The following is a 201,154-nucleotide window of genomic DNA, read 5'->3' on the forward strand; positions in this document are numbered from 1 at the left end:
CATTATGTGTTTGTGACAGATGAAGAAGCAGATCAACTCAAAAACGATGAAAGCAAAGTATTAAGTTAAAGGGAAAGGGGGATGACGATGAAATTAAAACAGTTTAAACTCATAGCTATCTTAATGGTTGCAGTACTACTCACAACAGCATGTGGTGCGAATGCGGAAAGCATTTATGATGACAAAGGACAAGTGTTCCGTAAGGCCTTATCACAAGATATGACAACATTTGATGCGGCACTAGCTACAGATAACATCTCGTTTGAAATCATGGACCAAGTTTTTGAAGGTTTATACGTCCTTAATGAAGAAGACGAAGCTGAACCGGGTGTAGCTAAAGGGATGCCTAAGAAAAGTGACGACGGTAAAACGTTAACGATTGATCTTCGTAAAGATGCTAAATGGTCGAATGGTGATCCAGTGACAGCAGACGATTTCGTTTACTCATGGCGTAGAGTTGTTAATCCAGATACAGCCTCTGAATATGCCTATATCATGTATGATTTAAAAAATGCAGAAGCCATCAACCAAGGTAAGAAGAAACCCGAAACACTCGGAGTTAAAGCATTAGGAAAATACAAACTACAAGTCGAGTTAACGAAACCATTGCCTTATATCAATGAACTGCTAGCCTTTGGTACATATTTACCAGTCAATCAAAAGGCCATCAAGAAATATGGTGAACAGTACGGTACAACAGCTGATAAAGTCATTTATAACGGCGCGTTCAAAGCGAAAAATTGGGCACCAGAAGATAAAATTGAAATGGTTAAAAATGATAAATACTGGGATCGCGACGCAGTGAAATTAACAAGAGTAAACTATAAAATCATCAAAGACCAACAAGCAGGTGCTTCGTTATTTGATACAGGTTCTATCGATGACACAGGTATTTCATCTGAACAAGTTGATAAATATAAAGATAGTCCAGCGTTAGATAAACAATTACTAGCATCAACGTGGTTCTTAACACTTAACCAAGAAAAACCTGAGTTTAAAAATAAATCATTTAGACTCGCACTGGCTCAAGCGATTGATAAAGAACAATATTCAAAAGAAGTGTTAAATAATGGTTCTAAGACCATGGATCAATTCACTTCAAAAGAGACATTTAAATCACCAGATGACTCTGATTATACAGATGGCATCGAATCCAATTTACAACATGACCCTAAAGCAGCTAAGAAAAATCTAGAAAGAGCGAAGAAAGAATTAGGGAAAGATGAAATTACGTTCACATTTACAACGAATGAAACACCCGATGATAAAGTCTCTGCAGAATACTTGAAGAGTCAAATAGAAAATAACTTGCCAGGTGTGACAATGAAAATTAAAACGATGCCAGGTAAACAACGTATCAATGCGATGCTTACTGGTGATTTTGAAGTCGGTATGGCAGGTTGGGGCCCGGATTACGCTGACCCATTAACTTTCCTTGAAATCATGACTTCAGATAATCCGCAAAACTATGGTAAGTGGAGCAACAAAAAATATGATCAACTGGTTAAAGATGCGAACGGTAAATTGCTCACAGATCTCGATGCACGCGATGCAGCACTAAAAGAAGCGGAAGAGATTATGTTAGATGACGTAGCCGTTGCACCGATCTTCCAACAAGGACAAACTCACTTAACAAATCCGCAAGTGAAAGGGTTAAAATACCATAAAATAGGTGGTAATTTGATACTTAAAAATGTCTATATCGATAAGTCCATTGATCGTGAAACAGGTAAGAAGAAAACTGAATAACTCTCTAAATTAGCACAAGTTGTGTGTATTATTAACAAGAATAATCCCGTTTACCTTTTGTAAAGGTAGACGGGATTTTTGTGTGTATGTAACACTCAATATTCACTCAATATTTACAATGTTAAGGCGATGATCAGATTCAAGATTAAGTAACAGACATTACATATCGCCGCTGTCTTAAAGATTGGATACACATGATAATGCACCTTTTTTGCCTCTTTCGGATTGAAAAATGAATCCTTTTCTATTTCAGTTCTACGTTTTTTGCTAGATAGTTGATAGCGAATGCGTCTAAAGCCGTAACTCGTCGCATCTAGCACACCATCTTGAATAATAATTAAGATAAAAGACACGATAAATAAGATGATTGATACGTAAAATGCGATATTGATGAATAATGCATCAGTCACTAGCCAAATGACTAGACTGAGCAAAGGTGTGAATAAGATGGGAATGATCCAATTAATTGGTTTTTGCATAGGATACCTCCATAATCATTAAATTTATTTTACCGCAAAAAAGGTGATTTGTGTAATTGCACTTTAAAAACCATGTCGAAAATACAGTTGTGCACCTCATTACCACAAAAATAGTAAAAAGTCAATATTGATTATCGAAATCCCTGCCGCTATAATATTATTAAATATTTCTGAAAATTTTAAAGGGAATGTTAATTTTGAAAAAAAGGGGGATGAAATATGCTTAGATATGTTTTAAAACGATTGGGATACATGGTAGTTTCACTGTTAATCATCATGACGATTACATTCTTTCTCATGAAACTCATGCCTGGTTCACCGTTTAATGACGAAAAGTTAACGCCACAACAAACTGAAATCTTAAATGAGAAATATGGCCTCAACGATCCTGTCATTGTGCAATACGTCAATTACATAAAGAACGTCGTTACCGGTGACTTTGGGAACTCTTTCCAATATAATAACCAGCCTGTATGGGATTTGATTGGTCCACGTTTAATACCGTCAATTGAGATGGGTATTACAGCGATGATTATCGGGGTTATCCTTGGCGTAATCCTAGGTGTAGCTGCTGCTACGAAACAAAATACATGGGTTGACTACACAGCGACAGTCATTTCTGTAGTTGCTGTATCTGTCCCATCATTCGTATTAGCGGTGTTATTACAATATGTATTTGCAGTTAAACTCCAATGGGTTCCAGTTGCAGGATGGGAAGGCCTATCTACAGCCATATTACCGTCACTTGCTTTATCAGCCGGAGTATTAGCGACTGTAACTCGATATATTCGAGCGGAAATGATTGAAGTGTTGAGTTCTGATTATATTTTACTTGCGAGAGCTAAAGGGAACTCGACGTTACGCGTGTTATTTGGTCACGCTTTACGTAACGCACTCATTCCAGTCATTACGATCATTGTACCGATGTTAGCAGGAATTTTAACAGGGACGTTAACCATTGAAAATATCTTTGGTGTACCTGGACTCGGGGACCAATTCGTAAGATCGATTCAAACGAATGACTTCTCTGTGATCATGGCAACAACATTGCTATTCAGTACATTATTTATCGTTTCTATTTTTATCGTGGATATTTTATATGGTCTCATCGACCCAAGAATTCGTGTTCAAGGGGGTAAAAATTAATGACTAACAAACATTTGAACAAAGACATCGAACCCTCAAATGCCGTGATGACACACACTGCGGATACAATTACTGACTCTGATTTTGTACAAAGTAACTATGATATCGAGGTCGAACCGGAGCTGCAAAGAGAAAGTAAGAGCTTCTGGCAAGATGCTTGGATTCAATTAAAGCAGAATAAATTAGCGATTGTTGGTTTAATCGGTCTTATTTTAATTATTATACTCGCACTCGTAGGTCCATTAATTAGTAGTCACACCTACGATGAGCAAAATATTGAGCACCGAAACTTACCAGCTAAAATTCCAGTGCTCGATAAAGTGCCATTCTTACCGTTTTATGGTCACGATGGAGATGTTGACGCTTATAAAGAAGCTGGCGCTAAAGAAAATTACTGGTTTGGTACCGATCAGCTAGCCCGTGATTTGTGGGCTAGAACATGGCAGGGTGCTCAAATTTCACTCTTTATTGGTATCATCGCAGCTTTACTAGATATTTTTATAGGGGTTGTATACGGGGCAGTCTCCGGATTCTTTGGGGGCCGAATAGATAACTTCATGCAGCGTTTTATTGAAATTATTGCCTCTATACCAAACCTGATTATTGTTATCTTATTTGTAATCATCTTCGAACCATCTATCTGGACTATTATTTTATCTATGTCCATTACAGGATGGATTGGTATGAGCCGTATCGTGCGTGGTGAGTTCTTGAAGTTAAAAAACCAAGAATTTGTACTCGCTTCACGTACACTCGGAACATCAAAATTAAAACAAATCTTTAAACATATTTTACCGAATGCTTTAGGTCCGATTGTCGTAACATCCATGTTTACTGTACCGAGTGCGATATTCTTCGAGGCGTTCTTAAGCTTCATCGGTATCGGGGTACCTGCACCGAGAACATCGCTAGGATCACTCGTAAACGATGGTCGACAAATGTTATTAATTCACCCACATGAATTATTTATACCAGCTACTATTTTGAGTTTATTAATCTTATTCTTCTATCTATTTAGTGATGGTTTACGAGACGCATTCGATCCGAAAATGCGTAAATAACAAAGGGGTGAATGGAAATGACTGAACGTATATTAGAAGTGAGAGATTTACATGTTTCTTTTGATATTCACGCAGGTGAAGTGCAAGCAGTACGCGGCGTAGACTTTTACTTAAATAAAGGTGAGACCTTAGCGATTGTAGGGGAATCAGGTTCTGGTAAATCTGTAACAACTAAAGCTATTACCAAACTGTTCCAAAAAGACGAAGGTAGAATCAAAAAAGGTGAGATTCTCTTTTTAGGGGAAGACTTAGCTACTAAATCTGAAAAAGAACTCACACAGTTGCGGGGTAAAGAAATATCGATGATTTTCCAAGATCCGTATGCCTCTTTAAACCCACGCTTGAAAGTCATGGATATTGTCGCTGAAGGTATCGATATTCATAATCTAGCATCAAGTAGGAAAGATCGTAAAAAACGCGTTTACGATTTACTTGAAACAGTGGGTTTGAGTAAAGAACATGCGAGTCGTTACCCACATGAATTCTCAGGTGGGCAACGACAACGTATTGGGATTGCGCGTGCATTAGCAGTTGAGCCAGAATTTATCATTGCAGATGAACCTATCTCGGCGCTCGATGTATCGATTCAAGCACAAGTCGTGAACTTACTGCTCAAATTACAACGCGAACGCGGCATTACCTTCCTATTTATAGCCCATGATTTATCAATGGTTAAATACATTTCAGACCGTATTGCAGTAATGAACCGTGGTAAAATCGTCGAACTTGGAACTGCTGACGAAATTTATAATCATCCACTACATGATTATACGAAATCTCTGCTCTCTGCAGTACCTCAACCGGATCCAGAAAGTGAGAGATCGAGAAAACGTATTGAATACAAAAACGATGATGCACTTAATGACAGTAGATCCTTGCAAGAAGTGAGACCAGGGCATTACGTATTTGTAACGGATGAAGAAGCAACTCAACTGAGAGCCGTTGATACAACGGTTGTAAATTAATGGGGAAGGGGGATTATTATGAAATTAAAGCGTTTAAAATTAGCCGGTGTCATACTCTAATCTGTGTTGGTGACAACCGCTTGTGGCGCGAATGCAGGTAGTATCTATGATGACGAAGGACAGGTCTATCGTAAAGCGTTATCTGGTGATATGACTACATTGGATGCTTCGCAAGCAACAGACACCTTAACGTCTCAAATTATGGCTCAAGTATATGAAGGCTTATATGTATTAGATGAAGAAGACCAGGCTATTCCAGGTATAGCGAAATCGATGCCGAAGAAATCAAACGGAGGTAAGACGTTAACAATTGACCTCCGTGAAGATGCGATATGGTCTAACGGAGATCCGATTACAGCTGACGACTTCGTATACTCTTGGCGTCGTGTTGTTGCACCAGAAACAGCTTCAGAATATGCATTTATCATGTTTGATTTGAAAAATGCAGCTGAAATCAACCAAGGACAGAAGAAACCTGAAGAATTAGGTGTTAAGGCGTTAGATAAATATAAGTTACAAATTGAATTAACGAAACCATTACCTTATATTAATGAATTACTTGCCTTTGGTACATTTTTACCAGTCAACCAAAATGCGGTTAAAAAATATGGTGAACAATATGGTACGACTGAAGAAAAAACAGTTTACAACGGACCATTTAAAGTTAAAAATTGGGCACCGGACGATAAAGTAGAGATGGTTAAAAATGATAAGTACTGGGATAAAGATGCTGTCAAATTGGATAAGATCAGTTACAAAGTCATCAAAGACCAACAAGCCGGAGCTTCGTTATATGAAACGAACTCAGTCGATGATACAGGTATTTCTTCAGAACAAGTAGATAAGTACGAAGGAGATCCATCAGTTTATAAAACATTGGTAGCCACAACGTGGTATATTAGCATGAATGAGGACGTGCCGGTATTCAAGAATAAAGATCTGAGATTAGCGATTGCGAAATCAATCAATAAACAAGAATATGTAAGAGAAGTTTTAAACAATGGGTCAAAACCTATAGATCATTTTGTTCCAAAAGAAACCTTTAAATCACCAAATGGGGAAGACTTTGCTAAGGGTGTAAATTCACCATTACAATATAATCCTGAAGAGGCGAAAAAACACCTAGAAAAAGCGAAAAAAGAACTCGGTCAGGATGAAATATCTTTCACATTTATTACTAATGATACGCCAGACTCTAAAATCGATGCCGAATATCTGAAGAGTCAAATTGAAGGAAACTTACCAGGAGTCCATATGAAGATTAAAACGATGCCTGGTAAACAAAGAATCAGTGCCATGGCACAAGGTAAATATGAAGCGGCTATGGCTGGATGGGCGCCTGACTATGCTGACCCACTTACATTCTTAGAAACAATGACGAGTGAGAACCCACAAAATACATCTCACTGGAAGAATAAAGAATTTGATCAGTTAATTAAAGATGCAAATGGTACGTTATTAACAAGACTTGAAGAACGTGACCGTGCGTTGAAAGACGCTGAAGAGCTTCTCTTAAACGATGCAGCGATCGCTCCGATTTACCAAATGGGTGGTACGAAATTAATAAATCCACAAGTGAAAAATATTCAGTACCATAAAATTGGTGGAGATGTAACGTTTAAACATACTTATATCGATAAGTCTATTGACCGTGAAACAGGTAAGAAAAAAGACGAGAAATAAGTATAGTGAGATAGTATCTATATCGTTTATGAATGACTGAATAAACGATTTACGAGAGAGAATAGAGAACGATTAAGTTTTTGATTTCCTCGCGTAAAATAAGCTGAGACATGTAGTTGTCTCAGCTTTTCTTTGTTTATAAAACAAAACCTCCAATTGACATGAGCCAATTGGAGGTGATTTGTGATACAAAAAGTATGAGATACGGGTGTTTGATACTCACATATCTGTGATAATGAAATTAGTTTCTTTTACGACCTAATCCCATCGCATCTTCCATTTTTTGTAAAGTTCTTTCTGATGTTTGTTGTGCTTTATCGCGACCTAAGTCTAAGATTTCATCTAATTTGTCTGAGGTATAGTAGTTTTCGTAGCGTTCTTGGAAGTCTGTTAAGAATGATTTAACTACTTCAGCTAAGTCATTTTTAAACTCACCATAATTAGAGTCTTTGTATTTAGCTTCTAAGTCGCTCACTGATTCATCAGTTAAGCTAGAGTAGATAGAGAGTAAGTTTGAAACGCCTGGTTTATTTTCGACGTCGTATTTCACTTCACCATCTGAATCTGTGACAGCACTTTTAATTTTCTTAGCCGCTGCTGCAGGATCTTCGAGTAATGAGATGTAGTTTTTGTGATTGTTATCACTCTTACTCATCTTACTTGTAGGATCTTGAAGGCTCATTACACGTCCGCCTACTTTAGGCATACGAATTTCTGGTTTAACAAGAATATCATCGTAACGTGAATTAAAGCGCTCAACAAGATTACGCGTAAGCTCGATATGTTGTTTTTGGTCTTCACCTACTGGCACGATGTTTGTATCGTACAACACAATATCTGAAGCCATAAGTGGAGGATACGTAAGTAAACCAGCTGGAATACCTTCTGTTTGTTTCTGGGCTTTGTCTTTGAACTGAGTCATACGTTCTAGTTCACCTATGGTAGAAATTGTAGTCAACATCCAACCTGCCTTTACGTGTGCGGGAACTTCGGATTGAATAAAGAGGGTAGATTTCTCTGGATCAATCCCTGAAGCGAGATAAATCGCTGCTAATTGTCTGATTTGTTCACGTAATTTCACGCGATCTTGTGGAGCTGTAATCGCATGTTGGTCAACAATACAGAAGTAACAATCGTAATCGTCTTGTACTTCGCTGAATTGTTTTAATGCTCCGATGTAATTTCCGAGAGTCGGAATACCGCTGGGTTGGATACCTGAAAATAATGTTTCCATAATAGTTGCCTACTTTCTAAATAAGATGTTCTATTTTTAACTATTATAACACTATTTCATTCATTTGTGACATGTGTTATAATAAAAAATGTAACTTTATCTCACATTATGAATACGGCCTTCGTGGCTATTGAAAAAGTATTCTAAAAAATTAAGAAATTCTCATTTAATTTTAATGTTAAATGGGTATAATGTAGACATAAGGTTGAGAAACTCAATAGATTACACAATATTTCTTAATCATAAAAATAATGTGAACAATGAATATTATTCATATAATAGGAGAGTGAGATGTATGGTAACATTATTTACTTCACCAAGTTGCACATCTTGCCGTAAAGCGAAAGCATGGTTACAAGAACATGACATTCCGTATACGGAGCGAAACATTTTTTCTGAACACTTGACTGTAGACGAAATCAAACAAATTTTAAAAATGACAGAAGATGGAACGGATGAAATCATTTCAACACGTTCTAAAACATATCAAAAATTAAACGTAGATATCGATGCATTACCACTTCAAGATTTATATTCAATTATTCAAGATAACCCTGGTTTATTAAGACGCCCAATCATTTTAGATGAAAAACGTCTACAAGTTGGATATAACGAAGATGAAATCAGACGTTTCTTACCAAGAAAAGTTCGTACGTTCCAATTACAAGAAGCGCAACGTATGGTAGATTAATCAAAAAGCATACATTTAATTGATAACCATAAAGTAATTGATATACATATTGATTGCTTTATGGTTTTTACTATATCTTATAAGATAGGATGATTTCAAAACACAAGGCTTATAAAGGCTAAGCTAGTGCTGTTTTCTAGCTCACATAAAGGGTATATGTTATTATAGGTATTCAACAAAGCTTATCAAATATATATAAACATATGGATTGTAATTTTTACTGCGTTCTAATACAATATGGATACTATTCATCGACTGTAAGGAGTGAGATGATATGAGAATAGAACGAGTTGACGACACAACAGTGAAACTTTTTATAACGTATAATGATATAGAAGCCAGAGGATTTAAACGTGAAGACTTATGGTCAAACCGTAAACGTGGAGAAGAATTCTTTTGGAATATGATGGAAGAAATTAACGAAGAAGAAGATTTCGGTGTCGAAGGTCCATTATGGATTCAAGTACACGCTTTTGAAAAAGGTGTGGAAGTTACTATTTCTAAATCTAAAAATGACGACTTTAACAATATGACTGACGAAGAAGCTGAAAGTCAATTTGACACGCAAATCAGTGACCTATTATCTAATACAATCGATCAACATGATAGCTTAGAAGACTTATTTGAGCAACGTAAACAACAACAAGCAGCGGCAGAAGCATCTAAAGAAACAGAACAAGAAGATGTGCACATGACGCTTGTGAAATTCAATGATCTTGAAGAAGTGATTGATTATGCTTACCATAACAATCAAGCTATAGATGAATTTGAAGATTTATTGTTTACACTCGATAACGAATTTTATTATGCGACTTATTTCGATCGTAACGTCACACAAGATGAAATCAATGATTACTACAGTCAGTTGCTTGAGTTTGCTTCACCATCTGACCGTTCAGAGCTCTACTTAAATGATTACGGTAAAATCATAATGAGCCATAATGTAACAGCGCAAGTACGTCGCTACTTCCCTGATACAGAAGCATAATTGACTGAAATACGAATAACAAAAAGTTAAAAAACTTCATCATTATTTTTAAAAGCCGATTGAAAGCACATTCAATTGGCTTTTTTTGTGTTCGGAGGATGTTCACACCATATGGCACGCTCACAGCTTGAATTAAATATTTACATAAAAGAGAAGTAAAAAGTCTGTCTTAACCGTGTATAGATGTAAAGGGGCTTAAAAGCACTTTTAGGTGGGAGGAGAAACAGCTGTTATTTGCGAAAGATGCTAATCAACAATATGTTTGGGCTGTAAATGCAGTGAAAGGGGAACATTATGTCTGTCCACATTGCGAACGACCAGTCATTTTAAAACATGGAATGAAAACCAGGCCCCACTTTGCACACATGAGACATGATCATGGCACATGTTCTTATGGCGAGAACATGACACATTATGATGCAAAATATATGTTGGCACAACAGTTGAAGGAAGCCGGCTATGAAGTCAATATAGAACCTCATATATCAAGCATTAATCAGTATCCAGATTTGCTAGTGGATGAACAACATGTTTTAGAAATCCAGTTATCCAACATACCTATTAATGTGTTACAACAACGTACTCAAAGACTTATGGACGCAGGATTCGATGTGAGATGGGTGATCGCAAATCCAGTTTACTACCAGCATGTAATTAAGCTTTCGCAATATGAAAGTGCTTGTATTGAGACACGAACACGTGAATTGTATGCATGGTGTAGTACGTCTCAACGTTTATATATTTATGATGCGCTTCAGCATATAGGTGGTAATCGATTTTATGCACGGAGGCGTGTAGCTAACCTCTCTACCTTATTTAAACAAGACATTATGCCATTTGAAGGTAAGGTACTTAAAATGAGCGGTGATAAGATATGTCGCTATTTAAATGGTTGTAAACGACAACAGAGCGTCCATCAACCTACATTGAGCGCTCAATATCAACTCCGATTTACAGATGAAGATGTTTGTTACTTCTGTGGATTCATTTTGCCTAATCAGCTTTATATTCAAGCACATCCTATCTATTGGCAATTACAATTGATTATAATGATAGAAAAAGATCAGTTCGATATTCAGCAACTCCTTCAATTGATGAAACCAAGAGCTTTCGCATGCAATTTTAACCAAGACCAATTAATTAAGCACACCATTAAACAATACGTGCAGCTCTATCAACAATTGAAATATTATAGCGTGCAAAAAAAGCTATAAAATGAGAGAATATGAATAATCATAATCATTAGGAGGTTTACATATTATGAGTCAACAATTATCAAGAGAAGAACAAGAACGTAAATATCCTGAATATACGTGGGATTTAACAACTATCTTTGAAGACGATGATGCTTGGGAAGTGGCTTTTAAAGAAGTTGAAGACCAACTTGGCGTAGAAGAACAATTTAAAGGCCACCTTGGTGACGATGCAGACACTTTATATCAAGCACTTTCAACAGAAGATGAAATCGGTACAAAACTTGAAAAAGTCTATGTGTACGCACACTTAAAACAAGACCAAGATACATCAAATGATAAATACACTGGCTTTGAATCACGTGCACACCAATTAATTATCAAATTTAGTTCTGCATGGAGTTTCTTAGTGCCAGAAATTTTACAAATCGACGAAGCTACAATCAAATCATTTGTTGAACAAAACGATGACTTAAAACGCTACGAATTTGACTTGAAATTAATCAATGAAAACCGTCCACACGTATTGAGCGCTGACAAAGAAAAATTATTAACAGAAGCACAAGATGCATTATCAACACCAGACAATGTTTATGGCATGTTTAGTAATGCGGACTTAGAATTTGAAGATGCCGTGGATAGTGAAGGTAACAAACATCCACTAACGCAAGGTACATTTGTGAAATTATTAGAATCTGATGACCGTGAATTACGTCGTTCAGCCTATAATAACCTCTACGAAGCATACGGTGCATACAACAATACGCTAGGTGCTACACTTGCTGGGGAAGTGAAGAAAAATGTATTTAACGCACGTTCACACCAATATCAATCTGCACGTGAAGCAGCATTAAGCAGTAACTTCATTCCAGAAAAAGTACATGATAACCTAGTTAAAACAATTCACGAATACTTGCCTTTATTACACCGTTACACTAAATTACGTAAATCACTACTCGGAATAGATGACATGAAAATGTATGACATGTATACACCATTAGTTAAAGATGTGAAATTCGATATGCCATACGAAGAAGCTAAATCATGGATGTTAGAAGCACTAAAACCAATGGGCGAAACATACATGAATGTCGTTAAAGAAGGTTTAAATAATGGCTGGGTTGACGTTTACGAAAATAAAGGTAAACGTTCAGGTGGTTACTCTTCAGGTGCCCATCTTACAAATCCATTCATTTTATTAAACTGGTCAGATACAGTGTCAGATTTATTCACACTAGTGCATGAATTTGGTCACTCTGTACACAGCTACTTCAGTAGACAAAATCAACCTTCTAACTTGAGTGATTACACTATCTTTGTCGCAGAAGTTGCTTCAACATGTAACGAAGCATTACTCAGCGATTACATGGATAAACATTTAGATGATGATCGTCGCTTATTATTATTAAATCAAGAATTAGAACGTTTCAGAGCAACGTTATTCCGTCAAACAATGTTCGCAGAGTTTGAACATAAAATTCACCAAATCGAAGAAGCAGGAGAACCATTAACACCAAATCGTATGAACGAAGAATATGCGAAATTAAACCGTGAATACTTTGGTGATACTGTAGAAACAGATGAACACATCAGTAAAGAATGGTCACGTATTCCTCACTTCTACATGAACTACTATGTTTATCAATATGCGACAGGTTACAGTGCAGCTCAAAGCTTAAGTCACCAAATCTTAACTGAAGGTGAACCTGCAGTTGAACGTTACATTAACGAATTCTTGAAAAAAGGTAACTCTAATTATCCAATTGAAATCTTGAAAAATGCAGGTGTCGATATGACAACACCAGAACCTATTGAACAAGCATGTAAAGTTTTCGAACAAAAATTAGATGCCTTTGAAGAACTTATGAATGCGAAAAAATAAGGTAATCGCTTACAATATGACGAGTTTGTGACAAATTTAATTTGTGGAGATTTTTCTATTGATAGGGGCTTTTGTGCATGTTATACTATGAACATGAAATTAATCACATAACAAACATACCCCTTTGTTTGAAGTGAAAAATTTCTCCCATCCCCTTTGTTTAGCGCCGTGTTAATAAACACGGCGTTTTTTTATGCCTTATTTTAATGAATAGTCTTCGTAACGTCATTAACCTCATTCAACAATGATAAGATTCCCTGAATATATATCAGTTGGCACAAAGTTGAGTTAAACAATCAAAGACATAATAAAAGAGAAGCACAGAATCAACGTTCTGTGCTTCTCTCTATTTCGTTCAACATTTATCTTAACCATTCAATTATATTTTTGATCTCCAGAAGTGCTCTTCTGGGGAAGGTTCTTTTTCGATTTTTTGTTGAAGCATTAACTTTTTAAGTTCTTTATTCAATACTTTTTCTGGCCATTCATATATCGTTAATAACTCTTGCTTCGTCACAAGTTGTTGTTGTTTAATATATTCTTCTAATGGTGGTGGTAATTTTTTCTCAATCGCCACACCCATTAATTCATTAATAATGTAAGTATAAATGTGATATGGATAAAGTCCTTCAACCTTGAGCCCTTCTTCTTGAACATCTTCATTAAAGAAGACGAGGGAAGGGGCTTCGTTAATATCCATCTCACGCGCGATGTGTAAATCAACTTGTAGACTCTCGCGTAATTTTTGACAGTGAAGGTCTTCTTTAAACACTTCATAGTCTAAACCTGCGTGGCAGATACAGTCAGACACGACATCTTCCGTAATAATTTCTTGGTTAGGAATAATTTTATTTTGTACTAAATGGATGAAACGTTCTGCACGTATTCTACCTTGCAATTCAGCAGCTTTATAAGCAAGTGCGATATTATCATCATTAGACGTACTTTGTGCCTGACATTTCGTCAAAATACGTAATGATGGATTCAATATATGCCTAACACGAATGTATTTTTGATATTCGAGCCGTAATTTTGAAAGAATTGCAGACAACTTGAAACAATCTTTACTGAACGGGTCGAAAAAGGAATAGATTTCAATTTTATTCACAGGTGAAAGATTTATATCTTCACGACTATCTTCTTGTATCATTTTTAATTCTTCAGTCATGTTAATTCCACCTACAATTAAATTTCGGTATTGACCATATGATTGGCAACTAAACACAATCGTTCATATAAGTAATCGCCAACACCAGCAGGCAATTGAGCTGCTTGAATTGCGATATACATATTTTCTAACCAAGCATCACGCTCGGCGTTTGTGATTCTGAACGCTAAATGCCGTTTTCTCAACATCGGGTGGCCATGTTCTTCAGTATATAGCTTGGGCCCTCCAAGAAATTGGGTTAAGAATTGCTTTTGTTTACGACTTGTTTCTTGAAAATCTCCTGGAAATAAATGGTTGAGTCGATCATCTTGTTCTACTAATCGATAAAAGTGATCAATCATATCATAAAGTGCGTCAGGTCCAATGATGTCATAAGGTGTTTGGTTCATTTTCTTCACCATATCTAAATAATATAATACTAATATAACATGAATTTTTACATTTGGAAGTAATTTGACTTTTGGCCATAACAGGTCAATGTCTATGGTTCAGCTCTGATTTACGTGTGAAAAAACGTTGGACTTTATTGTTCGGTTTTTCATGTGTCATACCGAATTCTTTAAGTATTTCGTCGAATTGTTGTTTCCCTTGATCATGATCTTCAACTTCGAATTCTAATTCATAATCTACACAATCTAAATAGCTACTTTTATCTAGTACTAATAAGTTGTCCCCAAGTTTACGTTCCATGCGTTCAGTCGTCAGTGAACCTAATACTGTTAAATCTGAGAGATCAACATCCATTGCTTTAAGTTGCTCTAAAATGTCCTCAGGTAAATCATCAGATTGTATCGTTTGGTCAATCTGTGGCACTAAATCTATATCATGGTTATATTCAGTTAAGCCAACCTCTGCAGGCACTTTCAATGTCATTTCATATTGATCCTCATGTTCACGAATACGTAAAGCAGAATGATGCTCACGTAAAGTGAAATCCGTGGTTTCTATATAATAGTTCGTTTGAACAAAGGGTGTCTGTGATTGGAAGTATTTGTCATAAATGCTGTTGTATTGAGATTGAGATAACAGCTGTTTGAATTCTATTTCGTTATGCGTCGACATCTAATCACCTCTTAAGCCTTATTATGCCTCAGTTCACATTATAATTAAAATGATTCACTCTATGGGAACATGCGATATTGCGCGTGTTTTACAGCATTTTCAAAAATAGCTCAACGGGCAGTACAATCAAAAAGTTGTGGTGGGGGTTGCGCGTGTGAAGTCGTCTTAAATTATGTTAAAATGAATAGGAACAAGGAGGATTAAACTCGGTATGCGTATATATGTGAATGAAATGAAAGTTAAAGATAACCAAATTTTGTGCTATACTGACAAATCGACTGAAGGCTTTACTGAAGCAGGTCAAATGTTAGTAGATAGCGATAACTATGGCCTTGCCTATATTTTAGACGATGGTCAATCGTATTCTTATTTAATCTTTGTGAGAGAAACATGGTCCATGCTACATGAAAATAAAGGGAAACAAATTGTAGTCAATGACGACTTAGTGTTAGAACAATTCGATAATGAGTTGGATTACATACTTGAAAATATTGAAGGAAATTCTAATTATGGTAAAGAATTCGTTCAAGAAGTAGAAACCATTTTTGAACTCGGATAAATGATGATGTGAGAGTTGACTGAAGCGGAGTGAGGCAATATGAATCAATGGGATCAGTTTTTAGCTCCATATAAACAAGCAGTAGATGAATTAAAAATTAAATTAAAAGGGCTTAGAAAACAGTACGAAGTGGGTGATAATGCATCACCAATCGAGTTTGTCACAGGGCGTGTCAAACCGTTAACGAGTATTATCGATAAAGCAAACAAACGTAACATCTCTTTTGATCGATTACATGAAGAGATGTATGACATTGCAGGACTACGTATCATGTGTCAGTTTGTCGACGATATTGCGGTCGTGGTGAATCTGCTAAGACAGCGGAAAGACTTCGAAGTGGTGGAAGAACGTGACTATATCAGTAATACTAAACAGAGTGGGTATCGTTCTTATCATGTAATCATTGCATATCCCATCGAAACGTTAAGTGGTAATAAGCAAATTTTAGCGGAAATCCAGATTCGTACACTGGCGATGAATTTCTGGGCTACCATTGAGCACACATTAAGATATAAATATGATGGAGACTATCCACCAGAAATTCAACATCGACTAGAACGTGCAGCAGAAGCAGCCTTCTTACTCGATGAAGAAATGTCAGAGATTAAAGATGAAATACAAGAGGCACAAAAATACTATTCGAAAAAGCGGTCGAAAAAGTAAAATTTTGACGAATGGGGTGTAATCATGCGCTATGCAATTTTATCAAAAGGTGATTCAAAGTCGAATGCATTGAAGCAGAAGATGATTAATCACATGTCAGATTTTCAAATGATTCAAGATGAAGAAAACCCAGAAATTGTCATTTCTGTAGGTGGCGATGGGACACTATTACAAGCCTTTCATCGCTATAGTCATTTGTTGTCAGACTGTGCGTTTGTAGGGATACATACAGGACATCTTGGCTTCTATGCTGACTGGCTACCTCATGAAATCGAAAAATTAATTATCGAAATCAATAATTCTGAATTCCAAGTGATTGAGTATCCGCTATTAGAAATTATTGTGCGTTATAACAATAATGGATATGAGACACGTTATCTCGCTTTAAATGAAGCGACGATGAAAACAGAAAATGGTTCTACGCTCGTGGTAGACGTCAATATTAGAGGAAAGCACTTCGAACGCTTTCGTGGGGATGGGTTATGTATTTCAACACCATCAGGCTCAACTGCATACAACAAAGCACTTGGTGGGGCGTTGATTCATCCTTCATTAGAAGTCATTCAAATCGCTGAAATTGCATCTATTAATAACAGAGTCTTCCGTACTGTAGGCTCCCCGCTTGTCTTACCAAAACATCACACATGTTTAATTAAACCGGTCAATCACGATTCCATTTTAACAACGATTGATCACGTCAGTATTAAACATAGAGATGTCAATGCGATACAATACCGTGTTGCGAATGAAAAGATTCGTTTTGCTCGATTTAGACCTTTCCCTTTCTGGAAACGTGTGCATGATTCCTTCATTTCTAGTGAGGATGATGAATGATGCAGTTCGAATATCACATCACGCAAGACGAAACGGTCAAATCTTTTTTACAACGACATCAGTATTCAAAGAAAGTGATGAGCGCCATTAAACGTAATGGCGCTTTAATTGTTAATGGTACCCCTGTGACTGTGCGAAAGGCATTAACAGTAGGTGATCTGTTAACGGTTAAACTCCCCATAGAGCAACCGAGTGAGAGTCTCAGGCCGGAGATCAGTGATTTACATATTTTATATGAAGATGATTATTTGCTCATTGTGTCCAAAAACGCTGATCAAAATACGTTGCCTTCACGAGAACATCCACATCACAGTTTAGTCGAGCAAGCACTCGCCCATTTACAGCAATCTGCTTTAGAGGTACCACATATTATCACCCGGCTCGATCGCAATACGTCAGGCATTGTCATGTTCGCAAAGCACGGTTTTATTCATCATTTGATGTCGACCGTACCGATACAAAAACGATATTTATGTATTTGTGAGGGGGAGGTTCCCGAAGTAGATGTCATTGAAGCACCGATTGCACGTAAAGCAACAAGTATTATTGAGCGAACGGTTGATTTTGAAAAGGGGAAGTACGCGAAGACAGGTTATAAACGTTTACAGTTTAACGGTGAATATAGCTTGTGTACGGTACAGCTTTATACAGGCCGTACACATCAAATACGTGTTCATTTTCAACATATCGGACATCCATTGGTCGGCGATGGGTTATATGGGGGCCCTACAGATAGGTATGCACATCAGCTACTGCGTTGTACTTCAGTCGCATTTCAACATCCCATCACAGGTGAGGAGATTCAGATTCAAGATCAGTATCAACCTATTGAAACACTCTTTGAGATGGTATGACGGTTTCATCTCAACTGTGTAAAATATTTTTTAATTTTAGGCAATGCGGTTTTCATTTAACAACATTCATAATATAGTTAACAATGTATGCAGATTTATTTTTATCATTTAGATTATGGAGGTGGCTTACGGTGACTAACAATAATGATACAAAATTATTGGATGATGAAGAGGTTTATAACAAATCGTTATTAGACCAACTTTTAAGCGAAAATAACATCGACGACTTCAGAGAAGAATTTTTGTCCATGCATACGTATGAACAAAGTGAATACTTTGAAGATAGTGATGATGAAGTACGCCAAGCAATATTCGAAGTACTATCTCCACAAGAAGTGGCAGAGTTCTTCGACCAATTGGAAATGGATGATGAAGCGTACGAGGAATTATTCGAGACGATCAACGCTAATTATGCGAGTAAAGTCTTAGAAGATATGTCGTACGATAATGCCGTGGACATTATGAACCATTTATCCAAGCAGAAAATAGTCAGCCTCTTAACTTTGATGAACCAAGAGGATAGTAAAGAAATCAAAGCATTGCTGCATTATGAAGAGGATACTGCCGGTGGTATTATGACAACCGAGTATATTTCTCTCAAATCAACAATGCCAGTTCGAGAAGCATTACTACAAGTTAAAGAACAAGCCCCTGATGCAGAGACAATCTATATGATTTATGCAATTAATGATGATAAGCAACTCGTCGGGGTACTCTCACTGAGAGATTTAATCACTGCAGAAAACGACGCATACATAGAAGATGTCATGCAAGAACGTGTAATCAGCGTGAATGTAGCGGATGACCAAGAAGACGTCGCTCAAAAAATGAGAGACTATGATTTCATCGCCATTCCTGTACTAGATTACCAAGATCACTTACTCGGGATCATCACCATCGATGATATCTTAGACGTTATGGATGAAGAGGCCAGCGAGGACTACTCTCGTTTAGCCGGTGTCTCAGACGTCGATGCAACGAATACATCTATTGTTAAAACATCTGCACAGCGTTTACCTTGGTTAATCGTGCTTACATTCTTAGGAATGATTACAGCGACGATTCTAGGTTCATTTGAAGAAACATTATCGCAAGTAGCATTACTTGCCGCCTTTATCCCAATCATCAGTGGGATGTCCGGGAACTCTGGTACACAGTCATTAGCGGTTTCTGTACGTAATATTTCTACAGGTGAAATCGATGAAAGAAGCAAGTTTAAAGTTGCGTTAAGAGAAGCGGGAAGCGGATTTTTGAGTGGTTTTGTTTGTGCGGTAATTTTATGTTTAATTATCATTGTTTTATATCGTGAACCTATCTTAGCACTGATAGTCGGTGGCAGTTTAACTGTCGCAATGACTGTAGGTACGCTAGTCGGTTCAATCATTCCACTCATTATGAATAAATTCAATATTGACCCTGCTGTTGCGAGTGGTCCGTTTATCACGACGATTAATGACATCGTCAGTATGTTAATTTATTTTGGTTTAGCGACCACGTTTATGTCTTATTTAGTATAGAGGGGTGACCTATGGAATTTGTATCGTTAGTCATTGTTGTATTAGCAGCGTTCTTTACGCCCATCATTGTAAATCGACTTAATATTACATTCATCCCTGTTGTCGTAGCAGAAATATTAATGGGTATTGTCATCGGTCATTCTTTCTTAGATCTCGTTGAGAAAGACAACGTATTAAATATTTTATCGACACTTGGTTTTATTTTCCTCATGTTCTTGAGCGGGTTAGAAATCGACTTTAAAGCATTTAAAAAAGATACGTCTAGTAAAGCAGAAGCGAGAGAGAAAAAATCGATGCCAGGTCATTTCCAACTTGCGCTCACTGTCTTCATGCTCATCATGATTATTTCCGTTCTTTTTGCGTATCTCTTCAAATGGTTTGGTTTAATCGATGATGTCTTATTAATGGTCATCATTATTTCTACTATCTCTCTAGGGGTGGTCGTACCTACCTTAAAAGAAATGAACATCATGCGCACGACGATTGGTCAGTTTATCTTACTCGTTGCAGTACTGGCTGACTTGGTGACGATGATCCTATTAACATTTTATGGTGCACTTAATGCGTCAGGCGGAGCGTCACTATGGTTAATCGGTATCCTTGGCGTGTTTACCGTCGTCTTTTACTTTATCGGCGGGCTGTTCAAAAAGGCGAAGTTTTTACATAAATTGATGGATGGCACGACGCAAATCGGCATCCGAGCTGTCTTTGCGTTGATCATCTTACTCGTGGCACTGGCAGAAGGTGTCGGTGCTGAAAATATCTTAGGTGCGTTCCTCGCAGGGGTTGTCGTTTCGTTACTTGGACCTGCAGAAGATATGGTGGAAAAATTAGACTCATTCGGTTATGGGTTCTTTATTCCTATCTTCTTCATCATGGTCGGTGTCGATTTAGATATACCTTCATTGATAAAAGAACCGAAATTACTATTGATCATTCCGATTTTAATGGTAGCATTTTTAATTTCTAAATTAATTCCTGTTTACTATATTAATCGCTGGTTTGATCACCGTACGACGATTGCATCTGGTTTTCTCTTAACATCTACGTTATCGCTCGTCATTGCATCAGCGAAAATTGCAGAACAATTAGGAACGATTTCTAGTGAAACATCTGGTATCTTAATCTTGAGTGCGGTCATTACTTGTGTGATCGTGCCGGTTGTATTTAAAAAATTATTCCCAATGCCAGAAGAAGCGACACGTCGGATTGAAGTCAGTTTAATCGGGAAAAATCAATTGACGATTCCCATAGCGCAAAATTTGTCTTCACAACTTTATGCGGTTTCACTGTATTTCCGTAATGATTTGAGTAAAACAAGGAATTTACCGGAAGATATCGATCTGATAGAAATTACAGATTATGATCCAGAAATGCTGACACGCTTAGGTCTGTTTGATCGAAATATCGTCGTTTGTTCAACGAATAATGATGAAATCAATAAAAATGTAGCTAAAATGGCTAAACAACAAGGTGTGAAACGCGTCATCTGTCGTCTAGAAGGGGACACTGAAGACCCTGAACTGCATAAAATGGGTGTTGAAATCTTCAGTAGCTATATGAGTAATAAGATCTTACTCAAAGGCTTAATTGAAACACCAAACATGTTGAACTTATTAAGCAATGTTGAGACATCACTTTACGAAATTGCGATGTTGAACCATCAATATGATCACATGCAGTTACGTCATTTCCCATTCGGTGGGGATATCATCTTCGTCAGAATTATACGCAACAATGAATCTATCGTTCCACACGGAGATACACAATTACGTTATCGCGACCGCTTGATTGTGACAGGTTCGAAAGAATATGTAGATGAATTGAAACGCGAATTAGAATTTTATTATTAATACTCATCTGTTGTTTCACACGGATTACAATAAATAAATTGTTTAAAGGCTTGTGACAATGTTAAAATAGCCGTGAATGAATTTTAAGTAAAGTTAAATAAAAGGAGTTCTCATATGTTTAGTTTAGAAGGAAAAACTTATGTCATTATGGGTATTGCGAATAAACGCAGTATCGGTTTTGGGGTTGCCAAAGTATTAGATCAATTAGGTGCGAAATTGGTATTTACTTATCGTAAAGATCGCAGCCGTAAAGAATTAGAAAAATTATTAGATCAACTTAATCAAGATGAACCGAAAATGTATCAAATCGATGTTCAAAAAGATGATGATGTCATCAATGGCTTTGCGAAAATCGGTGAAGAAGTAGGTCAAATCGATGGTGTTTATCACTCAATCGCATTTGCGAATGTGGAAGAATTACGTGGACGCTTCAGCGAGACTTCACGTGATGGTTTCTTATTAGCACAAGATATTAGTTCATTCTCACTCACTATCGTGGCACGTGAAGCTAGTAAAATCATGAAAGATGGCGGCAGTATCGTTGCTACAACTTATATTGGCGGGGAATATGCAATCCCAAGTTATAACGTGATGGGTATTGCGAAAGCGAGCTTAGAAGCTTGTGTGAAATACCTTGCATTAGATCTTGGACAAGATAACATCCGTGTCAATGCGATTTCAGCAGGTCCTATCCGTACATTGAGTGCCAAAGGTGTCGGTAACTTCAATTCAATCCTTAAAGAAATTGAACAACGCTCACCACTACAACGTAACGTAGACCAAGCAGAAGTAGGTAAAACTGCTGCATTCTTACTCAGCGACTTAGCAAGCGGTGTGACTGGCGAAAACATCCACGTTGATGCTGGTTTCCACGCAACAAAATAATAGATAATATACAGTGCTTAAGGAAGGAAACGAATGATGTGATGAGTTTCCTTCCTTTTTTACGTTTATACGAGTGAGCTATTTTAAACGTGCAATGACATGGTTTAACATAATGAATTGTTTAGAAGGAATGATGTGATGCAGTTACAAAACATACGAGATTATATGATACAAACGCTTTCTACTGATCAAACAGGGCATGATTTAACCCATATTCAAAGAGTTGAAAAAATCGCAGTGAAGCTTGCTGAAGCTGAACAGGTTGATGATGAAGGACTAGAAATTATCTTAGCTGCAGTATACTTGCATGATACAGTAGATGACAAAGTAGTGACAGATGTTGAAAGTGCCTTAGAGGAAGTAAAAGTATTATTACAAAAAGCGGGCGCATCTAATGAACATCAACAACAAATTATGGATATCATTTTAAACATGTCCTATGCCAAAAATTTAGATCATCCAAAAGCGCTCAGTCATTTAGGACAAATCGTGCAAGATGCGGATAGAATCGATGCATTAGGGGCAATTGGCATTGCACGCGCTTTTTACTATGGAGGGACGAAAGGGCATACATTGTATGATGAAACAACACCACGGTCATTAGATGAGCTTAATGAAAATAATTATCGAGATCGCGTGAGTGTAGTGAATCATTTTCACGAGAAGTTATTACATCTTGAAGATTCGATGAATACAGATATGGGGAAACGTATCGCTGCAGAAAGAACGGAAACGATGAGGACCTTTTTAAAAACCTTAAATGAAGAAATGAATGGAGAACGGTAAGATAATACGGTACTAGGGGATTCAAAAGCGCCGGGTATAGAGACGATAACAAAGAAAAGGCTATGACACTGAATGATATCAGTATCATAGCCTTTTTGTATGAGAGTGTTGCTAATCCTTCACATCACTGTTTGCTTTTTCAACAATCTGTTGTCGATAGTTAAAGATATTAACAACCACTGTTTTAATGACTGCATATAATGGTACAGCGACTAAGATGAGTACGAAGCCACCTAAGTTACCAGCAGCAAGTATCACTACAATAATTGTAAGTGGGTGAATGCTTAATGATTTACCCATAACATTTGGTGTGATGACGTTACCTTCAAGTTGTTGTGCAATTAATGTAATGATACATACCCATATAAACGTTGCAGGACTTTGGATGATTGCGATAATCGCAGCTGGTGCGAATGCCATCCATGGTCCTAAGAACGGAATCATGTTAGCGACACATGCGAACATGACGAGGAGTAATGTGTAGTTCAAGCCAACAATTGTATATCCTATGTAGAGAATGATACCTAGGATAATACTTACTGTAACTTGGCCTTGGATGTAAGATTTTAATGTGTGGTCTAAGTCTTTTAATAAACGTGTAACAAAGACTTTTCTTTCTCCTTTAAATAGACGAGCGATGAACGGGATGAAACGTTCATGGTCTTTAAGCATATAAATTAAGAAGAAAGGCACCATAATCAGTAAGAATAATGTTGAAATGAACGAAGTCACATATCCTACTGAATTAGATAGAATGTCCATCACGTTGTTACTCAATGATTTGATCACGCTATGGATACGTTCAGTTACTTCATTTGGTAAACGATCCATTTGATTTAACACGAGTTGAACGAGATGTTGAATTTCACTTTGAAGTGCTGGGATGTGTCTGATCAAGTTCTCAATTTGTTCGTAAATCAATGGTCCGATGATACCGATAACGATGCCACCGAGGATGATTAAACCAACAAAGATTAGCGAGATACTGCCCCATCTCGGCACTTTGTGTTTTTCAAGTATCTTTTGGAATGGTAAGCAGATATAGAATAAGAATCCGCTTAATAATAATGGTAGTAACACGGATTGTAAAATAATTACAAACGGGATAAAGACTTCATGTACTTCCATTATTAATTTAATCAGTAGGAATAAAATTAATAATGCGATCCCCGCGCGGAACCAAACCTTTTTCAGCATAGAAGCGCTCCTCCTATTGTAATTTTATATATTACAACATAGTCAAGTATATCTTAAATACGCTGTGAACAAAAGTTTAAAATAAGGAATAATTTTATTTAGATATGCGCGACTCTTTGATTTATAAAAACTTATCTGTTTTTAGCTATGTAAATAGATTGTGGGTTGTATTACTGAATCAAATCATACTACATAACTATATATTATTATTAAATAAAAGAAACAAAGGATAAAATAAAAAAATGCATTGTACGGAACTTGAAGTTTGTGTATAATGATAGAAAATTCTTAATCTTTATTTGGTATATTAAAGGGGGAAGTTTTATGTTAGAGAATGTCGTAGCATGGCTGAATGAAATTGTGTGGAGTAAACCACTCGTATTCGGCCTATTAATTACCGGTACTTTGTTCACATGGATGATGCGATTCTTCCAGGTGAGGCATTTTAAAGAAATGATCCGTCTCATGTTTCAAGGGGAAAAATCACCTACAGGGATCTCGAGTTTGCAAGCGATTGCACTGTCTTTAGCTGGTCGTGTCGGAACAGGTAATATCGTCGGTGTTTCTACAGCAATCTTCATAGGAGGACCTGGGGCGATTTTCTGGATGTGGGTCGTTGCGTTTCTTGGGGCGAGTAGTGCCTTCATCGAATCGACGTTGGGTCAGATCTTCAAGCGTGAAGAGCGTGGAGAGTACCGTGGTGGACCTGCATTTTACATCGAATATGGGATCAAAGGTCGCTTAGGCCGTATTTATGGTATTATCTTTGCGATTGTGACGGTTATTTCAGTAGGATTATTATTACCTGGGGTACAGTCTAATGCGATTGCAAGTTCTATGAAAAATGCATTCCAAATTGAACCTTGGATTGTCGCGGTTATCTTAGCAATCTTACTTGCGTTAATCATTTTTGGTGGGGTTAAATCGATAGCGAACGTTGCCACTGCAGTTGTACCTTTTATGGCGATTATTTACATCATTATGGCACTCGTTATCATTGTTTTACATATCGACCAAGTTCCGGCGTTATTTGCACTGATTTTTAAATCTGCGTTTGGTATGGAAGCCGCATTCGGTGGTATCTTCGGTGCAATGATTGAAATCGGTGTGAAACGTGGATTATATTCTAATGAAGCAGGACAAGGAACGGGTCCACATGCTGCTGCAGCTGCTGAAGTCTCTCACCCAGCTAAACAAGGTCTGGTACAAGCCTTTTCGGTTTATGTAGATACATTATTTGTTTGTACAGCCACTGCGTTAATTATTTTAATTTCTGGTACTTACAATGTGACAGATGGTGGTACAGATGCGAAAGGTAATCCAACTTTACTGAAAGATAACGGAATATTCGTACAAATGTCTGAAGGCGGTAGAGATTATTCAGGTACTGCGATGTATGCACAAGCAGGTATCGATAAAGCATTCCAAGGTAGCCACTATCACTTTGATCCGACATTCTCTGGCCTCGGTTCTTATTTCATTGCGATTGCGTTGTTCTTCTTCGCATTTACAACAATCCTTGCGTACTATTACATTACAGAAACGAACATTGCATATTTAACACGTAGCGCGTCTAAAGGAACAACAAAACTATGGATCAATATCACGCGTTTACTTCTCATCTTTGCGGCGGTATATGGGGCAGTAAAAACAGCTGACTTAGCTTGGAGCATGGGTGACCTAGGTGTAGGTATGATGGCTTGGTTAAACATTATCGCAATTTGGATACTATGCAAACCAGCTTTAAGTGCGTTACGTGATTATGAAAAGCAGAAAAAATCATTGGGTTCAGGTCGATATGCGATTTATAAACCGAATCCGGCTGAATTACCCAATGCGGTATTTTGGTTAAAAGATTATCCTGCACGCTTAAAAGCTGAAAAATTTAATTCAGAAGAGAAACACTAAACGAAACACAATGACATACGTTTAAAATCAATGCGTCTCTTGGTACAATAAAGAAAAAGTACGAGGGGGCGCATTTTGTGACAACATTTAAACCAGGAGAGGTCACTCGAGTTAATTTTACCAGTGACATATTAAACAGGGATATTACGTTATCTATTTATTTACCGAAAGATTATTCAGCGCTCCGTCAATATAAAATCATCTTTTGTTTTGATGGTCGTGATTTTTTCAGCTTTGGTCAAATTCATCGAAAATATGAGAAGTTGCGGCAAACGAAAAGGATAGATGATGCGATATTTGTGGGTTTTCATTATGAATCGGTCGATAAACGACGTGAAGAATTTCATCCTCAGGGAGATAAAGCACCACTCACTGTTAAGACCATGGCGCAAGAACTGTTACCTTATGTCGAAGCACAATTTCCAACTTACCATTTAGCGAATAGTCGTATTTTACTCGGAGATAGTTTAGCAGGGAGTATTGCATTGTTGACTGCGTTATCGTATCCACGTATATTCAGCCAAGTCGGTGTGTTGAGTCCTCAACATGACGACGTCCTCACGCAATTGCTTGATCGCTGTCAATTCAAATCGAATCTCACGATATGGCAAGCAGTAGGAAAGGAAGAAAGTGACTTTGCTCTACCTACAACTGGAAAACGTGCCGACTTTCTAACACCAAATCGCACGTTACATGAACACATTGCAGCGACAGAAATTACCCATCATTATGAGGAGTTTGAAGGCGGTCATAGATGGAAGTCATGGCAGGGGATACTCGATGATTTATTGTTGTATTTCCTAAGTGATGAACACGCATAAATTGTGAAATGCAAAGTTATCGTCATAAATACGATTAAAAGTGACGAAGTTATTTGAATTTTGATATAATAGTAATATGTTAAACAAAGGAGGAGTTACAATGAAGTTAGGATTAGCATTATTACCATCTCAACCATTTCAAGATGAAGTGAATGCTTACCGTAAACGTTATGATTCTCACTATGCTCAAATCTTACCGCATGTGACAATTAAAAGTAGTTTTGAGATTCAAGACTCTGAATTAGATCAAGTAAAAGAAACGATTCAATCTAAAGTGGAAGGGATCCCCGCTGTAGATATACATGCCACAAAAGCGTCAAGCTTTGCTCCAACGAACAATGTGATTTATTTTAAAGTAGAAAAAACAGAAGCGTTGGAACAATTATTTGACCAGTTCAACAACGGTGACTTCTACGGTAAACCAGAACATCCTTTTGTACCACATTTTACAATCGTTCAAGGTTTAACAAGCCAAGAATTCGAAGATGTTTACGGACAAGTTAAACTCGCAGGTGTCGATATCAAAGAAACAGTGGATACATTATCACTCTTATCATTTGATGAAGAAGCAGACAAATGGGACGTCATTGATACGTACAAACTAGGTTGAGCTTCCATCAAGTCATTCAAGATTCACTGTTCAGTCAAACGGACGTAACAAACAAAAATGGTGTGATGTGCTTGTAACTAAAGCACGTCACACCATTTATATTTTTCAAGAGACATTTATTTTGTGCTTGGTTTACCATTTTTGAAGAAATAAACCCCATAGAATATTGCGAGAAAGACGAACACGAGGGCAGAGAAATAAAACGTATTATTGACACTTCCTGTGAGATCAGAAAGCGGTCCGCCGACTAATGGTCCAAGCATTGAACCGAATCCTTGAATACTGTTGAAAATGCCCCATGTTTCTTCTTGTTCGGCTGGGTCAATATGACTTGCCATAAAGGTGTTCCATGCAGGTAGTAACAAACCATACATTAAACCGATAAAAATGGCTAAGCCCCATACGACATATATATTCGTGATAATTGAGAGTGCAAAAATCATCACCGCATACATAATGAAGCCGCCAAAAATCATGCTGTACATAAACACTTTCCCATTGTGGTCGATCATTTTTGATAAGAACAACATCGCAAACGCACATCCAATACCTCCGATGACGAGTGCAATCGTATATTCTACCGTGGAGACACCAACTGTTTTGGTCGCATATGTAGGTAAGATTGGTACAAGGGCAGTAATAGATGCCCCTTGTAATAAAATACCAGGGAAGAGAATCATGTGACGTTTGGTAACGTTCACGATTTGACTCAGCTGTTCACGCACAGGTTTCGTTTGATAGTTTGTGAGTCGCACCTTCACGAAATAGAATAATATCCATGCCATTAAGACGACTAAGGACATTAAGAATGTGAAGCGTGTCGGATGGAATTTGAATAATAAGTTCATTAATACCATACCGAAGAGGAGACCGGTCAACCATGAGAAGTACACATAGCCCATCTCTTTACCACGTCTCACCTCATCCACACTTGCGAGCATGATGACCCATATTGGGCTCACGGCAATACCGAGCACAATGGCGCTAACGAGTAACACAATCGGATTCGTCGGCATCCAAATGACTAAGAATAAACTTACAAAAGCGAGCAAGAACCCGAGTGTTAAAACGAGTTTCGCACCGAGACGTTTAAGTAAGAACCCGATAACAAAGTTGGTCGCAGCATCTGAGATAAAGTGTAACGAAATGGCTACCGATGTGACGCTCACTGCAATGGAAGTTGCAGTCGGTAAGATAGATAAATAACTTAAGATAAACATTCCACGTCCGAATTCCATTAAGAATAAGATGACGAGCATGATAATAAAAGTTCGATTTGATCTATGATTTAACGAAGAGCTTTGCATATAAAGGTACCTTTCCATAAACTTTTTCACTCGCACCAGAATGATACAATAAGTCGAGTAAATCTCTACAAAGTTTATAAGTTGTATACTGAATTCTTGCTTCTGTCATATTTTGTGTCATGCGGTTTAAGTGATCCATATCGTTGATCAAATCTCCGACAATCGCTATTGCTTCAGTTGCGTTTTGAGCAATTTTCCCAAAGTTTTTATCCTCGAAGTAGTGCGCATTTTCCAACTCTTGACCGGGTGCAGGATCTAAGAAGACGAGTGGAATACGACGTGTGAGCGCCTCTGAAATTGTGATACCGCCTGGTTTTGTGATCATCAGTTCACTAGAAGCCATCCATTCGTTCATATCGTTTGTATAACCAAGGATGAGCACATTATCATAATCCTTAAATTGTGTTGAAAGTGTGCGTTTAAGTTTTTTATTACGTCCGCATATCATGACTACTTGTGCATGTGGACTACGTAATAGGATGTCGTTGATCATTTCATCGAATCCTTTAGAGACGCCAAATGCACCGGCTGACATGAGAATGGTAGGTTTGTTTGGATCGAGTTGGTTTTGCGTGAGCCAAGCAGTTCGATCGATATCTTCTTCAAATTTATCTGAAATGGGAATCCCAGTCACTTTTAATTTTTCTCTAGGGACCCCTGCAGCTACGAATTCATCTCTAAGGTCATTGGTAGCGAGATAATATCTTTCAGATTGAGGGGTAATCCAGTTTTTGTGCAATCTATAATCTGTCATCACTGTCGCAATCGGGATGTTAATGTTAAATTGTTCTGTTAACACTGACATTACCGGCGTAGGGAATGTGAGCAAGATCAAGTCTGGTTTTTCTTTTAATAACAGATTGATTAACTTATTGAGTCCATAGTATTTGTAGAAACACTTGTCTAATTTGTCAGGACGACTGTAGTAAAAGTTTTTGTACATATTTCTAAAGTATTTAAAACTATTGATGTACCATTTTTTACAGATAGACGTTAAGATAGGGTGTGCCTCTAAAAATAAATCGTTTTCAATCACAGATAGATTGCTGATATTCATTTCATTCAATTGATTTACGATACTGTGTGTTACTTGCAAATGGCCATTGCCAAATGAACCAGTAATAATGAGTATTTTTTTATTTTGAGTAACCATAGAGATGAAGTCACCCTCCAGTATTTTTGTTACACGCCTCGTAAGTGTAACTTATTTTATTAGCATGTGGAAGCAATAATATCGGAACTCACGCATGATACTGTTTTATGATATGGTTATATATGTTTCATATTAAATGCAAATGAAAGTATATAAATAACTATCACTTCAAGGTTATCTTAACACTTAATGACAGGATTGTAATGAAGTTTACCCTCATTTCATAAATATTAAATAAAATTTTAACATTGAAATCATCTTAAGTTAATAAAATACATATAAATAAGTAGAAAATAAAGTGAAGCTATCTACAATTTTTCATTTTCAAAGTCGGAAGCTTCAATATAATGAAACAAAAATATTTATGGAGATAAAATGACATAGTTGAATGATGTTAACCATCTAGAAAAACGTGTATAATAGAACTATTGAGAAAAAGGAGCGTTCACTGTTGAAAGCAAACGAATTATTTAGCAAAATCAAAGTCAAACAAGTCATTGGTTCATTAGATAAAGAAGTTAATGATATTACAACGGATTCACGTACCGCTGAAGCAGGTAGCATATTTGTTGCTTCTGTAGGCTATACGGTGGATAGTCATCAATTTTGTCAACAAGTCGCAGATGCGGGTTGTGAGATTGTTGTCGTGAATCAAGCGCAAGATTTAAACAGTGACATCACACAAGTTGTTGTTCCGGATACTTTACGTGTAGCGAGCTTGCTTGTAAATGAATTATACCATTATCCAAGTCAACAGCTCGTGACTTATGGCGTAACTGGAACGAACGGGAAAACATCTATTGCGACAATGATCCATAACATTCATAGAAGAATGAATAAAGGAAGTGCCTATCTCGGTACGAATGGCTTCCAAATTAATGAAGAGAAATCAAAAGGTGTGAATACGACACCTGAAACTGTCACATTGACGAAGAAAATCAATCAAGCCGTTGAGCAAGGTGCAGAAGCGATGACGTTAGAAGTTTCAAGTCATGGTTTATCACTTGGTCGTTTACGCGGTGTTGAGTTCGATGTAGCTATCTTTTCAAATCTAACGAAAGACCATCTCGATTTCCATGGCAGCATGGAAGCGTATGGTCATGCGAAATCATTGTTATTTAGTCAACTGGGTGAAGATTTAAGTAAGGATAAAGAGGTCGTGTTAAATAATGATGACCCATTTTCAGAGTATTTAGCATCAGTCACACCCTATGAAGTGTTAACGTATGGCATCGATCATGAGGCACAATTTACAGCACAAAATATCGATGAGTCTTTACAAGGTGTCGCATTTGATTTTGTCACACCTGAAGGCACGTATCATGTCCAATCACCGTACATAGGTAAATTTAATATTTCTAATTTAATGGCTGCGATGATTGCAATATGGAGTAAAGGCGTTTCATTTGAAGCCATCATTAAAGCGGTAGAATCAGCTGAACCTGTAGAAGGTCGTCTAGAAGTGTTAGATCGAAACTTACCGATCGATTTAATCATTGATTACGCCCATACTGCGGACGGCATGAAGAAACTGATTGAAGCTGTGAAACCTTTTGTAAAACAAAAACTCATCTTCCTCGTCGGTATGGCAGGGGAACGCGATATGTCGAAAACACAAGAAATGGGTCAAGTTGCTTGTCAGGCAGACTACGTTATTTTCACGCCTGATAATCCAGCGAATGACGATCCAAAAATGTTAACGGCTGAGTTAGCGAAAGGTGCGACACATGATCAATATGTAGAATTTGAAGATCGTGCTGAAGGGATTCGTCATGCAATTGAAGTATCTGAACCAGGAGATACAGTTGTCTTAGCTTCAAAAGGTAGAGAACCTTATCAAATCATGCCTGGGCATGTTAAAGTACCGCATAGAGATGATTTAATCGGATTAGAAGCGGCTTATCAAAAATACGGTGGTGGCCCGGTTGAAGATTAGGGCGTTACCTGATGCATTTAATCATGCACGTACGTACATGATGCATCATCCGGACGCACATGTTTATCTGATCGCTATACCTGATTTTGAATGGTCTATAGAATTAGCGGAGGATGCATCTCAAAATGACGTAGAAGAAACACTTGTATTGCATTTATTTAGTGAAATGGATGAACCACAAGCAACGTTGCTTGCCTCTTATATAAGTAATTGGATATTTGAAGACAAAGGAGCAAATGAATGAGTATTAATAATGAAATAGAATCAAGAAAAACATTTGCGATTATTTCCCACCCGGATGCGGGGAAAACCACTTTAACTGAAAAGCTACTACTCTTCGGTGGAGCGATTCGTGAAGCAGGTACAGTTAAAGGGAAGAAAACAGGAAAATTCGCAACAAGTGACTGGATGAAAGTAGAACAAGAACGTGGGATCTCTGTGACGAGTTCAGTGATGCAGTTTGATTATGACAACTATCACATTAATATTTTAGATACACCGGGGCACGAAGATTTCTCCGAAGATACGTATCGTACGTTAATGGCTGTAGACAGTGCAGTGATGGTGATCGACTGTGCAAAAGGGATCGAACCCCAAACACTTAAACTATTCAAAGTATGTAAAATGCGTGGCATTCCAATCTTTACTTTCATCAACAAATTAGACCGTGTCGGTAAAGAACCATTTGAATTATTAAATGAAATTGAAGAAACGCTTAATATCGATACTTATCCGATGAACTGGCCGATCGGTATGGGGCAAAGTTTCTTCGGTATTATCGATCGCGCTTCTAAAACAATTGAACCTTTTAGAGATGAAGAAAATATCCTTCATTTAAATGACGATTTTGAATTAGAAGAAGATCATGAAATCAAACAAGATAGTGCGTTTGAACAAGCGATTGAAGAATTGATGCTTGTAGATGAAGCGGGTGAGAAATTCGATAACGATGCTTTACTCAATGGGGAACTCACACCTGTATTCTTCGGTTCTGCATTGGCTAATTTCGGTGTAGAAAACTTCTTAAATGTTTATGTGGATTATGCACCGATGCCAAGTGCTCGTCAGACAAATGAAGATGTTGAAGTCAGCCCGTTCAGTCCAGATTTCTCTGGTTTTATCTTTAAAATTCAAGCGAACATGGATCCTAAACACCGTGACCGTATTGCATTCATGCGTGTCGTGAGTGGGGAATTTGAACGCGGTATGGATGTCCAGCTTCAACGCACGAAGAAAAAACAAAAAATCACACGCTCAACCTCGTTTATGGCAGATGATAAAGAAACAGTGAACCGGGCCGTTGCCGGTGATATCGTCGGACTATACGATACAGGGAACTATCAAATCGGCGATACGCTCGTGAACGGTAATCAAAAATTCAGCTTCCAAGATCTGCCACAATTCACACCGGAAATCTTTATGAAAGTTTCAGCTAAAAATGTCATGAAACAAAAACATTTCCACAAAGGGATTGAACAACTCGTACAAGAAGGTGCAATTCAGTACTATAAAACCCTTCACACGAACCAAATTATCTTAGGTGCAGTGGGGCAACTTCAATTTGAAGTATTTGAACATCGCATGAAGAACGAATATAACGTAGATATCGTGATGGAACCCGTGGGTCAAAAAATTGCACGCTGGGTTGAAAATGAGGAAGATATTCAAGATAAGATGAATACGTCACGCTCTATACTTGTTAAAGACCGTTACGATCATTTATTATTCTTGTTTGAAAATGAATTTGCTACACGCTGGTTTGAAGATAAATTCCCTGAAATCAAGCTATATAGTTTGTTATAAGGATTGAGATTGTGTATAATACAATCAAAATAAAATACCTGTGACTAACATAGTCAGAGGGGAGTAACTTATCTGTTCAATTGATTGATCATCCACATTTGATTAGGACAGAATCTCATTATCGTCATTACGAAGTCTGCACTTCCGGTATTGAGAGTAAACTCGTTTTACTAAGTGAGACCTTTGCTATAGAACACGTGACTGTCATTGTGATCCAATACAAGTTGAATCCAATGTCGTTAAACATTCTATAGCACAGGTCTCTATTTTTGTATTAATTTAAAAGGAGTTGTGCAACATGGATGTGAGTTTAATCCTGCCCTACTTATGGGTGCTCTTCGTCTTAGTGTTCCTCGAAGGGCTGTTAGCTGCTGATAACGCGGTCGTTATGGCAGTCATGGTGAGACATTTACCACCTAAACAACGTAAAAAAGCACTGTTTTACGGCTTGCTTGGTGCTTTCGTATTTCGTTTCATCGCATTGTTCTTAATTAGTATTATTGTTAATTTCTGGTTTATTCAAGCCTTAGGTGCCGTATACTTACTTTATATGTCAGGTAAAAACTTATATAATTTCTTTAAAAATAAAGATGAACATCCGCATGAAGTGGGCGACGATCACCACTTTGATGACAGCGGACAAGAAATTCCTGTCAGTGCAGGTAAATTCTGGGCAACCGTATTTAAAGTTGAATTTGCAGATATCGCCTTTGCGATAGACTCTATGCTCGCAGCGATGGCCATCGCAATGACATTGCCAACCGTAGGCATTCAATTTGGTGGCATGGACTTAGGTCAATTTATCGTCATGTTCTTAGGTGGTATGATTGGTGTCATCTTAATGCGTTTTGCAGCGAACTGGTTCGTGGACCTACTCAACAAATATCCTGGTTTAGAAGGTGCAGCCTTCGCAATCGTAGGATGGGTAGGTGTGAAACTGGTCGTGCTTGTCCTAGCACATGAAGACATTGGTATCCTACCACACGACTTCCCACACAGTGCACTATGGCAAACAATCTTCTGGTCTGTCATGATTTTACTTGTGCTCATTGGATGGTTAACATCACTACGCCACAACAAAAAACAAAATAGCTAATCAATCAAACTCGTTATAGGTTGGTTTTTAAGCGTTGCTTCATATCAATGAAGTAACGTTTGAATCTACTTATGACGAGTTTATTTTTTATCCGTTTAGATAATGATTTAATTAAGCAAAGTTCGTGCGTCTATGGCATAATATAGGGATAGAACAAATTTCATTAATAATGTGACCACATCTTTATGTGTCAGAAGTGTATCGTGTGATACATAGTGGTCAATGCAGAACGAGGTAAGGAGGATTTTTGGTGGATAGAGATAAGAAACATGTGATACCTAGATCACAATATCGCCGTAAGAGACGTGAATTCTTCCATAATGAAGAGCGTGAACAACGCATTAAAGCAAATCAGCGTGAAAAAGAAGCTTCAGCTGAACGTGAGCGTCAATTAGCTGAGAAGAATAGAGCACGTTTAGCTGAAAATGAAGAAAAAGCACGTATTGAAAAATTAACGCAAGATGATCATGCATCTCGTGATGATCAAACGGATTACATAAATGAAACAGATACGCCATCAGACCAAAAACGTGTCCCATATTCAAGTGTTAATGATACCGATGATATAGAAGATACACTTACTGGTTCAGAAGGAGACACTGTTGAGACAGCGTACCAATCAACGGACCAAGAACGAGAAGCGGAATCAACGCTAGATCAAGAGGCTGAAGATTCTGTAGAAGCGACACCAGAAGAGACCCATTCATTTTCAACCTCAGAAGATGAAGAAGTAGAAAATGAGGAGATTGAACGTCCTGTCGAACACGAAGATACACCACACCGTTCAAACGAAGATACAGTAGATGTGCGTGAAGACGCTAATCAACAAACGTTTGAGCATCGGGATGAAGACGATGCGATCGGTGCAGCAATTGCGAATAATAAACGACGCAGCACATTGAATGTTGATGAACGAGCGACTGAACCGACCGATGATGCGTTAACTCAAACTCGTGCGGATGAAGATGCACAGTTGGACACACCTTCAGATCAACAGCGCACGCCGTATAGCAGTATTCATAACAACAAGGATACTGCAGCAGGTGAGAAAGCACAGAGCGCAAAAACACAAAATCCGCGTACGCCATTATTCGGTAATCAAAAAACCGATAAAAATGAGGAGCGCCAGTCCGAATTTGATATGACTGACATTTTAGAACGCGTGAAGGCTTTCTTTAAAAAACATTGGTTTAAACTCGTCATTGCGTTAGGTGTCATCTTATTGTGTCTGTTAATCTTCTTAATCTTTAATAATGTGAACCACAATAACGATAAGCCGAATATTTTCAGTGATGATGGAGACAAAGAATATACTGAAACGATGAAAAATGCTAATAATGCCGTAGATTCAGTCGTGACAGTAGAAAACAATATATCTGACGATCAATCTTCTGCAGAAAAAGAAACACAAGACACCAAAGAGGATGACGAACTTGGTTCTGGTGTCATTTATAAAAAATCCGGTAATATCGCCTATATTCTTACCAATGAACATGTTGTCGGCTCGCATAAGAAACAAAAAATCACTTATGACGAAAAAGATACAGCTATTGGTGAAGTCATCGGAAAAGACAAAAATTCTGATGTCGCAGTCGTTAAAGTGAAACTCAAATCAGATAATAATGTGAAGAAAATGCCTATCGGTGATTCAAAAGCACTCGTCTTAGGTGAACCGATTATCGTGGTCGGCAATCCATTAGGTGTTGATTTTAAAGGTAGTGTCAGCGAAGGTATTGTTTCAGGTTTAGATCGCCACGTACCGGTTGACGTCGACAAAGATGGACAAGACGATGAACTCATTCATGCGATTCAAATGGATGCCCCTGTGAACCCTGGTAATTCAGGTGGTGCAGTGATTGATAACAAAGGCAAACTCGTAGGTATTGCTTCCCTAAAAATTGATATGGATAATGTAGAAGGCATCGCTTTTGCCTTACCGATCAATGACGTGATGGATATTGCGAAAGAGTTAGAATCTAAAGGAAAAGTGACATATCCAGAAACAGGCGTTAAAATAGCGAACGTCGCAGATTTAGATGATAGCGTGAAATCTAGTATGAACATTCCAGATGATGTAAATGGTGGGGTCGTTGTCGGAGAAGTGAAATCAGATTCTCCTGCTTCTAAATCTCACTTGCAAAAAAATGATGTCATAGTAGAATTAGATGGGAAAGATATTGAAGACACACTAAGATATAAACAAGTGATTAACCAACATAGAGAAGATTTAAATACATTAGATATGAAAGTCTATCGAGATGGCAAACTTAAAAATATGAAACTAAATCTGAAATAGTGTTGAGGTGAATTCGTATTGTCCATTCTCAATCAGTTATTAAGGAAATCTAGTCCTCAACAAGGGATTGTGATGTATTACTTATTTGCAATCATCGTGGCGTTCTTATTGCTCAACTTACCATATGTACATAAACCTGGGGTGGATGTAGACCCACTAGATTCCTTATTTCTCGCCGTTTCAGGTGTCAGTGTCACTGGATTATCGCCGGTGAATATTGCAGATACGTATACCATGTTTGGCCAAATCATCATCATGGTGATTTTAAATATCGGTGGTATAGGTGTCATGGCGATTGGTACGCTTCTCTGGGTGGTTTTAGGTAAACGTATCGGTATTAGAGAACGTCAATTAATCATGTTAGACAATAATAAAAATAGTATGAGCGGAACCGTGAAACTGATCCTCGATATCGTCCGTACGATTCTCTTTATTGAACTTGTTGGTGCGATGTTGCTCGCATTTTACTTTTATAAAGATAATCCAGATTTGAAATATGCCGTGATGCAAGGTATCTTCGTGTCTGTTTCGGCAACGACGAATGGGGGATTAGACATCACTGGTAAATCACTCATCCCTTATGCGAATGATTACTTCGTACAGACGATTGTCATGTTCTTAATTATTCTTGGTTCGATTGGTTTTCCTGTACTGTTAGAAACAAAAGCTTATATTAAAAATAGAGTGACAAATTTTAGATTTTCTCTGTTCACTAAAATTACGACAGTAACTTATTTTGGTCTATTTATTTTTGGTATCATTGTTATTTTAATTTTAGAAAACAATCATGTTTTCGAAGGGATGAGTTGGCATAAAAAATTATTCTATGCCCTGTTCCAATCAGCTACAACAAGAAGTGCGGGATTACAAACGATCGATGTGAATCAGTTTACTGATGGAACCAATATGCTCATGAGTTTACTCATGTTCATCGGTTCTTCACCAAGTTCAGTAGGTGGTGGGATTCGAACAACTACATTTGCTATCTTGATTTTGTTCCTACTCAATTTTAACAACACCAATGAACGTTCATCGATCAAAGCATTTAACCGTGAAATTCATATTTCAGATGTGCAACGTTCATTTGCTGTGTTTATCATGGCTACGATTCTTACATTCGGTAGTGTGATCGTCATGCTCGTCTCTGAAGGCGAACAGATGTCATTGATTCAAATTTTCTTTGAAGTCATGTCCGCATTCGGTACGTGTGGTCTTTCACTAGGTGTGACAGGCGATTTAACCGAAGTATCGAAAGTGGTACTCATGATTTTAATGTTTATCGGTCGTGTTGGTTTAATCTGCTTCATCATTATGATTGGCGGTCGACGTGAACCAGATAAATATCACTATCCAAAAGAACGTATTCAAATCGGTTAATTCATTTAAAATAAAGTGATTCATTTCAATCATTGAAATCATAGACCCTCATTGTTCAGTAAAAATGTGCAATGAGGGTTTTATTTGTAAATTACAAAAGAATGTGAGTTATAAAATTGCATCACTCGTGATACACTAAAATAAAGCGGAGGTGCGGAGATGGCTAAAAAAGAAACGATAAAAATTGATGTCATAGCAACGTCTGACATGCATAGTCAGTTTTTAAATGGGCCTCATGGTTCCAATATTTATCGTGCAGGAACCTATGTCAAAGAAGTACGTCAAAAAAATGATAATGTGTTATTACTTGATAGTGGCGGAACGCTCGCAGGATCAATTGCTGCTTTTTATTATGCAGTGGTTGCACCCTATAAACGACATCCGTTAATTAAATTGATGAATGCGATGCAGTACGATGCGAGTGGCATTAGTCCAAAAGAATTTAAATTTGGCTTGTCATTCTTTTCAAAAGCCGTGGCATTATCAAGATTTCCTTGGCTATCTGCTAATATCGAATATGCGCAGACGAGAGAGCCTTATTTTTCTACACCATTTACGACAAAAATTTTCAACGGGGTAAAAGTTGCGATTATAGGTCTTACATCTGAAGGTTTAATGGATCGTGAATACTTTGAACTCGAACCTGAAGTGCGTATTGAAAAGATGCTCACATCTGCCAAACGTTGGATTCTTTATATTTATGAAAATGAAGCACCTGATTTCCTCATTGCGATATACCATGGGGGATTAGATCGTTTAAGTCAGTCGCACGTCGATCGTGCACTCAACGCAAATGAGGCTGAAAAACTCATCAAAAGTGTAGGGGTCATTGATTTATTAATTACCGGGCATCAACGACAAACATATATTGGTAATGATGACAAAACAGTCTATGTACAAGCAGGTCAGAATGCTGAACAATTGGTCCATATCGAGTTAAGTTTTATCAAACATACGACGTCATACGAGCTTGAGCAAGTGACGCCCCAAGTCATAGATTTAAATGAATATGAAGAAGATGACATGTTATTGAAAACAACGCATTATGATCGAAAAGCGGTTGAGTATTGGAGCGAAGAATGTGTTGCAGCGAAGCCAGTGGACATGCACATTGAAGGGTTAGAAGACGTCGTAACAGCACCTCATCCGTTCACCCAACTGTTACAAGACAGTATACAAACCGTTTATATGAATACGATAAGCTGTGTCCATATGCCTAAAAATGGGGAGCATGGTTTACAAGGGATGGTCACAAATAATGACATTTATGACGCGTGCCCACATCCTGATTATCCAGTAGATATTACGATTAAAGGACAAGACATTAAGAATATACTTGAATACAGCTATGCGCACCTCGCATTTAATGAGGGAAGACTCAGTTTAACGATTGTGGATGAAACGTTGTGTACGTTCTGGCAAGGGTTCGAGTACCACATAGATATGAGTGCACCACCATATCAACGTGTGACGCTAGAAGGCATTCAGTTAGATCATAATTATCGTGTGACGATGACAGATTACTGTTATCGTAGCTTTAAACATATGTTACATGATGCCTATATCCACCATATATCAGATACGACACTCGGTGAATTAATCGCTGATCAACTTCGACAATCAGACTATACACCGCAGCTCAAAAACAACTTTACCGTACATCATTAATACATGAAAAAAGACAGCCTAAGCTGTCTTTTTTTTACTGGTTGGCATGAGTACGACATTTTTATCCGTGAATGCTTCAATCGTTCCAGAAGTCTTCAACTTGAGAGAGGATGTCACTCGCACTTAATTGAGTTGCCTCATGTATAGGGGTTTGGGTATGTTCTAGGAAATATTTAACTAAATAATAGCCACAAGTATAGCCAGCCGCATGTGGAAGTCCTACAGGTCTGCCTCCACTTTGTACAGTCATGTCATCGCCATATAAATAAGGCATCGCTTCAAATAAATTGTTAATATCTAAGTGTTCTTTAATGATAGGTTTGACTTTTTGCTTCAGAGTTGCTTCGTCTACGTTTTTCGCCCATGGTCCAACGACGTCTGAGCCATATAATGTTTCTACAAAATTTTCAGCTAGGCCGTCAGATACGATGAGTTCCGCTAAAGAACCACCATCCCATTGAACAAATTGATATCTAATATTATGATTCATTTCGTGTGCGACCGCTGATTTCACACGTGCTAACGTATAATCATTAGGAACTAGGGAGATAAAGAGGTAACCAGGGATACCACCATCACCACTGTAATTGTTGTTGAGAGACATTGCGGGCTTTTGCGCATCTCCGAGAAAGGCAGAGAACGTATATGTCTCAACAGTTGGATGAACATCGTGATTTTCAAAATAATCGATCGCGTCTTGCATCCCATTTTCACACTTTTCCCAAAATGAATCATTGAATTGTTCTACTACTGGCAGATGAGATGAGTTAAGCGCATCTGCAGCGATATGCATGGAATTATAAAATGAGATGACATCAAACCCATTGATTGGTTGATCAAAAGGGATGTGCTGTATTTCAAATTTTTCTTTAAAAGGTTCCAATAACTTTGATTTTAAATAGGCATTTTTTTCTTCTGGTGTATCCAGATCATGAATAATCGTTTGATAGACGTCATTGGAATGAATGATGTTAAATTGTGACATGTGTCTACACCTCCAAATATAGTATACACAAAAAATAATTTAGCCAATGTTAAGATTAAATGACATATTTAACAAAAAAGGGAAGAAAAATGCGGGTTTTTAATATGAGCTAAAAAAAGAATTCAATGTTGCGTAGTAGAATAGAGGTGTATTCAAGAGGGGAAAATATCATATTTGGAAAGTTGATCTCTGTAGTGAAGTAGGAGTTGGAGAATTAGCCATGTTTAAATAAGGGCATCGTACTTATCGTGATGCTCATAGAGAATTTGCTAGATAAAAAGTACGTGTCAGATATGTGTCAAAAAAGTTCAATTCCGCTATTTTTTGGCACAAAATAAAAAGCCTAAAACCTTGTCATATCAAGGCTTTAGACTATCTCGAAAATATCAAAACGGAAACGGAGGGATTCGAACCCTCGCGCCGCTCTCGCGACCTACACCCTTAGCAGGGGCGCCTCTTCAGCCAACTTGAGTACGTTTCCATATGGCTCCACAGGTAGGATTCGAACCTACGACCGATCGGTTAACAGCCGATAGCTCTACCACTGAGCTACTGTGGATTAATCTGTTGAATATGTATCTCTTATCAAGCACAAATATAATTATAGCAACTACAGTGAATTTTTCAAGAGGTAAAGTTAAAAAAATTAGCGGAATATTTACACTAAATTAATATAATACTCCGCATTTTTTGGTTTTACATGGAAGATTCACAATGGGATAACATGGAAGAGGTAGCTACTTTTTCTCTAATATTGAGTATTTGGCTAGCGCTTCGTAAATATTAAGTTGAGGCTTGGAATAGTCAATGGGAGCATCGGGGTCAAAAGTCGTGACGCGGGCGAGACGGTCCATCATATAGTAATAGAAGACAGTGTTGAGGAATTGGTGATTGATGCTGTGTGCTGAGACGTTGAGCGTTAATGTTTGTTTATCGACAAAAGTGATTTTACATTTTCTATCTTTAAGTGGTTTAATCGATTCAATGTAGTGAATATTAACCCACGCGTTTTCTTGCTTTCGGTCTGAGTGAGTAGGGAAGAAATAAGTAGGAAATAGAGGTGTAAATAATAACGGTGGTTTACTAGTGATGCCGGTAATACGAATCGTATCTTCTTTTTTGTAGGCGTAGGTGCTACCGTAAAAACGGCAAGAGCGGTCAATGATCTTTTGCGTACGTTCTTTGACGGTTAATGGCGTATCGTTATACTTTAATACGGTAGTCCTTTCAAACATATCGTGGACTGATTCACTAGGGATTAAAGCCATATCTCCCTGTTTAATGACATATTGGAAATTCATGTAAATTCCTCCTTTTCGGATAGGGTGTAAATTAATAATATATGAACGACATCGTAAAATCAAGGCATAAATTAAATTATTATTTCAATATAACGCAATTTAAAATTAGCAAAAAGATCACCTCATTATTTTAAAAACTGTAACCTTTTTGACGATACGAAAGTACTAAATAAATATCTGAAAATTCATTGATTTCAAAACATATAAGATGTATACTATTTCTATACAAATTGAGTAAGGAGGAGACAATATGGAACACTATACTTACGCACACAGCAATCAGCTTGAACAAATGATTAAAGAAGTCAATGAGATTGGTGTTGGTTATATCATTGAAGAAGCGTTGCGCAATGTGAGAAAAAAAGAGTTAGAGGCTTACATTGATGAAGCGCTCAAAAATAAAAATAGCGAGGATTTTAATCGTTATGTCACAGAATATCATCAATTGGAGGATCGTCTTGATGATTAACTCGTGTTTGCACCAATCATTGAATGAATAAAAAGGTCTATTTCTATGCGACAGTTCACATCAGAAAATAGACCTTTTAATTTTGTTATATTTTGCTTTAAGACATTAAGCGAATCAATTCGTGGCGATCGATATCACCAAAGTATTGATATAAATCATAATGTGATAACGCCTCTTTAATACTATCAAAATCATGCAATGTACCTTCTAAGGCATGTTCTAAATCAGCTACGTTATCTTCTCCAAAGAAATCTCCGAAAATTTTAGCGTGTTCGATACGTCCTTTTTTCACGTCGAATTTAACTTGTACGAAGCCTTTTTCAAATTTTTCTTCACGTTCAAAATTGTAGTTTGGATTGTGTCCATAATTCCAATCCCATTGTTTATATTTACTTTGGCTTAATTCCTCGATTTTTTGCCAATCTTCATCAGTAAGCACATATTCTTCAGCACCAGCTTCTCCAAAGATTGATTTCAAGATAATTTGTTTGAGGGTCGCGATATCCATCGGTTCATCTAAAAATTCTTCTAAATTAGCGACACGATTACGCACGGATTTTATCCCTTTTGATTTGATTTTCGCAGGATTCACACGCAATGCATTTTGAACCTCATTTAAGTCACTATTTAACATGAGTGTCCCATGACTAAACATTCTATCTTGGACTTTCACCATCGCGTTTCCTGAAATTTTCGCATTACCAACTTGAATATCGTTTCTACCTGACATTTCAGCATTGACACCTAATGATTTTAATGCCTCTACAATCGGTTCAGCGAATTTTTTGAAGTTATGGAAACTGTTACCGTCATCATCTGTGATGAAACTAAAGTTTAAGTTTCCAGTATCGTGATAGACAGCACCGCCTCCTGAAATACGACGTACGACTTCAATGTTATGTGCATCGACATACGGTTTGTTTACTTCTTCAATCGTGTTTTGGTTTTTCCCAATAATAATGGAAGGTCGATTCACATAAAATAGAAAATAACTGTCATCATTTGGCAAATATTTTAATACATATTCTTCGATTGCCAAATTGAGAGTTGGATCTGTGATATCGTGATTACTTACAAATTTCATAGTGCTCCACTCCTTTGCCTTTTATATAAGCCCTTATGTTAGTTATGCTATATTTTATGTAAAAATGCAACGATTACACCACTGTTTTTCAAAAGAAAGTATAATCCTTGAATGTTTTAAATTTACAATGATATTTGTTTATTTGTTAGAATGTTTTTAGTACAATATTATCTAGTTAGCACTTTGAGGAGGTTAGAAAATGACTGTAGCAGAAGTAGGAGATATTGTAGAATTTTATGACGGTTTAAGAGGCCGTGTAGAAAAAATCAACGATAACTCAGTCATTGTAGATTTAACTATTATGGATAACTTCAATCAATTAGATCTACCTGAAAAAACGGTGATTAACCATAAAAGATATAAAATAGTTGATCAAGAAGGATAAAAACATGAAAAAAATCTCAAAAGCTTTAATATGGTTTATTCTTAGCTTCATTGTATTTCACATCATTCTCATTGTTATGTGGGGTGAAAAACAAGAGTACTGGTACTTATATACTGGTATTATGCTAATTGCTGGCATCAGCTACGTTTTCTATCAACGAGATATAGAATCCAAACGGTTACTAACGTCAATCTTTATCGGGCTAGTAACAGCACTGATATTGATTGCGATCCAGCTAATATTAGCTGCGATTTCATCAGAAATCAAATATACGTCATTAATTCGAGAACTATCAAGAACTGGTGTTTATTATAAATGGCAAATGTTTGTGACGTTAGTATTTGTGATGCCATGTCATGAGCTTTATATGAGATCCGTTTTACAGCGTGAGTTAGATAAACTGAATTTCCCAGTATGGTTAAGTATCATTATTACAGCATTGTGTTCTGCATCACTGTTCATTTATTTAGATAGTATGTGGATTGTGATTTTCATTTTCTTAGTACAACTCGTACTATCATTGAGTTATTTTTACACGAAACGCATTGCTACAACAATTGTCGCTCAAATCGCTGCTGTCGTGATCTTATTATTATTCCACGCTTAGCATAGATTTGAAGCTCAACAAACTGTTCGATACTGACGCTTAACGCGTGCAAACGTCAAACCGATATATACATCACTCCATATAGAGAAGCTAAGGTGAACCTTAAAGAGTGGTTACGTTCTTATACTTTGCATATGAGGAGATGAATCCGACTACTGGATTGATCTCCTCTTTTTTTATGTTGTAAAAAATGTGCGCGAGTCACGTATGAGCTCAGTTTGAAAATACTTTGGCCTTGTCCATCTGTCTTAAATGATTCGATATATAAGATATCCCAATGATAGGAGGGGAAGTCTTATGATGAATTACGATATTCATGTGATGAATTTGTATCAGTTGTTGTATTCAGGGAATCATCAACTCATGTATGGCTTATTTATTTTAATGTTTGTGGACATTGTCACAGGTGTGCTGAAAGCTTTCTATTTAGATGAATTATGGAGTCGGCGTGCCATGTTAGGCTACATTAAGAAAATAGCATACATTTGTGTGCTCATCGTGACGAATCTGATTGATATTATCTTTCATTTAAATGGGTTACTCATCAATAGTTCAGTCATGTTCTTTATCTTAGGGGAGGCGACAAGTATTTTAGAAAATGCGATCGCCCTGGATGTCCCTGTACCCGAGTCAGTTAAGCAACGTTTAAATGTTCAAGCTAAGAAAGGGGAACGTTAAGATGAAACAGTTTTTAGATTATTGGAATGAGGTGCCCGTTTATCGACAACTTTTACCGAAGGGTTCGAGGAGTTCAGGTCAAAGGATGACGACAGGTCAACCGATTTTCGCGTGTTTCACGACACAGGTAATATCAATAGTACGGCACAGAATAACGTTGACTATTATATCAATACGTACAATATTGATATTTCACTTACTGCTTCTGCACATCTGTTTGTCGATGATCAGGAAGCAATTCTCTGTATTCCAACGGATGAGAAGGCATGGCATGTACGGTATGAAACGACCCAAGATGTGAAATGGTATGGCTATCATGCCAATGATGCGGCGATTGGATTAGAAGCTTGTTATTTTACGAGTCGTGCGCGCTCGCTCAAATCACTTGATAATGCCTGTCGAGTCATGGCTGCACTATGTCAATCTTGGAACATTAATCACTGGAATCACATGCCAGGTCATCAAGATTTACAGCAAGATAAACAAGATCCAGGTAATTTGTTAGCTGCATGTGGGTATCGCAGACATGATATGATAGTTATCGATCAGACTGTAGCAAAATATTTATAGCAATTTCAATCAAATAGAGAAAGCCTCCTACAACGGTGATGTGAATGTCATGTAGGAGGCTATTTTTATACATATAATCATTTAACAGGTGATGATAGTTTCTTCCGTGAAGCGTACGTTAAAATCGTGTACTAGGCTGATTACTTTAGATTAGTTGAGGGAGTCATATATACTGGAAATGTAACACAAACTAAAAAGATAGAGGGATATTTATGATTAGAAAGGCCGAAGCAACGGATAAGTCCGCTTTAGCAGAACTATATTACATCATTTTAGAAGAACTCGAAATCGAACATGTCAGAAAAATTGAAAAATCTCGTTTGATCGATGTACTTGAACAAAGTATTGTCGATGTGAACTATCGAGGTCATTATAGTCACGCTTGGGTGGATGAAATCGATGGAGAAGTTGCAGGCTGCTTAGTTGCTTATCCAGGTAAGGATGAGCGCCGATTAGAAGATGCATGGATGCAAATCGATATGGATGACGATATTCGTGAATTAGGTCAACCCATGCCGCTAGAAGAAGCAAACGATGATGAATGGTATATCGAAACTGTCGCAACATTTCCTGAATATAGAGGAAGAGGAGTTGCTACAGGATTGATTAAACATGTCGTGAACGAACATCCTGAGTACAAATGGAGTTTAAACTGCGATGAAGAAAATACCAATGCATTAAGATTGTATAAAAAATTAGGCTTTGAACGTGAAAGTGACATTGATTTATACGGTCACCTTCATCACCATATGCTGTTAAAATAATATAAAATAAGAGGTTGAGACATGGGCTGTTTAGATGAAACAACTCGTCTCGACCTCTTTTATTTTGAATCAAATACCTGCTAAGAGTCCGCTAATATAAATACCTAGGGCATAAAGCAGACCAAATATCGTGTTGGTTTGACCTGTCGCAGCCATCGCTGGCATCATCGTTGCAGGTTTATCATTTTTCTTGAAGCGGTTAATGACTTTAATAGGCATTGGGAAGGATAGTAATACGAGTAAGTAGAATAATGATCCTTCGATTTTAAACAATGCTGTAAATACAACCCAAAGGTATGCGATGATATACATCGCAGCCATTACGATGATAGATAAACGTTTACCGAGTAAAATGGGTAGGGTTTTACGACCTTTTGCTTTATCTTTAACACGGTCACGAATGTTGTTCGCCATGTTGATTAAACCAATCGTAATGACAATTGGGATACTCATCCATACGGCATAACCATCAAGTACGCCCGTTTGGATATAAAACGAAATCAAAATAATAATCATACCCATGAAGAGACCTGAGAAGATCTCACCGAGTGGCGTCCATGATATTGGGAACGGCCCACCAGTGTATAGATAACCCACTGCCATGCACACAAGTCCAACAGGTAAAATCCAGAGCGAACTTTGAATCGCTAGAAAAATACCGATGAGTGCTGCAACAATGTAGAAGGCAATGGCTAAGTTTAACACTTTTTGCGGCGTCATATCCTTATTGACGATGGCACCCCCAATCCCAACTGATGTCGGATCATCCAATCCTTTTTTAAAATCATAATATTCATTAAACATATTCGTCGCAGCTTGAATCAGTAAGCAAGCGAGCAACATGCCTAAGAATAACGTCAGTTTAAGATGTTCTTCACTGCCTAAGAGGAACAATTTGGCTGTAGCCGTACCGACTAAGACTGGAATGACTGCAGCAGTTAAGGTATGGGGTCTCATGAGTTGCCAATACTTACGCACAGTAGAATACTGTTGATATTGAGAAACCATTATATAATTACCTCTCATCTATTAGTTTGTTTAATTTATAAATCAAATTAATTTTAATAGAAGAACTATGAAAGGTCAATCATGCGACCAGTAACCATAGATTCACGGCAGATACTAGTACTGTTTGTGTTAAAAATGATATAATTTTATAATGAGTATAATTAGAAATACGAAAGAAGTGACATGAATGACGGTGGAAGTCAAAGTAGACGAAATTACCGAAGCTGTATATGAAAGTAATCGAAAATGGGTTTCTGTAGAAGCTGAGTTAGACTATGCCTTAAATCCAGTGACACTTTTTCAATTAACAGAATCAGACTTTAATGATCGATTTTATTTTCGAAAAAATGATGACAGTATGTCATTTTTCGGCTACAAAGCACTTAAAAAATATAAAAATGATGTAGAAAAGAAACAATCTATCTTCCACGAATGGGAAAAAGATAGAAAAGATATTTCATTCATTCATCCATGTTCAGAACAGCACCATCTTAAATTATGTGGGGGCTTTCAATTTTCTGCGCATAAATCAGATGATGAGTGGAGACAGTTTGGCATCAATCACTTCATTTTACCTGAAGTATTAGTAACGATAAAAGGTGACCATTCTTATATCACGTATACTACAGAACGTGAAACATTTGATATCGACGACTTTCAAGCCATTATTTCTCACTTAACGTCTACAGTTGAAACAACACCTGAAGACATGGGGGCAATCAAAAAACAAGATGACATCTATAAAGATGAATGGCGTGATTTAGTACAACAAACCATCGAACAATTAGATGAAAGTAAAAAAATCGTGTTAGCACGTCGTCGTTTATATTTATTTGAGAAACCGATTTATATTCCAATTATTTTACAACGCGCATTACAAAATGAATTCAATAGCTATATCTTCATTTTAGAGTCCGGCGATAGTATTTTCTTCTCACAAACACCTGAACAACTCATGGAAGTGAACGACAACGTCTTATCTACGAAAGCAGTGGCAGGGACAATTAAACGGACGCATGATGAGGCAAAAGACCAAGCGAACGTCAATGCTTTCTTAGAAGATGAGAAGAATTTAAATGAGCACCGTTTTGTCGTAAAAAGCATCTTGAATGATATCGAGGATTATGTAGAAGATGTAGATTATAACGACAGTCCAGATATTCTAAAAAATGATTCCATGTACCATCTTTACACTGAAATTAAAGCGCTGTTAAAAGATGGATCATATATCGGATTGTTAGATCATTTACATCCAACACCTGCGCTAGGTGGTTATCCGAAAGATGAAGCGGTAGATTATATCGAACAGAATGAATTTGGGACAAGAGGCTTATATGGCTCTCCAGTTGGCTTTATCGACATATATAACAACTGTGAATTTATCGTTGCCATACGCTCTATGTTAATTAAAGGGAATCAAGCCACATTATTTGCAGGTTGCGGTATTGTGAGTGACTCTGTTGCGGACAGTGAAGTCGCTGAAACAGCTGTGAAATTTACACCGATGATGCGCGCGTTAGGAGTGGAAGATCATGACAACAACTAAACATATTGAAGCGTTAACGAAAGAGGTCTTCACGTTTGTATCTGAATTGTATGCGTATGGCGTACGTGAAGTCGTGATTAGTCCAGGATCTCGTTCAACCCCGTTAGCGATTGCCATTGAGGCGCATCCTGCGATGAAATCATGGATTCATCCAGACGAACGCAGTGCTGCCTTCTTTGCGTTAGGTTTAATTAAGGGGAGTGGACGTCCGGTTGCCGTATTATGTACGTCAGGGACTGCAGCTGCGAACTACACACCAGCTGTTGCTGAAAGTCACATGAGCCATTTACCGTTAATCGTGCTCACGAGTGACCGACCACATGAACTAAGAGGTATTGCTGCACCTCAAGCGATTAATCAGAGTCAAATGTTTGCGAATTACGCTGCATTCCAATTTGATTTTCCGATTGCTGATGAAGATCAACCCCGTTATATTGTCGAAACGGTACAATTCCAATTACAAAAGGCAAGTCAATATTTTTACGGACCACATCGCGGACCGATCCATTTCAATATTCCATTTCGCGAACCGTTAACGCCTGATTTAACGATGACTGATTGGTTAACGACTGAACGAAAAACCATTCCGCAGTATCAAAAAACAGCATCGTTTGATCGTTTGAATGCATTGTTTAGAAAGGAACGCGGGTTAATCATTGTCGGAGATATGCAACATCAGGAAATCGATCAGATCTTTATCTTTGCGACCATACATGAAATGCCTATTTTAGCGGATCCTTTAAGTCAGCTAAGACAATATGATCACCCAAATGTCATCACGACGTATGATTTATTACTACGTGCGGATTTACCGTTAGATGATGTACAGTTTGTGATCCGAGTAGGAAAACCAGTCATCTCGAAAGCGTTAAACCAATGGTTGAAAAGAACGGATGCTTATCAAATTCTCGTACAAAATCATGATGAACCTGGCAGTTTTCCAGTGCCGCCACATGTGACATATGAAATGTCTGCCAATGACTTTTTCAGAGCGTTAGCAGACCAACCCGCGAAACGCAGACATCATTGGCTCAGTCAATGGCAACAGTTGGAAAAACAAAGCCGTACTGAAGTGCAACGTCATATGAAACAAGCGACGGACGAAGCGGCATATATCGATCGTTTGTTGAAAAAGTTAACGAAAGACGATCATTTGTTTGTCAGCAACAGTATGCCAATCCGAGATATTGATAACTTATTAATCGACTGTAAAGCGAATGTCTATGCGAACCGTGGTGCCAATGGTATCGATGGTGTCGTTTCGACCGCTTTAGGTATGGCTGTACACAAGAAAGTGACCCTTCTCATTGGAGATTTGGCATTTTACCATGATATGAACGGTTTATTAATGTCCAAGTTGAACGATATTCCATTAAATATTATTTTGCTTAATAATGATGGGGGCGGCATCTTTTCTTATTTACCACAACGTACGGCAGCGGAAAATTATTTCGAGCGCTTATTTGGTACTCCCACAGGTTTAGATTTCAAACATGCAGCGTTATTGTATGATTTCACGTTTGAGCGTATTGAATCATTACAAACGTTTGAAATGACGCAGTTGTCATCCTTCGGGGCACACATCTATGAAATCGTTACTGATCGTGATGATAACCACGCACAACATCAGGTTTTATATCAGAAGTTAGGTGATTTGATACATGCTTTATTATAATTTTTACGAGGGGCCTGAATCATCATCCCAACTCCTTGTGTTACTACACGGATTTATCAGTGATCAAACGACGTATGAGCCTTTTATAGAAGGGTTTACTAAACATTGCCATGTACTTGCGGTTGATTTACCTGGACATGGCCAAGATGAATCAGATGCAAACGAAACGTGGGATTTTCCTTTTATTGCAGACTCATTAGATGAAACGTTGGCTCAATTTGAGCGTTATGACATTTATTTACAGGGATATTCTATGGGAGGTCGTATTGCACTTTATTATGCATTATATGGTAAAATTGCATTAACTGGACTCATATTAGAAAGTACGTCACCTGGTATCCAGAGCGAGGCAGATCGGGAAGAACGTCAAAAGGTCGATCTTGCTAGAGCTAAAGTGTTAGAAATAGCAGGGCTAGAAGTCTTCGTTAACGATTGGGAGAAACTTCCGCTATTTTATACACAAAAACAATTACCCAAAGCACAACAACGCGCCATACGTGAGCAACGTTTAAGTCAGCAACCAGAGCGTTTAGCAAAAGCTTTAAAGGATTATGGGACAGGATTTATGCCTGATATGTGGCCACAACTCCCACAATTAAAGGTACCAACATTATTAATGACCGGAGCATTAGATCAAAAATTTACCCGCATTGCTAATCAAATGATTAAGGAGATTCCAGATGCACAATTAGAGCAGATTCCTGATTGTGGCCATACGATTCACGTGGAAGATGCTTCGAGATTTGATAAAATGGTATTAAGCTTTATAAATTAAGGAGGACAAACATGACAAGAACATGGGAGGCAATTAAAGAATACAAGGAAATTAAATATGAGTATTACAATGGTATTGCTAAGATAACGATTAATCGTCCAGAAGTACGCAATGCATTTACACCTAATACCGTACAAGAAATGTTAGATGCCTTTAGCCGAGCTCGTGATGATGAACGTATCGGTGTCATCGTATTAACTGGTGAAGGAGATAAAGCATTCTGTTCAGGAGGAGATCAAAAAGTACGTGGTCACGGTGGCTATGTCGGTGATGATCAAATTCCGAGATTAAACGTGCTAGATTTACAACGTTTAATTCGAGTTATTCCTAAACCAGTTATCGCGATGGTAAGAGGATACGCCATCGGTGGCGGTAACGTATTAAACGTGGTTTGCGATTTAACGATCGCTGCTGATAATGCGATTTTCGGCCAAACAGGACCTAAAGTAGGTTCATTTGATGCTGGCTATGGTTCTGGCTACTTAGCACGTATCGTCGGCCATAAAAAAGCACGTGAAATTTGGTATTTATGCCGTCAATACAATGCACAAGAAGCACTTGAAATGGGCTTAGTAAATACGGTTGTGCCATTAGATGAAGTCGAAGATGAAACTGTAAAATGGTGTGAACAAATCATGCAACATTCACCAACTGCTTTACGCTTCCTTAAAGCTGCGATGAATGCTGATACAGATGGACTCGCAGGCTTACAACAAATGGCCGGAGACGCAACGTTATTATATTATACAACAGATGAAGCTAAAGAAGGTAGAGACGCATTTAAAGAGAAACGCAAACCTGATTTTGACCAATTTCCGAAATTCCCATAAGTAAAGTTAAGCTTAAAAGCGATTGTCAGCTTAGAATTTAACTTGACAATCGCTTTTATTTTATGTCTAAAATGGCTCATAAAATTTTATAAAAAAAGTCTATCCATTTATATAGTTTTTATCATTAATTAATTGGTATTTATTTTCATTTAAATATATTTGACACTTATAAATATACGTACTATATTAAACTAAACGAGGTGAGTGTATATGACAAATCAATACGATGACGAAATGAGAAAAGAACTCTGCTTCTTAATCTATGTTTCACATAAAGAAGTAGTAAATCAATTCAATCAGTATTTGAAACAGTATGATATTAGTTTTCCTAACTATATCGTGCTCTTGTATTTAGATAATGACAGACCGATTTATGTTAAGACACTTTGTAAGGAACTTTATCTAGATTCTGGTACGATTAGTCCGATTATCAAACGATTAGAGAAAAAAGAACTGATTAATCGCGTGCGTACCCAAGAAGACGAACGCCGTGTACAAATTCATTTAACTGAAAAAGGTACAAAATTAAAACAAGATTTTAATAAAATTTCAAGACATGTCTTCGGTCAGTTCAAAATGAGTGAAGAAGACGCAGTAGAATATTATAGAATACTACGTAAATTCACAGATAATAATATTATTGAAAACGCTGATAAAGAAGACTAAGTTGAGCCACAGTTAGACAAGGTGATTGCTTCAAATTGATACAAAAGAGATTAAGTTCAGTGAAACGAACACAAAGGGACAATATGTATTCATAAAAAAGCGCAGTTGAAAGTGTTAAGTTGACTTTCAATCGCGCTTTTTATTTTTGATTCTTTTTAAGAGTCGTTTAGCTCGAGTTCCATAGCAATTTTGAAACGCAAGAACGCATCGATAGGTCGTAAAGGTTTCGATTTTTTCTGAGTTTAACGATAAGGCGGCCTATACGTCGTATATAAGCATTGTTTTACCTATTTCAATCCGAACTACGGTTTTTGAACTTTGTCGGATAGCGGGTACTTAAATAACGTTCTAAGCGATCCATCCCTTCTTTAATAGATTCTAAGTCATAAGCATATGAGATACGGACATGGCCTTTGCCTAAATCTGTAAATGATGAGCCTGGCACCATAGCGACATGAGCCTGTTCGAGTACGTCGACGCAGAAATCAAAATCATTATCGGTGTAGTAAGAAATGTTAGGGAAGATATAGAATGCGCCTTCAGGTTGTGCGTCGAGTTGGAAACCTAACGCCTGAAGTTTTTCACTCAAGTAATTTTTGCGTTCAATGTAAGCCTCGTTCATCGCTTGAGGTGCAGTGATCCCTTCTTTTAAAGCAGCAATTGTCGCGTATTGGGCGGGTACATTTGCACAAATACAGTTATAAGCATGTGCGAATGTGAGCTTTTCAATCAAATAGGAGGGCCCTAACAAGAAACCAATCCGTATACCAGTTGCAGCGTGTGATTTACTCAATCCACTAATTAATAATAATTGATCCCTGATCTCAGGAAATTGTGCAAAAGAGACATGGAGCTTAGAAAATGTATTTTCAGCATAGATTTCGTCACTTAATATAAATATCTCATGTTGCTGCAATGTACGAGCTATGGAGGCGGCGTCTTGATAAGAGAGCACCACCCCAGTTGGATTCGATGGATAGTTTAATAGGATGGCTTTGGTGCGTGAAGTGATATAATGCTCAATCGCTTGTGACGTTATTTTATAATTCGTCTCTGACGTATCGATAAATACAGGTGTCGCACCTAACATTTCAATAAGTGGAATATAGCCTGCATAACTAGGGGCAGGAATTAACACCTCGTCGCCTTCATTTAAGATACTACGCAACGCAGTATCTAACGCTTCTGAAGCGCCGTTTGTAACGATGATTTCTTCCTCTGAATCATACGTAAAGCCGTAACGCGATTCGAAATATTGACTGATAGCTTCTCTCGTTTCCAACAAACCTTTGTTGTGAGAATAAGCCGTTTGATCTTGTTCAATCGCTGTAATATACGCTTGTTTAACCACGTCTGGCATTGGAAAATCAGGTTGTCCTACTGTCAAATTGATACAGTCATCGATGCCTTTCATACGGTTTGAAAATTGTCGAATACTTGGCGGTCTCAAGTATTTAGAATATGTATTTAATGCGAGTTTCAACGGGATCACCTCATTTGTTGCTTTTTACTGTCCAAAAAGATGGATTGAACATATATAAGATCATCTTTTAGAAAATATAAAGACCGATCTTTATTGACTTAATTTTTTAATAATTCTCATTTTATCATAGAGAGAGATAGATAGGGAGTTAAAACGTTTATAGTTAACTGTGGGGTTCATTTTCAGTAGAAAGATGGTGAGGAAAAATAATTATATGAAAAGAGGGCTGAGAGATGAAGCCCTCTCAGCCCTAGATAGATATCATTTGTGTTAACCTTTAAATTTCGATGGTTTCTGCAATTGGATGACGGGATTCGTCCATTTACATACAAAGCGACTGGATAGTATAAGTACGATGATTAGTGACGCAACGATTAAGTAAATGTAGGTGAGGGGTGATGTCGGATCTTTAAATGGATGTAAGCCTAAACCTCTAACTAAACCAATCACAATTCCGTGTAACAGATAGACTTGCATAGTTCTTCGTCCGATATACGTGAACCATTGCGGTTGTTCTGGCATCAAATTAAAGAATGAGAACATGGTCAGTAAGATGACGCCATATAATAATAGTCGTTTGATTGGACTGTAAATACTATTTTCTGCTTCGCCTAATGAAACGTATGGAGTACTTCCTAACAACCAATCTGAGTTAATCGGATAGAAATAATAAAAGACAAAGAATCCGACTAGAATAGTGATTGATACTGGCAACCATTTTTTATTTCTCAACTGTTCTGTATGAGATCGATTAAATAAATAACCGAGATAGAAGATAGGGAAGAACACGATTGTACGTGAAAAACTTAAATATGAATTAATATCTTCTGAATAACCAACCAAGAGAGAAATGATGATTGCGACTGGAAAGACGATGTATGGATTGAAATCTTTCACGATCACTAAGATGACATGGAAGAAAAATAACGTTAATAAGAACCACAAGGCGAATTCTGGATTAAACGGATCAAGCGTCAACGTATCATTTTTACCTGTGAAATAATAGTAGAATGAAAAGAACACAAAGAATATGAAATAAGGAACTAGTAATTTTTTCGCAATCTTTTCTAAATAGCCTTCTTTTCCTACATTTTTCGCAAAATAGCCTGATATAAAGAGGAAACCAGGCATATGGAAACTATATATGAGTAAATATAGCGCAGTTAAGTCTGAGTTACCTTCTGTATAAGGCTGTAATAAATGGCCGAAGACGACTAAATATATTAAAAATGCACGGATATTATCAAAATAATAATCTCTTTGTGCGACGTTACTCATAGTGTGACTCCTTTGTGGCGCAGTATATATATAATTTATTATAACTATCAAAAGAATTACAACAAAATGATTCAAGATGTTGAAAATAAATATTGTATATTGTTATGAAGCCAATTATAATATTAAATAATTATGAATGATGGGTGAAATTATTAAACAAATGGTGGGGAGAACATAATGTATCAACAACTGGAACAACTCATTACAACGACGAGTAACGAGTTAAATTTAGTCAGCCGCCGTTTTGGGCAACGTGCCGATCTGTCGGTAGAACAGCTTGAAATTTTAAGATTGCTGTACAATTATGAAGTGATGTCACAATACGATTTAACGATGAAAATGAGTAAAGAACAGTCCATTGTGTCACGATGGATCAAGAAATTAAGACAATTGGGATATTTAACGAGTCGTCAATCAGACTCCGATTTAAGATGCAAAGAAATCTTATTGACAGACAAAGCGAGAACACTCATTCTCGAAATCAATGAAGCGAGATATCGTTTGATTGAAGCACGTTGTCAGAGCTTAACAGAAGCGGATGTACAACAATTGAATGTATTGTTAGAGAAATTGACAGCGAAACAAATCTCGCTCTATTAACATAGGGTGTTTTATTACACTAAAGAAAAGTCCTCTACTTAGCACATGATGCTAAATAGAGGACTTTGTTTTGTTATAGAGAAAAGATAGACTTAGAGCTAACGCGATAGGATTATCGGTTCATATATCTTATTTTTTGTACGTATCTACATCGAAGAATTTACCAGCTTCGTCCATGGCATCATACATTTGTTTCATGATTGATGCATTTTGACGTGCCCAGTTCACATCAGTTGCGTATTGATGTGTACCAGGATTATCTGGATTCCAACGCATTTTATAGAGTGTGTTTTGACCGTCTTGGATAAATGATCCTGCGATAAATTGGGCACCGCCAACAATCGCTTTTTTCACTGTATCCCAGCTTTGCGATTTCGCATAGTTGAATCCTGTCGTAATCGCATCATGATCATAGGCACCGATACCGTACATGTTGTAATATTTTTTATTTGAGCCATCTGTGTTACCACCGGTAGCAAGGGTAGATGTACCATTACCAGTTTCTAATAACGCGTGTGAAATAAGGTAAACTTCGTTAAGTCCGTAAGTATTTGCTGCTTCACTAAATGCTTCACCTTGCCCCGCTAAGATACCTTTACCATCTAACAGTTTATTAAGATCATTTACAGCGATATTTTGTGGTTTATCTAGACGTAAGAATTGATATTTTTGCGTTGCGTCATGCGCTAAACCGTCTGTGTCCATCGCTTGTTTAACTTCCGCATAGCTTGCGTCATCCCATGTTCCAGCATTGTGTTGGATTTGAGGATTAGCACCCATTTCAAATTGAAGTGACACAGCTTCATCAAGCGTCATACCGGTTTTGAGGTAATTGATCACTGATTTAGCTAAATCGTCTGATTTGATCCAGACTTTTTTGCCGTTAGAAAGTGTACCGTAATACCATGTTTCACCTTCTACTTTCGCTTTACCGATGATAGAAAATGCTGAGTTGTAATAATCTGCAAGTGATTTACCAGAAGATGCATTTGGTGAAGTATAATATTCACCATCTTTGTTGTTGATGACTAATGTTTTATGGCGTGATGGTTCAGCTTTAGGCGTGTTCGTTTGATTGTTGGAAGATTTATTTTGTTTAAGATCATCACCAGCAATCCAACCTGTTTTGTTATTGACACTACCATATACGTATTCATCGTCGCCGACTTTAACAGCTTTAGACGCTTTAAATTTATAATTTTTATCGCCATCAAGTGGGTCTAGGAGTTGATCTTTAGTACCCATAGGCACACTATAGAGGCCATTATTTTTACGTTTAACTTTGTATTCACCATTTTTAGTTTTTGTTTTACCTAAAGGTCTTGCTTTTACATCTTCAGCTTTAACCCAGCCGATTGGGGTAGGTTGGTTAACATTTTGTAGTAACACGAATGATTCGTTGTTGTATTCAGCTTTTTTAGTTACTTTGTAAGTTTTGTTAGCGATATTGTCTGCTGTTTTGCTTTCTTCATCATAGATTGTTGCATAGATACCATTATTATTTGATTTCACTTGTCCAAGTTGATTTACAGAAGTTGTTTTGACAGTGCTTTGTTTATTCGTATCTTTTTTGCTAGAAGAGTTGTCTTTCTTAGCTGAATCTTTTTTGCTTGAAGATTCTTTTTTGTCGGAAGAGCTGTCTTTCTTAGCTGAATCTTTTTTACTTGAAGATTCTTTTTTGCTAGAAGAGCTGTCTTTTTTGTTTGAATCTTTCTTGCTTGAAGATTCTTTTTTGTCAGAAGAGCTGTCTTTTTTGTTTGAATCTTTCTTGCTTGAAGATTCTTTTTTGTCAGAAGAGCTGTCTTTTTTGTTTGAATCTTTCTTGCTAGAAGATTCTTTTTTGTCAGAAGAGCTGTCTTTTTTGTTTGAATCTTTCTTGCTTGAAGATTCTTTTTTGTCAGAAGAACTGTCTTTTTTGTTTGAATCTTTCTTGCTAGAAGATTCTTTTTTGTCAGATGAGTTGTCTTTTTTGTTTGAGTCTTTCTTACTTGAAGATTCTTTTTTGCTAGAAGAGCTATCTTTCTTAGTTGAATCTTTTTTACTTGAAGATTCTTTTTTGCTAGAAGAGCTGTCTTTCTTAGCTGAATCTTTTTTACTTGAAGATTCTTTTTTGTCAGAAGAACTATCTTTTTTGTTTGAGTCTTTCTTACTTGAAGATTCTTTTTTGTCGGATGAACTATCTTTTTTGCTTGAAGAGTTGTCTTTTTTAGCTGACTCTTTTTTGTCAGATGAGCTAGATTTTGTTTCTTCTTCAGCGGCTTTAGCTGGTGCGTTAGATTTTGTTTCTTCTTCTGCATCTTTGTGTGTTTGAGATGTGTTGTATTTTTTATCTAAAATATCTTCATCTTGGACCCAGCCTAAATCGTTACCTGCATCATTAATGAGATAGAAGACATCGTCATTTAATGTTGCTTTTTTAGATAATTTGTAAGTATTACCACCGATTGTATTGTTTTGTGTTCCAACTTCATCATAAACTGTACTGTATAAACCGTGGTTATCTTTTGCAACAGTACCGATTGCATCAGCAAGTGGGGTAACGGTTAAACCACTAGATTGATTGTCTGTAGTGTTAAAAGGTTTGCTTGGTTTGTCTGCTGGTTTTGGTGTTGTAGAAGAATGAGGTTCTGTACCCCATGGTGCAACTTTACCTTCTTTAATTAAATATTTTTCATTAATTAAGTCATACAATTCATCGTATGAATAATTGTTAGCTTCAAGATAGCCAATCGGATCAGTGTGATCTGTACCACCTAAATGATTTGATACAGCGTTGTGTGTCCAAACTGTACCTTGACCATCATATTCAGCGCTGTCAGGTTCTAATCCGTAATATTGTAAATTAGTGGCTGCATAGTCAGCGTAGTTATTAATTGAACGTGCAAAAGATTCAAAGTCATGTGTATGCACTAGTTCAACGTGAATAAAGCGGTCATTAGCATAAGGACCTGCACCCCAAGCACCGTAATCCGTATTTGCAGTTTCGATAATGTGATCACCATCTACGAAAGCGTGAACGAAGGCTGCATTGTAATTATTTTTCATATAATTGATTTCACTATCAATAGTTGAATTATCATTTGCTGTATCGTGCATGACAATACCTTCAGGATGACCATAGCGGTAACTATTTTTAGGTAGGAAGTCAGCGATACTATTTTCATATTCTGGAACAGGGAAGTTTTGTTGTCGAATATAGTCATTGATAGGTGATTCTACTTGTGGTTCATATTTTGGTAATGAAGATGTTGCTCTTTCATTTGCTTCGCGTGAGCTACCTTGAACTTGTGCTTGACGTGTAGTAGCGACACGTGGAGAAGCACTTCTGTTTAACGTCACAGGAACGTTTTCTTCAGTGTTACCTTGTTGAGATGAAGCGCCTAACGGTGTGGTAGGTTGATTTGATGTTAATGAATGAAGTCGAACTTCATTTGTATTTGGTTCATCGTCCAAGCGATAAGTTGTTACAGCAGATGTTTCAGTTTCATCATTTTCATCTGATTCAACGATGTCGTTATCTGATTGTGCATCGTCAGTTTCAAGTGATGAAGCGTCTTCTTGATCTTCAGATTTTGCTTCTTCATCAGTAGCTTGTTCTTCATCATCTTTTGTTAATTGATTATTGTGTGAGTTGGTGTCGTCTTGATCGTTTTGTTCAGAATTTACTTCAGATGATTCATTCTCATCAGATTCGTCTGATGTTTCTGCTTCATCATTTTCAGCAGAGTTGTCTGTATCATCAGTAGTTTCATTCTTATCAGAATCGTTTATAGCTTCAGATGATTGATCCGCTTCATCATTTTCACTTTCTTGTTGTTGATCTTGCGTATCATTTTGAGTTTCATCTTTATCTTCGTTATCTGAAGGTTGAGTTGCTTCTGTTTGGTCATCTTCTTGACGTTCTGATTTTGCAGTTGATGCTTGTTCCGCTGTTTCTTTGTCAGCTTCGTCATTTTCTATTTCATCTTTTACTGTTGTTTCCTCAGATTCAACTTGATTACGTTTCGTATTTTCTTTTTGATTGTCTGCTGATTCAGAACTTTGCCCATCTTTTTGTTCTTCAACGTCAGTTTCGTATTGTTCAGAAGATTCCTCATCATCTTCTGCTTTGGCCTCTGTTTCTGCTTGAGAAGAACTAGCTTTTGTTACGTCCGCTTCTTCTTGTTTAGTTGCCTGAGATACTTCGTCAGGAGCATCGTCAGTATCATTGGATGTTTCATGATCTGCTTCAGTTGATTCGTTATCTTGTTGTGATGCATCTAGTGCTTCAGAATCCGCTTCGTCTGTATCTAATGTGTTGTTTTCGAAAGAATGAACTTCATCGTCTTGTACAGTTGAATCTTGTTTTTCTTCTGTTGAAGTTTCATCTTTTTGGTATGTATTAAGATTGGCAGCTTGTGCTTCGTCTGCGTCTTCTTGATTATGAGTTGATGTCTCGAACGTTGTTTCGTCATCTGAAACTTGTTGTTCGTCAGTTGTATTGTCATCGTTCTCTGTTTGTTGTTCTAATTCAGTTTCATCAGACGAATCGAGTTCTTCTAAAGTTGCGTCTTCAAGTTCAGTCTCTTCATTTTCTTTCTCAGAAGTTTCAACATCTTGTTCTGTATCCTCTTCTGTTTCTTCTGTAGATTGGAGTTCTTCATCTTGTTGATTTATAGCTTGATCAGTCTCAGGATCTTCATTAGAAGCATCAGCGTCATCTTCAGTTGACGCATCTAATTCATCTAATGCTGCATCGTATTGTAATGACTCATCGTCTGAGTCATCGTTATGTATCATTGAAGGATCTTTGTAAACTTGTGTCCCTGATATATTTGCAGTAGGTTGGCTGACTTCATCTTTGATTTCACCAGCATGTTTTAACGTTTGTTCATCATCGAGTACATTCTTGTTGTCATCTTGCGTTACTTCAGATGCTTCTGCTTGGTGATGCGTAGCTAAAGCTGTCCCTGCTAAAGTAAGTGCAACGATGGAAGGCACTTTATATGAAAACTTTTTCTTCGCCATAAAATTACTCCTTTTTTCTCTATAATCACTCACTATTATATTACGTGAAAAGGCGCTACGAAAGGACTTTACTAGATTGTAATATAAAAGTAATTTAAAAAAAGAATATAATACAGCGTGAATAACGCTCAAGAACCACTATGATGCGCTTCACTTAAATTTTAAAAAATTTGTCAATTTATAATTCTGTAACAATTGAACACGCATTAAAGCGGCTTTTTCATCGTGATATGTTCGATATTTGCTTCGTAAAAAGGGGAACCAGTGACGTGATAACCGAGTCGTTCATAAAATCCTTGAGCGTGACTTTGTGCGTTTAAGATGGCATGTGTATATCCCTCTTTGCGAGCTTGTTCTTCTACAAAACGCATCAATTTAAATCCAAGGCCTTGTCCTCTTTGGTCTGAAGAGATTGCGACACGTTCTACTTTGATCGTTGAATCATTCGTGTAAGGGCGAAAACGAGCACAAGCAATGGCTTTATCTGTTTCGTTATAACCTACAATATGTGTCGCTTCATGTTCATATTCGTCTATTTCTATATCTAATGGCACGTCCTGTTCTTTTACAAAAACGGCTTTACGTACCTCAAAGACATCTTCTAACTGTGCTTTCGTTGTGACAACTTCAAATTTCATAGAGCTAACATCCCCTTAATGTTAAAAATTGATAATTAAAAAAAGCATACCTTACCGACACAGCAATGTCGATAAAATATGCTTTCGAAAGCGATGGTTTATATAGCTTCTTTTCTAATAATCGCTGTATATTGCCAAAAGATTCGCATTTGCGCAATGTTCCAGTTGTTCATTCCCATCGTGTAGCCTGAAGGTCTGAAGATATTCACATCAGTGACTTCTAGTGCTGCTGCGATGAGGTATTGGATAGGGACACTGATGGATTTCATCGTCTCAGTGATACCATTTTGATCATAGACCCATGAAAAGGGAAGTTCTGATTCGAAGACATCGACTTTATCGAAAATTTCAGGTAAAGCGACGATATAACAAGCGCCATCGATGACCGGGTCATTTTCACTTTGAGTGTAATAGAGCCGTAGCGCTTCATAATTTTCTCTGTGTGCATGATTGACATAGAAAAAATCACTTTTAAAGTGGGCCATATCTTTACTATGAATTAACTGTTGTTCTAACACGTTAAAAATTCCATTGATATGATTTAATTTATCATAAGTTTTACGTGACATACGCGTTTATAACTCCTTCCAACAATTAATACGTTTGATTTTGTGTACTTGGTTGTTCATTAAATTGCTGATCACCATTTTGGGTTTGTGGTTCTCCATATTGCTGATCATTTTGAATGGGCTGCTCACCATATTGATTATACTCAGGCGCTGAATCTTGTTGATATCCTGCATCCGTATCGTTATTGGTTTCATAACCGTTACCTTCATCCCCGGTTGATTGCGTGTCATCATTTTCTCCGTCTTGATCTTGTTGATTATCATCTAACAGACTTTCATCAATCGGAGTTAATGGGACGAGGGACCCGTAAAAGTTAATGACACGTGCATTTAAGAATTCGTCTTCGTCCTCAATCTTAGATAACCCTAAGTCATTACGCAACATATTTGATGCTTTCATCAATTGTTCAAGGCTTGGATTATAATAGTAAATGCCATTGAGGTAATCGTCTTCACCTTTGAGCTGGGCACTTTTAATTTCACCATTAGCTTGGAGCACATCTGAAGCGAGTGCCTTAATTTCTTTATAAGTTAGGTTATGGGATGCATTGTCACCTACGATTTCAATCATTCGATCTAGCTTGTCTAAGGAGTCAGTGTTTTGTGCTTTGGCATATAAGGCTTTGAGTAAAGCCATTTGACGTTGTCCTCGTTTCAAATCAGAATCTTGATGTCTTGTACGTGCAACGGCTAAAGCTTGATCGCCGTTTAGTTTCTGATAGCCTTTTTTGACTTTAATTCTACCACTATCATCACTATTCGGTTCATCTAAGTTGTAAGGAACATCAAAGTAAATACCGCCCATTTCATTCACTGTATCCACAAAGGCTTCCATGTTTACTCTCAAATAGTAATCTACCGGTACATTCATGGTTGCTTCGATGGTATTCATTGAGGAGAGGGGACCACCATAGGCATGGGCATGCGTAATTTTGTCGTAATAACCGACTTTAGGAATATAGCTAATTGTATCACGTGGGAAACTAAACATCCGAATTTGATCTTTTTCTGGGTTGAAAGTAGCTAAAATCATCGCATCAGTACGGGATTGTTCTGTGCTTTGACCTTTTTTCTTTCTGACTTCATTTTCATCAATCCCTAAAAATAAGATTGAGATTGGTTCTTTAGACGGATCTACTTGTTGTTTTCTTAGCTGGGATTGGTGATTTGAACTGTCTTTGCTATAAGATTTCTCAAATTCATTTTGCGATGTTTTAAACACGAGTACGCCATAAATTAACGGAATCGCAATAAGGACGAGCGTGAGTAAAATAAGGATATATTTTAAAAATTTATTCATATAAGTTGCTCCTGTAGTCTTATGTCTTTCTAATAATGAATAGAACAGTAAAATAATCAACTTAAGTTGTAGATCATTGAGTAGCTCATTGTGAGTTATCGCACGCATTTTCAACACATTTTGTATCGTTCACAACAGCATTATCACAATACGCTTTACTGCCCTATGAATGTTATTTTTAAATCTTCGAGTGTTTTAGTGTTTCTTCTATAAGCACAAATACTTTATTGTATAATACCTCATTTTAAGTCAAAACATAAGTGTTAAATCCTAATTTTCTAATAAAGAAATTGTTTTGTAGATACGATACTTATTGCTTTTTTAGATTTATAACTTATAAGGTACCAATTCATATCAAAGAAATACAGCTAAAGCCAGCAATACTCAGGACGTATATGATTCAAAAATGATTTATTTTTTATGATAAGCTATAATGAAACATATACATAGAGAGAATACATTGATTTAAAGAGTTGCATGACAGGAGGGAACTTAGTGATGACCGTACAACAATGGTTAGATCATATAGATGAAAGTTTAGTAAAATCATTTTACGAAGCTCAAGATGAAACAGAACGTAAAGCAGGCTTTGAAGAAACATTATCATTTGGCACGGCTGGTATTAGAAGTACATTTGGCTTAGGACCTGGTCGTTTAAATGCTTTCACGATTAGAAAGGTCGCCTATGGTTTAGCTCAATATTTAACTGAACAGCATGATCACCCGTCTATCGTTATCCATTTTGATACGCGTTTGTTATCCCAAGACTTTGCAGAAGAGATGGCTGGTGTGCTTGCACGTTTAGGCGTTAAAGTGACGATTGCAGACAGATATAAATCTACACCTGAACTTTCTTTTGCGGTCAGACATTTACAAACTGATGCGGGTGTCATGATTACTGCAAGTCATAATCCAAAAAACTATAATGGCATCAAAGTTTATGACCACACAGGTGGACAATTATTACCTGAACCTTCAGAAGCGCTCAGCCAATTCATCAATGCGATTGAAGATCCTTTAGAGATTGAAGGTGCTGATTTTAATCAGTATGTCGAAGCGGGGCAAATTGAATATATGTCTTCTTCTGTAACTGAAGCGTATAAAGATCAAGTGAAGCAACTTGTAGGTGAAATGGATGAAGTGCAAGCGCAAGTTATTTTAACAAGTTTACACGGAACTAGCTTACCGATACTATCAGATATTTTGCTCGAACTAGGATATGATGCATTTACCATTGAACGTGAACAATCTCAACCTGATGGACAGTTCCCAACAATTGCACGGGCTAATCCAGAAGATCCAGATGCGTTTGAACGTGCGTTACAGTTAGCAGAACAACAAGATGCTGAGCTCGCTATTGCAACAGATCCAGATGCTGATCGTTTCGGCTTTGTGGAACGCTATGGTCCTAATGCTTATCGTTACTTTAATGGAAATGAAATTGGACTTTTACTCATGAAATTAAGATTTCAAGCGTTGAGCAACGATCACGGACCATTGTATATAGTTAAATCTGTCGTTACAGGTGCATTGTCAGAAGCACTCGCTAAATCAATGGATGTTGAAGTCGTCAACGTATTAACTGGTTTCAAATATATTTCTAATGTCATCGAGTCTAGAAAAGATTCCGATCAAACCCTACTACTTGGGTTTGAAGAGAGTCATGGATATTTAACTGAACCATTTACGAGAGACAAAGATGCGATTCAAGTCGTACCGCTCATCATTAAATTTAAAAATATGTTAAAAGCGAACGGACTGACATTTAAAGATGCATTAGAAGATATTTACCAAACGTTAGGTCGTTACAAAGATCAAACTGTTTCTCCAACTTTTGAAGGTGCTGGTGGCTCTGAAAAAATGGATCAAATTATGAAACAATTTAGATCTTATACAGGAAACGATATATGTGGGTTAACGATGTTGACTAAAGAAGACTATCTCACTGGAGAACTTACGCATATAGAAGATCAAAGCGTAGAAACGTTGGATTACCCAACGACGAACCTAATTCGTTTTACGTTTAACGAAGGTTTTATCGCAATTCGTCCTTCGGGTACTGAACCGAAATTGAAATTATATTTCTCACTCGCAGTAGACGATTTAGACGACATTGTGAATTGCTTTAACGATACATTTATGGAATAAAGAATGATGTTACTAAAATAGAATAATGAGGCACAACAATGAGCAGATTCAAGAATCAACCACTTATAGGTGTTTGTATAGTGGTCAGCATGCTTTTTTGTGGAAGTTGTAATTCATCACAACATGAAGTCGCAGAAAAGTCATACAGTAGTGCAGCCAAACCTGAGCACCTATCAGAACTACAAACGAATGAAATTCCCACGTTACTAACAGTTGAAAATGACAGTGACCCACTTTTGAGTCAAATCAATCACTACTTATCTCAACTTCAGTTTAATGGGGCAGCTGCGATTTATCATCAAGGCAAACTTATTTTTAATAAAGGCTACGGGATAAGAGATTTTTCAACCGGTGAAGCAAATGATGCTAATTCTATGTTTTTGATTGGTTCAGCACAAAAATTCACCACCGGTTTAATCTTGAAACAACTCGAGCTAGAACACAAAATCGATATCAATGATGCTGTGACCAAATATTTACCTGAATTTCAAATGCCGAAGCCACTCAAATTAAAGCACCTCATGCTACATAGTGGTGGTCTTTTGCCATTTAAACCAAATGAATTCAATCACAGCTTAGCTGATGCGGTAGAGACGATTCGAAATAACGGTATGGATGTAAGACAATCTGGCCGGTTCTATTATAGTGATGCGAACTATTTGGTATTATCGCGAATTATTGAAATTGTTACGAACCAGTCTTTTGCAGAAAATTTCAATACACGTATTAAAGCACCATTCAAGTTAACGACAACCGCATTTTTTAATGATCCAGATTATCAAACACGAATGGCAAAGGGATATTATGATCATTATCGCATTATCACTCAAGCATTTCCGATAGGGCAAGATGCTTACTATGGTGCAGGGAATTTATATATGACCCCTTTAGATATGGGTAAGTTATTTACTGCATTCCAACAGTACAAAATCTTTTCACCCCAAGTCACCGAAGAGATGTTGCATTCTATTAAAACGAAGGCTTATCCATTTAATTACAGGTATGGTTTCTATAGTTATCCCGTGAAGAATCGTTTACATGGTGCGTTTTATCGGAATGTGTTTACGGTGTATGCGAATGAGGAATATACAGTGGTTCTTGGTTCAAATTATGAACCTACTCAAACCAATAACGAAGCAAAGGTTAGACATATATTCCACCATATTCTCAAACAACCCGTATAATAGAAAAAACGAATATTTAAATTTTATAAATATAAAACAGAGTTGATTGAACATGTGTATCACGTGAATCACTATTAACGTGAAACATGAAAGAGATAGGTATTCTCCTTTCTCATCAAACGACTCTGTTTTTTTGTGCTTTTGGACTAAAGAAATGAGTAAAAGTTGTTATGAGGTAAGCGGTTACATGACTGATATAAAAATGTTTAAGAATTAATGCAAATTTTTAGAAAATGAATTGACTAACTGTTATGAAAGCGGTATATTTTTATTGTAAACAAAATCGAACAATTTCGAACATGCAATGAGGGGTGACACAATTCCAATCAATTCATTTCATCACAAGGTAGGATGACATAATGCAATACGACAACTGAGCATACTAGGAGGTTTCAACAATGAGTAAAGAAGATAATATGATGGCTGGTTTCACAATTGTAGCCATTGCAGGAGATGCGCGACGTGAAGTAATGGCTGCGATGCAAGCAGCAAAAGATAAATCATTTGATCAAGCACGTGAATACATACGTGTCGCAAATGAATATATCACTGAAGCACATAAGGAACAAACACAAATTTTAGCACAAGAAGCAAGTGGCGAATCATCGGATCTCAGCTTTATCATGGTGCATGGTCAAGACCATTTAATGACGACAATGGCACTCAGAGATGCTGCGAACTATATCATTGATTTATACGAACAACTTGATCAATTTACTAACTAAGAGTAGGTGACACCATGAACAAGATCATAAAAGCTATTGAACGAATGAAACCATTTTTTGAAAAGATTGCTTCTAATCCATATTTAGCAGCAATTCGTGATGGTTTCGTGGCATTAATGCCAGTAATTCTCTTTTCATCTTTATTTATTTTGGTGGCTTATGTACCTAACGTTTGGGGCTTCCATTGGCCTAAACACATCGAAGAAACCATCATGAAAGTGTACACGTTTACGATGGGTATGTTAGCCGTCTTTATGGCAGGTACAGTGACGAAATCACTGACCGATAATAAGAACTTAAAAATGCCGAAGACGAACCAAATCAATGTGATTTCAACATTCGTAGCAGCTGAATCATCTTTATTTATCTTAGCGATGAATCCTGCTAAAGATGGTGCAATTAACATTGATATGTTTGGTACAAAGGGCTTAATCGCAGCATTCTTAGTCGCATTTATTGTACCGAATATTTATAAGTTCTGTATTTCTCGTAACATCACCATTAAAATGCCGCCTCAAGTGCCAGGTAACATTTCACAAGCTTTTAAAGATATGATTCCCTTTGCGCTGTCGCTTTCATTTTTCTGGATTTTAGATATTTTGGTTAGAAATCTCTTACATGCCAACGTAGCTGAGTTAGTAACGAAATTACTTTCTCCATTGTTTACAGCTGCGAATGGTTACCTTGGATTTGCGGTGATCTTTGGCTTTATGGCTTTCTTCTGGTTCATTGGCGTACATGGTCCTTCAGTTGTAGGCCCAGCTGTTATTGCGATTATGTATAATAACCAAGTAGAAAACTTGAAGCTCTTCCGTAGTGGGGAACATGCTCAATATGCCCTTACTCAATCCACACAAGACTTTGTTGCATTGATGGGTGGTACAGGTGCCACTTTACTAGTACCGTATTTGTTCATGTTTTTATGTAGATCTAAAGAATTGAAAGCCGTTGGTAAAGCTTCGTTCATTCCGACGACATTTGCCGTGAATGAACCCCTACTCTTCGGTGCACCGATCATCTTGAATCCGGTATTCATGGTGCCATTTATTATTTCACCAATTATTAATTCATGGGTGCTTAAATTCTTTGTTGACCACTTAGGTATGAACGGATTTATGCACTTCTTACCATGGCCTACACCAGGTCCAATAGGTATCTATATGGCTTCCAACTTCGCGACGTTATCACTTGTACTCATCGCAGTATTACTCGTGATAGACTTTACGATTTGGTTCCCATTTGTAAAAGCCTATGACAAATTAAAATTAGACGAAGAACGTGCAGATTTAGCAGTTGCAGCGGCAGCTACAGCTACAGCAGCACCAAGTTCTAACATGGCAACAGATTTACCTGAAGCAGGAGTGAGCACATCAGATTCAGCAGCCACTACAACACCAGCAGCGGTTGCACAACCAGAAGATGATGAACCATTTGTAGATACATCTCGTGACCATACGAATGTGCTCGTTGTATGTGCGGGTGGCGGTACAAGTGGTATCTTAGCAAACAGTTTAAATAAAACAGCGAAAGAAAAAGGTGTCGCACTCGAAGCAACTGCACGTGCCTATGGTCAAGATATGGATCTGATCAAAGATATGGATATCGTTATTCTCGCACCTCAAATGGATGCGATGAAAGGCGAAATGAAGAAATTCACTGATAAATATGGTGCGGTACTCATGCCGACAACAGGTAGACAATATATTGGGTTAACTCGTGATGGAGAAGGCGCAATGAAACTCATTTTTGAAAAATTAAAAGAGCACGATGCACAATAATTAGAAATGAAAGAAAGTAAGTAATTCAATATGTCGCAATATTAAATGATGAAGGTATAAAGTAAATCATTCGTAAGTTAAATTGCAAAAGATAACTGAAAAAATTGGATACAGCTTAAATGTGTTTAATGGAGCTATATAAATATAGGAAAGGAAAAGCTACAAGTCGTAAACACACATTATTTTGAGCACAACATATAACTTCATCTTTGAATAATGGATTTGTAGTAGATATCATCTTATGACACAATTACCAAAAGATTTTGTATTAGGAGCAGCCACTGCAGCTTATCAAGTAGAGGGTGCTAGTACAGAAGACGGAAAAGGCCGCGTAAGTTGGGACGCATTTTTAGAAAAGCAAGGGCGCTTTAGCCCAGACCCTGCAAGTGATTTTTATCATCGTTATGAAGAAGATATTAAACTCGCTTCAGAATATGGAGTAAAAGCCCTCCGTATTTCGATAGCCTGGTCGCGCATTATTCCAGATGGTACAGGTGACATAAACGAAAAAGGAATTGAATATTATAGAAACGTATTAGAAACATGTCATAAATATCATGTGGAACCTTACGTGACATTACATCACTTTGATACACCAGAGCCTTTACATTTTGCCGGAGATTGGTCGAATAAAGATCAGATTGACGCATTTGCACGCTTTGCTGAAATCGTTTTTGAGCAGTATCATGATCTCGTGAAATATTGGGTGACGATTAACGAACCGATTGCCTATGTATTAGGGCAGTATATTACAGGTGCTTTTCCTCCAGGTGAAAAGTACAATACGTTGAAATGTTTACAAGCGCAACACAATCAACTCGTGGCACATAGTCGAGTGGTTAACTTGTTTAAGGAAAAGGGCTATGAAGGTGAAATTGGTCTGGTTCATGCGTTAACGCAATTCTACAGTATCGACGACAAGTTAGAAAACCAAATCGCGACATATAAACATGATATTTTTATGAATGGCTTTTTACTAGATGGCACTTTTTTAGGCCATTATAGTTTAGAAAAGCTAAGCACAGTACAACAAATACTTGGAGATCAATTTAGTAACTTAGAAATGAAACAGGATGAGCTCGCAGAAATGGGCAAAGCGAGCCAACAATTAGACTTTATCGGTATCAACTATTACCAAAGTAACTGGATTAAAGCCCACAATGAGGAAAGCTTGATTCATCATAATGGTACTGGGGAAAAAGGAACAGCGATTTTCCGTGTGAAAGGCATTGGAGAAGTCGCTAAAAATGAAGCGATTCCGCGTAATGATTGGGATTGGTACATTTATCCTGAAGGCCTTAGAGATATGATGATTCGCATCAAAGAAGATCATCCTAACTATAATAAAATCTACATTACAGAGAATGGTTTAGGGTACAAAGATGTGCTTGAAAGCGATGGCTCTGTACATGATAAAGCACGCATTGATTATGTCAAAGGCCATATAGAAGCGGTCGAAGAAGCTTATGTAAAACACGATGTTAATGTGAAAGGCTACTTCATTTGGTCATTACAAGATATGTTTAGTTGGTCTAACGGTTACAACAAACGCTATGGTTTATTCTATATCGATTTTGAAACACAAAAACGATATGTGAAAGATAGCGCGTATTGGTACAAGAAATTATCAGAAGCTATCGATCAGCAAGAATAAGTATAAGTCTTTTAAAAATGATAGATTCACTATATGTTCAGCAACTTTATCCTAACACGTGGGGTGAAGTTGCTGTTTTATTAGAGATTGTTTGTGTTAGTCATTGCGAAATACAGTCAGTCATCTTATTATAAATAGTAAGAAAATTGAGAAAACGACGAGGACAGATTATGAAAAACTTTGATATATCTACATCTAACATTTATAAATTATTATATGGTAGGGTACTTACGAATATTGGTGATAGTATCATACTTATCTCACTCACCTGGTATGTCGCAACCCAATATCATAATACATTTTATTTAGGTTTGATCGGTGTCATCGTCGGGATAATAGATATATTAATGATTTTTATAGGCCCTATACTCGATCGATATAACACGGTCAAAATTTTATATTTCAGTACATTCCTTCAAATTATCATTGTTATAGGTATGACGTTGTTATTTTATTTTAATATTGTTCATTTGATAGGATTATTTTTGTTATTAAGTGTTTCTCTAGTCTGTTCTTCTGTTATTTATCCTGCTGAAAATGTGCTCATACCTAAAATTTCTAAAAGTAAAGAAGAAATAATGAAACATAATTCACTGTTTCAAGTTACCTATAAAGGGATGGATATTGTACTAGATGGCATGGTAGGGGTCATATTGAGTGTGCTCATGATACAGACGTTGTTTACTATTAATATTGCCATCTTTGTCGTCGCATTTTTTATGTTTAAACTGTTGAAACTTAAATCAACTAACGTTAATCAAGATGATCAAAAGAATAAGCCCAATCCTACTTTCTTTGAAGACTATATCCAAGATTTAAAGGATGGTTTACATTATGTAGCTCATAAAACCATTTTAAAATTATTAATTCCTTTATCCATCGTTAACTTCGCAATTTCTGCAGTTGCTGTCGTTTATCCCAAAATGGCTGTGGCTCAAGGTCATGATAGTATTAATTATGGTCTTATGTTATTTATTAATGGTTTAGGTATGATTGTCGGATTTTTAATAGGACCGACAATTATTAAAAGATTAAATTTCAGTCACTTACTGTTTGTGAATTTTGTGTGTTTAGGATTAGTTTGGTTAGTTATTTTTGTGATCAGTCCGAACTATTTTCTCGTTACCTTGAGTTTATTGTTCATATCCAACCTATTCATTGGCATAATTAACTTAACATTTATTAATGCTTTCCAAATACTACCGCCTGAACATATGCTGGGAAGGGTAGCAACGACGAATGAGACTTTACTGAGCTTATTAATGCCGTTGGGTGCTTTCATTGGCGGCATATTACCGAATCTTTTTGAAACGATTAATGTGAATTTTATACTCCTGAGTTTAATGAGTATCGTGATTGCAATATTTTATTTATTAGATAAAGATATGAGACAAATTAAATCCCTCAATCATATGGAAATAGAATCATAAATCAAATAGCTACCGAAGCATAAAATATTAAAAGTGATGATTACCCGATTAAGGTTGAGTAATCATCACTTTTTTATTAGGAGGTTTATAGATTGTTTAATTAGTTTAATTCAATAGGTGTCGCTGTTGTTTTTAATATTTCGTTAAGTGTTTCAATATTCGATTTTCCTTGTGTATTGAACCATTCTGTCACAGCTTCTGGTCCTTCAGAGAAATGAAGTGTCGCATCTTTCCATGTTGCACGACCGCATAATACACCATTAAACGTAGAACCTGCTTCTTTGGCGAAACGTAACGTTTCTTGGAACAATTCTGCAGTGACACCCGCGCTTAAGTAAATGTAAGGTAATGATGTCGAAGCGGCTTGGTCTTTGAAATATTGTGCGGCTTCTGCTTTGCTGTAAAGTACTTCTTCGCCATACCCTTCGACAAAGTTCATGTTAACAGGGACTTCGACTTTCAATACATCTACATTAAAACGTGGATCTGAATAGGTGCGCATTGCTTCAATAACTTTGTGTGGCTTCACTTTCGCATATTCACTAGATGAAGCATCAGCAATATTCGCATCATAAGATACAAGCTCTAAAAACAGAGGAATCTCTTCAGCAAGACATTCACTCCCTACACGCTCTACGAATGCTTCTTTTTGTTTATTGATAGTCTCATCCTCGTCAACATCTACATAGACAAGTAACTTAATTGCATCTGCACCTTTTGCTTTTAATTGTTTGACTGACCAGGTATCAAGTAAATCTGGTAAACGACCTGTTTGTGTGGTATCGTATCCTGTTTTTTCATAAGCGAGGAGTAAACCACAAGAAGCATCGCGTTGTTCAGAAGCAGGGAGTCCATATTCTGGGTCTAATAGAATACTTGAGGCATAAGGTGTTAAGTTTTGCGAAACCTGTGTCTTAAATTGTTCAATATCTGCCACTGAGGCATCTTCACCAAGTAACTTACGTAATGCACCACGTTGGTCGATTGCGAGTGCTGCAATATAACCATCGTCGTTTAATAGGGGTTCGATTGTTTTAGTCATGTTGTTGTGCCACCTTTGTACAATTAATTTGTGATAAAACGTGTTGATAATTTGTGAGATCGATATAACCAGTGCGGTGTTCCATTGCATTACAAACACCGGCAGCCATCGCATATTTTGTTGCTTCTACAGATGATTGAGTTTGTGCTAAACCATAACAGAAACCAGCGACTGAGCTATCGCCTGAACCGACTGGGTTCACTACTTTAATCTTTGGAATAGTATATTGATAGCATGTTTCCTTTGTGCGAAGTACAGCACCTTCAGCACCTTGGGACAACAATATATTTGGAATGTGTGCAAGGTGAGATGCCGTTAAAATTTCTCTAACGTCCTTAGATGCATTATCATTAACGAGCATGGCTAGCTCTTCACTGTTTGGTTTAATTAAATAGGGTGGACAGTGTTGAGAATGCAAAATAGCATTTTTTAATGCTTCACCAGAAGTGTCCAAACATACTTTTTCTGAGCTTCATGTGCAATTTCTAATAAACGGACATAGTACATTGTGTCGAAACCTTTAGGTAAGCTACCAGAAATCGTGATGAAGTCGTAATCAGTGATTAATTTTGCGAAATGTTCTAAAAACTGTTGTGGCATCTCTGTAGGGTGTGTCGCACCAGATTCTAATATTTCTGTTTGACTGTGATCACTGTTGATTGCGATACATAAACGTGTTTCGACCGGAGAAGAGATAAATTGATGATCCATGTTGGAACGATCTAAATCCGCTTTAAGCCATTCACCAAAATGGCCTCCTACAATCCCTGTACAACTAACATTCAAATTTAATAGATGTGCCACTCTAGCAACGTTTAAACCTTTTCCTCCTGCTGATTTAAAAGATTGTTCCGTACGTTGTACTTTATCTATTTGAAAATCGGGGATAGGGTAATTAATATCGATCGCTGGATTCAGTGTTACAGTTAATAACTTATGAGACATTAGTCTGTGTACTCTCCGTTATCCCACTTCGTTAAATAAGATTTGAACATGTCATTATCGTAATGTACATCTTCTGCTTTCAATGTATCGTTCATCGCTTCAATCAATTTATCCTTTTCTGGTGTTGCTTCGTATTCTGTTGAAAGGAATGTTTCGATGATATTAATGATTAAATCATAACCTGTCACTTTTCCTCCAACTGCAATCACATTACAGTCATATTCTGTACGCGCTAATCGTGCACTTGTCGCATCACGTACGAGGGCTACACGCGCACCAGGTACTTTATTTGCTGAGACACTAATTCCTACACCTGTGCCACAGAGGACGATGCCATAGTCAGCTTCTTTATTGACGACACTTTGTGCAGCTAATGTGCCATAGATAGGATAATGTGTACGGTGAAAGTCATAGGTACCATGGTCGATCACTTCATGACCTAAATTTTTAAGATACGTAACGATATTCATTTTGATGTCTGTAACGATATGGTCACAACCAATTGCTATTTTCATGCTGATTCCTCCATTAACATAAGTGATTTAACATATCGATGCGAATTTGGTGACGACCACCATCGTATGTTGCTTGTAAAAATGTACGTACGCAATTAAGTGCAACCAGTATACCTACAGTTTCACTACCTAATGTAATGACATTCGTATTGTTGTGACGGCATGTCATTTTCGCAGATTGTTCGTCTGAAATCATCGCACAGATAATATTTTTATACTTATTAGCTAAAATAAACGGTGCGATACTATAGCGATCGATAATGATCCCTTTACTGCCTGAATGTGCAGCCACGCGTTCTGTTAAAGCACGTGTGATTTCTGTGATATCATCTGAAGGTTGTTCAATTGCGAGATCAATCACCTCATAATCATGTGCTGTTAAATCATCAATAATGCGTTGTTTTAACGTCTGTGATGCTTGGTCTGAATGAATAAAAATAGACATGGGTGCCTACTGTTCGAAAATGTTTTTTTTGTGCTATTTAAACTATACACATTTTCATTTTGCCTGTCAATTTACTACGTGTATATCTACAAGAAAGTCATGTAGTTGTGTCAATATTACGAAATTTAATGAAGAAAAAGGAGAAGGAGGTCAAAATCAGATGGATAAAAACGTTTGAAATAGCTCAACAAAGCAAAAAATACTGAGAACACATGTTGATGAATGTGCTCTCAGTATTATGAATTTAATATATTTTCGTATAGTCGCTATAACTTTCGTATACAGAAGAATCTAGTGCATCATCCGTGATAATACCTGTAAGCTGTGCAATATCATAGAATTCGATGAATGCCCGGATGTTAAATTTAGACTGATCTGCAGTGATATATTTTTCTTTGGATTGGTCTAAAATGATTTTATTTGCTTGTGCTTCCTCTTCATTTGCGGTACTGACATATTGATTGTAGATACCATTTGCGCCGATAAAGCATTTATCGATATTCAAGCGCTCTAATACTGCGTTGGCTAGTACGCCGACAAACGTTCCTGTCTTCGTTCGATAACGTCCACCTACGAGCACGACATCAATATGATCATGATGGGTATACTGTTGGAAAATATGTAGCGAATTAGTGATGATATGTAAAGATTTATCGTTTAAATATGGATATAATGATTCATTTGTCGTACCTGAACCGATAAAGACTGTATCACCATCTTGTATCAATGCACTTGCTTTTTGCGCTATTTCAGATTTAGACGCACTTTGTAAGGCTTTCTTTTCATCGTTGGCTAATTCGTTATAGTATTGCTCAGGTAATACTGCGCCTCCGTGTACACGAATGAGCTGTTTGTGATTTTCCAATTCTTTCAAATCTCTTCTGACGGTCATCTGAGCGACATCCATTTCTTCAGATAGCGCATTAACTGATACCGTTCCCGCTGATTTTAACTTGTCTAGTATAATTTGATGTCTCGCTTCTTTAATATTCATAACTTCACTACCTAAATCTATCTCAAATTTTCTTTATTATAACATAACAAAAAATATTAAGTTAGGAACGTAATTAGAAAATATAAATAACTCTATTTAGCACCGCTTATGAATCGTTCACAATATATTTTTAGTAATGGTGCTCACAAAAATAGTAGAGGGGAGATAAGTAAAAAGATAAATAAAATGGGGGATGTTAAACGAAATATAGCAAATAAAAAAAGCTTCTCCGAAGAGAAGCTTTTCCCAAAAATGGGTGCCTTACATATGGCTTCCGTGTCCACCTTGCATTACCCAATAAGTACCGACAACGATAACTAATGTGATGATAATTGCAAAGAGAACTTTGAACCCTTGTAGATTTCCGTCTTTACCTTCAGTTAAGTGCATGAACATAAGTAATTGAACTGCAGCTTGGATGAAAGCAAATCCGAAAATAATTGTAATCTTAGTATTTAAAGGCATTGATGTGTATAGAGTTACGAACACGGCCAAAATTGTAAGTACGATCGAAGCGATAAAACCTACTGTGTGTTTTAATATAGTATTCATCCGCTATACACCATCCCTATCATATATACGGCAGTGAAGATGAAGATCCAAACAACATCTAAGAAGTGCCAGTATAAACTTACTATAAATAATTTTGGAGCATTGTCTTTATTCAAGCCGCGCATTGCAACTTGGATAAGTAAACCAATAATCCAAACAATACCCAAGGAAACGTGGGCACCGTGTGTTCCTAACAAGATGAAGAAACTTGACCAATAAGAACCAATGGTTGGATTAACTCCTTCAGAGGCATAGTGTGCGAACTCATAAATTTCGAATCCGACGAACACAACACCTAATAGCACTGTGATAATCATCCAAAGCATCATTTTGCTTTGAGCTTCTTTACGCATGTAGTAAATTGCAATACCACATGTGTAAGAACTGATTAATAATGCAAACGTCATTATTAATACAAGGGGTAGTTCGAAGAGATCAGTAGTTAATTTACCACCATAACTACCACCGTGTTGTAACGTTAAAAGAGCTGCAAATAACGTACCAAATAATGAGAATTCAGCTGTAAGGAAAACCCAGAAGCCAAGTTTATTCAAATTACCTTCGTGCGTACGTGAATCAATAGTGTTCACCTCATGACTCATAACTTACAGCCTCCTTTTCTTTCATACGTTCTTCACGTAAACGTTTTTCATTTTCAGCCACTTCACTAGCTGGAATATGATAACCGTGATCGACTTGGAAACTTCTATAAAGCATAGTGCCAAAGATACCGATGAGACAAAGGATTGCTGGAATCAATGTTTCAAAGATAAGGAAGAAGCCGCCGATTGTCATAAAGATACCCATCCAGAGACCAACTGTTGTGTTGTTTGGCATGTGAATATCTTTATAGTTGTGGTTGTCTAAGTAGTGACGACCATGTTCTTTAAGATTTACGAATGTATCATAATCATTCCAATAAGGTGTGATGGCAAAGTTGTATTTAGGTGGAATAGCTGATGCTGTTGACCATTCTAAAGTACGTCCTAAACCATACCAGTTATCACCAGTTGCTTCACGTGGTGATGTGAAATGACTGTAAACAATACTTACGACTAAGAATAAGAAGCCTAAAGCCATTAGTAATGCACCGACAGTTGAAATGACGTTTAATAACCACCAACCATCTTCAGGCATGTAAGTGTATAAACGACGTGGCATACCATCTAATCCGAGTACGAATTGTGGTAAGAAACAAACGTTGAATCCGATCATGAATAACCAGAAGCACCATTTGTTTAACGTTTCGTTTAGTTTGTATCCCATCATCTTAGGATACCAGAAGATTAAACCACCGAGACAGGCAAATACAACACCTGTTACTAACGTGTAGTGGAAGTGGGCCACTAAGAAGTATGTGTTGTGATATTGATAGTCAGCTGCTGCCATCGCTAACATAACACCGGTAACCCCACCTAATAGGAAGTTAGGGATGAACGCGAGTGCGAACAGCATCGGTGATTCGAAGGATATTCGACCTTGGAATAGGGTGAATAACCAGTTGAACAATTTAACACCGGTTGGAATACCGATCATCATTGTTGTAATTGAGAAGAATGAGTTGATTAATGCACCATTACCCATAGTGAAGAAATGGTGAACCCATACTAAGAAACTTAAGAATGCAATACCTGCAGTGGCCCAGATCATACTCTTATGACCAAATAAGCGTTTACGGGCGAATGTAGGTATGATTTCTGAGTAAATACCGAATGCTGGTAGGATAACGATGTACACTTCAGGGTGCCCCCAAACCCAGAAGAAGTTAGCCCATAACATCGGCATACCGCCATTTGCTACTGTGAAGAACGCAGTGTCAAATATTCTGTCTGCTGTGAATAATGCTAATGCTACAGTAAATGGTGGGAAAGCCAAGATAACGATTAATGAAGTGATAAATGTTGTCACTGTAAACATTGGCATTTCCATAAATTTCATTGTAGGTGTCTTACATCTAAGTATAGTTACAAAGAAGTTGATACCCGTCATCAGACTTCCGAATCCCGAAATCTGAATCGCAATTAAGTAATAGTTAACACCTGGACCAGGACTAAATTCACCGGCTAGCGGTGCATAGTTTGTCCAACCTGCTGCTGGTGAACCACCAACGATAAATGATAGGTTGAATAACACCATACCTGCGAAGAACAACCAGAAACTAACGTTATTCAATACAGGGAAGGCTACATCGCGTGCACCAATTTGTAATGGGATAACGATGTTCCATAGTCCGAAGATAAATGGCATCGCCATGAAGATAATCATGATAACACCGTGTGTACTGAATATTTCGTTATAGTGGTTAGCTTCGAGGAATTTATTATCTGGAATTGTTAATTGAGTACGAATTAATAACGCATCAATACCACCACGTACAAACATAAGTACGGCACAGATTAAATACATTAAGCCGATTTTTTTATGGTCGATGGATGTGAACCATTCTTTAAACAAGTATTTCCATAATTTGAAATAAGTTACTAATGCGATAATACCGATAACTAAGAATGGGGCACCGATTTGTGCTGCCGTGATCATCCAGTTACCATGTACTATCAATTGGTCCCATGGAAAATTCATTAATGTCCACCTCCATGTTCATGTTCATGTTCATTGTCTTTTTTCTCTAATTCAGATGCTTTTTCATCTTTAGCACCTTCAGAGATTTTTTCCATTTCATCCATATTGTGAGACTCTTCATCTTTGAGTTCATCACTATATGGTTCGTTGTTGCCTAAGATTACCGGTGTCATACCGTGACGTTCGTAGTTTGGATTTGTAACTTGAACCTTACGCGCTGGTTTGTCCGGTTTATCTAAAATGTCTTCGGTCATTTCTTCAGGTGTGCTAAAGTTTGGATCTTTTTGTTCATAGTTGTAACGATCGTAAGCATGGAAGATATACTCTGGATCAGCTGCTGGATCAACGAATGCCATGTGTGTACCACTGAATGTTAGATTTTCGTTTTCAGTTGTAGGTAACACTTGTTTGTCAAAAGTATCTTGTGTAAGTACTTTTTTACTTTTGGCATCTTGTACCCAATCATCGAACTCACTTTGGCTAACGGAATGAACATCAAATGTTTGGCGAGCAAATCCTTCACCGTTGAAGTTTGAGTTACGTCCTCGGAACGTACCTTCTTGATCAGCGGTTAAAGTCCAGTCCATTGTCATACCAGTCATTGCATATTTCTGACCACCCAATTGTGGAATCCAGAAACTTGTCATCATGTCCATAGATTGGAGTTTGAAGACAACTGGTCTATCTTTAGGAATGGTTAAGTGATTTACGGTTTCAATTTTTTGTTCTGGATATGCAAAGAACCATTTATACCCAGCACTTGTAGCGTAAATCGTAATAGGATCTTCGCTCTTCTCTGGTGTTTCTTCATATAGATATAATGATTTAACTGTTGGAATAGCTAAAGCAATAACTATAAGAATCGGAACAATAAACCAGATTGTTTCGATTAAACCATTGTGGTGCATCTTACCAGATTCTTTTGTATTACCGAGTCTGTATTTGACAAGGAATACTGCGAATAAGATAAGCACTACAGCACAAATAACAAGCATGAAGATAATTGAATAGATAATCAAAAATCTTGAGTCGCTTGCTACTGGCCCTTTTGGATTTAATACTTCTACGTTGGAACAACCACTAAGCAAAGCGACTGAGCCAAACAATAGAAGCAAAGACTTAAATTTTGACACTTTTTTGACCTCCTAATACTACAATTGTAGGGCTTAACACTAATTTTAAGTTATTACTGAATATTTACAAGTGGTTACGGTAAAAAAATTCTTGTAAAATTTAATTAAGCCCAACAGACGCAAGGTCTGGCGGGCGTTCGACCATTTATTAAAATTATGTGTACATTTTGTGAAAAATGATATATTTAATGATAATGGTCTAAAACCACTTAAAATTAGCGAGAACCGTTATCAATTAGGACGCTTCACCTTATTGACAGTTAAATTTTAAACGAACAAATGTACCGCGTCAAATAGGTGAGAAGGTGACAAAATAAAAAAATCACAATCAAACGGTTACATCGAACACGTCTAATTGTGATGAATAAATATGTATCATATGTATAAATTGAAAGAAACAGGTGTTATTTCACTTCAATATAACGTACTGTTTTTTCAACAGCACCTTCTGAATCTTCAACTTGGTACTCAATTTTATATTTGCCTACTTTATTCGTATCAACGTTACCTTCTACGGTAATTTTATCCGTGAGGTCGCCGTCTTCTTTGTCGTAAGCACTCACACCTTTAAGCAAGTTATAGTCAGCACCTTTATTGATGACAGTGTCTCTTACGCCTTTAATTTGAGGAATAGAATTATCTGTTGCCTCTGCACTGAGGTTCGGTGAAACAAGTGTGGCAGACACACCAATCGCTGATAATGACTGGATTAATTTGTTCATAGTTTAAACCTCCGTAAACACGTCGTTTGTTAATTTAACTATACTATAATTTACTGTGCTTGAAAATACATCATACTATAGTCTTAATATGAAAAATTTCCTCAAATCCTTGTCATTTGTGAGTTAGTGAATATATTGTGAATTATTTAAAAAGTTCTTTAATTTAGCATAAAAAAGCACTATGATTAAGGTGAACTTATAAGTTATAGGGAGTGATCTTACATGTTAACAGAACAAGAGAAGGGAATCATCAAAGAAACGGTTCCAGTACTTCAAGAAAAAGGAACTGATATTACATCTTATTTTTACAATAGAATGTTTAATCAGCATCCAGAACTCAGAAATATGTTCAATCAGACAAACCAAAAACAAGGTCTACAATCTACGGCATTAGCACAATCAGTTTTAGCTGCTGCAATGAATATTGATGATTTAACAAATATTCTTCCAGTAGTAAAAGAAATCGGGCATAAACATTGTGCATTGCAAGTACCAGCAGCAGGTTATGACATTGTTGGTGAAAATTTATTAGCAGCTATTGAAAATGTACTAGGATTGGAATCTGATGACCCAATTCTTCAAACATGGGCAAAAGCATACGGGGAAATTGCAGACGTATTTATTCAAGTAGAAAAAGACATTTACAACGAAATGGCATGGGAAGATTTCCAACCCTTCACTATTTCTAAAATTGAAACGATTTCATCAGATATCAAAGCTTTCACTGTGACTTCAGATAAACATGACTTAAGTCAGTTTAATGCAGGTCAATATATCACAGTTGATATTGATAATGAAAAATTACCTTATCGAGCAAAACGTCACTATTCAATTGTTGAAGGTGACAAAGATCATTTAACATTTGCGGTAAAACGTGATGTGACTGACGAACACGAAGGTGAAGTATCACCAATCCTTCACGATGAGTTTAAAGAAGGAGATACAATCTTACTTTCAGCACCAGTTGGGGTATTCGGAGTTGTAAACGAAGATAAACCACAATTATTTATTGGTTCAGGTGTAGGTGTGACACCACTTATCTCTATGTATAAACAAGTTGCAGCTACAAGTCCTGCTGTAACGTTTGTACAAAATGTCGTTAATGCAGATGACGTGCCTTATGGTGAAGCGCTTAAAGCTATTGCAGAAGATCATGAGCATGTGGAACATGTGTTACATGATCGTCAATCAGCAGGTCGCATTAATGCAGAAACTGTACAATCTTATATTACGGATGATACAGAAATCTACGTTTGTGGCGGTACACAATTCTTAGAATCAGTGATTAATTCACTTAAAGCATCAGGTGTGGATGAAGCGAAAATACACTTTGAATCATTCAAACCGAAATTAGCAGTTGCAGTGTAATGCAGCGATTCAAATAGATAATCTAATGTTTAAAAGCGTGGGACGATCTTTCTAAAGAGATCGTCCCTCTTTTTTATGAATTGAAATAGGGCATAAAGAAAAGAGAAAGAATTAAACAATACATTTAAGGCATTTGAGAATGTCTTTAAAATTATTAATAGTGTGATGAGAGAAGAAATGTATCACAAGTTAATTAATCTTATTGATAATCGAATAGTAAATCCGAAGATGAGAGAGTAATGACGGTAGATAAAAATGATGAATTGTTTTTTGAGAGAAAATATCAAAAACAAGAGCCAGAAATCATTTTTTAAAACGATCGAGATGATGGCTACACTTTATAACAAGCACGCTTTTATGTCGAGAAAATCTATTTGACTACGAGTGCCTCTTAATTAAATTGAAAGTGCCAGCGGTTGATAACGTGAGCTATTAATTTAACCGCTGGGCAGCTTCGGGGATTATTAAGGGGCGCAGAATCGTCGCCAAATAGAGGAATTGCAATAAAGCAATAATATGATATGTTATTTAAGGGAATGTTTATTAAAGGGAATGTTTATTAAAGGATTGTTTAAATTCTGAAAAGGAGTTTTTTCAATGAATAAATATATATAAAAAATAGAGCATTTATCGCAATTGTTTTATAGGTTTGAATATGAGTACTAATAAAAAAATATATTTAACATGTTTAATCATAACTCTTATTATTTATATCTTTTTACCTGTTATATTTGGAGAAAATAGTTTCTGGATACGTTTGTTTGCTATTTTTCCACTTCTTTTCTTTGGAGCATTTTTATTTTCCTCTAACGATAAAGATAAATAAAATTGAATTAAATTTATTTATAATTTTTTGAGTCTAGGACAAAAACCCAAAAATAATACTCCCTGTTTAGAATTAACAACGCTAAGCAGGGAGTATTTGTATTTTAAATATTTTTGTAAAATTACATATCTTCACTTCAAAAAATAAGGCAAGCTCGTATAATTTAATTACCACAAAAAACTAACGAGGTGCTTTATGTACAAAGATTATAGCATGACTCAACTTACATTACTAATAGAAATTAAAGTTTTAATATCCAACAATGATGTGGCTTTCCCAAAAACAAACTCCATCTTACAAAACAATTAATCGTTTTAGAATAAACCTTAAAATTTATGCATTACTGGAATCACTTTTCGTTCAATTTCATAGTCAATGAATTAAACAGTACCTCGTTATCATAAAAGACTTGAGTTTAAAAGATATGCATATCGCAAAGATAGACATGGTTTTAAGAGAGACTTTAAATTGTATGAATGTGATGATTGTTCTAACTGTCACTCATAAAACAATGCATGAAAACAAATTCAAAGAGGAACAAAAAATAATGAAAAATTATAATTGGGAGTATTTTCAAAGCTCAAATTAATAAAATGCTTTCAGAGCTAGAAACTAAAAAATCTACGGTCAAAGAAAATTGATGTAGAGCCAGTTTTTGGATTCGTGAAGGCTATTTTGGGTTTCACTCGGATGTTAGTTCGTGGAATCTAAAAAGTAAAACGAGAGCCTGGACTTGCATTAATGGCCTCAAATATGAGAAAAAAAGTAGCTCATCGAGCTACTTTTTATTAGAAAATGAAAAACAGTGGTTATTGTTAAAATTTATAACAAATAACCACTGTTTTTTCAGAAGCAAGAACGTTTTGTCTCAGCCTCTCTTTTTATCAGCAGGTGTGATAAAAATGTGTGTTAAATCGCTATGAGCATGAATTATTCAATGCCGCGACGCATTTTTTCTGCTAATAATGTGTTGTTAAGTACCATTGTAATTGTCATTGGGCCGACGCCACCAGGTACAGGTGTAATTGCACCAGCAATTTCTTTAACGTCATCGTATTCAACGTCACCTTTTAATTTACCATTTTCATCTGGAGTATTACCGACGTCAATCACAACAGCGCCTTCTTTAACATCATCTTTTGTTACTAAGCCAGGACGACCTACTGCACTCACGATCACGTCAGCATTTTTTAAGTGACTGTGCATATCTTTTGAGTGAGAGTGTAGTGTTGTCACTGTTGCATTTTTTTGTAGTAATAATTTAGAAACCGGTTGACCTACGATGTGGCTACGTCCAAGAACGACAGCATCTTTACCATCTAAGTCGATGTCTGCGTGATTTAATAATTCCATCACACCAAGTGGTGTACATGGTACAAATGTTTGTTCATCGATGTATAATTTACCAATATTTGTTGGATGGAAACCATCCACGTCTTTATCAGGGTTAATAGATTCTAATACTTTTTGTTCACTGACTTGGTCAGGTAGTGGCACTTGTACAAGAATACCACTTACTGAGTCATCTTCATTTAATCGTTTTAATTCATTTAATACTTCTTCTTCTGTTGATGATTCTTCTAAATGAACGATTTCAGAAATCATTCCAATTTTTTCTGCTGCTTTTTTCTTAGATTTAACATAACTCATACTTGCACCGTCATTACCTACTAGAATAACAGATAATTTAGGTGTGTAACCCTTTTCTTTTAAAGCTTCAACTTGGTCTTGTAAACCTTGTCTGTAGTCCTTAGCAATTTGTTTACCGTCTAAAACTTTAGCAACCATGAAAAATTTCCTCCTTTGAATATTGGATAGTAGAACATTACCCTAACGATACGGTGGTTAACCATTTTAATTTTAACTAAAAACCGTAAGTTAAAATCAAAAATATGGATAAAGTTCGATTTTTGAATTGAATAACGAGATAATTCTTGCTATCCTATATATGTAATATACAACTTATATGAGTTGAATTTCAAATTTTTGAAAGGGTGTTCATTTTGAAAGTAGCAGTCATCATGGGTAGTTCATCTGATTGGACAATGATGAAAGAAAGTTGTGACATGTTAGAAACATTTGGTATTCCGTACGATGCTAAGGTTGTTTCAGCACATCGTACGCCTCAATTAATGTATGAGTTTGCTTCAGAAGCAAGAAATAATGGATATGACGTCATCATTGCCGGTGCGGGAGGTGCTGCACACTTACCTGGTATGGTCGCAGCATTAACGACAGCGCCAGTCATTGGTGTACCGATTGAATCTAAAAGCTTAAAAGGATTAGATTCTTTACTTTCTATCGTACAAATGCCAGGGGGTATTCCAGTTGCAACGACAGCGATTGGGAAAGCAGGTGCGAAAAATGCCGGCATTCTCGCTGCAAGAATTTTAAGTATCGGTCATCCAGAAGTGCAAGACAAACTCAAACAATATGAAGATCAATTAGCTGAGAAAGTGAGTGAAATGCAAAATGACCTTCGATAAACTTCCTATCGGTTCTACAGTCGGTATCATTGGGGGCGGCCAATTAGGTAAGATGATGGCTCAATCTGCTCAACGCATGGGCTTTAAAGTCATCGTGTTGGATCCTGATGAAGCTTGTCCGTGCCAACACGTCGCACATGACTTTATCAACGCACCTTATGACGATACAGAAGCGCTTAAACAACTCGGTGAACGTGCTGACGTTGTGACGTACGAATTTGAAAATATTTCAGCTGAACAGTTAAAAGATTTAGCTGCCTCATACAATGTACCTCAAGGCTATGAAGCGATTACGCTGTTACAAGACCGTTTAGTTGAAAAACAAACATTAGAAGCTGCTGGTGCAAGTATTGTTCCTTATTTAGAACTTAAAGACGCACAAAGCTTAGATCAAGCAGTGGAAGAGATCGGTTATCCATTTATGGTCAAAACACGTTTTGGTGGTTACGACGGTAAAGGACAAATCCTCGTACAATCTTCGGACGATCTCGATGAAGCGAAAGCACTTGTTTCAGAACAAGATTGTGTAGCCGAACAATACCTTGATTTATATAAAGAAGTTTCGCTTACAGTAACAATCGGTAATAATGATCAAATCGTATACTTCCCACTACAAGAAAATGAACATAGAAACCAAATCCTATTTAAAACAATCGTACCTTCTCGTGTAGATCATACCGAAAACGCACGCGAACAAGTGAATAAAATTGCACAACACGTTCACTTTGTAGGTACCTTTACAGTTGAATTTTTCATCGACAAACAAAACCAATTACACGTCAATGAAATCGCACCTCGTCCACATAATTCCGGACATTATTCAATTGAAGCTTGCGATTATTCACAATTTGACACACATATTTTAGCGGTCACAGGTCAAAAATTACCTGAAAATATTGAGTTATTAAAACCAGCAGTCATGATGAATTTACTTGGCCGTGATCTAGATTTACTCGAAGATGAATTCGGTGATCATCCAGAATGGCATGTCCACATTTATGGTAAAACAATGCGCAAACCCGATAGAAAAATGGGTCATCTTACGCAATTGACAGGTGATGTCGATCAAACTGAACAAACCTTATTAAAAGCCTTTGAAGGGAGAGAAAAATATTGAAACTGTTATATGAAGGAAAAGCAAAATATATCTACGACGCAGATCAAGAAGGTTTATTACATGTCACATACAAAGATGAAGTAACGGCAGGTAATGGCGCTAAAAAAGATAAAGTACCTGGAAAAGGTCGTTTGAACAACCTTATTAGTGCAAAAATTTTCCAATATCTAAAAGAACATGGTGTGAAAAGTCACTTCGTAGAACAGCTTTCAGAAACTGAACAACTTGTCCAAGCCGTAGACATTATTCCGTTAGAAGTGGTCGTTCGTAACATTGCGACAGGTTCAATTACCAAACGCTTAGGCTTTGAAAAAGGTACGACATTTGAACAACCCTTAGTTGAATTCTTTTATAAAAATGATGATTTAAATGATCCATTATTAACAGATGATCATGTCACTTTATTGGACATTGCATCTAAAGAAGAAATTGATACATTGAAATCAGCTGCCCTTGAAATTAATCAACACTTAAGTGCATTGATGGCAGAAATGGATTTAAGATTAGTGGATTTCAAAATTGAATTTGGTCGTACACCTGATGGCGACATTTTACTCGCTGATGAAATTTCTCCAGATACTTGCCGTATTTGGGCAAAAGACAGTGACCAAAACTTTGATAAAGACGTTTATCGTGAAGACACAGGTTCAATTATTGATACGTATGAAGCATTTTTAAATAAATTGGAGGACATTGAACGATGAAAACGATTGAGCTACACATCACATTACAACCCCAAGTATTAGATACACAAGGGCAAGCATTAACAAGAGCAGTCCATGATTTAGGCTATACTCAAGTGAACAACATTCGCGTAGGTAAAGTGCTATATATGGATGTAGAGGAAGCAACAGACGTTGCAGTACACAATGTGGTCAACACATTAAGTGAAAAACTTTTTGCTAATACAGTCATTGAAACTTACAGCTATAAAGTGATTGAAGAAGGAGAGAACGACGCATGAAATTCGCAGTATTGAAATTCCCTGGCTCAAACTGTGACAGAGACATGTTTAACGCGGCGCTTAAAGTAGATGCCGAAGCGGAATATGTCGATTATCGTGAAACGTCACTCGAAGGCTTTGATGGGGTGTTAATTCCAGGTGGTTTCTCTTTTGGTGACTACTTACGTTCTGGCGCTGTTGCGAGTGTCGCACCCATTATTAACGAAGTAAAACGCTTTGCAGAGGAAGGTAAACCCGTACTTGGTGTTTGCAATGGTTTCCAAATCTTAACAGAAATTGGATTACTTCCAGGCGCATTATTACCAAACGATTCTCACTTGTTTGTCAGCCGAAATGAACAGTTGAAAGTCGTAAACAACGATACTCCATTTACGAAACAGTATGAACAAGATGAAATTGTGACATATCCTGTAGCTCACGGTGAAGGCCATTACTATTGTACAGAAGCAATGCATCAACAATTAGTAGACAATCATCAAATCATCTTAACATATGATGATAATCCTAATGGTTCTTATCAAGATATCGCTGGCATTGTGAACGAACGCGGTAACGTCTGCGGTATGATGCCACACCCTGAACGTGCCCTTGAAAGTTTATTAGGTACAGATAGTGGCTTACGTTTATTTACATCCATGGTAGAAAGTTGGGGGAAACAACATGTCTAAGTTTATTGAACCAAGTGTTGAAGAAATCCAAACCGAACGTTTATATCAAACGATGGGTTTAAGCGATGACGAATATGATAAAGTTTGCGACATTTTAGGACGCAGACCGAATTTTACTGAAACTGGTATTTTCTCAGTGATGTGGAGTGAACATTGTTCTTATAAACACTCCAAACCATTTTTAAAACAGTTTCCAACGACAAGTGAACACGTATTAATGGGACCTGGTGAAGGCGCTGGTGTTGTAGACATTGGTGATCAACAAGCAGTGGTATTTAAAGTTGAATCACACAACCATCCATCAGCTGTTGAGCCTTATCAAGGTGCTGCTACCGGTGTCGGAGGTATCATCAGAGATATCGTCTCTATCGGTGCACGTCCAATTAATCTACTCAACAGTTTACGCTTTGGTGAATTATCTCATCCGCAAAACCGCCGTTTACTTGAAGGTGTCGTTGCAGGTATTGGTGGATATGGTAACTGCATCGGTATTCCAACTACTGCTGGTGAAATCGAATTTGATGATCGCTATGATGGTAATCCATTAGTTAATGCGATGTGTGTCGGCGTGATTGATCACGATATGGTCCAAAAAGGGACAGCTAAAGGAACAGGTAACTCTGTCATCTATGTTGGCTTGAAAACAGGTCGTGACGGTATCCACGGTGCAACCTTCGCTTCTGAAGGTTTGAGTGAAGATAGCGAAAGTAAACGTCCTTCAGTTCAAATCGGTGACCCATTCGTAGGTAAAAAATTAATGGAAGCAACATTAGAAGCGATTACGTATGAGGATCTCGTAGGTATTCAAGATATGGGTGCCGCTGGACTAACTTCATCATCTTCAGAAATGGCTGCTAAAGGCGGAAGCGGTATGCATTTACGTTTGGATCAAGTTCCAGTGAGAGAACTCGGAATTTCACCTTACGAAATGATGTTGTCTGAAACGCAAGAACGTATGTTGCTTGTCGTTAAAAAAGGCACAGAACAACAATTCTTAGATTTATTTGAAAAACATGAACTTGATAGTGCTGTTATCGGTGAAGTTACAGACACAGAACGCTTTGTTTTAACTTATGACGATGAAGTGTTTGCAGATATTCCAGTTGAACCATTAGCTGACGAAGCACCTGTTTACATTTTAGAAGGCACTGATGAAAAACCAGAAACAAAAACACATGATTACAGTGATCTAGATGTGAATGCTACATTCGATCAATTACTCACTCATCCTACGATTGCATCTAAACGTTACTTATATGAACAATATGACCAACAAGTCGGTGCGAATACGATCGTGAAACCAGGATTACAATCATCTGTCGTACGTGTTGAAGGTACAAATAAAGCGATTGCTTCAACGATTGATGGTGAAGCACGTTATGTATTCAACAACCCTTATGAAGGGGGCAAAATGGTCGTTGCTGAAGCGTACCGTAATTTAATAGCTGTGGGTGCTACTCCATTAGCGATGACTGATTGCTTAAACTATGGTTCACCTGAGAAAAAAGGTGTTTATCAACAACTGATTGATTCAACACGCGGTATGGCTGAAGCTTGCGAAGCATTAGCGACGCCTGTCGTTTCTGGTAACGTATCACTTTATAATGAAACTCAAACATCTTCTATCTATCCAACACCTGTTGTGGGTATGGTTGGTTTAATTGAAAACATCGATTATCTCAATGACTTCCATCCACATGCAGGAGATAAACTTTATCTTGTAGGAGAAACGAAAGATGATTTTGCAGGTAGTCAACTTGAAAAATTACAATTTAATACATTCAGTCATGAACAAGTTGACATCAATTTATCTACAGAAGTGGTACGTGGTGAACAAATTAAACAAGCTGTACAACAAGGACAATTATCACATGTTCAAACAGTAGGTAAAGGTGGCGTACTTATGACACTCGCTCGTATCGCTGCGCATTACTCACTTGGTTTAGATGTTACGTTATCATTAAGTGACGCACAGTTATTCAGCGAAACACCAGGTCGTTACATCGTTGCAGTCAAATCAGATCAAGATATTCAAATCGATGATGCAGTTGAAATTGGAACACTCACAGACGATAAACAATTTAACGTAACAAGTGCATCACAACAGATTCAACGTGATGTAGATCAATTGAAACAACAATGGGAAGGGGCCATTGAACAATGCTTGAATACAACAGTTTAAATGAAGAATGTGGCGTGTTTGGTGTATGGAATCACCCAGAAGCAGCGCAACTCGCATATATGGGTCTCCATAGTTTACAACACCGTGGCCAAGAAGGGGCAGGCATTATCTGTAGTGATAATGACCGCCTTGTTGGTGAACGCGGTTTAGGTTTATTAACCGAAGCTATTACACCAGAACAAATGAAACATCTAGAACCGTATCAACACGCTATTGGCCATGTACGTTATGCAACATCAGGGGCTAAAGGAATTGAAAATATTCAACCGTTCTTATACCACTTTTATGATACGAGTATCGCAGTGGGACATAATGGTAACTTTATCAATGCAGAAAGTTTACGTAGAGAATTAGAGCAACAAGGTGCAATCTTCCATTCATCTTCAGATACCGAAGTGATTATTCATCTCATTCGTCGCAGTAAACAACCGACATTTGAAGAGGCGTTGATCGAAAGTCTTAACCAAATTAAAGGCGGTTTCACATTCTCTATCTTAACGAAAGATGCATTATATGGCGCAGTTGATCCGAATGCAATTAGACCATTGGCAATCGGTAAATTACCAAATGGTTCATACATGTTAGCAAGTGAAACCTGTGCCATTGATGTATTAGGTGGCGAATTTGTACGCGACATTCATGCAGGTGAATATGTAGTCATTAACGACGATGGCATGCGTGTCGAACGTTATACAGATGAAACAAACACTGCAATTTCTGCGATGGAATACATTTATTTTGCGCGTCCTGATTCAACGATTGCAGGTAAAAATGTTCATGCAGTACGTAAACAAACGGGAAAACGTTTAGCTGAGGAAAGCCCTGTTGAAAATGCAGATATGGTAATCGGCGTACCGAACTCATCATTATCAGCGGCTTCAGGCTATGCAGAAGCGGCACACTTACCTTATGAAATGGGCCTTGTAAAAAACCAATATGTTGCGCGTACCTTTATTCAACCAACTCAAGCGTTACGTGATCAAGGTGTTCGCGTGAAATTATCAGCAGTCAAAGGTATTGTAAATGGTAAAAACATCGTGTTAGTCGATGATTCTATCGTTCGTGGTACGACAAGTAAACGCATTGTGAAAATGTTAAAAGAATCGGGCGCGAATGAAGTCCATGTACGTATTGCTTCTCCAGAATTCATGTTCCCAAGCTTCTATGGCATTGATGTTTCAACAACAGCTGAATTAATCTCAGCTAATTATTCACCTGAAGAAATCAGTGAACAAATCGGTGCAGACTCACTTGCTTACCTCAGCGTTGATGGTTTAATCGATTCAATTGATTTAGATGTAGATGCACCGTATGGCGGCTTGTGTGTAGAAAGTTTCACAGGCGATTATCCAGCAGGTCTCTATGATTACGAAGCCAATTACGAAGCGAACTTAAGTAAACGACAACGTGCATATATAGATGAACATCCACAATATTTTGATAGAGAGGGGCATCGCAATGTCTAAATCATATGAAGCAGCAGGCGTCAATATCGAAGCAGGTTACGAAGCAGTGCAACGCATGAAACAACATGTGAATAAAACGACAAGACCCGAAGTTTTAGGCGGTCTCGGTGGCTTTGGTGCAACGTTTGATTTATCACAACTCAACATGAAAGCCCCTGTACTAGTCTCAGGAACGGATGGTGTCGGTACGAAGTTAAAATTAGCTATCGATCATGATCAACACGATACGATTGGTATCGATGCGGTAGCCATGTGTGTGAATGATATTTTAACGACGGGTGCAGAACCATTGTACTTCTTAGATTACATTGCCACACATAAAGTGGTACCTGAAACAATTGAACAAATCGTTAAAGGTGTAGCGGATGCATGTAAAGAGACCCATGTGGCGCTCATTGGTGGCGAAACAGCAGAAATGGGTGAAATGTATCACGGAAATGAATACGACCTTGCTGGATTTGCAGTCGGTGCAGTAGAGAAGGATCAATATATCGATGGTTCAGAAGTGCAACCTGGACAAGCCATTATTGGTATTGCTTCTAATGGTATTCACTCTAATGGTTATAGTTTAGTACGTCGTTTAGTTTCACAAAGTGGTGTCGATCTTCATGCACCATTCGATGGTGAGCGTACGTTATTAGAGGTTTTATTACAGCCTACGACATTGTATGTTAAACCAGTCCTTGCAGTAAAAGAACAAGTGAAACTTTATGCGATGACCCACATCACAGGGGGCGGCTTCTATGAAAATATCCCTAGAGCACTTCCTGAAGGCGTGTCAGCCCATATCGATGTGACTACATTCCCTAAACCAAAAGTATTTGACTGGTTACAACAACAAGGCCAAATCGATACAGATGAAATGTATAACGTCTTTAACATGGGTATCGGCTTTACTTTAGTTGTAGATCAACAAGACGTAGCACAAACATTAGACATATTAAAAGCTCAAGGTATGGATGCGTATGAAATCGGACATACTTACGAAGGCACAGAAGGCATTACACTAGAAGGTGTTCAACATGACTAAAGTGGCTATCTTTGCCTCAGGTTCAGGCACCAATTTTGAAAATATCGCACAACGTGTCCAATCCGGTGAGTTATCACAGATTGAGATCACTGCGTTATACACAGATCACGATGACGCCGGTTGTATCGAACTAGCACATCGTTTAAATATTCCTGTACACATTAATAAAGTGAAAGATTTCGATTCTAAAGCAGCATACGAAATCCATCTACTCGAATTATTAAGAGAAGAACAAGTCGAATGGATTATTCTTGCAGGATACATGAGACTCATAGGTGAGACATTACTGGAAGCGTATGAAGGTCAAATTTTAAATATCCATCCGTCATTATTACCTAAATACAAAGGTAAAGACGCAATTGGACAAGCGTTAGATCATCATGAAACACAAACAGGAACGACAGTACATTATGTGGACAGTGGTATGGATACAGGTTCTATCATCGCGCAGAAATCATGTGATATTTTTGAAAATGACACCCACGATGATGTGGAAGCACGTGTTAAATCGTTAGAATATGAACTTTATCCAGCCGTTATTTCAGAAATTATTCAATAGGGAGTGCAAAAAAGCATGAAAAAAGCAATACTCAGTGTGTCCGATAAAACAGGGCTCGTCGAATTCGCCCAACAATTAGTTGAACAAGGTTATGAACTCTATTCAACAGGAGGCACGATGAAAGCCTTAGAAACAGCACAAACACCTGTGAAATCAGTTTCAGAGTTAACACAATTTGATGAAATCCTTGATGGGCGTGTAAAAACATTACATCCAGCAGTCCATGGTGGTATTCTTGCTGATCGTGATAAAGCAGAACATCTCAATCAATTGAAAGAACAACATATCGATTTAATCGACATGGTCGTAGTTAATCTTTATCCATTTAAAGAAACAGTCGCAAATCCAGATGTGACAGAAGAAGATGCGATAGAAAATATCGATATCGGTGGTCCAACGATGTTACGTGCTGCAGCGAAAAACTTCAAACACGTGACTACAGTGGTAGACCCAGTTGATTATCATGAAGTGATTGACCGTGTGAAAAATGATACGTTAGATGAAAGCTTCCGTAAATCATTAATGGTAAAAGTATTTGGCCATACCCAAGACTATGATCAAGCAATTGTTCAATTTTTCAATGAAAGCAAAGAAACATTACGCTACGGTGAAAATCCTCAACAATCTGCTTACTTTGTACGTGAATCTAATACGCCACATACACTCGCTGGAGCTAAACAACTTCACGGTAAACAATTGAGCTTCAACAATATTAAAGATGCAGATTCAGCACTAGCATTAGTTAAACAATACGATGGACCTGCAGCAGTCGCAGTCAAACATATGAATCCATGTGGTGTAGGTATTGGTGACACAATTGAAGAAGCCTATGCTCGAGCTTATGAAGCAGATAGCCAATCAATCTTCGGTGGTATTGTGGCGTTAAATCGTCCAGTAGATGAAGCGTTAGCAACAGAATTACACAAAATCTTCTTAGAAGTCGTCATTGCACCATCATTTACTGATGCAGCGTTAGAAGTATTAGAACAGAAGAAAAATATTCGCCTACTCGAAATTAAAATGGATCAAGATGAATCCCCTGATATGGTCTCAGTATCTGGCGGTTATCTTGTACAAGAAAAAGACCGTAAACAAGTCTCTCGTGAGGATATGACTGTTGCTACTGAAACCGCACCAACTGAAGCACAGTGGGAAGCGATGTTATTTGGTTGGAGTGTTGTTCGCGCAGTGAAAAGTAACGCAGTCATTTTAACGAATGCACATCAAACACTAGGTGTTGGTGCAGGACAAAGTAACCGTGTAGGATCAGCGCGTATAGCGATTGAACGTGCAGATCATATCGAAGACAATGTTGTCATGGTGTCTGACGGCTTCTTCCCAATGGATGATACCGTAGAATTAGCAGCACAACATGGCATTAAAGCCATCATTCAACCTGGTGGTTCTAAAAAAGACCAAGATTCAATTGATATGGCGAATAAACATGGTATTGCCATGGTTATGACTGGTGTACGCCATTTTAAACATTAATGAGATTTGGAGGAAATCGAACATGAATGTATTAGTAATCGGAGCGGGTGGTCGAGAACATGCATTAGCCTATAAATTGAGCCAATCAGCACTCGTGGATGAATTATATGCGATACCGGGTAATGTAGGTATGGAAAAGGTCGCTCATGTCGAGTCAGATATCGCAGAATCAGACCACAAAGCAATCGTTGACTTTGCACAATCTCATGATATTGAATGGGTCGTGATTGGACCTGAACAACCGCTTACAGATGGACTTACAGATCTATTAATCGAAGCAGGGATAAAAGTGTTTGGACCGACACGTGCGGCTGCACAAATCGAAAGCTCAAAAACGTTTGCCAAAGCACTGATGAAAAAATATGATATCCCGACAGCAGATTATCGTTCTGTGACGAATAAACAAGATGCGTTATCTTATATCGAATCATGTGATTATCCAGTTGTCGTGAAAAAAGATGGCTTAGCAGCAGGTAAAGGGGTCATCATTGCTCAAAATTATGATGAAGCTGAAGAAGCGGTCGAACAATTCTACCAAAATGGGGATGCACGCGTTATCTTTGAAAGTTATTTAGAGGGTGAAGAGTTTTCACTTATGACTTTCGTTAATGGAGATTACGCAGTGCCTTTTGATTGTATCGCCCAAGATCATAAGCGTGCGTATGATCACGATGAAGGACCTAATACTGGGGGCATGGGTGCATATTGTCCAGTGCCTCATATTTCATCCGACGTGATTCAACAGACAAATGACCTCATTGCTCAACCTATTGTAAAGGCTATGGATAAAGAAGAGGTACCATTCTTTGGAGTGTTATATATCGGCGCGATTCTTACAAAAGAAGGCCCTAAAGTCATCGAATTTAATGCTCGTTTTGGGGATCCAGAAGCTCAAGTTCTACTTACACGTATGGAAAGTGACCTCATGCAACATATTGTGGATCTCTACGATAAACGTGAAATTCACTTTGAGTGGAAATCTGATGCGGTAGTCGGTGTGATGCTAGCTTCTAAAGGATATCCAGGTGCTTACGATAAAGGTGCCACTCTAAAAGATTTCCCTGTAGATGATGGACAATACTTTATCAGTGGGGTTAAACGTGATGGTGAACAACTCGTCACTTCTGGTGGACGTGTTGTACTAGCTGCAGGTCAAGGTAGTACAATCCAAGATGCGAAAACAAATGCTTATGATAAAGTAGCTCAAATTGAAAGTGAAGCACTCTTTTATAGAAATGATATTAGTGATAAAGCCTTGAATTCATAATCGAATTAAACAATTATTAAAATAAGCGTGGTGTACATCCGATATAGGATACGCCACGCTTTTTTGTGTTAACGACTGCTTTTTAAATACAAAGATGAAAGGTGGAATTTTCAGCACAAACAAAAACTCTCACCCTGAGGCTTGGGTGAGAGAAAGGTTAAGGTCATCCCCTCGTAGACGATGGTATTACACCGTTTTCGACATCATTAATTATTATTTATTTTGAGGTATGGATTGGGATCAGGATAAATAAACGATAATGTTTAACTGAAATCATTGAGTCTGATATCGTTGATGCCTGTAATAGGGAAGGTTTGCCATAATAAATAGGCAACAATCACAAGCGCAACGACAATGATTACGAGTAAAATATCTTTATAGGAAAAGGGTGCATGATAATAATACGTACGAGGTCCATCCTTAAATCCTTTTTTCTCCATTGCTACTGAGAGTTGATGCGCCTTTCTTATGTTTTGACTGAGCAATGGAATGAATAAATGTTTGAGACGTTTGATGCCTTTATAATGCTGTGGTGCGATGACTTGGTAGCGCATTTTCAATGAGTGACGGAGTTGAATCAAAGATGTGATCATGAGCGGTACCATGCGAATCGCTGCCATAAATGCATAGGCTACTTTCGGTTTTACTTTCAAGTGTTGCATTAAGCTGTAAAAGACCATAACAATGTGTGAGGTAAAAGCGATTAAGATACCAAAACATGAAATGGTAATTGTACGTAATGCGAGATGTAGCCCTCTAAATAGACTCTCAGTGGTAATGTGCATAAATCCGAATTTAAATATCGTGTGTGTGCCATCACCATAAAAGATCATGAAAAAAGAGGATATGATACTGAAGACGATTGCTACACCGACAAAGGCAAAGGTAATGCCCCATTTAACCCCGTTGAACACCATCAGTAATAAAAACATCATGATAGCTAAATACAATATGAAATCAAATTGATGAACTAAGATGACAAAGAAAAAGAGTATGACTGCGATGGCTAATTTCGTGATGATATTAACATCATCGACAAATGTTTTGCGTATCTTCCACATTTCAAACATAGTATTCACCTGGCTTATCTGTTTGATGAAGTTGTTTATCTGTGATGTGTAGTTGACGTGTTGGATAACGTCGGATGATCTCTGGATCATGAGTAATCATCAAGATGGTTTGTCCATTCTCAACACGTTGTTGGAACAAGCGAATTAAATTAAATGTATTATGACTATCCAGTCCAAATGTAGGTTCATCTAATAAGATGATATCTCCGTTTGAACTCATGGCAGTCGCCACACTTAATCTACGTTTTTGTCCGACAGAAAGTTCAAATGGGTGTTGATCTTTCACACGTGTTAAGTCGAGTGTTTCTAACATGTCTGCAGTCGCAGCCTCTGCCTGGTCTTTCGTCATATCTTTGTATTGAATGTAAATTTCCTCATAAACTGAATTGGTAATAAATTGCAAATCAGGATTTTGATAAACGAGGTACATATGTCCTGCTACGTCTTTAACTTTACGAAGTTGTTGTCCCTCATAAGACATTGTTCCATCGTATTTCAATAGCTGCATCATAGATTCTAAAAGAGTTGTTTTGCCAGCACCATTCGAGCCAGTAAGGGTAATCCATTCGCCCGTACCAATGCTTAAATCATCAATTGAAAGTAACGTCTCTTTACCACGTTTAATATGTCCATCGATATATTGGAAGCGGGGTTGTGATTCAACTATGGACTCCCTTTCAGTCGGTGATGGGGCATGATCCCATGCATGGGGATGCCACACGCCGTAGTCTGTCAGCAAGTCTTCATGCTGTTTTAAAATAACACTTGGGGTATCATCTGCAACGATTTCTCCATCATAATTGATTAAAATAACGCGATCCACATTGTCCCAAATATGTTCCACTTTATGTTCGACGATTAAAACCGTTTGGTCATGCCATACATCTTTGATTTTACGCCAAAGCGATTCCGTAGCTTCTTTATCCAACATGGCAGTGGGCTCATCTAAAAAGAGCGTATTAGCACGTTGTAGTATCGTTTCTACAATCGCTAATTTTTGTTTCATTCCACCACTTAACTGATTGACGTATTGGGTTTGATCTATGTTGAGATTAACCGCATTTAATGCTGCCTCAATTTGTGCATCCATTTCTGAACGTGGCACCTGTCTGTTTTCCAATACAAAAGCTAATTCTTCGTTCACTTGTGGCATACAGAATTGATTGTCAGGATCTTGGAAGATAACGCCACAATGTTTATCTATAGATAATTCATCATATTTCATTGGTAGATCGATAAGATCCGGTACGATGCCACTTAGTACATTGAGTAAAGTGCTTTTCCCAGCCCCTGATGGGCCGAGTAATAGCACTTTCTCTTTGTCTTGAATCGTCAGATCGAGACCATCAAAAATTTTCTTTTCACTGTTTGGGTATTTCATGCGTAAATTTTTAGCCACTAACACAGAATGACTCCTTATAAGTTGTCATAATCTGAACGTGAAGATTGTCTGAACAATTTAGTCACGCCCGTCTTATCCAAGGCCTTCACAATATAATACGAAGCAAGCCCTGCGACGACGATTCCACTGATAAGGCGGAAACCAATGTAGAGTGCTAAGTTCCAGCCGGCAATTTCTGCTAAATACCCATAAGCAAAGTCGAGTGGTAGTGTCACTACAGCAGCAAGTAGACCTGCTAACATCGCTACCATTGCTGAACGTGATTGATAACGGAAAATAGCGAAAATAATTTCACAAGCTAAACCTTGTAATAGACCGTATATCATTGTAGCGATATCGAAACGTCCCATAACAATCGTTTCACCAGCGCCTGCAGCAAATTCAGCAAGTACGGCAATCCCTGGTTTAGGGATGATGAGATAAGCAACCACAGCTGCCATAAACCACATTCCATAAGAAAGTTCTTCAAGGTGTAACCCTGTGACTTGTAATGCGTTATAAACAAAGTTCCAGATATTGTAAATAATCGCAAACACGACCGCGATTAACACGGTTACAAGAATATCAGAGAGCTTTAATCCTTTTGACATAAACATCCTCCTAACAAAACAAAAACGCACAACCTGATTAGATTGTGCGCATAAAATGGCATACGGATCGTATATGATTAAAAACACTTTCCTCCGCTAGCTTCATCTAGATCAGGTTCAAAGGGTTTGAGGTTGCCCTCATCTCAGTTTTAAAACACCCCTAGTGCGAAATGTTTATTAAATTTATCATATTTAATGTATGCCTTTTTGATACCTTTGTCAAGGTGGCAACAAGTCAAAATTGTTAGCGGTTTATAACAAATCGCATAAAAAAAGAGTATGTAAGTATCTGCATGCTTTGTCATACTTACATACTCATGCCAAAGTAAATGACATATCAATAGATCGTTGAGTTTTTATTTTCTATTAGTCTAATGTGTCTTGTACGTTACTTTGTATTTCTTCTTGATCGTCTTTAGCTTCTTCGTGTTTATCTTTTAATTCTTCTTCTTTTTCTTTAGCTTGTTCTGCAGCTTTTTTGATGTTTTCTTCAGACATATCTGAGCACTCCCTTTCTCAATGTTATCTCTTTATATCGCTATACCACATTTTATGGAAAATAAACGCGTGTAGAGATTGGATATGCTACATGTAAGATAGTGACAGTATGAGGGGATAGGGATGAAATAAGTAGGATACAATATTTGACCCATTTATGACATTTGTCATAAAATGAAGGTTACTTATATCAAATAGCATGATGATTAATGAAACCAAAATAAGAAGAGTTGACGGCATCGATTCACCGTCGTACTATAGTCTTATTTGTAAGGAATATAAAGACAAGAACTTAAAGTTCATATATAATGATGGTGAGGTGAATGGAATGTCCTTTCTAAAGAAGCATGCTGAAATATTGTACAGTTATATCATAGGACTTGCTTCGCTGTTAATTGGTATCATCATCTTAGTTAACATTCCACTGATTCATAAGTTAAATGGTAAAGAAAAAGTGACGTTATATATAGATAATGTCTGGGATTTTATCAATGCATTTTTCAGTGAAATTATCAGAGTGATGAGCCACTATATCGGTAATTTTCCGATTATCAGTGCAATTTTAATTATTTTATTCGGAGCATTGTTAATCTACATAGGTACGTTATTGTTCCGAACTACAAAATATGACTATGATATTTCAATATTCTTTTTAGTCATTGTTATCTTGTTTTTTATCATTACATTAATTTTAATGACGCAAGTGTATAGCTTTTTCGCTATTATATTTGTAATTCCTTTCGCGATACATATTGGCTACATCGTATATAAAGATGAATTGAATCGAAATCATCGTAAAAGTCATTACTTACTGATTATATTCAGTTATGGTATTTCTTATTTAATTACACAAATCGTACTGTACAACAGAATTGGTAGCGATGAGATTCTACCGATTGATATCTTGAGTGTGAACGCATTCTTCTTAATCATGTGGTTATTAGGACAAATGGCGATCTGGAATTTCTTATTCCTCAGACGGTCATTACCATTAACAAAACAAGAATTAGGTGAGGAAGAACCTGAGTTATCTAGAAAAGATAGAGACTCTGTAACGAACCAAACCAAAGAACGCTTAAAATCACTACAAGATAAAACAACCGAATTCACGCGTAAGACAAGACGTAGTGTTGATATTGAAAAAATGAGAGCGAAAAAAGATAAATTTGTAAACAAATGGAAAGAAAAAATTGATATCCAAGAAGATGATATTCCGAAATGGATGAAACCACCAAAATGGATGAAGACAGCTTATATCGAACTCTTCTGTGGTGCGGTATTACTCTTCTTCACGATCATTGAATTTAACAACAGAAATTCATTATTCGTGTCCGGTCAATGGGAAATGTCACAAACACAATATGTCGTGGAATGGGTGACTTTATTCTTACTCATGGTAGTCATCATCGCCTATATTTTGACTACGCTTGTGAATTTCTTAAAAGGTAAATTTTATTATCTACAACTCTTCTTGATCAGTATTCTTTTCTTCAAATTACTCACAGAATTCGTCAACATTATGGTACATGGCTTACTGTTATCAACATTTATCACACCAATTCTACTCGTGATGTTGTTGGCAGTGATTGTGGCCTTTATCATTAACTTACGTAAAGAAGCACATGATAGTATCGTTGAATAACAAATTAATCCATAGACAGCGGTTTTTATTAAGTTAAGAACCGCTGTTTTATTTTGTGCATTTTTAATAATAGGGAAAAATGAGGTGAAGGTTTGACGTGTACCATTTGTGTTAAGATGATAGAATGAAGAGAAAGTACATGGTAAACAGCAGAAAGGATAGGTGGCATTTCCATGAAAACCGCAACGGTTAATAAAGGGAAAGAAACGAAATATTTAAATCAATACCCCCTTATAGAAGAAGATGATTTATACGCACACGATCACTTAAAAGAAGGGGATCTCTTTTATCTTGTTAATGATAGCGGTCAATATATTGCGACCGCATATGTAGGTCGTCAGCATAAGGGCATTGGTTGGGTCCTCAGTTATGATAAAGACACCGATATCAATGTGTCATTTTTCGAAGCATTATTCACTGAAGCATTAGAAGATCGTCAATACTTTTATCAAATTGAAGGTACAAATGCATTTAGACTCTTCAATAGTGAAGGTGACGGTGTCGGTGGTTTAACGATTGATAATTACGATGGGCACTTACTCATTCAATGGTATTCTAAGGGGATTTATAAATTCCGTTATACGATTTTAGAAGCGGTTAAACGTGTCTTTGATTACACTTCTATTTATGAGAAAATGCGTTTCAAAGATAAAGCAATCACAGGTGGGTTTGTAGAAGGTAAGGCCCCTGCTTTCCCAATCGTCATCGAAGAGAATTTCACCTATTATAATGTCGATTTAGATGATGGACCTATGACAGGTATCTTTTTAGATCAAAAAGAAGTAAGAAAAAAATTACGTGATCAGTTTGCGGCAGATCGAGATATCTTGAACTTATTCAGTTATACTGGTGCATTTTCTGTCATCGCAGCTGAAGATGCACAGTCTACAACGAGTGTAGATCTTGCTAACCGTTCTAGAGCATTGACGGAAGATAACTTTGGCCTTAATGGTATCGATCCGAAGTCCCAATACATTTATGTCATGGATACATTTGATTATTATAATTATGCGAGCCGCCACCATAAAGTGTATGACACGATCGTCATCGATCCACCTAGCTTTGCTCGTAATAAAAATAAAACATTTTCCGTGCTCAAAGATTACGATAAATTGATTGAAGGTGCGCTCGAAATTTTAGCACCGCAAGGCACATTATTACTCTGTACCAACCACAGTGGCTTGAGTCTCAAATCATTTAAAAATACGGTCAAACGCACATTAGATGAAGCAGGTATGGACTACGAAATCAATGAAGTGATGGGACTACCTAAAGATTTCAAAACACATCCACACTACAAGCCATCTAAATATTTAAAAGCAATTTTTGTGACGATGAATTAACCCTATCGAAATGGGGTAACATCATAAAAATATGACTGTTTTAGGAGTGAAAGCGACATGGGCATTAAAAATAAAATGACCAATAAATTAACGCATAAAGTAGGAAATAAAGTTCTCAATATTGAAAATGTAGACACCAAACATTTTTTACCGACGGACGAAGCTGAATTAGCTGAACGTCACCAACGTGCACAAGCGATTGTGCGTAAGAAAGCACTCTTATCTTCTAGTGTCAGCGTCGTACCGATTCCAGGATTAGATTTTGGTGTAGATATCAAACTGATGAGAGATATCATCAGCGACATTAATAAGTTATACGGGTTAGATAAGAAACAAGTGAACTCACTTGGGGATGAAATGAAAGAACGTATTCTAACGGCAGCTGCAATTCAAGGCAGTCAGTTCATCGGAAGAAAGGTTTCTGAAGGCTTACTTAAAGTAGTGATTCGTGATGTAGCTAAACGTACGGCAGCCAAACAAACGAAATGGTTCCCTGTCGTTGGACAAGCACTTTCTGCATCCATTAGTTACTATTTCATGAAGAAAATCGGTGATGATCACATTGAAAAATGTGAAAAAGTAATTCGTGACTTGTGGTGATATTAGAGCGTTTTCAAAAATGCGTCATAATATTGCTGAGATGTTGCGATAACTGGGATAGAACAGATTGAATTTATATGTAGTTTTTGGTAGAGTTTAGTATATAAAACGCACAAGGTTTTATAAAAAATCATTCTAGCTATACGAAGGAGTAATCAAATTATGGAACAAAAATCTTATGTAATTATCGACGAAACAGGAATTCATGCACGTCCAGCAACTATGCTCGTGCAAACAGCATCAAAATTTGATTCAGATATACAATTGGAGTACAACAGTAAAAAAGTAAACCTAAAATCAATCATGGGTGTTATGAGTTTAGGCGTAGGCAAAGATGCAGAAATCACAATTTATGCAGATGGTAGCGATGAAGCAGAAGCAATTGAATCAATCACTGAAGTTTTATCTAAAGAAGGCTTAACTGAGTAATATGTCTAACTATATGAAAGGTATCGCTGCCTCAGATGGTGTTGCAATTGCTAAGGCCTACTTACTTGTAGAGCCAGATTTATCATTTGATAAAGAACAAATTACAGATGTTGAATCTGAACTCGAAAAATTCAGAAATGCTATCGAAACAACAAAAGTAGAATTAACTAAAATTCGTAATAATGCAGAGCAAAATTTAGGTGCAGATAAAGCAGCTATTTTTGATGCACATTTACTTATTTTAGATGATCCTGAAATTATTAATCCCGTAGAAGATAAAATCAAAAACGATAAAGTGAATGCACCCACAGCATTAACTGAAGTCACTGATCAATTCGTTTCTATTTTTGAATCTATGGACAATGAATATATGAAAGAACGTGCGGCTGATATTCGTGACGTTTCAAAACGTGTATTGGCACACATTTTAGGTGTAGAATTACCAAACCCTAGCATGATTGATGAAAGCGTTGTCATCATTGGTAATGACTTAACGCCTTCAGATACTGCACAACTTAACAAAGCATACGTTCAAGGTTTTGTGACTAATATCGGCGGTAGAACGTCTCACTCCGCTATTATGAGTCGTTCAATGGAAATCGCAGCCGTGGTTGGTACAAAATCAATCACTGAAGAAGTTAAACAAGGCGATATGATTATCGTGGATGGTTTAACTGGCGAAATTATTATTAATCCAACTGACGATGAAGTCATCGCTTATCAAAATAAACGTGAACGTTTCTTTGAAGATAAAAAAGAATTACAAAAATTACGTGAAGAAGACTCTGTCACTGCTGATGGTACACAAGTTGAACTCGCTGCAAATATCGGTACACCAGATGATTTAGACGGTGTCATTGAAAATGGTGCAGAAGGTATCGGCTTATATCGTACTGAATTCTTATACATGGGTAGAGATGAGTTACCTTCAGAAGAAGAACAATTCGAAGCCTATAAAAAAGTGTTAGAAACAATGGATGGTAAACGTGTGGTCGTACGTACATTAGATATCGGTGGCGACAAAGAGTTACCATATATGAATTTACCTAAAGAAATGAACCCATTCTTAGGTTATCGTGCGATTCGTTTATGCTTAGATCAACCTGATATTTTCCGTCCACAATTACGTGCATTATTACGTGCATCTACGTACGGAAAACTCAATATCATGTTCCCAATGGTTGCGACAATTCAAGAATTCCGTGATGCTAAAGCATTGTTGGAAGAAGAAAAAGCAAACTTAGAACAAGAGGGAGTTGAAGTCTCAGATGATATTGAATTAGGTATTATGGTCGAAATTCCATCAACAGCTGCTTTAGCAGATGTCTTTGCGAAAGAAGTCGACTTCTTTAGTATCGGTACAAACGACTTAATTCAATATACAATGGCTGCAGACCGCATGTCAGAACGCGTATCATACCTTTATCAACCATATAATCCAGCTATTTTACGCTTGGTTAAACAAGTCATCGAAGCTTCTCATAAAGAAGGTAAATGGACTGGCATGTGTGGTGAAATGGCTGGGGATGAAGTTGCGATTCCATTATTACTCGGTCTCGGTTTAGATGAGTTCTCAATGAGTGCAACATCTATTCTTAAAGCAAGACGCCAAATTGCGAACTTAAGTAAAAACGAAATGAATGAATTATCTAATCGCGCAATTGATTGTGCGACTGCAGATGAAGTTCAAACATTAGTTAAACAATACGCAAAATAAAGTAGGGTATGAAAAGTGCCACCCGATGTAGGTTGATACAGACCTGCATAAGGGTGGCATTCTTGTTTTACGTGTCAAATTGGGTTTTAACATATAGTTCTGTGAGTCATTGTTGTTTAGAAAAATTAGATGGTCTATTATGACTCAGATGTCTCGATGTGACACACTTGATTGATTTTATCCATGTCGACTTGGTACATCGGTTCGCCGTCCAATAGAATAAAAGGCGTCGCAAATGCATCGTAATCTATCATTTCATTACGATATTCACTTTTAGCGATATTCTTTTCTGTGTAAGGGACCTCGTGATGAGTTAAATAATTTTTAACAAAAGTACACGGAGGACAATCATTTTGTGTATATATAGTTATGTCTGGCATCTAACCGCTCCTTTTCATTCATTCAATACACCTTACTATAAGAGAAGCAAGGTTACATTTCAAGCAGCTCAACTGATTTTAAAGGAATGATATGATGTTATTTATCAAATGAAAGCGAATGTAGTATCATATGACTATGCATAACAAATGATAAGTGATCGAAAATCACCACCTATTTATAGTGGAGGCAACAATTAATGGATAAAGAATATGTAGTAATCGGATTAGGTCGTTTTGGCGGCAGTATTGTGAGAGAATTAAATGCGTTAGATATGGATGTCATGGCGATTGATAGTAACGAAGAACGTGTGAATGAATATAGCGATATCGCCACACATGCGGTGGTTGCGAATACGACAGATGAAGCGGTGATGAAAAGTTTAGGTATCCGTAATTTTGATCATGTGATTGTAGCCATCGGTGAAAATATCCAATCTAGTACGTTAACCACACTGATTTTAAAAGAATTAGGTGTTAAAAAGGTAACGGCTAAGGCCCAAAATGATTACCATGCGAAAATATTAAATAAAATAGGGGCGGACACCGTCGTTCACCCAGAGCGGGATATGGGAAGACGTATCGCTCATAATGTGGCGAGTGCGAGTGTACTTGATTATCTCGAATTAGCAGATGAACATTCTATCGTTGAAATTAAAACGAGTGAAAAAATGGCAGGACAATCCATTGTTGAACTCAATGCAAGGGCACAATTTGGTATTAATATCATTGCGATTAAACGAGGAAGCGAATTTATCGTCGCACCTGATCCAAATATGAATATTGAAATCGGAGATATTTTAATTATTATCGGTCATGATAATGATCTCGATCGTTTTGAGAAAAAAATCGTTCGTTAGTATAATAAAATCAAGTGAGAAAGATAAAGTAAATCGCAATATTTTACAGAGGATCAAAGATTATAGGAAACGTAATGGATTAAAAATATAATTCATTTTTGAAATAGGATAATACATTACTTTTAAAAATTAAACAACGTGTAAAAGTGTGTCTTCATCTAGCTCATTTTGTAAAGTTGTTTGATAAGATTGCATGACCATCCGAGACTCCTGAGGCATCTAGCCGAAACTGAAAATCCATTTTGGCTAAATACTTATATTAATTTAAAGTGTCATTTATTAGCCAAAATTAGTTGAAGTGAGGCGCCTAGGAAAGCGAGGATAGGTAAGCAATCTGTAAAAAACTTTAAAATATGGTGAGTTACCATAATTGATGGAAAGAAGAACAAAACCTGCTGACAATGTTAAGTCATTGCCAGCAGGTTTTGTTTATTTTTCTGAAGTTGTTTGTTGTTTCGCTTTATCGTTGTGATTTGATTTATAGTTACGTTGATCATTTTTCTTATGATTAGATTTACCTTTATACTTCGTTTTCAACGAACGATTTGATTTTGATCTTTTCGCTGAATTTGAAGTAGGTTGAGGCGCATTGCCATCTTCATTCACTTTCATAATGATAGGTAATATCATCGGTTTACGTGCTGTTTTCTCATATAGATAAGGTTGTAATGTTTCAATAATAGAAGATTTAATTTGATGCCATTGGATGTCTTTATTTTGGTTTAGTTTTGAAATGACTTCTGTTTTAATACGATGTTGTGCATCGTAAATCAGTTGTCCAGATTCACGCATGTAAACGAAGCCACGTGAAATAATATCAGGACCTGAGAGTAGTTGATTTGTGTTGAAATCAATGCTGACTACGACAATAACTAAACCTTCTTCTGATAACAGTTTACGATCTCGAATGACAACGTTACCGATATCACCAATACCGCTACCATCAACGAGTACGTTACCGGAAGGGATGCGACCTGCTTTTCGTCCTGAATCATGTGTGAGTGCAACGACATCGCCGATATCACAAATGAATACATTGTCTGGGTCAACACCACATTCAATGCCTGATTCGCTATGTGCTTTCAACATGCGATATTCACCATGGATTGGCATGAAGAATTTAGGACGTAATAAACGTAACATTAACTGTTGGTCAACTTTAGAACCGTGACCAGAAGTATGGATGTTAGATACTTTGTTATGAATGACTTCTGCGCCTGCACGGTATAACGCATTGATTGTGCGGTTGATACTTTTCGTATTACCTGGAATAGGTGAAGAACTGAATACTACAGTATCTTCAGGGATGATTTTAATCTGTTTATGTGTACCGTTCGCAATACGTGATAACGCAGCCATTGGTTCACCTTGTGATCCTGTACATAAAATAACTAATTCATGTTTGGATACACTGTTAATTTTGTTTGGTTCGATAAAGGTTTCTGGCGGTGCTTTAATATAACCGAGCTCCATACCAATGCTGATGTTATTTTCCATTGAACGACCAAACGTTACGATCTTTCTACCGTATTTAACTGCAGCTTCTACCGCTTGTTGGACACGATAAATGTTAGATGCGAACGTCGCAAAGATGATACGTCCGGTGCAGTTACGGAAAATTTTATCGACGTTTTGTCCCACTTCTCGTTCACTCATTGTGAAATCTGGTACTAATGAGTTTGTGGAATCAGAAAGAAGGCAAAGGACACCTTCATCGCCGAGTTTCGCCATTCTTGCAATGTTTGCGGGTTTACCAACTGGCGTGAAGTCGAATTTAAAGTCACCAGTGTGAACGATATTACCTTCAGGTGTATGCACGACGACACCGTATGTTTCTGGAATACTGTGCGTCGTTAAGTAAAATGATACTTCAAAATGTTTTGATTTAATGACACTATCTTCATCGATTTCATTTAATTTAGCATTACGAAGTAAATGATGCTCTTCTAATTTATTACGTATGAGACCTAAAGCCAATGGGCCACCATAGATAGGCACATTGATTTGTTTGAGTAGGTAGGGCACACCACCTATATGGTCTTCGTGTCCATGTGTGATAAATAATCCCACGATTTTATCTTGGTTTTGTTCAAGATAAGTATAATCAGGGATAACATAATCAATACCAAGTAAGTTGTCATCAGGGAATTTAATTCCTGCATCAATGATGACAATCTCATCTTGATATTCAACGGCATAGGTATTTTTACCTATTTCACCTAAGCCGCCTAATGCATAGACAGCTACTTCATTTTTATGAATTTGCTTCATTATTCAGCATGCTCCACTTTGAAATGGTCGGATTGTTTTTCATATTCTAAATGTGCGCCCTCTAATTTAGTTATGAATTCGATGTTATAGTTTCTATCTTTTAAATAGCGTCTTACTTGTTCTTCGCTTTCGCCTTCTACATAAATTGTTTGTGTATTTTCACGAACGATGACTTCATCGTTATTTTCTTGATAAAATACTTTAAAAATTGACATAATAATTTGTTCCTCCTGCAACTTATATAATTTCTCTTTATTGTGAAAACCCTAGTCGAATACTTGGTCGAATATGGATAGTAAAAGCTAATTAAGAATGACCATTACTATAGTACGTAGGTTATGTTTTAAATAAAAATAGAACATACCAGCTTTTCTGCCCAGTATGTTTAGGGTTTCTAAATTACGTTCAAATGAAGAAAACACGTAAGAACTACGTGTTTTTCAGTTATTTCCTATTTTACATGATGTGCGTGAATAAATAAAGCAGTTTTATTTTTAAAGACAAATTTTAACGCTCCTGCACTGGCGCAAAAATGAGCGAGTAATGTTTCAAATGACATGAGTTCATCAACAATGTGATATAATACATATTATAAGAAAATTGAGAAAAATAAGAAATCCGTAAAAAGGTAGGTGTCTACATGGATGTGAAACATCTCATAGAAATTGTGAAGCGCGAACAAAAACGCACAGATAAAATGTTTCAAGCATTGTCCTTAGAAAGGAGAGGGGATGAGGTGGTTGTATTTTTCAACTATGAGGAAACAATTGATAACGAGTTAGATGACACACATTTTATCCAGCATCACCATGACCCAGTTTTTCTCACAGACAGTGAACTCGATAAACTCATCAATGAACTCAATCACATAGGGACAGCTTACGAGTTAAGAGATGATGTATTTATGTAAAAAAAGTGACCAACAAAGTCTTCATCTTGATGTATGATCGAAGTATGAGACTTTATTGATCACGCTATAGCATGTGCAAAATGCTTACACACTTACTGCATTATCATGTGGTTGTAATGGTTGGTCTTTATCAATGTAGTCATAGAACATAATACCGTTTAAATGGTCGATTTCGTGTTGTACTACAACAGCTGGATAACCTTTCAAACGTAATTTGACGTCTTTACCATCAATGTCTTTCGCTTGTACTGTCACTCTGTATTTACGGTGTACGAGGCCTGGAATATCTTCATCGACACTCAAACATCCTTCGCCTGTAGGTAAGTATGCTTCTTGGATACTGTGACTCATGACTTTTGGATTCACGAGCATGAGGTCGTAAGATTTGCCATCGCCATCGTCAGGTAAGTAAACAGCAACCATACGTTTAGGGACATTGATTTGTGGTGCAGCGAGACCTACACCTGAACGCAAGCCATATTTATTGGCTATCTTTTCATCTTGACTATTTATTAAAAACTCTCTCATTGATTTTAATGTTTCGCGCTCTTCATCAGAAAGCGGAAGTTCAACATCTTGCGCTTTCTCACGCAATGTTGGATGACCATCTTTAATAATGTCTTTCATTGTTAACATAAATTGCATACACCTTCCTTACTTATTATATTACCAAAAATGATGGTTTGAAATACAGTATTCTATTTGCTTATGATCATTTTATTATATAATATAGCCACTATCATAGAAGGAGGGTTTATTGAGAATGAAATTAAGACATGGGCTAGGTGTATTACTCGCTTCAAGCCTACTATTGACGGCCTGTACAACGGACAAGGGCGAAATTGAAGATTATAATGAACAAATCCAAAAAGCATTCGATAAAGAGAATGCAATCCCTGAAATTGGAAAAAATTTAAATGAATTAGAAGAAAAGAAACAAGATTTAGTGAAAGATGTGAATGGCAACAGTGAAGGTGCAATGCAAAACGCCTCTAAAAAAGTGATCGATAACATCGACGAGCGTAAAAAAGAATTCAAAAAAGAAGAAAAAGCAATTGACGCATCAGAAGATGAATTCAAAGAAGCACAAAAACACGTCGAGAATATTAGCGATGACGATAAACATAAACAAGTCAAAGAGTTAGACGATGCATTAGTAGAAAAATATGAAGCCCATGACTCATATGCCAAAGCCTATCATAATGTGATGGATGCAGAGAAGTCTCTCTTTAACTACACATCAGGTGAAGACATTGACCAAAATGGTATCGATGAGAGATCTGAAAAAGTAACTGATTCTTATAAAAAAATGGATAAAGCTTTCGAGAAATACTCTAAAGCAATGAATAAAGTGAACAAAGAAAAACAAGATGTAGACGAACTCACTTAGCACAAAAACGCGATTTAATTTAAATTAGACGAAATTGTTAAAATTAATGAAAATGCTTTAAATCATTTGATATATAATAGTATAATTAAGAGTGTAAGAAATTGTTATATTATACTAATACAGATGGTAACAAAGTATTAGTACAGCTCTGAAACTGTACTGTTCCAAGGTGTTACAGAAGTTATTTAAAAAGTTAACAGTTTGTAAATTTTATGGTACAATATCAGAGGATAAAATGATTTCTATTATATGGGAAAGGTATGGTGAATTGAATGGCTACGAAGTTGAAAGCCCAATTCGATGCAGAGAAAGTATTGGAAGATACTCAATCTCAATTTGAAATGATCCAAGTTTTGGATGAAGACGGTAATGTAGTAAATGAAGACTTAGTACCTGACTTATCTGATGAAGAATTAGTAGAATTAATGAGAAGAATGGTGTGGACACGTATCCTCGACCAACGTTCTATTTCATTAAATAGACAAGGTCGTTTAGGTTTCTACGCGCCTACAGCAGGTCAAGAAGCTTCACAATTAGCATCTCAATATGCTTTAGAAAAAGATGACTTTATCTTACCTGGTTACCGTGATGTGCCACAATTAATCTGGCACGGTTTACCATTAACTGAAGCGTTCTTATTCTCAAGAGGACACTTTAAAGGTAACCAAATGCCTGAAGGCGTGAACGCAATGAGCCCACAAATCATTATCGGTGCTCAATATGTTCAAACAGCAGGCGTTGCGCTCGGTATTAAAAAACGCGGTAAAAATTCTGTAGCAATCACTTACACTGGTGACGGTGGTTCATCACAAGGTGACTTCTACGAAGGAATTAATTTTGCTTCTGCATATAAAGTACCAGCCATCTTTGTAATACAAAATAATAACTATGCAATCTCAACACCACGTAACAAACAAACTGCTGCTAAATCATTAGCACAAAAAGCTATTGCAGTAGGTATTCCTGGTATCCAAGTTGACGGTATGGACGCATTAGCAGTATACCAAGCAACTAAAGAAGCACGTGATCGTGCAGTCAATGGTGAAGGTCCATCATTAATTGAAACAATCACTTATCGTTATGGTCCTCACACAATGGCTGGGGATGACCCAACTAAATACAGAACTTCAGATGAAGATTCTGAATGGGAGAAAAAAGATCCTTTAGTACGTTTCAGAAAATATCTTGAAGGCAAAGGCTTATGGTCTGAAGAAAAAGAAAACGAAGTTATTGATAATGCAAAAGCTGAAATCAAAGCTGCTATCAAAGAGGCAGACGGTGTTGCAAAACAAACTGTTACAGACTTAATCGAAAACATGTACGAAGACATGCCTTACAACTTAGCAGAACAATATGAAATTTATAAAGAGAAGGAGTCGAAGTAACCCATGGCACAAATGACAATGGTTCAAGCGATTAACAACGCGCTTAAAACTGAATTACAAAGCGACGAAAATGTTTTACTTTTCGGAGAAGACGTTGGTGTTAATGGTGGTGTTTTCCGTGTAACTGAAGGGTTACAAAAAGAATTTGGTGAAGACCGTGTATTCGATACACCTTTAGCAGAATCTGGTATCGGCGGCTTGGCACTTGGTTTAGCAGTTGAAGGCTATCGTCCAGTAATGGAAATCCAATTCTTAGGTTTCGTATTCGAGGTATTCGACTCAATCGCTGGTCAAATTGCACGTACACGTTTCCGTTCAGGTAACTCTAAATCAGCACCAGTTACAATCCGTGCTCCATTTGGTGGTGGCGTGCACACACCAGAATTACACTCTGATAACTTAGAAGGTATCTTAGCTCAATCACCTGGATTAAGAGTTGTGATCCCTTCAAATCCTTACGACGCAAAAGGATTACTTATTTCTGCAATCAGAAGTAACGATCCAGTCGTATTCCTAGAACACATGAAAATTTATCGTTCATTCCGTGAAGAAGTTCCGGAAGAAGAATACACTGTTGACCTCGATAAAGCGAGCGTTAAACAAGAAGGTAACGATATTACATTAATCGCTTATGGCGCAATGGTTCAAGAATCATTAAAAGCAGCAGAAGAACTTGAAAAAGATGGTTATTCTGTAGAAGTGATCGACTTACGTACAGTACAACCACTTGATATTGATACACTTGTTGCTTCAGTAGAAAAAACAGGTCGTGCTGTTGTAGTACAAGAAGCTCAACGTCAAGCTGGTGTGGGTGCAGCAGTTGCTTCAGAACTTTCAGAACGTGCTATTCTTTCATTAGAAGCACCAATTGCTCGTGTAGCTGCAGCTGATACTGTATATCCATTCACTCAAGCTGAAAACGTTTGGTTACCAAACAAAAACGATATTGTTGAACAAGCAAAAGCGACATTAGAATTCTAGTAATAACTTGATAAAGTAGGCTTCGATCAAGAGCAGGCAAAACTTACCCTTGAGATAGCCTACTTTTTCGAGATATATCATATATTATGATTTAAATTGAAATATTAGGAGGACAAAGACGTGTCATTTGAATTTAAATTACCAGATATAGGTGAAGGTATTCATGAAGGTGAAATCGTAAAATGGTTTGTTAAAGCTGGAGATGAAATAGAAGAAGATGATGTCTTAGCAGAAGTGCAAAATGACAAATCTGTAGTTGAAATTCCGTCTCCTGTTTCAGGTAAAATCGAAGAAGTGTTAGTTGAAGAAGGCACTGTAGCCGTAGTTGGTGACCCAATTATCCGTATGGATTCACCAGACGCTGAAGGTATGACTTTCAAAGGTCAAGACAACGACGACGCTTCTGACGATGCAAAAGAAGAAGCACCTAAAGAAGAAGAAACAAAAGAAGAAACAACTCAAGAAGCACCTGCTGATGAAGATGTAGATGAAAACAGAAAAGTTAAAGCAATGCCATCAGTTCGCAAGTATGCACGCGAAAAAGGTGTTAATATTAAAGCAGTGTCAGGGTCAGGTAAAAATGGTCGTATCACTAAAGAAGATGTTGACACTTACCTAAATGGTGGCGGTGCAAGCGCTGCTGATAGCGAAGATAGCCAAGCTGCTGAATCAACTGGCAGTGAACAAACAGCTGCAGCAAGCAACGATGCATTCCCTGAAACAACTGAAAGAATACCAGCAATGCGTAAAGCAATTGCTAAAGCAATGGTTAATTCTAAACACACTGCACCTCACGTAACATTGATGGATGAAATCGATGTTCAAGACTTATGGGATCACCGTAAAAAATTCAAAGAAGTTGCTGCAGAACAAGGTATCAAACTTACATTCTTACCTTATGTAGTTAAAGCACTTGTATCAGCACTTAAAAAATTCCCAGCATTGAATACTGAATTCAATGAAGAAGCTGGCGAAATCGTGAATAAACATTACTGGAACATTGGTATCGCAGCAGATACTGACAGAGGTTTACTCGTACCTGTTGTTAAAAATGCTGACCGTAAATCAATCTTTGAAATTTCAAGTGAAATTAACGAGTTAGCTGGTAAAGCACGTGACGGTAAATTAACTAACGATGAAATGAAAGGTGCAACTTGCACAATCACAAACATCGGTTCTGCTGGTGGTCAATGGTTCACTCCAGTTATCAATCAACCAGAAGTTGCTATCTTAGGTATTGGCCGTATTGCACAAAAACCAATTGTTAAGGATGGAGAAATTATTGCAGCTCCAGTACTTGCATTATCATTGAGCTTTGACCATAGACAAATTGATGGTGCAACTGGACAAAACGCTATGAATCACATCAAGCGTCTATTAAATAATCCAGAATTATTATTAATGGAGGGGTAAAGTATGGTAGTCGGAGATTTTCCTATTGAAACAGATACTATAGTTATTGGTGCAGGACCAGGAGGATACGTTGCAGCGATTCGTGCAGCGCAACTAGGTCAAAAAGTAACAATCGTTGAAAAAGGCGACTTAGGTGGCGTTTGCTTAAACGTTGGTTGTATTCCTTCTAAAGCATTACTTCACGTTTCTCACCGTTTTGTTGAAGCACAAGATTCAGAAAATCTAGGTGTTGTAGCTGACGGCGTGAAACTTAACTATGATAAAGTTCAAGAATTCAAATCATCTGTTGTTAACAAATTAACAGGTGGTGTTGAAAGCTTACTTAAAGGTAACAAAGTAGAAATTGTTAAAGGTGAAGCTTACTTCGTAGACGATCACAGCTTACGCGTGATGGACGAAAAAAGCGCTCAAACTTACAACTTCAAACACGCTATCTTAGCTACTGGTTCTAGACCAATCGAAATTCCTAATTTCGAATTTAGCGACCGCGTGTTAGATTCTACTGGTGCTTTAAACTTACAAGAAGTACCTAACAAACTTGTTGTAATCGGTGGCGGTTACATCGGTTCAGAATTAAGTACTGCATTTGCAAACTTCGGTTCTGAAGTTACAATCTTAGAAGGCGCTAAAGACATCTTAGGCGGTTTCGAAAAACAAATGTCACAACCCGTTAAAAAAGGCATGAAAGCGAAAGGCATTGACGTTGTTACAAACGCTATGGCTAAAAATGCTGAAGAAACAGAAGACGGTGTGAAAGTGACTTACGAAGTTAAAGGCGAAGAAAAAACAATCGACGCTGACTACGTATTAGTTACTGTAGGTCGTCGTCCAAACACGGATGAACTTGGACTTGAAGAAATCGGTATTAAATATGGAGAACGCGGCTTATTAGAAGTTGATAAACAAAGCCGTACTTCAGTAGAAAATATCTTCGCAATCGGTGACATCGTTCCTGGATTAGCACTTGCACACAAAGCAAGCTATGAAGGTAAAGTTGCTGCTGAAGTGATTGCTGGAGAAGCTTCTGAAGTAGACTATGTAGGTATGCCAGCTGTTGCTTTCACTGAACCTGAACTTGCGCAAGTTGGTTACACTGAAGCACAAGCTAAAGAAGAAGGCATTGAATACAAAGCTTCTAAATTCCCTTATGCAGCAAATGGCCGTGCGTTATCATTAGATGACACAACTGGTTTCGTTAAATTAATCACTACTAAAGAAGACAACACACTTATCGGTGCTCAAGTTGCAGGTACAGGTGCATCAGACGTTATTGCTGAATTAGGTTTAGCAATCGAATCTGGTATGAACGCTGAAGATGTAGCGTTAACTGTACATGCTCACCCAACTTTAGGTGAAATGACTATGGAAGCTGCTGAAAAAGCATTAGGCTTACCAATCCACACAATGTAATGAAACGTGCTTGCTAAGCGCTCGTTTTAAGCAATAATATAGAGGCTGGGACTTTGATACGTCCCGGCCTTTTCGTTTATGATAAGTAAATAATTCCAATTAGAAAGGAATGAATCGTATCGAATATCAATATCCGATTGATTTAGACTGGTCGAACGAAGAAATGATGCGAGTGGTGTCATTTTTCAATGCAATCGAAGCATATTACGAAGATCAAGTAGAGCGTGAAACACTTATGGAACGCTATCGACAATTTAAACGCATCGTGCCAGGGAAAGCAGAAGAAAAACAAACCTTTAAATCGTTTGAAAAAGCAAGTGGTTACAGTAGTTATCACGCTGTGAAAGATGCTCAAAATCATCCCGATCAAAAAATGATTGGAAAAAACTTAAAATAAAGCTTGTCTTTAAAGCTACATTCTGATATTTTTATTAAGCAGTAAACAAAATGTTTAGTAAAAGTAAACAGGATGTAGCTTTTTTATGTGAGCAAAGATAAGGAAATCAAAGGATAAAGGTGAAATAGATGGCTTTAGATATTGGTAATCGATTACGTAATTTACGACGCATAAAGGATTTAACTCAAGAGGAGTTAGCAGAACGCACGGACTTATCAAAAGGGTATATTTCACAGATTGAGAGTGATCATGCTTCTCCTAGTATGGAGACATTTCTGCTTATTTTAGAAGTGTTAGGGACAACACCGAGTGAATTTTTCTCAGTTAAAGATGAAGCAAAAATCCTTTATCCCAAAGCGTCTCAAACGACGTATGACGAATATGATGAAGGCTATGTGTTGAACTGGTTAGTGAGCCAGTCGAATGAATTTGAAATGGAACCTTTATTGCTGACGTTAAGACCGCAATCCGCCTATAAACAATTTAAACCTTCTAATTCAGAAACATTTATCTATTGTTTAGAAGGTCAGGTGCGTCTTGTACTTGGATCTCAAGTTTATGACGCAAATGAAGGAGATGCGCTTTATTTTAAAGCAGATCAACGTCATCACTTATCGAATCCAACGTCTGCACCGACGCGTGTATTAATTGTAGCGACATCATCTTATTTATAGGAGGGGAACCATGAATCCATTATTTTCATTAAAAGGGATCACAAAATCATATGATGGAACAACGATTTTAGACGAAATCAATTTAGACATTGAACAAGGTTACTTTTACACATTACTTGGTCCTTCCGGATGTGGAAAAACTACAATACTCAAACTGATTGCAGGTTTTGAGACGCCAGATACAGGCCAAGTGGTTTATAAAGATCGTGATATTCAACATTTACCAGCGAACAAGAGAAAGGTGAACACCGTCTTTCAAGATTATGCGCTATTTCCTCATCTAAATGTCTATGAAAATATTGCCTTTGGGTTAAAGTTAAAGAAAATGAAGCAACAAGCTATTGATCAAAAAGTTACTGAAGCATTGAAGCTAGTGAAATTATCAGGCTATGAAACTCGACACATCGACGAGTTGAGTGGTGGACAAAAACAACGTATTGCGATTGCGAGAGCGATTGTGAATGAACCAGAAATTTTACTACTCGATGAATCCTTATCGGCACTAGATTTAAAGCTGAGAACTGAAATGCAGTATGAGTTGAGAGAGCTGCAGTCTCGTTTAGGTATCACGTTTATCTTTGTCACACATGACCAAGAAGAAGCACTTGCACTTAGTGATTACATCTTCGTGATGAAAGATGGGAAGGTACAGCAATTTGGCACACCGACAGATATTTATGATGAGCCCGTGAATCGTTTTGTGGCAGATTTTATTGGTGAATCGAACATCGTGGAAGGTCAGATGGTAGAAGATTTTGTCGTAAATATTTATGGACAAGATTTTGACTGTGTCGACCAAGGTATTCCTTCTGGCAAAGATGTTGAAGTGGTCATTCGCCCCGAAGATATTTCGTTAGTCGAAGCTTCTCAAGGGTTATTTGAAGTGACAGTCGATTCCATGTTGTTTAGAGGTGTCCATTATGAAATTTGTTGTATTGACCGCAAACAGTACGAATGGGTTATTCACACGACGAAAAAAGCGGAAGTGGGTGCAAAAGTAGGTCTATACTTTGATCCAGAAGCAATCCATATTATGGTGCCTGGAGAATCTGAAGCTGAATTTGATAAACGAATAGAAAGTTATGAGGAATAGGAAGATGCAAAAAATAAATAAATGGTTCATGTTGCCTTATGCCATTTGGATGTTGTTTTTTATCATCGTTCCGCTCTGTTTACTCGTCTACTTTTCATTTATAGACATACACGGACAGTTTAGTTTTGATAATTACCGACAAATATTTAGCCCAACTTACGGTAAGTTGTTTTTAGAATCTATTATATATGCGGTCATCATTACGTTACTCACTTTGTTAATCAGTTATCCTGCCGCTTATTTTATTCTAGCTTCAGCACATCAAAATGTATGGTTATTGGTCTTAATCATACCGACATGGATTAATTTATTGTTAAAAACGTATGCTTTTATCGGGATATTGAGCCAAGAAGGTCTCGCCAATCGGTTACTTTCATTCTTACATTTACCAAAGATGGATTTATTATTTACGGCACCGGCATTTATCCTCGTTGCAACGTATATTTATATTCCATTTATGATTTTACCTATCTTCAATAACTTGAAAGAAATACTAAATCATTTATTAGATGCGGCAACAGATTTGGGTGCTAATTCATGGACGCGTTTTCGTAAAATCATCTTTCCATTAACGAAAAAAGGAATATTCACTGGTATACAGATTACCTTTATTCCTGCATTATCACTATTCATGATTACAAGATTGATTGCAGGTAATCGTGTGATCAATATCGGTACGGCTATCGAAGAACAGTTTCTAGTGATACAAAATTACGGCATGGGTTCAACTATCGCACTCTTCTTAGTCTTATTTATGGCTTTTATCCTCATCGTGACCAATGTGAAAAATAACCGGAGAAATGGGTGAAGTGAATGAAATGGTATGGAAAACTTTATATTGGCATCTTAGTTGGCATCCTTTATCTACCAATTTTGTTCTTGATGTTGTATTCATTTAACTCAGCAGGGAATATGGCCCACTTTGAACATTTCACATTGGAGCATTATGTGTCACTATTTAACAATCATCGATTATTAAGCATTATCTTTAATACGGTTGCTGTCGCGTTATTATCTGCCGCATGTGCAACAGTGATTGGAACATTCGGTGCGATCGCGCTCTATCGTTTAAGAAATCAAAAGATAAGATTATCGATGTTGACGCTAAATAATGTGTTAATGGTTTCGTCCGATGTGGTCATCGGTGCCTCGTTTTTAATAATGTTTACCGCAATCGGACATTTTACAGGTCTTGGGTTGGGATTCTTTACCGTACTCATTTCGCATATTGCCTTTAGCATTCCTATTGTAGTGTTGATCGTGTTACCACAACTGTATGATATGAATGATCATACATTACAAGCTACTCGTGATTTAGGTGCGACTGAGTTACAAGTGTTAAATCGAGTGATGTTCCCTCAGCTCATGCCTGCGATTATCGGTGGCTTTTTTATGGCGCTGACTTATTCATTAGATGATTTTACCGTGAGTTTCTTTGTGACTGGTAATGGCTTTAGCGTGTTATCCGTTGAAGTCTATGCGATGGCGAGAAAGGGAATTAGCATGGAAATCATTGCGATATCTACACTGTTATTCCTATTTATCATCATTGGCATCGTCGGTTATTATTTCGTACAAGCATGGTTAAAACGTAGAAGAACATCACAGCAAGGGGTGAGCTCATGAAACGATTTCTTCAACTCATCATTACAGCACTTGTGATAGGGATGATTTGTATTTGGATCAGCCATCGTTTATCCTCAGAAGGGCAAAGCGCAAGTGGTGAAAAACTTTACGTATACAACTGGGGAGAGTATATTGATCCTGCACTTATAGACAAATTTGAAAAGGAAACAGGGATTCAAGTGATTTATGAAACGTTTGACTCTAATGAAGCAATGGAAGCCAAAATTAAAAATGGCGGTACACACTATGATGTTGCCTTTCCGAGTGAATATACGGTTCAAAAGTTAAAACGCGATCAGTTATTATTGCCTCTTGACCATGATAAAATCCCTAACATGAAGTATTTAGATCCAGATTATATGAACATGGACTTTGATCGACATAATCAATATTCTGTGCCTTACTTTTTTGGCACTGTCGGTATTTTATATAATAAAGCAGCGTATCCAAATGCGCCGCTCAATGCATGGGCAGATTTATATGATGAGAAATACAATCGCGATGTCTTATTAGTAGATGGCGCCCGTGAGGTGATGGGTTTAGCCTTAAATAAATTAGGTTATAGTTTAAATGATAGATCGACACAACACTTGGCACAGGCTGAAACAGACCTTAATCAATTGGCACCACAAGTGAGAGGGATAGTCGGAGATGAGGTTACGATGATGTTAGAACAACATGAAGCAAACGTTGCGGTCGTCTGGAGTGGTGTCGCTCAACCTATCGTCACTAACAACGAGCAATTCGACTATGTAATCCCTAAAGAAGGTTCTAATTTATGGTTTGATAATATCGTCATTCCGAAGACAGCACAAAACAAAGCTGCAGCGCACAAATTTATAAACTTCTTATTAGAACCTAACAATAATAAACAAAATACTGAATGGGTCGGTTATGCAACACCGAACGAAGCGGCAAGAAATAAATTACCTAAAGACATCAGAGAGGATACACGATTTTATCCCACAGAAGCGCAGCAACAACGGTTAGAGGTATATCAAGATTTGGGAAAATCAACGCTCAGTGAGTATAACGAGCGCTTTTTAAATTTTAAAATGTCATTAAATTAGACTTTAGTTGGTAGTTATTTAAAGTAGAATCCGATATAATAGTTTGATAAGTAGAATAAGGAGATGTGAGTGTATGTCAGGAGAGCAATTTATGCAGGTTAAGCGGCCAGTCAGTCGTTTAGCTGAAAAAGTTCTTGGATGGTTAAGCTGGCTTTTTCTATTAGCATTGACAGTGATAACCATATTTATCGCACTCGTTTCATTTAGTAGTGAAACATCGATACAAAGTTTAGAAGCTTCACTGAATAATAACGAGTTAATACAACAAATTTTAGCGAATAACGGTCTAAATACCACACAGTTTGTGATTTGGTTACAAAATGGTGTGTGGGCTGTCATCGTATATTTCATTGTATGTTTACTCATCTCATTTTTAGCACTAATTTCTATGAATATACGATTCCTTTCAGGTTTCTTATTCTTAGTTGCTGCGGTAGTGACATTACCACTCGTATTATTATTTATTACGTTGATTATCCCAATTTTATTCTTCATTATCGCTATTATGATGTTTGTACGTAAAGATAGAGTTGATACCGTTCCTGCATATTATATGGAAGGCTATCAAGGAGCGCCAACACAAGGCTATGATTACGACGAACCGGTTTACAGAAATCAACCACGTTATAGTGATGATCGAGATGATCAAGATGCATACGAAGCAGACAATGGTTACGATCGTAACGCCAAACCATTAAGACGTGGTTCATATGATCATTTTTACGATCAGGACCATCCAACTGCTGCTGAAGATTCAGTTCAAGCGGATACAGCAGAGGAAGATGACGAACCCCAAATTCTTTCTAGACAAGTCAAATACGGTTATAAAAACAAGGTCAAACCGACACATGATGAGGATCACGAAGATGGTATGACTGAAGAAGAAAGACTTGAACAAGAAAGACATCAACAAGAGATTGAGGCACAACGCCAACGTGAAGCTGAAGAAGCAGAACGTCAACGTCAGCAAGAAGCTGAAGAAAAGGCACGTCGTAAGCAAGAAGAAAAAGAAGCACGAGAACAAGAAAAACAGGCACATGCAGAAGAAAAAGCAAGACGTAAACAGATTAAGAAAGAACGTAAACAACGTGAAAAAGAACTTAGAAAACAACAACCGAGTGCCGTGAATCAACGTCGCATGAACTATGAAGAACGTAAAAAAGTCGTCCATCAAGATCAAACTGCTCAAGAAGAAACTTCACAAACGACTGATGAAGTGGATGCGACGGAAGAACGTAATGAACATAAAGAATAAGCTTTAAACTACACTTGAGACGGAAGCAAATGAATTACTGCTTTCGTCTCATTTTATTTCTTATATTAAAATATATTGCTTTATAAATATAACTCTAGATATAATGTTATTTAGATATCAAAATTTTGATAAAGCGTTTAATGTGTTTTGAAAACGGCTATATATCAAAAAAGAAATAGAATCAATAAAATGATTAACAGAAGTAGTTGAATATAGGAGGTCCAAAGATGAGAAAGGCAGAACGTGTTTTAGGTTGGATAGGTGTTGGTATCGGCATCATATTCTTAATATTTATAGGATTTGCATTGATTGGATTTAATCAACCAGGATTTGAAGAAGAGTTTAATAATCTATATCAAGAAGAGGCGCAAATCGTTTCCTTCGATACAATTAAAGGATTGACTACTGTTTCAGCGATTCTCTTATTAGTATCTACAGTATTAGGACTAATTGCTACATTACTCGTTAAGAAAAAACGCGTCTTATCAGGTGCGTTATTTATGGCAGCATTTGTCGTAGGTATTTTATTTGGTAACTGGCTCGCTGGTATCCTTTGGTTAATCGCTGGTATTATGATGTTTGTACGTAAAGACAGTGATATCCAAGGTGAAGGTACCGCGAACGAAGAGAATCCATTTATCAGAGATGAGGTTCACACAGAAGGCAATCCTTACATCCGTGACGATGTAGATCGCACTGCTCAAGATGACACTGAACCTCAAGATAACCGTCAAAATCATGATGGTGAAAATGAAGATAATGATGATAATCCATTCATTAGAGACAACGGTCAACAACCTAAAACAAAAGAAAGTGATCGTTTAGAAGATGATGCAGAAAAAGATATGCAAAAGAAAAAAGATAACGATCCATATCTTTATTAATGCGCTTCGAACATCAGAACAATAAATAATAGCACATGAAAAGAGGCTAGGAACATTACGTTTCTAGCCTCTTTTTATTCGATTGAGTTTAGTCATAAAATTGCACGAGCTGTTTAAATGTATCTTCTAAGAATGCTAAAAATGCTTTATCTGTTTTCAACTCTTCATCACTTGGATCAAGTGTTCTCGCCACGAACAATTCACCTTTTTTAACGTTTTTTACCCGATCAATGGCTTGTTGCAATTCATCCTCTGATAGGGAATGAATAGGTTCCTTATCTTCTTTCATATGATCTAACGCTAAGCTGTAATCTTCAGGTAATTGTTTTAACGTATCAAAATGTTTTTCAAATGTTTTAACTTGATCTGCTTTATTCTTCGCTTCGTGCATCACACCATACATAACGAACAATTGATCCTCAAATAGACCGATTTGGAAATGAGGTTGCATTTTATAACCACGTTTATTCGTTGAAAAAGCAACCCATGTATCGTGGGGTGGATTCACACTACGTCTCGCGTGTTTCGCCACGTGTGGATAGAAGACTTCCCCTGTTTCTGTTTCAAGAAATTGAGAGAAGTAATCTCCTAATGCATTAAGTTGTGGGCGAATGCGTTCAGAAATTGCCTCCATTCTACCGTCTAAACCATCAACAGTGAAGGCTTTAAAGTCATTCGGCTTAAATGTATAAGTTGTCATGAGCTCACCTCTTAGTTACATCTTTTACCCACATTGTAGCACATAACTTTATGAGACACAGGCGATGCGTTTCTACTATAACACCTCTCAAAACGTGGCCTTTTTAGTCTTGTACACATGATAAAGGTTAGCCATTTAGGGTATAATGTGAGCATAGGAGTGATTAAATGACACTTTATCAATTTGCGAAAGCGCTCATTTTAGAAGCAGGAAAAAATATTAGAGAAACGATGGATGAAACTTTACATATAGAAACAAAATCGAACCCGAATGATCTCGTGACCAACGTAGATAAACAGACTGAACAGTTCTTAGTCGATCGTATCCACCAATCTTATCCGGACCATGAGGTAATTGGTGAAGAAGGGCATGGCCATCAATTAAGTCACAGTCAGGGTACGACGTGGGTCATTGATCCGATAGATGGCACACTTAATTTTGTGCATCAACGTGAAAACTTTTCGATCTCAATCGGCATTTTTCAGGACGATACACCTTATGCGGGCTTTGTGTATGATGTAATGAACGATACGCTTTATCATGCGAAGGCCGGAGAAGGGGCATATGTAGGAGATCAATCGTTACCACAAATAGAAGATACGGATCTCAAAAAGAGCATTATTGGTATTAACCCTAATTGGCTTACGAAACCTAAATTAGTGGATCTTTTTCACCCCATCGTAAATCAATCTCGCAGTGCAAGAGCATACGGTTCAGCTGCGTTAGAGATTGTGCATGTCGCAACAGGTAGATTAGCTGCTTATATGACACCCCGATTACAGCCATGGGATTATGCTGGCGGATTAATTATTTTAAACGAAGTAGGGGGTAAAGGCACAGATTTCTTAGGTGAGGCATTAACGATTTACGAACCTCATACAGTAGTCGTCGCCAATCCACAGTTGCACGAAGATTTGATTAATCATTACTTTAAACCGCACCAAGAAATCATCGAAGAACTACATGCCCATCACAGAAGATAATATGCTCGAGAATTAAAAAACTGAAAGTATTCTTACACAGTGAAGAGGTGTGTGAGATTACTTTCAGTCTATTTGTTAGGATATGAAGATACGTGCGAGTTAGAACCAATTTTTTTCACGATAATGTTTTTTTAATGTAAAGCCTGCGCCAAATGTTGCAATGAATAATATAAGTGTTAAAATCATCATTGGTACATTAGTTGCAGCGATAGCAAAGCTGAACAGCGTTAAGAATATCGTCGCAACGAGCGCAAGTATAAAGAAAATGGCCTTAGATTTTTTTGGTTGTTCCATCCCTACACCCCTTTGGTTGTATTCTAAAGTCATATCTATGATATAATAAAAAAGTTACAATTAAAAGCGGTAATTTACTTAAGAAAGGAAATTATGAAATGACTAATATAAGAGAAGACGTTCGAAATATAGCAATCATCGCTCACGTTGACCACGGTAAAACAACACTTGTAGATGAGCTATTAAAACAATCAGGTATCTTCCGTGAAAATGAACGCATAGACGAACGTGCGATGGACTCTAACGATTTAGAAAGAGAACGTGGTATTACCATCCTTTCTAAAAACACAGCGGTAGACTATAAAGGTACTAGAATTAATATATTAGATACACCAGGGCATGCTGACTTTGGTGGTGAAGTTGAACGTATCATGAAAATGGTTGATGGTGTCGTTTTAGTTGTCGATGCTTATGAAGGTACGATGCCACAAACACGTTTCGTATTGAAAAAAGCGTTAGAACAAAACTTAAAACCTGTTGTTGTAGTGAATAAAATTGATAAACCAGCTGCACGTCCTGAAGCGGTTGTCGATGAAGTCTTAGACTTGTTCATCGAATTGGAAGCTTCTGAAGAGCAACTCGATTTCCCAGTTGTTTATGCTTCAGCTGTTAACGGTACAGCAAGTTTAGATCCAGAAACACAAGATGACAACATGCAAGCGATGTACGAAACAATCATTGATTACGTACCAGCACCGAAAGATAATAGTGATGAACCATTACAATTCCAAGTCGCATTATTAGATTACAATGATTACGTAGGTCGTATCGGTGTAGGACGTATCTTTAGAGGGACAATGCGCGTTGGGGACAACGTATCACTTATTAAATTAGATGGTTCAGTCAAAAACTTCCGTGTCACTAAATTATTCGGTTACTTTGGACTTAACCGCGAAGAAATCGAAGAAGCTCAAGCAGGCGATTTAGTCGCTGTATCTGGTATGGAAGACATTAACGTAGGTGAAACAGTAACACCACACGATCACCAAGAAGCATTACCAGTACTAAGAATCGACGAACCTACATTGGAAATGACATTTAAAGTGAACAATTCACCATTCGCAGGTCGCGAAGGTACTTACGTGACAGCACGTCAAATTCAAGAACGTCTAGATCAACAACTTGAAACAGACGTTTCACTTAAAGTTACACCAACAGACTCTCCAGATACATGGACCGTTGCAGGTCGTGGTGAATTACACTTATCTATCCTCATTGAAAACATGAGACGTGAAGGTTTCGAACTTCAAGTATCTAAACCACAAGTTATCTTAAAAGAAATCGATGGCCAAATGTGCGAACCATTTGAACGCGTACAATGTGAAGTACCTTCAGAAAATACGGGTTCAGTCATCGAATCTTTAGGACAACGTAAAGGTGAAATGTTAGACATGGTCACTACAGACAATGGTCTTACTCGCTTAGTCTTCATGGTACCTGCTCGTGGTATGATTGGTTACACTACTGAATTCATGTCACAAACACGTGGTTATGGTATCATCAACCATACATTCGAAGAATTCAGACCACGTATTAAAGGTATGATCGGCGGAAGAAGAAACGGTGCACTTGTTTCTATGGACCAAGGTCAAGCTAGCCAATACGCAATCATTGGTTTAGAAGACCGTGGTACAAACTTCATGGAACCAGGTACTGAAGTTTATGAAGGTATGATTGTTGGTGAACACTCTCGTGAAAATGACTTAACTGTTAACATCACGAAAATTAAACACCAAACAAACGTACGTTCATCTACCAAAGACCAAACTGAAACTATGAAACGCCCACGTATCTTAACATTAGAAGAAGCGTTACAATTCATTAATGATGATGAATTAGTCGAAGTTACACCAGAATCTATCCGCTTGAGAAAGAAAACACTTAATAAACAAGCACGTGAAAAAGAAGCGAAACGTGTTAAACAAATGATGCAAGAAAATGAATAATCATTAGACTCGTATATAAATTAAAAGCAGGTAACCCGAGATGCTCTATACGGAGCATGAACGGTTACCTGCTTTTTTGTTATCTATGATTAAATGTCGTAACTTGTTTACGTTGTTTCGGCTTATCTAAACGACTCTTACATTCATCACACATGAATGTATGCATCGGATCATTGCGAAGCCGTTTCGCTTCAAGTGTGTTTTCGTCGATATAAACTTCTGTATCGCAAATCACACATTGTACTTTTTTCATATAATTAAACCACCTCAATACGTGTTGCATGTTTAAATTGATAAGAATAACCCTGATCTTGAATGAAGACGAAGCTATCTACACCGTCATCCTCATAAAGTCGTTTCCCATCTTTTGAAAATTGGAAGAATAAATAGGGTAATAGATCTAATGGTACTTTGATTTCATCTTCATCATTGTATAAGCGAATTGCTGTCGCTTTCGCAGTTGGTTCTGCATGTTTAAAGAACGGTGTCATATTGATCACATACGTTTCTTTCAACATGGATTGTTTTTTATATTTAATTTCTGAATTTAAAGTCGGTGGGTTCGTTTGACCTTCTAGAATGGCTCTATTCCATTCACGGTTGTCTTCAAAACGAATCGGTTTCGTACCTTCAAACACACCAGCCTCTAAATCTTCTATTTGTACTTTACGATCATCGAAGATCCAAGTTGTACTATCTAATGTAATTGGAAATTGAACTTCCCCCGTGATTTGAATCATTTATCGTTTCCTCTTTACTTGAATTATAATAGTGATAGGTGAAGTAGTTGGAACAGCTTGCTCATAAATTTTTGCATCTTGTTGTCCCATTTTAGGAAATACGCTTACAAAAACGATTGAAACTTTTCCTAGACGTGCTTGAAAATATTGAATGACACTCATTCTACTAGGTTACAGTAAACGAGTTGAAGCACTTATTTTCATGAAAATAAGTACACTTTCACATCACCGTATCCTCGTTTTCAAGTCGCTTAAAGATTATCTTCATCCTAGTATTTTAGCATATTCTCGAAGCATCCGTGTATTATAGAATTCTGCTTGCTTTTTAATATGTAGTAAGATAGAATTTAGTGTAAGAACATACAAATGATAGGGGGAGCATTTCATGGTAAAGAGTCAAAAAATGAGCAATGTGGCATATGATCAACTAAATAAAGATGCTGATAGAATCCTTCAGTTAATCAAAGTTCAAATGGATAACCTGACTTTACCTCAATGCCCATTATACGAAGAAGTACTCGATACCCAAATGTTTGGCTTACAAAAAGAAGTTGAATTTGCGGTTCAGTTAGACTTAGTCGACAAAGAAGTGGGTAAAGAAATTATGCTTCGTTTAGAAAAAGAACTTTCTAAACTTCACGATGCATTTACAACAGTCTAAACGTCGGCAATATTAATATAGATCAATTTACTGTTAAAGAAACGGATAGCAAGTCGTACATAGAGAAGATCAATAGCAAATATATGAGATATCATATGATGAATATAGGAGTGACTGAGATTGCAACATGTTTGGATCGCAGTCACTTTTGTTTTTTCGGGGCACAAATGTTTCCGTGACAGTGGTTGATTGGGTATGAGCTACACTTCAATGACAAGCAAATCCCACATTGAATGCTCCTCCAAGTATTTCATATTTTAACGGATTAAAATGACATTATTCGATAAATGGTGTTGAATTTTGCTATAATACACAAGTGGTTTCATATAAACAGATAATGAGATAGTTAGCGTCTCAATTTATACATACATATTGAATATACGTGAAACAACAATATGATTACAGTAATTCATAAACTATAAGCAAAAACACGTTTTGATATCATATTGTGCTTCTATATAAAAAGAAGAAGGACAAAGATAACCAAGAAGAATTGGATGATAAAAAAGTATGAATAAAGTAAAACGATTTTTTAGTATTATAAATAAAAAGGCGAAATACATAGATTATTCACTCTTAGTGACTTATGTTTTGTTATGTTTAATTGGATTAGTCATGGTCTACAGTGCCAGCATGGTTGCTGCTACGAAAGGGAGCTTAACCGGCGGCGTGCCTGTTTCGGGTACATACTTTTACACACGTCAGTTGGCTTATGTCATCGTCGGTTTTGCAATCGTGTTTTTCATGGCGTTCTTCTTCAATACGAAGTTGCTCCAACAGACGAAGATCCAACAAATCATGGTCGTGGGTATAATCATTTTACTCGTTGCGACACTCATTTTTGGTAGTAACATTAACGGTTCTAAGAGTTGGCTACGACTCGGTGTCATTAACTTGCAAGTTTCTGAATTCTTGAAGCTAGTCATCCTTTTATATATTCCGTTTATGATTGAAAAACGTAGAACCCAAGTCTTTAGAGATCCGAAGATTATGTTTGCCCCTGTAGGATTAATGTTCTTTGCGATAGGGCTCGTGCTCATCCAACGTGACTTAGGACAAGTGATGCTGTTAACTATTATTTTACTCGCTATCTTGTTCTACGCTGGCTTAGGAGTGAAGATCGCATTGAAATGGGCTGTACCTATTATTTTTATTATCGTAGTCGGACTTCTCATTGCACTCGCATTTGGTTGGTTACCTAGTTATCTTACAGCACGTTTTAGTACGCTGGTCGATCCATTTAGCCAAGCATCAGGGACAGGGTATCACATATCCAATTCATTGATTGCGATAGGGAATGGTGGTTTATTAGGCCGAGGTTTAGGTAACAGTATTATGAAATTAGGCTATCTACCTGAACCACATACCGATTTTATCTTTTCTATTATTTGTGAAGAACTCGGTTTAATCGGTGGATTACTCGTTATTTTATTACTCTTCTTTATCGTTTATCGTGCGTTTGTCTTAGCGAATAAAACCAATTCTTATTTCTACAAATTAGTCTGTGTCGGTATCGCGACATATATTGGGATCCAAACATTCATCAACTTAGGTGGTATCTCAGGTACGATCCCACTTACTGGTGTACCGTTACCATTTATTAGTTTTGGTGGTTCTTCTATGTTAAGTTTAAGTATCGCGATTGGACTGTTACTCATCGTAGCGAAACAGATTAAGATCGATAAAGCGCGTGCTAAAAAACAAGCACCAACACAAATATCTAGAAGATATTAATTTTTAGTACACATGAATAACCCTACTTTTAATTAGTATGACACATTTATTTCACAATTTAATTGTCCGCATATTTTAATGTACCAGATTAAAAGTACGAATATATGATGTAATGATGAAACGCTTTTCTAAACAGCTTAGTTGTTTGGAAAGGCGTTTTTATTTTACGAACAATCCCTTCATGACAGTCATTGGATCATTATGAGAGACCAATGATAAGAAATCATTTATAACGATTCGGTCTAATTATCGCTATAAAAACGTATGATAATAATATGTAATGTTTACTGATAAGTTTTACTTAATATTATGGTTATGGTAATATAAAGATATACTTAAAAGCATAGAATATATAATTAGTATGACATATTTAGTAGAATCATTATGTTTTGTATCATATTTCTGGTATGATTTAATACATAGTTCAATTTAGGAACGGGTGAATTAGCAAAGGGGGCTGCAATGGTCGTTCACCGAAATATGTCTTTGTATCAAAAAGAAAATGATTTAATATTTTGGAAATTGTTTATAAGAAGGTGAAAGCTAATGAGAGAGATACATAAATTATTAGTTGCAAATAGAGGGGAAATTGCGATTCGGATTTTCAGAGCAGCCACAGAACTCAATATTAAAACGGTCGCAATTTATTCAAACGAAGACAAGAGCGCGTTACATAGATATAAAGCAGACGAATCATACTTAGTTAGCGAGGATTTAGGTCCAGCAGAGTCTTACCTTGATATTGAAAGCATCATTGCTGTTGCGAAACGTGCGGGTGCAGATGCGATTCATCCAGGTTATGGCTTTCTAAGTGAAAATAAAACCTTTGCACGCCGCTGTGAAGAAGAAGGTATCAAATTCGTCGGCCCACGTATTGAACATTTAGAAATGTTTGGCGATAAACTCAAAGCAAGAACTACGGCCATTGAAGCAGATTTACCGGTCATTCCAGGGACAGATGGACCGATTGCTGATTATCAAGCTGCTAAAGCATTCGCAGATGAAGCTGGCTATCCGTTGATGATTAAAGCAACTAGTGGTGGTGGCGGTAAAGGTATGCGTATCGTCAGATCAGAAGATGAGCTTGAAGAAGCGTTTAACCGTGCAAAATCAGAAGCAGAAAAATCATTTGGCGATAGTGAAGTTTACATCGAACGATATATCGACAATCCAAAACACATCGAAGTTCAAGTCATGGGGGACGAAAAAGGTAATTTAGTACACTTATTTGAACGTGATTGTTCTGTTCAACGTCGTCACCAAAAAGTCGTAGAGGTTGCACCTTCAGTTGCACTCGAAGATGATTTGAGAACACGTATTTGTGATGCAGCGGTGCACTTAATGAAACATATTAAATATGTCAATGCAGGTACCGTTGAATTCTTAGTATCTGGTGATGAATTCTTCTTTATCGAAGTCAATCCACGTGTTCAAGTTGAACATACGATTACAGAAATGATTACGGGTATTGATATCGTTAAGACGCAATTACTTGTTGCTCAAGGTATCGGTTTATTTGACTCTGAAATCAACTTTCCGCAACAACAAGATATTCAAACGTTAGGTTATGCAATCCAATGTCGTATTACGACAGAAGATCCATTAAATGACTTTATGCCAGATACAGGTCGTATCAGTGCTTACCGTTCTAGCGGGGGCTTTGGTGTTCGTTTAGATGCAGGTGACGGTTTCCAAGGTGCAGAAATTTCACCTTATTATGACTCATTACTTGTTAAATTGTCTACACATGCATTAACCTTTAAACAAGCAGAAGAAAAAATGGACCGTTCACTCCAAGAAATGCGTATTCGTGGCGTGAAAACCAATATTCCATTCTTAATTAACGTGATGCGTCATCCGCAATTCAAATCAGGGGATTATACAACCAAATTCATCGAAAACACACCAGAGTTATTCGATCTTAAATTGAGTCAAGACCGCGGTACGAAAATGTTAGAGTACATTGGTAACGTAACGATCAATGGCTTCCCAAACGTAGAACAACGTATGAAACCACATTTTGAACAAACAACGATTCCAAAAGTACCGAACGACAAAGTGCAACAATTTAAAGGTACAAAACAAATATTAGACGAAAAAGGACCTAAAGCAGTAGCAGAATGGGTCAAAGCACAACAAGATGTATTGGTGACGGATACGACATTTAGAGATGCGCACCAATCCCTACTTGCGACACGTGTGCGTACAGCAGATATGATGAATATCGCTTCTAAAACTGCTGAAGTGATGAAAGATAGCTTTTCATTAGAAATGTGGGGCGGCGCGACATTCGATGTTGCTTTCAACTTCTTAAAAGAAAATCCATGGGAACGTTTAGAACGACTTAGACGAGCAGTACCTAACGTGTTATTCCAAATGTTATTACGTGCATCCAATGCAGTAGGTTACAAAAACTACCCTGATAATGTCGTACAAAAATTCGTTAAAGAAAGTGCTCAAGCTGGTGTCGACGTCTTCAGAATCTTCGACTCACTAAACTGGGTCGAACAAATGAAAGTCGCAAATGAAGCGGTTCAAGAAGCTGGCAAAATCTCTGAAGGTGCAATCTGTTACACAGGTGATATTTTAGATCCTAAACGTTCTGACGTGTACACATTAGATTACTACGTAAACATGGCGAAAACACTCGAAAGAGAAGGCTTCCACCTCTTAGCGATTAAAGATATGGCTGGTCTATTAAAACCTAAAGCAGCTTATGAATTAATCGGTGAATTGAAAGCAGCTGTGGATATTCCAATTCATCTTCATACCCATGATACAAGTGGCAACGGACTACTCACATATAAAGAAGCAATCAACGCTGGTGTAGATATTATTGATACAGCTGTAGCTTCCATGAGTGGTTTAACAAGTCAACCAAGCGCAAACTCACTTTATTATGCATTAGACGGCTTTGACCGTAAAATGAGAGCTGATATCGATGGTCTTGAAACACTCTCACATTATTGGAGTACGGTTCGTCAATATTACAGAGATTTCGAAAGCGATATCTATTCACCAAACACAGAAATTTATCAACATGAAATGCCAGGGGGCCAATATTCAAACTTAAGACAACAAGCGAAAAGTCTTGGATTAGGTGAACGTTTTGACGAGGTTAAAACGATGTATCGCCGCGTGAACTTCTTATTCGGTGACTTAGTCAAAGTAACACCGTCATCTAAAGTGGTTGGTGATATGGCACTCTACATGGTTCAAAATGATTTAGATGAAAATGATGTCATTGAACAAGGTTACAAACTTGATTTCCCTGAATCTGTGGTATCTTTCTTCAAAGGTGAGATTGGTCAACCGGTCAATGGTTTCAATAAACGATTACAACAAGTCATCTTGAAAAATCAAACGCCACTTGAAGAACGTCCAGGTGAGTATTTAGATGATGTTGACTTTGATCAAGTCCGCAATCAATTAGAAGAAACACAAACCGATGTTTCAGAACAAGATGTGATCAGTTCAGTACTTTATCCAAAAGTGTATGAGCAATACTTACAAACGTATCAACAATTTGGTAATGTATCACTTCTCGATACACCAACCTTCTTCTTCGGTATGCGTCCAGATGAAACTGTTGAAATTGAAATTGATACTGGTAAACGACTCATTATTAAACTTCAAGTCATATCAGAGCCAGATGAAAACGGCATGCGAAAAGTTTATTTTGAAATGAATGGTCAATCACGTATTGTGAACATTAAAGATGAAAAAGCGTCTACTAATGCACAAGTGAGACCGAAAGCAGATAAACAAAACAATAATCATATTGGCGCTCAAATGCCAGGTACAGTCACAGATGTTAAAGTTTCAGTCGGTGACGAAGTGAAAATGAACGATCCACTCCTCATTACCGAAGCAATGAAAATGGAATCTACAGTACAAGCACCGTTCGATGCTGTCGTGAAAGCGATACATGTCAGCAGCGAAGACAGTATTGAAACCGGAGATTTACTCGTAGAAATTGAACCTGCAAATGCGGAATAACGTGCAGTTATAAGCGTTCAATAAAATTTACTTTAAGTAGCTAAAAATTCATATTAAAAGAAGTGAGACAACCTTTTTCGGGGCGATTGTCTCACTTTTTTATTGTGTTTCCTCATGTTAAATAAATCCATTTAACTAAATCCTCACCCGAGTTTTACACTCAATTAATGTTCAATTGTTACCGTTAAAGTGCGACATATTAATTGACTGGAGGGTTTTCTTTGAAAAATAAGCAACGTATCTTTACTGGTTTAGCTAGTTTGACGTTATTACTCACTTTAACTCAAGGGACAAATACTGCTCAGGCAAGTGGCGGCGGAGTTGCACCAGAACAAGTTGAACAAACACAACCTCAAGCGACAGAACAAGCTCAAAAAAATGGTATCCAACTGACTGATCAAAAACCCGACGTTGCGCCTGTACAAACTGAAAATGCACCTAACCGTGTCACAACGAACTTTAAAGGTGATCCTAAAACAGAAATGGCATTCAATTGGTTCACAACAGACAAATTTGATGACGCAAAAGTATGGGTGTCAGGAACAGGAGATTTTAGTGACGCACAAGTTTTTGATGCTAAAACTAAAAAAGTAGACTCTAAGTACTTAGAACGCGATGAAAATGGCAATATTATCTTTGAAGATGTGAAAAAAGATGACGATGGTGAAATCATCAAAGACAAAAAAGGCAACGAAACAATCAATGGTTATTACACAGATGCTCAAGCATCCGGTCCTGAATGGACAGCAGGGGACGTTCACGGTAAAGCCAATTTAACTAAACAAACAGAATATACATATAAAGCACAAGCAACAGGTTTAAAACCAAATACAAACTATCATTATTATGTGGGTAGTGAAAGTGGACCTAAAAGTGTAGTAGGACAATTCAAAACAGCAGGTAATAAAGACGATGGATTCAAATTCATTCAATATGCCGATACACAAAACGCATACTGGAATGAAAACGTACGTGATGAAGCATTATTTGGGGCAGATACGTTAAATCAAGCAATCAACACTGCTGGCAATGCAGACTTTGTCGTACATTCTGGTGATGTGGTAGAAAATGCGGAAGTTGAAGACGAATGGAAAGACTTATATGATCGTTCTCAACCTTCATTTATGAATATGGCTATGGCACCTGTATCAGGTAACCATGATGAATACGCATTAGATGAAGACGATGATAAATTATTAGGTAGTTTCAATGATCACTTCAATGTTCCGAAAGCAAACAATGCAGTGAACGGTGGTTCTTACTATTCATTCGATTACAATGGCGCACACATGGTTGTAGCCAATACGAACGACAATAAAAAAGATAAAAAAGACAATCCTAAAGAAAAAGCAATCGGTAAAGAACAAATGGAATGGATTAAAAAAGATATCAAACAAGCACGTGAAAATGGTGCAAACTGGGTTATCTTCAATCTCCACAAACCAATGTACGCTCATTCATTCTACTTCATGGGTGATGAAGACGTACAAAAAGTGCACAAAGAACTTGCTAAACAACTCGATGATTTAGATGTAGACTTAGTACTTCAAGGTCATGACCACGTGCTTTCACGCTCAAAAGTATTACAATACAGCAATACGAAAAACAGTTTCGCTGATGCCAAAGTTGAAGATGCGAAACAAGAAACTGGCGAAGATGGCGTGACATATTACGACAATCCAAAAGGTTCTGTTTACGTCCTTCCTAATATGGGTGGTACAAAAGCGAACGCGGATCTTGGAGATAGTACATTAAAAGAACTTAAACACTTCAGACCAGAATTCAAAGATCTTACTCAAAAACAACTAGATTACTTCCATAATTTATTCGCAGTAGGAGACCAACCACAAAAAACAGATGCCTTCGATATTCAACATATGAAAAATCGTGACCATGTGAATAACCGTGACTCATCTGATCAAAACTACGCTGTATATGAAGTTGAAGATGATCAATTGAAAGTTAAAATCTATCAATTACACGGTGACATTGCACAAGGTGAACCACGTAGCCAAGAACTTATCGACGAATTCGGTATTAAAAAAGACAAATAATAGAGTGGAACCTAGAGGTTACTACGTCACATTGTGGTAAAATTTCAACGCGACACATAGTAAATTGAACGCAAATAAGCTCGTTACAAAGATGTATCATATATCGTTGTAACGGGCTTTTTTATGGGTCTCTAACCGCTTAACTGAATCGCCATCTTACTTTTTAAAAACATAGAGAGAAACAACGGAATGATTTTCAAAAGTAATCATGACACAAAAAACGTGGTACAAAAATCAATTTGTACCACGTTCAACATCTATTCTGTTTATCCACCACTTCGGATCGTTCGAATCATTAACACCACGAAGTAGGCGATGAGACCAAAGAGAATCGTAATGATTAATGCGTGTAGCAATGCGACCATGAGATTTACATTAGTGATAACGGATAATGCACCTGTAATCACTTGTGCAATGATAAGTATAAAGGCTGCTGTATAACCATATCTCACGGTACGATTATGTTGATAATGTTTCACCGCATGAATAAATGTAAGCATGATCCATATGAAAGTTAATAAGGCCATGCCTCTGTGGGTGAAGTTAACCCAATCGACTACAGAATGTGGGATTGGATCTTGGAATGGAATTGGCCATTCACCATAAGCTAAACTTGCTTTTTTATGTCTGACGAGTGCTCCGGTATAAATTGTTAAATAAACGATGATCATCATGATCCATGTATAACGACGTAACGGTTTACGAATCATAAGTTCATCTGCTTCATATTTATGGTCAACTTCAAATATGATAAGTGTAAGTACGAATACAGTAGAAAAGCTAACCAATGAAATACCGAAGTGTAATGCGAGCACGTAGGCATTTTGTTGCCATATAACTGCTGCAGCACCAATTAATGCTTGGAGTAAGAGGAAACCAACGCTAATAATTGAGAGTGGTTTAACTTCTTTAATATACCCAATATTTTTCCAGGCTGTGATCACTAACCATAGGACAACGATAAGTGAAAGACCAGATACTGCTCGGTGACTGAGTTCGATGATGGTTTGAATCGGTAAATTTTCTGGTAAGAAAGCACCGTGACAAAGAGGCCAGTCAGAACCACAACCATCTTCAGATCCAGTCTTTGTAACGAGCGCGCCACCCAGTTGTACCCATGCCATAATTATTGTAGCTAATACTGATAACCATTTAAGGTTGCGCTTCTTAAACAATAATACCCCCCCTGTCAATGCAAGACAAACCCTGTACATGTCGACCGGAACAAGCATGGGTTTATCCGTTTATATCAATTGACTATTATAACTTTTATCCGTTACATCTTCATATTAAATGCTTCTCCTTATTATAACAATAATGTGTCTGCAATTTGTGTCACAATATTGACGATTTTATAATGTCGCTAAAGTGTCACAAATAAATTGTGTTATATGTAGTCTTTTGAGGAAATTTGTTTTATCATTGTACTATATGAATAAATTAGGAGGGAAATTATGAGCCAAGAACAAACTTTGTCACATGCTTCAAGTCGAGTTACGTTTAAAGAGATCCAACAAATTATTAAAATGGGGCTCGTCCAAGGTAACTTAATCCCGGCTTTTGCTGGAGCGTGGCTTGCAGTCGTGTTAACAAATCATTCCTTCCTCTCGTCAATACCACAAATATTAATCATGTTGGTAGGCGCAACGTTAATCATGGGGGGCGCTTGCGCATTAAATAATTACTATGACCAAGATATTGACAGTATCATGCCAAGTAAACAAAAAAGACCAACAGTCAATGATAGAATCTCAGATCGTAATTTATTGATTCTTAGTTTTGGAATGATGCTCATAGGGGAAGCATTACTATTCGTATTAAACGTGCCATCAGGCGTCATTGGTTTAATCGGTATCGTTGGATATGTCTCATTCTACTCAATCTGGTCTAAAAGACATACCGTGTGGAATACAGTTGTCGGTAGTTTTCCTGGTGCTGTACCACCACTCATTGGTTGGGCTGCGATTGAAGGTAGTTTAAGCCTGACAGCGATTGTATTATTCTTAGTTGTCTTCTGCTGGCAACCGATTCATTTCTACGCACTCGCGATTAAACGTAAAGATGAATATTCATTAGCTAATATTCCAATGTTACCATCCGTGAAAGGATTTAACCGCACAAGAGTAAGCATGTTCATTTGGTTAGTATGTTTACTACCATTACCATTCTTTCTCAATGAATTAGGTACAACATTTGTAGTACTTGCAACACTATTAAACTTAGGTTGGATCTACGTAGGATTAACAAGCTTTAAAAAACAAACAAATAAAACAAAATGGGCAACAGCTATGTTTATTTATTCATTGAATTATTTAGTCGTATTCTTTGCTTTAGTAGTGATCGTTTCGCTCATTAAAATGTTTTAAATTATTTAAGTGAGGATTTTACAAATGAATATACCTTTTTTACCCACATTGAGTACAAGTTTTATCGTTATTAGTGCGATACTTGTAGCAATTGGTTGGCGTCAGATATGGAAACGTAATATCAAGAGCCATGAAAAAGTCATGTTATGGGCAGCAGTGTTTGCACTGTTATTCTTTATCATTTACGCTAGTCGGACAATCTTTATTGGGAACACAGCGTTTGGTGGTCCCGATTCAGTCAAACCTTACTATACGACTTTCTTAATCTTTCATATTAATTTAGCGACTATAGGCGGTATTGGCGGTCTGGTTCAAATCATCACAGCGTTTAAAGATAAATTTAATATTCATAGAAAAACAGGACCGATTGTCTCAGTCATATGGTTCTTCACCGCAATTACAGGTGTGGCAGTCTATGTGCTACTTTATATTTTATATCCTGGCGGTGAAACGACATCATTAATCAAAGCGACACTCGGATTATAGCTTTGGAATGAAATCGCATGTTTGAGCGTCATAAATCTCATTCATCCTTAAAATAAATATTTCAATAACAGAGTACACCTAAAGAGTTAGATGGTGAAGCTAACTTTTTGAGGTGTACTTTTTTATCGTTATCGGTTACAGCTCACTATGATTGTTACTTTTAAGAGCTAAGTTCGTCTTTTTGGTCTATGCGCATACTTGTCACATTTCACCGTAGCTATAACTACAAAACCTGAGTGGCTATTGTGAAGCTCCCTGTTCGATAAACAATATGTAACGAATCACTGTGTGCCTCATCCATTGGGAAGGTGGTCTATTGATTAATAATAGTGACAACGGGTAAAGATTCGATAAGCACAGTAAAATCGTTCACAACAGGAAGTTTTATTTAAAATAGTGAAAATCACGCAAACTGCTCAAAAATGAAAGCACAGTGATGAGTTAAATGGATATGAATTATTAAAAAACAGATAGCCATTTCGAATTTTTGAAACACAGATTTCGGAAAAATATGGGGGTAAGATGGCGAATATTTGAGGAACAAGGTGGTTCAACGCTGTTTTAGCTAGATAGCTTGCGTGCTTGAACCCGATACCTGTAGAATGATTAATACGAGTAATAGCACATAGGTGGGTGAATGATGAAAAAGCTGATAATTAAAGTTATTGGTGTCTTATTATTGATATTGTTTATTGTATATTTATTTAACTCACCACGTTTAAAATTCGATGTGTTAGAAAACCCAAATAAAGATACAAAGAAAACGACCAATGAATCTCAGTTTGAAGGACATCAATCTGATAGTGATAACCAGTTACCTCAGCGGGGTATAGCGACTTGGATTGGCGATGATATCGGCCAATTAACGGAACGGTTTGGACAAGCCAAACGATCTTACCCATATAAAGATGGCTATAAGAACTATATTTTCAAAAGAGAAGACCAGTATTATATTGTGACTACTAAAAGTAAAAAAATAAAATCTGTGTATGCGACAGGGGAAAAAGCCTCTGTAAGTCCGTTCAAGATTTCAGAAAGCGCGGCGCATATTTTTGAAAATTTAAGTATTAACCCAGAGCCAACCATCCGTGTGGACGATGACAAATATGATATCGAACTATCAGATATAGATATGAAAACACAAATGCTTGTTAAATTTGGTGATATTTACGCACAAATTTACATAGATCAACAGACCAATCAAATTGTAGCGATACGGTACTTAGATAGTGAGGCGTTGGTAGAATTTAAACCTTATCAAATGGTGAATGCTTCCAATGATAAAGAAGTTAAAAGTGATTTTGATGACTTACCGTACGAACAAAATCCTAACCAGTTAATGACGCTGTATGAAGTGACGAATCAAATGCGTCATTTACGTGGTGTGCCACCGCTAAAAGTAAATAATGACGTCGCTAATATAGCAGGTTATAATTTATATGAAGCTACAGGTACAGATAGCGTTGAATTTACTGAAGGGGCCTTGACGCAACAATTAGAACAAAACCAAGTACCGTTTCAATCGGCGAGTCAAAACGTAGGATATGATTTCAATGAAGTTCCTACGCTTATCATAAATTGGTTGAATTCTGATATACACAGATCACGGATGCTCAATACGAAATATGATGAAATGGGTGGCGTTGTGAACGATGGTTATTATACCGTCATTTTCCTAGAAGAAGAGTAAAGGAGGAGCTCATAAATGATTACACAACAAACCATTGATGTGTTAGATGAAATCGATGTGTTAGGTGATATGATTTTACAATCTGATTTGTATCAATCCTTTAAAGCTGCTGAAGCACGCTTAAATCAAGATGAAGAAGCGCATTTGATGTATGAAGCATTTTTAAAATCTAAAGCACAATATGAAGACATTATGCGATTTGGGAAATACCATCCAGATTATCGTCAAATCATGTTAGAAACACGTAAGCGTAAACGTGCTTATGAAATGTTGCCCGTAGTTATGGATTACAAACAAAAAGAAGTGGCATTGCAAGAGCTTGTCGATGAAGTCATTAGCAAGATCGCTTATTCAGTCTCTGACCATGTCAAAATCGAAGCGGGCAACCCATTCTTCCAACAAGATAAAGAAGGATGTGCATCAGGTGGCTCTTGCCACTGTTCGTTATAATAAACCTTTGCTCTGAGATTCACATTAAAATATGAGTTGTTTCAATGAATAGGAAGATATAAAAATTCCCTATGTAGTATGTTTTAGTACTACATAGGGAATTTTTGCATTTATCAATGGTGATTTTTAAAACGTGCGCCTAATTCAGGATAGTCGGTTACAAGTGTGTGTACGCCAAGATCAGCTAGATCTTTCATCTCATCAAAACTATTGATGCCATAAAAACCTGGCACGATGTTACTTTCAAGTAGCCATTGAATGAATTTAGGCCATGTTAATTTGATGCCTTTAAATGAAGTTGGCATTTGGAAGGTGTTTTCAGTTGTTTCAAAACTTTTTCCAAGACCGAGCATAAACTTAATAAACCCTTCTGCCACTTCTTGTTCGCTCGCACCTAAAGCGACATCACCGTTACTATATCGGTTAAATGCAGCGATATTTTCTTTGTGGAAGCTTGTGACTAGCACTCGGTTTTGAGCGTAGTGATCTTTAATTGTTTCGTACATGACTTTCGGCGCTATTTTTCCTGCTTCAGTGTCAGGGTGATCTTTGATATCGACGTTGATCAGCTGGTTAGGATAGAATATGAGTAACTGTTCAAAGCTTAAAATTTTTGCGTCTTCGTGATCGCGATAAGGAGTATTACCATTGATGTCTTTAAAATAATAACCGGCATCTAAGCGTTTGAGCTCATCAAGTGTATGCTCATAAACAAATCCAGAGCCATTAGTAGTGCGATCAACCATGTCATCATGAAATACGACAAGTTGATGATCTTTGGTGAGTCGAACATCGGTTTCAAAACCATCAAGTCCTAGTTCAGCAGCGTGATCAAAGGCGAGTTTCGTTTGTTCAGGTCTTTCAGCCATACCGCCACGATGCGCAAAGATGTACGGTGCAGGTTCAGCAAAAAAGGCGGGTACGGATTTCGGTACGGGTTCTTTTTTGAACTTATTAAATAAGAACAAACTGCCAGCAATCGACAGTGCACCTAAAGAAAGCGTTGTGAGTGATTGCTTGAAGTTCTTCATATAAAATCCTCCAGTCTATAGCATAGTTTAATTTTATCCTAGCAAAAGTTTGATACGAGACAAAGTAATTGTTATTTATAAAAGGTGTTATACATGATATTATAATTATCAATTGGAGTGAAAAATATGGATATAGTACAGAGAACAAGTTTAATCATTTATTTAAAGCATATTAAACATGAACGCCAACTTCGTAAATATGGACACATTGTACATATAAATAGAAACCATAAGTATGTCATTATGTATGTTAACGCTAAAGACGCTGATTCGGTCATTACGCGTTTATCAAAATTAAAATACGTCAAACATATTAGTAGCTCACCTTATAAATACTTAACTAAAACATATGAAAAAGAACGCCACGAGACATCTTAAATGTTGATGATGTGAAGGTGTTGTCCATATTATTGAAGTGGTGGAATCCAATTTTGTAAACGTAGCACACTCACGAGATAATTATAATACAGTTCAATATCGTAATAGTCTTCAGGTGGATGGACGTCAATTTCTTTAACTTCAATATCATAGCGTTCAGCTTGTTCATTAATCATGTCGAATTTTTTATTACGATTAGGATAAGGGTACTTAACTGCGTTCAACATGAGATACATTGCTTGAAAGTGTTGACCACTTGTCGGATTCATGACTAACGCAACTGAAGATTTTTGTTGTTCAGATCTCGGCGTATGGAAATAAACTACAAATGCCACACGTGGATGGTCATACTCCATTAAAGTCGTAAATTCGAATAAGTCGGTAAGTCCATTACCTAGTAAAATAAATGATTGTTTCATAAATTGGCCTCCTATATAAGTGCATTATAAAGAAAATATTTTAAGTTGGGAAGGATGAGAAGATGCGTGTCATTGCAGGTATACATAAAAGTAAACCGCTCAATAGTTTAGAAGGACGCAACACACGTCCGACAATGGATAAGGTTAAAGAAGGAATTTTCAACAGTCTCTTCGATATTTCTGGGCAGGGCCTTGATTTATTTGCGGGCAGCGGCGCTTTAGGTATCGAAGCATTATCTAGAGGAATGGAGCGCATGATTTTTGTCGATCAAAATTTTAAAGCTGTGCAGGTCATTAAAAGTAATTTGAAAAAATTAGAGATTGAAGACCAAGCTGAAGTGTATAAAAATAATGCCGCACGTGCGTTAAAAGCATTATCTAAACGCGATATTCAATTTGATCTGATTTTTTTAGACCCACCTTATGAAAAAGGCCTTATTGACGAAGCTCTCGCTGATATCGCAGAGTTTAATTTATTGAAGGATAGTGGTATCATCGTTTGTGAATTTAATCATAAAGAACAAATCCAAGTGGCACCGTTTCAAACAATTCGACGCTATCATTACGGATTGACGGATACCTTGTTATTGGAAAAAGGAGATAATCATGACAACTAAAGCAGTTATACCTGGTAGTTTTGATCCTATTACTTATGGGCACCTTGATATCATCGAGCGTAGTGCAAGACAATTCGATGAACTACACATCTGTGTGTTGCGAAACAGTAGTAAAAAGGGCACATTTTCAGTAGAGGAACGCATTGAACTCATCAAACAATCTACAGAAAAGTTCTCTAACGTGATCGTGCATCATTATGATGGATTGTTGGTTGATTTCTGTACTAAAATTGGCGCTAAAACCATTATCAGAGGATTGAGAGCGGTCAGTGACTTTGAATATGAATTGCGCTTGACTTCCATGAATCGCAAATTAAACAATGAAATCGAAACGTTCTATATGATGACAAGTACTGATTATTCATTTATAAGCTCAAGTGTGGTCAAAGAAGTAGCATCATATAGCGCAGACATCTCAGATTTTGTACCTCCGAATGTCGCTGACGAACTGTACAAAAAATTCAGTGTTTCTCATGATTAACTACAGTTGATGGTTTAGCGTGCATCAGTGCGAATGACAGGCATGTTAAAATCATCTTGCTGCTCGCCGCTCATCAAATTATAGATGCGCGTGGCATGAATATTATGTGTGAACCATGATGCATTTTGTTGATTGACATTCGTGATCCAATGTCTGTCAGGAAATTTCGATTTTAGTTCTTTTAAATATTGCTGGCCTTGTGGTGTCATACCGAGTATTCGTGCAGCATGTATCGTCTCTGGTCGATCTTGTTGTTTAAATTGTAATAATGTATTCATCAACACACGTTGGAGATGCGTGTATGTATAACGTTTAGATTTTAATAGTTGTATCAGATGATCAAACGATTGCGCTTCTAAAATGACTTTTTTTAAACGATGTTCTAGACCTTCACTCATGGTATAGATTTGATTTAATGTCTCAACACTTTGTGATAAAATGGCATATTTTAATAACGGGAAAGTATCTGCTTTATCGATATGAGGTTCTGTGTAAAGGTGTTGAATCGAAGCAGGTACTGCATGTTGCCACTCTGAATCGTTGTGTGTCATCGCATGTCTGATTGCCGATCCACTCGCAATTGGAGATTGAGACAATGTTTGATCGTGATGATGACTACTTTGTCTATGGATTGCATGTGACGTTATTTGATAACCGTGTTGTTGAATCGCACGAACATACGATAAGCCTAATGTATCGTTAGGAGAGGCAAGTAAGGGTTCATTAGGAAAAAGTTCACTCAAAATGCGAGGATAACTTTTTCCTTCTTTTATTTTTTGTTGAAAAATAGGGCTTGCTTTTAGATCATTGAGTTTCTGGCTCATCGAAAGGAATGCATCTGTATCGCCACTTTCACTGCCAAAAGCAAGCGCATCACTATCTAAATAGTGTGCCAGTTGAACAGCCATATCGCCAAAGTATTCTCCAGCAGAAAGGGAGGCATATGCAGGTAATTCAACAACAAGATCGCATTGATCTAAAGCCATCTCTGTGCGCGTAAATTTGTTGTAGATGGCTGGTTCGCCGCGCATGACGAAGGAACCGCTCATGATAGCGATAGTGACTTCAGCTTGGGTGATTTGTTTGGCTTGTTGTGCGTGGAATACATGGCCATTGTGGAATGGATTGTATTCTGTAATTAATGCAACGCTTTTCATTTGCAATTCCTCCATTCAGAATTCATCATGGGTATTGTAACATGACTTACAATTTGAAACATTCGTCAGTCATATAGATGTAAAAAATAACTAAATTATGTAAAAAATGGATGACTGTTAAGAAAAAATCTTGACAATGTATAATGATAAAGTTAAAATAAATTTTGTGCTTGTTAGAGGTGAAGCCATATGAAATGGTCAATAACGCAATTAAGAAAATTTCAAGATAAACCATTTGAATTTCGTGAAACTGTAAACTTCAATTATTTAATTGAAGCGTTGGATTTAATCGATCTATCAGAAATTGCTGTGAACGGTGAACTCACTGTTAAATCAAGTGAAGTCATTGCGGACATGCATTTAACTGGTACGTATACGATGCCATGTGCACGTACATTAGAGCCAGTTGAAGTACCGCTCGATGTCACAACACAAGAGATTTTTGATTTAGATCATTACGAACAATCTGAAGATGAAGATGAACATTATCATGATGCATCAGATGGTATGATTAACTTGAAAGACGTTGCAGAGGAAATTGTCATTATTGAAAAACCAATGCGTGCCTATTCAGAGCACAGTGACGAAATGCTCACTGAAGGCAACGGCTGGGAAGTTATTGACGAGGATCAAGCAGTTGAGCTTGAAAAAGCGCAAGAGGAAGAACAACAACGTCAAGTTGATCCGCGGCTTCAAAAATTACAACAATTATATGATAAAGAACAATAGCAGATTGAAATAATTTATAGTATAATAAATTATTGAGTCTAAAAAACTATTATTTGTGTTTAAATATAAGGAGGATTAATCATGGCAGTACCAAAAAGAAGAACGTCTAAAACTAGAAAAAACAAACGTCGTACACACATTAAACTTTCAGTACCTGGTATGACTGAATGCCCAAACTGTGGTGAATATAAATTATCTCACCGTATCTGCAAAAACTGCGGCTCTTATAATGGTGAAGAAGTCGTAAAATAAGTTGAACTTTGACATGATGTGTCATTGACGGTCGTTCAAAAATTATTCCGCATATAATAATTTTTGGACGATTTTTTTATCTAAAATTAAAGGGAATAATCATGAGAGGAGTTCATATGGAAACCATAACGTCTCCCCAAAATAACAAGATTAAACAAGCTAACAAATTAAAGAAAAAACGTGACCGAGATCAATTGAGTCTCGCTTTAGTCGAAGGTTATCATTTAATAGAAGAAGCTGTTCACAGTCATATTAGGATTAAACAGTTATTTGTAGTCGACCCATCACGATTAGATGATTCCATTTTCCAAGCAGCGGAAACGGTGTTTCAAATCAATGTGAAGGTGGCTGAAGCTCTATCAGGAACTGTGACACCTCAAGGTTTCTTTGCAGTGATCGAACAGCCACAGTATGAGGCAACGACAGCACACCAAGTGTTGCTCATCGATCGCATACAAGATCCAGGTAATCTAGGTACTTTGATACGTACAGCAGATGCTGCAGGATTAGATATGATCGTATTAGGAAAAGGTACGGTTGATGCGTATCAAGATAAAGTGATACGTGCAAGTCAAGGTAGCATCTTCCATATTCCTATTGTAACTGGAGACCTTGCTGACTTTATCGAACAGTTTGAGGGGCCTGTTTTTGGTACAGCATTAGATGACGCAGTGCCATATCGTCAGGTGGATGCGACTGAAACATTTGCGTTGTTACTGGGAAATGAAGGGCAGGGCGTAGATCCTTCACTACTTGCTCAAACATTACAGAATTTAACTATCCCAATTTATGGAAAAGCAGAAAGTTTAAATGTTGCCATCGCTGGAAGCATTTTAATGTATCACTTGAAAGGTTGACCCCGTTCAGTGAAATCAGATATAATAACTATAAATCACGTAAAATGAAATACGAACTGATAAAAAGAAGTGAATGTCCTACGCATGATAGTCTCAGGGAGAATAACCATGGACTGCAAGTTATTCCTGTCATTGGATATTCTTTCGTCTTTTTAGTTACTTAAAGAAATTTAAGTCGGAGTGACACTCCGTTATCAATAAATACAAGTGTATGCCAAGGCATAAATTTGGGTGGTACCACGGAAGACTTTCGTCCCTTTATCGTAAAAAGGGGTGAAAGTCTTTTTTTATGAGTACAGAAATGGTAGAACGCGAAACTTGAATAAGGTGATTGTGAGGAGGACTTATATGGCACAAACAGAAGCAATGTCTGATTTAAAGCAACAAGCGTTAGTCGACATTAATGAAGCGAATAATGAAAAAGAAATACAAGATGTGAAAGTTAAATATTTAGGAAAAAAAGGTTCCGTAACTGGTTTAATGAAACACATGAAAGATTTACCTAAAGAGGAAAAACCAGCTTATGGTCAACAAGTGAATGAAGTACGTCAAACGATTGAACAAGAGATTGAAGAACGTCAAGCTGTACTTTCGAAAGAAAAATTAGACAAACAACTTGAAAGTGAAACGATCGATGTGACGTTACCTAGTCGCCGCATTGATATTGGGGCAAAACACCCACTGACACGTACTGTAGAAGAAATAGAAGACTTATTCTTAGGATTAGGCTATGAAATTGTGGACGGTTATGAAGTTGAAGAAGATTATTATAACTTTGAAGCGTTAAATTTACCAAAATCTCATCCAGCCCGTGATATGCAAGATAGCTTTTATATTACTGATGAAATCTTAATGCGTACACATACGTCACCCGTACAAGCCCGTACAATGGAAAAACGTAATGGCCAAGGCCCAGTGAAAATCATTTGTCCAGGTAAAGTGTACCGCCGTGATTCAGATGATGCGACACACAGTCATCAATTCACTCAAATTGAAGGTCTCGTTGTAGATAAAGGCATTAAAATGAGTGACCTTAAAGGGACATTAGCACTCTTAGCGAAACAATTATTCGGCGAAGATCGTGAAATTCGCCTACGCCCAAGTTACTTCCCATTTACTGAACCCTCAGTAGAAGTGGACGTTTCTTGTTTTAAATGTAATGGAAAAGGATGCAACGTTTGTAAACAGACAGGTTGGATTGAAATTTTAGGCGCTGGGATGGTGCATCCAAACGTCTTACGCATGGCCGGATTTGATCCAGAAGTATACACTGGGTTCGCATTTGGTTTAGGACCAGATCGTATCGCAATGTTGAAATATGGGATTGAAGACATCCGTCATTTCTATACCAACGATGTTCGTTTCTTAAATCAATTTAAAGCCGTAGAAGATAGAGGTGAAATATAATGTTAATTTCCAAAGAATGGTTAGAAACATATGTAGAAGTCAATCAACCTGTAAATACATTAGCTGAAAGAATCACCCGCACAGGAATTGAAGTTGAAGATATCATTGACTATACAGCTGAGATTAAAAAACTCGTCGTAGGCCATGTCGATGAGATTGAAAAACATCCTAATGCGGATAAATTGAACATTTGTAAAGTGGATGTCGGTGAAGATGAACCCGTTCAAATCGTGTGTGGTGCACCGAATGTAGATGCAGGACAAACCGTTATTGTTGCACGTGTGGGCGGTCGCTTACCTGGTGGTGTGAAAATCAAACGTGCCAAACTACGTGGTGAAGTATCAGAAGGTATGATTTGTTCATTACAAGAAATTGGCATATCTAACCAACTCACACCTAAACATTTTGAAAATGGTATCTTCGTCCTCCCAGAAGCTGTAACACCAGGTACAGATGCACTCGCTGCTTTATATCTCGACGATCAAGTGATGGAATTCGACTTAACACCGAATAGAGCAGATGCACTCAGCATGATTGGTACAGCTTATGAAACCGCAGCACTTTATAATGAACCTGTCCAATTACCTGAGACAGAGAGTGATGAAGTCAGTCAATCAGCTCAAGATGAATTAAATGTGACTATCGATAACCCAGAAAACGTGCCATATTATAGTGCACGTGTCGTTGAAAATGTAACCATTGCACCTTCACCCATTTGGATGCAAATGCGCTTAATCAAAGCGGGCATTCGTCCAATCAATAATGTGGTCGACATTTCAAACTATGTTCTTATCGAATACGGTCAACCGTTACACATGTTTGATAAAGATTGCATCGGTTCATCCGATATTGTAGTAAGACAAGCACAAGAAAATGAAACAATGACAACACTCGATGGTCAAGAACGTAAATTAGAAACTGGTGATATCGTCATCAGTAACGGTAAAGAACCCATCGCCATTGCAGGTGTAATGGGTGGCGATTTCTCAGAAGTCACAGATCAAACAACGAATGTCGTCATCGAAGGGGCAATCTTTGATTCAGCAAGTATCCGTCATACGTCTCGTCGTTTGAATTTACGTAGTGAAGCATCAAGCCGTTTTGAAAAAGGCATTGCAACTGAATTTGTGGATAAAGCGGTAGACCGTGCTTGTTATTTATTACAAACATATGCGAATGGATCTGTTTATCAAGACCGGGTCACTGCTGGCGATTTAGGTGAATTCGTCACTCCAATTGATATTACGGTTGAAAAGGTTAACCAAACAATCGGTTTTGATTTAGCAGCAGAAGACATTGAACGCTTATTTGTTCAACTTGGCTTTGAAACGACACGTGACGATCATCAGTTGACTGTTTATGTGCCATCAAGACGTAAAGATATTTCTATTCAAGAAGACTTAATTGAAGAAGTTGCACGTATTTATGGCTACGATGAAATACCAGTTACATTACCTATGTTTGAAAATGTGACTCATGGCGCATTAACTGATCGTCAAGCGAAGACACGTACTGTGAAAGGATTATTAGAAGGTGCCGGTTTAAGTCAAGCGATTACTTATTCATTAGTATCTAAAGACCGTGCCCAAGATTTTACATTAGAATCTCATCCTACGATTGATTTATTGATGCCGATGAGTGAAGCGCATGCGACACTCCGTCAAAGTTTATTACCACACTTGATTGATGCCGTTGCATACAATGTGGCACGTAAAAACCACGATGTACGATTGTATGAACTCGGCCGTGTATTCTTCGGTAACGGAGAAGGTCAATTACCAACTGAAGTTGAGTATTTAAGTGGTATCTTAACTGGCGAATTTGTAGAGAATGCTTGGCAAGGTAAAAAAGAAGCTATCGATTTCTTTATCGCGAAAGGCATTGTAGAACGTATCGCTGAAAAATTAGATTTAACATTTGAATATGAAGCCACAGAGATTGAAGGTTTACATCCAGGCAGAACGGCGATGATTTATCATGAAGGAGAAACAATCGGTTTTGTAGGTGAATTACATCCAGAAGTGGAACAAGCCAATGACTTAAAACGCACTTACGTGTTTGAATTGAACTATGATAAATTAATGCAAATCTCTGTAGGCTATATTAACTACGAACCTATCCCAAGATATCCTGGTATCACACGCGACATCGCATTAGTAGTGAAACGCGACGTACCTGCTTCAAACATTCGTCGTACGATATATGAACATGGTGAAGATATCCTTCAACGTGCCTATGTATTTGATGTGTATGAAGGGAAACACGTTGCAGAAGATGAAAAATCTATTGCAATTCGCTTAGATTATTTAGATCCTGAAAATACACTGACAGATGAACGTGTCACTGCAGTGCACGATAAAATTTTAGCGGCTCTACAAGATGAAGGAGCTACAATTAGATAAGATTAAAAAAAGACTGAGGCGTATTTGCGTCTCAGTCTTTTTGATATTAATGATATTTTTTATGAACCAGTTGGTTTGCTTTATCACGATTGGCAAAGTGTTTTTTGGAAATGTGATCTAGATGAGGGAGCCCCCATCGTTCGATAATCTGTGCAGCGAATAAGTCGACTTTATGACTCGCCCCTTTAGGCACTGTATCGTTGACTTCAGCACCGATTTTTTCCATTTGTTTAACGAAAGCATAGCGTGCAATGATACTGGCTGCTGCGATGGCTATCGATTTAGATTCACCTTTAGTTTCAAAGCATGTTTTCTGAGCTTCAGGTAATGCTGTGAGTGCATATTTTTTATAAACAGCCGGTTGGGAAAATTGGTCGATGACAATGTAATCTAATTCTGTTGCATCGATCTTTTTTAATACTTTCGTGATAACAGCATTATGTAGGACTGCTTTCATTTTAACTTGAGACCAGCCCATTGCTTGACGTTCATTGTATTTATCGTTTGTTAATATCATGAGAGAGTAAGGGATGAACGTGATGATTTGTTCAGCCAGTTCAGTGATTTTCTTGTCTGAGAGATTTTTTGAATCTTGAACGCCTAACTCTTTGAGGATTTGAGCTTGGTGTGTATCCATATAAGCTGCACAGACGGTTAATGGTCCAAAGTAATCACCACTTCCGGCTTCATCACTTCCAATACAATGATACGCATCATAATTTATAGAGTTTGAAGCTGTTGTTTTAGAGGAAGCTGAAGCGGTATCAGGTTGATAAACGTCGCTTGGTAATAAGGCCTCAGCGACTGACTCAGCTTGCTTTCCTTGAAACATCACTTTATTTGAATTATATACCGATATCGTAACGCCATTAGTTTTAACTTTTGCTTTCATGCCTTGGGGTAACTGTTCTGTTTCAAATTGCTTTTGGTTTAAGAGTGATTGTATATCTGTATCACTCAATTTTACGACGACTTGAGCCATCATTTTCGCTCCTCACTATGGGTAAAATATTGATAAGAATGATTTTAACACAGATTGAATCACGACGTTGAGTAAAACATGAAAACAGAAAGAAGAGAGAGATTTTTTAAACTTCGAAACACTCTGGACAAAGATGTGTTCGGATAGGTATATTTAAGACATTTAAACCATGTTTCGGTAGTTGCAACAGTATGTCAGACAATGATTGCTTGTGCTTGATTTATCTCGTTCTTTACACTTACAAAATAGGCTGCTCTCGTGTATAATGGGTCATGATAAAAAATTTAACTTTTTAAAAGGAATACTTGTTGAATTAAAACTAGAGATAAACAATAAAGTCAGGAGTAATAATATGGGTGAATTTAAAAATCGCATTAATGTTACAATCAACGATCAACATTATACAATCGTAGGTGAAGATAATCCTGAACATATTCGTTATGTCGCACATTTAGTCGATGAGAAAATGAAGGAATTAGGTAGTAAAAATGCAGGATTAGATACGACTCGTAAAGCGATCTTGACTGCAGTGAATGTGATGCACGAAAAAGTTCAATTAGAAGAACAGCTTAAAGATTTGCAACAGGGAAGTCGATCTGAAGAATAATGATTATTGACATACTTATCGTCGTTATTATACTTAGCATTGGTCTAACAGGCTATCGCAGAGGGCTGTGGGCTGGTGTGTTACATTTCGCTACGACGCTTCTATCTCTTTGGTTTGCTGATCGTTATGCACATGAGTTTAGCCAAAGAATTTTATCGTTAATACCACTTCCAGACATCACAGCTACAAACACACCTTTTGCTTATAACTTTGATGTGATACAACAGCGTTTTGAAAACCTTGTTGTATTTCTTATCGTCGTAGTAGTAGCAAAAGTAATTACAAATCTTATCATCATGTTATTCTATAATGGTACAGCAAATCCATCTTTTATCAGTAAGATCTTAGGCACTGTTTTGGGTCTAATCACTTCATTGATAGTGGCGATGTTTGTGACCTATTTCATCGCTTTATACCCTAATGACTTTTTACAACAACAATTGTCAAAATCACGTCTAGCAGGTTATATCTTATTTGAAATTCCTTATATTTCAACTTTTGTACAACAAATATAATGATAATGAAAGAGCGCCGTTACCAACATATAAACATAAATCTGAGTCAGGACAATTTAGGCCAATTTGCTTTGATTAGCAACCGCGCTTTGTCTTGGCTTTTTTCATGGAGGATGTACGATGACGAAAAAAGATGTAATACAGTTATTAGAAAAAATTGCGACTTATATGGAGCTTAAAGGAGAAAACACATTTAAAGTTTCAGCTTATCGCAAAGCAGCACAAAGTTTAGAAATTGATGAACGTTCGCTAGATGAAATCGAGGATGTCACTGAACTTAAAGGCATTGGTAAAGGTGTCGGTGAGGTCATTGACGAATATCGTTCAACGGGTGAATCTTCTACACTTGAAGGGTTACAACAGGAAGTGCCAGAAGGCTTAGTACCATTGTTAAAAATTCAAGGCTTAGGCAGTAAAAAAATCGCGAAATTATACAAAGAGCTCAATATTAAAGATAAGACAGATCTTCAAAAAGCATGTGAAGCTGGTGAAGTGAGCCAACTGAGTGGCTTTGCGAAAAAAACAGAACAAAATATTTTAGAAGCGGTAAAAGCACTCGGTGCCAAAAAATCTCACTATCCAATCAATACCATTCGTGGTTTGCACGAAGAAATCAATGCACACTTAGATGCGTTCGATGCGGTTGAAAAGTATGAAGTTGCAGGTAGTTTCAGACGCTTTAAAGAAATGAGCAAAGACTTAGATTACATCATTAGTACCAATGATCCAGACCGTGTACAACAACAGTTACTTGAACTACCGAATATTGTAAAAACGGTTGCAGAAGGTTCGACTAAAGTATCCGTAGAGTTAGAATACGATGACGAAACAATAGGCGTGGATTTCCGCTTGATTGAACCAGCGGCTTTTTATCACACATTACAACATTTTACTGGATCAAAAGATCACAATATCCGAATTCGTCAACTTGCTAAAGATAAAGGTGAAAAGATCAGTGAGTATGGTATAGAACAACCTGATGGGGAATTGATTCAGTACCAAAGTGAAGCGGAAATTTATCAACACTACGGTTATGACTGGATTGCGCCAGCGTTGCGAGAAGATGGCAGTGAATTTGATAAAGATTTATCCGATATTATCCGTCTAGAGGATATTAATGGTGATATTCATATGCATACGACAGCGAGTGACGGTGCGTTTAGTTTAGAAGAAATGATCCAAGCCAATATTAATAAAGGATATGAATTTATGATTATCACAGACCATTCCCAAAGTCTAAAAGTGGCGAATGGTTTGTCGAAAGATCGTTTATTACGCCAAAATGAAGAAATTAAAAAATTAAATGAACAATATGATGAAATCGATATTTACTCTGGTATAGAAATGGATATTTTACCGGATGGACGACTCGACTATGACGATGATGTGTTAGCACAATTAGACTATGTCATTGCTGCGATTCATCAAAGCTTTAATCAATCACAAGAAGAAATCATGAAACGCTTAGAAAACGCATGTCGTAATCCATATGTACGACATATTGCACACCCAACTGGTCGCATACTTGGTAGAAGACCAGGGTATGAACCAGATATTGACCGATTATGTGAACTGGCTGAAGAAACAGGTACGATATTAGAAATTAATGCGAGTCCGAGTCGCTTAGACTTGAGCGCTGACGTAGTTAGAAAACATCCGAATGTTCAATTAACGATTAATACGGACGCCCATCATACAGACCATCTTGAATTTATGAAATATGGGGTGGCCACTGCACAAAAAGGTTTCGTAACGAAATCTCGCGTATTAAATACTAAATCTAGAGAAGCATTCAAGGACTTCATTGAACATAACCAAAAATTGAAGAAATAGAGGGATTGTATGAGACAGAAATCATTAGAGGTCTTAGAATTTGATAAGATCAAATCACTCATAGAAGAAGAAGCAATCAGCGATCTCGGTCGAGAAAAGGTGCGAGACCTAACACCGAGCGCTGATTTTGAAACCGTGACTTTTCAAATGGATGAAACAGATGAAATCTCACAAATCTATAATAAAGAACGCATGCCAAGCTTAAGCGGGCTTGCAAAGGTTGCTTCAATTATACACAGAGCAGAAATTGGAGGCGTGCTCAATGTTAATGAACTTAACTTGATTAAACGCCTCATACAAATTCAAAATCAATTTAAAACGTTTTACAACCAATTATTAGAAGATGATGAACAAATCAATTATCCTATTTTGGATGATCGAATGAATCAGCTTCCCGTGTTAACTGATTTATATCAAAGTATTCATCAAAAATGCGATGCCCACGACTTGTTCGACGATGCGAGTATAGAGCTCCAACGAATTCGCAGCAAAATTTCAGGAACAACACAACGCATCCGTCAAAACTTAGATAAAATCATTAAAAGTCAATCCAATCAGAAAAAACTATCAGATGCGATTGTCACAGTGCGTAATGAACGGAATGTGATACCTGTGAAAGCAGAATATCGTCAAGATTTTAACGGAATTGTGCACGATCAATCTTCCTCTGGGCAAACGTTGTATATTGAACCAGCTTCCGTTGTAGAAATGAACAACCAAATCAGTCGTTTACGTAACGATGAAGCGGTCGAGAGAGAACGTATTTTAACTGAATTAACCGGAGAGGTTGCTGCCGAATCCGAGTCATGCTTGATTTCTGAACAAATTATGGGACAGCTTGACTTTTTGACCGCAAAAGCACGCTATGCGCGTAAAATTAAGGGCACGAAACCCACTTTTACTCAAAATCGCGACGTTTATTTACCTAAAGCCTTCCACCCACTGTTAGATAAAGAAACGGTTGTAGCCAATACGATTGAGTTTGCAGAAGATATTCAAACCGTGATCATTACAGGACCTAACACAGGGGGTAAAACCGTTACCCTTAAAACACTCGGTCTTATCATTGTCATGGGACAATCAGGACTACTTATTCCAACTTTAGATGGCAGTAAGTTAGGTGTTTTTGAAAATGTTTATTGTGATATTGGTGATGAACAATCTATCGAACAGTCACTTTCAACCTTTTCATCACATATGAAAAATATCGTGGACATCTTGCAAGAAGCATCACGTAACAGCATTATCCTCTTTGATGAGTTAGGTGCAGGTACAGATCCTAGTGAAGGTGCGGCGCTTGCGATGAGTATTCTTGATTATGCGCATCAGATGGGTGCACTTGTCATGGCAACAACCCACTATCCAGAGTTAAAAGCATATAGTTATAATCGTGAAGGTGTCATGAATGCGAGTGTTGAATTTGATGTGAATACACTAAGTCCAACCTATAAATTACTCATGGGTGTGCCAGGCCGTTCCAATGCATTTGATATTTCTAAAAAGCTCGGTTTACCGATCGGTGTAATACAAAAAGCAAAATCAATGATCGGACAAGATGAACAAGAAATTAATGCGATGATTGCTTCACTCGAACAGAATGCGAAACGCGTCGAAAATCAACGCATCGATTTAGATCGTTTGTTGAGAGAAGCCCAAAGTGTTCATGATGATTTGGAAAAACAATACAATAAATATCAAAACTATGAGAAACACCTGATGGACCAGGCTAAAGACAAAGCCAATCAACGTGTGAAATCTGCTACCCGAGAAGCAGATGACATACTTAAAGAGTTGAGACAACTCCGAGACCAAAAAGGTGCGGACGTGAAAGAACACGAATTAATCGATAAGAAAAAACGTCTCGATAATCAGTATGAAGCAGATTCTCTTAAAAAAGACGTCAAAAAACAAAAATGGGATAAAATCGAAGCAGGCGATGAAGTTAAAGTGCTGACTTACGGCCAAGTCGGAGAAGTGCTGGAATTACTAGATCACGATGAAGCGGTCGTTCAAATGGGTATTATTAAAATGAAATTACCGCTTTCTGATTTAGAGAAAAAACAAAAAGAAAAACAACAACAACCTGCAAAAATGGCGAAGCGTCAAAATCGACAAAACGTCAAAATGGAATTAGACTTAAGAGGCTATCGCTATGAAGAGGCACTTGTTGAATTAGATCAGTACCTCGATCAAGCGGTGCTCAGCAACTATGAAAGTGTAAATATTATTCACGGTAAAGGGACAGGCGCTTTACAAAAAGGTGTCCAAAAACATTTGAAGCAACATAAGAGCGTTGCTTCCTACAGAAATGGGATGCCAAGTGAAGGTGGCTATGGTGTGACTGTAGCTCAACTCAAATAACGATGAGCAACGTATATGCATAAATAAAACTTGTCTGTTATAATTTGTTCATCATTTGAAATATAAGGAGGACTGGCATTATGGCAATCGTAAAAGTAACAGATGCTAACTTTGAAGAAAATATTCAATCTGGTTTAAATATAGTGGATTTCTGGGCAACTTGGTGTGGCCCATGTAAAATGATCGCTCCAGTATTAGAAGAACTTGCAGAAGATTATGATGGTACAGCAAATGTACTTAAATTAGATGTAGATGAAAATCCATCAACAGCAGCTAAATATGAAGTGATGAGTATTCCAACATTAATCGTATTTAAAGATGGAGAACCGGTAGATAAAGTTGTCGGTTTCCAACCAAAAGAAAACTTAGCTGCAGTGTTAGATAAACACGCATAAGTTACACGCATTAATTCATAAGTGCACATTGCACTTAAATTGAACGAATGCTTAAATGGTATTCACATAGCAGGTTGAGATAAAACGTGTCATCGGCTTCATAACGCTAGCCGAGAGCTTTGATTTACCACCGCTTTTTACAGGTGAGTTGTTGCATGACAAGAAAGCGAGTTGTCGAAGTTCATTTAACACAACTATCACGACCTCAGCAATTGGGGTGGAACGTTGAAATCGAACTGATTTCTGTTTCACTCCTTGTTTTTATGGAGAAAATGAAGTCCTCCAGAAGCGTAAAACTAGAAAAGGATAAGTAACGAGATCAATCGCAATCAAAAAGCGCACCTGACGATATTTAAGCGCCTCAAAAGAAAACGAAGGTGAGGTGAAACGACGTATGGAAGATTATGAAAAAAGAATTAAACAGAAACTTTCAGTTGTCCCAATGGAACCGGGATGTTATCTAATGAAAGATCGCAATGATCAAATTATATATGTGGGTAAAGCGAAGAAATTACGGAACCGTTTGAGATCTTATTTTACGGGTGCGCATGATACAAAAACGACACGTCTTGTCAGTGAAATCCGCAATTTCGAATATATTGTGACTTCAAGTGAAACTGAATCTTTACTGCTTGAGTTAAACTTAATTAAGCAACACCAACCGCGTTATAATATTTTGTTAAAAGATGACAAAAGTTATCCGTTTATTAAAATCACACGTGAAAAATACCCACGTTTACTTGTCACACGTACAGTTAAAAAAGGAACAGGTAAGTACTTCGGTCCGTATCCAAACGCGTATTCAGCACAAGAAACAAAAAAATTATTAAATCGAATTTATCCATTTAGAAAATGCGATAATATGCCAGATAAACTTTGCTTATATTATCATATTGGACAATGTTTAGGTCCTTGTGTTTATCCTGTAGAGCAATCTGAATATGCCAGAATGATTAAAGAAGTGACAGATTTTCTAAATGGGGAAGACCAAACGATTTTGCATAACTTAGAAAGCAAAATGCAAGAAGCGAGTGAAAATCTTGACTTCGAACAAGCTAAAGAATATCGCGATCTCATTCAACATATTCATAATCTCAATAAAAAACAAAAAATCATCTCTAAAGATAATACAGTACGTGACGTTTTTGGTTATAGTGTCGATAAAGGCTGGATGTGTATCCAAGTCTTCTTCATCCGTCAAGGTAATATGATTCAACGTGATGCGACAATGATTCCACTACAACAAACTGAAGAGGAAGAATTCTATACCTTTATTGGCCAATTCTATGACTTAAATCAACACATTTTACCAAAACAAGTGCACATTCCTAATAATCTGGATAAAGATATTGTACAGTCCGTCGTCGATACACGGATTGTTCAACCGCAACGTGGTAAGAAAAAAGAAATGATTGATTTAGCGAATCATAATGCGGAAGTGGCGTTAAATAACAAATTCGAATTAATTGCGCGAGATGAATCCAGAACCGTAAAAGCCATCGAAGAACTCGGAAACGCGATGGGTATTCAAACACCGATCCGTATTGAGACGTTTGATAACTCAAACATTCAAGGTGTGGATCCCGTTTCAGCCATGGTATCGTTCGTGGACGGCAAACCGGATAAAAAAGGCTATCGTAAATATAAAATTAAAACTGTAGAAGGCCCAGATGACTATAGCTCAATGCGTGAAGTCGTTCGACGTCGCTATACACGTGTATTAAATGAAGGACTGCCGTTACCTGACCTCATTATCGTCGATGGTGGGAAAGGACATATGAACGGTGTGATTGATGTGTTGGAAAATGAACTCGGACTTGATATTCCGATTGCAGGGCTCCAAAAAAATGACAAACACCAAACATCAGAATTATTATATGGTGAAAATGCAGAAGTCGTACCGTTGAAGAAAAATAGCCAAGCGTTCTATTTATTACAACGGATTCAAGATGAAGTACACCGCTTTGCGATCACGTTCCACAGACAGACACGTCAAAAAAATGCTATGCGTTCTGTGCTAGACCAAGTAGAGGGCATCGGCTCCAAACGTAAGACGAAATTACTGCGTACGTTTGGTTCAATTAAAAAAATGAGAGAAGCGTCTGTCGATGAGTTAAAAGGTGCTGGATTGCCAACGAAAGTCGCTGAAAACCTGCACGAAAAGTTAAAACAACAAAATAAACAAAAAAATTAGGGCATGAAAATCATTCTCATGCCCATTTTTATGCCAAATAATGTTACAATACGAATAAACAGATTTCTTTTACAATTTTGTGAAAGCGCTTTCTAATTGAGAACGTATATCAACTGAAAATATTAAGAAATACTTCTGTTTTTTAAAGTATTTTTAATATTTAGAAATTGCAAAAAAGTCAAAACACAAATAATCATAAACAGGGGATATATGAATGTGTGTAGTGCGAAAGCGGCACAAGTAAGGGAGAAATCTAATTTCAACAATTGTTTTCAGGGGGGACTCCTTTTGGCATATTCGAAAAATCAATTCTATTTGAGACGCCTACATTCGTTGCTAGGTGTTGTTCCAATTGGTGCATTCTTATGTGTGCATTTGATTGTTAACCATCAAGCGACGAAAGGAGCCGAAGCGTTTAACCAAGCGGCAGGTTTCATGGAATCTTTACCATTCTTAGTTGTTATGGAGATCTTATTTATTTACTTACCTATTCTGTATCATGCGATTTATGGTATTTATATTGCTTTTACTGCAAACGAGAATGTAGGACATTACTCATTGATGAGAAACTGGATGTTCTTATTACAACGTGTCACAGGCATTTTGACATTCATTTTCATCGCAATTCACGTGTATCAAACCCACTTACAAAAGTACTTTGGGCATGAAATTGATTACGACTTAGTCAACGATATCGTATCTAACCCGCTTTGGTTGATATTTTATATTGTTTGTACAATTGCGGTAACGTTCCATTTTTCTAATGGTTTATGGTCATTCTTAGTGACATGGGGCGTGTTACAATCTAAAAGATCACAACAGATGTTTACATTCGTCTCTATCGCAGTATTTTTAGTTGTTTCATACATTGGTATTAGCGCAATTTTAGCTTTTGTGTAATCACACGATTTTAATTAGGCAATAGTCTCTGAGTTATATATGGGGAGTGAAATTTTATGGCAGAGAAGAAAATCATTGTTGTTGGTGGGGGCTTAGCAGGTCTCATGTCAACGATTAAAGCGGCGGAACAAGGTGCACATATTGACCTGTTTTCAATTGTTCCGGTTAAGCGATCACATTCTGTATGTGCCCAAGGGGGTATCAACGGGGCGGTAAATACGAAAGGTGAGGGTGATTCACCGGCTATCCATCTAGATGACACAGTCTATGGTGGCGACTTTTTAGCGAACCAACCGCCAGTTAAAGCGATGACCGATGCGGCACCTAGTATTATCCACTTACTTGACCGTATGGGTGTGATGTTTAACAGAACAAATGAAGGATTATTAGACTTCCGTCGTTTTGGTGGCACATTACATCATCGAACTGCTTATGCAGGCGCGACAACAGGGCAACAATTATTATATGCGCTAGATGAACAAGTGCGTAGTTTCGAAGTAGACGGGCTCGTTACTAAATATGAAGGTTGGGAATTTCTCGGTATTGTAAAAGATGAAGACAATACCGCGAGAGGCATCATCGCTCAAAATCTAACGACAGCTGAGATTCAATCCTTTGGCGCAGATGCGGTTATCATGGCGACGGGTGGTCCTGGTATCATCTTCGGTAAAACGACGAACTCTATGATTAACACAGGCTCAGCAGCATCTATCGTTTACCAACAAGGGGTGAAATACGCGAACGGTGAGTTTATACAAATCCATCCAACAGCTATTCCTGGTGACGATAAACTGCGTTTGATGAGTGAATCAGCACGTGGTGAAGGCGGTCGTATTTGGACATATAAAGATGGAAAACCATGGTATTTCTTAGAGGAAAAATACCCAGACTACGGTAACCTCGTACCGCGTGATATCGCAACACGTGAAATTTTCGATGTCTGTGTAAATCAAAAATTAGGTATTAATGGTGAAAACATGGTGTACCTTGATTTATCACATAAAGATCCACACGAGTTAGATGTTAAGCTCGGGGGTATTATTGAAATTTATGAAAAATTCACTGGGGACGATCCACGAAAAGTACCGATGAAGATCTTCCCTGCTGTGCACTATTCAATGGGTGGACTCTATGTAGATTACGATCAGATGACGAACATCAAGGGACTATTTGCGGCAGGTGAATGTGATTACTCTCAACACGGCGGTAATCGCCTCGGTGCGAACTCACTATTATCTGCTATATTCGGTGGTACAGTCGCAGGTCCAAATGCAGTAGAATATGTTTCTAACGTAGAGAAATCATATACAGACTTAGATGAAAGTATTTTTGAAAAACGCGTTCAAGAAGAACAAGAGAAATTCGATGCCTTACTCAATATGCGCGGTACAGAAAATGCATATCAGTTGCATAAAGAACTCGGCGAGGTCATGACAGATAACGTGACTGTAGTACGTAAAAATGATTTATTACTCGAAACCGATAAAAAAATATTAGAGCTGATGGAGCGCTACAAAGATATTGATATGGAAGATACACAAACCTGGAGCAACCAAGCTGTGTTCTTTACACGTCAGTTATGGAACATGCTTGAGCTGGCACGGGTGATTACGATTGGCGCTTATAACCGTAATGAATCTCGTGGCGCTCACTACAAACCTGAATTTCCTGAAAGAAATGATGAAGAGTGGTTGAAGACAACGTTAGCCGAATTCCAAGGCAAAGGACAAAAACCCAAATTCACTTATGAAGATGTCGATGTAAGCCTAGTTAAACCGCGTAAACGTGACTACACTTCTAAATCTAAAGGGGCAGTAAGTAATGGTAAATAATCGTGTTGAAACAGACGAAAGAAGTGCAACTGCAAAAAGTCGTAAACCAATTAAATTAATTATTAAACGACAAGACAATAAAGATTCTAAGCCTTACACGGAAGAATTTGAAATCCCTTATAAAGAAAATTTAAATATCATCGCATGTTTAATGTATATTCGTAGAAATCCATACAATGCGAAAGGTGAAAAAACGACACCTGTTGTATGGGATATGAACTGTTTAGAAGAAGTGTGTGGGGCTTGTTCAATGGTTATCAACGGTCGCGCAAGACAATCTTGTTCTGCCATTGTGGATCAGTTAGAACAACCGATTCGTTTAGAACCGATGAATACGTTCCCTGTGGTACGTGACTTACAAGTAGACCGTACGCGTATGTTCGACAACTTAAAACGTATGAAAGCCTGGATACCGATCGATGGAACGTATGATCTCGGTCCTGGACCACGTATGCCAGAGAAAAAACGTCAAACGGCTTATGAATTATCTAAATGTATGACGTGTGGTGTTTGTTTAGAAGTGTGTCCAAACGTTACACGCAATAATGACTTCGTTGGAGCACAAGCTATTTCTCAAGTACGTTTATTTAACTTACATCCAACGGGTGCGATGACTAAAGATGAACGTCTAGATGCTTTAATGGGTGCTGGTGGTTTACAAGCTTGCGGTAACTCACAAAACTGTGTGAATGCATGTCCTAAAGGCATTCCTTTAACGACATCTATCGCAGCGATGAACCGAGAAACGTCATTCCATATGTTTAAATCATTCTTTGGCTCTGACCATAAAGTCGAATAATGGGTTTGAGTATGGCAAAATCATGATCTATCAGAGTGCTAAGGTCTCTATCAATGCTGTTTATCCGAACATGTCACATTGATGGAGGCTTTTTACTTGTGAAAAATTGCTTTCACGTACACTTATGATGTCATACTTACATGCGTCAGATATGAATTACGTGAATCTGATATGCTACAATGAAAAGCGACTCTAAAATAAGGAAGTTGAAATTATGGATAAACCAATCGGTGTGATTGACTCAGGCGTTGGGGGCTTAACCGTTGCAAAAGAGATTATGCGTCAATTACCAAACGAAACTATTTATTACTTAGGTGATATTGCGCGCTGTCCTTATGGTCCGCGTGAAGGTGACGAAGTTAAACGATTTACCTTACAGCTATCAAAAAAATTAATGAAAATGGATATTAAAATGCTCGTCATTGCTTGTAATACAGCAACAGCGGTGGCATTGAAAACGTTAAAAGAAATGTTACCGATACCTGTCATTGGCGTCATCGAACCTGGTGCTCGAACAGCGATTATGACGACAAAAAATAATCAAGTATTAATATTAGGGACAGAAGGTACAATCAAATCTGAAGCATACCCACGACACATTAAAAATATTAATCCTAATGTTTCTGTTTCAGGTGTCGCTTGTCCTGACTTTGTGCCATTAGTAGAACAAATCCGGTATAAAGATCCAACGATTACGAGCATTATTGTACATAAAACATTAAAAGACGTACGCCATTGTAAAGCAGACACGGTTATTCTTGGGTGTACACATTATCCGTTACTTTATCGTCCAATCAACGATTTCTTCAATGGTGAAAAAACGGTTATTTCTTCAGGTTTAGAAACTGCACGAGAAGTAAGCGCATTATTGACATTCAGTAATGAACACGCCGGTCATACTAAAAACCCACCCCATCGTTTCTTTTCTACTGGGGAAACGAAATATATTGAATATATAATTTCTGAGTGGTTAAATATGGATGTAACTGTGGAGCAAATTAAAGTAGATGAATAGGTGATATAAATGGAAGATATTGTTATCGCAACGAATAATCAAGGTAAAATAAATGATTTTAAAGTAATCTTTCCTCAATATAACGTCATAGGGATCTCTGAATTGATTGAAGGCTTCGATGTGGAAGAAACAGGAGATACGTTTGAAGCAAACGCTAAGCTCAAATCTGAAGCGGCTGCAAAAGCACTGAATAAACGTGTGATTGCGGATGACAGTGGCTTGGAAGTGATGAGTTTAAACGGTGCGCCAGGGGTATATTCCGCACGTTTTGCTGGAGAAGATAAAGACGATGATGCGAATATTGAAAAACTGTTAAAAATCTTAGGTGATAGTGAAGCGAGAGACGCACAATTTGTTTGTGTGGTTAGTATGAGTACACCAGGCGGCCCAACTGTTCAGTTTAAAGGCGTCGTCGAAGGTGAAATCACACTGCAAAAAATAGGTGAAAATGGGTTCGGTTATGATCCAATCTTTTACTTACCAGAGAAAAATAAAACAATGGCCCAACTTTCTGCAGAGGAGAAAAATGAGGTAAGTCATAGACGCCGTGCGATTGACCAACTTCAAACCTATTTAAATAGAGGCGATGACTGATGACACAACAATGGATTATTGTCAGTGACAATCACACAGAACAAGGTATTTTGTATGAAGTAATTTCAAACTATACAGACGTCGATGTGGCATTACATTTAGGAGATTCAGAGTTTGCATATAATGATACTGAATTGAGCTATTATACCAGAGTTAAAGGGAATACAGATTTTTATCCAGAATTTCCTAACGAAACGCAAGTGAAACAAAATGATATTCGAGCATTTGTAACACATGGTCATCTATATCAAGTGAATATGACACGGCAATATCTCGCACAGAAAGCACGAGAAGAAGGGTGCCAATTCGCATTTTATGGACATACACATATTGCGAAGTATGAAAATATCGGTGGCGTGCACGTGATCAATCCAGGTAGTATTTCACAATCAAGAAGTGATATTGAAGAAACTTATGCACAACTCCTCATCGATGAAGATAGACAACATGCAACGCTGCATTTTAGAAATAGAGACCATGCAGTGATCGATACAGTAGAGTTTGATATTTAGTAAGTTAGAATATATTTTGAAAATTAGGTAGTGAAGCAAAGAGGTAGCTACTCATAAGATAAGCGTGGTCATCAATTTGGTCGTTTAAATTGGTGACCACGCTTTTTGTGGTTTGTGTGTGAAAATCGTCATGTGATATGTATATAGTTTAAGCGTTTTACGTGTCAAAAAAGTGCCTTTTTGTGCCAGATTTGTGTCCTTTTGTGTCAAATTTGCGTCAAAATGATTCGACTTTTGGAAAATTAAAATCCCGAAAACCTTGATATATCAAGGTTTTCGGGATATCTAAAATATCAGTTAGTGTCCTGGGAGGGATTCGAACCCCCGACCGATGGCTTAGAAGGCCATTGCTCTATCCATCTGAGCTACCAGGACATGACTTTTTTAACACAAGATTAATTATATCTAATTAATGTAAAGAAATCAATAGGACGTGTATGAAAAATAATGATGATTTTGCACTATAATAGGCGTTTTTTCAAAGTGTTGATACATTTTTCATTATATTGTTATTTCCATCAAACTGAAAGTAATAGCTAAAAAGTCGCTCTATTTCCTTTTACAGCGTCACACACGATCGAATGTGGCACTTCTGAAACGACTTCTAAATTATCACAGAGACTTTAATGTGTTTTATGAAAAAATTGTAAAGAATGTAAGGGATCAAATATAAATAAAGAGTGGTACGTACCATGTTATAATCAATGGCCTGTACCACTCATTTGTTTCAACTTAATTTGGTTTAGGCGTAATTCTTCTACCTTTACCTAAGATGATTTGAATGATAGAAGATATCAACATGATGATGTTGAAGAAAATCATGAGGTAGAACACGACGTGGCCGGCATAAATCGCAACGTCTTGGAATTTAGTTAAAAATTCAGCTTTACTTGTGATGTTTTGGCTTTTAAGCTCTTCAACCCCATTATGAACATTTGCTTTCGTAATGAAAGAAATGACTGGAACGAGAAGGGCTGCAAATAAATTTCTAATAGAATGCATGGTACGTGCTGTATCTGGTGCTTCATCTAAGTCACCATCTAATAAGGTTACCATTGAACCACTTACGAGCGTCATGCTTGCACCAAATCCGAGGAGTGCACCTTGCGTATAAAGTAACGGAAGGTTAACAGTATCTCGTAGGATGATCCAGTGTACACTGACGTATAAGATGGAGACGGCACCGAATACCCCTAAGATACCTGCGCCGAGTTTATCGAAGAATAACATTTTAATTGTCGCTGCAATGATGACACCTACGAAGAAGAACGCATAGAATTTCGCGTTAATTTCAAAAGGTGTTCTTAGTATTTTTAATAAGAAAATATTAATACCGGCAATTGCGGTCAATAAGGTTAAATGGGTTGAAATTGCCATAATAGCTCCGAAGAATGGTTTGATTGATAATAATGATTTAAAGTGCATAATCGGATATAATGATCGACTATTCGCAGCTAAAAAGATAATGATGTAAATAACTGCGAAAGCGATTGAAATCCAGAACCAAATTGTGCTTAAATCATTATGTACGAGAATAACCATTGGAATAGTCATAGCAATAATACCAATTGATGAATGCACGATGACTGCCCAATCTACGTGGTGTGTTTCTTTTACGTAGTACTCTTGTCTTTTTAAGTGAAATGCACCGAGAATCAGACATAAAATAGATGCGATAACGTTAGTTAAGAAAATCCATTTCCATTCGTTAAGTTCAACGGAGAATGATCCAGATAAACCACCAAGTGCATTTGCGCCGAACATGCCGACGATGATCATGAATAAGAAAATGTTTCTAAAACGTTTTGGAAATGATTTAAATAGTTTCGGAAGTAAAATGAAAAATAGTACGCCAGAGCTAAAACCTTGAATGGTTTTTGCAATCGTAATGACAGGGAGATTGAAAGAAATTAATCCAATCACTGATCCTAATAGGAAGAGTGAAATAAATAACATATAACTTCTTTTAAAACTTAATCGATGTGAGAAGGTATGTCCTAATGGAGTACCTGCTGCAAAGGCAAAGTTTCCTATAATAGCGGGAATGACTAAATCTTTAGAACCAATCCCAAAAGATGTTTGTATGACACCTTGATTTAAACTGTAAGATAAGTTTGTGAAGAATTGAGAACCGATACCAAAGATGGTAATAAATGCTAAGATAAATAGTTCAGTCATTTTCTCTTTTCTCGACAATAGATACTTCACTATTATCACTCCATTTCTATAATGTCACAATTTTATATTATACGCTTTTTTGTAATTGAGCTAAACACATTCGATTTGGATATCATATTTCCAGAGTTGTGTAAAAATTTAAAAAGATAGACATTATCTCACAGTAATTAAATAGAGTAGGTTGCCACTTATTTTGATAACCATCTTTTAAATATATTTATTTGCATGCTTGCCTAACTTTGTACATATTTAACAGTCTGAATTTAAAATATGTTTGAAATAGGATACGACTTACAGTTATGCAACGAATATGTACAGTTAAGACTTCTCATATGTATTTAAATATTTTCTCCCTATTTATATAATGAGCTTTTTTAACTTTTTATAAACACGGTGTAAGCGGTTAAGTGAAAAATGTATCATACTTTTTTACAAAAAGACACATTAATAAGGCTTATTTTACAGAAAAGTCATACAGAATCGGATGCCTAACTGTCATTTAATAGGTTGTATTCAACAGGTTTGAGTGCAAAAGCATGACTTGAGAAAAATTCCCAACAACTGAAGTGGGATGTACTATAGTAAAGATAACGAAACGATAACAAAACACAAACAACGTTGCGATATCGTTTTAACAATTAAATGAGACAATAAATTTTTATAAGGAGTTGTTTTTCATGACAGGTTTATTCGACGCAATCAGAGACACAGTTCAAGCAGGCATTGACGGAGACGGCGCTAAATTAGGTACAAGCATCGTTGACATCGTAGAACAAGGCGTAAACGTAGCAACTGGCATTTTCGGACTATAAGACACATATTAATTCATTAAATTTAAAGGAGAGATATACATGAAAGATTTAGCTCAAGCAATCGCAAACACTGTACAAGCAGCTCAAAACAATAACGACTCAGAATTAGGTTCAAGCATCGTTGATATCGTAGAAAGCGGTGTAGGTTTACTAGGTAAAGTTATCGGACTTTAATTCTTACCATAAGTTAAAATTACTCCAATGAGGTTAGGACGTCTGTCTTAACCTCTTTTTCTATGTAAATTACATATGATTTTACTCACTCTCTAAAAATTTCCTCCTATTTTATTTTCTCACTCCTTTTATTTTAAAAACCGTTACACATTGCCAAATCTCAGCTTTCATTTTATGCTAGAAAATGACTTTTGAAATAGAAATGAGATCATTAAGATGCAAAATAAAGTCATTTTACTTGATTATGATGATACACTCGTAGACTTTAAAAGTGCAGAACGGTTTGCTTTCTTTCGTCTTTGTGAGTTGTTCCAAGTGGATGGCAATGATGAAGAACTCGGACGTTTTATGACGATTAACCAACAACATTGGGAAGCATTTCAGCAAGCAAAGCTGTCTAAAGAAGAAGTACTCAGCCAACGTTTTGAAGTTTATTTTGATCAACGCGGAATCGATGTCGATGGAAAGGATGCGGATGAAGTATTTAGAGCAGGGCTTGCCATTGCACCACCGCAGTTTCGTGAAGCTGACATCGTCACGACGTTAAAACAGTTAGCTGAACAAAACGAATTATACATTGTGACAAACGGTGTGGGTGTGACACAACGTGATCGAATTGTGCGCACGCCTTTTAAAGATATTGTGAATGACATGTTCGTCTCTGAAGATACAGGTTATCAAAAACCACTGCCGCAGTTTTTCGACTATATCTTTGAACGCATTGGAAATGATAAACGGGAACGTTCAGTTATTGTTGGTGATTCGTTAACTTCAGATATCCTTGGCGGTGAAAATGCCAACCTCACAACGTATTGGTTTAATCCTAACGAATTAGAGAACCATACGGATATTAAACCGGATTATACGATTACTACATTAAAACAGCTATTATAAATGAAGATTTTGTAACCACACAGTTGTATTGTAAGGATTTAATTCATGCTAGGATGTGTAAAATCTACATTCTATTGCACAAGTTCTATACACATTTTCATAAGTCTCAAAGTTAAATTGAATATTTTGAAAATAATGTGTTGTATGCAAGCCTTAAAATTGTCATTCAAGCCGGTAAACTTTATACTTAGTCTTAATAAAGTAATATAAGGAGAATAGCGAATGGACTGTAAGACAGTAAAATTAGATGAAAAGGATCAATTCATTAATCGAATAAAACAAAGCGATGCGACTTTAATGAATTTTTATCAATTTGATGCCATGTCACAGGCACATTATGAACAGAAAATAAATAGTCCAAATAATGGTAGAGAAAGTGCACTTGCCCATGTCATCGAAGACTATATGAGTGATCTGGATTTGACCGATAAGCAACATCAATCACTCAAGCAGTTAAGTGAAGGGGCAAAGGTTGTCATCGGGGGACAACAGGCTGGTTTATTAGGGGGACCGCTCTATACCTTCCATAAAATTTTATCCATTATACAGCTCAGTCAAAGTTTGAGTCAGCAATTTGAGACTGATGTGGTACCTGTTTTCTGGATTGCAGGTGAGGATCACGATTTTGACGAAGTCAATCATACCTACACTTATAATGGAAAAGATGCAGCACTTCATAAGGTGAAATACCATACGTTAGAACCACCTGAATCAAATGTTTCTCGATTTATACCAGACAAAGGTGAATTAAGAGCAGCATTGCACGACATGTTTAAACAATTAGATGAAACTAAGCATACGAGAGCCATTTTAAACATGTACCAGCGTATTATTGATACATATGATAGCTGGACGGATATCTTTAAAGCCTTGATTCATGAAGTGTTTAAAGATTATGGGTTGTTAGTGATTGATGCCCATGATCGTCAACTTCGTGAGTTAGAAGTACCGATGTTAAAAACAATGATCGAATCTCATGAGCAGATTGATCAAGTTTTTCGTGCCAATCAAAAAGAGACGATGGACAGCGGTTTAACGCAAATGATTCAAACTGATACCAATGTGCATTTGTTTTTACACGAAGAGGATCGTAGACAGTTACTACATTTTGAAGATGGCCACTTCACGATGGCTAAAAGTGATGAGACATACACAATACAAGAATTACTTGAGCTCGTCGAAGCGGATCCACAACGTTTTTCAAATAATGTAGTCACAAGACCCATTATGGAAGAGTGGTTGTTTAATACCGTCGCATTTGTCGGTGGTCCGAGTGAAATCAAATACTGGGCTGAGTTACGACGTGTTTTCGAAACCTTAGAAGTACCGATGCCAATCGTACTGCCACGTATGCGCATCACATATCAATATCCGCGTACGAATAAGTTATTAAATATGTATGATCTCGATGAAAAAGAAGTAATCAATCAAGGTATTGCTTCTTATAAACAACACTTTGTTCGTGCACAAGCTTCTGATACATTTATACAATCAGTTGAACAACTCAAGGACGAACAAGCAAAAGTATATGAAACATTATCTCAGGAAGTGGCAAATAATAATGACAATCAAGTATTGCTTGAAAAAAACAATCAAATACACCAAGCACAGTATGATTATTTATTAAATCGCTATTTGCTTAACATCGAACGTGAGAATGACGTGAGTATGAAACATTTTAATGAATTAGACCACACCCTCCATCCAATGGGTGGATTACAAGAAAGAATATGGAATCCAATGCAAGTGATGAACGATTTTGGGAAAAACATGTTCAATCCCTCCACTTTCCCTCCACTTTCTTACACTTTTGATCAAATAATTATAGAGCCTTAGAGCGACAAGGATTTTAGAGCCATTCATCAATTTGATGAATGGTATTTTTTATGCTTTTTAAAGAAATTTAGAGGAAAATTGCATAATTAGTGGAGGGGAGTGGTGAGATGTGGTAAATTATAGATATGGAAGGTGAGGTGATATAAAATGTTCATGGGAGAATACGAACACCAATTGGATACCAAAGGGCGTATGATCGTTCCGTCCAAGTTTCGTTTTGAATTAAATGAACGTTTTATTATCACTAGAGGCCTCGATAAATGTTTGTTTGGCTACACTTTAGACGAATGGCAAATTATAGAAGAAAAAATGAAAACCTTACCTATGACAAAAAAAGATACGCGTAAATTCATGCGTATGTTCTTCTCAGGTGCCATTGAAGTTGAGTTAGACAAACAAGGACGTATCAACATTCCTCAAAACCTTAGAAAATACGCCAATTTAACAAAAGAATGTACTGTGATTGGTGTCTCAAACCACATAGAAATTTGGGATAGAGATACATGGAATGATTTCTATGAAACCTCTGAAGAAAGTTTTGAAGATATCGCTGAAGACTTAATAGATTTTGATATGTAAATGGAGGAATGATCGTGTTTCATCATATTAGCGTGATGCTTAAAGAAACCATTGATGAATTAAATATAAAAGAAGATGGTGTCTACGTGGACTGCACGCTTGGTGGCGCGGGACATGCACTCTATTTATTAGAACAGCTCAGCGATGACGGTCACCTCATCGCAATTGATCAAGATGAAGAAGCACTTAAGAACGCGAAAGAAGTTCTGAAAGATCATTTGCATAAAGTGACATTGATACATAATAATTTTAGAAATATCACCCAAATATTAGAGGATTTAAATATTGAAAAGGTAGATGGCATTTATTACGACCTTGGGGTATCGAGTCCACAACTCGATGTGCCAGAGCGTGGTTTTAGCTATCATCATGATGCTGCTCTAGACATGAGAATGGATCAGACTCAATCCTTATCCGCTTACGATGTCGTAAATGATTGGGAATTCAATGATTTGATGAGAATTTTCCAACGTTATGGTGAAGAAAAATTTGCGAAACAAATCGCCAGACGTATTGAGCAGCATCGTGAAACAAAACCGATTAACACAACATTAGAACTTGTAGACATTATAAAAGAAGGTATACCAGCCAAAGCTAGACGGAAAGGTGGACACCCTGCTAAACGCGTTTTCCAAGCTATACGTATTGCAGTCAACGACGAACTTGCAGCCTTTGAAGATTCATTAGAACAAGCGATCGAATTAGTAAAAGTAAACGGAAGAATCTCTGTCATCACGTTCCACTCCTTAGAGGATCGTTTATGTAAACAAATGTTCCAAGAGTACGAAAAAGGTCCGGATGTTCCCAGAGGATTACCAGTGTTACCTGAAGCGTATACACCCAAACTCAAACGTGTGAATCGCAAACCTATTACCGCTAGTGAAGAAGATTTATCAGAAAATAATCGTGCGCGTAGTGCTAAGTTACGTGTCGCTGAAATAATGAAATAGGAGTGAATGTGGAATGGCAGTAGAAAAGGTATATCAAACTTATAACCAAGCAGAGCAACAACCGACACCAGAGACGAGACCTTCCACCGAGAAGCAAACTGTAACTAAGAAAGTCGTTGTTGGATTAACTAAATTTGAAAAAATGTTATACATAAGCCTAATAACTGTAATTGCTTTAATAAGTATTTATATGCTATCTTTAAAAATGGATGCGTACGATACTCGAGGAAAAATTGCGGATTTAGATACAAAAATTGAACAACAAGCCAGTGAGAATAGCGCATTAGAATCTGAAATCAAAAAGAACTCTTCATATGAACGCATTTACGAAAAGGCAAAAGATCAAGGAATGGGCCTTAAGAACGATAATGTAAAGGTAGTGCGTAATAATGGCGAAGCGAAAAATTAAGCTGAAAAAACCGAAATTCAAAATAAAACAGAATAAAATAGGGGCAGTCCTACTCATTTGTGGATTCGGACTGCTCTTTTTTACGTTGATCTTAAGATACTCATATATCATGTTTACCGGTCATTCTTCTGGTGAGGATTTAATGTTGAAAGCCAATGAAAAATATTTAGCACAACAGCAAGAACAACCTGAAAGAGGTAAGATTTACGATAGGAACGGGAAGATTTTAGCTGAAGATGTCGAACGGTATAAGCTTGTAGCTGTCGTTGATAAAAAGGCAAGTGAAGGCAGTAAGAAACCGAAACACGTCGTCGATAAGAAAAAAACAGCTAAAAAATTATCACAAGTCATCGATTTATCACCTAAAGAAATCGAAAAGAAATTAGATAATAATAAAGCATTCCAAGTTGAATTCGGTCAAAAAGGGACGAATTTGACTTACCAAGAAAAAGAAAAAATTGAGGATATGAAGTTACCTGGTGTTAACTTATTCCCAGAAACTGAACGTTTCTATCCAAACGGTAACTTTGGATCTCACCTCGTAGGTATGGCTCAGAAAAATCCTGATTCTGGTGATTTGAAAGGGGTCATGGGTGTAGAAAAAATATTCGACAGTTACCTCAGTGGACGTAAAGGATCCTTATCTTATATCCAAGATATTTGGGGCTACATCGCTCCAAATACGAAGAAAGAAAAAGTGCCACAACGTGGTGATGACGTGCATCTAACGATAGATTCAAACATCCAGGTTTTCGTTGAAGAAGCATTAGATGACATGGTAGACCATTTTAAACCTAAAGATGTTTTTGCAGTCGTTATGGATGCGCACAGTGGTGAAATTTTAGCATCTAGTCAACGTCCTACATTTAACCCAGAGACAGGCTCAGGTTTAGGCGAAAAATGGGCGAATGACCTTTATCAAAACACGTATGAACCTGGTTCAACGTTTAAATCATTTGGTTTAGCTGCTGCTATTCAAGAAGGCGAATTTAAACCGAATAAAAAATATAAATCTGGCCATCGAGATGTCATGGGTTCTCGCATATCTGACTGGAACGAAGTAGGTTGGGGCGATATTCCGATGTCACTCGGATTCACTTATTCATCAAACACGCTTATGATGCATCTTCAAGATCTAGTCGGTGCAGATAAGATGAAATCTTGGTATGAGCGTTTCGGCTTTGGTAAAGAAACACAAAGTTTATTCGATGGTGAAGCGCCTGGCCAAATTGCTTGGCAAAATGAAGCGCAACAAAAAACATCTGCCTTCGGTCAATCTACGACAGTTACACCGGCTCAGATGATCCAAGCACATTCAGCATTCCTCAATGATGGGAATATGTTAAAACCATGGTTCGTAGATCGCATTAACAATCCAACCGAAAAAGACACGTACTACGAAGGTAAAAAAGAAATCGCAGGTAAACCTATCGATGCTGATACTGCCAAAAAAGTACGTTCTGAACTTGATAAAGTCGTTAATAGTAAGGAAAGTCACGCAGTCAATTATCGTTTGAATGGCTATAGTTTAGAAGGTAAAACAGGTACCGCTCAAGTCGCGGATAATGACAACGGTGGTTACGTTGAAGGTGAAAATCCTTACTTTGTAAGCTTTATTGGTGACGCACCGAAAGATGATCCGAAAGTCATTGTTTATGCAGGTATGAGCTTAGCTCAGAAAAATGATCAAGAAGCTTACGAAATGGGTGTAAGTAAAGCGTTTAATCCAATCATGGAAAACACACTCAAATACTTAAATGTAGATGGTAAAGCTACTAAATCTAATTCAGATGTCAAATACAGCAAAGTACCGAATGTTGAAGGACAATCTACGGACAAAGCGCAAGAAATGTTGCAATCTAAATCACTGAATGCGACTATCATTGGTAACGGTAATAAGATTAAAGCCCAATCACCACAAACAGATAACCAATTATTACCTAATAGTCGAGTACTCTTACTCACAGATGGGGATTTGACTATGCCTGATATGTCAGGATGGACGAAAGAAGATGTCCTCGCGTTTGAAAAAATGACGCAACTGAATATCAACATGAAAGGCAGTGGCTTTGTTACAGATCAAAGCGTTTCTAAAGGTCAAAATATCAGCAAAAATGATAAAGTGACCGTGACATTAAATGCCAAAGGATTAGATGGCGAGTCATCGGACGACGATAATCAAAGTTCTAAAAACAGTAGCGCTTCTAGTGACGGAAGTCGTTCAAATGACAAAGCGGAAAATCAATCAGAATCATCTTCGAAAGACACATCTAAAGATACATCATCTAAAGAAGGTGATGAGTGATTTTGGAGTGTTCCATCTTTAGGTCGAATGATTTTAAAACATAGTTCACTCGTTCAATTGTCCCTATAGAAGTAAGATTTAATCCACGTCAGAGTCTCGTAACTCGTTATACCAAGCGGCGTTACGGCTCTGGACGTGATACATATAAAGTTTGTACATCTGCGGATTCAGTCGTACAAGCGTTGAATGATGAAAAGGAGAATATTATGGTTTACTTATTAGCAATCATCGCACTTCTAATAACATTGATTTTAGTTCCAGTGCTTATTCCAACATTAAAAAGAATGAAATTTGGGCAGAGTATTCGAGAAGAAGGTCCTCAAAGTCATATGAAGAAAACGGGTACGCCAACGATGGGCGGACTCACGTTTTTAATTAGTATTCTGGTGACAGCGATTATCGCAATGCTATTCACTGAACATACGGTAACCATTTTACTACTTACATTAGTGACTTTAGGTTTTGGTTTAATTGGATTTATTGATGACTACATCATCGTAGTTAAAAAGAATAACCAAGGCTTAACAAGTAAGCAAAAATTCTTAGCACAAATTGCGATCGCTGTCATTTTCTTCATTTTAACTGAAGTATTCAGATTAACAGAATTTGATACAGCGATTCATATTCCATTCACCACATTTGACTTACCATTATCTTATGCATATGTCATTTTCATCGTGTTCTGGCAAGTTGGATTTTCAAATGCTGTAAACCTTACAGATGGACTCGATGGCTTAGCAACAGGTTTATCTATCATTGGATTTATCATGTATGCGATTATGGCATACATTCAAGATGCGCCAGCAATCGGCCTCTTCTGTATCATCATGATCTTTGCTTTACTTGGATTCTTACCATTTAACTTAAATCCAGCCAAAGTGTTCATGGGTGATACGGGTAGCCTTGCTCTTGGTGGTGTGTTCGCGACAGTTTCTATCATGTTAAACCAAGAAATCTCATTACTCTTTATTGGTTTCGTTTTCGTCGCTGAAACACTCTCTGTTATGATGCAAGTAACGTCATACAAATTAACAGGTAAACGTATTTTCAAAATGTCACCATTACATCATCATTTTGAATTAAGTGGCTGGAATGAGACAAAAGTAACCACTGTTTTCTGGACAGTTGGTATCATCTTCGGACTAATCGGCCTATGGATTGGAGTGCATTAAGATGCTGAATTACAAAGGTTTGGAAGGTAAAGATGTATTAGTTATTGGCTTAGCAAAGAGCGGTTATGAAGCTGCTAAATTATTAAATAAATTAGGCGCAAAAGTCGTTGTTAATGATGGTAAAGATATCAGTCAAGATTCTCATGCTAAAGATTTACAAAACATGGGCATTGAGGTGATTGGCGGAGAACATCCTTTATCACTGCTCGATAATGATCCTATCGTAATTAAAAACCCGGGTATTTCGTATAATGTGCCTATCATTAAAGCAGCGACGGAACGTGGATTGAAGATCTTAACTGAGGTTGAATTAAGTTACTTGGTTTCTGAGGCACCTATCATTGGTGTGACAGGTACGAACGGTAAAACGACAGTTACATCATTGATAGGAGATATGTTTAGAAAAAGTCGAGTGACCGGTCGCTTGGCAGGTAACATTGGTTATGTAGCTTCAAAAGTAGCACAAGAAGTCGATGAAGATGATTATTTAGTTACTGAATTATCTTCATTTCAACTGTTAGGTATTGATCAATACAAACCACACATTGCGATTATCACAAACATTTACTCTGCTCATTTGGATTATCACGAAACCTTAGAAAATTATCAGAATGCGAAGCGCCGTATTTATCAAAATCAAACAGAAGATGATTACTTAATATGTAATTATCATCAACGTCATCTGATTGAAACAGAATCGTTAAAAGCGAAAACATATTATTTTTCTACACAACAAGAAGTCGATGGCATCTATATCAAAGATGGTTATATTACGTTTAGAGGTTTAAGATTAATTCATACCGATGATATCGTGTTACCGGGTGAACATAACCTAGAAAATATTTTGGCTGCTGTACTTGCAGCTATGATCGCAGGTGTACCTATTCGTGCGATTATCGATAGTCTGACAACATTTTCAGGCATCGAACACAGACTACAATATATCGGTACTAATAAAACAAATAAATATTACAATGACTCAAAAGCAACTAACACATTAGCAACGCAATTTGCACTGAATGCCTTTGATCAACCGATTATCTGGTTGTGCGGTGGTCTTGATAGAGGTAATGGTTTTGACGAACTAATTCCTTATATGTCGAATGTGCGTGTTATGGTTACCTTTGGTGAAACCCAAGAGAAGTTTAAAAAACTAGGGGAAAGCCAAGGTAAATACGTCATTAAAGCAACCGATGTAGAAGACGCAGTCGCAAAAATTCAAGATATCATTGAGCCAAATGATGTCGTATTACTCTCACCAGCATGTGCGAGCTGGGACCAATACGATACATTTGAACAACGAGGACAACGCTTCATCGATAGTTTCCGTGCGCACTTACCACAATTTTAAAGGAAGTGAATGAAGATGGCGGAAAAAGTGAAACAATTCGATTCAGAATATTTACAAGAACAGCGGCAAGTTCGGAAGCAACGTCAAAAAAAGATCCAGTACATCGTGTTCGGCATTTTGTTATTACTGATCATTTTAATTCTCTTATACATGTTCACTCCCTTAAGTAAGATCAGCAACGTAAAGATTAGTGGTAACGACCTTGTATCTGATAAAGAAATCAATCAGATGCTCAAGTTGAATAACAAGGCACGCATGTATACATACAGCACGAACAACGCGAAAGAACGATTGGAATCCAATGAGCTCATTAAAAAAGCTGAAGTCTCTAAAAAGTTCCCGAAAGATCTTCATGTAAAAATCACAGAACATCAAATAGCTGGGGTCGTTAAAGAAAAAGGAGAATACGTACCGATTCTAGAAAATGGTAAATCGATTAAAAATCGCTCTAATGATGAATTGGAAGAAGGTCCTATTCTCAGCGGATTTAAAGAAAAACAACGGGCACAACTCGTGTCTGAACTCGCAAAAATGCCTAAAAATGTTAGAAATATGATTTCAGAAATCACTTATGATCCTGAAACGAATAAACGCAATCAAATCCAACTCTTCACATCTGATAACATTCAAGTAATTGCTGATTTGAGAACAGTTGGAGATAAAATGAAATATTACGGACAAATGTCACAATCACTCCAGCGAGATGATTCGGGTGCACTTCAAAAAGATGGTTATATTGATTTAACTGTCGGTGCTTCATTTATTCCGTATGATGGAGCGAGCAGTCAACAAGCACAAAGTGATAAAAATGTAGAACAAGGAACACAAAAAGAAGATAAAGCGAAAGATGAACTACAAAGCACATTAAATAAAATTCAGAAAAACACGGACGAAAGTGATTAAAATTTATTTTATTTGAGTGTGTTTATAGTTCACAAGCAAACAAACCTATTGTAAACTTAGAGTAGTGTGATTTAGAGTAAAGTAATTGTCAGGAGGTGCCTATCTATGGAAGAGCATTATTACGTAAGTATAGATATTGGTTCATCAAGTATAAAAACAATAGTAGGCGAAAAATTTCACAACGGTATCAACGTGATAGGTACAGGACAAACCTATACGAGTGGTGTTAAAAACGGATTAATAGATGATTTTGACATCGCTCAACAAGCGATTAAAGATACAATTAAAAAAGCGTCAATAGCTTCTGGTGTTGATATTAAAGAAGTGTTCTTAAAATTACCTATTATTGGAACAGAAGTGTACGATGAAGCGAATAGAATAGAATTTACTGAAGATACAGAATTAGATGGAACACATATCGAATCAGTATTAGAAGGAATTCGCGATAAAAATGATGTTCCGGAAACAGAAGTTATCGATACGTTCCCAATTAAATTTATTGTAGATGATGAAAATGAAGTATCTGATCCTAAAGAACTTGTGGCTAGACATTCTCTAGAAGTTCAATCAGGTGTCATCGCTATTCAAAAATCTATTTTAATCAATATGATTAAATGTGTAGAATCATGTGGCGTTGACGTATTAGATGTTTTCTCAGATGCATATAACTACGGTTCATTATTATCAGCAACTGAACGTGAACTTGGTGCTTGTGTCATCGATATTGGCGAAGATGTGACACAAGTTTCATTCTTTGAACGCGGCGAACTCGTGGATGCAGACTCAATTGAAATGGCGGGCAGAGATATTACAAGTGATATCGCCCAAGGCTTTAATACCACATATGACGCTGCAGAGAAAATCAAACATCAATACGGTCATGCATTTTATGACTCAGCATCAACACATGATGTTTTCAGTGTACAACAAGTAGACAGCGATGAAAGTGAACAATATACGCAAAAAGATTTAGCAGATATCATTGAAGCACGCGTAGAAGAAATCTTCTTCAACGTATTTGACTTATTACAAGATTTAGGTTTAACCAAAGTTCACGGTGGCTTTATCGTAACAGGTGGTTCAGCTAATCTTCTTGGTGTCAAAGAATTGCTTCAAGATATGGTGAGCGAAAAAGTGAGAATTCATGTACCATCACAAATGGGTATCCGCAAACCAGAGTTTTCTTCAGCAATTTCTACAATTTCTAGCAGCATTACTTTCGATGAATTGTTAGATTATGTTACAATTAGTAATCATGACGGTGAAGAAATTGATGAAGAAGTTGAGGATACAGATTATGGTGTACAAGAAACTTCTGAGTCAGGTGGATTAGGCTGGTTTAAAAAATTAACTGGTAAAGCTGATTCATCTAAAGATACGAATAATAAACCGGAAGAGCCTGATGTAGACAGCGTTAACGAAAATACGACACAACATGAAGAAGTAGAATCAGATCGTGACGCTCAACCGCAAGAGCAAGAAGGTAAATTTAAAAAACTGATGAAATCTCTATTTGAGTGATTGGCCATAATAACTAGGAGGAAGAATAATGTTAGAATTTGAACAAGGATTTAATCATTTAGCGACGTTAAAAGTCATCGGTGTAGGGGGCGGCGGTAACAACGCCGTTAACCGAATGATTGATCACGGCATGAACAACGTAGAATTTGTTTCAATTAATACAGATGGACAAGCATTGAACTTGTCTAAAGCTGAATCTAAAATTCAAGTCGGTGAAAAATTAACACGCGGACTTGGTGCAGGTGCTAACCCTGAAATCGGTAAAAAAGCTGCTGAAGAATCACGCGAACAAATTGAAGATGCAATCCAAGGCGCAGACATGGTATTCGTAACTGCTGGTATGGGCGGCGGAACTGGTACTGGTGCTGCACCTGTCGTTGCTAAAATCGCTAAAGAAATGGGCGCTTTAACAGTCGGCGTCGTTACACGTCCATTCAGCTTTGAAGGTCGTAAACGTCAAACTCAAGCTGCTGCAGGTGTTGAAGCAATGAAAGCAGCGGTTGATACTTTAATCGTTATCCCTAACGACCGCTTATTAGACATCGTTGATAAATCTACACCAATGATGGAAGCATTCAAAGAAGCAGATAACGTATTACGCCAAGGTGTTCAAGGTATCTCAGACCTTATCGCAGTATCTGGGGAAGTTAACCTTGACTTTGCCGACGTTAAAACAATCATGTCTAACCAAGGTTCTGCCTTAATGGGTATCGGTGTTTCTTCTGGTGAAAACCGTGCAGTAGAAGCCGCTAAAAAAGCGATTTCTTCACCATTATTAGAAACTTCTATTGTCGGTGCGCAAGGTGTGTTAATGAACATCACAGGTGGAGAATCATTATCACTATTCGAAGCACAAGAAGCAGCAGACATCGTTCAAGATGCAGCTGACGAAGATGTAAACATGATCTTTGGTACCGTAATCAATCCTGAATTACAAGATGAAATCGTAGTTACAGTTATCGCTACTGGTTTTGAAGATAAACCAACTTCACAAGGTCGCAAAGCTTCAAACACAGGCTTTGGTTCAAGTGCAAACAGTAGCAGCAATAAAGAAGATAGCTACGCATCACAAGTTGGCAGCTCAAATGAAGGTCAACAAGATACAAGCTCTGAAAGCAGAGGTCACTCTACTAAAGAAGATGACATCCCCAGCTTTATCAGAAATAGAGAAGAAAGACGTTCTAGAAGATCTAGACGTTAATCAATATTAAATATTGAATCGTGTTTGTAGCGATGTACGTATATCTATTTATGTGCATCGTTTAACAAACAATCATAAATGCATCGCAACAGGTAACCGATGTAAGTATTAAATATACTTTGTGTTATCGATGATGGGGCGGGAATACGAAATCTATCCAGCAGAGGTTTATAGTAGCGTTGGCTGCTGTATCAGACACATTATGGATCGTACGAGATTCATCATGTGCTAATAGATTTGTCTTCCGCTCCTTTTTCATAACCAATACATAATCATGTGATGTGAAGTCTTGTGAAAAAGCGATAAATAGCAGTAATGAAGTCTCTTGAAAATCAATGTAAGAGTGAATGGAGGGTGTTAAGGGATGGAAGATAAATTTGTGAAAAAGCCACACATATTGCAATATGAAGATCCTGAATTATCCCATGTAACAATTGGTATGACAACTAGAGAAGATGGTGTGAGTCCATACCCGTCAAACGCGTTTAATATGGCACGTTACATTGATGATCATCCAGATCATATTTCACAACACCAACAGACACTAGCAGAAATGATTGATTTTCCAACGTCGGAATGGGTGTTTCCAATTCAAACGCATGAAAATAAAGTCGTAGAAGTGACATCAAAAGATAAAGGCACGAATATTGATGCGTTAACAGATACGTTATACGGTGTAGATGGTATGTACTCTTATGATAATTTGCTCCTAACGATGTGTTATGCTGATTGTGTACCTATCTATTTTTACAGTGAACCGCATCACTTTATTGGACTTGCACATGCAGGCTGGCGAGGAACCTATAGCCAAATTGTGTTAGAGCTCATCAAAGCCATCGATTTTGATCTGAGTGAACTTCAAGTCGTCATTGGTCCATCTACGTCTATGTCTTATGAAATTAATGATGACATTAAATCTAAGTTTGAAACACTCCCGATTGATTCAACTCAATATATTGAGACACGTGGCGATGATCGACACGGCATTGATTTAAAATTAGCTAACGCACTGCTTTTAGAACATGCCGGAGTGCCACCACAAAATATTTATCGCACAACATATGCGACTTCAGAAGACTTAGAACTCTTTTTCTCCTATCGTGTTGAAAAGGGGCAGACTGGTCGCATGTTAGCATTTATCGGTCAACATTAAGTAAAAGGGGGAAATAGTCATAAAGGTTCGGATCAATATTAAGTTACCATCATCTTTATAACTTAAACGGTTCATAGAGCCATCATGACTTTTGAACCATTACTGAAATCGCTTGTCCGATCCTTTAAAGACGTGAGATAATGGTGAATGTAAAAGAAAATCTTACAACTATACAGCAACAAATCCAAGCAGCTACTGAAAAAGGACAGCAACAGACAGAACCGAACGTGATTGCAGTCACAAAATATGTTACAATGGAGCGAGCAAAGGAAGCGTATGACGCAGGCTTACGTCATTTCGGCGAAAACCGTGTCGAAGGATTTATAGAGAAACAAGACAAGTTGCCAGATGACGTGACAATGCACTTTATCGGTTCGCTTCAATCACGGAAAGTAAAAGATGTCATCAACCAAGTAGATTATTTTCACGGGTTAGATCGTATGAAGATAGCTAAAGAAATCGACAAGCGCGCTGACCATACGATACGCTGTTTTGTACAGGTCAACGTATCAGGCGAATCTTCTAAGCATGGTATTGGACTGTCAGAAGTGAATGATTTCATTCAAGATTTAGCACAATATGAACATATTGAAGTTGTAGGTCTGATGACGATGGCACCTTTAACCGACGATGAAGATTATATTCATCAGCTATTTAAATCATTAAAAAATAAACGAGATGAAATAAAAGCACTCAATTTAACGCATGCGCCATGTACAGAATTATCCATGGGAATGAGTAACGATTTCCATATCGCAGCAGAAGAGGGCGCTTCATTTGTACGAATTGGGACTAAACTTGTAGGAAAAGAGGAGTGACCCTAGTGGCATTAAAAGATTTATTTAACGGATTCTTTGTAGTTGAAGAGGAAGAGGATGAACCAAACACACCATCTGAACCCGAACAAACAAACCAACGACAACAACAAGCACAGTCTCAGAATAACTATAGTCAAGAGGATGTAGATCGTACGGAAACACGCCGTTCATTAAAATCTGTACCTAAAAAACAAAAAGCATCAAGACTTTCTCAATCTCAAAGTGAAAGGAAGTATCAAATGAATAATACAGCGAGAAATAATAGAAATGTTGTAAATATGAATAATGAAGAGATGCTTGAACCACAAATGCAAGATAGTTCAAAAATGTGTTTATTTGAACCGCGTGTTTTCTCAGATACACAAGATATCGCCGACGAATTAAAAAATCGCCGTGCAACACTAGTGAACTTACAACGCATTGATAAAGTTTCAGCAAAACGCATCGTTGACTTTTTAAGTGGTACTGTATATGCAATCGGTGGCGATATTCAACGCGTAGGTAGTGACATTTTCCTATGTACACCTGATAATGTTGAAGTTGCTGGTACGATTACAGACCAAGTAGAATACACAGATTACCAACATGAATAGAGGAAACATAGTATGAGTTTATTAAGTATTTTAATTATTGTCTTTAGGATCATCAATCTTGTATTGCAAGTTTATTCATGGGGAATGATTGTTTATTTCCTTATGTCATGGTTTCCAGGGGCACGTGAAAATGCCTTCGGACGTTTCCTAGCAAAAATCTATGAACCGTTCTTAGATCCATTTAGAAGAATTATTCCACCTATTGGTATGCTGGATATTTCTTCATTGGTTGCATTTTTTACTTTACAATTATTCCGCATGGGTGTAAATGCGATATTTAATACGATTATCACGCATTTATTTTAATATGATTTAAATGGTTTGAGTTGCTAAAAACAACCCATCAACCCATGTGAAGCAACGAAATAACGCATAAAGTATAAAGGCTGGGGTGTCATGATACCCCAGCTTTCGTTATCAAAATCCAAATTTTAAATTGTGATCATATTAAGCGATGTACAGACACTTTAGGAGTAGAATCGATGAATATATATCAACATTTTAGAACTGAAGAACACGAGTTGATTGACCAATTAATAGATAAGTGTAATCAAGCTGATCAAACGTATGCACCTGTGTTGACTCACTTTTTAGACCCAAGAGGGCAATACATACTTGAAGTGGTCGCTGGGAGCTATGACATGTTACAGGTGCATTTTTATGGTGGTCCACATGCAGAAAGACAGCGTGCATTAATCGCACCGGATTATTTTGAACCTCAGCTTGAAGATTTTGAACTCACTGTACTTCAGCTCGATTACCCGAAAAAGTTTGTGACGATACAGCACCAACACGTGATGGGGACCATCTTGTCTCTAGGGATCACTCGAGATCAACTGGGGGATATCGCAGTAAATGACGAAATTCAGTTCGTCATTGCCTCTCCATTAGTTGATTATGTTAAAATGCATTTAACGAAGATTAAAGGAGCTTCAGTTAAACTGCATTCAATTTCGCCACAAGATATGGTACAATCAAAAGAGTCATGGCAACATGCACAAGCAACAGTCAGTGCATTACGACTTGATGTTGTATTAAAAGAGATGATTCACAAATCACGTGATATTGCGAAACAACTGATTCAGAAAAAGCGTGTCAAAGTGAATCATACGATTATAGATTCAGCTGATTTCAAACTTGATCAAGGTGATCTATTGTCCATTCAAGTTTTTGGTAGAGCCAAAATTTCTGAAGTGGGAGGCAAAACTAAGAAAGATAAGATACACATTTCATATAAAACACTTTTCAAATAGTATCATTGTTCGTTATAGTAATATCAGTGGTACGATTAAAGGGAGGAAATTCGATGCCTTTTACACCGAACGAAATCAAAAACAAAGCATTTACTAAAGTAAGAAACGGTTTTGACGAAACTGAAGTACAAGATTATTTAACTCAGTTAAGTGATGAAATTGAACGTTTGAAAGAAGATAAACAACAATTAGAAAAAGTAATAGAAGATAAAGAAACGAACTTAAATTCTTACAAAGAAGTGCATCAATCTGTAAGTGATGCGTTAGTTCAAGCGCAACAAGCAGGCGAACAAACAAAAAACGCAGCCCAAGAACAAGCGCAAGCAACAATCAATAAAGCGCAAAGTGAGGCTGACCGTATCGTCGGTGACGCGATTGAAAAAGCACGCCGTTTATCCTTCCAAACTGAAGATATGAAACGTCAATCTAAAATCTTTAGATCACGCTTCCGTATGTTAGTTGAAGCACAGTTAGATTTACTCAAAAATGATGATTGGGATTATTTACTCAACTACGATCTAGATGCTCAACACGTGACAGAAGAAAATATACAACATTTAAACGATGAAGATTTAACAGAAGCTGAACGTGCACAAGCTTCAACTCAAAATGAACAAAACGATACAGATAGCACAGAAGACCAACAAGATAACGATGAAAAATAATTAATTAATCACATCAAACAGACGCGTGAGAAATAAGTCGCATATCTTAGCGAGCTAGGGATGGTGAAAGCCTAGTATATGTTTATTTCTTATATCACTGTTTTGACAAGATGAATAAAAAAATTGAGAGAACTCTAAGTTGAGTTAATCAGGGTGGTACCGCGATAACCTCGTCCCTGTTAATTGAACTTAGAGTTCTTTTTTAAGTTAAGAGGAGTGAAAAAATGAATTATAAAGATACTTTATTAATGCCGAAGACGGATTTCCCTATGAGAGGCGGCTTGCCAAATAAAGAGCCTAAAATCCAACAAGCCTGGGACGAAAACAATATTTATCAAAAATCAGTGAAACAAAACGAAGGCCAACCTGCATACATTCTTCACGATGGTCCTCCATATGCGAATGGTAACTTACACATGGGTCACGCCCTAAACAAAATTTTAAAAGACATCATCACACGTTACAAAACAATGCGTGGTTATTATGCACCTTATATTCCTGGTTGGGATACACACGGATTACCGATTGAACAAGCCTTAACGAAAAAAGGTATTAAACGTAAAGAAATGTCTGTCTCTGAGTTTAGAGAAAAATGTAAAGATTTTGCGCTTGAACAAATCGAACTTCAGAAAAAAGACTTCAAACGTTTAGGTGTGAGCGGTGATTTTGATAATCCATACATCACATTAAAACCTGAATACGAAGCAGCTCAATTACGTTTGTTTGGTGAAATGGCAGACAAAGGTTTAATCTACAAAGGTAAAAAACCAGTTTATTGGTCACCATCTAGTGAATCTTCTCTTGCAGAAGCAGAAATTGAATATCATGATAAACGTTCTCCTTCTATCTATGTCGCATTTGATGTGCGTGATAGTAAAGGTGTTGTAGATGAAGATGCACAATTCATCATCTGGACAACTACACCATGGACTATGCCATCTAACGTAGCGATCACAGTTCATCCTGATTTAACTTATGGACAATATCTTGTAGATGGTAAAAAATATATCATCGGTAAAGATTTAGTAGATGATGTGGCTGAAGCACTTGATTGGGATAAAGAAGCCATCGTGCTCGACAAAGAATACAAAGGTTCTGAACTTGAATATGTAGAAGCGCAACATCCATTTATTGATCGCGTTTCTCTCGTCATCAATGGTACACACGTCACTACAGATGCTGGTACAGGTGTTGTGCATACAGCGCCTGGACACGGGGAAGATGACTACGTCGTTGCACAAAAATATGATTTACCCGTCATCAGTCCATTAGACGACAAAGGGGTCTTCACTGAAGAAGCAGGTCAATTTGAAGGTATGTTCTATGACAAAGCTAACAAAGCAGTGACTGACTTATTAGATGAAAAAGACGCACTCATCAAATTAGAATTTATCACACATAGTTACCCACACGATTGGCGTACGAAAAAACCAGTGATCTTCCGTGCGACACCTCAATGGTTCGCTTCTATCGATAAAGTAAGACAAGATATCTTAGATGCTATCGATGAAACAAAATTCAAAGTCGACTGGGGTAAAACACGTATCTATAACATGATTCGTGACCGTGGTGAATGGGTCATTTCTCGTCAACGTGTATGGGGTGTACCACTCCCTGTCTTCTACGCAGAAAATGGCGATGTGATCTTATCACAAGAAACTGTCAATCACGTAGCTGATCTCGTTGAAGAATATGGTTCTAATGTTTGGTTTGAACGTGAAGCGAAAGATTTACTTCCAGAAGGATTTACACATCCAGGTAGTCCTAATGGCGAATTCACAAAAGAAACAGACATCATGGACGTATGGTTCGACTCAGGTTCATCTCACCGTGGCGTATTAGAAGAACGTCCAGAGTTAGAATACCCAGCAGATCTCTATATTGAAGGTAGTGACCAATATCGCGGTTGGTTTAACTCTTCTATTACTACATCTGTTGCGACTAGAGGTATTTCACCATATAAAATGTTACTTTCTCATGGTTTCGTCATGGACGGCGAAGGTAAAAAAATGAGTAAATCATTAGGTAACGTCATTGTGCCAGATCAAATCGTTAAACAAAAAGGTGCAGATATTGCACGTCTTTGGGTAAGTAGTGTGGATTATCTTGCAGACGTACGTATTTCCGATGAAATCTTAAAACAAACATCAGACGTTTACCGTAAAATCAGAAATACAATCCGTTTCATGTTAGGTAATGTAGCAGACTACAATCCAGAAACAGATCAAATTGCTGAAGCGGACTTACTCGAAGTCGATCGCTATATCTTAAATCGTTTCCGTGAATTTACGAAAACAGTATTAGATAAATACGATAACTTCGACTATCTAAATATTTACCAAGAAGTTCAAAACTTCATTAACGTAGAATTGAGTAACTTCTACTTAGATTATGGTAAAGATATTCTTTACATCGAAAAACGTGACGCACATAAACGTCGCAGCATGCAAACCGTGCTTTATCAAATTGTAGTTGATATGACGAAATTACTTGCACCAATTCTTGTGCATACTTCTGAAGAAATTTGGTCACACATCCCACATGTGAAAGAAGAAAGTGTTCATTTAACTTACATGCCAGAAGTTGTAGAACCTGATGAAGCATTAGTTGAAAAATGGAATACATTCATGCACTTGAGAGACGATGTGAATCGTGCATTAGAAATTGCTAGAAACGAAAAAGTCATCGGTAAATCTCTAGAAGCAAAAGTCATAATTGGTAGCAACGACCAATTCAACGCTACAGAATTCTTACAACAGTTTGATGATTTACATCAACTCTTTATTACTTCTCAAGCAGAAGTAGTGGATCACGTGGAAGATGGCCAAGCTTACCAATATGGTGATATCCGCATTGAACATGCTGAAGGTGAAAAATGTGATCGTTGTTGGAACTATAGTACAGAAATTGGCAATGTAGGGGAATACACTGGTCTTTGCCCTCGCTGTCAAGAAGTCGTAGCTTCACTATAAAAAGTAAATTTAAATCTATAGATCTTTGAATTTGAGCAAGATTGAATCTTAGGATTTGATCTTGCTCTCTTTTTATATATAAATCAATTTTCAATGGGGTTTATGGATATTTTGAAAATTTGGGCTTTCAATTTATAAAGAGTCAGACGGTTGCCACTTAATATCGACATTTTGCTTCGTCTGCTTTATTTTATACTGTGAAATAGCTATAATATAGATTGTTCGAAATTGTGAAAAGAGAAATTGAGGAGGTCGCCTATGAAAAGGCAGTATTATATAGGAATATCTTTGGCTGTAACGATCTTTATTTTAGTGTTTGATCAACTTACAAAATGGATGATCGCTACTTCTATGCGCGTAGGTGAATCCTTTGAAGTTATTCCGGGTTTTCTCAATATTACGTCTCATCGTAATAATGGAGCAGCTTGGGGCATATTAAGCGGTAAGATGTGGTTCTTTTACATCATTACCATCATCATATTGATTGTATTAGTCGGTTTCTATATTAAAGAAGCGAAAGGCAACTTAGCCATGCAAGTGACACTCAGTCTACTTTTTGCAGGGGCACTTGGTAACTTTATTGATCGTATCATAAATGGAGAAGTAGTCGACTTCATCGACACTTATATATTTGGTTATGATTTTCCTATCTTTAATGTAGCGGATTCAAGTTTAACAATCGGTGTCATTGTTATGATTGTTTTATTATTAAAAGATATGAACAAAGCATCATAGGAGGAAAGTTATGGAAACGCATGAGTTTAAAATAGATAATGAAGCGTACGTCGGTCAACGCATTGATAAATGTCTCACGTCATTCAATCAAGATTGGTCTCGTACTCAAATTCAAGATATGGTGAAGGAAGGTCATGTCACAGTAAACGGTAAAACCATTAAATCTAATTATAAAATGAAACAGGACGATGTCATTGTCGTAAATGAACCAGAAGTGGTTGAAGCGGATATTGAACCCGAGAATTTAAATTTAGACGTATATTATGAAGATGATGATGTGGCGATTGTTTATAAACCTAAAGGCATGGTCGTCCATCCTTCAGCGGGTCATCGCAGTGGTACACTCGTAAACGGGCTCATGTATCAAATGAAAAACCTCTCCGGCATTAATGGAGAAGTACGCCCTGGTATTGTGCACCGTATCGATAAAGATACGTCAGGGTTACTCATGGTCGCAAAAAACGATGTGGCACATCGAAACTTAGTTGAACAGTTAATGTCTAAAACAGTGACCCGTAAATATACAGCACTCGTTCACGGCAATATTCCCCATGATTATGGTACGGTAGATGCGCCGATTGGACGTAATACGAAAGATAGACAATCCATGGATGTCGTTGACGAGGGTAAAGAAGCGATTACGCATTTTAATGTGCTTGAACATTTTAAGGATTATACGCTCATTGAATGTCAGTTAGAAACCGGTCGTACACACCAAATCCGTGTACATATGAAATACATCGGATATCCTATTGTCGGCGATCCTAAATATGGACCTAAGCGTACGATTGAAATGGGCGGCCAAGCGTTACATGCTGGTGTCATTGGATTTGAACATCCTGTCACAGGTGAGTACATCGAACGTGAAGCGCCGTTACCGGAATCATTTGAGCAAGTGCTAGAAACATTACGAAGAGAACAAGGTTAAGGGATTCGACAGACTTAATCCTCGATATAGGATAGGCAGAAAAAGTATATTTATGCGATTATTTCTCTCCTATTGACTTCAATCAGCGAAAGCGGTAAACTATCATTAGTTTAATAAATAAAACCAACGTCTTTAATAGAAGTCCAGTGAGGCTTAGAAGACATGAATATAAACAGATTATGTAACGATGTGAATGAGATTTAAAGTATAGGTATCGTCTATCGCATTCACATTCAAAATGAAATATTTTAACGGTGAAGTATAAATTCTGTTCATAGACCTCATGTCTTTCTAAGGCATGAGGCTTTTTTATTGGAAAAATACATGCCTTGCATTCAATGGATAAATTTTCTAAATGAAGCGCTGTAAAGGAGGTAGTGAAGTAAGATGTCTGAAAGAGTCATCATGGATGAAGCGGCTATAGAACGAACGTTAACTCGAATCGCCCATGAGATCCTGGAGTACAATCGTGGCACCTCACAACTCGTCTTATTAGGCATTAAAACGAGAGGAGCTTCGCTTGCACAACGCATTCAACATAAAATTGAAATGATTGAGAATGTACAAGTTCCAACGGGTACCATAGATGTGACCCAATTTAGAGATGATCTAGAACAAGCGGGTAAGCAAGATTTAGAAAAAGCATATGACATTAATGTTGATATCAACGACAAGGTTGTCATCATTGTAGACGATGTACTCTATACCGGTAGAACGGTACGTGCTTCTCTAGATGCCATATTACAACATGCTCGGCCACGTAAAATCGGTCTTGCAACGTTAGTTGATCGTGGTCACAGAGAACTACCGATTAGAGCGGATTTCGTTGGTAAGAATATCCCTACAGCAAAAGATGAAGCGGTCGCAGTTTATGTAGAAGAAAATGATGATAGAAACGCAGTCATAATTGAATAATTAACCTTTTAAATCAGTACGAGAGACTGAAAAAGGACGAAACCAAGGCATAGCTATAAGGTATAACTACGCTATCCAGGTTTTGTAATGACCTAGGCTAGGTATGATTAATGGCCCTGTAATAGAAGGGCGAAGGAACGAAACATACAGTATGGGGTCATCTTTTTGAGTCTCTTTACTGAAAATGTAAAGGGACTTTTTTTGAAGGAGAAAAATCATGGATAATGAAACAATGTTTGAACGTACCGCCAAGCCAGTATTAGACGTTAGAGATAAGCCGAAACCTTCACAGTGGGCATTGTTGAGTACACAACATTTATTTGCGATGTTTGGGTCGACCGTTTTAGTGCCATTCTTAACCGGTCTGCCAGTCTCAGCTGCATTGCTTGCTTCAGGGCTAGGCACGCTGTTATACATTTTAATTACACAAGCGAAAATACCTGCCTATTTAGGATCGAGCTTTGCGTTTATCACTCCAATTATTACAGGTATCCATTCGCATAGTCTAGGGGACATGTTAGTCGCTTTATTCATGAGTGGACTGATGTATGTCATCATTGGTCTCGCGATTCGCATTAGCGGTACCAATTGGCTGATGAATTTATTACCCCCTGTTGTAGTAGGACCTGTCATTATGGTGATTGGGTTAAGCTTAGCGCCTACCGCAGTGAACATGGCCATGTTTGAGAATTCGAATGACATGAAAGGCTACAACTTGAGCTATGTGCTAGTGGCAATCATAACCTTACTTGTGACCATCAGTATTCAAGGGTTCTTTAAAGGATTCTTATCACTCATTCCTGTATTGATTGGAATAATAACAGGTTATGTCATCTCAATATTTATGGGCCTAATCAACTTTGAACCAATTGCAAAAGCGAAATGGCTACAGTTCCCGGATATTTACATACCATTTAAGGATTATACGCCCTCCTTTCATCTGGGGCTGGTGCTCGTGATGATACCGATTGTGTTTGTTACAGTCAGTGAACATATCGGTCACCAACTCGTGATCAATAAAATTGTCGGTAAAAACTTCTTGAAAGATCCAGGATTAGATCGATCAATCATTGGTGACGGGGTCTCTACGATGGTAGCGAGTATCATTGGTGGACCACCAAGTACCACATATGGTGAAAACATCGGTGTCCTTGCCATTACTAAAATCTACAGCATCTACGTGATAGGCGGCGCAGCTGTCATAGCCGTATTACTTGGCTTTGTCGGTAAATTTTCAGCGCTGGTTGACTCTATCCCAACGCCTGTCATGGGCGGTGTATCGATCTTACTTTTCGGTATTATCGCATCAAGCGGTTTAAGAATGCTTGTAGAAAGTAAAATCGATTTTGCAGAAAATAGAAACTTAGTTATCGCGTCTTCTATCTTAGTCATAGGAATTGGAAATTTAGTCATTAACTTTAAAGATCTCGGTTTGAACATGCAAATCGAAGGGATGGCACTTGCAGCATTAGCAGGTATCATCTTGAATCTCATTTTACCTAAAGGTGCATCTAATCAATAAAGCGGGAGGTTTGTTCATGGATCATTTATTATCTGTCGAACATTTAACAACAACGGAACTTTATGGACTCATTCAACGTGCAAGTCAATTTAAAGCGGGAGAAGTGGAAATACCTAACTATCAAGATGTGTTTGTTTCCAACTTATTCTTTGAAAATTCAACGCGTACAAAATCAAGCTTTTTAGTAGCTGAAAAGAAATTAGGAATGCAGTTGATCGATTTTGAAACAGCAACATCCTCTGTGCAAAAAGGAGAATCGTTATACGATACTTGTAAAACGATGGAAAGTATTGGTGTGAACATGCTTGTCATCCGACATCCTCAAAATGCGTACTATGATTCACTCGAAGGACTTAACATTCCAGTGGTTAATGGAGGCGATGGCAGTGGTCAGCATCCAACACAATGTTTACTTGACTTGATGACAATCTATGAAACATTTCAATCGTTTAAAGATCTCAACGTATTGATTTGTGGAGATATTAAAAATTCTCGTGTTGCACGCAGTAATTATCATAGCTTAACTGCACTCGGTGCGAATGTGATGTTCTCAAGTCCAGAAGCATGGCAAGATGACACATTACATGGTGCCTATGTAGATATCGATGAAGTCATCGATAAAGTTGATATTGTGATGTTATTACGTGTACAACATGAACGTCATGAAGCAAATGAAGTGACATCGTTTGAAGCAGACACTTACCACGAACGCTTTGGTTTAACGCAAGGTCGCTACGATCAGTTGCAAGATCATGCGATAGTCATGCATCCTGCACCGGTAAATCGCGGCGTAGAAATTGCGAGTGACTTAGTTGAAGCACCTAAATCACGCATCTTTAAACAAATGGAAAACGGCATGTACATGCGTATGGCAGTGATTGATACAATCTTAAAATCGAGAGGGGAAGTCTAATATGAAACTCATTAAAAATGCTCAAGTCTTACAAGCTGGAGAACTGGTTAACACAGACATTTTAATCGATGGACAATACATCAAACAGATCGCGTCAAATATCGAAGTGGATGATCAAACAGAAGTGATTGATGCGAATGAACAATTCGTTGCTCCTGGATTAGTTGATGTCCATGTTCATTTACGTGAACCTGGTGGCGAACATAAAGAAACGATTGCAACTGGTACTGCAGCAGCTGCACGTGGAGGGTATACAACTGTATGCCCAATGCCAAATACACGCCCTGTGCCAGATACGGTTGAACACATGCAACAAGTTAATGACATCATTAAACAAACTGCAAATGTCCGTGTCTTACCTTATTCTGCAATTACAGTTAGACAAGCTGGAGAAGAACATGTCGATTTCGAAGCACTTGCAAATGAAGGTGCATTTGCGTTCACTGATGACGGTGTCGGTGTTCAACAATCCAGCATGATGTACGAAGCGATGCAAGCAGCAGCCAAAGTCAATAAAGCAGTGGTTGCGCACTGTGAAGATAATAGCTTGATCTATCGTGGTGCGATGCATGATGGTAAACGTAGCGAAGAATTAGGTATTCCAGGTATCCCTAACATCTGTGAAGCCGTACAAATTGCTCGCGATGTATTACTCGCTGAAGCAGCAGGGGCACATTATCACGTGTGTCACGTCTCTACAAAAGAAAGCGTCCGTGCAATTCGTGATGCGAAAAAAGCAGGTATTCATGTCACTGCAGAAGTGACACCACATCACTTGTTACTTACTGAGGATGACATCCCTGGCGATAATGCCATGTTCAAAATGAATCCTCCACTTAGAAGTAAAGAAGATAGAGAAGCATTAATTGAAGGTTTATTAGACGGTACAATCGATTGTATCGCAACAGACCATGCGCCACATGCAGCAGAAGAAAAAGATCAACCTATGACTAAAGCATCATTCGGTATTGTCGGTAGTGAAACTGCGTTCCCATTACTCTATACACACTTTGTTAAAAATGGAGATTGGACACTTCAACAATTAGTGGATTATCTAACAATTAAACCGGCTGAAACATTCGATTTACCATATGGACGTTTAGAAGAAGGTGCGCTTGCAGACTTAGCGGTTATCAACTTAGATGAAGAACGTGAAATTAAAGCAGAAGACTTTGCTTCAAAAGCAAGCAATACACCGTTCTTAGGTTACAAAGTATACGGTAATCCTGTGCTCACTATGGTCGAAGGTGAAGTTAAATATAAGGAGGAACAATTATGATACAAAAGCGTTATCTCGTGCTCGAAGATGGTTCATATTATGAAGGATACCCATTAGGTTCAGATCAATTAAAAATGGGTGAAATTGTCTTTAATACTGCGATGACAGGTTATCAAGAAACGATTTCAGACCCTTCTTATACAGGACAAATCATTACCTTTACTTATCCATTAATCGGTAATTATGGCATCAATCGCGATGACTTTGAATCATTAGTACCCACATTAAATGGGGTGATTGTAAAAGAAGCAAGTACACACCCAAGTAATTTTAGAATGCAAAAATCACTTCATGAAGTGTTAGATGAATACGATGTGCCAGGTATTTATGGAGTGGATACACGTAGTATTACACGCAAGATTAGACAATATGGTGTGTTAAAAGCTGGATTTACAGATGACAAGGATGAGGTAGAATCCCTAGCTGAAACACTTAAAACAGCGGCCTTCCCTCGCGATGAAGTGCATACCGTTTCTACTAAAACACCTTATGTGTCAACTGGTTTTGACCTCAGTGTCGTACTCGTTGACTTTGGTAAAAAACAAAACATTGTACGCGAACTCAATGCAAGAGGATGTAATGTAACTGTCGTACCATATGATACATCAGCAGAAGAAATCATCCGAATGGCACCAGATGGCTTAATGCTATCCAATGGCCCTGGTGATCCAGAAGAAGTGCAAGTTGCGATTGATATGATCCGCAGCATCTTAGGCAAAATCCCATTCTTCGGTATTTGCTTAGGTCACCAACTCTTCGCCTTATCTCAAGGTGCGACATCATTCAAAATGAAATTCGGTCACCGCGGTGCAAACCATCCAGTTAAAGATTTAGTCACTGGAAAAATTGCTTTAACGAGTCAAAACCACGGTTACTCTATTGATGAAGATTCATTAAAAGATACAGATTTAGAAGTCACACACATCGCATTAAACGACGGTACAGTAGAAGGTTTGAGACATAAATCATTACCTGCTTTCTCTGTACAATATCACCCTGAAGCGTCTCCAGGTCCTACAGATTCAAACTATTTATTTGATCAATTTATCGATATGATGAACGAATTTAAAGCGAAGGAGTGTACTACAAATGCCTAAACGTAAAGATATCAACACAATTTTAGTTATAGGATCAGGTCCAATTATTATTGGACAAGCAGCAGAATTCGACTATGCCGGTACACAAGCTTGCTTAGCATTAAAAGAAGAAGGTTACCGTGTCATCCTCGTCAATTCAAACCCTGCGACGATCATGACAGATAAAGAAATTGCAGATGAAGTCTATATCGAACCGTTAACACACGATTTTATCGCACGTATCATTCGTAAAGAGCAACCCGATGCCTTGTTACCAACACTAGGTGGACAAACAGGTTTAAACATGGCGATTCAATTACATGATAGTGGTGTGTTAGATGCGAACAACGTACAGCTACTCGGTACAGAATTACAATCTATTCAACAAGCTGAGGACAGAGAACAATTCAGAAGCTTGATGAATGAACTTGATGTTCCTGTACCAGAAAGTGATATCGTCAATACCGTTGAACAAGCATTCCAATTTAAAGAGCAAGTGGGTTATCCGCTTATCGTTCGTCCAGCCTTCACAATGGGCGGTACTGGTGGCGGTATTTGCCATAACGATGATGAATTAAAAGAAGTGGTATCTAACGGATTACATTATAGTCCCGCAACACAATGTTTAATTGAAAAATCAATTGCAGGATTTAAAGAAATTGAATACGAAGTAATGCGCGATAAAAACGATAACGCTATCGTCGTATGTAACATGGAAAACATTGATCCAGTCGGAATCCATACGGGTGACTCTGTCGTTGTTGCACCGAGTCAAACTTTATCTGACGTTGAATATCAAATGCTACGCGACGTATCATTAAAAGTAATTCGTGCCTTAGGTATTGAAGGTGGCTGTAACGTGCAACTCGCACTTGATCCCCACTCAATGAACTTCTACATCATCGAAGTGAACCCACGTGTATCACGTTCATCCGCTCTAGCATCTAAAGCAACGGGTTATCCTATTGCTAAATTAGCAGCAAAAATTGCAGTCGGCTTAACATTAGACGAAATGATTAACCCAATTACAGGTACTTCATTTGCAGCATTCGAACCTGCACTAGACTATGTTGTATCTAAAATCCCTCGTTTCCCATTCGATAAATTTGAAAAAGGTGAACGTGTCTTAGGTACGCAAATGAAAGCGACAGGGGAAGTCATGGCAATTGGCCGTACGTACGAAGAGTCATTACTTAAAGCAATTCGTTCACTTGAATATGGCGTGCATCACCTCGGCTTACCAAACGGCGAAAGCTTTGACTTAGATTATATTAAATCACGTATTAAAGACCAAGATGATGAGCGTTTATTCTTCATCGGTGAAGCCATCCGTAGAGGTACAACACTCGAAGAAATTCATGAGATGACGCAAATTGATTACTTCTTCTTACATCAGTTCCAACACATCATTGATATCGAACATGACTTAAAAGCACACAAAGGTGACATAGATTACCTTGAATACGCTAAAAACTACGGTTTCAGTGATAAAGTGATTGCACACCGTTTCGATATGACTGAAGATGAAGTCTACGATCTCCGTCAAAAACATGGTATTACACCTGTATATAAAATGGTGGATACATGTGCCGCAGAATTTGAGTCAGAAACACCATACTATTACGGCACGTATGAACAAGAAAACGAATCTGTTGTGACAGATAAGAAAAAAATCTTAGTACTAGGTTCAGGTCCAATCCGCATTGGACAAGGGGTAGAATTTGACTATGCCACTGTTCACGCAGTGTGGGCAATCCAAAACGCTGGATATGAAGCTATCATTATTAATAACAACCCAGAAACGGTATCTACCGACTTCTCTATTTCAGATAAATTATACTTTGAACCATTAACTGTAGAAGATGTTATGAACGTTGTAAACTTAGAACAACCAGAAGGTGTAGTCGTACAATTCGGTGGTCAAACAGCGATTAACCTTGCTGATAAACTAGAACAATATGGCGTTAAAATCTTAGGTACAACACTTGAAGATTTAAACCGTGCCGAAGACAGAAAAGAGTTCGAAGCATTATTACATCAAATTGATGTTCCGCAACCTAAAGGTAGAACAGCGACATCACCAGATGAAGCATTAAACAACGCACGCGAAATTGGTTATCCGGTGGTTGTACGTCCTTCATATGTACTGGGCGGACGTGCGATGGAAATCGTAAGTAACGATGATGAATTGAAAGACTATATGAACCAAGCCGTTAAAGCAAGTCCAGATCATCCTGTATTAGTCGATCGTTACTTAACAGGTAAAGAAATCGAAGTCGATGCGATATCAGACGGTGAAACAGTCATTATTCCAGGTATCATGGAACACATAGAACGCGCTGGTGTTCACTCAGGTGACTCTATCGCTGTTTATCCGCCACAAACATTGTCTCAAGAAGATATCGATACGTTAGAAGATTTCACCATTCGCTTAGCAAAAGGCTTAAATATCGTCGGACTCATTAACATCCAATT

Annotated in this window: 184 protein-coding genes, 3 tRNA genes, 2 pseudogenes and 1 riboswitch (1 of these 190 running past the window's edge); of the genes and pseudogenes, 138 read left to right on the plus strand and 51 right to left on the minus strand. The window is 37.4% G+C overall.

Going from position 1 to position 201,154, the window contains the following annotated elements; genetic code table 11:
- A protein-coding gene (locus tag APS80_RS01220) for an ABC transporter ATP-binding protein (protein WP_059106461.1) crosses the window boundary here: on the plus strand, positions 1 to 69 show its 3' end. It extends 873 nt beyond the left edge of the window; 69 of the gene's 942 nt are visible here — the last part of the coding sequence; the start codon falls outside the window, past its left edge; it ends in the stop codon at positions 67 to 69.
- 18 nt (positions 70 to 87) lie between these two features.
- Positions 88 to 1,749 carry a peptide ABC transporter substrate-binding protein gene (locus APS80_RS01225; protein ID WP_059106462.1) on the plus strand — a complete coding sequence of 554 codons (1,662 nt, stop codon included), beginning with the start codon at positions 88 to 90 and terminating at the stop codon, positions 1,747 to 1,749.
- 113 nt (positions 1,750 to 1,862) lie between these two features.
- Here APS80_RS01225 and APS80_RS01230 read toward each other — a convergent pair whose 3' ends face one another.
- Complete coding sequence (locus tag APS80_RS01230; protein ID WP_059106463.1) at positions 1,863 to 2,228, minus strand: DUF3899 domain-containing protein; 366 nt, start codon at positions 2,226 to 2,228, stop codon at positions 1,863 to 1,865.
- A 219-nt stretch (positions 2,229 to 2,447) separates the two neighbouring features.
- Here APS80_RS01230 and opp3b point away from each other — a divergent pair, with 219 nt between their 5' ends.
- The 4 genes from opp3b (at position 2,448) to APS80_RS01250 (ending at position 7,083) form a co-directional block, all read left to right on the plus strand.
- Positions 2,448 to 3,374: an oligopeptide ABC transporter permease gene (gene opp3b / locus APS80_RS01235; RefSeq protein WP_059106464.1), complete on the plus strand. Its 927-nt coding sequence runs from the start codon at positions 2,448 to 2,450 to the stop codon at positions 3,372 to 3,374.
- Positions 3,374 to 4,435: an oligopeptide ABC transporter permease gene (opp3C, locus tag APS80_RS01240; RefSeq protein WP_059106465.1), complete on the plus strand. Its 1,062-nt coding sequence runs from the start codon at positions 3,374 to 3,376 to the stop codon at positions 4,433 to 4,435. Before opp3b ends, opp3C begins: the two co-directional genes overlap by 1 nt.
- 11 nt (positions 4,436 to 4,446) lie before the next feature.
- Positions 4,447 to 5,400: an ABC transporter ATP-binding protein gene (locus APS80_RS01245; RefSeq protein WP_059106466.1), complete on the plus strand. Its 954-nt coding sequence runs from the start codon at positions 4,447 to 4,449 to the stop codon at positions 5,398 to 5,400.
- 63 nt (positions 5,401 to 5,463) lie between these two features.
- The gene (locus APS80_RS01250; RefSeq protein ID WP_232234369.1) at positions 5,464 to 7,083 is read left to right on the plus strand and encodes a peptide ABC transporter substrate-binding protein; all 1,620 of its coding nucleotides are present in this window, start codon (positions 5,464 to 5,466) and stop codon (positions 7,081 to 7,083) included.
- A 241-nt stretch (positions 7,084 to 7,324) separates the two neighbouring features.
- Here the strand turns inward: APS80_RS01250 and trpS are convergent, their stop codons facing one another.
- Positions 7,325 to 8,317 carry a tryptophan--tRNA ligase gene (gene trpS, locus APS80_RS01255; protein ID WP_059106467.1) on the minus strand — a complete coding sequence of 331 codons (993 nt, stop codon included), beginning with the start codon at positions 8,315 to 8,317 and terminating at the stop codon, positions 7,325 to 7,327.
- Between the two features lie 295 nt (positions 8,318 to 8,612).
- On the opposite strand from trpS, the gene spxA reads away from it, so the two are divergent.
- From spxA to pepF, 5 genes and pseudogenes are all read left to right on the plus strand, one after another.
- The gene (gene spxA / locus APS80_RS01260; RefSeq protein ID WP_059106468.1) at positions 8,613 to 9,008 is read left to right on the plus strand and encodes a transcriptional regulator SpxA; all 396 of its coding nucleotides are present in this window, start codon (positions 8,613 to 8,615) and stop codon (positions 9,006 to 9,008) included.
- A 274-nt stretch (positions 9,009 to 9,282) separates the two neighbouring features.
- Positions 9,283 to 9,996 (plus strand): adaptor protein MecA, encoded by a 714-nt coding sequence (mecA, locus tag APS80_RS01265; RefSeq protein ID WP_059106469.1) that lies wholly within the window; start codon positions 9,283 to 9,285, stop codon positions 9,994 to 9,996.
- Positions 9,997 to 10,274: 278 nt separating this feature from the next.
- Positions 10,275 to 10,364 (plus strand): annotated as a pseudogene (locus APS80_RS11215) (competence protein CoiA family protein); the annotation flags it as partial.
- 36 nt (positions 10,365 to 10,400) lie between these two features.
- A complete protein-coding gene (locus APS80_RS01270) occupies positions 10,401 to 11,210 on the plus strand; it encodes a competence protein CoiA family protein (RefSeq protein ID WP_442247106.1) in 810 nt (269 codons plus the stop codon).
- Between the two features lie 46 nt (positions 11,211 to 11,256).
- On the plus strand, positions 11,257 to 13,071 hold the full coding sequence (pepF, locus tag APS80_RS01275; RefSeq protein WP_059106471.1) for an oligoendopeptidase F: 1,815 nt from the start codon (positions 11,257 to 11,259) through the stop codon (positions 13,069 to 13,071).
- 379 nt (positions 13,072 to 13,450) lie between these two features.
- Here pepF and yjbH read toward each other — a convergent pair whose 3' ends face one another.
- The 3 genes from yjbH to APS80_RS01290 all read right to left on the minus strand — a co-directional run bounded on the left by yjbH (position 13,451) and on the right by APS80_RS01290 (position 15,301).
- Entirely contained in the window at positions 13,451 to 14,239 is a 789-nt protein-coding gene (yjbH, locus tag APS80_RS01280; RefSeq protein ID WP_059106472.1) for a protease adaptor protein YjbH, read from the minus strand.
- 17 nt (positions 14,240 to 14,256) lie between these two features.
- Complete coding sequence (locus APS80_RS01285) at positions 14,257 to 14,628, minus strand: truncated hemoglobin YjbI (protein WP_059106473.1); 372 nt, start codon at positions 14,626 to 14,628, stop codon at positions 14,257 to 14,259.
- An 85-nt stretch (positions 14,629 to 14,713) separates the two neighbouring features.
- Positions 14,714 to 15,301: a CYTH domain-containing protein gene (locus APS80_RS01290; protein ID WP_059106474.1), complete on the minus strand. Its 588-nt coding sequence runs from the start codon at positions 15,299 to 15,301 to the stop codon at positions 14,714 to 14,716.
- A gap of 211 nt (positions 15,302 to 15,512) precedes the next feature.
- Here APS80_RS01290 and APS80_RS01295 point away from each other — a divergent pair, with 211 nt between their 5' ends.
- The 8 genes from APS80_RS01295 to APS80_RS01330 all read left to right on the plus strand — a co-directional run bounded on the left by APS80_RS01295 (position 15,513) and on the right by APS80_RS01330 (position 23,252).
- Entirely contained in the window at positions 15,513 to 15,860 is a 348-nt protein-coding gene (locus tag APS80_RS01295) for a UPF0738 family protein (RefSeq protein WP_059106475.1), read from the plus strand.
- Between the two features lie 39 nt (positions 15,861 to 15,899).
- Positions 15,900 to 16,523, plus strand: a complete 624-nt coding sequence (gene yjbM, locus APS80_RS01300) for a GTP diphosphokinase (RefSeq protein WP_059106476.1) — start codon at positions 15,900 to 15,902, stop codon at positions 16,521 to 16,523.
- 24 nt (positions 16,524 to 16,547) lie between these two features.
- Positions 16,548 to 17,357, plus strand: coding sequence for an NAD kinase (locus APS80_RS01305; RefSeq protein ID WP_059106477.1), 810 nt, complete (start codon positions 16,548 to 16,550; stop codon positions 17,355 to 17,357).
- Positions 17,357 to 18,211 (plus strand): RluA family pseudouridine synthase, encoded by an 855-nt coding sequence (locus APS80_RS01310; protein WP_059106478.1) that lies wholly within the window; start codon positions 17,357 to 17,359, stop codon positions 18,209 to 18,211. The genes APS80_RS01305 and APS80_RS01310 overlap by 1 nt, the downstream gene beginning before the upstream one ends.
- A gap of 131 nt (positions 18,212 to 18,342) precedes the next feature.
- Positions 18,343 to 19,728 (plus strand): magnesium transporter, encoded by a 1,386-nt coding sequence (gene mgtE, locus APS80_RS01315; RefSeq protein ID WP_059106479.1) that lies wholly within the window; start codon positions 18,343 to 18,345, stop codon positions 19,726 to 19,728.
- An 11-nt stretch (positions 19,729 to 19,739) separates the two neighbouring features.
- Positions 19,740 to 21,581 carry a monovalent cation:proton antiporter family protein gene (locus APS80_RS01320; protein ID WP_059106480.1) on the plus strand — a complete coding sequence of 614 codons (1,842 nt, stop codon included), beginning with the start codon at positions 19,740 to 19,742 and terminating at the stop codon, positions 21,579 to 21,581.
- Between the two features lie 114 nt (positions 21,582 to 21,695).
- Positions 21,696 to 22,466, plus strand: a complete 771-nt coding sequence (gene fabI, locus APS80_RS01325; RefSeq protein ID WP_059106481.1) for an enoyl-ACP reductase FabI — start codon at positions 21,696 to 21,698, stop codon at positions 22,464 to 22,466.
- A 165-nt stretch (positions 22,467 to 22,631) separates the two neighbouring features.
- Positions 22,632 to 23,252: an HD domain-containing protein gene (locus APS80_RS01330; protein WP_169791244.1), complete on the plus strand. Its 621-nt coding sequence runs from the start codon at positions 22,632 to 22,634 to the stop codon at positions 23,250 to 23,252.
- Between the two features lie 111 nt (positions 23,253 to 23,363).
- Here APS80_RS01330 and cozEa read toward each other — a convergent pair whose 3' ends face one another.
- On the minus strand, positions 23,364 to 24,449 hold the full coding sequence (cozEa, locus tag APS80_RS01335) for a lipoteichoic acid biosynthesis protein CozEa (RefSeq protein WP_059106483.1): 1,086 nt from the start codon (positions 24,447 to 24,449) through the stop codon (positions 23,364 to 23,366).
- Positions 24,450 to 24,773: 324 nt separating this feature from the next.
- Here cozEa and APS80_RS01340 point away from each other — a divergent pair, with 324 nt between their 5' ends.
- The 3 genes from APS80_RS01340 to APS80_RS01350 all read left to right on the plus strand — a co-directional run bounded on the left by APS80_RS01340 (position 24,774) and on the right by APS80_RS01350 (position 27,788).
- The gene (locus APS80_RS01340) at positions 24,774 to 26,357 is read left to right on the plus strand and encodes an alanine/glycine:cation symporter family protein (RefSeq protein ID WP_059106484.1); all 1,584 of its coding nucleotides are present in this window, start codon (positions 24,774 to 24,776) and stop codon (positions 26,355 to 26,357) included.
- 77 nt (positions 26,358 to 26,434) lie between these two features.
- Complete coding sequence (locus APS80_RS01345) at positions 26,435 to 27,178, plus strand: esterase family protein (protein WP_059106485.1); 744 nt, start codon at positions 26,435 to 26,437, stop codon at positions 27,176 to 27,178.
- 100 nt (positions 27,179 to 27,278) lie between these two features.
- Positions 27,279 to 27,788 (plus strand): YjcG family protein, encoded by a 510-nt coding sequence (locus APS80_RS01350; protein WP_059106486.1) that lies wholly within the window; start codon positions 27,279 to 27,281, stop codon positions 27,786 to 27,788.
- 116 nt (positions 27,789 to 27,904) lie between these two features.
- Here the strand turns inward: APS80_RS01350 and ltaA are convergent, their stop codons facing one another.
- Together ltaA and APS80_RS01360 are read right to left on the minus strand one after the other, a co-directional pair.
- Positions 27,905 to 29,095, minus strand: a complete 1,191-nt coding sequence (gene ltaA, locus APS80_RS01355) for a lipoteichoic acid biosynthesis MFS flippase LtaA (protein ID WP_059106487.1) — start codon at positions 29,093 to 29,095, stop codon at positions 27,905 to 27,907.
- Positions 29,070 to 30,248 (minus strand): diglucosyl diacylglycerol synthase, encoded by a 1,179-nt coding sequence (locus APS80_RS01360; RefSeq protein ID WP_059106488.1) that lies wholly within the window; start codon positions 30,246 to 30,248, stop codon positions 29,070 to 29,072. Before APS80_RS01360 ends, ltaA begins: the two co-directional genes overlap by 26 nt.
- 451 nt (positions 30,249 to 30,699) lie before the next feature.
- Here APS80_RS01360 and APS80_RS01365 point away from each other — a divergent pair, with 451 nt between their 5' ends.
- The 7 genes from APS80_RS01365 (at position 30,700) to APS80_RS01395 (ending at position 40,424) form a co-directional block, all read left to right on the plus strand.
- Positions 30,700 to 32,184, plus strand: coding sequence for a UDP-N-acetylmuramoyl-L-alanyl-D-glutamate--L-lysine ligase (locus APS80_RS01365; protein WP_059106489.1), 1,485 nt, complete (start codon positions 30,700 to 30,702; stop codon positions 32,182 to 32,184).
- On the plus strand, positions 32,174 to 32,428 hold the full coding sequence (locus APS80_RS01370; protein WP_059106490.1) for a YueH family protein: 255 nt from the start codon (positions 32,174 to 32,176) through the stop codon (positions 32,426 to 32,428). Before APS80_RS01365 ends, APS80_RS01370 begins: the two co-directional genes overlap by 11 nt.
- A complete protein-coding gene (locus APS80_RS01375; RefSeq protein WP_059106491.1) occupies positions 32,425 to 33,987 on the plus strand; it encodes a peptide chain release factor 3 in 1,563 nt (520 codons plus the stop codon). Before APS80_RS01370 ends, APS80_RS01375 begins: the two co-directional genes overlap by 4 nt.
- Before the next feature lie 298 nt (positions 33,988 to 34,285).
- Entirely contained in the window at positions 34,286 to 35,083 is a 798-nt protein-coding gene (locus APS80_RS01380; RefSeq protein ID WP_059106492.1) for a TerC family protein, read from the plus strand.
- 247 nt (positions 35,084 to 35,330) lie between these two features.
- Positions 35,331 to 37,379 carry a S1C family serine protease gene (locus tag APS80_RS10960; protein WP_420853815.1) on the plus strand — a complete coding sequence of 683 codons (2,049 nt, stop codon included), beginning with the start codon at positions 35,331 to 35,333 and terminating at the stop codon, positions 37,377 to 37,379.
- A gap of 18 nt (positions 37,380 to 37,397) precedes the next feature.
- Complete coding sequence (locus APS80_RS01390) at positions 37,398 to 38,756, plus strand: TrkH family potassium uptake protein (protein ID WP_059106494.1); 1,359 nt, start codon at positions 37,398 to 37,400, stop codon at positions 38,754 to 38,756.
- A gap of 159 nt (positions 38,757 to 38,915) precedes the next feature.
- The gene (locus APS80_RS01395; protein ID WP_059106495.1) at positions 38,916 to 40,424 is read left to right on the plus strand and encodes a bifunctional metallophosphatase/5'-nucleotidase; all 1,509 of its coding nucleotides are present in this window, start codon (positions 38,916 to 38,918) and stop codon (positions 40,422 to 40,424) included.
- Positions 40,425 to 40,500: 76 nt separating this feature from the next.
- Here the strand turns inward: APS80_RS01395 and APS80_RS01400 are convergent, their stop codons facing one another.
- The 4 genes from APS80_RS01400 to APS80_RS01415 all read right to left on the minus strand — a co-directional run bounded on the left by APS80_RS01400 (position 40,501) and on the right by APS80_RS01415 (position 42,710).
- Positions 40,501 to 41,409, minus strand: a complete 909-nt coding sequence (locus tag APS80_RS01400; protein ID WP_059106496.1) for a DUF2268 domain-containing putative Zn-dependent protease — start codon at positions 41,407 to 41,409, stop codon at positions 40,501 to 40,503.
- Positions 41,410 to 41,801: 392 nt separating this feature from the next.
- Positions 41,802 to 41,890: transfer RNA gene (locus APS80_RS01405), tRNA-Ser, on the minus strand.
- 3 nt (positions 41,891 to 41,893) lie between these two features.
- Positions 41,894 to 41,968: transfer RNA gene (locus APS80_RS01410), tRNA-Asn, on the minus strand.
- A gap of 178 nt (positions 41,969 to 42,146) precedes the next feature.
- Positions 42,147 to 42,710 (minus strand): competence protein ComK, encoded by a 564-nt coding sequence (locus tag APS80_RS01415; protein WP_059106497.1) that lies wholly within the window; start codon positions 42,708 to 42,710, stop codon positions 42,147 to 42,149.
- Positions 42,711 to 42,960: 250 nt separating this feature from the next.
- Here APS80_RS01415 and APS80_RS01420 point away from each other — a divergent pair, with 250 nt between their 5' ends.
- Positions 42,961 to 43,179 (plus strand): IDEAL domain-containing protein, encoded by a 219-nt coding sequence (locus tag APS80_RS01420; RefSeq protein ID WP_059106498.1) that lies wholly within the window; start codon positions 42,961 to 42,963, stop codon positions 43,177 to 43,179.
- 97 nt (positions 43,180 to 43,276) lie between these two features.
- On the opposite strand, the gene lplA is transcribed toward APS80_RS01420, so the two are convergent.
- Positions 43,277 to 44,263 carry a lipoate--protein ligase gene (gene lplA, locus APS80_RS01425; RefSeq protein ID WP_059106499.1) on the minus strand — a complete coding sequence of 329 codons (987 nt, stop codon included), beginning with the start codon at positions 44,261 to 44,263 and terminating at the stop codon, positions 43,277 to 43,279.
- Between the two features lie 199 nt (positions 44,264 to 44,462).
- Between lplA and APS80_RS01430 the strand changes: the two genes are divergently transcribed.
- The 5 genes from APS80_RS01430 (at position 44,463) to APS80_RS01450 (ending at position 47,267) form a co-directional block, all read left to right on the plus strand.
- A complete protein-coding gene (locus APS80_RS01430) occupies positions 44,463 to 44,648 on the plus strand; it encodes a YkvS family protein (protein ID WP_059106500.1) in 186 nt (61 codons plus the stop codon).
- Between the two features lie 4 nt (positions 44,649 to 44,652).
- Positions 44,653 to 45,255 carry a CPBP family glutamic-type intramembrane protease gene (locus APS80_RS01435; protein ID WP_059106501.1) on the plus strand — a complete coding sequence of 201 codons (603 nt, stop codon included), beginning with the start codon at positions 44,653 to 44,655 and terminating at the stop codon, positions 45,253 to 45,255.
- Positions 45,256 to 45,552: 297 nt separating this feature from the next.
- Positions 45,553 to 45,933: a phage holin family protein gene (locus APS80_RS01440; RefSeq protein ID WP_059106502.1), complete on the plus strand. Its 381-nt coding sequence runs from the start codon at positions 45,553 to 45,555 to the stop codon at positions 45,931 to 45,933.
- Positions 45,934 to 46,044: 111 nt separating this feature from the next.
- Entirely contained in the window at positions 46,045 to 46,503 is a 459-nt protein-coding gene (locus APS80_RS01445; RefSeq protein ID WP_059106503.1) for a peptidoglycan recognition protein family protein, read from the plus strand.
- A 212-nt stretch (positions 46,504 to 46,715) separates the two neighbouring features.
- On the plus strand, positions 46,716 to 47,267 hold the full coding sequence (locus APS80_RS01450) for a GNAT family N-acetyltransferase (RefSeq protein WP_059106504.1): 552 nt from the start codon (positions 46,716 to 46,718) through the stop codon (positions 47,265 to 47,267).
- Positions 47,268 to 47,336: 69 nt separating this feature from the next.
- On the opposite strand, the gene APS80_RS01455 is transcribed toward APS80_RS01450, so the two are convergent.
- Positions 47,337 to 48,275 (minus strand): 1,4-dihydroxy-2-naphthoate polyprenyltransferase, encoded by a 939-nt coding sequence (locus APS80_RS01455; protein ID WP_059106505.1) that lies wholly within the window; start codon positions 48,273 to 48,275, stop codon positions 47,337 to 47,339.
- Positions 48,276 to 48,462: 187 nt separating this feature from the next.
- Here APS80_RS01455 and APS80_RS01460 point away from each other — a divergent pair, with 187 nt between their 5' ends.
- The 5 genes from APS80_RS01460 (at position 48,463) to APS80_RS01480 (ending at position 53,767) form a co-directional block, all read left to right on the plus strand.
- On the plus strand, positions 48,463 to 49,821 hold the full coding sequence (locus tag APS80_RS01460; protein ID WP_059106506.1) for an isochorismate synthase: 1,359 nt from the start codon (positions 48,463 to 48,465) through the stop codon (positions 49,819 to 49,821).
- Entirely contained in the window at positions 49,808 to 51,496 is a 1,689-nt protein-coding gene (gene menD / locus APS80_RS01465) for a 2-succinyl-5-enolpyruvyl-6-hydroxy-3-cyclohexene-1-carboxylic-acid synthase (protein ID WP_059106507.1), read from the plus strand. The genes APS80_RS01460 and menD overlap by 14 nt, the downstream gene beginning before the upstream one ends.
- On the plus strand, positions 51,483 to 52,271 hold the full coding sequence (menH, locus tag APS80_RS01470; RefSeq protein WP_059106508.1) for a 2-succinyl-6-hydroxy-2,4-cyclohexadiene-1-carboxylate synthase: 789 nt from the start codon (positions 51,483 to 51,485) through the stop codon (positions 52,269 to 52,271). The genes menD and menH overlap by 14 nt, the downstream gene beginning before the upstream one ends.
- An 11-nt stretch (positions 52,272 to 52,282) precedes the next feature.
- A complete protein-coding gene (gene menB, locus APS80_RS01475; RefSeq protein WP_059106509.1) occupies positions 52,283 to 53,101 on the plus strand; it encodes a 1,4-dihydroxy-2-naphthoyl-CoA synthase in 819 nt (272 codons plus the stop codon).
- Between the two features lie 210 nt (positions 53,102 to 53,311).
- Positions 53,312 to 53,767, plus strand: a complete 456-nt coding sequence (locus APS80_RS01480; RefSeq protein ID WP_059106510.1) for a MarR family winged helix-turn-helix transcriptional regulator — start codon at positions 53,312 to 53,314, stop codon at positions 53,765 to 53,767.
- Positions 53,768 to 54,059: 292 nt separating this feature from the next.
- On the opposite strand, the gene APS80_RS01485 is transcribed toward APS80_RS01480, so the two are convergent.
- Together APS80_RS01485 and APS80_RS01490 are read right to left on the minus strand one after the other, a co-directional pair.
- Positions 54,060 to 55,250 carry an aminotransferase class I/II-fold pyridoxal phosphate-dependent enzyme gene (locus tag APS80_RS01485; protein ID WP_059106511.1) on the minus strand — a complete coding sequence of 397 codons (1,191 nt, stop codon included), beginning with the start codon at positions 55,248 to 55,250 and terminating at the stop codon, positions 54,060 to 54,062.
- Between the two features lie 270 nt (positions 55,251 to 55,520).
- The gene (locus tag APS80_RS01490; RefSeq protein WP_059106512.1) at positions 55,521 to 56,528 is read right to left on the minus strand and encodes an acyltransferase family protein; all 1,008 of its coding nucleotides are present in this window, start codon (positions 56,526 to 56,528) and stop codon (positions 55,521 to 55,523) included.
- Positions 56,529 to 56,705: 177 nt separating this feature from the next.
- Between APS80_RS01490 and APS80_RS01495 the strand changes: the two genes are divergently transcribed.
- Positions 56,706 to 57,128 (plus strand): MarR family transcriptional regulator, encoded by a 423-nt coding sequence (locus APS80_RS01495; RefSeq protein ID WP_059106513.1) that lies wholly within the window; start codon positions 56,706 to 56,708, stop codon positions 57,126 to 57,128.
- A gap of 129 nt (positions 57,129 to 57,257) precedes the next feature.
- Here APS80_RS01495 and APS80_RS11085 read toward each other — a convergent pair whose 3' ends face one another.
- The 4 genes from APS80_RS11085 to APS80_RS01515 all read right to left on the minus strand — a co-directional run bounded on the left by APS80_RS11085 (position 57,258) and on the right by APS80_RS01515 (position 64,642).
- Entirely contained in the window at positions 57,258 to 62,135 is a 4,878-nt protein-coding gene (locus APS80_RS11085) for a glucosaminidase domain-containing protein (protein WP_059106514.1), read from the minus strand.
- 206 nt (positions 62,136 to 62,341) lie between these two features.
- Positions 62,342 to 62,773, minus strand: coding sequence for a GNAT family N-acetyltransferase (locus tag APS80_RS01505; protein WP_059106515.1), 432 nt, complete (start codon positions 62,771 to 62,773; stop codon positions 62,342 to 62,344).
- Between the two features lie 98 nt (positions 62,774 to 62,871).
- Complete coding sequence (locus APS80_RS01510) at positions 62,872 to 63,342, minus strand: DUF2538 family protein (RefSeq protein ID WP_059106516.1); 471 nt, start codon at positions 63,340 to 63,342, stop codon at positions 62,872 to 62,874.
- A 25-nt stretch (positions 63,343 to 63,367) separates the two neighbouring features.
- Complete coding sequence (locus APS80_RS01515) at positions 63,368 to 64,642, minus strand: LCP family protein (protein ID WP_059106517.1); 1,275 nt, start codon at positions 64,640 to 64,642, stop codon at positions 63,368 to 63,370.
- 498 nt (positions 64,643 to 65,140) lie between these two features.
- Here APS80_RS01515 and APS80_RS01520 point away from each other — a divergent pair, with 498 nt between their 5' ends.
- From APS80_RS01520 to APS80_RS01545, 6 genes are all read left to right on the plus strand, one after another.
- Positions 65,141 to 66,790, plus strand: a complete 1,650-nt coding sequence (locus tag APS80_RS01520; protein WP_059106637.1) for a phospho-sugar mutase — start codon at positions 65,141 to 65,143, stop codon at positions 66,788 to 66,790.
- A gap of 38 nt (positions 66,791 to 66,828) precedes the next feature.
- Positions 66,829 to 67,974, plus strand: coding sequence for a serine hydrolase domain-containing protein (locus APS80_RS01525; RefSeq protein ID WP_103170790.1), 1,146 nt, complete (start codon positions 66,829 to 66,831; stop codon positions 67,972 to 67,974).
- 398 nt (positions 67,975 to 68,372) lie between these two features.
- Positions 68,373 to 68,699 (plus strand): PTS lactose/cellobiose transporter subunit IIA, encoded by a 327-nt coding sequence (locus APS80_RS01530; RefSeq protein ID WP_059106519.1) that lies wholly within the window; start codon positions 68,373 to 68,375, stop codon positions 68,697 to 68,699.
- 14 nt (positions 68,700 to 68,713) lie between these two features.
- Entirely contained in the window at positions 68,714 to 70,477 is a 1,764-nt protein-coding gene (locus tag APS80_RS01535) for a PTS lactose transporter subunit IIBC (protein ID WP_059106520.1), read from the plus strand.
- 241 nt (positions 70,478 to 70,718) lie between these two features.
- Complete coding sequence (gene lacG, locus APS80_RS01540) at positions 70,719 to 72,131, plus strand: 6-phospho-beta-galactosidase (protein ID WP_059106521.1); 1,413 nt, start codon at positions 70,719 to 70,721, stop codon at positions 72,129 to 72,131.
- 170 nt (positions 72,132 to 72,301) lie between these two features.
- Positions 72,302 to 73,561, plus strand: coding sequence for an MFS transporter (locus tag APS80_RS01545; RefSeq protein WP_059106522.1), 1,260 nt, complete (start codon positions 72,302 to 72,304; stop codon positions 73,559 to 73,561).
- Positions 73,562 to 73,661: 100 nt separating this feature from the next.
- Here APS80_RS01545 and lacD read toward each other — a convergent pair whose 3' ends face one another.
- The 11 genes from lacD to APS80_RS01595 form a co-directional block, all read right to left on the minus strand.
- A complete protein-coding gene (lacD, locus tag APS80_RS01550) occupies positions 73,662 to 74,603 on the minus strand; it encodes a tagatose-bisphosphate aldolase (RefSeq protein ID WP_059106523.1) in 942 nt (313 codons plus the stop codon).
- Positions 74,596 to 75,021: a PfkB family carbohydrate kinase gene (locus APS80_RS11090; RefSeq protein ID WP_258026015.1), complete on the minus strand. Its 426-nt coding sequence runs from the start codon at positions 75,019 to 75,021 to the stop codon at positions 74,596 to 74,598. The genes lacD and APS80_RS11090 overlap by 8 nt, the downstream gene beginning before the upstream one ends.
- Before the next feature lie 11 nt (positions 75,022 to 75,032).
- Positions 75,033 to 75,548, minus strand: a complete 516-nt coding sequence (locus APS80_RS11095; RefSeq protein ID WP_258026014.1) for a 1-phosphofructokinase family hexose kinase — start codon at positions 75,546 to 75,548, stop codon at positions 75,033 to 75,035.
- On the minus strand, positions 75,548 to 76,063 hold the full coding sequence (gene lacB, locus APS80_RS01560; RefSeq protein ID WP_059106524.1) for a galactose-6-phosphate isomerase subunit LacB: 516 nt from the start codon (positions 76,061 to 76,063) through the stop codon (positions 75,548 to 75,550). The genes APS80_RS11095 and lacB overlap by 1 nt, the downstream gene beginning before the upstream one ends.
- 13 nt (positions 76,064 to 76,076) lie before the next feature.
- The gene (locus APS80_RS01565) at positions 76,077 to 76,508 is read right to left on the minus strand and encodes an RpiB/LacA/LacB family sugar-phosphate isomerase (RefSeq protein WP_059106525.1); all 432 of its coding nucleotides are present in this window, start codon (positions 76,506 to 76,508) and stop codon (positions 76,077 to 76,079) included.
- 244 nt (positions 76,509 to 76,752) lie between these two features.
- Positions 76,753 to 77,502, minus strand: a complete 750-nt coding sequence (locus APS80_RS01570; protein WP_059106526.1) for a DeoR/GlpR family DNA-binding transcription regulator — start codon at positions 77,500 to 77,502, stop codon at positions 76,753 to 76,755.
- A gap of 261 nt (positions 77,503 to 77,763) precedes the next feature.
- Entirely contained in the window at positions 77,764 to 78,054 is a 291-nt protein-coding gene (gene qoxD / locus APS80_RS01575) for a cytochrome aa3 quinol oxidase subunit IV (protein ID WP_059106527.1), read from the minus strand.
- Positions 78,051 to 78,656 carry a cytochrome aa3 quinol oxidase subunit III gene (gene qoxC / locus APS80_RS01580; RefSeq protein WP_059106528.1) on the minus strand — a complete coding sequence of 202 codons (606 nt, stop codon included), beginning with the start codon at positions 78,654 to 78,656 and terminating at the stop codon, positions 78,051 to 78,053. The genes qoxD and qoxC overlap by 4 nt, the downstream gene beginning before the upstream one ends.
- On the minus strand, positions 78,646 to 80,634 hold the full coding sequence (gene qoxB, locus APS80_RS01585) for a cytochrome aa3 quinol oxidase subunit I (protein ID WP_059106529.1): 1,989 nt from the start codon (positions 80,632 to 80,634) through the stop codon (positions 78,646 to 78,648). The genes qoxC and qoxB overlap by 11 nt, the downstream gene beginning before the upstream one ends.
- Positions 80,634 to 81,767: a cytochrome aa3 quinol oxidase subunit II gene (gene qoxA / locus APS80_RS01590; RefSeq protein ID WP_059106530.1), complete on the minus strand. Its 1,134-nt coding sequence runs from the start codon at positions 81,765 to 81,767 to the stop codon at positions 80,634 to 80,636. The genes qoxB and qoxA overlap by 1 nt, the downstream gene beginning before the upstream one ends.
- 404 nt (positions 81,768 to 82,171) lie before the next feature.
- Complete coding sequence (locus tag APS80_RS01595; protein ID WP_059106531.1) at positions 82,172 to 82,489, minus strand: DUF5011 domain-containing protein; 318 nt, start codon at positions 82,487 to 82,489, stop codon at positions 82,172 to 82,174.
- A gap of 222 nt (positions 82,490 to 82,711) precedes the next feature.
- Between APS80_RS01595 and APS80_RS01600 the strand changes: the two genes are divergently transcribed.
- Both APS80_RS01600 and APS80_RS10800 read left to right on the plus strand, forming a co-directional pair.
- A complete protein-coding gene (locus APS80_RS01600) occupies positions 82,712 to 83,857 on the plus strand; it encodes a globin domain-containing protein (RefSeq protein ID WP_059106532.1) in 1,146 nt (381 codons plus the stop codon).
- Between the two features lie 1,225 nt (positions 83,858 to 85,082).
- Positions 85,083 to 85,475: pseudogene (locus tag APS80_RS10800) on the plus strand (transposase); the annotation flags it as partial.
- A gap of 138 nt (positions 85,476 to 85,613) precedes the next feature.
- On the opposite strand, the gene folD reads toward APS80_RS10800, so the two are convergent.
- Positions 85,614 to 86,471 (minus strand): bifunctional methylenetetrahydrofolate dehydrogenase/methenyltetrahydrofolate cyclohydrolase FolD, encoded by an 858-nt coding sequence (gene folD / locus APS80_RS01605; RefSeq protein WP_059106533.1) that lies wholly within the window; start codon positions 86,469 to 86,471, stop codon positions 85,614 to 85,616.
- A gap of 215 nt (positions 86,472 to 86,686) precedes the next feature.
- On the opposite strand from folD, the gene purE reads away from it, so the two are divergent.
- Genes purE through purD form a run of 11 tightly spaced genes read left to right on the plus strand, consistent with a single transcriptional unit; the run spans position 86,687 to position 97,913 of the window.
- The gene (gene purE / locus APS80_RS01610; protein ID WP_059106534.1) at positions 86,687 to 87,169 is read left to right on the plus strand and encodes a 5-(carboxyamino)imidazole ribonucleotide mutase; all 483 of its coding nucleotides are present in this window, start codon (positions 86,687 to 86,689) and stop codon (positions 87,167 to 87,169) included.
- Positions 87,156 to 88,286 carry a 5-(carboxyamino)imidazole ribonucleotide synthase gene (gene purK / locus APS80_RS01615; protein ID WP_059106535.1) on the plus strand — a complete coding sequence of 377 codons (1,131 nt, stop codon included), beginning with the start codon at positions 87,156 to 87,158 and terminating at the stop codon, positions 88,284 to 88,286. Before purE ends, purK begins: the two co-directional genes overlap by 14 nt.
- The gene (purC, locus tag APS80_RS01620; protein ID WP_059106536.1) at positions 88,283 to 88,990 is read left to right on the plus strand and encodes a phosphoribosylaminoimidazolesuccinocarboxamide synthase; all 708 of its coding nucleotides are present in this window, start codon (positions 88,283 to 88,285) and stop codon (positions 88,988 to 88,990) included. Before purK ends, purC begins: the two co-directional genes overlap by 4 nt.
- On the plus strand, positions 88,987 to 89,250 hold the full coding sequence (gene purS / locus APS80_RS01625) for a phosphoribosylformylglycinamidine synthase subunit PurS (RefSeq protein WP_059106537.1): 264 nt from the start codon (positions 88,987 to 88,989) through the stop codon (positions 89,248 to 89,250). Before purC ends, purS begins: the two co-directional genes overlap by 4 nt.
- Positions 89,247 to 89,918, plus strand: a complete 672-nt coding sequence (gene purQ / locus APS80_RS01630; RefSeq protein ID WP_059106538.1) for a phosphoribosylformylglycinamidine synthase subunit PurQ — start codon at positions 89,247 to 89,249, stop codon at positions 89,916 to 89,918. The genes purS and purQ overlap by 4 nt, the downstream gene beginning before the upstream one ends.
- Positions 89,911 to 92,100, plus strand: coding sequence for a phosphoribosylformylglycinamidine synthase subunit PurL (gene purL / locus APS80_RS01635; protein ID WP_059106539.1), 2,190 nt, complete (start codon positions 89,911 to 89,913; stop codon positions 92,098 to 92,100). The genes purQ and purL overlap by 8 nt, the downstream gene beginning before the upstream one ends.
- A complete protein-coding gene (purF, locus tag APS80_RS01640; protein ID WP_059106540.1) occupies positions 92,079 to 93,566 on the plus strand; it encodes an amidophosphoribosyltransferase in 1,488 nt (495 codons plus the stop codon). The genes purL and purF overlap by 22 nt, the downstream gene beginning before the upstream one ends.
- Positions 93,559 to 94,596: a phosphoribosylformylglycinamidine cyclo-ligase gene (purM, locus tag APS80_RS01645; protein ID WP_059106541.1), complete on the plus strand. Its 1,038-nt coding sequence runs from the start codon at positions 93,559 to 93,561 to the stop codon at positions 94,594 to 94,596. The genes purF and purM overlap by 8 nt, the downstream gene beginning before the upstream one ends.
- Positions 94,589 to 95,155: a phosphoribosylglycinamide formyltransferase gene (gene purN / locus APS80_RS01650; RefSeq protein WP_059106542.1), complete on the plus strand. Its 567-nt coding sequence runs from the start codon at positions 94,589 to 94,591 to the stop codon at positions 95,153 to 95,155. Before purM ends, purN begins: the two co-directional genes overlap by 8 nt.
- 15 nt (positions 95,156 to 95,170) lie before the next feature.
- Positions 95,171 to 96,646: a bifunctional phosphoribosylaminoimidazolecarboxamide formyltransferase/IMP cyclohydrolase gene (purH, locus tag APS80_RS01655; protein WP_059106543.1), complete on the plus strand. Its 1,476-nt coding sequence runs from the start codon at positions 95,171 to 95,173 to the stop codon at positions 96,644 to 96,646.
- Positions 96,647 to 96,668: 22 nt separating this feature from the next.
- Positions 96,669 to 97,913 (plus strand): phosphoribosylamine--glycine ligase, encoded by a 1,245-nt coding sequence (gene purD / locus APS80_RS01660; protein WP_059106544.1) that lies wholly within the window; start codon positions 96,669 to 96,671, stop codon positions 97,911 to 97,913.
- Positions 97,914 to 98,176: 263 nt separating this feature from the next.
- Here purD and APS80_RS01665 read toward each other — a convergent pair whose 3' ends face one another.
- From APS80_RS01665 to graF, 4 genes are all read right to left on the minus strand, one after another.
- Positions 98,177 to 98,983 carry an energy-coupling factor transporter transmembrane component T family protein gene (locus APS80_RS01665; protein WP_059106545.1) on the minus strand — a complete coding sequence of 269 codons (807 nt, stop codon included), beginning with the start codon at positions 98,981 to 98,983 and terminating at the stop codon, positions 98,177 to 98,179.
- On the minus strand, positions 98,976 to 100,388 hold the full coding sequence (locus APS80_RS01670; RefSeq protein ID WP_059106546.1) for an ABC transporter ATP-binding protein: 1,413 nt from the start codon (positions 100,386 to 100,388) through the stop codon (positions 98,976 to 98,978). Before APS80_RS01670 ends, APS80_RS01665 begins: the two co-directional genes overlap by 8 nt.
- 11 nt (positions 100,389 to 100,399) lie before the next feature.
- Positions 100,400 to 100,975, minus strand: a complete 576-nt coding sequence (locus APS80_RS01675; protein WP_059106547.1) for an ECF transporter S component — start codon at positions 100,973 to 100,975, stop codon at positions 100,400 to 100,402.
- A 71-nt stretch (positions 100,976 to 101,046) separates the two neighbouring features.
- Positions 101,047 to 101,147: riboswitch (TPP riboswitch) on the minus strand.
- Positions 101,148 to 101,341: 194 nt separating this feature from the next.
- Positions 101,342 to 101,473, minus strand: coding sequence for a glycopeptide resistance-associated protein GraF (gene graF, locus APS80_RS10905; RefSeq protein WP_197708589.1), 132 nt, complete (start codon positions 101,471 to 101,473; stop codon positions 101,342 to 101,344).
- 328 nt (positions 101,474 to 101,801) lie between these two features.
- Between graF and auxA the strand changes: the two genes are divergently transcribed.
- The 5 genes from auxA (at position 101,802) to ptsP (ending at position 107,204) form a co-directional block, all read left to right on the plus strand.
- On the plus strand, positions 101,802 to 103,115 hold the full coding sequence (gene auxA, locus APS80_RS01680; RefSeq protein WP_059106548.1) for a lipoteichoic acid stability factor AuxA: 1,314 nt from the start codon (positions 101,802 to 101,804) through the stop codon (positions 103,113 to 103,115).
- A gap of 173 nt (positions 103,116 to 103,288) precedes the next feature.
- A complete protein-coding gene (locus APS80_RS01685; protein WP_059106549.1) occupies positions 103,289 to 104,458 on the plus strand; it encodes a class I SAM-dependent rRNA methyltransferase in 1,170 nt (389 codons plus the stop codon).
- 57 nt (positions 104,459 to 104,515) lie between these two features.
- Positions 104,516 to 105,058, plus strand: a complete 543-nt coding sequence (locus tag APS80_RS01690; protein ID WP_059106550.1) for a hypothetical protein — start codon at positions 104,516 to 104,518, stop codon at positions 105,056 to 105,058.
- Positions 105,059 to 105,220: 162 nt separating this feature from the next.
- Positions 105,221 to 105,487, plus strand: coding sequence for a phosphocarrier protein HPr (locus APS80_RS01695; protein WP_059106551.1), 267 nt, complete (start codon positions 105,221 to 105,223; stop codon positions 105,485 to 105,487).
- A gap of 1 nt (position 105,488) precedes the next feature.
- Positions 105,489 to 107,204: a phosphoenolpyruvate--protein phosphotransferase gene (gene ptsP, locus APS80_RS01700; RefSeq protein WP_059106552.1), complete on the plus strand. Its 1,716-nt coding sequence runs from the start codon at positions 105,489 to 105,491 to the stop codon at positions 107,202 to 107,204.
- A gap of 137 nt (positions 107,205 to 107,341) precedes the next feature.
- On the opposite strand, the gene APS80_RS01705 is transcribed toward ptsP, so the two are convergent.
- On the minus strand, positions 107,342 to 107,584 hold the full coding sequence (locus APS80_RS01705; RefSeq protein WP_059106553.1) for a glutaredoxin family protein: 243 nt from the start codon (positions 107,582 to 107,584) through the stop codon (positions 107,342 to 107,344).
- Positions 107,585 to 107,781: 197 nt separating this feature from the next.
- On the opposite strand from APS80_RS01705, the gene APS80_RS01710 reads away from it, so the two are divergent.
- Positions 107,782 to 108,441: a potassium channel family protein gene (locus tag APS80_RS01710; protein ID WP_059106554.1), complete on the plus strand. Its 660-nt coding sequence runs from the start codon at positions 107,782 to 107,784 to the stop codon at positions 108,439 to 108,441.
- Positions 108,442 to 108,870: 429 nt separating this feature from the next.
- On the opposite strand, the gene rnjA is transcribed toward APS80_RS01710, so the two are convergent.
- Both rnjA and APS80_RS01720 read right to left on the minus strand, forming a co-directional pair.
- Positions 108,871 to 110,712: a ribonuclease J1 gene (gene rnjA / locus APS80_RS01715; RefSeq protein WP_059106555.1), complete on the minus strand. Its 1,842-nt coding sequence runs from the start codon at positions 110,710 to 110,712 to the stop codon at positions 108,871 to 108,873.
- Positions 110,712 to 110,927 (minus strand): DNA-dependent RNA polymerase subunit epsilon, encoded by a 216-nt coding sequence (locus tag APS80_RS01720; protein WP_059106556.1) that lies wholly within the window; start codon positions 110,925 to 110,927, stop codon positions 110,712 to 110,714. The genes rnjA and APS80_RS01720 overlap by 1 nt, the downstream gene beginning before the upstream one ends.
- 425 nt (positions 110,928 to 111,352) lie before the next feature.
- Here APS80_RS01720 and APS80_RS01725 point away from each other — a divergent pair, with 425 nt between their 5' ends.
- Positions 111,353 to 111,622 carry a hypothetical protein gene (locus APS80_RS01725; protein ID WP_059106557.1) on the plus strand — a complete coding sequence of 90 codons (270 nt, stop codon included), beginning with the start codon at positions 111,353 to 111,355 and terminating at the stop codon, positions 111,620 to 111,622.
- A gap of 84 nt (positions 111,623 to 111,706) precedes the next feature.
- On the opposite strand, the gene def is transcribed toward APS80_RS01725, so the two are convergent.
- Complete coding sequence (def, locus tag APS80_RS01730) at positions 111,707 to 112,258, minus strand: peptide deformylase (protein ID WP_059106558.1); 552 nt, start codon at positions 112,256 to 112,258, stop codon at positions 111,707 to 111,709.
- 127 nt (positions 112,259 to 112,385) lie between these two features.
- On the opposite strand from def, the gene APS80_RS01735 reads away from it, so the two are divergent.
- The 13 genes from APS80_RS01735 (at position 112,386) to APS80_RS01795 (ending at position 125,200) form a co-directional block, all read left to right on the plus strand.
- A complete protein-coding gene (locus tag APS80_RS01735; protein ID WP_059106559.1) occupies positions 112,386 to 113,012 on the plus strand; it encodes a YkyA family protein in 627 nt (208 codons plus the stop codon).
- A gap of 272 nt (positions 113,013 to 113,284) precedes the next feature.
- Positions 113,285 to 114,397, plus strand: a complete 1,113-nt coding sequence (pdhA, locus tag APS80_RS01740; RefSeq protein WP_059106560.1) for a pyruvate dehydrogenase (acetyl-transferring) E1 component subunit alpha — start codon at positions 113,285 to 113,287, stop codon at positions 114,395 to 114,397.
- 3 nt (positions 114,398 to 114,400) lie between these two features.
- Entirely contained in the window at positions 114,401 to 115,378 is a 978-nt protein-coding gene (locus tag APS80_RS01745) for an alpha-ketoacid dehydrogenase subunit beta (RefSeq protein WP_059106561.1), read from the plus strand.
- 120 nt (positions 115,379 to 115,498) lie between these two features.
- Positions 115,499 to 116,791 (plus strand): dihydrolipoamide acetyltransferase family protein, encoded by a 1,293-nt coding sequence (locus APS80_RS01750; RefSeq protein ID WP_059106562.1) that lies wholly within the window; start codon positions 115,499 to 115,501, stop codon positions 116,789 to 116,791.
- A 3-nt stretch (positions 116,792 to 116,794) separates the two neighbouring features.
- Positions 116,795 to 118,201: a dihydrolipoyl dehydrogenase gene (gene lpdA, locus APS80_RS01755; protein WP_059106563.1), complete on the plus strand. Its 1,407-nt coding sequence runs from the start codon at positions 116,795 to 116,797 to the stop codon at positions 118,199 to 118,201.
- Positions 118,202 to 118,319: 118 nt separating this feature from the next.
- Positions 118,320 to 118,598: a UPF0223 family protein gene (locus APS80_RS01760; RefSeq protein ID WP_059106638.1), complete on the plus strand. Its 279-nt coding sequence runs from the start codon at positions 118,320 to 118,322 to the stop codon at positions 118,596 to 118,598.
- Positions 118,599 to 118,726: 128 nt separating this feature from the next.
- Complete coding sequence (locus APS80_RS01765; protein WP_059106564.1) at positions 118,727 to 119,272, plus strand: helix-turn-helix domain-containing protein; 546 nt, start codon at positions 118,727 to 118,729, stop codon at positions 119,270 to 119,272.
- Between the two features lie 10 nt (positions 119,273 to 119,282).
- Positions 119,283 to 120,365, plus strand: a complete 1,083-nt coding sequence (locus APS80_RS01770) for an ABC transporter ATP-binding protein (protein ID WP_059106565.1) — start codon at positions 119,283 to 119,285, stop codon at positions 120,363 to 120,365.
- A 4-nt stretch (positions 120,366 to 120,369) separates the two neighbouring features.
- On the plus strand, positions 120,370 to 121,173 hold the full coding sequence (locus APS80_RS01775; RefSeq protein ID WP_059106566.1) for an ABC transporter permease: 804 nt from the start codon (positions 120,370 to 120,372) through the stop codon (positions 121,171 to 121,173).
- Positions 121,174 to 121,178: 5 nt separating this feature from the next.
- Positions 121,179 to 121,991: an ABC transporter permease gene (locus tag APS80_RS01780; protein ID WP_059106567.1), complete on the plus strand. Its 813-nt coding sequence runs from the start codon at positions 121,179 to 121,181 to the stop codon at positions 121,989 to 121,991.
- Positions 121,988 to 123,061, plus strand: coding sequence for an ABC transporter substrate-binding protein (locus tag APS80_RS01785; RefSeq protein WP_059106568.1), 1,074 nt, complete (start codon positions 121,988 to 121,990; stop codon positions 123,059 to 123,061). The genes APS80_RS01780 and APS80_RS01785 overlap by 4 nt, the downstream gene beginning before the upstream one ends.
- 73 nt (positions 123,062 to 123,134) lie before the next feature.
- A complete protein-coding gene (auxB, locus tag APS80_RS01790) occupies positions 123,135 to 124,316 on the plus strand; it encodes a lipoteichoic acid stability factor AuxB (RefSeq protein WP_059106569.1) in 1,182 nt (393 codons plus the stop codon).
- Between the two features lie 227 nt (positions 124,317 to 124,543).
- Positions 124,544 to 125,200 (plus strand): DUF4064 domain-containing protein, encoded by a 657-nt coding sequence (locus APS80_RS01795; RefSeq protein ID WP_059106570.1) that lies wholly within the window; start codon positions 124,544 to 124,546, stop codon positions 125,198 to 125,200.
- Between the two features lie 88 nt (positions 125,201 to 125,288).
- Here APS80_RS01795 and APS80_RS01800 read toward each other — a convergent pair whose 3' ends face one another.
- Entirely contained in the window at positions 125,289 to 125,900 is a 612-nt protein-coding gene (locus APS80_RS01800; RefSeq protein WP_059106571.1) for a YktB family protein, read from the minus strand.
- A gap of 167 nt (positions 125,901 to 126,067) precedes the next feature.
- Between APS80_RS01800 and APS80_RS01805 the strand changes: the two genes are divergently transcribed.
- Positions 126,068 to 126,883, plus strand: coding sequence for an inositol monophosphatase family protein (locus APS80_RS01805; protein ID WP_059106572.1), 816 nt, complete (start codon positions 126,068 to 126,070; stop codon positions 126,881 to 126,883).
- A 99-nt stretch (positions 126,884 to 126,982) separates the two neighbouring features.
- Here the strand turns inward: APS80_RS01805 and APS80_RS01810 are convergent, their stop codons facing one another.
- Positions 126,983 to 127,177 carry a DUF5325 family protein gene (locus tag APS80_RS01810; RefSeq protein ID WP_059106573.1) on the minus strand — a complete coding sequence of 65 codons (195 nt, stop codon included), beginning with the start codon at positions 127,175 to 127,177 and terminating at the stop codon, positions 126,983 to 126,985.
- A gap of 98 nt (positions 127,178 to 127,275) precedes the next feature.
- Between APS80_RS01810 and typA the strand changes: the two genes are divergently transcribed.
- Complete coding sequence (gene typA / locus APS80_RS01815; protein ID WP_059106574.1) at positions 127,276 to 129,123, plus strand: translational GTPase TypA; 1,848 nt, start codon at positions 127,276 to 127,278, stop codon at positions 129,121 to 129,123.
- A gap of 79 nt (positions 129,124 to 129,202) precedes the next feature.
- On the opposite strand, the gene APS80_RS10525 is transcribed toward typA, so the two are convergent.
- Positions 129,203 to 129,376 (minus strand): DUF2197 domain-containing protein, encoded by a 174-nt coding sequence (locus APS80_RS10525; RefSeq protein WP_083498144.1) that lies wholly within the window; start codon positions 129,374 to 129,376, stop codon positions 129,203 to 129,205.
- Between the two features lie 4 nt (positions 129,377 to 129,380).
- On the minus strand, positions 129,381 to 129,863 hold the full coding sequence (locus APS80_RS01820; protein WP_059106575.1) for a hypothetical protein: 483 nt from the start codon (positions 129,861 to 129,863) through the stop codon (positions 129,381 to 129,383).
- Between the two features lie 385 nt (positions 129,864 to 130,248).
- On the opposite strand from APS80_RS01820, the gene APS80_RS01825 reads away from it, so the two are divergent.
- From APS80_RS01825 to APS80_RS01840, 4 genes are all read left to right on the plus strand, one after another.
- Complete coding sequence (locus APS80_RS01825) at positions 130,249 to 130,524, plus strand: Fpa/YlaN family protein (RefSeq protein WP_059106576.1); 276 nt, start codon at positions 130,249 to 130,251, stop codon at positions 130,522 to 130,524.
- Between the two features lie 510 nt (positions 130,525 to 131,034).
- Positions 131,035 to 132,258 carry a cell division peptidoglycan polymerase FtsW gene (gene ftsW, locus APS80_RS01830; protein WP_059106577.1) on the plus strand — a complete coding sequence of 408 codons (1,224 nt, stop codon included), beginning with the start codon at positions 131,035 to 131,037 and terminating at the stop codon, positions 132,256 to 132,258.
- A 546-nt stretch (positions 132,259 to 132,804) separates the two neighbouring features.
- Positions 132,805 to 136,257, plus strand: a complete 3,453-nt coding sequence (locus APS80_RS01835) for a pyruvate carboxylase (protein WP_059106578.1) — start codon at positions 132,805 to 132,807, stop codon at positions 136,255 to 136,257.
- 221 nt (positions 136,258 to 136,478) lie between these two features.
- Complete coding sequence (locus APS80_RS01840; RefSeq protein ID WP_059106579.1) at positions 136,479 to 138,311, plus strand: purple acid phosphatase family protein; 1,833 nt, start codon at positions 136,479 to 136,481, stop codon at positions 138,309 to 138,311.
- Between the two features lie 266 nt (positions 138,312 to 138,577).
- Here APS80_RS01840 and APS80_RS01845 read toward each other — a convergent pair whose 3' ends face one another.
- The gene (locus APS80_RS01845) at positions 138,578 to 139,486 is read right to left on the minus strand and encodes a COX15/CtaA family protein (RefSeq protein ID WP_059106580.1); all 909 of its coding nucleotides are present in this window, start codon (positions 139,484 to 139,486) and stop codon (positions 138,578 to 138,580) included.
- 279 nt (positions 139,487 to 139,765) lie between these two features.
- Between APS80_RS01845 and cyoE the strand changes: the two genes are divergently transcribed.
- The 4 genes from cyoE (at position 139,766) to APS80_RS01865 (ending at position 143,303) form a co-directional block, all read left to right on the plus strand.
- Positions 139,766 to 140,677 (plus strand): heme o synthase, encoded by a 912-nt coding sequence (gene cyoE, locus APS80_RS01850; RefSeq protein ID WP_059106581.1) that lies wholly within the window; start codon positions 139,766 to 139,768, stop codon positions 140,675 to 140,677.
- A gap of 24 nt (positions 140,678 to 140,701) precedes the next feature.
- Positions 140,702 to 141,163, plus strand: a complete 462-nt coding sequence (locus APS80_RS01855; RefSeq protein ID WP_059106582.1) for a DUF420 domain-containing protein — start codon at positions 140,702 to 140,704, stop codon at positions 141,161 to 141,163.
- Positions 141,164 to 141,803: 640 nt separating this feature from the next.
- Positions 141,804 to 142,853 (plus strand): CAP-associated domain-containing protein, encoded by a 1,050-nt coding sequence (locus APS80_RS01860; RefSeq protein WP_059106583.1) that lies wholly within the window; start codon positions 141,804 to 141,806, stop codon positions 142,851 to 142,853.
- Positions 142,854 to 142,868: 15 nt separating this feature from the next.
- Positions 142,869 to 143,303, plus strand: coding sequence for a YlbF/YmcA family competence regulator (locus APS80_RS01865; RefSeq protein ID WP_059106584.1), 435 nt, complete (start codon positions 142,869 to 142,871; stop codon positions 143,301 to 143,303).
- A 113-nt stretch (positions 143,304 to 143,416) separates the two neighbouring features.
- Here the strand turns inward: APS80_RS01865 and APS80_RS01870 are convergent, their stop codons facing one another.
- On the minus strand, positions 143,417 to 144,334 hold the full coding sequence (locus APS80_RS01870; protein ID WP_059106585.1) for a lysophosphatidylglycerol phospholipase D: 918 nt from the start codon (positions 144,332 to 144,334) through the stop codon (positions 143,417 to 143,419).
- Positions 144,335 to 144,460: 126 nt separating this feature from the next.
- Here APS80_RS01870 and APS80_RS01875 point away from each other — a divergent pair, with 126 nt between their 5' ends.
- Positions 144,461 to 144,712, plus strand: coding sequence for a DUF2129 domain-containing protein (locus APS80_RS01875; RefSeq protein WP_059106586.1), 252 nt, complete (start codon positions 144,461 to 144,463; stop codon positions 144,710 to 144,712).
- A gap of 29 nt (positions 144,713 to 144,741) precedes the next feature.
- Here APS80_RS01875 and APS80_RS01880 read toward each other — a convergent pair whose 3' ends face one another.
- A complete protein-coding gene (locus APS80_RS01880; protein WP_059106587.1) occupies positions 144,742 to 145,131 on the minus strand; it encodes a DUF7147 family protein in 390 nt (129 codons plus the stop codon).
- Positions 145,132 to 145,193: 62 nt separating this feature from the next.
- Here APS80_RS01880 and rsmD point away from each other — a divergent pair, with 62 nt between their 5' ends.
- Together rsmD and coaD are read left to right on the plus strand one after the other, a co-directional pair.
- Positions 145,194 to 145,748 (plus strand): 16S rRNA (guanine(966)-N(2))-methyltransferase RsmD, encoded by a 555-nt coding sequence (rsmD, locus tag APS80_RS01885; RefSeq protein WP_059106588.1) that lies wholly within the window; start codon positions 145,194 to 145,196, stop codon positions 145,746 to 145,748.
- Positions 145,735 to 146,229, plus strand: a complete 495-nt coding sequence (coaD, locus tag APS80_RS01890) for a pantetheine-phosphate adenylyltransferase (RefSeq protein WP_103170833.1) — start codon at positions 145,735 to 145,737, stop codon at positions 146,227 to 146,229. Before rsmD ends, coaD begins: the two co-directional genes overlap by 14 nt.
- A gap of 14 nt (positions 146,230 to 146,243) precedes the next feature.
- Here coaD and APS80_RS01895 read toward each other — a convergent pair whose 3' ends face one another.
- Positions 146,244 to 147,386, minus strand: coding sequence for a nucleotidyltransferase (locus APS80_RS01895; protein ID WP_059106590.1), 1,143 nt, complete (start codon positions 147,384 to 147,386; stop codon positions 146,244 to 146,246).
- Positions 147,387 to 147,575: 189 nt separating this feature from the next.
- Between APS80_RS01895 and APS80_RS01900 the strand changes: the two genes are divergently transcribed.
- The 5 genes from APS80_RS01900 (at position 147,576) to pheT (ending at position 153,033) form a co-directional block, all read left to right on the plus strand.
- Positions 147,576 to 148,115 (plus strand): YceD family protein, encoded by a 540-nt coding sequence (locus tag APS80_RS01900; protein ID WP_059106591.1) that lies wholly within the window; start codon positions 147,576 to 147,578, stop codon positions 148,113 to 148,115.
- 81 nt (positions 148,116 to 148,196) lie between these two features.
- Positions 148,197 to 148,367, plus strand: a complete 171-nt coding sequence (gene rpmF, locus APS80_RS01905; RefSeq protein ID WP_059106592.1) for a 50S ribosomal protein L32 — start codon at positions 148,197 to 148,199, stop codon at positions 148,365 to 148,367.
- Between the two features lie 116 nt (positions 148,368 to 148,483).
- Positions 148,484 to 149,224 (plus strand): TrmH family RNA methyltransferase, encoded by a 741-nt coding sequence (locus APS80_RS01910; RefSeq protein ID WP_059106593.1) that lies wholly within the window; start codon positions 148,484 to 148,486, stop codon positions 149,222 to 149,224.
- A 348-nt stretch (positions 149,225 to 149,572) separates the two neighbouring features.
- Positions 149,573 to 150,631, plus strand: a complete 1,059-nt coding sequence (gene pheS, locus APS80_RS01915; protein WP_059106594.1) for a phenylalanine--tRNA ligase subunit alpha — start codon at positions 149,573 to 149,575, stop codon at positions 150,629 to 150,631.
- Positions 150,631 to 153,033 (plus strand): phenylalanine--tRNA ligase subunit beta, encoded by a 2,403-nt coding sequence (pheT, locus tag APS80_RS01920; protein ID WP_059106595.1) that lies wholly within the window; start codon positions 150,631 to 150,633, stop codon positions 153,031 to 153,033. The genes pheS and pheT overlap by 1 nt, the downstream gene beginning before the upstream one ends.
- A gap of 46 nt (positions 153,034 to 153,079) precedes the next feature.
- Here pheT and rnhC read toward each other — a convergent pair whose 3' ends face one another.
- Positions 153,080 to 154,015, minus strand: coding sequence for a ribonuclease HIII (gene rnhC / locus APS80_RS01925; protein ID WP_059106596.1), 936 nt, complete (start codon positions 154,013 to 154,015; stop codon positions 153,080 to 153,082).
- A 352-nt stretch (positions 154,016 to 154,367) separates the two neighbouring features.
- Between rnhC and zapA the strand changes: the two genes are divergently transcribed.
- The 12 genes from zapA (at position 154,368) to APS80_RS01985 (ending at position 167,572) form a co-directional block, all read left to right on the plus strand.
- Positions 154,368 to 154,622 (plus strand): cell division protein ZapA, encoded by a 255-nt coding sequence (zapA, locus tag APS80_RS01930; RefSeq protein WP_059106597.1) that lies wholly within the window; start codon positions 154,368 to 154,370, stop codon positions 154,620 to 154,622.
- Positions 154,622 to 155,137 (plus strand): CvpA family protein, encoded by a 516-nt coding sequence (locus APS80_RS01935; protein WP_059106598.1) that lies wholly within the window; start codon positions 154,622 to 154,624, stop codon positions 155,135 to 155,137. Before zapA ends, APS80_RS01935 begins: the two co-directional genes overlap by 1 nt.
- A gap of 120 nt (positions 155,138 to 155,257) precedes the next feature.
- Entirely contained in the window at positions 155,258 to 156,970 is a 1,713-nt protein-coding gene (gene polX, locus APS80_RS01940) for a DNA polymerase/3'-5' exonuclease PolX (RefSeq protein WP_059106599.1), read from the plus strand.
- A 9-nt stretch (positions 156,971 to 156,979) separates the two neighbouring features.
- Positions 156,980 to 159,331 (plus strand): endonuclease MutS2, encoded by a 2,352-nt coding sequence (locus APS80_RS01945; protein WP_059106600.1) that lies wholly within the window; start codon positions 156,980 to 156,982, stop codon positions 159,329 to 159,331.
- 80 nt (positions 159,332 to 159,411) lie between these two features.
- A complete protein-coding gene (trxA, locus tag APS80_RS01950; protein ID WP_059106601.1) occupies positions 159,412 to 159,726 on the plus strand; it encodes a thioredoxin in 315 nt (104 codons plus the stop codon).
- A gap of 394 nt (positions 159,727 to 160,120) precedes the next feature.
- On the plus strand, positions 160,121 to 161,920 hold the full coding sequence (gene uvrC, locus APS80_RS01955; RefSeq protein WP_059106602.1) for an excinuclease ABC subunit UvrC: 1,800 nt from the start codon (positions 160,121 to 160,123) through the stop codon (positions 161,918 to 161,920).
- Between the two features lie 288 nt (positions 161,921 to 162,208).
- Positions 162,209 to 162,820 carry a succinate dehydrogenase cytochrome b558 subunit gene (locus APS80_RS01960; protein ID WP_059106603.1) on the plus strand — a complete coding sequence of 204 codons (612 nt, stop codon included), beginning with the start codon at positions 162,209 to 162,211 and terminating at the stop codon, positions 162,818 to 162,820.
- A 56-nt stretch (positions 162,821 to 162,876) separates the two neighbouring features.
- The gene (sdhA, locus tag APS80_RS01965) at positions 162,877 to 164,652 is read left to right on the plus strand and encodes a succinate dehydrogenase flavoprotein subunit (protein WP_059106604.1); all 1,776 of its coding nucleotides are present in this window, start codon (positions 162,877 to 162,879) and stop codon (positions 164,650 to 164,652) included.
- A complete protein-coding gene (sdhB, locus tag APS80_RS01970) occupies positions 164,642 to 165,451 on the plus strand; it encodes a succinate dehydrogenase iron-sulfur subunit (RefSeq protein WP_059106605.1) in 810 nt (269 codons plus the stop codon). Before sdhA ends, sdhB begins: the two co-directional genes overlap by 11 nt.
- A 214-nt stretch (positions 165,452 to 165,665) precedes the next feature.
- A complete protein-coding gene (gene racE, locus APS80_RS01975; protein WP_059106606.1) occupies positions 165,666 to 166,466 on the plus strand; it encodes a glutamate racemase in 801 nt (266 codons plus the stop codon).
- Positions 166,467 to 166,475: 9 nt separating this feature from the next.
- Entirely contained in the window at positions 166,476 to 167,060 is a 585-nt protein-coding gene (locus APS80_RS01980; RefSeq protein ID WP_059106607.1) for an XTP/dITP diphosphatase, read from the plus strand.
- Entirely contained in the window at positions 167,060 to 167,572 is a 513-nt protein-coding gene (locus APS80_RS01985; RefSeq protein WP_059106608.1) for a YfcE family phosphodiesterase, read from the plus strand. The genes APS80_RS01980 and APS80_RS01985 overlap by 1 nt, the downstream gene beginning before the upstream one ends.
- 301 nt (positions 167,573 to 167,873) lie before the next feature.
- Here APS80_RS01985 and APS80_RS01990 read toward each other — a convergent pair.
- Positions 167,874 to 167,947: transfer RNA gene (locus tag APS80_RS01990), tRNA-Arg, on the minus strand.
- A gap of 357 nt (positions 167,948 to 168,304) precedes the next feature.
- Positions 168,305 to 169,750, minus strand: coding sequence for an MFS transporter (locus APS80_RS01995; protein WP_103170834.1), 1,446 nt, complete (start codon positions 169,748 to 169,750; stop codon positions 168,305 to 168,307).
- Positions 169,751 to 170,427: 677 nt separating this feature from the next.
- Between APS80_RS01995 and APS80_RS10535 the strand changes: the two genes are divergently transcribed.
- The 28 genes from APS80_RS10535 to carB all read left to right on the plus strand — a co-directional run.
- Positions 170,428 to 170,562, plus strand: coding sequence for a beta-class phenol-soluble modulin (locus APS80_RS10535; RefSeq protein ID WP_083498145.1), 135 nt, complete (start codon positions 170,428 to 170,430; stop codon positions 170,560 to 170,562).
- Positions 170,563 to 170,601: 39 nt separating this feature from the next.
- Positions 170,602 to 170,736, plus strand: coding sequence for a beta-class phenol-soluble modulin (locus APS80_RS10540; protein WP_083498146.1), 135 nt, complete (start codon positions 170,602 to 170,604; stop codon positions 170,734 to 170,736).
- A 216-nt stretch (positions 170,737 to 170,952) separates the two neighbouring features.
- Positions 170,953 to 171,630 carry a YjjG family noncanonical pyrimidine nucleotidase gene (locus APS80_RS02000; RefSeq protein WP_059106610.1) on the plus strand — a complete coding sequence of 226 codons (678 nt, stop codon included), beginning with the start codon at positions 170,953 to 170,955 and terminating at the stop codon, positions 171,628 to 171,630.
- A gap of 222 nt (positions 171,631 to 171,852) precedes the next feature.
- Entirely contained in the window at positions 171,853 to 173,466 is a 1,614-nt protein-coding gene (bshC, locus tag APS80_RS02005; RefSeq protein ID WP_059106611.1) for a bacillithiol biosynthesis cysteine-adding enzyme BshC, read from the plus strand.
- Positions 173,467 to 173,613: 147 nt separating this feature from the next.
- Positions 173,614 to 174,045: a division/cell wall cluster transcriptional repressor MraZ gene (mraZ, locus tag APS80_RS02010; RefSeq protein ID WP_059106612.1), complete on the plus strand. Its 432-nt coding sequence runs from the start codon at positions 173,614 to 173,616 to the stop codon at positions 174,043 to 174,045.
- Positions 174,046 to 174,059: 14 nt separating this feature from the next.
- Positions 174,060 to 174,995, plus strand: a complete 936-nt coding sequence (gene rsmH, locus APS80_RS02015; RefSeq protein WP_059106613.1) for a 16S rRNA (cytosine(1402)-N(4))-methyltransferase RsmH — start codon at positions 174,060 to 174,062, stop codon at positions 174,993 to 174,995.
- 13 nt (positions 174,996 to 175,008) lie between these two features.
- Positions 175,009 to 175,404 (plus strand): cell division protein FtsL, encoded by a 396-nt coding sequence (gene ftsL / locus APS80_RS02020; RefSeq protein ID WP_059106614.1) that lies wholly within the window; start codon positions 175,009 to 175,011, stop codon positions 175,402 to 175,404.
- 1 nt (position 175,405) lies between these two features.
- Positions 175,406 to 177,709, plus strand: a complete 2,304-nt coding sequence (locus APS80_RS02025; RefSeq protein ID WP_373364585.1) for a penicillin-binding protein — start codon at positions 175,406 to 175,408, stop codon at positions 177,707 to 177,709.
- Between the two features lie 206 nt (positions 177,710 to 177,915).
- Positions 177,916 to 178,881 carry a phospho-N-acetylmuramoyl-pentapeptide-transferase gene (gene mraY / locus APS80_RS02030; RefSeq protein WP_059106616.1) on the plus strand — a complete coding sequence of 322 codons (966 nt, stop codon included), beginning with the start codon at positions 177,916 to 177,918 and terminating at the stop codon, positions 178,879 to 178,881.
- A gap of 1 nt (position 178,882) precedes the next feature.
- Positions 178,883 to 180,232 carry a UDP-N-acetylmuramoyl-L-alanine--D-glutamate ligase gene (murD, locus tag APS80_RS02035; RefSeq protein WP_059106617.1) on the plus strand — a complete coding sequence of 450 codons (1,350 nt, stop codon included), beginning with the start codon at positions 178,883 to 178,885 and terminating at the stop codon, positions 180,230 to 180,232.
- Between the two features lie 15 nt (positions 180,233 to 180,247).
- On the plus strand, positions 180,248 to 181,135 hold the full coding sequence (locus APS80_RS02040) for a cell division protein FtsQ/DivIB (protein WP_059106618.1): 888 nt from the start codon (positions 180,248 to 180,250) through the stop codon (positions 181,133 to 181,135).
- Between the two features lie 105 nt (positions 181,136 to 181,240).
- Positions 181,241 to 182,656, plus strand: a complete 1,416-nt coding sequence (gene ftsA / locus APS80_RS02045; protein WP_059106619.1) for a cell division protein FtsA — start codon at positions 181,241 to 181,243, stop codon at positions 182,654 to 182,656.
- A gap of 28 nt (positions 182,657 to 182,684) precedes the next feature.
- A complete protein-coding gene (gene ftsZ, locus APS80_RS02050; protein ID WP_059106620.1) occupies positions 182,685 to 183,857 on the plus strand; it encodes a cell division protein FtsZ in 1,173 nt (390 codons plus the stop codon).
- 364 nt (positions 183,858 to 184,221) lie between these two features.
- Positions 184,222 to 185,010 carry a peptidoglycan editing factor PgeF gene (gene pgeF / locus APS80_RS02055; protein WP_059106621.1) on the plus strand — a complete coding sequence of 263 codons (789 nt, stop codon included), beginning with the start codon at positions 184,222 to 184,224 and terminating at the stop codon, positions 185,008 to 185,010.
- Positions 185,011 to 185,150: 140 nt separating this feature from the next.
- A complete protein-coding gene (locus tag APS80_RS02060; protein WP_238908174.1) occupies positions 185,151 to 185,828 on the plus strand; it encodes a YggS family pyridoxal phosphate-dependent enzyme in 678 nt (225 codons plus the stop codon).
- A 5-nt stretch (positions 185,829 to 185,833) separates the two neighbouring features.
- A complete protein-coding gene (locus APS80_RS02065) occupies positions 185,834 to 186,421 on the plus strand; it encodes a cell division protein SepF (RefSeq protein WP_059106622.1) in 588 nt (195 codons plus the stop codon).
- A gap of 12 nt (positions 186,422 to 186,433) precedes the next feature.
- The gene (locus APS80_RS02070) at positions 186,434 to 186,727 is read left to right on the plus strand and encodes a YggT family protein (protein WP_059106623.1); all 294 of its coding nucleotides are present in this window, start codon (positions 186,434 to 186,436) and stop codon (positions 186,725 to 186,727) included.
- Between the two features lie 176 nt (positions 186,728 to 186,903).
- Positions 186,904 to 187,674 (plus strand): YlmH family RNA-binding protein, encoded by a 771-nt coding sequence (locus APS80_RS02075; RefSeq protein ID WP_059106624.1) that lies wholly within the window; start codon positions 186,904 to 186,906, stop codon positions 187,672 to 187,674.
- A 53-nt stretch (positions 187,675 to 187,727) separates the two neighbouring features.
- The gene (locus APS80_RS02080) at positions 187,728 to 188,339 is read left to right on the plus strand and encodes a DivIVA domain-containing protein (RefSeq protein WP_059106625.1); all 612 of its coding nucleotides are present in this window, start codon (positions 187,728 to 187,730) and stop codon (positions 188,337 to 188,339) included.
- Positions 188,340 to 188,563: 224 nt separating this feature from the next.
- Positions 188,564 to 191,311, plus strand: coding sequence for an isoleucine--tRNA ligase (gene ileS / locus APS80_RS02085; RefSeq protein ID WP_059106626.1), 2,748 nt, complete (start codon positions 188,564 to 188,566; stop codon positions 191,309 to 191,311).
- Between the two features lie 258 nt (positions 191,312 to 191,569).
- Positions 191,570 to 192,046 carry a signal peptidase II gene (gene lspA, locus APS80_RS02090; RefSeq protein WP_059106627.1) on the plus strand — a complete coding sequence of 159 codons (477 nt, stop codon included), beginning with the start codon at positions 191,570 to 191,572 and terminating at the stop codon, positions 192,044 to 192,046.
- Between the two features lie 10 nt (positions 192,047 to 192,056).
- The gene (locus tag APS80_RS02095; RefSeq protein WP_059106628.1) at positions 192,057 to 192,974 is read left to right on the plus strand and encodes an RluA family pseudouridine synthase; all 918 of its coding nucleotides are present in this window, start codon (positions 192,057 to 192,059) and stop codon (positions 192,972 to 192,974) included.
- Between the two features lie 387 nt (positions 192,975 to 193,361).
- Positions 193,362 to 193,889 (plus strand): bifunctional pyr operon transcriptional regulator/uracil phosphoribosyltransferase PyrR, encoded by a 528-nt coding sequence (gene pyrR / locus APS80_RS02100; protein ID WP_059106629.1) that lies wholly within the window; start codon positions 193,362 to 193,364, stop codon positions 193,887 to 193,889.
- Between the two features lie 217 nt (positions 193,890 to 194,106).
- Positions 194,107 to 195,411 (plus strand): uracil-xanthine permease family protein, encoded by a 1,305-nt coding sequence (locus APS80_RS02105; protein WP_059106630.1) that lies wholly within the window; start codon positions 194,107 to 194,109, stop codon positions 195,409 to 195,411.
- 16 nt (positions 195,412 to 195,427) lie between these two features.
- Positions 195,428 to 196,324, plus strand: a complete 897-nt coding sequence (locus tag APS80_RS02110) for an aspartate carbamoyltransferase catalytic subunit (protein ID WP_059106631.1) — start codon at positions 195,428 to 195,430, stop codon at positions 196,322 to 196,324.
- Position 196,325: 1 nt separating this feature from the next.
- Positions 196,326 to 197,603: a dihydroorotase gene (locus tag APS80_RS02115; protein WP_059106632.1), complete on the plus strand. Its 1,278-nt coding sequence runs from the start codon at positions 196,326 to 196,328 to the stop codon at positions 197,601 to 197,603.
- Entirely contained in the window at positions 197,600 to 198,700 is a 1,101-nt protein-coding gene (locus APS80_RS02120; RefSeq protein WP_059106633.1) for a carbamoyl phosphate synthase small subunit, read from the plus strand. Before APS80_RS02115 ends, APS80_RS02120 begins: the two co-directional genes overlap by 4 nt.
- Positions 198,693 to 201,154: carbamoyl-phosphate synthase large subunit (gene carB, locus APS80_RS02125; protein WP_059106634.1), on the plus strand; the 2,462-nt coding region annotated here is incomplete at its 3' end. The genes APS80_RS02120 and carB, both read left to right, overlap by 8 nt.

The organism is Staphylococcus auricularis, assembly GCF_001500315.1.
GTDB lineage: Bacteria > Bacillota > Bacilli > Staphylococcales > Staphylococcaceae > Staphylococcus > Staphylococcus auricularis.

What these genes read in the sequence shown, in the direction of transcription:
- APS80_RS01225 (WP_059106462.1), top strand. Translation starts at nt 88, where the DNA reads ATGAAATTAAAACAGTTTAAACTCATAGCTATCTTAATGGTTGCAGTA.
- APS80_RS01230 (WP_059106463.1), bottom strand. Translation starts at nt 2,228, where the DNA reads ATGCAAAAACCAATTAATTGGATCATTCCCATCTTATTCACACCTTTG.
- opp3b (WP_059106464.1), top strand. Translation starts at nt 2,448, where the DNA reads ATGCTTAGATATGTTTTAAAACGATTGGGATACATGGTAGTTTCACTG.
- opp3C (WP_059106465.1), top strand. Translation starts at nt 3,374, where the DNA reads ATGACTAACAAACATTTGAACAAAGACATCGAACCCTCAAATGCCGTG.
- APS80_RS01245 (WP_059106466.1), top strand. Translation starts at nt 4,447, where the DNA reads ATGGAAATGACTGAACGTATATTAGAAGTGAGAGATTTACATGTTTCT.
- trpS (WP_059106467.1), bottom strand. Translation starts at nt 8,317, where the DNA reads ATGGAAACATTATTTTCAGGTATCCAACCCAGCGGTATTCCGACTCTC.
- spxA (WP_059106468.1), top strand. Translation starts at nt 8,613, where the DNA reads ATGGTAACATTATTTACTTCACCAAGTTGCACATCTTGCCGTAAAGCG.
- mecA (WP_059106469.1), top strand. Translation starts at nt 9,283, where the DNA reads ATGAGAATAGAACGAGTTGACGACACAACAGTGAAACTTTTTATAACG.
- APS80_RS01270 (WP_442247106.1), top strand. Translation starts at nt 10,401, where the DNA reads ATGACACATTATGATGCAAAATATATGTTGGCACAACAGTTGAAGGAA.
- pepF (WP_059106471.1), top strand. Translation starts at nt 11,257, where the DNA reads ATGAGTCAACAATTATCAAGAGAAGAACAAGAACGTAAATATCCTGAA.
- yjbH (WP_059106472.1), bottom strand. Translation starts at nt 14,239, where the DNA reads ATGACTGAAGAATTAAAAATGATACAAGAAGATAGTCGTGAAGATATA.
- APS80_RS01285 (WP_059106473.1), bottom strand. Translation starts at nt 14,628, where the DNA reads ATGAACCAAACACCTTATGACATCATTGGACCTGACGCACTTTATGAT.
- APS80_RS01290 (WP_059106474.1), bottom strand. Translation starts at nt 15,301, where the DNA reads ATGTCGACGCATAACGAAATAGAATTCAAACAGCTGTTATCTCAATCT.
- APS80_RS01295 (WP_059106475.1), top strand. Translation starts at nt 15,513, where the DNA reads ATGCGTATATATGTGAATGAAATGAAAGTTAAAGATAACCAAATTTTG.
- yjbM (WP_059106476.1), top strand. Translation starts at nt 15,900, where the DNA reads ATGAATCAATGGGATCAGTTTTTAGCTCCATATAAACAAGCAGTAGAT.
- APS80_RS01305 (WP_059106477.1), top strand. Translation starts at nt 16,548, where the DNA reads ATGCGCTATGCAATTTTATCAAAAGGTGATTCAAAGTCGAATGCATTG.
- APS80_RS01310 (WP_059106478.1), top strand. Translation starts at nt 17,357, where the DNA reads ATGCAGTTCGAATATCACATCACGCAAGACGAAACGGTCAAATCTTTT.
- APS80_RS01320 (WP_059106480.1), top strand. Translation starts at nt 19,740, where the DNA reads ATGGAATTTGTATCGTTAGTCATTGTTGTATTAGCAGCGTTCTTTACG.
- fabI (WP_059106481.1), top strand. Translation starts at nt 21,696, where the DNA reads ATGTTTAGTTTAGAAGGAAAAACTTATGTCATTATGGGTATTGCGAAT.
- APS80_RS01330 (WP_169791244.1), top strand. Translation starts at nt 22,632, where the DNA reads ATGATACAAACGCTTTCTACTGATCAAACAGGGCATGATTTAACCCAT.
- cozEa (WP_059106483.1), bottom strand. Translation starts at nt 24,449, where the DNA reads ATGCTGAAAAAGGTTTGGTTCCGCGCGGGGATCGCATTATTAATTTTA.
- APS80_RS01340 (WP_059106484.1), top strand. Translation starts at nt 24,774, where the DNA reads ATGTTAGAGAATGTCGTAGCATGGCTGAATGAAATTGTGTGGAGTAAA.
- APS80_RS01350 (WP_059106486.1), top strand. Translation starts at nt 27,279, where the DNA reads ATGAAGTTAGGATTAGCATTATTACCATCTCAACCATTTCAAGATGAA.
- ltaA (WP_059106487.1), bottom strand. Translation starts at nt 29,095, where the DNA reads ATGCAAAGCTCTTCGTTAAATCATAGATCAAATCGAACTTTTATTATC.
- APS80_RS01360 (WP_059106488.1), bottom strand. Translation starts at nt 30,248, where the DNA reads ATGGTTACTCAAAATAAAAAAATACTCATTATTACTGGTTCATTTGGC.
- APS80_RS01375 (WP_059106491.1), top strand. Translation starts at nt 32,425, where the DNA reads ATGAGTATTAATAATGAAATAGAATCAAGAAAAACATTTGCGATTATT.
- APS80_RS01380 (WP_059106492.1), top strand. Translation starts at nt 34,286, where the DNA reads ATGGATGTGAGTTTAATCCTGCCCTACTTATGGGTGCTCTTCGTCTTA.
- APS80_RS01395 (WP_059106495.1), top strand. Translation starts at nt 38,916, where the DNA reads ATGGCTAAAAAAGAAACGATAAAAATTGATGTCATAGCAACGTCTGAC.
- APS80_RS01400 (WP_059106496.1), bottom strand. Translation starts at nt 41,409, where the DNA reads ATGTCACAATTTAACATCATTCATTCCAATGACGTCTATCAAACGATT.
- APS80_RS01415 (WP_059106497.1), bottom strand. Translation starts at nt 42,710, where the DNA reads ATGAATTTCCAATATGTCATTAAACAGGGAGATATGGCTTTAATCCCT.
- APS80_RS01420 (WP_059106498.1), top strand. Translation starts at nt 42,961, where the DNA reads ATGGAACACTATACTTACGCACACAGCAATCAGCTTGAACAAATGATT.
- lplA (WP_059106499.1), bottom strand. Translation starts at nt 44,263, where the DNA reads ATGAAATTTGTAAGTAATCACGATATCACAGATCCAACTCTCAATTTG.
- APS80_RS01430 (WP_059106500.1), top strand. Translation starts at nt 44,463, where the DNA reads ATGACTGTAGCAGAAGTAGGAGATATTGTAGAATTTTATGACGGTTTA.
- APS80_RS01435 (WP_059106501.1), top strand. Translation starts at nt 44,653, where the DNA reads ATGAAAAAAATCTCAAAAGCTTTAATATGGTTTATTCTTAGCTTCATT.
- APS80_RS01440 (WP_059106502.1), top strand. Translation starts at nt 45,553, where the DNA reads ATGATGAATTACGATATTCATGTGATGAATTTGTATCAGTTGTTGTAT.
- APS80_RS01450 (WP_059106504.1), top strand. Translation starts at nt 46,716, where the DNA reads ATGATTAGAAAGGCCGAAGCAACGGATAAGTCCGCTTTAGCAGAACTA.
- APS80_RS01455 (WP_059106505.1), bottom strand. Translation starts at nt 48,275, where the DNA reads ATGGTTTCTCAATATCAACAGTATTCTACTGTGCGTAAGTATTGGCAA.
- APS80_RS01460 (WP_059106506.1), top strand. Translation starts at nt 48,463, where the DNA reads ATGACGGTGGAAGTCAAAGTAGACGAAATTACCGAAGCTGTATATGAA.
- menD (WP_059106507.1), top strand. Translation starts at nt 49,808, where the DNA reads ATGACAACAACTAAACATATTGAAGCGTTAACGAAAGAGGTCTTCACG.
- menH (WP_059106508.1), top strand. Translation starts at nt 51,483, where the DNA reads ATGCTTTATTATAATTTTTACGAGGGGCCTGAATCATCATCCCAACTC.
- menB (WP_059106509.1), top strand. Translation starts at nt 52,283, where the DNA reads ATGACAAGAACATGGGAGGCAATTAAAGAATACAAGGAAATTAAATAT.
- APS80_RS01480 (WP_059106510.1), top strand. Translation starts at nt 53,312, where the DNA reads ATGACAAATCAATACGATGACGAAATGAGAAAAGAACTCTGCTTCTTA.
- APS80_RS01490 (WP_059106512.1), bottom strand. Translation starts at nt 56,528, where the DNA reads ATGAGTAACGTCGCACAAAGAGATTATTATTTTGATAATATCCGTGCA.
- APS80_RS01495 (WP_059106513.1), top strand. Translation starts at nt 56,706, where the DNA reads ATGTATCAACAACTGGAACAACTCATTACAACGACGAGTAACGAGTTA.
- APS80_RS11085 (WP_059106514.1), bottom strand. Translation starts at nt 62,135, where the DNA reads ATGGCGAAGAAAAAGTTTTCATATAAAGTGCCTTCCATCGTTGCACTT.
- APS80_RS01505 (WP_059106515.1), bottom strand. Translation starts at nt 62,773, where the DNA reads ATGAAATTTGAAGTTGTCACAACGAAAGCACAGTTAGAAGATGTCTTT.
- APS80_RS01510 (WP_059106516.1), bottom strand. Translation starts at nt 63,342, where the DNA reads ATGTCACGTAAAACTTATGATAAATTAAATCATATCAATGGAATTTTT.
- APS80_RS01515 (WP_059106517.1), bottom strand. Translation starts at nt 64,642, where the DNA reads ATGAATAAATTTTTAAAATATATCCTTATTTTACTCACGCTCGTCCTT.
- APS80_RS01520 (WP_059106637.1), top strand. Translation starts at nt 65,141, where the DNA reads ATGACCGTACAACAATGGTTAGATCATATAGATGAAAGTTTAGTAAAA.
- APS80_RS01525 (WP_103170790.1), top strand. Translation starts at nt 66,829, where the DNA reads ATGAGCAGATTCAAGAATCAACCACTTATAGGTGTTTGTATAGTGGTC.
- APS80_RS01530 (WP_059106519.1), top strand. Translation starts at nt 68,373, where the DNA reads ATGAGTAAAGAAGATAATATGATGGCTGGTTTCACAATTGTAGCCATT.
- APS80_RS01535 (WP_059106520.1), top strand. Translation starts at nt 68,714, where the DNA reads ATGAACAAGATCATAAAAGCTATTGAACGAATGAAACCATTTTTTGAA.
- lacG (WP_059106521.1), top strand. Translation starts at nt 70,719, where the DNA reads ATGACACAATTACCAAAAGATTTTGTATTAGGAGCAGCCACTGCAGCT.
- APS80_RS01545 (WP_059106522.1), top strand. Translation starts at nt 72,302, where the DNA reads ATGAAAAACTTTGATATATCTACATCTAACATTTATAAATTATTATAT.
- lacD (WP_059106523.1), bottom strand. Translation starts at nt 74,603, where the DNA reads ATGACTAAAACAATCGAACCCCTATTAAACGACGATGGTTATATTGCA.
- APS80_RS11095 (WP_258026014.1), bottom strand. Translation starts at nt 75,548, where the DNA reads ATGTCTCATAAGTTATTAACTGTAACACTGAATCCAGCGATCGATATT.
- lacB (WP_059106524.1), bottom strand. Translation starts at nt 76,063, where the DNA reads ATGAAAATAGCAATTGGTTGTGACCATATCGTTACAGACATCAAAATG.
- APS80_RS01565 (WP_059106525.1), bottom strand. Translation starts at nt 76,508, where the DNA reads ATGTCTATTTTTATTCATTCAGACCAAGCATCACAGACGTTAAAACAA.
- APS80_RS01570 (WP_059106526.1), bottom strand. Translation starts at nt 77,502, where the DNA reads ATGAATATTAAAGAAGCGAGACATCAAATTATACTAGACAAGTTAAAA.
- qoxD (WP_059106527.1), bottom strand. Translation starts at nt 78,054, where the DNA reads ATGAATACTATATTAAAACACACAGTAGGTTTTATCGCTTCGATCGTA.
- qoxC (WP_059106528.1), bottom strand. Translation starts at nt 78,656, where the DNA reads ATGAGTCATGAGGTGAACACTATTGATTCACGTACGCACGAAGGTAAT.
- qoxB (WP_059106529.1), bottom strand. Translation starts at nt 80,634, where the DNA reads ATGAATTTTCCATGGGACCAATTGATAGTACATGGTAACTGGATGATC.
- APS80_RS01595 (WP_059106531.1), bottom strand. Translation starts at nt 82,489, where the DNA reads ATGAACAAATTAATCCAGTCATTATCAGCGATTGGTGTGTCTGCCACA.
- APS80_RS01600 (WP_059106532.1), top strand. Translation starts at nt 82,712, where the DNA reads ATGTTAACAGAACAAGAGAAGGGAATCATCAAAGAAACGGTTCCAGTA.
- folD (WP_059106533.1), bottom strand. Translation starts at nt 86,471, where the DNA reads ATGGTTGCTAAAGTTTTAGACGGTAAACAAATTGCTAAGGACTACAGA.
- purK (WP_059106535.1), top strand. Translation starts at nt 87,156, where the DNA reads ATGACCTTCGATAAACTTCCTATCGGTTCTACAGTCGGTATCATTGGG.
- purS (WP_059106537.1), top strand. Translation starts at nt 88,987, where the DNA reads ATGAAAACGATTGAGCTACACATCACATTACAACCCCAAGTATTAGAT.
- purQ (WP_059106538.1), top strand. Translation starts at nt 89,247, where the DNA reads ATGAAATTCGCAGTATTGAAATTCCCTGGCTCAAACTGTGACAGAGAC.
- purL (WP_059106539.1), top strand. Translation starts at nt 89,911, where the DNA reads ATGTCTAAGTTTATTGAACCAAGTGTTGAAGAAATCCAAACCGAACGT.
- purF (WP_059106540.1), top strand. Translation starts at nt 92,079, where the DNA reads ATGCTTGAATACAACAGTTTAAATGAAGAATGTGGCGTGTTTGGTGTA.
- purM (WP_059106541.1), top strand. Translation starts at nt 93,559, where the DNA reads ATGTCTAAATCATATGAAGCAGCAGGCGTCAATATCGAAGCAGGTTAC.
- purN (WP_059106542.1), top strand. Translation starts at nt 94,589, where the DNA reads ATGACTAAAGTGGCTATCTTTGCCTCAGGTTCAGGCACCAATTTTGAA.
- purH (WP_059106543.1), top strand. Translation starts at nt 95,171, where the DNA reads ATGAAAAAAGCAATACTCAGTGTGTCCGATAAAACAGGGCTCGTCGAA.
- purD (WP_059106544.1), top strand. Translation starts at nt 96,669, where the DNA reads ATGAATGTATTAGTAATCGGAGCGGGTGGTCGAGAACATGCATTAGCC.
- APS80_RS01665 (WP_059106545.1), bottom strand. Translation starts at nt 98,983, where the DNA reads ATGTTTGAAATGTGGAAGATACGCAAAACATTTGTCGATGATGTTAAT.
- APS80_RS01675 (WP_059106547.1), bottom strand. Translation starts at nt 100,975, where the DNA reads ATGTCAAAAGGATTAAAGCTCTCTGATATTCTTGTAACCGTGTTAATC.
- graF (WP_197708589.1), bottom strand. Translation starts at nt 101,473, where the DNA reads ATGTCTGAAGAAAACATCAAAAAAGCTGCAGAACAAGCTAAAGAAAAA.
- auxA (WP_059106548.1), top strand. Translation starts at nt 101,802, where the DNA reads ATGTCCTTTCTAAAGAAGCATGCTGAAATATTGTACAGTTATATCATA.
- APS80_RS01685 (WP_059106549.1), top strand. Translation starts at nt 103,289, where the DNA reads ATGAAAACCGCAACGGTTAATAAAGGGAAAGAAACGAAATATTTAAAT.
- APS80_RS01690 (WP_059106550.1), top strand. Translation starts at nt 104,516, where the DNA reads ATGGGCATTAAAAATAAAATGACCAATAAATTAACGCATAAAGTAGGA.
- APS80_RS01695 (WP_059106551.1), top strand. Translation starts at nt 105,221, where the DNA reads ATGGAACAAAAATCTTATGTAATTATCGACGAAACAGGAATTCATGCA.
- ptsP (WP_059106552.1), top strand. Translation starts at nt 105,489, where the DNA reads ATGTCTAACTATATGAAAGGTATCGCTGCCTCAGATGGTGTTGCAATT.
- APS80_RS01705 (WP_059106553.1), bottom strand. Translation starts at nt 107,584, where the DNA reads ATGCCAGACATAACTATATATACACAAAATGATTGTCCTCCGTGTACT.
- APS80_RS01710 (WP_059106554.1), top strand. Translation starts at nt 107,782, where the DNA reads ATGGATAAAGAATATGTAGTAATCGGATTAGGTCGTTTTGGCGGCAGT.
- rnjA (WP_059106555.1), bottom strand. Translation starts at nt 110,712, where the DNA reads ATGAAGCAAATTCATAAAAATGAAGTAGCTGTCTATGCATTAGGCGGC.
- APS80_RS01720 (WP_059106556.1), bottom strand. Translation starts at nt 110,927, where the DNA reads ATGTCAATTTTTAAAGTATTTTATCAAGAAAATAACGATGAAGTCATC.
- APS80_RS01725 (WP_059106557.1), top strand. Translation starts at nt 111,353, where the DNA reads ATGGATGTGAAACATCTCATAGAAATTGTGAAGCGCGAACAAAAACGC.
- def (WP_059106558.1), bottom strand. Translation starts at nt 112,258, where the DNA reads ATGTTAACAATGAAAGACATTATTAAAGATGGTCATCCAACATTGCGT.
- APS80_RS01735 (WP_059106559.1), top strand. Translation starts at nt 112,386, where the DNA reads ATGAAATTAAGACATGGGCTAGGTGTATTACTCGCTTCAAGCCTACTA.
- pdhA (WP_059106560.1), top strand. Translation starts at nt 113,285, where the DNA reads ATGGCTACGAAGTTGAAAGCCCAATTCGATGCAGAGAAAGTATTGGAA.
- APS80_RS01745 (WP_059106561.1), top strand. Translation starts at nt 114,401, where the DNA reads ATGGCACAAATGACAATGGTTCAAGCGATTAACAACGCGCTTAAAACT.
- lpdA (WP_059106563.1), top strand. Translation starts at nt 116,795, where the DNA reads ATGGTAGTCGGAGATTTTCCTATTGAAACAGATACTATAGTTATTGGT.
- APS80_RS01765 (WP_059106564.1), top strand. Translation starts at nt 118,727, where the DNA reads ATGGCTTTAGATATTGGTAATCGATTACGTAATTTACGACGCATAAAG.
- APS80_RS01770 (WP_059106565.1), top strand. Translation starts at nt 119,283, where the DNA reads ATGAATCCATTATTTTCATTAAAAGGGATCACAAAATCATATGATGGA.
- APS80_RS01775 (WP_059106566.1), top strand. Translation starts at nt 120,370, where the DNA reads ATGCAAAAAATAAATAAATGGTTCATGTTGCCTTATGCCATTTGGATG.
- APS80_RS01780 (WP_059106567.1), top strand. Translation starts at nt 121,179, where the DNA reads ATGAAATGGTATGGAAAACTTTATATTGGCATCTTAGTTGGCATCCTT.
- APS80_RS01785 (WP_059106568.1), top strand. Translation starts at nt 121,988, where the DNA reads ATGAAACGATTTCTTCAACTCATCATTACAGCACTTGTGATAGGGATG.
- auxB (WP_059106569.1), top strand. Translation starts at nt 123,135, where the DNA reads ATGTCAGGAGAGCAATTTATGCAGGTTAAGCGGCCAGTCAGTCGTTTA.
- APS80_RS01795 (WP_059106570.1), top strand. Translation starts at nt 124,544, where the DNA reads ATGAGAAAGGCAGAACGTGTTTTAGGTTGGATAGGTGTTGGTATCGGC.
- APS80_RS01800 (WP_059106571.1), bottom strand. Translation starts at nt 125,900, where the DNA reads ATGACAACTTATACATTTAAGCCGAATGACTTTAAAGCCTTCACTGTT.
- APS80_RS01805 (WP_059106572.1), top strand. Translation starts at nt 126,068, where the DNA reads ATGACACTTTATCAATTTGCGAAAGCGCTCATTTTAGAAGCAGGAAAA.
- APS80_RS01810 (WP_059106573.1), bottom strand. Translation starts at nt 127,177, where the DNA reads ATGGAACAACCAAAAAAATCTAAGGCCATTTTCTTTATACTTGCGCTC.
- typA (WP_059106574.1), top strand. Translation starts at nt 127,276, where the DNA reads ATGACTAATATAAGAGAAGACGTTCGAAATATAGCAATCATCGCTCAC.
- APS80_RS10525 (WP_083498144.1), bottom strand. Translation starts at nt 129,376, where the DNA reads ATGAAAAAAGTACAATGTGTGATTTGCGATACAGAAGTTTATATCGAC.
- APS80_RS01820 (WP_059106575.1), bottom strand. Translation starts at nt 129,863, where the DNA reads ATGATTCAAATCACGGGGGAAGTTCAATTTCCAATTACATTAGATAGT.
- APS80_RS01825 (WP_059106576.1), top strand. Translation starts at nt 130,249, where the DNA reads ATGGTAAAGAGTCAAAAAATGAGCAATGTGGCATATGATCAACTAAAT.
- ftsW (WP_059106577.1), top strand. Translation starts at nt 131,035, where the DNA reads ATGAATAAAGTAAAACGATTTTTTAGTATTATAAATAAAAAGGCGAAA.
- APS80_RS01835 (WP_059106578.1), top strand. Translation starts at nt 132,805, where the DNA reads ATGAGAGAGATACATAAATTATTAGTTGCAAATAGAGGGGAAATTGCG.
- cyoE (WP_059106581.1), top strand. Translation starts at nt 139,766, where the DNA reads ATGAGCCAAGAACAAACTTTGTCACATGCTTCAAGTCGAGTTACGTTT.
- APS80_RS01855 (WP_059106582.1), top strand. Translation starts at nt 140,702, where the DNA reads ATGAATATACCTTTTTTACCCACATTGAGTACAAGTTTTATCGTTATT.
- APS80_RS01860 (WP_059106583.1), top strand. Translation starts at nt 141,804, where the DNA reads ATGAAAAAGCTGATAATTAAAGTTATTGGTGTCTTATTATTGATATTG.
- APS80_RS01865 (WP_059106584.1), top strand. Translation starts at nt 142,869, where the DNA reads ATGATTACACAACAAACCATTGATGTGTTAGATGAAATCGATGTGTTA.
- APS80_RS01870 (WP_059106585.1), bottom strand. Translation starts at nt 144,334, where the DNA reads ATGAAGAACTTCAAGCAATCACTCACAACGCTTTCTTTAGGTGCACTG.
- APS80_RS01875 (WP_059106586.1), top strand. Translation starts at nt 144,461, where the DNA reads ATGGATATAGTACAGAGAACAAGTTTAATCATTTATTTAAAGCATATT.
- APS80_RS01880 (WP_059106587.1), bottom strand. Translation starts at nt 145,131, where the DNA reads ATGAAACAATCATTTATTTTACTAGGTAATGGACTTACCGACTTATTC.
- rsmD (WP_059106588.1), top strand. Translation starts at nt 145,194, where the DNA reads ATGCGTGTCATTGCAGGTATACATAAAAGTAAACCGCTCAATAGTTTA.
- APS80_RS01895 (WP_059106590.1), bottom strand. Translation starts at nt 147,386, where the DNA reads ATGAAAAGCGTTGCATTAATTACAGAATACAATCCATTCCACAATGGC.
- APS80_RS01900 (WP_059106591.1), top strand. Translation starts at nt 147,576, where the DNA reads ATGAAATGGTCAATAACGCAATTAAGAAAATTTCAAGATAAACCATTT.
- rpmF (WP_059106592.1), top strand. Translation starts at nt 148,197, where the DNA reads ATGGCAGTACCAAAAAGAAGAACGTCTAAAACTAGAAAAAACAAACGT.
- APS80_RS01910 (WP_059106593.1), top strand. Translation starts at nt 148,484, where the DNA reads ATGGAAACCATAACGTCTCCCCAAAATAACAAGATTAAACAAGCTAAC.
- pheS (WP_059106594.1), top strand. Translation starts at nt 149,573, where the DNA reads ATGGCACAAACAGAAGCAATGTCTGATTTAAAGCAACAAGCGTTAGTC.
- pheT (WP_059106595.1), top strand. Translation starts at nt 150,631, where the DNA reads ATGTTAATTTCCAAAGAATGGTTAGAAACATATGTAGAAGTCAATCAA.
- rnhC (WP_059106596.1), bottom strand. Translation starts at nt 154,015, where the DNA reads ATGGCTCAAGTCGTCGTAAAATTGAGTGATACAGATATACAATCACTC.
- zapA (WP_059106597.1), top strand. Translation starts at nt 154,368, where the DNA reads ATGGGTGAATTTAAAAATCGCATTAATGTTACAATCAACGATCAACAT.
- APS80_RS01935 (WP_059106598.1), top strand. Translation starts at nt 154,622, where the DNA reads ATGATTATTGACATACTTATCGTCGTTATTATACTTAGCATTGGTCTA.
- polX (WP_059106599.1), top strand. Translation starts at nt 155,258, where the DNA reads ATGACGAAAAAAGATGTAATACAGTTATTAGAAAAAATTGCGACTTAT.
- APS80_RS01945 (WP_059106600.1), top strand. Translation starts at nt 156,980, where the DNA reads ATGAGACAGAAATCATTAGAGGTCTTAGAATTTGATAAGATCAAATCA.
- trxA (WP_059106601.1), top strand. Translation starts at nt 159,412, where the DNA reads ATGGCAATCGTAAAAGTAACAGATGCTAACTTTGAAGAAAATATTCAA.
- uvrC (WP_059106602.1), top strand. Translation starts at nt 160,121, where the DNA reads ATGGAAGATTATGAAAAAAGAATTAAACAGAAACTTTCAGTTGTCCCA.
- sdhA (WP_059106604.1), top strand. Translation starts at nt 162,877, where the DNA reads ATGGCAGAGAAGAAAATCATTGTTGTTGGTGGGGGCTTAGCAGGTCTC.
- sdhB (WP_059106605.1), top strand. Translation starts at nt 164,642, where the DNA reads ATGGTAAATAATCGTGTTGAAACAGACGAAAGAAGTGCAACTGCAAAA.
- racE (WP_059106606.1), top strand. Translation starts at nt 165,666, where the DNA reads ATGGATAAACCAATCGGTGTGATTGACTCAGGCGTTGGGGGCTTAACC.
- APS80_RS01980 (WP_059106607.1), top strand. Translation starts at nt 166,476, where the DNA reads ATGGAAGATATTGTTATCGCAACGAATAATCAAGGTAAAATAAATGAT.
- APS80_RS01985 (WP_059106608.1), top strand. Translation starts at nt 167,060, where the DNA reads ATGACACAACAATGGATTATTGTCAGTGACAATCACACAGAACAAGGT.
- APS80_RS01995 (WP_103170834.1), bottom strand. Translation starts at nt 169,750, where the DNA reads ATGACTGAACTATTTATCTTAGCATTTATTACCATCTTTGGTATCGGT.
- APS80_RS10535 (WP_083498145.1), top strand. Translation starts at nt 170,428, where the DNA reads ATGACAGGTTTATTCGACGCAATCAGAGACACAGTTCAAGCAGGCATT.
- APS80_RS10540 (WP_083498146.1), top strand. Translation starts at nt 170,602, where the DNA reads ATGAAAGATTTAGCTCAAGCAATCGCAAACACTGTACAAGCAGCTCAA.
- APS80_RS02000 (WP_059106610.1), top strand. Translation starts at nt 170,953, where the DNA reads ATGCAAAATAAAGTCATTTTACTTGATTATGATGATACACTCGTAGAC.
- bshC (WP_059106611.1), top strand. Translation starts at nt 171,853, where the DNA reads ATGGACTGTAAGACAGTAAAATTAGATGAAAAGGATCAATTCATTAAT.
- mraZ (WP_059106612.1), top strand. Translation starts at nt 173,614, where the DNA reads ATGTTCATGGGAGAATACGAACACCAATTGGATACCAAAGGGCGTATG.
- ftsL (WP_059106614.1), top strand. Translation starts at nt 175,009, where the DNA reads ATGGCAGTAGAAAAGGTATATCAAACTTATAACCAAGCAGAGCAACAA.
- mraY (WP_059106616.1), top strand. Translation starts at nt 177,916, where the DNA reads ATGGTTTACTTATTAGCAATCATCGCACTTCTAATAACATTGATTTTA.
- murD (WP_059106617.1), top strand. Translation starts at nt 178,883, where the DNA reads ATGCTGAATTACAAAGGTTTGGAAGGTAAAGATGTATTAGTTATTGGC.
- APS80_RS02040 (WP_059106618.1), top strand. Translation starts at nt 180,248, where the DNA reads ATGGCGGAAAAAGTGAAACAATTCGATTCAGAATATTTACAAGAACAG.
- ftsA (WP_059106619.1), top strand. Translation starts at nt 181,241, where the DNA reads ATGGAAGAGCATTATTACGTAAGTATAGATATTGGTTCATCAAGTATA.
- ftsZ (WP_059106620.1), top strand. Translation starts at nt 182,685, where the DNA reads ATGTTAGAATTTGAACAAGGATTTAATCATTTAGCGACGTTAAAAGTC.
- pgeF (WP_059106621.1), top strand. Translation starts at nt 184,222, where the DNA reads ATGGAAGATAAATTTGTGAAAAAGCCACACATATTGCAATATGAAGAT.
- APS80_RS02060 (WP_238908174.1), top strand. Translation starts at nt 185,151, where the DNA reads ATGGTGAATGTAAAAGAAAATCTTACAACTATACAGCAACAAATCCAA.
- APS80_RS02070 (WP_059106623.1), top strand. Translation starts at nt 186,434, where the DNA reads ATGAGTTTATTAAGTATTTTAATTATTGTCTTTAGGATCATCAATCTT.
- APS80_RS02075 (WP_059106624.1), top strand. Translation starts at nt 186,904, where the DNA reads ATGAATATATATCAACATTTTAGAACTGAAGAACACGAGTTGATTGAC.
- APS80_RS02080 (WP_059106625.1), top strand. Translation starts at nt 187,728, where the DNA reads ATGCCTTTTACACCGAACGAAATCAAAAACAAAGCATTTACTAAAGTA.
- ileS (WP_059106626.1), top strand. Translation starts at nt 188,564, where the DNA reads ATGAATTATAAAGATACTTTATTAATGCCGAAGACGGATTTCCCTATG.
- lspA (WP_059106627.1), top strand. Translation starts at nt 191,570, where the DNA reads ATGAAAAGGCAGTATTATATAGGAATATCTTTGGCTGTAACGATCTTT.
- APS80_RS02095 (WP_059106628.1), top strand. Translation starts at nt 192,057, where the DNA reads ATGGAAACGCATGAGTTTAAAATAGATAATGAAGCGTACGTCGGTCAA.
- pyrR (WP_059106629.1), top strand. Translation starts at nt 193,362, where the DNA reads ATGTCTGAAAGAGTCATCATGGATGAAGCGGCTATAGAACGAACGTTA.
- APS80_RS02105 (WP_059106630.1), top strand. Translation starts at nt 194,107, where the DNA reads ATGGATAATGAAACAATGTTTGAACGTACCGCCAAGCCAGTATTAGAC.
- APS80_RS02110 (WP_059106631.1), top strand. Translation starts at nt 195,428, where the DNA reads ATGGATCATTTATTATCTGTCGAACATTTAACAACAACGGAACTTTAT.
- APS80_RS02115 (WP_059106632.1), top strand. Translation starts at nt 196,326, where the DNA reads ATGAAACTCATTAAAAATGCTCAAGTCTTACAAGCTGGAGAACTGGTT.
- APS80_RS02120 (WP_059106633.1), top strand. Translation starts at nt 197,600, where the DNA reads ATGATACAAAAGCGTTATCTCGTGCTCGAAGATGGTTCATATTATGAA.